Consider the following 230,686-nt stretch of genomic DNA (forward strand, 5'->3'; position numbering starts at 1 on the left):
CCCAAACAGCGCAAGCTGTGGCACAAGAAGTAGGGTTGACCCATTTCAAGGCCGAAGTTATGCCATCAGATAAAGCTTCTTTTGTGAAAGAACTTCAGGCGCAAGGCAAAGTAGTTGCGATGGTGGGAGACGGTATCAACGATAGTCATGCCTTAGCACAAGCCGATGTCAGTATTGCCATGGGTAAAGGTTCCGATATTGCCATGGATGTGGCTAAAATGACCTTAATCACTTCTGATTTAAATATGATTCCCAAAGCTTTGACATTGTCAAGCAAAACCATCACGACCATCAAGCAGAATTTGTTTTGGGCCTTTATTTATAATCTAATCGGTATTCCGGTAGCCGCCGGATTGTTATATCCTTACAACGGATTTTTACTTGATCCTATGATTGCGGGAGCAGCCATGGCTTTGAGTTCGGTTTCGGTGGTAGGGAATAGTTTGCGATTAAAAATGATCCGATTCAGATAGGCGATTACATTTGGTAATCAGCAAGAGAAAGTCCGGTTTGAAACCGGACTTTTTTTTTGTTTCAAATTCAAAAAATTTTAGAAATCTTCCGTTTAATAGTGCAAAGACCGACGGAGCGCGTCCAATTAATTTTGTTTCATAGTATTAACTTAAACTGTTTTAATATGTTACAAGATTTAAAATTGGGGAGCGTATTCCTCGCGGCCGGTATGTTGATTCTAACATTGAATTCTTGCCAAGACGGAGATACCAAGACCACAAAAGAAGCCAATAGTCAATCAACGGGAGCGAGTGCTCTTCCTGTGGATGTTATTGTAGCGCAAGAGACTGATTTAAATCAGGAAGAGGTAGTTGTGGGCACTATAGTTCCTAATCAGGAAATAGCTGTTGTAAGTGAGATCGCCCAAAAAGTTTCCCGAATTGCTTTTAGTGACGGAAGCAATGTAGTTAAAGGGCAATTACTTTACAAATTACACGACGCTGATTTAAAAGCAAAGTTGAAAGAACTAAAAGCCGAGCTCCAATTGGCACAACTCAATGAACGACGAATGGAAAGGCTGCTGCAAACCGATGCTGTTCGAAAGCAAGAGTATGACGATGTGGCGACCAAGTTACAAGCCATGAAGGCTCAGGAAGAGTTCCTGTTATCCCAGTTGAGTAAAACCGAAATCAGAGCTCCGTTCTCGGGGCGTATCGGGATTTCTAAAGTTGCAGTGGGTGCTTATGTCACACCCGGACTTGATTTAGTGAATTTACAAGATCAGAGCAAGGTTAAGATTCACTTTTCGGTGCCGGAAAAATATCTTTTACAGGTTAAAAAAGGAGGCCAAATCAGGTTTACCACTCAGCTCTCAACGCAGTTCAAGACGGCAACAATAAATGCCGTAGAATCCGGTTTGGAGGAGGCTAACCGAAGCGTGCGTGTGCAAGCGTTGACAGGAAATGCCGGTGGCGCATTCAAAGGTGGCATGTCTGCCAAAATACACTTTTCGGCTGTAAGAGAGGGAACTAAAGGAATTAAAATACCGTCTGAAGCCTTGATTCCCGGGGAGAATGGCTACAATGTTTACATCGTAGTGGACGGGAAAGCGCAATTAACTCCGGTAACTATTGCCAACCGATCGGAATCAGAGGCCATCATTAATTCGGGGATTAAAAACGGCGATACGATAGTAATTACCAATATTCTTCGTTTGGGTCACGGCATGCCGGTTAATGCGATTCCTTCAAAATAATACTAATACCTTAAAATTATGAGTTTACCATCATTAAGTATAAGAAAGCCGGTATTGGCCGGTGTGTTTTCGGCCATTATTGTTGTTATGGGCTTGGTAGGTTGGAAATACCTTGGTGTCAGAGAATTTCCTTTGACAGAGCCACCGGTGATTTCGGTTGTGACTTTTTATCCGGGCGCGAGTCCTGATGTAATTGCTTCAAAGATTACGAAACCTATGGAGGAAGCCATTGCGGAAGCCAACGGGTTGCGGACCATTTCCTCTGAATCGAGAGAGCAAGTGAGTATTATATCTGTTGAATTTAACAGAGATATCAATTTAGAAGATGCTCTGAATGACGTTCGTGATAAGGTCTCTAAGTCAAAAAATCAAATTCCGGCAGATGTAGATCCTCCCATAGTTGAAAAAGCATCCTCACCGGATAATTTAGTAGCCTTTTTGGAAGTAGAAAGCGATACCAAAGACATAAAAGAAGTAAGTCATTTGGCTTCGACCGTGATTAAAGATCGTATTCAGTCGATTCCCGGAATCAATCGCGTAGCCATTGTAGGCGATCATAAATATGCTATGCGACTGCGTTTTGATCCTATTAAATTAGCAGCTTTCCGATTAACCCCGGAAGATATCCGTCAGGCATTATTGCGCGAGAACATCGACTTGCCATCGGGTCGTATTGAAGGCAGCAACAATGAGTTGAGTGTACGTGCTATCGGCCGATTGACAACAGTGGCCGATTTCAATACCATGATTATCAAGCAGACCGATGACGCGGTAATCCGACTGCAGGATGTGGGGTTTGCCGAATTGGGCGAAATGAATGAGCGTAATGCGATTATTAACGGAACTAACAATGCCAATCGAATCGGAGTAGGAGTAGCCATTCAAATACAGCGTGGTGCTAACGCCATCGAAGTGGTTGATGAGTTTTACAAACGATTAGAGCAATTGCGCCGAGAAGTCCCTAAAGAGTATCGTCTTATTGTTGGTTTTGATTTTACCAAGCCGGTAAGAGAATCGATTAAGGAAGTAGAAGAAACCTTGTTTATCGCTTTTGGTTTGGTGGTACTGATTATCTTTTTGTTTTTAAGAGATTGGCGTTCGACCATAATACCCGTATTGGCTATACCGGTGTCCATCCTGTCGGCTTTCTTTATAATGTATATAGCCGGATTTTCAATCAATGTTTTAACGCTTTTGGGATTGGTTTTAGCCATTGGCTTGGTGGTAGATGATGCTATTGTAGTACTGGAAAATATCTATAAAAAAGTAGAAGAGGGCATGAGTCCGATTGAAGCGGCCTTTGCCGGTTCGAAAGAAATTTATTTTGCTGTAATTTCAACAACCATCACCTTGGCCGCTGTGTTTATGCCTATCATTTTTATGGGCGGTATCAGCGGACAACTTTTCAAAGAGTTTGCCATTGTTGTTTCGGGCTCGGTATTGGTTTCGGCCTTTGTAGCCTTGACCTTGTCTCCGATGTTAAGTGCTTATTTGTTAAAAAGACAGGATAAACACAATTGGTTGTATCGCCAAACAGAACCGTTTTTTATCCGACTCAACAAAGGATATGAAAACTTGTTAAGTGGCTTTATGAAGAGAAGATGGTTGGCATGGGTATTCTTAGCAGTGGCCGGAGGGCTGATTTACTTTTTAGGGAGTTTGCTTCCATCGGAGTTGGCGCCTGTGGAAGATCGTTCCAATCTGAATTTAATTGCTATTGCACCGGAAGGGGTTTCCTATGATTATATGAAAGAAAACATGTTGGAGGTGGGCAAATATGTCAACGATTCAACCGAAGGTCTTTATCAAACGTATTCTATGGTTGCCATTTCTTTTATACCGGCACCTGCGCCGGTTAATGTTGCGGTACAAACCATTTATCTCAAAGATCCGAAGGAGCGAAAATCTTCCGTACAAGATATTTACAATCAGTATGGTGCGGCTTCGGGTAATTTCAGAAAGTTTTTGGTGTTTCCTTATATGCCGCCAACTATAGGAACGCGATATGGCGGGGGTATGCCGGTACAGTATGTTTTACAGGCACAGAATTTAGACTCACTTAACAAAGTCTTGCCGAAATTTTTAAATGCCGCTCGTCAAAGCAAAAAGTTGCTGTTTGTGGATTCGGATTTGAAAATGAATAAACCGGAGCTCAAGATTAATATTGACCGTCAAAAAGCGGCTCTTATGGGTGTTTCTATACAGGAAGTTTCCAGAGCCTTACAGTTGTCTTTATCCGGACAGCGCTATGGTTACTTCTTAAAAGATGATCGTCAATATGAAGTTATAGGTCAGGTTGAAAAGACACAGCGCAATGATTTGAGTGACTTAAAATCCATTACTGTCCGATCAGCCCACGGTGATATGATTTCGTTGGATAATTTGGTTACTCTGGATGAAGGGATCAGTCCTGCGGCTATTTATCGCTATGATCAGTATACCTCTGCCACTATCTCCGCCGGATTGGCTCCGGGTGTGAGTTTGGAAGAAGGTATTCGAGAAATGGAAACGATCAAAAAAAGTGTCTTAGGTGAAAATTTCAAAACTTCACTGGCAGGACAAGCGCGAGATTATGAAGAAAGTCAAGGCAATATTCTATTTACGTTAGTATTGGCTTTGTTGCTTATTTACATGATTTTAGCGGCTCAGTTTGAAAGTCTTCGTGATCCGCTTATCATTATGTTAACGGTACCTATGGCAGTAACCGGAGCATTAATCAGTTTGTATTGGTTTGATCAAAGTTTAAATGTATTCAGTCAAATCGGAATTATCACTTTAGTAGGCTTAATTACCAAAAACGGAATCTTAATTGTAGAATTTGCGAACGATTTGAAAGCGCAAGGGATGACCAAATTTGAGGCGGTTGTCCAAGCGGCGGTGCATCGTTTCAGACCGATATTGATGACTTCCTTAGCTATGATTTTCGGAGCTCTGCCTATTGCGCTCACTTTTAACAGCAGACAATCGTTGGGGATTGTTATTGTAGGCGGTTTACTTTTTGCCGGAATCTTAACCTTGTTTATCATACCGGCGGTGTATTCTTATTTATCCGGTTCCACAGTCAAATCGGTAATTACATCGCCCGAAGCATTGCCATCGGAGTCCACTAATGAAATCTAAAACACGTATTATGAAAACATTATTTTATAAAATAGTCTTGCTTTTATTGACGTTATTGACTCCCTATCTTTCTGAGGCGCAAGCGACATATCTGACTTTGCAAGACGCGAAAGAGTTGGCTTTAGCCAATAATAGAAGTCTTTCGGTTCAAAAGCTTGAAGAAAAAAGATCCCAAGAAGTTACTAATGAATGGAGAGGAAAATTGCTTCCTTCCGTGCAACTGAACGGAACGGTATCCCACTATTTCGATCGACAAGTTATTTTTTTACCGGGCTCTTTTGCCGGAACATCAAATCCGGTACAAGATGTTAGTGTTGGTGGGTTAAACGCCTTGAATGCCGGAGTTACACTGCACCAACCGTTGTTGGCTAAGCCAATCAAACGGCAAAAAGAGGTGGCTCGTTTGGATGAGAAGATTCAAAAGGAGTATACCCGGGAGATGAAAAGCCAATTAATGTATCAGGTAACCCAAGAATATTATGGCATTCAACTATTGAAAAATCAGTTGGAGTTGCAACATATTAGTTTAACTCGAAATCAGAAGGCGTTGGCCGACTCCAAATCTTTATTGATGGCGGGAAGGGCTTTGAAAATGGACACCTTAAGGAGTTACATAGCTGTGGAAAATTTAAAATCTACTATAGCGTATTTAAACACCACTCTTGAAGTGGCCAATCACAGATTTAAAAAGCTCTTGGGTATGGACAGTGCTACATTGGAACTTTCAGATGCGTTGGTTTTAGAGGGTGAATCGGAAAAGTTTTCGGTATTAGAACAAAAAGCAACTGAAGCACTCCAACATCGCAATGATATTCTACGCCAGGGATTTGTCGTAGAGCGTGAAGAGCGCCAATTGTCGGCGGTTAAAGGGAATTTTTTACCGCAAGTTTCACTAATTGGGCAATACCAACTTCAGGCCCAAGCGGATGATCTTAATATGGCTCGATATCCATTCCCTAAGACCGGTTATTTAGGCTTACAGGTAGCCTTGCCGGTTTTTAACGGCGGTATTTTTAATGCTAAGGCCCGCCAAAGTAAAATTAAAATTGAGCAAGAAAAATTGAAGCTCGATGATATGAAGGAAGAAGCCGGTTTAGAGTTGCATACTATAGCCGGTAATTGGAAAAATGCAAAAGCCCAATTGGAAATTCAAAAAAAGACAGTTGAAGCGGCAACCCTGAATTTTTCTATAAACAGCAACCGATATCTCCATGATTTGGGTTCTATGTTGGAAGTAAATGACGCTGAAGTGGCTTTGCATACGGCGCAGCTCAATTACCTTATGGCGGTATATGAGCTCAAGGTTTTAACGGTAGCTTTTGAAAAGGCATTGGGTTCACTAGAGTAAGTCAATTTTAAAAAATTATAGTAAAAAAGAAGAAAAAAGTGCAAGGTTCAGGATGTATTCTGAAACTAACTTTGTTTAACAATATTAAAGTCATGAAAAGTAATCAATCAACAACAAGTGCGCCATACCCATTAAGATGGACCGCTTTATTTTTACTGTGTATAGCACAATTCATAGTCATTATGGATACTTCTATCATTGGAGTAGCTTTACCGGCCATTCAGTCAGACTTGGGATACAGTCAAACCGGATTGCAATGGATATTTAACGCTTATGTTATTTTCTTCGGTGGTTTCCTGCTTTTGGGCGGGAAGCTGTCGGACTTAATCGGAGCGCGTAAAACCTTTATGTGGGGATTTGCCCTACTTACGCTTGCCTCTTTATTTGCGGGTGTAGCTTGGTCTGATTCGGCATTAAATACTGCTCGTGCATTACAAGGACTGGGTTCCGCTTTTATTGCACCTGCTGCTCTCACCATGGTGATGACCATGTTTACCGATCCTCAAGAATTAGGAAAGGCCTTTGGCTATTGGGGAGCCGCTGCTGCGGCCGGTGGTTCAGCCGGGGTATTTTTAGGAGGAGTCATTACCGAATGGATGTCGTGGGAATGGATCTTTTTAATCAATATTCCCATCGGATTGTTTGTCCTCATTCAATCGCCAAAAGTATTGCAAAAAGGCACCACCCAAAAAGGCAGTGTGGATATGTCGGGAGCAATTATGGCAACATCAGCCCTAGTGTTGATGGTTTACGCCATAGTTTCAGCCGAGTCAGCAGGTTGGCTGTCCTATAAAACTTTAGGATTGCTGTTGGTGGCCGTGGTGTTATTCTCCGTTTTTCTGGTAAGTCAAGGGCGCAAGAAAGAACCGCTTCTGCCACTATCTATTTTTAAAGTTCCTAACCTCTCTGCCGGAAATATCATTACGGCATTGTTGGCCGGTTCATGGATTCCGCTTTGGTTTTATCTGAATCTTTATTTGCAACAGGTACTTCACTATACGGCCTTTAACAGCGGTTTAGCATTGCTTCCGATGACCCTGGTTATCATGATTGTGATGGTTGGCTTTACCGGAAAATTAGTGGTAAAGTTTGGTTTTAAAGCCAATTTGATTGCCGGACTATTGTTTCTGACAGCCTCACTAGTACTTTTTAGTTTGGTACCGGTTGAAGGTTCCTTTGTAACTCATGTGTTACCGGCTTCATTATTGGGTGCTGTAGGAATGTCGTTGGCTTATATTCCAAGTACTATGGCAGCTATGTCGGGTGCTAAACCGGAGGAGATGGGATTGGCTTCGGGATTGGTGAATACCAGTTACCAAATCGGATCGGCTTTAGGTTTGGCCGTAATTGTTGTGATAGCTGCAGCAAAAACTTCATCGGTAAGCACTGTAGTAGCGAGTCCTCAGGAAGGATTGGTCGCCGGATTTCAAACTGCTTTTACCGCTGCAGCCGTGTTGAGTGGTTTGGCAACATTAATGACCGTTTTTTCGATAAAAACCTCAAAATAAAAGTTTATATTAATTAAATATTTATACGTTATGAACACTTTACAATTCAAAACCAATATTAAATGTACCGGATGTATTTCCAAAGCCTCTCCGGTACTCGATGAGAAATTAGGCGAAGGACAATGGGAAGTTGATTTGATGACCCTGAAGAAAACGTTGACGGTCACGAATCCTAATGTTAGTGAGGCTGATGTTATTGAAATCGTTAAAGAATCAGGATTTACAGCCGAACCTTTATCGTAACATGTGGACCTCAAAAGAAACCCCGATTTTTACAATCGGGGTTTTTTATTTTAGAACCTGTAATTTATTCAAAAACGGCTACGGCTCGTACCGGAGAGCCGGTGCCTCCTCTGATTTTTAACGGTAAGGCTATAAAGCGAAAACGCCCTCTACCGAGTAATTCATGAAGGTTTATTAGGTTTTCGTAATGTGTAAATCCCATAGCACCGCAAATTTGGTGGACTTCCCGATTAGAGATTTTGGGAACGCCGGGCGACATCGTCTCCACCCCAAAAGCAGCTATGTGGCATTCTCCTAGCCATTGCGCCGCTTCGGCTGTAATTCCCGGGCCGTTGGGCCAATCGGCAGTGTTATAATGCTTACGGTAATGGTTGGTATACAGCAACACCGTATCTCCTTTTTGAATAGCCATTCCCTCTTTTTCACAGGCCGCTTTGATTTCGGCTGCTGTAATGAGCTCCCGCAGGTCTTTATGCGAGAAATCGAGACAAAAGCCTTCGGTATAAAACATCGAAAGCGGCATGGTGTCTATGGTTTGTGTTTTATACTCTTTCCCCATATGGCTTATGGCATCTACATGCGTCCCGGTGTGTTCTCCGAGTTCTAATTGGTAAACGCTGGGCGTAGACGTGGTTGGATTTTCAATTCCTTCCCATACTTCATGGGTAGCGTGCACACTTATTTTGACCTCAGGTAAGCCTTTAAAAACAGGCATACCGTTGTAAATTTCCTGACTTAAATCGATAATTTCTCTCATGCTTTGGCTAAGGTTTCCATTAATTGGGTTACTTCGACAATGTCATGGGCTGAGGTTCTCCAATTCACAAAGGCGGCACGTATGCCTTTTTTGCCGTTGTACACGGTTGGGGTCATAAACACTTTACCGGTATCGTTGAGTTTTTTCAAAAATATATTGACGTTTTCTTGGTTTTCCGTTCCGGCTAAGCTAAAGCAAACCGTATTGAGTCGGACCGGTGCCAGGATTTCAAAAAGTGGATTTGTCTCGACAAAAGCACCCAATTGAAGCGCATTTTGGATATTGTTTTCCACGATATCGCGATAGCCGTTTTTACCATAAGCCATGAGTGAAAACCAGGCCGGAAGTGCTTTCAGTCTTCTGGAGTTTTCGGGCAAAAAGTTGAGGTAGGTAAAATTTTCCAACGGATCGCCCAAATAGGGGGCATTCGAATTTTGAAACGTTTCCACTTGCAACTTTCGGTGTTTTTCTTTGATAAAAAACACAGCACTTTCGTAAGGAACATTGAGCCATTTATGACAATCTACCGTGATACTGTCAGCTCCTTCCCAACCTTTTAATAAGTGTTTGTGTGAAGGAGAGCAGGCAGCAAACCCACCGAAAGCGGCATCAATGTGCCACCAAAAGGCATATTTTTCTCTTAATTTACTAATGGCTTCAAAATCATCAAAATCGACGGTGTTTACCGTTCCTCCGCTTGAAATCAGGATAAAAGGGGCTCCTTCTAAGGCCATGATTTTTTGCTCCAAATCGACCGGATCTATAGCTTCCCGGTTGCCTTCCAGGACCTTAATTTTTATAAAATTGTTGCTGCCCATTCCCAATAGCGCCAACGATTTCAAGGCGGAAGAGTGCGGCGTGGCTGTAAGCACTTTTAAGTTAGGAGTAACTCCTTCTTTAGCGATATCAATTCCTTTTTGTTTTCCCAACCATTGGCGACCTACGGCCAGTGCCGTAAAATTAGACATGGTCGCTCCGGTGACAAAGCCACCCAGATATTCCTTAGGAAGTTCTAAGAGATCCAATAATAACTGAATCGTTTCCAATTCAATTTTGGCGGAGTTATCGCCATTGCCGTTTTCAGACTGTGTATTTTGGTCGTATACGGTGGCTAACCAATCGCCTACGATGGCACCCGGCGTTGAACCACCGGTGACAAAACCCCAATACCGTGGTCCGGATGAGGCGACCATTAACGGCTCGAGGCGTTCATTAAATGCCTCTAAAGCTCCCAAAGCGCCTAAGCCTTCGGGATTTAAGGTGTCTTTTTTGGTGATGATGGTGCGAGTAGAGGTTGGTCTGGTGTTTAATTGATGCGTGTAGGAGAGTCCTTGTTGTTTGGTTTTCTCCAAAATTGCATCGAGTTGATTAAGATCGTTTTGTAACAGCTGATTCATTTTTGATTGATTTAAATGTTTATTAGTAATTTATTTGGCTTAATACCGGTAGGTATCGGCAAGCTACCCATAATTGACTTTTGAGCCCTTGTCATATTACCGGTAATTCGTATTTAATTTTATAATTTGTTATCTTTTTTTATTTGTCTGCTTTTAGTACTCCTTTTATCATCATTTCCATTGCCCATTTGAGCGTAGCTTTTGAGTTTTCGTTATCCAATCCACATACATCTTTTGTCACGATGAATGCTTCAATTCCCATGAGTATACTCGCGGCATGAATAAGATTTGTTTTATCTTTTGTGGTGAGGTTCGGGTTACTGTTTTCCAAGGTTGCTTTTAAGGTTTCCACTCTTCTTCCGCCTCTTACTTGTTCTACTTCTGATGTGTTGGTTAATACAATGCTCAAGTATTTTCGGAAAGCAGCTTCATTGTCCAATGCCAAGTTGTTGTAATAGTGTTGAATTTCCAAACATCGCGACAATACATCATCTCCTTTTATATCTTTTGCAATTGATGAGGAGTCTTTCGTTAATCTGTCTAAAACTGCCTCTGCTGAGAGAGCATCACTATTAGAGTAGTAACGGTACACGGTTGCTCTTGATAATTTGGCATTCTGTGCCACTTCCTCTAGGGTAAAATCGGTCTTTGACTGAAGCAACTGCTGGGCTGCTGACAAAATCTTTTCTCGGGTATGATACTTCTGTTTGCTTCTTCCGGATTCGATATATTTATTTCTCATGAGACAAATATCTTATAAAATTTTGTTTTTTCAAAATATGTCTTACCTTTGTGAGATAATAATCTCATAAAATAATCAAAAAATGAATCAGACAATCAAACGTTGGGTTTTGGGTCACCACGTGACCTCCCTTAATGCCTCAGGAGACTATGACATCATGGTTGGAGAAACACCGGCTCAAGTACAAGGACCGCCACCCCACATGCATCACAGTTATCATGAGTCCTTTTTAATGTTAGAAGGCGAGATGGAGTTTATTATTGACGGTGTTGTAAAAACGGCTAAGTCGGGTGATTTTATCACTTTACCGCCCAATACCTTACATACTTTCAGAAATGCTTCAGAAAAGTCATGTAAGTGGGTTAACATTCACAGTCCTAAAGGATTTGCCGCTTTTTTTGAGACCATGGGTGTAGCTGTGGATGTGCCTGATGCACAGGAACAGTCCCTATCCTCCGATATTATCCAAAAGGTAATTTCCACGGCAGCTGACTATGATATGCAATTGGCCATTTGACGGGATTTGACTCCAAAGGTATTCTAACAGAGAATACCTTTTTTTTGAGCGTTTAGTTACAACAAAAAAACCTCTGCCCAACACAAGGTTTACGGCAGAGGTCAAACAAAACATTGTTTTTTAAAAACGGTAGCCTAATGAAAATTGAAACCCTTGGTTTTTAAGTTGGTCGGGGTTTAATCCTAAAGGTTCTTCTTCTTCATTTGCAGTGGTATTTTCTTTTGAAATATTGGCTAATCCTAAATGATAACGGGCTTGTAAAAAAAGATTGTTTTTGAATTCATATCCCAATCCAAGATTTACCCCATAACTAAGGGTTTTTAATCGGTCTTTAATATCAATCTCTCCCGAATCGGTGATGATTTCTTCTCCTATAGTCACTTCTGAATTGTATTCGGTTTTGCCGCTCAATAAGAATCCGATTTGCGGACCGGCTTCTAAGGTAAGACCTCCGGCCACTTTGTATTGTGCCATAAGAGGAAGATTGAGGTATCCTAATGTTACTTTCTCAGCTATTTTAGCACTTAAAGGAGGCTCACTGATCGCCAAGTCGTATTGCCCTCCTTCCATGGCATACAACAGTTCGGCTTGTAATCCCCATTTTTCATTTAAACCCATTTTTACGAGTCCACCGGCATGAAAACCGGAAACATAATCAATTTGGTCATAATCTCCTTTGAAATTTGAGACACTATAACCGGCTTTGATTCCCCATTTTACCTCTTGTGCTTGGCTGATATAAACAAAACCGAGCAAGGTCAACATTACGAGCATTTTTTTCGTGTGTTTCATTTTTTTAATTTTTAATTGATGATTTTTTTTTGAAATTCCGGTATTCGGAACTTCGGCTGTAAAACTATAAAAGGTGAGTGCCAACTTTGTAAGGGAATGTAACAGAAGAGATTTTACGGGTATTGAATCTTTCCTTTTGAAAAATGAAGCTCGATTTTATTGGTTTTGCATCCTCTCGGACTTGTCCATCCGCTCTTTGACGTTGCTGTTGGCTTCCATTACAAAAAATACCTCTTTGATTACACCGGACTCCTTTCGGACACCCGATGATTTGTTATTTTGAAGCCGTAACATTGATAACTGATATTAGAAGCTACTGATTTAAAATGCTATGAAAATTAATGCCATTGAGTTATTGGAAGATTTACAAAGTAGAACACTGCACCAGGCAACCATTGTTCGTTGCTTTATCACCAGGGATGATTCGGATTTGCGTTACAAGGCCGATTCCGAATCTTGGTCGGTATTAGAATGTATTGCGCATTTAAATTGCTATTACACATTCTACCTTCCGTTATTGCGGGAAGCATTGTCAAAAAGCACGCCACATAAAGGGGTGATTGTTTTTAAGACCGGTTTTTTAGGGAACTATTTTGTGCGTTTGATGGAAACCGAGTCGGATAAGGTAAAAAAAATGAAGGCGGTGCCTGCTATGAATCCCAATCACACTATTTTGCAAAGGGATGAGTTGTCATTATTTATCGAATATCAATCGGAGTTCACAGCGCTTTTGAATCTTTGTAAAGCTTATGATATCAGCGCTCCAACCATTCCTACAGTACTATCTAAGTGGGTCACATTGAGTTTGGGCGATACTTTGCGTTTTATTGTGGCTCATAATGAGCGGCATTTGCTGCAGGCTCAAAACCGGTTACTAACCATACCCGTAATGTCCTCGGAAAAAAGTGTTATTGCTTAAAGGCTGTCTCCACTATCTGTCATTTGTTTTTTATCATAGTATTAAATAACAGACGAGTTTTGTGGTGCTTCCTCCTGCGATTACTTCACCGTTTTCAAAAGAATTTGTCAAGGTGATTCGCGGCACTCTATTTTTTTCTATTTTTGAAGAAAGGATAATTCCATATGCCAACACCAAAAGAGGATAACTTATGGGCTAATTTGCGCAATCCCGATGAGATTCATGCTGAGCGAATTACCATTCAGCGTGATGAATATTTGGTGGCGGAAGGTATGATTGATCAGTATCTGTATATTGTAGAAGAAGGTGCCTTTAAAATATTTTACATTACCGAGTATCAAGAGCAAATCATTCGTTTTGGGTATCCCAATTCTATTATGAATTCTCCGGTTTCGTTTTTTACCGGTGCTCCTTCTGAATTTTACATACAAGCGCTCAAAAAATCGGTACTGCTCCGTATTCATCGTCATGATTTTTACGAGTATATCAAGCAAAACAATACTTTTTTGTTGCAGTATACGCAAGCCTTAGAGGGGATTATTACCCAATTGATTACAAGGGAAACCGATTTGTTGACTGTTTCTCCCACCGAACGTTATCATCGGGTTTTTAAACGCAGTCCGCAACTTTTTCAGCACATACCGGCCAAATACATTGCTTCCTATCTTCGAATGACTCCGGAGACGTTTAGTCGTATTCGGGGCCAAAAATAGCATCCCTGTCGAAATTGATTTGAATCAATTTTTTATTGATTTCATTGTTTGAACTTTGCCTCAACAAAACAGAGTAACTCTTAAAAAGTAAGACAATGAAAACCATGACTACTTTTCACTCATCTGACCTTGAATTGGTTAGCCGCTTGTTCGGAAATTCGTTTGCTGCTGAGGCAAAAGTACCACTCAATGACGCTATAGTTCAGTGTTTACTCGAAGCCGCTTTAGTATTGGCTGACCGAATCAAAGGGGAACGGAATGTGTATCAAAAGCGATTTTTGGTCACTTTGGGACAACATATCCGAAGCATAGCAATTGAACAAGTCGCTTATTTTGAGAGTGACGGAAGGTATGCTAAGTTGGTCACACATGCCAACGAAAAATACCTGTTGGATACATCTTTAGAACGTTTGATGACCAAATTAGATCCGGCTATGTTTTATCGCATCAACCGCAAAACAATTGTTTCTTATACGTCTATTCAAAAGATAGCCGTTTGGTCAAAGAGTAGAGTTAAGCTCGAATTAGTACCGGCAACGGATAGCGATGTTATAGTCAGTATAGACAATTCGGGCGATTTTAAAAAATGGTTAAACCGTTAATTCGAATCATATGAAAATCAACACCATTGAATTAATAGCCGATTTGGAAGACCGAACGCACAAAGCCACCGCCTTGGTTCAGGTATTTCAAAAACTAGCTGATAGTCAGCTTCGTTATAAAGAAAACACGAATACCTGGTCGGTATTAGAATGTGTGACTCACTTGAATCGCTATTATGCTTTTTATTTACCCTTATTGCAAAAAGCAGTACAAAAAGAGGTTGTGAAAAAGGGTAGCAGTAGTTTTCGCTCGGGCTGGTTAGGACAATTTTTTGTAAAACTCATGGAACCCAAAGAGGGGAAAATCAAAAAAATGAAAGCGATAGCCGCCATGAACCCCAACGGGACACCGGTTGATACTGTTGTTTTACAAAAATTTATTGCGAATCAGGAAGCTTTTTTGCAGCTTTTGGAGGCTTGTCGCACCCTCGATTTAGCTGCTGTTCAAATCCCAACCGTAATGTCGCGTTGGATTACCATCAGTTTAGGAGATACTTTGCGCTTTATGGTGGTTCATCATGAACGTCATTTGCTGCAAGCTCAAAATTGTTTGAAAATTAAAAATTTCTCGGCACAAGAGTAAGCTAGGGATGTTCATCAAGCTTTCAGTACGCCACTATTCGCCTTCATTACATTTTATTGTAGTAGCCTAATCATATCGTAGTAGTTTCACATCATCAATCATCATCAAATCAAAAAAAATGAACATTAAAAAACGTCACCTCTTCATTTTACTCTTGAGCTGTTGCTTCTCACAAATGGTAGCTCAAGTTGGTAGTTACACCTTTTACAGGAATGGGAGCCAATTCCCTTATATCACTACCACAGGGCCGAATGTTACCGTACACACCGTTTCCGATGACATTGTTTCACCGGCCATCGTTACCTTGCCGTTTTCTTTTAACTTTGGCGGTGTTAGTCACACCTCTCTTGGAATTTCTGAAAACGGATATATTTGGTTCGGAGCGGCACAGCCGAGCGAGTTATCTTTTATTGCTCCTATTTCTTCAACACAGTCTGCTGCAGTGCAGGGAATTGTTTCGGCTCTGGGAATCGACTTGCATCCCATAGACATACCGGAGGCCAAAACCACTATTAAATCGGCTGTTGTGGGACAGGCGCCAAACCGAACTTTTATTATTGAATGGTTTGCTACAGCCAGAATTCAAACTTTGGATCATGCTGCCGGACCGGACATCATCGATTTTCAAATTCAATTATCGGAGTCTACCCATGCAGTTGCCATCGCTTTTGGAAGAACTATTTTGAATCCCAATTTTGCCAGTGATGTCGAAATGGGCTTAAAAACATCCGACACCGATTTTAACATCAGAACAACTACAAGCCCCAGTTGGAATACAGCAGCCGGAACCACTTTAAATGATACTTGTCTTTTAAGCAGTTTAAGTAAACCTGCTTTTGGAAATCAATTTGTTTGGACACCGTCTGCGTTAGGGGTAGGCGATTTTAATCCCGACCAAGTGGTGCTTTATCCTATCCCGGCTACGCAACAAATCCAAGTAGGCGGGTTACCGGAAAGTACTTTTGATTATGTTATTTATGATATGACCGGTAGGACTATCAGTCAAAACAGTGTAATCGGGACCACTATTGCTTTAGACGGATTGTCATCCGGCAATTACATCATAAACATTACAAGCGGCGACTTATCTCTTAGTCGTAAGTTTGTCAAAATATAGATCATAACACTTCTTGGTTTGTGTTCAACCGATACTATGCCCATAAGAAGTAATTAGAGTTTTTTAAGGTTAAATTGTTGAAGCCTTGCTTGATGGTTCATCAGGCAAGGTTTTTTATTCGGCTTAGGGGGAGTTGTTGCTAATTCTCAGGAAAAAGACTCTTCTGTCAGCATCATTTCGTATTGTGACACTGTCTTTTGCATGCCCATACGCTCCCAAAACGCAAGGGTGGCTGTGGCTGTAACGGGAACATTGATAAGGCTGACTTCAGGGCCATATTGATTCCTGATGTAGTCCAAGAGTTGAGTGGCTACTCCTTGGTTTCGGTATGATTTATCAACGGCAAGTTGGTGAACTCTTTTGCTTTTAGGATTAAAAATGAGGTAACCGATTCCCCGGTCTCCTTCAAAAGCGCCCAGTTTGATACACGCATCATTGGCATTTGCCATGGCTTTACTGCTGTTTTGCCATGTTGGTTCCCAATCCCAAAACGGTGTGGCCCAATTCCAATCTATATCATTCAGAACAACGATATGGGAGTCTCTCTTTTGATTGGTTTCGATGAGGTGGCCTTTGTAACAGTTGAGTTCACGAACTATCGTGAAACCTACTTTTGTGTAGGTACAAATGGCAGGCTTGTTTGTAGTAATCACTTCGAGTATTACATTTTTTATTCCTTGTTGAAGAAGTTGCGGCAAGATAAATTCGTATAGTTTGAAAGTCAGCTTATTGCCTCGGTTGTCTGGAATAACACCTGTGCCGGCATTGTATAGTGTGGGTTGTCCTTGACATACTTTATACCCGTGCAATATAAAAGCGACTAATTGATTATCCTCGAAAGCACCTACGGAGTATTCCGGTTTGATGTCTTCTGTATGCATTTTTGTTTCCAATTGCTCCACACTTATCTGCATGGGTACACTGTAATCTGAAAAAGCGGTGTTAAAAGCTTTAGTTAGGGTAGCGGTATCGGTATTTTCGAGGGTTTTGAGTTGTATCATAGTTTTGGAGGCGATTGTATTTTTGAAGAATTTGTTTCAGCTCTTTTTCAGAGCGTTGTTTAATCAGCGTCAGAGGTGTTGTGGGTATTGCGTTTTTGCTGAGTCCATTCACTTTGCAGCATGGCGAATTGGTATTCGCTGCCCCATTTTCCTTTGAAGAAAATATTTTCAATAAAATGTCCTTCTAATCTGAAGCCAAGGCTTTTGAGAAGTCGTATAGACGGCATATTTTCCACGTCTACAATTTCAACTACCCGATGAAGCACCTTGACTTCAAATAAATATTCCAAAATCGCCGACAGACATTCTTTAGCAAACCCTTTATTTTGTTCCAGATGTGAGATTGTGATTCCTATTTCAGCTATTCGGGTATCGTAGGTATCGAGTTTCAATGCACAGTCGCCAATCACTTTTCCCGAGTGTTTGTTAGCGATGGCGTACTGCACCCATTCGCCCGGTTTTCCGAATGTTTTGGAGGCATTGTCTTGTATAAAATGTTCCGCTTCCGCAAGAGACATTACATCAAAACCTTGGTATCGTGTCACTTCAGGATTGGAGCGGTACAAATGAAAATCGTTTACATCGGTCGGTAAAAGAGGTCTTATGACCAGTCGATGGGTTTGTAGTTTGAATCTTTCCATGTCAATATAAATCCTTTTTGTCTTTTAGGGTTTGCAGGAGGCTGTTATGGCTTGCTTGACAATGGCTTGGTATTCTTTAATTTCTTTAGCTTCGGGTAATAGCCCAATTAAACAATGAATTTGTCCCGGAAAGCATTTCTCCCAAACAGTCACACCAAATTGTCTCAGTTTTGCGGCATACAAGGCTCCGTCGTCTCTGAGCGGATCAAATTCGGCATTAATAATTACCGCCGGCGGTAAGCCTGTGAGGTCTTCGGTAAGGATTGGTGATACTTCAGGGTTGTTATACTGTTGCGGGGCATAGGTCTCAACTGAAAAGTAACAAGCGTCTTTGGTTTGAAAATAGCCCACAGCATTTTCCTGATAAGAGCTTGAATTTTCCATATTTGAAGGGCGAAGATCAACCGGCAATCCATTCATTACCTGTAATTTTATTTGGTGACTGATACCTTCTTTTTTGGCTTTTTGAGCTGTCACGGCTACCAAATTGGCACCGGCACTATTCCCTTCAAGGATTATTTTAGTGGTATCTCCACCAAATTTACTTCCGTTTTCCGCAATCCACTTAAAAGCATTGTAACTGTCATTCACCGCTGCCGGAAACGGATGCTCGGGTGCCACTCTGTAATCTACAGCAAAAACCACCGCCTCGTAAGTTTTGGCTTCCAGCCATAGTGGTTGCTCCAAACAAGGCAACAGCGGAGCGATAAAGCCACCACCATGATAATGAATAATGATGGGTAGGTTTTTTCCCTTAGTAGGGTTAAAGACCAAAACCGGAATACTGTCGGCCGTTATTTTAATTTTAGTGACATCACTTGTCGGATAGGGTATGGCTGGTGGTCCGGCAAATTTTATTTGTTCAATAGGAGTTTTGCGGAGTTGTTCTAAAGACAAATCTTTATAACCGATGAGTTTCAAAAAGTAGGCAATTTCAGGATTGAGTTGTCTGAAACCGCAGTTTTGGGCAATACTGAGTTGATTTACCAATAAGGCAAAACCCAGAATAAGGAAGTTTGTGCATGTTTTCATCTGATAGAAGTCGCCCGATAAGGCCATCTGTTACGTTTTCAAAATAAATTATTTAGGGTTCAAACAAAGTTACTTAAAATTTAAAGGTTCATTCAAATGGTTTGATAAAGAATGTATTCAATGGTATCCGTTATTTGATTTTCATCCCAAACAAGAATCTAGTTATTTTGTAAGGTTTGATTAAAAACACATAAAACCCAAATGAAAGCACGAACGATACAAGCGTTAAAAAGAGGTATTTGCTTAAGATGTCATCGGGTGTTTGAATTACATAGTAGGCTATAATCACAATAAATGTTTGATGCAAAATGTAAAACGGATATATCGCTTCGTTGGCAAATTGCAAAAACGTATTGGTAAAGTTTAAATACTTTTTAGCATAGCCTAAGAATGAAATCACCCAAAACCAAGCACTTAGGGTTACCAAACAAAGAAACAGCAGATTGGAAGAGTATGTTTCCCAATTCGGTTCTAAATCGTTCCAACGAAGGAAGTTTATGACGATGGCACTAAAAAAGGCAATTTTTAAATTGAATCTTCTGTTGTTTTCCAGATTCCTCCAAAAAATGGGATTAATGCCAATAAAAGCGCCGAACAGAAAGTACAAAAAGTATTTTGTAAAACCGGCTCCATCACCAACAAAGGCATGCGTTTCATTGGGATACCAAAAATAGAGAAAGCTGGCTACGGAAAGAATTATACCAAATGAAACCATACTGTATTTTTCGCAAAAACCGGCAACCCTATTAGTAAAAGCCTTTCCTTTCTCGGATTTAAAAATCAAGATTAAAGGGATTGCCAGTAATGAATAAACAAACAGATAGGCTATAAACCAAAGGTGGTGCCAACTTAAATTGCCTTCGGGATAAACGGTTGTCGTAAAAATTGAAGGATAAAAATCAAGATAGGAATGGTAGTCGGTACCTTTATATATTCTTTCAAAATATACCTGTGGCGGTATAATGATTAGCATACCAAAGAGTAACGGAACAAAGAGTCTTTTAGTTCTTTGCGCAATAAATTGCCATATCGATTTTTGATTTAACACAAAGATAGTTCCAATCCCGGAAATGAAAAACAAGACAGGCATTCGCCACCGCGATACAAAATAATTGCATTCTAAAATCAAGTTGCTGGTTTCCTTATTTTTTAAATGCCAGTCCCATTCAGCCATAAAAGGCATGGCACAATGGAACAAGTGCAAAAGCAATATGGCTATAACTCTTAACCAATCGAGGTCGTATCGTCTTTCCGGAATCATCTTTTAGCGTTTTGGTTGTTTGTACTGTCTGATTAGTCAATTTAATAATACCTCAAATGTAGCGTAGTTGTTTTACTCATGGGACGTTTTTGATGATAATTTGATTCAACCTAATGATTTGTTTTTGTTTTTAAAATTTAAAAGTTGACTTAAGCGATACATAAAGTATATTTTCACCTTTACCGGTAGCTTTCGGATAGCTTCCTGCCTTAAAATAGGAAGCATCAAAAGCCAGCGAATAGTTTTTGTTTTGCCTGTAGATGGTTTCCAAAAGATACAGTTGTCCTAAAGTCCTTTTTTCTGTGGCGAAAAGCGCATTGGGTTTTGGTCGGTTTTGTATCATGCCCGGAGCATAGGTACCGTCCTGACTGCTGTTTCTCGACAAGAAAAATACTTGGGCTAAGACATTTAGTTTTGACAGCGGATTAATCTTTATATAGGGAGAAAAGCTTAAAATATTAGTGGCTCCAATCTGAGCTACTAAGCCATAAGCAGGTTTGGCATACAACAAGTTATAGGAATTTAGTTTGTGGTCGGTATTGTTTTTATCTCCGGAAGCGACATGGGCGGTGAAACCAATCAGTCCTCTTTTTGAAGAGAAAACACTTAGGTTGGCATCTGCCAAAACATTGTAAGCTTCAATAGTGAGGTCATTGAATGTCCCGCTTTGGTACGCTCCTTCTAATTCAACGTTAACGGTTTTTAGGTTCGAAAATAAACGGATACCGTAGGTTTGTCTGTTTTCATAACCCGTTTGGTAATTGTACCTGCGGTCTCTGGATTGAAAGTTTACCACATAGTAATCCAAGCCAAGTTTGCGTTGCCGATAAAATTGTGTTCCGTAAATTCCCAATAAACCGTCGTGCATGCTTTCGTCGTCAAACACATATTGCTTTGAGATTACTTTGGAGACGGCAAAAAAGTCGAGTGTTCCGTTGTTAAATTTCCGTTTTATCAACAATCCGTTAAAGGCTTGACGGGTATTGGGTCCTTCTCTGAAAGTAATCAAACGATGGTTGCCGTAAAACAATTCCTGTTGCCCCAAACGGAAATTCCAATTGGTGCGTTTCAACTCGGCAAATGCCTGATGAAGGCTCAGTTGGTTTTCATCAATTTCGGGAGTCAAAGGATTGCTGTTACCATCGCGTGAGGTATGATTTAGCTGCATAAAAAAGCGAAAATGATTTCCGAATTCGATGTTGGCATGCAGCATTATACGGCGCAGGTACTGGAAGACATCGGTTTTGGAATAGGAGGGCGGAACATCCCCAAAATTGAGATTATCATAGTATTGCCACTTATCCCGAAATTCGCCGCCTAACGAGATGTAGTTGTTTTGTCCCAGCGGCATGTATTTTATTTTATCGAGTCCTTTTTTTATCGAGTCCTTTTTTAACGAAGTAAAGTCATCCTCATAACGCAGCCAACTGATTTTGTTTTGGGCTTTTGAAGTTGAAATCACAGTAAAAAAGAGCAGTGCTGTAATAAAAAAAGTTGGCTTATTTATTTGCACGATTTTGATTTTTAAAATGATGATTGAAACCCATTTGTTTTGAAAGATGATGCCCGCCAATTAAAATTAAACCATCGATTTATTGCAGTAGGTGGCCTTTTCAAAATCTTTTATGTTTATGGAAATAACCGGGACTTCGGGAAAAATGGTATTGAGACTACTCACAATAGCATGGGAAAGGCTGCTTTTTTGGGCTGTCGTTCGGCCTTCCATTATATAGCTGAATATGTGGATGAAATCTTTTTTTTGATTGCCAACCGTGTAATGTTGGTAGGGATTGATTCTGATCTTAATGTCTTCTGCATCAAACAGGTTGGAGGCAGTAGCAGCTTCAAAAACCGTTTCCATTATTTCTTCGGGGGTTTTCAGCCTTAGAATATTTTCGGTACAATCAATGATAAAATGTGGCATAAAAAAGGTTATTAAGGATTAGTTGTAAAACCGCAGGCCATTGCCATTGCTAATAATGACCTGTGGTGGTAATCGTATTGACAATTAAGGTTTGATGACCTGTCCGGTTACTTTGCCAAACACACTTTTGCGAAACATGAATTCCAATTCTTTCATGGTAGTCGGAATCTCTCCCGGGAAATATGGGAAATACTGAGGAGAATTTTCAATAACGGTTGGGCTAACCGCATTGATACGAATCCCATTTTCCAATTCAATAGCGGCAGCGCGTACAAATCCTTCTACAGCACCGTTGGCCGCAGAAGCATTAGCAAAGTTTACTTGCGGTTCGTGCGTTAAAGCACCGGTTATCAGGGTAAAAGAGCCTTTTGAATTGATGTATTTTTGACCGATTAAGACCAAGTTGATTTGTCCCATCATTTTGCCTTCCACACCTTGTCTGAATGTAGTGTCGTTCAATTTTGCCCAAGGTCCTACAAATGTGGGACCTGCCGTTGAAATTAAGGCATCAAAGGAGCCTACTTGTCGGAACATTTTTTCGATAGATTCCGTTGAAGTAATGTCGGCATCGATATCAGCTCCTTTTGAGGCTACTTTGATTACCTCATGTTCTTTCTCTAAGGCTTTAGCTAAATAAGTTCCCATGGTGCCGGTAGCGCCTACAATAATGATTTTCATAGTTTTACATTTAAAAATTTTGGAATTTGTTTTTTCTTTGGCAAAGGTATTTCGGGTAACCGGGCCGTTGTTAGGACAAAAATGGAGTTGAATAGGATTTGTTTAAAATTCGATTAAGAGCAGTACAATTTTTTCACCAAAAAGCACATAATAAAACGTAAGTGATTTCGACTTTTATCAGATACTATTCCCGGGAATTATGGCTGAAATGGTTTTAAGAGAAGGTCTTTTTTATCCAAAGTTTAGACTGTTAGAATTGTTCCAGTATTCGTTTTTTGCTGGCAGCCATACCGGCTGCAGTTCCCATAGCTACGGCATTGGCAACTGTTCGCATTCGAGTGGTATTATCACCACAGGCGTATATTCCGTTTACAGTGGTTTCTTGGAAACCATTTACTTTGAGGTATCCATCTTCTGTTAGTGCACATCCTAATGATTCCGGAATAGTGCAATGCTGCACAAATGGTCGCAGCGAGTACAAGGCGGTTAATGGAGCAGTATTGCCATTTTGGAATACAATTTCTTGTAGATATCCATTATTGTGGTTCAATTTTACCATTTCGTCTTCCACAATTTGTATATGATGTGCTTCTAATTTTTTAACTTGTTCAGCAGTCAAGGTCGATACGCCGTTTGTGTAAATGGTGAGGTCTTTTGTCCAATTGGAAATCATTTTGGAAAGTTCAAAGGCATAATCGCCATTGCCGAGGATTCCGGTTTTGGTATGACGTACTTCGTAGCCATGGCAGTACGGACAATGAATGGCAGAAATACCCCAACATTCGGAGAATCCTTCAATATTTGGCATAATATCTTTAATTCCGGTGGCGAAAATAAGTTTGGCCGCCTGAAATTTTTCGCCGGATTCGGTAGTTATTTCAAAACCGTTTTCGATTTTAGTTCCGGTTGAGGCGATACCATTGTAGAAAGTAACCTTGTCGTATTGAGCGACCTGCTGTTTGCCCAATTCGGCTATTCCTTTCGGGGTATTGCCGTCCTGAGTCAGGAAGTTGTGTGAATGCGGGGTTTGCGCATTACAAGGCTTGCCACTGTCAATCACCAAAACGTTTGTTAAGGCTCTTCCCAAAGCCATGGCCGCGGCTAATCCGGAATAGCTTCCGCCTATAATGATAACATCAAAGGGTTTGTTGTTTGTTTTCATATCGAAATTTTTAAGCGGAATAGGAAGGGCATAGGCTAACATTCCGAATCCGGTTTGTTTAATGAACGCGCGTCTTGTAGTCCCGTCCATCACGGTTTGTTTTTGGCCGAAATCTGCCGCATCACAAAATCTATAAACGGTACACCGACAAAGACAATCCAAGGCACTAAAACCAAGGTGAGTACCAAAGTTCTACCATACAAAGGCAGTGTGGTGAGGGATTCACCAAAGAGGAATAAAAAAAGCGTAATCGACGGATAAATGGCTAACCATATTTTAAGCGAGGCCATTAGTTTCATTTTTGTTTTCATATCGCTGTTGTTTGTATTTTTCAGAAGTTTATTTTTCTTCTGCAAAACTACTTAGCGTTCCATCCTAAGCGATAGGACAAAAACAAAACACCATGGTACTTATTTTAAATTTTGACGAAAACTTTCCGGAGTTTGGCCGGTGTGCTTTTTGAAGAAGCGGATAAAATAGGAAGGATCTTCATAGCCTAAGTGAAAGGCAATTTGACTCACCTGATTGGAGGTCGCCAGCAATTGGCGTTTGGCTTCCAGGATGAGGTATTCGTTGATGATTTCAGAAGGCGTTTTATGAAGCAGGGTTTTGGTTATCGCACTTAATTGATAGGCTGACAGATGTAAATGATTGGTATAAAAAGGAAGCTGTTTGTGCGTGATGCTGTGTTGTGCTACCAATGCCATAAACGTTTCCAGTTTTTCCTGCGCATAAGGATTGCCTTTCACGGCGGGAGATTTTTCCGTCTCTTTTTGTTGACGAAGCAGTTCAATAAGCAATACGCTCAAATGGGCTTTCATTACTTCCAGATAGCCTTTGGCTTTTCGGTTGGATTCTCGGGCGATATTCGCCAAGAGTTCTTCCATCTTACGAAATCCTTCCGGTTCAAAGCTGTAGTAATTTTTCTGACTTACTTTAGTCAAATGATTTTGAGACGCGCTGTTGTGGCTGTATAAAAAGTCGGTTTTAAATTGAAGAATATATCCTCTGCTTTCTTTTGACAGCACTAGTTGATGTACTTGTCCCGGACGCATCACAGCCACACTGCAATCGGTTACGGGATAATTGACAAAATCAATTTCGTGTCGGCCGCTTCCTTTAGTAAGGAATATGATAAAATAAAAGTCGTGTCGGTGTAATTCCTGTACCAATTCTTCTTCTTCCATCAGTATTTCAATTGCTCTGATACTGAAATTTCCCGTGAGTTGTGGCTCTTTGGTACATTCGTGAAGTTGTTTTACCGGGATATTTTTCATAGGCTACAGAAAATCATATCAAAGATAGTTAAAGTTTTATCAGCATCTGAATCGGGGGTGTCTTTTGAATAGTATTCTCTAAAGGGAAAAAAGCATCGGTATTGGTACTTTCGGTAATGCTGTTGTTTTCCAAAATCGTTCTTTCTATTTCGCTTTGTGTTTTATCGTTCGTTATGTTTCCGATGATTTTTCGATCTTCCGCTATGACTTCATCTATCGTTTTTTTATAAGGCGTCATCAGACTTATGGCAGTGTTGTCATCCGAGTATACTTCCGGTTTTTTAAACTTTTCCGAGTTCCATTTTATGGAGTTCTTCAGGCTATGGTTTGCCCGCGGGATTATTGTATTTGCGTGAGTTGCATTAATGCTGACAACAGCTAAAAAGGTGTAATAAATACATATTGCTTTCATGATTCATGTTTTTAAATGGTGAAACGTATGGCAAAGAATAGGTAATCAAGAGTTTCGAGGAAGATATCGGAGCAAAAAGGGCAATAGTTCTTGAATAGCCATTTACTAATTGTAATCAAGAGTGATTTTTACAATATTGGCATAATGAGCTCCGTACTGTTCTTTAATGTTGTTAAGGCATTGATCTATAATATACTCCTTTGGATTTTGTTTGACTAATTCGAATTCTTTAAAGTAATTTTCATCCTCGGCCGAAAGCAGTTCCGGCATTACTACGTGTATTTCATCGGTTTTCGGGTCTACTATATTGTCTCCGGTATGGATAAATGTCAGTCCGTATTGGGTTTTAACGATACTGTCTTGTAGTGTAAAAGTTTTGTATGCTTTGGGAAAGGTTCGGCTGTAGGTATCCAACATGCCGGCAAATCGCAATTCATTGAGTCCGTTGTGCAATAAAAGCCCTAACTTTTTTCTTTTGGAAAAGATGACTCTTCTGACGATGGACATTTTGTTGCCAAAAGTCAAGGCGATACTATGGTGCTTCATTCTGATCTCGTCATGCGGATAGTTAATTTGAGCGGCTACTTTAGTCATCACTTCTTTACCCAATAATTGCTCTACAATCAACAGGCTGCCTTCAACAGCGTTTGATACTCCGGCTGTACTGTAGAGGTTTCCGCTTTGTGTTACCGTTACATTCTGTGTCCAAATTGGTTTGTCAAAGTGTTTTTTTACCGCGTTGTAATCCGTGGCATGAGCGGTAATCGGTTTGCCGTCGTAGAGTCCGGTTGCGGCGGCAGTAGTCGCCCCATCGCAAATCGAAATCAGTTTGGTTGTTGGCGTCATATGATTTTTGATAAAACGCAGGATTACCGGGTCTTGGTTGTCATCTCTGGCCGAAAGGGCTGGAATCACTATTACCGCTGCCTGAAGGTTTCGTTTTTCGACTTCTTCAAAAGTCAGTTGCGGCAATACAAACAAATCTTTCTTTAACGGAATCGGAGTTTCGTTTTTGGCTACGATGAATACATTGAGTTGTTCGGTGGCGTTGAAGACATAAAAAGGAGCCAGCATGTCAAACAATTCGGTTTGTTGGTTATCGGCGATTATAAAGACCGTTTTTTTGCGGTCATCTATTGTCGGGTTCTTCCAATTGGTTATTTTTTTTCCTTGATACGGTGGGTTTTGGCCAAAAGTAAGCACCGGTTGCAGCATAGTTACTGCCAAAGCGAGAAGGATCAATGCGGAGGAAATGGTAATCATCAATACTTTTTTAATTCTTTTCATGTTTAACTGGTTTTAGATGTTTTGATGATGCAAAGATGCCACCGTTATTTCAAGCGAAAATGCCATTTTGATGTCGGATACGGACAACATAAAAAATGTCCCCATTATAGAATTACGGGGACATTTCAAATGATGTTGTTCGGGAGGATGTTCGCTGTTGTAGGGGCCTGTTACGGATTGCTTTTCAAAATGCGTTGCAGTTGTCGGGCTGTTTTAAAGCCACATTGTGCTGCAATGTATTCGATGGTATATTCCGGATTGTTAACCAACGTTTTAGCAAATTCCACCCGCAATAATGTGAGGTATTCTATGATGGTAGTGCCGGTCTTTTCTTTGAAAACGCGACTCAGGTTTCGCGGACTCATAGCTACCAAATCGGCTAATTCTTCTATACTATTATTGCCCGAAAGGTTGTTAATCATATAATCTTGAACTTCGTGTATCTTGGGATGAATGTGATTTCGATAATCGAGGTAAATACTTTTTTGGGTATGATTGTCATTACGACGATAATACACTACCAAGCCGCGGGCTACTTTGTGGGTAAAGAATGCCCCTTTTAATTCTTCTAAAATAAAGAGTGCCAAGTCGATTCCCGAGCTGATGCCGGCGCTGGTGTACACGTGGTTACTCTTTTTAAACAAGACATCGGTAAGTACTTTGGCCTTAGGAAATCGGGTTTGTAATTGTTCAATTCTTCGCCAGTGTGTGGTACATTCGGTATCGTTTAGCAAACCGGCTTCACCCAAGGCAAAAGCCCCATTACAAACAGAGCACACTAGTATTTTGTTGTTGGATTGTTCCTTTATCCATCCGAAAAAATCTTTTTCGGCTCTGAAAGCAATGGAGTCGACATAATCGAAACTCATCCCCGGCATAAAAATATAATCACCTTCTTTCAGCTTGGCCTGACTATAGTGTGCCACATTGCTGAAGGCTAAGCCCGAATTGCTTATGGTTTCCTGCGAATAGGTATAGTATTCGAGTTGTACTTCAAACCCGTAAAATCGGGCTTCGGTGAATACTTGTAACGGTCCCGACAAATCTAAGATTTCTACTGAGGGTGGAATTATAAAAGCAATTTTTCTCATAGGGTATGCGTTGCATTAGATTGTAAAAGTAGCGGGCTGATGTCGGTTCTGTGAGACAGTTGTACGTCACATCCTGACACGTAGTATTTTTTACTTTTACGTTATGTTAAATGTAGGCAATAAACCGCAAACTCAGTCCAATATTTCACACGAATAGCCTAAACGGTTTAAATACGACATGATGTATTTGTTTTTGTACTTATCGGTTCCTTCAATCCTTAAAATTTTATCACAGTCTTCCAAATCAAAATTGATTTTAGCATTGTTTAATTTCTTAGTCAGTGATGTCACTATACGATTGGCTTCTTTGGGCCATTGTACATTTGTTTTAAATACTTCTACTTTCATTGGATGTAGTATCTTTTTGTTTGATATACTTAAAAATAAGATAGGTGCCTACTGTAAAATCGAGTGACAAACAAAACCAATCATAATGGGGCGGTAGTAAAGCCGGATCTTGCCAAAGATTGTAACTGATATCCCAAAGGCCGTGCAAAAAATAGCCCATTGCCAAAATATAAGGACTTTTGGTGAGTCCGTAATAGGCAATAAACAAAAAGACAATGGCCTGAACAGAGGCGATACAAGCTGTGGGTAAATGCGTCCATGTGAAGCCCACATACAAAAAGCCGATACCGGCTAACGATAGGGCATAAATACTGTTTTTGTGGAATTGTTTTTGCCATTCAAAAAGAACAATTTGCAATAAAGCTCCGGCTATTCCGATACTGATGGGTGTCATTTTTTACTTTTTTGTGGTTTTGATGTGACAAAAGTAGCGTTCTGTTTTACCTTAAAAGTGACAAGTGAGCGTCATATCAGGACAGCTTGTTTTCGGATTACTTTTTCCGGTAAATGGGATGGTAACTTTCAGATTTGCAACAACAAATCGCTATCAAGTCTTATAAAATGAATTTCACCGGTAAGCATGGCCGGGACAATCAGCACATCCTTGTAAATGATAAAATCGGCCGGTCCGCCGACAGGCAATGCGGTAATTTTTTTGGATCGTTGTGAGCCAAAGATATCCCATACCATTACCATTCCTTTATTTTCGAAGCTTACCCAGTTGGAAGCTACCAACATATCTTTATAAATGGCAAGACCATCATAGTATCCTTCGAGGTTGGTTAGTTTGGTAAAGGTATTCGTTGTTAAATCGATATACCCCAATACTCCGTTGGGTTTGTTGTCTGATCCGAATCCGTTGACATACAAACGGCTTGCTTTTTTGTGGCAAAACAAGCCATTAATGCCTGCTATTTCCGGTGCAATCTTAATTTCGACAACAGTTTTGTCCGTCAAATTTATTTTGAAAAGCTTGTTTTTATCGGTCGCCGAAACAAAAAGCGTATGGTTGTCCCACACTGCTATATCGTTGAGAAAAGCGGTGTGATTAGCCATACTGATTTCATATACCTTTTGACCGTTTTTGAGATTGATGGCAATGATGCGATCGATGTCATTGACAAAGAGGATTTCTTTGTGAATGGCTAATCCTTTGGGAGCATGTAATGTTTCGGGGTAGATATTGGGGGCAATAATGTTTCCTCTTTTGTCGAGTTTGATGATTTTGCCGTCGCCATCTTTGGCAACAGGAAGCAATTCTTTACCGATATCGGCAGCATAAATATAGGTACCATCGGTTGCGATACTTTCGATATGGCCGAAACCGCTAATGGTTTTGGTGTTTTGAGCTTCGAGACAAAGCGGAATTCCTAAAAGGAAAAGGCTAACTATTCTTTTTGAATTTTTCATGGTTGTATTATTAACATGTTAATGATGGATATTTTAATTGAAGTTGTGCGTAAGCACTTTGGTAATACGGTATCGAAATTTGATGCTTTTGCGCTTCGGCTATCACATCGAGCACCAAAGCTTTTATTTCGGTTGGTTTGCCTCTCTTAAGATCTAACAGAAAAGATGATTTTGCCTCGCCTTTGAACCGGGTTAAGAGGGTAATGTTGTGCAATATGGTTTGGTCATCAACAGGAATATTTTTGCCACGTGCCAGTTGCATTAGTTCGTCGGTAAGGTTCAGGTATAAATATTCCGACTCTTGGGATTCCGTGATTTCGGCAAAGGTGATATCAAATAAGGCCGTTACCACTGCAGCGGGAGATGCAAACAGGAATTTTTTCCACAATACAGCTTCGGTATTGGTGGTGTATTGGGCATTGATATTGGCGTAATTCAGGATTTTTGCGATTTGTTCGCCTTTAGGGGTAAAGGTGTTATTGGTGCCAAAGTACCATATTCCCGGTCCGCTGAGGTGTACCACTTTTCCCGGTTTTTGTACACTTGAGGAAATGTAAATGGCGCCTTCCATGAGGAGAGCTCCCTCGGGTAAGAATGGCAATATATCGGTTCTTCCGGTAATGGTGTTTTGGGTGGTCAACACTGTGGTATCACCCGAAATACAATGGGCGTATTCCCTAATTGCTTCGGCAGCGGCAAAAGATTTGGTAGTTAAAATTAAGATGTCTATCAAACCAATTTCTCTTGGATTGGACGCAACTACATGAGGTTTACTCCGGTAAGTGATTTCATTGGAATGCCATTCCAATCCTTTTTCCGAAATGGTTTGTAACTGAGCACCCCGCGTAATGAATATGATTTCTATTTGGTCGTGTTCGGCATAATGGTGTGCCAGTTTGCCTCCTAAGTAGCCGCCAATTCCACCGATTCCGAGTATGGCGATTCGTATCTTTTTACTATTTGACTTCATAGGTATTATTTTCTTTTATGGGTTTCAAGCAGTATTCTTTTGTTTTCAATTTTGACATCGCCCACCATCAACAGCCGTAAGTCTTTGACCAATAAAGCGGTCACCTCCTCGTTGGAGATTTCTTTTTGAAAAATATCCAAGCGGAAATCGGTACCCTCCAAGCTACCGCCATTGGTGAATTGAATGTAGAAATCGAACAATACCCTATAGTGGCTGTTTTTTTTCGAATTCCTTATTTGGAGTGGTGAAGTGCTTATGATTTCTGTCATGCGGGACAGATGGTGTGTATCGTGTTCGGCTACAAATTCGAGCAGTTGCAACAGAGTCATTGGAGTTTTGAGTCGCGGGTGTAAAGCCGATTTAAAAAGGGCTGATTCATCAAGGTTTTGAAGACTGTTGAGTAATTTACGGCGCTCTGATTTGAACTTGAATAGCAAGGTGCTGAGATGGGTGTCGTTGTGGTTGGCTTGATGAGTTTGGATGTTGTGAAGATCGGCTTCCCGGAGCTCTGTATGATTACTCAGAATATCTTGTAAACGTCCCAGCCATAAGGGTTCCAAGTCGGTAAGATGACCTATATTCTCTTTCACCGACCAAGTATTGTTTATTTTTCGTGTCAGCAAATCGTTTGGAATTCCTTTTACTTTTTGATTCAGTAAAGTTGCTGTCCCTGATAATCTTTCAACGATAGACGGAAATGTATTTTGAGTATTACAGTTGGAAAACTGTCGTTCAAACCAAGGTACTTGTTTCATGGGATTCTCTTAAAAGGGTTAATTCGAGTAGCGCTACTTCCAGATTTCGATGCTGGGTCGGCAAATCAGGGATATCGGGCGTTGTGAAAGTATCCACTACAGCAAAACCAAATGTTTTGTAATACGCAATGATGGATGGATTTGCCGCCCAGGTATCCATGCGGATGTACTGTAATCCTTTGCGGTGTGCATAGTTGGTTGTCCAATCCAGTATTTTTTGAAACTGTTTTTGTCCTTTGTATTTCGGATTGACCACAATGCGGTGGAGGTAAACGGCATCTCCTTTTTCCCGGGTTCTCCAAATTAAGATATCCTCGAGACAAATACTGAAGACCCCGAGAATTTGATTATTTGCCACAATTTTAAATTGGAGTTGGTTTTGAATGTCTTTATTGATGAATGATTTGTCATAGGTTTTCCAACCCACATAATTATTCCTTTTTATGTAAGTAATGGCCTGCTCGAAGAGCGCATATATTGCCTTTTGATCTTTGACTGTCGTGTTTTGTATGGTATAGTCACACGAGGTCGAAAGGGTGTTGTTTTTTAACATAATACACTGTTTAATTTTTTCGAAGCGTTACCGTTACTTTTTGTTGCTGTCGTTTTACAGCAATAGATTTTGAATGATAATAGCTGTGGCGCCACCGCCGCCGTTGCAAATGGCGGCTACACCGTATTTTCCTTTTTCTTGTTGTAAGACCGACAACAGGGTACAAATGATTCTTGCTCCCGAGGCACCTAACGGATGTCCCATAGCTACAGCACCTCCGTATGCATTGAGCTTTTCAGACGGGATGTTCAACTGTTTTTGATTGGCCAAAGCAACTGCCGCATAGGCTTCATTAATCTCAAAAAAATCAATATCTTCTACCGTGAGGTTGACAGCCGCCAGTGCTTTTTGAACGGCCAGGGTAGGAGCCGTAGTAAACCATTCCGGAGCTTGGGCAGCATCGGCATATCCGATAATTTTGGCTATCGGCTGCAGTTGGTGTTGGGTAATGGCTTCTCTAGAAGCCAGGATTATCGCCGCAGCCCCGTCATTTAAATTGCTGGCATTGGCCGCCGTAACTGTCCCGTGTTCCTGAAAGGCCGGAGGTAGCATCGGAACTTTTTCGGGGATTACTTTTTTGATGTCCTCATCAAAATCAAATAGCCATTCCGCGTTTTTACTTTTAAGTGGTATCGGAATAATTTCGGTGGCCAATTTTCCACTTGCAAAAGCAGCGTTCGCTTTGGTATATGAAGCAAGCGCATAGGTATCTTGTTCTTCTCGTGACAGCTTGAATTCGGCCGCACATAATTCGGCCGCTATACCCATATGATGGTGATTATAGGCATCGGTCAATCCGTCTTTGAGTAAACCGTCAACGGAGGCACTATTGCCGAGTTTAAGCGGTTGTCTTTGTTCAAGGTAATGCGGTACCCGACTCATGTTTTCCATTCCACCGGTAATGACAATGTTATTTATGCCCAACTGAATTTGCTGGGCGCCCAGGATTACTGCTTTCATGCCCGAAGCACATACTTTGTTGATGGTGGTACAATCTGCGCTATCGGGGATACCGGCACCTAAAGCCGCTTGTCGGGCCGGAGATTGACCGAGGTTCGCCGACAACACATTACCGAAGTATACGCTGTCTACCAGAGTCGGGCTGAGCTTAGCCGACAGAAGTGCTTGTTCAATAGCGATACTGCCCAGTCGGGTGGCCGGAATGTGCGCCAAGTTTCCTAAAAATCCGCCCATGGGAGTGCGCTTTGCCGCTATGATGTATGATTCTTTCATATTATGGTTTATTGCTGATTGTTATGACTTGTTCGGCGGTAAGTCCCAGTATGGGAGGTGTGGTTATCCCCAGCATGTTGAGGTAAATACAGAGTGTGGCTCTGTGGTGAATTTCATGTACCGTTAATGCTCTCAAAAAGGAACTTAGTTTGATTTCGGTACCGCTGACTGGCTTTATTTTTTTTTGTAAGTCGGCATCCTCCAGTCGGTTTATGATATCGAGGGTTTCCCGATGGGTAGTGTTGAGATAGTTCATAATATCGTCATAATCCTCGGCCAGTTCTTTCCCACAACCGGTATAGGTTGGTTTGTTGCCCTGTATTATTTCGGCAAACAAATGGCGCTCGATGGCGGCAATGTGCCTCAAGAGGTCGGCTATGGTAAATTTTCCTTCTTTATAACTGAATTCTAAATACTCCCGTGGAATCACCCGAATTACGGTGTTGGTAGTTTCTCTTACTTTTTTGTAATAATTTACAAAGGATTGAATGCTTGTTACTTCCATAATGAATATAAAATATACCAAACGGTATATTTTTGTTTAAATTTTTTTATGTTCTGATTTCTTGTATTTTTTTTTCGAGGAAATCCATAGTAATTTTTAACACTTCAGGATTACCGGTTACTTTGGCTTGCATGACGGCACCTTCGATGATTGACATAAGAATGTAGGTGAGTTGGGTTGCATCGGTTTCGGGTTTGATTTCTCCTTTTTCGATACCGGTATGGATTAATTTTTCAACGGCTTTTTTCCAAAACTGTAAAGCCGCAGAAGCCTTTGCACGAAGTTGCGGATGGGTATCATCGGCTTCAGTGGCCGTGTTGAGTATGGGGCAGCCGGCTTTTAAAAAAGGCAATTCTAAGAACTTTCGATACGTTTCAGGATACACCAACAATCGATCCACACTGTGAGTGCGTACTTCAATCTGTTGGCGCAGGTAGTTGACTATGGTATTGTAATTGTACTCAAAGGCAGCCAAAGCTACTTCGTCTTTGTTTTCGAAGTTACCGTAGATGCTGCCTTTGGTTAAGCCGGTAGCTTCCGTCATGTCGTTCATCGACGTACCCATATACCCCTTAGCATTGAATAAGGGTGCCGTTTTTTGAATGATGAATTGTTTGGTACGTTCGGCTTTTGACATGTTCTGACCTAATTTGTTGAGACAAAGATATTAAAATAAAATACCAATCGGTATATTATTTTGTTTTTTTTTCAATTTTATCCGATTTTAAGGCTGTATGATGGTTTGATACTGCAAAAAAGTAAGTGCATTCGCAATGGCGAAGGTCAATTTTAACTTTAAAAACACTATATTTACGAGACAAAATTTGAAACTAAAACTCGGACTAAAAGAATCATCCTATTTTTTAAAACATGACACTGTTACACAAACCTTTTCGACTTTATCCGAGAGAATGGCGTATTTTATCTTTGTATGGCGCCTTGTTTTTACTTCTAGTTAATGTAGTACTTGATTATGGATACGCCATTTTTAAGTCGACCGGTTATTATGTTGCAGAATCCTTGCTGTTCAGTACCTTTTGGCTTTTGTATATACCGGCTACTGTATTGCTTCAGCGGATTTACCGAATGCCGGTTGACTCAAAACTGAAAGTAGTATTGGGAATGTTGGTTTTCGGAACACATTTTTGCGTTTATCCGGCTCTGATTTACGTGCTCTCTCGAATTTTTTATTACCATACTTTTGCTTTTTGGCAAACTTTAGCCTTTGGCTTTACCCATTACTTCATATCGGCGGCTCTGTTGTATAGTTTTATAACTTTTGTGATTTATATTACAAGTCCAGGCTACGATTCCAAGTCTATTGAGTGTGATGCGGATGAAAATACAAATCAACCTCTCACCAGCATGTTGGTCTCCGACAGTCAAAATAAAAGTATTAGCATCCTCTTATCAGATATTTATTATTTTTCGGCTTGTACGCCCTATGTAGGGATTCATCATCCGAATAAAAAGTATCTCAACACCAATACGTTAAAGTCATTGTCAGCACTTTTAGACGGGAATCGTTTTGTTCGTATTCATAAGTCTTATATTGTTAATGTGGATAAAGTAATCATGTGTCAATCTCGACTTAACGGGGACTACGATATAACCCTTACCGATGGCACTATTTTGAGGGTGAGCAGGGTGTATGCCAAAAATTTTAAGACCCGGTTTCGAGTTGGTCAACGGGTTACCGTATAATTTACTCCTCTTGGGTTATTTCGTTTGTTAGTCCGGTATTCCTGCCCACATCTTTGCAGTATAGTTATTCATCGGCTTTTGCAAACTAATCACAAACTATAACCTATGTATTCTTTTTTTCATAAAAGTACCATTGTAACGTTGGCATTTATTTTATTTGCCTGTCAAAATCACACCAATTCTCAAACGCCTAAACGTTCGGTTTCAGAAACACAAAATACGATTGGAGGTGGTTGTGAGGGTTGTGAACTTATGTACGTGGGTATGCCCCAAACGTTGACTTCTGTCCACCAAAGTATCGGATGGAATCAAGGGCACACCCGATTGATTATAACGGGAAAGGTAGTTCAAATAGACGGTAAAACACCGGCGCCGAATGTTGTTATTTATTATTGGCACACCAACGATGAGGGGTTGTATGAGGCCAATGCCCAAACTCCCAAGAAAGCTTTGGCACATGGTCGTTTAAGGGGATGGGTAAAAACAGATGCTCACGGTAATTATACGATAAAAACATCGAGACCTGCCGCTTATCCCAACGATTCCATTCCGCAGCACATACACCTCTCTATCAAGGAACCTGATTTGACAAAGGAATATTATGCCGATTTGTATTTTGACGATGATCCCCTGTATTTACGCCACAAGAAACGATATGGGAAATTAGACAGGGCCGGTACGGAGTTACTAAGGGTAGTACTTGATGATACGGTTCAAATAGCAGAGCACAATGTTGTATTGGGACTCCATATCCCGAATTATCCCAAGCATCCCGATAAGCGTGTTGATTCGGGATTGTCTATTGGAGACGATCAGCCCTCATTTATGCCGTATCATTTTTTTGGCCCCGATCGCGGTACGCGAGCTTGTCCGGTATGTCGGTATGGTCGCTACCACGGACTAGTGTATTTTGTGAGTGAAAAGTCTTCTTTGGATGAGATCAAAAAGTGGTTGGTGTTTTTAGACCAACAGTCGGATATAAGAAAGCACTATTTGAAAGCGTATTTGGTATATGTAGGCTCAAGGCGCTACAGCAAAGATGTTATTGAAAAAATGTTGCAGGAATTGGGACAAATGTTACGGCTGCAACACGTTGCTTTAACTTATGTTCCTTCTTTTAATGATGAAGACACCGAAATGTATCGGAATAAAATAAACCCAAGTGTAGAGAGTACCATAGTGTTGTACAAACACAGAACGATAGTAGATAAATGGATTAATTTGAAACCGTCTCCCGAAAATTTTGATACTGTTATCCAAGCGATTGTGAACTCTAAAGGAAACTTTTTTGATTTGCCCGAACCCCGACACGAATAAAGCTTTTTTATTCAGTTTTTCAATAGTTATTATTGGTGGGCCCTGATTATTAGCCATTAAGATGAACGATATGGGACAAGGTTATTACAGGTGATGGTTTGGCAGAGGCTTCTACCGGAATAGAAACATTAGTGCCTGAAGTTTATATTATTTGGGATTTAGAGCACAATCCTTATGATGAATTATTAGTGGGCTCGGTTTGTTTTTAACACCTTTCCATTTTACATAATGTATGTTTTGGTATAGTACTCTTACAATAAGTTGGAGGAGATGGAGATGAGATAGGGAAGAGGTATATACCAATCCTAATTTCAGGTCAAGACAATAACCTGTACAAATATATTTGTGTTTTGATAAAATGCACAGCATTAACCATATAGACACCCCTCAAAAAAATATCTTTATTTTTTACTGAAAATCGTTTTGGAAAACGAAAAAGGTTGTTATATTTGCATCCGCATTGCGCCAATAGGTGCACTTTATTGGAGAAATGGCAGAGTGGTCGATTGCGGCAGTCTTGAAAACTGTTGACTGTAACAGGTCCGGGGGTTCGAATCCCTCTTTCTCCGCAAAACAAAACCCGAAACGAAAGTTTCGGGTTTTTTATTTTAAGGAAGTATCAAAAGCTCGCTATTTCGAGATGTTTTAAAATCAAAAACCAATACTTTTGAAAAATCCATTAAGATTTTTCTTTACTCATAATTCCCTCTTTGGGAACATCGTACCTAATCCCTTTTTATTACATTTACAACTATAAATCAATAACCGCCCTGTTTTTGAGCCGCTTATGTGTTTTAGAATTCTTTTACTTCACTTGTAAATTAAAGAAGTCTGTTTACTATGAAAAATGGAATCACCACTACCAAAGCTGTCGAACAACTTAAAATTCACGGTTATAACGAGTTGCCTTCAGCAAAACCTAAAGGAATTTGGCAAATTGCTTTGGAAGTGATTAAAGAGCCCATGTTTATCCTACTTCTGGGTTGTGGCTTGGTCTATTTGGTTTTAGGCGATTATACCGAGGGCATCATTCTGCTATGCTGGGTGTTTGTGATTATTTTTATCACTTTTTATCAGCATCGAAAGACCGAAAAATCACTGGAAGCCTTGCGACAACTTTCTTCTCCGCGAACTTTAGTCATTCGTGACGGTATAGAAACCCGAATTCCAGGAAGAGAAGTAGTGCCCGATGATGTGGTTATTTTACACGAAGGTGACCGTGTACCTGCCGATGTTGTCATCCTGGAAAGTCATCATCTCACCATCGATGAGTCATTGCTAACCGGCGAATCGGTTCCGGTCACTAAGAATGACGACACCGAAAATAAAGCGTACAGCGGTACCTTAGTCGTGCAAGGAAAAGGGTTGGCAAAAGTGATTCATACCGGAATAAAGACACAATTGGGTAAAATCGGGACATCCTTACAAACTATCGAGGAGGACAGCACCCGACTACAACGCGAAATGAAAAAACTCATCCGCAACTTGTTCATTGGCGGTGCCATTATCAGTTCGGGAGTTGTGACGGCCTTTTATTTTACCAGAGGTGATATCTTGAAGGCATTATTGAACGGATTAGCCACCGCAATGGCATTGCTACCCGAGGAATTTCCGGTTGTATTTACTATTTTTTTAGCCTTAGGTGCCTGGCGTCTGTCCAGAAACAAAGTATTAACACGTAAAACTTCTGCCATCGAAACATTGGGCTCTGCCACTGTATTGTGTAGTGATAAAACCGGAACCATTACCCAAAGCAAAATGGAGATGGCTGCCTTGTATGTGAATCAAACAACGTATTACAGAGGAGAATTTGATTTCAATACTAATGATATCAAAGAACTACTGAAAACATTGTATTTCGCCTCGTCAAACAATTCCATTGACCCTATGGAAAAAGCCATTGCAAACGAATATGAAAAAGGAAAGCCAACCGAAATTTCTTTTCCACTTGTTAAAGAATACCCGTTGAGTCGGGAATTGTTTGCCATGACCAGAGTATACCAATCGGTGAATCATTCCCTGACAGCATATTGCAAAGGAGCACCGGAAGCTGTTTATCAATTGTGTCATCTATCGGAAGCTGAAATCAATGCCTATACTCCAATTGTTTTGGATTTGGCCGAAAGCGGTTTCCGAGTGCTGGCCGCAGCGAAAGGCAGTTCCAACAATGGGCTACCCGAACAACAAAGCGATTTCAATTTTTCTTTCGTTGGCTTTGTGGCCTTTGAAGATCCGATACGACCCGAAGTACCGCAAGCCATAAAGGAATGTTATGAGGCCGGAATCAACGTGATTATGATTACCGGCGATTATCCGGCAACGGCCAAAAGTATTGCCAATCAAATTGGTTTACAACATAATGCATCGGTACTCACCGGTACCGATTTGCAACAAATGAGTGAAGAAGAATTAAAGCAAAAAATCAAGCAGACCCATATTTTTGCACGCATCGTTCCGGAACAAAAATTACAAATCGTTAAAGCACTCAAAGCCAATGGTGATATAGTAGCCATGACAGGCGATGGCGTAAACGACGCACCGGCATTAAAAGCTGCCGACATCGGTGTAGCCATGGGTTTAAAAGGAACCGATGTCGCCCGCGAGGCGTCCTCGCTGGTTTTGCTGGATGACAATTTTGCTTCAATAATTCAGGCTATTCGATCCGGGAGAAGAATATTTGACAATTTGCAAAAAGCCATGTCTTACATCATTGCTATTCATATTCCTATTATCGGCCTGGTTTTGATGCCTGCTTTTTTTTCTTGGTTACCCATATTGTTGATGCCACTTCACATTGTTTTTTTGGAGCTGATTATCGATCCGGTTTGTGCCGTAGCCTTTGAATCGGAACAAGAAGAAAAAAAAATCATGAGTCGGCCCCCGCGAAAACCCGATGCGCTTTTCTTTGGTTGGTCTAAAATACTTTTCAGTTTGTTTAAAGGAACACTTTTATTGGGTATGGTGATTGCGGTGTATGCGATTTCCATTGACGAAGGTCATACCGATGGCGAAATAAGAGCGATTGCTTTTTCTTCTTTAATCATGGGTAATGTGTTTTTAATCCTGTCTTCCTTATCCGATACCCGAAACTTTATAGCTGTTGTATTGGAAAAAAATACAGCGGTCATTGTTATTTCATTGGTAGCAATTGCGATACTGTTGCTGACCATCACCGTTCCTTTTTTAAAAAATATTTTTGCCTTTGAGTTTCCGGGGTACAAACACTTTTTACCATCATTAATTGGAGCCCTAGTGATGCTTCTTGTGCTCGAATTGGTGAAGTATGTAAAGCCACGTTTCGGTAAAGTTTAGTTAAGAATCAAAAAGATAGGGTTGACAAGAGTTTCCAAGTTTGAACTATTATTGTCAGGCTTGTAGATGCATTAGACCGGAAAATACTCAGCCATTTCCTTTTAAGATATAGTCGTATTTATCAATAGGGATGGGTTTTGATAAAAATGCTTTAACGCAAACGAATTGCTCTGCTTTTTTTATGTCAATTTGATCTGTTGAGGATGAAACAATGTAGACCTCTATATTGCCGTTATGGTGTAAGTTGTGTTTCTCAAATTCCTGTATAAATTCCCAGCCATTCATCACCGGCATGTTTAAATCTAAGAGTACCACAAAGTGCTCTTCTCTTGAATATTCTTCAAGCAGTTTATCGAGACCGGCTTTACCATTCAAACAAGAAAAAATGCGAACCCCATCATCAAGTTTGGTTAACGCTTTTATGGTTATAAATTGGTAAATCTCATCATCATCTATGAGTATGATTTTTTTATTCATCATTGGAATCTCGAAAACTTATAAGTTGACTCTCATTAACAATCTCACGGACAATGGCATCCATTTCATCGGTGGAAACCCGCAGTTGTTGCAATAAAAAAGGCATTTCTTTTGAATCATAAGAAAGCATCTCAATCAAATTTAATATACCGAGTATACGGGATATGGGTGCTCTTACGATGTGCGACTGAGTCCAGGCTATTTTTTTGAGTTTCATATTCTGCCCTTCGATAGTTTGCAAATGGTTGAGTTTGTCTGTGATGTCGTTAGATAACACTATTCGGGCTTTTCGACCATTGTATTCCATATCTCCGCTGTAAATTTCAACCTGAATGTGTTGTCCTGATTTTAACTTATGGGTGTAAATACCCGAGAAGGCTTGTTTTCGCTCTTCTTCCGTTTTTGCTAATTGTTGATTGAGATTTTTTAGCTCCTCCTTTGGTCGGATATCTCGAATCGTCATTTTTAAAAACTCGTCTCTCGAATACCCGTATTTTCGAACCGCCGCTTCGTTAACATCCAAAAAGATGAGGTTCTCGGCATCATAGAGCCACAAAGGCTGCGGAGTGAAGTTGAAAAGATGCTGGTAAACTTCTTTGGATTTGTTTTGTTCGTACATGAATTTCTTTCGCTCCAAGGCATAAATGATGGATTTGTACAAAATCTCGGCATTGATTTCATCTTTAATCAAGAAATCGGAAACCCCTTTGGCCAAACTTTCTCGCGCCATTTTGATGTTGCTGTATCCGGTGAGTATAATAATAGGGGTTCCTTGGGCTACACTTTGAATCTTATCTACTAAATCAATTCCGTCTAAATCCGGTAAATTGAAGTCGAGGAGAATTATTGAATAAATCGTTTCCGGGGTAAATTTTTCCAATACCGACTGATAATCGGTGCAATGGTCAATAGTCACCTGTTCAAATTTATCATGCAGATTTTCTTCTATTAACAAATAATCACCGGGATTATCTTCTACAACAAGGACATGTATTTTAAGGTTTTCCATATGGGTATCACAGGATAATATTGCTACTCACGATACAAATTCATTTCATGAAACAATCGATTACTATTGCGGGATGTTATTTTTGGGTAGTTTGGATAATTGCAACCAAAACTCTTCTATTTTGAGTATCGTGTTCAGAAAATCATCCATTTCTATCGGCTTGGTGACATAACTGTTGGTGTGGTTTTGATAGGCTTTATCTACATCTCTTTGATTGGAAGAAGTGGTCAACATTATCACCGGGATGGTTTTCAAAGCATCATCTTCCTTAATCACTTTTAGCACGTCGTGACCACTGTAAATAGGAATATTGATATCCATCAAAATTAAATCGGGGATTTCCGCCTCACCAAAAGCCCCTTTTCGAAACAGAAAGTCTAACGCATCTTGTCCGTTTTTAACTACGCTGATTTTGGTCTTGACTTTACTTTCTTCAAATGCTTCCAGGGTTAGGATAATATCCCCTTCGTTGTCTTCAACCAACAATATATGAACTTCTTTCATATTGTATTTTTATTTGTTTAATGTAAAATAAAATGAACTGCCCTGGCCCGGTACAGATGTCACCCAAATTTTTCCGCCCCACATTTCGACATGCTTTTTGACTATAGCCAACCCGATTCCGGTACCGTCATATTGGTTCCTGTTGTGAAGCCTTTGAAAGATAATAAAAATTTTTTCAAAAAAACGCTCGTCAATTCCAATTCCGTTATCTCTGACTTCAAAAACCCATTCGGTTTCGTTTTCTTGTACCAAAAAATCGATTACAGGAGCCACATCCGGTTTGGAATATTTCAGAGCATTGTCTAAAAGCGAATGAATGGTTTGTATGAGCGGCGTTTTTTCGGCTAACACGATTGGCAAGTTCCCAAAATTGATAACCGCTTTTGATTCCTGTATCATTTTGCGTCTTAATCTCAAATATTCCTGAAAGACTTCGTTTAAGTCAACAGATTCCGACACTTCGGCATACCTTCCTGCTCTGGAGTATTCCAACAAATCGATGATGATTTTTTTCATTCTTTTAGCACCATCTATGGCAAAATAGATGTATTGATGTGCTTTCTCATCGAGCTGATCGCCGTATTTCCGTTTGAGTAAATCCATGAAGCTGGTAATCATCCTCAGCGGTTCCTGTAAATCATGCGAAGCGGTAAACGCAAACTGATCCAATTCTTCGTTGGCAATTTCCAGTTCTTGTGCATGTTTTTTTAGCGAAACATTCAGTTCGAATAGCTCTAATTCATAACGTTTGCGATACGTAATATCGGTCAATGCCCCAATCATTCGAATAGGATTACCGGCGGCATCTCTGATGATAAGTCCTTTATCGATCACATAAGCGTAATCGCCGTTTGCTTTTTTGAGCTGATATTCGGAACCCCATTTGTTGGTGTTTTTGTTGGAAACCGATTCGCTGATGGAATTCATTACGGCGTTAAAATCCTCCGGATGAATAAGCGAAGACCAATAGTCGACAGTTGGCACAAAGTTTTCTGTTTCATAGCCGAACAGCTTTTTGAAACCTTCACCCCAATAAAGTGTATCCTCTGTAATATTCCAGTCCCAAATAGCATCGTTGGTGGCTTCCGATATTTTTTCGAAGCGTTCGTTGGCTTCCAAGATTTTAATATCGGTTTGCTTTCTTAACGTTACGTCTTTGAAATATACTGATAAACCTTCTGCGTTGGGATAGGCCGTAACCTCAAACCATTTGTTCAGCGTTGGATAAAACTCTTCAAAGGTGACGTTTTCTCCCGTGGCTATGGCTTTATGGTATCGTCTGTAAAAATCAGAATCGACTGCATCGGCATATACTTCCCAGAGGTTTTTACCCACAATTTCTTCTTTTTTTCGATCCAGAATATTTTCCGCTTCCTTATTCCAATACGTTACTATCCAATCGTTATCCACCGCAAAAAAGGCATCACCTATACTTTCAAGGATTTTGTTTTTCTCTTCAAAGGCTTTCAGCAATCGATGGTCGGCCTCTTTTCTGAGGGTGATGTCTCGGAAAAAGACGCTAATCCCTTCGTTGGAAGGGTAGGCATTCACCTCGAGCCATATACCATAAAAATCTTCAAATGTTATAGGCTCTCGGGTTTCCATTACTTTGTGGTAGTTTGTGTAAGAAGGTAAATCAACAGCTTCCGGGAAAACGCTCCACAAGTTTTTGCCAACTAAGTCTTCTCTTTTTACGCCCAGAAGTTTTTCGGCGGTATTGTTCCAATAGGTTACCACAAAATCGTTGGTCATCGTAAAAAAAGCATCGCCAATACTTTCGATGATATTAATCTTTTCTTCGTAGGCGTTCTTTAAGTCTTCAGCTGCTTTTTTGCGCTCGTCTATATTTTTGAAGTAAGAAGAAACACCGCCGTTGGACGGATAGGTATTAATTTCGTACCAAGAATTATTTCCCGGGTAGAGATACTCGTAACTTTCGGCAATGCCCGATTTGGCAACGCGTTTGTAAATTTTTTCCATTTCGGTACCTTTGGCAGCTTCAAATTCTTTCCAAATGTTTTTACCCAAAACGTCTTCACTTTTTTTGTCCAGCAGTTTTTCAGCTTCCTTGTTAAAATAAGTAAAATTCCAATTTTTGTCGACGGCATAAAAAGCATCGGAGATACTGCTGATAATTTCTTGGATTAAAAGTGAAGTAGACTTCATCGAATGGATGTCTTGCAAACTACCAAAAATTTTGGTGCATACGCCATCGATTCGTTCGCTTTTCCCGATACAACGCACCCATTTTTCTTTACCGGTTGGCGTAACAATCAACAATTCTTCATCATACTCGGTACCGTCTTGGATTAACTTTTCTACGGCATTTTGGATGATTGATTTGCTTTCCTCTTTGTAAAATTCAAAGCCACCGGTTAGTGTAGGGTTGTAATTATCATCTACTTCAAGAATTTCCCTTACTATAGAAGACCAGTACATGGCATCGTTCCCGTTTTGTTTAATTCTGTCCATTTCCCAACTGCCAATCCGAGCCATTTTGGAAACTTCTTTATACAAATTGGTGATTCTTTTTTCCTCTGTAATGTCGAATACCATAGAGTTGAAAACGATGGTGTTATCGGCCAATCGATAAGGCGTTCCGAAGCCTTCGTGCCATCTGACTTCACCGTTCGGTAAAATATTTCGCCATTGCATATGCCATTGGCTGAGATTTTCCACTGATTTTCGGATACTTTGACGTACTTCCTCGTAATTGCCACCCCGTTTGATTTGCTCCCAAATTAAGTCGATGTTTTCCTCAGATTCTTGAGGGGATAAATTCCAAATTCTGTGTGAGGCTTTAGAGACCGTGAATAGTTGATCTTTTCCGTTGGGATATAAATAGTATTGAAAGGCAACTCCGGGTAAGTCATCGGTTATAGATTGAAGTCGGTGCTCCGTTTTTTTCAAACTTGAAATGTCTTGAAAACTTCCGAAAAGGCGGATACATTTTCCGTTGTGCATCTCTGATTGTCCGATGGTTCGCACCCATTTTTCGTTGCCTTTTGCGCTTATTAAAGCGGCTTCAAAATCAAAAGGATTTCCGGTTTCAATCGAAGACTCAACGGTTTTCTTTACAAAATCTCTGTAATCTTCTCTGTAAAAATCGATACCGGATTGGAGATCCGGACTATAATCGTGAGGATTCGTATCATGAATTTTATGCACTTCTGCGGACCATATCAGTTTGCTGTTGATTAAGTCGATTTCCCAACCTCCGATGTTGGCCAATTGAGTAGCATCATTTAAAAGTTCTTTGAGCTTTCGTTCATTCGTAATGTTTTTGGCCGTGGCATATACAATGCCTTCATCTTTTAAAGAGTTACTGTGCCAACTGAGCCAGATGGTATTACCGGTTTTGGTGATGTACCTATTCTCAAATTGGAAAACAGTTTGTCCTTCTTTGAGCTTGAGCATTTCATTACTTGTGGTATGTTTGTCGGCCGGATGCACAAGATTTTGAAATGGAGTCCCTATTAATTCGGCTTCGGTATACCCTAAAAGGTCACAACCTGCTTTGTTTACTTTGATAAATCGACCTTCAAAATCAGTCAAGCAGATTAAATCGGGTAAGGCTTCAAATAAATGCGAAAGGTCTCCTTCCAGTCTTTTTCGGTTGATCTCCGACCCGATAAATGTTTCCAGTTTGGAAAGTATAGGACGGTGTTGTTCTATAGAAACTTTGTCCTCGGAGGCACCTACAACCAAAACACCTACTATTTTTTCCTGATGTTTTAAAGGAATACCCAGTACCGATTTGATTCCGGATGCTTTAGCTCCTTTTTTTCTCAAGAACGGGGAATTGGAATCGATATCTCCCCAAGCAATGGCTTTTTTTTCTTTCCAAACTTTACCCGGAAGTCCTTTGTTTATAGGTATTTCAGTCAGGCTTCCTTCAATGGCATAGAAGTCTTGAGCTACGGGATTTCCGAGACATTTTGAATAAAGACGTATCGTTTTTTGATGAATTGAAGGCAACCAAATTTCACACAAACTAAAATCGGCGTATTCAACAATCAGCTTGCAAAGCTCATAGAGAGACGTTTTTAAGTCGACTCCTTCGTTAAACACATTGCTTATTTTGGCCAATAACTCTTTTTGAATTTGTTCGTTTTTGAGAGCTGTTACATCTCTTTCGATAGCAACCCAATGGGTAAACCATCCTTTGTCATCGGCTACCGGAGACACCGTGAAATTTATCCAAAAAGGTTCTCCGTTTTTTTTGTAATTGATAGTGGTGATTTCACAAGATTCCCAATTTCGTATAGCCTTACTCAATCGTTCCAGAGCTTGCTTATCCGACTTGGGCCCTTGCAGAATACGTGGGGACTGACCCATAACTTCCTCGGCATCGTATCCCGTCATTTTTGTAAAGGCCTCATTGACATACAGTATTTTGGGTCCCGGTTCGTCAAATGGCTCTGCCTCGGTTATCATGATTGCGTCATTGGTGTTGGTGATAACACTCTCCAATAGCTTGAGTCTTTGTTCTTCTTCCTTTTGAGCGGTTATATCTTGTACGGTTCCTTCAAAAGCGATGGGATTACCCTCAGTATCCAAGACCAATCGTCCTCGTTCATGGACCCATTTTATGCCACCATCCGGTACTATTATTCGATGGATTAAGTCGTGTATCTTTTCTCCGGAGAAGGCCCTACTTTGTTCACGATCAAACTCTTCCCGATCTTCAGGGTGAATGGTTTGCAAAAAGCTTTCGAAGGTTAAGGAAAACGCATCTTTGTTTCGCCCCCAAATTTTGTAAACTTCATCAGACCAACTCAGCGTATTGCCATCAGTTTCGAGTCGCCAATACCCCAAATTAGAAATGGAAGCAGCCGATTTTAGCTTCGCCTCGGAAGCCCTCAAATCAATTAGTTGTTGCTCTCTTTCAGTGACATTTATAGCAGAAACCATCAAAGCATTTCGTCCTTTAAAACTAACTTTGTGGCCGTAAATGTCCATCAGAATGTACTCGCCGTTTTTCTTTTTGTGTCTGAAAATGCCGAAATGAATGGTTCCTTCTTGTTCGTATATTTTCTCTTGTGCCCGAGCAGCTTTCGAAATTTCGGTATTGTCTTTTAAATCGTTTATCGTTAAGGCTAAAAATTCTTTCTTGCTGTATCCGTATAATTTTACTGCGGATTGATTGACATCGAGTATTTTGAAGTTTTCAATATCATACACCCAATTTGGGATGGGATTGTAAAGAAAAAGCGTACTGAAATCCGACTCAGTTGATACGTTTCTACTATTTTGGTCTTGATTCATACATAACTTTTTTAATTAACAGTCAGCTTCTTAATTCAGTCAGAATCTATGCTTGCTTAAAAGATGTTGCGAATTAAGCGTATTAAAAACACTACTATGCTGTGCTTTTCCGATAGTAAAATGAATCACATAAAAATCTTTAAGGTTTAAAAAAATGAATCGGATTATAAAACTAAGACAATATGGATGTAAACAAATTAACTTTTTTGGATGAAAAAAATATCCTGCTTCTCAAAGATAAAAAACAAAACTTAATTTGTAAGTAAAAAATTTCTATTTCTATTGTGCAATAATATAAATAAGTTAAACCTGTCAGATGTGATTTTCGGTAACGCTTTTCTGGAGTTTGTTTTAGTAAATAAAAAAAGGCAAACAATAAGTGTTTGCCTTTATATGACTGTTTTGAATTCTTTGGTCGGATAAGCAGCAAAAGTTAATACGCCACATATTCGGTAATCTCCAGGCCGTAACCAATCATACCCACACGTTTGGTTTGAGTAGTGTTGGATATCAAACGTATTTTTGAAATATCAATATCATGCAGAATTTGGGCACCGATGCCAAAATCTTTAATGTCCATTTTGATTTGCGGGGCTTTCATGTTGCCTTGCGCTTGTAATTGTTTGAGTTCTCCCAGTCGATTTAACAAGTCAGAGGAGTCTTTTTCGGTATTGATAAAAATGACGGCTCCTTTTTCTTCTCGGTTAATCAATGAAAATACATGGTCGAGTTTTTTATCGTTACCGTCGGTTAAACTGGTCAAGATATCATTATTGGCTTGGGTCGAGATAATTCGGGTCAGCACCGGTTCGCCCGAATTCCAGCTTCCTTTGGTTAATGCCAAATGCACTTGTTTGTTCGTAGTTTGCCAATAGGCGCGCAGGCGAAAGGAACCAAAACGGGTGTTCATTTCAAAATCTTCTTTTTTTACAATCAAACTGTCGTGCTGCATGCGATAAGCCACCAAGTCTTCAATGGAAACCAGCTTTAAGTTGAACTTTTTAGCCACTTCCACCAATTGAGGCAAACGTGCCATGGTACCGTCTTCATTCATAATCTCTACGATTACTCCGGCAGGTTTGAATCCGGCCAAGCGGGCAAAGTCAATCGCTGCTTCGGTGTGACCGGTTCTGCGCAATACGCCGCCTTGTTTGGCGGTTAAAGGAAAGATATGACCCGGGCGTGCTAAATCAAATGGTTTGGTTTCTTCATCCACCAAGGCCAAAATAGTTTTAGCACGGTCGGAAGCCGAGATACCGGTAGTAACGCCGTGGCCTTTCAAATCAACCGAAACCGTGAATGCGGTTTCCATATGGTCGGTGTTGTTCTTCACCATCGAATGCAGCTCTAATTCGTGACAACGCTTCTCGGTTAGCGGCGCACAAATCAAGCCTCGACCATGGGTAGCCATGAAGTTAATCATCTCCGGTGTTACCTTTTCGGCAGCAGCCAAAAAATCACCTTCATTCTCTCGGTCTTCATCATCTACTACTATAATTACTTTGCCTTGACGAATGTCTTCTATGGCTTCTTCTATGGTGTTGAGTTGTATGTTGTCGGTATTCATGGGTATTTAGTTGTGTGTGTTGTGGTGTTGGTTAAGCCAATGACGGTTGTAAACGTAAAACAAAAAGTAAAACGGAAACCCAGCCGCTAAAAGTGTTGGCAGCATTACATCGGTTTTTTGATGGCGTTGTTTAGCTAAAACCAGTAGTATTTGTTGTGCTTTTATAAGACAACCCCATAATAGTACGGCTAATACTCCGGCGGTAATGAGTCCGATAGTAGTATCGGTTTTTTGAAGCAGAACAACCAATAGCAGGAGAATGTTAGCGGCTAATGCCATACCACTATAAAGGTGGTATTGTTTTCTGAGAACTGCTACTTTTTCACGGTCTAACGGTTCAGCAGTGACCGGAGGGTCTTGTTTTTTAGTCTCTAATGAATCCAAATATTGGTGGACTTCTTCAGGTTCTATAGCCAAATCGGGATTAGCGGTTAATGTAATCAAAGGCTCTTCGGTTTTATTAGGTATAATTTTGTTGAATAGTTTGGTAAGCCATTCAAAATCAAAACTAACTCCGCGATCTTCTGTAGCTCTTTTAGTCAGTAAAATTGCCAGTGGAGTAAGCACGAAAGAAGACATCCAACTGCCTAAAAACGGGGTGATTTCATCCTGTTGCGCTACTTTTTTTCCAAAAGTATTGATGAAATGGAAGATAATAAATATCATCACTGCAAATACTATGGGTAATCCCAGTCCGCCTTTGCGAATGATAGCGCCCAGTGGGGCACCGATAAAAAACATCAGCAAACAGGCATAGGCAATTACAAACTTATCGTAAAGCGCAATCCAATGCGAATTGATGTTTTTTTGTTTGTCTTCCATCTCATAACGCGCATTTTCCAACGAAAAAGCCACAGCATCTACATTCCCGTTGGCGACTCTGAGAATGTGCGTTTTATCGCTGTCGTTGAAGTTTTTGAGAATGTCTTGGTTTCCGGTGGCTAAAAGATTCGTGTTGGTATTGTAATCGATGGTGGAGAGCGTGGCTCTCTGGTTGATGTTTTCGGAAAAAGACACCAAGTCTTTGTTGTAATTTTTTTGTAACGAATCGAGAGTGAATTTCAATTCGCTTACATTGAGCATGGTGTTGGTGTTGGTAATCTTTTCTTCATTCAAATTGGCATTATTCAGTTTGGATAAATCGATGTTGATGACGTAGCGCTTAAACTCACTTTTGGCAAACGGCATTTTGCTGCGGTCTTCAAACTTTTTCGGAATAATATCTTCATAGTAATTACCGTCTCGCAATACCAATTTCAGTACATTCGAATCTTCACTACTGATTAATTCACCCGTTTTGGCTTTGATTACAGTATTAGTACCCGAACCCAAACTCGCCTTTTTGTGAATGGTTACTTTACTCAAATAACGACCGTTGTCACCCGATTTTTTTTCAACTTTAATCGTATAATTTCCCACTTCGCTAAACTGTCCTTCGGCGATAGCCATGGCAGGCTTCACTTGCGCAATGTTTCGGCGGAAGTTGATAAACTTATATTCGGCATAGGGAATCACATTGTTGGCAAACAAAAAGGCGACAATGCTTAAAAAAAGAATGAATACGGTTAAGCTTCGCATGGCTCTTTGCAATGAAATCCCCGACGATTTCATCGCGGCAAATTCGTAGTTTTCGGCCAAACTTCCAAAAGTCATGATAGAAGCAAGCAATACCGAAAGCGGCAACACCAACGGAATAATACTCGGCATTTTGAAAAGCAGAAACTTGATAATCATTAACACATCAAGGTCTTTTCCCGCCAATTCTGAGATAAAAAGCCAAACGACCTGCAATACGAATATAAAAAACAAGATTACAAATACCGTAGTAAATGTAATCAGAAAGGATTTTAATAAGTACCGGTCGAGTATTTTCACCTTGAGTTTAATCTAGTTTATTGATGTAGTAATTCGGATATTTACTAGCTGCAAAGGTAAACTGATTTTTGGATAATGGCTGATTGGTTTTAAAAGAATTAACAGTCAACGTCGTTCGCGTTCCGTTTTTACCCATTTCAATCACATTGTAAATGTTTTTGGTTTGCGAATCAATTCCCAAAAGTACTTCTTTACGTTGGTCTTTTGGGTTGGTTGGAACCAACTTGATATACTGTATTTTGCGACCTTTCACATCTTGCAAAATGTCCCAGTAGTATTTGTAACCGCTGTTGAAGAAAGTCAGCATTTTAGAAGGAGTTACTGCGTTATCGTCTTTTTCATTAACACTCGAAATGGTGATTTCTTCATCTTCAGGAACTATAGTATACGTTTTTTTGCCGTCGAATATTTTGGTAACTCCTAAAAAGTTCAATACGTATTTGTTGCCTTCCAACACCAAGTTGCCCTTGCTCTCTTTGTTGATGTTTTCTTTAAGATTGGTTAGGGTGTATTTAAAGTCGATGGTAATATTGTTGTACGTTTTTACCTTAGCGGTAACTTGGTCTAACAAGTCTTTGGCTTTTTTATCTTGTGCATTAGCGGTGACACTTACCCATAACAATAATGCAATAGATAGAATCTTGTTCATTTTAACTGTTGTTTTGTTCATTATTAAAAAATTGCTCCAAAGAAGCTAAGTCGGTGATGTTTACACTACGCGCTTTGCTTCCTTCAAACGGACCAACAATACCGGCCGCCTCCAACTGATCAATCAGTCTTCCGGCACGGTTGTAGCCCAGTTTCAGCTTTCTTTGCAATAATGATGCCGAACCTTGCTGTGCCGTCACAATTATTTCTGCCGCTTCTCGGAACATACTGTCCCTTTCCGAGATATCAAACTCTAAATTCACGCTGCTGCCTTCTTCACCCACATATTCCGGTAACAAGTAGGCACTGGCATACGCTTTTTGGGAACCGATAAAATCGACAATTTTTTCTACCTCCGGAGTGTCCACAAAGGCACATTGTACCCTTACCAAGTCGTTTCCGTTGGAATATAATAAATCACCGCGACCAATTAACTGATCGGCTCCTTGCGTATCTAAAATGGTTCGGGAGTCGATTTTTGAGGTTACGCGGAAAGCAATACGCGCCGGGAAGTTGGCTTTAATGATACCGGTAATTACATTCACCGATGGTCTTTGCGTGGCGATAATCAGATGAATACCAATGGCTCGGGCTAACTGTGCCAAACGGGCTATTGGGGTTTCCACTTCTTTACCCGCTGTCATAATCAAATCGGCAAACTCATCTACCACCAAAACAATGTAAGGCAGGAAACGATGTCCGTGTTCCGGATTTAATTTACGGGATTTGAATTTCTCGTTGTACTCCTTAATGTTACGCACCATGGCGTCCTTGAGTAACGAATAACGGTTATCCATTTCCACGCATAGCGAATTGAGCGTGTTGATTACTTTGGTGTTGTCGGTGATAATGGCGTCTTCTACATCGGGTAATTTGGCCAAGTAATGCCGCTCGATTTTATTGAATAATGTCAACTCTACCTTTTTCGGGTCGACCAACACAAACTTGACTTCCGCCGGATGTTTTTTATACAAAAGCGATGTTAGAACGGCATTCAAACCTACCGATTTTCCTTGTCCGGTTGCACCGGCCATCAGCAAGTGCGGCATTTTGGCTAAATCGACTACAAAGGTTTCGTTGGAAATGGTTTTTCCTAAAGCAATAGGCAATTCCATTTCGGCTTCCTGGAATTTGGCCGAAGCAATGACCGTTTTCATCGGCACCATAGTCGGATTTTTATTCGGCACCTCAATACCAATGGTTCCTTTGCCCGGAATAGGGGCGATGATACGAATTCCCAGCGCCGAAAGCGACAAAGCAATATCGTCTTCCAGACTTTTGATTTTAGAAATGCGAATACCGGCTTCGGGCACAATTTCGTATAAAGTTACCGAAGGTCCGACAGTAGCTTTGATTTGTGCGATATCAATTTTGTAGTTGCGCAAGGTTTCTACAATACGATTCTTGTTTTCTTCTAGTTCTTCCTGATTGATGGTGATTCCAACCGAAGTATATTCTTTTAATAAATCAATCGTAGGGAATTTGTAATTGGACAATTCCAACGTTGGATCAAACAACCCAAAATCGGCTACCAATTTGGCAGCCAAATTTTCTTCTATTACATCTTCGTCGGCAGCTTGCTCGATGACAAAAGCTTCGTCTCCGGTTTCAATGATATGTTTTACCGGTTCGGGAGTAGCAATCGGTTCCGGTGTAGGCGTAACGGTTTTTATGGTAGGCTCCAAATTGATTTCGGAAGCGTTTTCAATAGTGGGTTTCAACGCCTCTTTGTTGATTTCAAATTGTGATGTTTTGAGAGTCGGTTCCTCATTTTCTTCATTATTTTCCTCTTCGGTCACCGCAAATTCTTCCAAATTATAATCGGTGCTCTGCGGGGTAGGCGCCATACTTTTGATGTCCTCTTTAAAATCTTTGTGTTTCTTCTCGAAGAATGATTTGATGGCGTCGGGCGAGACTTTTATTTTGAAAATGATGTAAATAATGATGGCAAAAATGAGCAACAAGGCCGTTCCGGTTTTACCGATATAATCTTGGAAGAACAAATTCATTTCATAGCCAACAGTGCCGCCTAATTCGGGCAATGTATGGGCAAAAAAACCAAACAGAATGGATAACACCACCAAAGCGAATAAATCCCAAAACCAAGTGTTTTTCAATTTTTTAAGCGGCAAGTCTAAAATGAGAAAAGCACCGCTCAGGAAAAGCAGTTTGACCAATAAAAAGGCTGCAACTCCAAAACCTCTGTAAATAAACAAATCGGCCAAATAGGCGCCAAATTTACCCAGCCAGTTTTGTACTTCCTCTTGTCGGTCGGTAAAGGCGTCTACCGCACTTTGGTCGACCCGACCATGCAAAAAGAACGAAATAAACGACACTAAAAAGGCAATAGAAGATAATACCAACACAAAGCCGAACAGCATTCGGTATTGTTTTTTGGTACGCAGTATTTTTAATTCCAGATTCGGATCTTTGTCCTTTTCTTTGGTTTCTTTCTTTACCGTTTTTGCCATAGGTTTGTTGTAACGCTATAAAAATAGAAATTTAATCTGTAAGCTATAAAAATTTAGGTACATAAATGAGCAATCCAACCGCAATGGCTGCTAAGGCCGCAAAAAGAACACCGCCGGCGGCAATGTCTTTGATAAAGCCTATCTTTTGATGAAATTCGGGATGCACAAAATCAGCTACTTTTTCGATAGCTGTATTCATACTTTCGATGCCCAATACCAATCCGAAGGCTAACAGTTGCATCATCCATTCGTACCGATTGATATCGAAGTAAAAACCTGCTGCCACCATTAAAACGGCTAATGAAAACTGCACCATGACACTGTGTTCGGTGGTGATAAGCTTCAAAGCGCCTTTAAAGGCATAGCCGATACTTTTCAGTCTACCGGTAAAAAAGGAGTTGTCTTTCTCGAACGCCATACGCTTTGTTATAATGCGGCTAACGCGGCTTCATAATTCGGTTCATTGGCAATTTCAGGCACCAATTCGGTGTAGGTTACTACGCCATTTTCATCTATCACAATCACGGCGCGTGTGTGTAAACCTGAAAATACACCATCTGTAATTTCAAGACCATAGTCTTTCCCGAATTGTCCGGTAGGGAAATCGGAAAGATTAATCACGTTTTCTAATCCTTCGGCACCACAAAAACGCTTTTGTGCAAAGGGTAAATCGCGGGAAATACACAGCACTTTGGTATTCTCTAAAGCACTTGCTTTAGCATTAAAAGTTCTTACTGATGTTGCACAAGTGTTGGTGTCGATGCTGGGAAAGATGTTGAGAACTAATTTACTTCCTGAAAAATCGGCTAAAGTGGCGCGACTCAAATCTTGTTTTACTAATTGAAATTCAGGTGCTTTGGAACCAGTTTTCGGTAATTCACCATTGGTATGTACGGGGTTTCCACCCAAAGTAACTGTGGCCATAAAATTTAAATTTGATTGCCAAAAGTAACGAAAATATTTAGAATTGAGTTTTGAAATTTGAGTTTTGTCGTATTCCGATATTTCGCTTTAGGATTAGAAATTTTAAAAATTTATTTCAAAATATTTGGTGGTTAATATTGTTTTATCGTAATATTGCAATATAAAAATTAAACAATCTTATGGGCGCTTCCAAAACCGACTCTTTTTCTGTTGAACAAAACGAAATGGCTAACTTGTTTAAAGCTTTGTCTCATCCGGCGCGAATAGCTATAGTAGAGTATCTGCTTACCGTAGACAGTTGTATTTGTGGTGATATTGTAAACGAATTGCCATTAGCGCAACCTACGATTTCTCAACATTTAAAGGAATTAAAAAATGCTAATATCATAAAGGGTACGGTTGAAGGTACGGCCATTTGTTATTGCCTTAATCCCGATACTATTGCCAAGATTGAAAATCATTTTGGGATGATAGGTCATAAATTAAAAAACAAGTGCTGTTGATTATAAGGGAAAAAAGAGAAATGGTTCTTTCTGATAATCTGAGCATTCTAACGCATCTTATAATTTAAGTAGTCTAACAATTAAAAAATTTAAAAATGAAATTATCACAAATTAAAAACGAATTACAAAAGCTTAGTACCATAGCTTTTCAATTGCCTAACGGTGATTTGGTTCCTAATCATTTTCACGTGACTGAAGTAGGTCGCGTCACCAAACATTTTATCGATTGTGGCGGCACGGTTCGGCAGGAAGAAATCGTGAACTTTCAACTTTGGGAAGCCAACGATTACGATCATCGTTTGCATCCTGAAAAGTTAGTTCACATTATCGAACTTTCGGAAAAAGTTTTGGGCTTACCCGATGCTGAGATTGAGGTGGAATACCAAATGCCGGACACCATCGGCAAATTCAGCTTAGATTTTAACGGTACTCATTTCCTGCTTACCTCTAAAGAAACCACCTGTTTGGCCAAAGACAACTGTGGTATTCCGGCAGAGAAAATAAAAACCAAAATAGGAGAGTGGAAAGCCAAAGAAACTTCTTGTTGTACTCCCGACTCAGGTTGCTGCTAACCTTGTAATTGTATGAAGAAAAGATTAGGTTTTTTGGATCGATTTTTAACGTTTTGGATATTTTCAGCCATGATGCTCGGCGTGGGAATTGGCTATCTTATTCCGAATTCAGCCGATTTTGTCAATTCTTTTTCTTCGGGAACAACCAATATCCCTTTGGCCATTGGCTTGATTTTAATGATGTATCCACCATTGGTAAAAATCGATTTCTCCAAAGTACCGCAAATGCTTAGAAAACCCAAATTGCTTACAGCTTCCTTATTTATTACTTGGATTGTCGGTCCGTTTTTGATGTTTTTATTGGCTACATTTTTCCTGAAAGACTATCCCGAATACATGACCGGTTTGATCATTATTGGCATTGCACCTTGTATTGCTATGGTAATTGTTTGGAACGAATTGGCCGAAGGCAACCGGGAATTAACCGCCGGTTTGATTGGAATAAACAGTTTGTTACAAGTTTTCTTTTTCAGTTTGTATGCCTACTTTTATTTGGAAATCATGTTGCCGTTATTTGGTATTAAAGGTTTAGAATTAAATATTTCTATTGCTGAAATTGCCGAAACAGTTGGTATTTATTTAGGTATTCCGTTTGCTTTGGCAGTATGTAGCCGTTATTCCATTAAAAAGGTTGTTGGTGATAAATGGTTCAATCAAAAGTTTATTCCGTTCATTTCTCCCATTACTCTGATTGCTTTACTTTTTACCATAGTCGTAATGTTCAGTTTAAAAGGTGAAATGATAGTCGATTTACCGTTGGATGTTCTTCGCATAGCCATTCCTTTGGTCTTCTTTTTTGCGGTAATGTTTTTTTTGATGTTTTTTGTATCCAAAAAGATAGGGGCAAATTATCGCGAGGCAGTGGCCTTATCATTTACGGCTTCAGGCAATAATTTCGAGTTGGCGATTGCGGTTTCCATTGGCGTTTTCGGAATCAACAGCGGACAAGCTTTTGCGGGCGTAATTGGTCCGTTGGTAGAAGTTCCCGCTTTAATTATATTGGTGAATGTTGCTTTTTGGTTGAGAAAAAAGTATTTTAGTACAACTGCTTGATAACTATGGAACGCAAAGAACACTGGGAAAATGTATTTTCCACCAAGACCGAAAAAGAAGTGAGTTGGTACCAAGACTATCCCAAGACGTCCGTCGATTATATTACCGCGCTTCATTTACCGCTTGAGGCCAAAATTATAGATATCGGCGGAGGCGACAGTTATTTGATGGATGCCTTGCTCGATTTAGGCTATACTAATTTAACCTTGTTGGATATTTCGGCTAAAGCTATAGAGCGAATCAAAGCCCGTTTGGGTGAAAAGGCGGGTAAAGTGACTTTTATCGTCTCGGATATTTTAGATTTTAACCCAACAGAACAATACGATTTTTGGCACGACAGAGCATGCTTTCATTTTTTAACCGATGCTGTTCAAATTCAGCAATATGTTGCTATTGTAACCAATGCGTTGCATCATAAAGGAAATGTTTTGATTGGCACATTTTCCGATAAAGGGCCTAAAAAGTGTAGTGGTTTAGATATCAAGCAATACAGTCAGGAACACCTGAGATTGCTTTTTGAGAAAGATTTTGAACTGAAAGGATGCTTCTCCGAAGATCATCATACGCCCTTTGGTACCATTCAGAACTTTTTATTTTGCGGATTTAAAAGAAAATAAACAATGAAAAATATATTAGTTTTATGTACCGGCAACAGTTGCCGAAGCCAAATGGCACATGGGTATTTGGCGCATTTTGCCCATCCCGAAAAAGTAACGGTTTATTCGGCGGGAGTAGAAACCCATGGGGTCAATGCTTTAGCCATAGCCATTATGAAAGAAGATGGTGTTGATATATCGAATCATACTTCAAATAATGTAGACGAGTATTTCGATATTCCGTTTGATTATGTCATCACCGTGTGTGACAATGCCAAAGAGCGCTGCCCGTTTTTCCCAACACAAGCCGTCAAGTTTCACCACAATTTTCCCGATCCGTCCAAAGTAAAAGGCTCTACCACGGAAGTGATTGATGAGTTCAGGAGGGTAAGGGAAATGATTAAAAAGTATTGTCAAGATTTTGTACAGCAAAACCAACTCAATTGAGTTGGTTTTTTGCTTACTATAAGATGCAAACAACTTTGTTTTCATTTTTTTAGTACATTTGAAAGTACTAAACAATTGATTATGAATTTGTTTGTGAGATTTTCGACCGCCATTGCGCTGCTTTTTTGTGTGGCATGTAAAAAAGAACCCACAGCTCCTAAAAAAGAAAAAGCCGGTAAAGATGCTTATGGTTGCGCTCCGCAAACTACCGATGCCAAATGGTTTCAAGGCGATAATAAAGCTCCGTTGTTTGAAGGTATGGATATACTTCATTATCCTGTAACGACCTCCAACAAAGAAGCGCAACAGTATTTCAATCAAGGATTAGCTCTGGCGTATGGTTTCAATCATGCCGAGGCCGCGCGATCCTTTTATTATGCCACCAAGTTAGATCCCGATTGTGCCATGGCTTTTTGGGGCTATGCCTATGTTTTGGGTCCGAATTACAACGGCGGTATGGAGCCCGACAATTACCAAAGAGCCTACAAGGCCATTCAGCAAGCGATTCAGTTATCCGAAAAGGCTTCCGATAAAGAGAAAGCCCTAATCCAGGCGATGGCAAAACGATACACGGCGAAGCCGGTGGAAGACCGAAGTTCACTGGATGAGGCTTATGCAGCTGCCATGAAAAAAGTGGCCCAACAGTATCCGGAAGATCATGATATCAACGCCTTGTATGTCGAATCGATTATGAATTTACATCCCTGGGATTTGTACGATAAAAAAGGAAACCCAAAACCATGGACACCCGAAATCGAAACCCTTTTGGAACAAATACTGAAAAAGAATCCGAAACATGTAGGAGCGAATCACTTTTACATTCATGCCGTGGAATCGTCCAACACACCCGAAAGAGGAAATGCAGCAGCAGAACGATTCGATAAAGGGTTAGTACCGGGCTCCGGACATTTGATTCACATGCCTTCTCACATTTACATTCGAACCGGAGCATACCACAAAGGTACTTTGGCCAACATCAATGCGGTGAAAAAAGACAGCGTTTATGTTACTATGTGTCACGCGCAAGGGGCTTATCCGTTGGCTTACTATCCGCACAATTTTCATTTCTTGGCAGGCACGGCCACTTTGGAAGGAAATTATAAATGGGCCATGTATGGGGCAAATGAAACGGCAAATCACGTTCATCCCAAAACCATGACGGAACCCGGTTGGTCTACCTTGCAACATTATTATGTGATACCGTACTATGTGGCGGTAAAGTTTGGTAAATGGGATGAAGTGTTACAAATGAAGTTAGTTTCTGATACCTTAAAATATCCATCAGCTGTGGCGCATTATGCCAAAGGGATGGCGTATTTGGGTAAAAAAGATATAGCAAAAGCCAAGAGCGAATTGAAAAAGTTAGAATCGTTGGCCAATGATGTCGCTATGAAAAAAATGACCATTTGGGAAATCAATTCGATGTATGACATTTTACAAATAGCGGTTAGGGTTTTAAAAGGCGAAATTTCAGCCTCAGAAGGAAAGTACCCACAGAGTATAGCCTTGCTCAAAGAGGCGGTTGCCATTGAAGATAAACTAAACTACAACGAACCACCGGATTGGTTTTTTTCGGTGCGCCATCACCTGGGCGCGGTGCAAATTGAGGCCGGGAAATACCAAGAGGCTATTGCCACCTTGGAAACCGATTTGAAGCAATTTCGCAACAACGGCTGGGCACAACACGGCTTGAAATTGGCCTATCAAAAACTAAACAATCCCGCCAAAGTGAAAGCCATGGAAAACCTACTGCGCCAAAGTTGGGCTACTGCCGACATAACGATTCAAACGTCCAGAATTAAATAAAAAAAGTCCCGTTCAACGGGACTTTTTTATATTTGAATATCTGAAATCTGAATATCCGAACATCCAACTATACGTGCAACGCTCTATTATCCGTAGCGGCTAAAGCGGCTTCTTTCACGGCTTCGGCGAAAGTCGGATGCGCATGTGACATGCGTGAAATATCTTCGGCAGAAGCACGGAATTCCATCGCGGTTACGGCTTCGGCTATCAAATCGGCACAACGGGCACCAATCATGTGCACGCCCAATACTTCATCGGTTTTGGCATCGGCTAAGATTTTTACAAATCCGTCGTTATCGGCACTGGCACGTGCTCTTCCTAAGGCTTTGAACGGGAAGCTTCCGGCTTTATAAGCTATGCCGTCGGCTTTTAATTGCTCTTCGGTTTTACCCACAGCGGCTACTTCCGGCCAAGTGTAGACAACCCCTGGAATTAAATTATAATCGATGTGTGGTTTTTGACCGGCTAAGATTTCGGCTACCATAACACCTTCTTCTTCGGCTTTATGAGCCAACATCGCACCGCGTACTACATCACCAATCGCATAGATATTCGGAATATTAGTCTGCAAATGGTCATTCACTTCAATCATGCCGCGCTCGGTTACTTTGACTCCGGCTTTATCTGCAGCCAATCCATCGGTATAAGGACGTCGACCAACGGCTACCAAACAATAATCGCCTTCAAAAGATACGGCATTGCCTTTGGCATCGTCGGCAACCACCGTCACGTTTTTGCCTTTGCGGGTCACTTCTTTTACTTTGTGGGACGTGTAGAACTTCATGCCTTGTTTTTTCAAGACTTTGGTTAATTCTTTCGACAAACCGCCATCCATACCCGGAATAATGCGGTCTAAGAATTCGATTACCGAAACTTGCGCCCCCAATCGTAAATAGACTTGTCCTAATTCGATTCCGATAACACCACCGCCAATGATGATTAAATGTTTCGGTACTTCCGGTAATTTCAACGCTTCGGTAGAAGTGATTACTCTTTCTTTGTCTAATTTAATGAAAGGCAAAGTAGAAGGTTTAGAACCGGTAGCAATGATGATGTTTTTTCCTTCGATGACTTCTGCGGAACCGTCGGCTTTGGTTACTTTTACATGCGTCGCATCTTCAAAAGAACCAACGCCTTCAAAAACGGTAATTTTATTTTTATCCATTAAGAACTTTACGCCGCCACTGGTTTGGTCTACTACCGCTTGTTTTCGGGCAATCATTTTTTCCAAATTTACTTTCACGTTACCCGATACTTCGATACCGTGATCGGCAAAGTGTTGTAATTCTTCGTAATGATGCGATGAAGCTAACATTGCCTTTGAAGGAATACAACCTACGTTTAAGCAAGTACCTCCTAAAGTACTGTATTTTTCGATGATAGCGGTTTTGAAACCCAATTGGGCACAACGAATGGCAGCTACATAACCGCCCGGCCCTGAACCTATGATGACAACGTCAAATGCACTCATGATAGTATAGAAATTAGTGTGTTTTACTTTTTTTGTGCCACAAAATTACAGTTTTTATTTCACTAAAAAGCGAAATAATTTGCTTAAAAGCTATAGCTTATTTTACAAGGTGAAAGCGGTCGTGTTTTTGACTTCACCAATCATAAAAGTACTGTGGGTACTGCCGATGTGTTGCAGCGTAGTGAGCTTAGTCACCATAAATTCGCGGTAGGCCTCCATGTCTTTGACACAAATTTTGAGGATGTAATCGTAGTCGCCACTCACGTGAAAACACTCCAAGACTTCATCGAGCTTTACCACTTGGTGTTCAAAAGTGGTCAGGAATTCTTTAGTGTGTTGGATAAGCTTGATATGACAAAACACTACAAAGCTTTTATCAATTTTAGCTCGGTTCAATAGGGCAACATATTTATCGATGATGCCTTCTCGCTCCAGTTTTTTGATGCGCTCATAAACCGCTGTAACCGATAGATTGAGCTTCACCGAGAGTTCTTTCGTCGTTTTTTTGGTGTCTTGTTGGAGTAGGGTGAGGAGTTTTTTGTCGATGTTGTCCATGGTTTGCAGGTTTCGGGTTTCGGGTTTCGGGTTTCGGGTTTCGGGTTGGAATAGTTTTTAAAACTGAAATTGTTCTTTGTAAGGGTTAAATTTAATAAAATATTCTGTTAAGTTAATTATTTATAGTTTAAAAATCTATATATTTTTATTTGTATTGATTTATTGTCTGTTTAAATTGAAATTTGAACTTTAAATGAATCCCAACTTTATGAATCCCAACTCAGAACCTTCAACCTTCAACCCGCAACCTGCAACTAAAACGAATTTCCATCCTGCCGATAAAATCCAAGACCTGCAATACTTCGGTGAATTCGGTGGCGTCAATCCTTCTATATCCGATAGCTCTACGTATACGTTTCTTTCGGCCAAAACCATGTTTGATACTTTTGAAGGCAATGCCGAAGGCTGTTATTTGTATTCGCGTCACTCTTCGCCCATGAACTTGTACTTAGGGCAAGCTTTGGCCGCGATGGAAGGTACTGAAAGTGCTAATGTTGCCGCCTCGGGGATGGGTGCGATTACACCTGTTTTGCTGCAATTGTGTGCAGCCGGCGACGAGATTGTCTCCAGCCGTACCATTTATGGCGGAACCTATGCTTTTATGAAAAATATGTTGCCGAAATGGAATATCAAAACCCGTTTTGTTGACATTACCAAGCTAGATCAGGTAGCGGCCGCCATTACTCCGAATACCAAAGTGTTGTATTGTGAAACGGTGAGTAATCCGTTGTTGGAAGTAGCCGATATCGAATCTTTAGCGGTTGTTGCCCGCGAAAACAATATCAAATTGGTGGTAGACAATACCTTTTCGCCTTTATCGGTGGCGCCGGCAAAATTAGGTGCCGATGTGGTCATCCATAGTTTAACCAAGTTTATCAACGGCAGTAGTGATACAGTTGGTGGCGTAGTTTGTGCTTCGCAGGAATTTATCAACAATTTGAAAAATGTAAATGATGGTGCCAGCATGCTTTTAGGGCCAACAATGGACAGTTTACGTGCAGCCAGCATTCTGAAAAATTTGCGAACGCTTCATATTCGTATGAAGCAACACAGTCATAACGCCCTTTATTTGGCTCAAAAATTTGAAGCCGATGGATTAAAAGTAGTGTATCCGGGGTTGCCAAGTCACCCGAGTCATTCCTTGTATGCTAATATGATTAATCCGGAATACGGTTTCGGCGGCATGATGACTGTAGACGTAGGCAGTTTGGACAAAGCCAATGAGTTGATGGAATTGATGCAACACCGCAATTTAGGTTACTTGGCCGTGAGTTTAGGTTTTTATAAAACACTGTTCAGTGCACCCGGCACATCAACCTCGAGTGAGATTCCGATGGAAGAGCAACTGGAAATGGGCTTAACCGATGGTTTGATTCGTTTTTCGATTGGATTGGATAACGATATAGAGCGCACGTACCACCTGATGAAACAGTGCATGCAAGAGTTGAACGTTCTCTAAATTTTTATATTTTAATTTGGTAAAAGTCCGTTGGTGCGCCATACCAACGGACTTTTTTTATTGGTTTTTTTCGAGATATTCCACCAGTGAAATGTTGAGGATATGATTCCAGCCCATGTCAAAGTTTTCTCTTTTAAGTGCCGGTTCGGTTACGTCGAACGGAATGGTGAAGACATGGCTGAAATGCAATTCGGTCGTGCTTTCATCTACCGGTTGTAATTCCCATGTTACTACAGAAGTACCCGAATATCCCGGATATTCCCAACTGTACACCAGTTTGCGGTTTGGAATGATTTCGAGCATCACGCCGCGGTGCAACCACTGTTTGTCTTCGGTATCGCCGGCGGACCATTCAAATGTTTGTCCGATCTTTAATTGCCAGTCTTCGGCAAAATCAAAATACCATTGTTTTAAATGGTCTCTTTCAGTGATTACTTTCCAGAGTGTTGCTGCTGATGCCTTATATCTTTTTATGAGACTAAGGCTGTTGTCTGTTTTTTCCATGTCTTTACTTTAATTGATTTTTTAAATAAGCTTCCAGTTTTTCCACGTTTTGTCTTAATCCATCGGCTGCATTGAATTTTTTGACCACTTCTATCATTTCTTCTTTGGATTCAAACAACATTTTCCAATGTAATTGGGTTTGATTGGCAATGCTTTCAAATTGTATAGTAGAAGTGAATTTTGGTACCGAAGTATGTTCGTAGATTATTTTTTGATGTAATACCACTTCTTTAAAAATACTTTTGTTGTCATAATCGGTGCCATCGGGTCCGTGCATGATTAGGTTCCATTCGCCTTCTGGTTTTATTTCCATTTTGTGGATGGTATTGGTAAAACCGTTTGGTCCCCACCAATTTTTAATATGATCAGGATTGGTCCAAACTTCCCAAACCAAATCGATGGGTGCGTTGAGTAGGCGAGAGAAGTTAATTTCTCTGTCTGTTGTGTCATTTTCCATGGTTGTCTTTATTTAAGTTGATTTAAGTATACTTCTAATCTGTCCACGTTTTGTTTTAAGCCTTCATTGATATTAAAAAGATTCATAATGCGCCGTAACTCTTCTTTGGTTTCAAATAACATTTGCCAATGAATATGGGTTTGTTTGCCTTTTACTTCAAATTGTATAGTGGCTGTAAATTCATGGCCTGATATATGATTGTAAGCGATTTTTTTATGCTTTTCTACTTCCGTGAAAATACTTTCGTTGTCATAATTGGTGCCGTCGGGACCGTGCATGATTAAGGTCCATTCTCCGCCAGGGATTAAATCCATTTTGATAATGGTATTGGTAAAGCCATTGGGACCCCACCAGTTTTTGATGTGGTCAGGATTGGTCCATAGTTCCCAAATCAGGTCAATGGGCGCATCGAGTAATCGAGAAACGGTAATTTCTCTGTCGGCGGTGTCATTAAGTGATGTTGTCATTGTTTTTTATCTTTTTGAAGTTGGTCTAGATAGGTTTCTAGAGCATCTAGTTTGCTTTCCCAGAATTGTTTGTACTGTTCAATCCATAGCGAAACTTCACTCAGTTTTTCCAGTTTGGCTTCACAATAGCGTTCACGACCTTTGTCTTTTATTTCAATCAAGCCGCACTCGCTTAAAATTTTTATGTGTTTGGATATGGCAGGGCGACTGATGTTGAAGTTTTCCGCTACGGCATTGAGTGTTAAAGTTTGGGCAGCCAACAAACTCAAAATAGCTCTTCGTGTCGGATCGGCAATGGCTTGAAAAACATCTCTTCTCATATGATGAAGTATTTAATAGGTAACTAATCGGTTACAAATATATATGTAACTAATCGGTTACACAAATTAATTGACCATTATTTTATTGTTTAGGTTTTAATTTTAACTTTTGTAATCAAATACTTCTTCAAATTTTATAACTTTATCATTTGTAAATAATTAGATTATGACTAAAAGTTACTTCTACTGTATATTTCTTGTGCAGAGTTTGTTTTCTCAGGCACAGATAATCAATTTTCCGGATCTTAATTTTAAGAACAGGCTATTGATGGCCGATGTCAATAACGGAATTGCAGTTGATAATAACTATAGTTTTATAGTCATTGATACCAATGGCGATAACGAAATTGAAGTAGCTGAGGCCTTGGCGGTTTATCAACTTGATTTGAGTAATTCCTCCATTACATCGTTATCAGGGATAGAGTATTTTGCCAATTTAAGCTGGCTCGACTGTGACAGTAATTCGGTCTCTTTGTTACCCTTGGGTTCTTTGACGAATTTAAACGGCATCAGTTGCAGGAACTGTGGTTTAACCTCGCTCGATGGCATAGAGGATTTGCTTCATTTACAAAGCATTAATTTTTCCAATAATCCGATAACGGCTGTGGATTTGCAAAATCTTCCCGAATTGTGGAGAATTTGGGGCGAAAACACCTTGTTGACTTCCATTAACCTCTGCGGAACACAAGTTCGTTTTTTGTGGATAGAGAACAATCCTTTATTGACCCATTTGTATCTAAAGAATGGTGTGGTTTCTAATGATTTGGCCAGATACAACAGACAAATCCCGCCACCTCTGCACAATTTTGAATTTGGCAACACCCCTTTGTTAAATTATATTTGTTATGATGAAGGTGAATATGACGCAGTGTTTTACGGGATTAATTTTAACCCAACCGGCAAAACCCTGACTACAGATTGCAATAACACTTGCGCTTTATCGGTTCCCAATACTCAAAATACAGTAACCTTTTCTGTTTATCCTAATCCAACAAATGGGATGTTGAATTTAGTCTTATCGCCTCAAACAATTGTTAAATCAGGCTTTATTTATAATACGGTAGGTCAAAAAGTAGTAACTTTCGATACTATTGCGATTGATGTTGGTTTCTTACCTCAAGGCACTTATTTCCTTACCTTGGAAACCAACAAAGGAATAGCAACTGAATCCTTTGTGAAATTATAATTAAAAGCAATGAAAAAGTACTTTGTACTCTTAACCATGATTGTGGTGGTATCTGTATCTGCCCAAACCGATAATCGCTTTTATGACATTATTGAATCGGTTTCAGCACAACGTTTAGAGAAAGACATCCGCACCTTAGCCAATTTTGGTACCCGGAATACGTTTAGTGATACCCTTTCCAAAACTCGTGGGATAGGAGCTGCAAGACGCTGGATCAAAGCCGAGTTTGATAAAATCGATAAAAACTGCAACAATTGTTTGGAGGTTTTCTACCAAAAAGATTTGGTTACACCAAAAGACGGTAATCGCATTCCCAAAGAAGCCTATGTGGTCAATGTAGTGGCTATTCAAAAAGGGACTAAGTATCCGAATCGCTATATCATCATGACAGGCGATATCGACAGTCGCAATTCCGACACCATGGATTATACCAATGATGCTCCCGGTGCCAATGACAATGCTTCGGGTATGGCCGGTACTATTGAAGCAGCAAGAGTTTTATCCCAATACCAATTTGAAAACAGCATAGTGTATCTCGGACTTTCAGGCGAGGAGCAAGGCTTATTTGGCGGAAAAGGTTTTGCTGAATACGCCAAGAAAAACAATTGGGAAATCATAGGCGTGCTCAATAACGATATGATAGGCAACATTGAAGGGGTAGACGGTGTCATCGATAATCGTACGTTTCGTATTTTCTCGGAACCAACACCGGTAACCGAAACGGAGAAAGAACGCAACCAGCGCCGTTTTTATGGTGGCGAAGTCGATGGTATTTCCCGTCAATTGGCGCGTTACATTCACAAAGCGGTGAGTACGTATATGCCCGAAATGCATCCGATGATGGTATATCGTTTAGACCGATTTGGTCGCGGTGGTCACCATCGTCCGTTTAACGACTTGGGTTACGCCGGGGTTCGCATCATGGAAGCACATGAAAATTACAACCGCCAACACCAAAACAACCGAGTAGAAAACGGGATTAAATACGGCGATGTTATTGAAGGGGTCAATTTTGAATATGCCAAAAAGCTAACCGCAGTCAACGCTATTGTTTTAGCAGGTTTGGGCTGGTCGCCGCCCGAACCTAAAAATGTAACTATCGGCGGCGTAGTAGAACCCCATGCCAAACTCAAATGGGACAAAGTGGCTGATGATTCGGTTGTGGGTTATAAAATTTACTGGCGATTGACCACTTCACCCCAATGGGAATACAGTCGGTTTGTAGGGAATACCGATACTTTTGAACTCAAAGGCATCGTGATTGACAACTATTATTTCGGGGTATCGAGCGTGCACCAAAACGGACAAGAGAGCGTGGTGGTTTTTCCATCTGCCGTGATGCGAAGCACCACCGGTAAATAATCAACCTTGATTCCAATAGGCTTCCAGTTTTTCCTGAATGTTTTGCAACGGCGTGGCTATGGCATTCACATATTGGAAATTCCCGTCTCTTTGATTGTTAATTGATAACTGAATCGGACAGGCTTCACTTTGAATGGCATTGACTTTAAATTCATTCAGCTCCGAATGGTAAACCAAATACGGTGCGCCTGAAGAACCGAATCGGAAGTAGCCTTTAATCAAATACCGCAATCCTTCCAGAGTGTAATTCCCGCCAATGCGCTCCGGGAAAATGGCAAAGTGCTCCGTAAAGCCGTCTATTTGGGCCTTGTTCAGCAATTTGCCGACTTCACTGGTAGGAGAACTTTGCAAGCAATAATAATTGTCTTGATTATCGGGTAAAATATCGAAATTTATTTTTACCGAAGGAATTACATTTAGTATTTCTTCGGGTGTATTGACAATTTTATACAGCGCGATATCATCATTATAAAAGGCTTCGACTAATGCTACTTCAATTAGAAAAGTGTGACGATTAATAGCAGGTTCTGCAAAATGAGTGGTGGTGTCAAAGTGAGTTGTTAATTCCGGGTTTTGATAAAAAAGCGGCTCTTTGAACTGCACAATTAAATGCGTTTGACAGATTTTTTTCTCTAAGAAAGTTACCCAACGCGTATCAAAATTAATCTGTTTTAAAATGTCGATCGCCTGTTGGTAATCATTAGGATTCTGACTGTTCCAAAACCTTTTTTGAACTTTAGCATCCAATACAAAACAGTTTTCAAAAAATTGTTTTTGCGGATTGTTTAAATAAGGAAGTATGTCAGTAACAAAAATACGTTCCTCAATCGATTTAAAAATTTTGGCTTCTGTTTTTAAGTTGTGCGCCACAGACAATAGATACCCTTTTCCTATGTGAAAAGCACAGATATTATTTTCAAAATGTCTTCGGATAGGATCGTTTACCGTTTGGGTAAACATGATGCGGAACAGCGGAGAAGTTTGCTCATGGGTTAGTTCAAGCTGTTTTTGAAGTTTTTGGTTTATCATAAAAGGAGTCAGGATAATATTGATGGCTTTATCGGTAATCAAATATAGAAAAGAAATAAAGAATAATAAATCACTGGCTTTCAATTTTTTACTACATTTACAAGACGTAATTAACGACCCAATTCTGCTTTAACCTTTGATACGCGTTTGCTAATAAGGGAATTTATTCATTTTAATGATGACAGCATGGAATCAGAATTGGAACAAATCAGAGAACAGCAAAGGGCTTCCTGGAACAAGTTTTCTCCCGGCTGGAAAAAATGGGACGATTTAATGATGGATTTTTTACGGCCTATGGGTAATGAAATCATCCAATCCCTTCAACTTAAAGAAACAGACCATGTCCTGGATATAGCTGCCGGAACCGGTGAGCCGGGTTTGACCATCGCTGCCTTAGTAGGAAAGGGAAAAGTGGTAATCACCGATTTGTCCGAGGACATGCTTGACATTGCTAAAGAAAATGCATTGCATAAGGGTATCAACAACATTGAAACCCTTGCTTGTGATGTTTGCGAACTTCCTTTTCCCGACGATAGATTTGATGCCATTAGTTGCCGTTTCGGATTTATGTTTTTTCCCGATATGCTTTTGGCGGCCAAAGAAATGGCAAGAGTCCTTAAACCGGGCGGACGAATAGCAACTTCGGTTTGGAATGTACCCGAAAAGAATTTCTGGGTAACGGCTATCATGAGTACTATCAACCGAAACATGGAATTACCACCGCCACCACCGGGCTCTCCGGGGATGTTTCGGTGTGCACAAGATCAATTCATTGCCGATTTATTTGTTCAGGCCGGTTTGAAAAATGTGACCCAAAAAGAAGTGTTAAGCCAATTAAAAACCCAAACCACTGAGGTGTACTGGACCATGATGACGGAAGTGGCAGCACCTTTTGTTGCGGCGTTGAGTAAAGCTGATGATGCGACTAAAGAAAAGATTAAAACCGAAGTTTTTCAAGCAGTTAAAGATAAATTCCCCGATGGAAATGTACACATTGATGCCAGTGCATTAGTCATCTCCGGAGAAAAATAAAGTGGAGTCCGGAAACCACTCTAATCAACGGGGCACAACCGAAAAGCCATACAAGTAGGAGTTTTAAAAGTATTTGCTTATGCCTAAATTCATTATCGAAAGAGACATTCCCGGAACAGGCGATTTGACGCCCGAACAACTCAAAGGAATCTCACAAACCTCGTGTGGAGTGTTAAACAAAATGGGACCTGATATTCAATGGGTGGAAAGTTTTGTAACCGGAGACAAAGTATACTGCGTATACATTGCAACCAACGAGAATCTAATTTTAGAGCATGCCAAACAAGGTGGTTTCCCGGCCAATAGAATTTCTAAAGTGGTGAACACCATAAGCCCGGTAACCGCTGAGTAAAAAAACAGCAATGAATATCGATATTCATTGCTGTTTTTTTGTCGTATTTATCGGCACTTACATTGCAACCAACCATTAATTATAAAAAATGAATTTAAAACAATCACTCATTGTTGCCGTGCTGGTCAGTCTGTCCGGTTTGGCTGCTTGGGAATGCTATTGGCGTTCTCAAGGTTTTTACCCCAATATTGATGACAATAAAGATTTGTGGGCTGTCCAGCGCGCCAAAGTAGCCGATTTAACTGATGATGATGTGATATTGATAGGATCCTCTCGGGTGCTTTTCGACATTCAATTGGACGAATGGGCGGAAAAAACCGGAAGAAAGCCCTTGCAGCTGGCCTCACCGGGTTCATCACCACTGCCTGTTTTTCATGACTTAGTGGAAAATACCGATTTTAAAGGCACCATTTTGGTGGGCGTAACGCCGGGTCTTTTTTTCTCTACTACTTTTCCTGAAGCTTTTCCGTGGAAACGACCGCAAACGAAAGTCGACTATTATCACAACCGAACGTATGCACAGCAGCTCAATCACATGGTTTCACTGCCTTTGCAGCGTAGTTTGGTGATGATGTCGGGTAGTGAGGAAGAATGGTCAGACGACATTGATTTGAAAGCTTTAGTAAGTCGAATTACAATCGGAAACCGAACCGGAGCCCCTGATTTTCCTCCTTTTTATAATTTTAACGATACCCGAATCGACAGAAATACCACGATGACGGCACGTACCGTAAATGACACCGCTTTTGCCAATTCCATCAAAAAAGTGTGGGAATTCTTCGGTAAAAGTGCGCCGCCACCGGATAAAAAGGCTACGATGGCTTTCTTTTTACAAGATTTGAAAAAGTATAAAGCCCGTGGCGGAACAGTACTATTGGTGCGATGTCCCTCGAGTGGCATGCTCAAAAAAGGGGAAGATATGGTTTTGCCGAGAGTCTCTTTTTGGGATGAATTGGTCAAACAGGCACAGGTCAAAAGTTACTATTTTGAAGATTATAAGCAATTGCAATTCGAGTGCCCGGAATGGTCACACTTATCGGCGTCAGATGCCCGTAAATTTACGGTTGAATTGGTTAAAATATTGAAAACCGACGGCGTATTGTCTAATCCTAAAAATCAATAAGCTATGTTATTTAATTCCTTAAGTTTTATAGTGTTTTTGGTGATAGTTTTAGGGTTATACTATACCAAGTTTTTCAATTGGACATTCAAAAAAAGAATGTTGCTTTTGGCCAGTTATGTGTTTTACGGATTGTGGAATCCGCCCCTGGTTATTTTATTGTGGATTTCAACGGTTATCGATTGGATTACCGGTAAAGCACTAGCCACAGAAGAAAACAAAAGAAAACGACTGCTTTGGTTACTGCTTAGCATGGTGGTTAATCTTGGTTTTCTTTTCTTTTTCAAGTATGGTAATTTTTTATTGGAGAATTTCACCCTGCTGATAAATGCTATGGGAATGGACTATCATCCGCTTCCGATGGATATTATTTTGCCGATGGGCATCTCTTTTTACACTTTTCAAACCATGTCATATACCATCGATATGTATTGGCGCAAAACCGAAAGGGTAAAAACTTTTCTTGACTTTGCATTGTACGTAACTTTCTTTCCGCAGTTAGTGGCAGGACCTATAGTAAGAGCAGGGGATTTGGTTACCCAGTTTTATGAGGAAAAGCGCGCTACCACGAACCAATTTATCTGGGGACTGTTTTTATTAACCATGGGATTGTTTCAAAAAGTGGTTTTAGCCGATACATTGTTGTCCAAAACATCAGATACCGTTTTTAATTCCGATAAAGTACTGAATACTTGGGATGCTTGGACAGGAACCTTGGCTTTTTCGGGCCAAATATTTTTCGATTTTGCCGGCTATTCAACGTGTGCCATCGGATTGGCGTTGATGCTTGGATTTCATCTTACGGATAATTTTAGATATCCATATGCGGCTATTGGTTTCTCTGACTTATGGAGAAGATGGCATATTTCATTATCCACTTGGTTAAGAGATTATTTGTACATACCATTGGGTGGTAATCGTAAAGGAGTTATCCGAATGTATGTTGCCTTAATGCTGACCATGTTATTGGGTGGTTTGTGGCACGGAGCCGCTTGGACCTTTGTGGTTTGGGGTGCCTTACACGGTTTCTTTTTGGTGATGGAACGGCTACTTAAAAATGTAATTCGCATCAAAATAAACTTTTGGAACGGAATTATTTTAGCTTTAGCGACGTACACCTGTGTTAATTTTACTTGGGTGTTTTTCAGGGCTCGAAAATTTGAAACTGCTCAAAATATTATTGAATCGATGTTATTTATGCATACCGATGGCGCTAAAGTTGTTGATGCGTTTTCAATTATTAAGGTTTTTACACTGATAGCCTTAACCTTTATCTGCCACTGGATGATGCGGAACACCTCCTTAGAAGCAGCAGCTCAAAAACGTTCTCCTATCGTTCTGGGGATGGTTTGGGCAATCATGCTTTTCTTTATAGCCATCGCGCAAGGTAATGGCGAACAGTTTATTTATTTCCAATTCTAAAATTCCTTTTATTACAAAAAAAGAGTCGGCACCTGCCGACTCTTTTTACGCTTAATTTATACTCATTCTTAGCCGTTTCTTCATAACTTTATACTACATTTCATTATAAAATCATGGCCAGTCTTAAAAGTATTCAAACCGAAGTTGATGTATGTTATCTCTATAAAATTTTAGCCGAGAATGAAGAAGATGAAAATGTGGCGGCGGTTTTCAGGCAGATGAGCGACATAGAGCACAGTCATGCCTTGGCTTTTTTAGCTAAAAACAACTTAGAGGAAAGTCATCTGCCGCAACCTTCCGGAAGGGCTAAAACGCTGCATCTGATTGGGAAGTGGTTTGGCTATGATTATATTTTAGGGGTTTTGTTAGATACCGAAAAAAGCGTTTCTTCTTCTATTTTAAAAGCTCGGAAACAAACCCAAACCCAAGAATCGTTGTCCGATACGGCTCATGTGACTATACTGAAGAACATCCTCAGCAATAATTCTAAAGTGTCCGGCGCCAATTTAGCCCGATTTGAAAAGCGCCATCGTTCGGTAGGCGGTAATGCCTTACGTGCTGCGGTTTTAGGGGGTAATGATGGGTTGGTTTCCAATTTCAGTTTGGTTATGGGTATAGCCGGAGCGACGAGCGGTCAGGATGAAGTGTTGTTGGCCGGTCTAGCCGGATTGCTGGCAGGAGCCTTGTCTATGGCTTTGGGCGAATGGATTTCGGTGAAAAGTTCCCAAGAATTGTACGAAAATCAAATGCAGTTGGAATTGGAAGAATTGGAAACCAATCCCGAGGGCGAGCAACAGGAATTGGCCTTAATTTATAGGGCTAAAGGCATACCCGAAGCGCAAGCCAAAACTATGGCCGCCGATATGATGCAAAATAAAAGTCAGGCTCACGACATGCTCATCAAAGAAGAATTAGGCATTAATCCCGAAGATTTAAAAGGCTCGGCTATGGAAGCGGCGCTGACTTCCTTCTTTCTTTTTGCTCTAGGTGCTATTATACCGGTATTTCCGTTTTTCTTTTGGGGCGGTATGCAAGCTGTGATTATCAGTACAGGATTAAGTGCTGCCGGATTATTTTTGATAGGAGCTGCCATTACCTTATTTACCGGAAAAAGTGTTTGGTACTCCGGAATGCGTCAGGTGTTTTTCGGACTGGCAGCCGCAGCCATCACTTTCGGTATCGGAAAATTAATCGGAGTTTCGGTAGCGGGATAAAAAAAGGAGGTCCATTTTAGACCTCCCGTTTTGTATGATTTGGATTTATCATAAACCAATACCTCTTGATACTGTTACTAATTGAATTATCGCTTTGATACCTTCAACTGATAAATCAAAATCATACTCAAATGTAGTGCTTTTTACCATAAGCCACTGTTAAAAAATTGTTTTTAACGTCAACTTAACGTTGCTTTAACAGTGTAAATCAGACACTTGTTTTTAGTGCCTTAGTTCAACGTATATTGCACGCTGATTTTGGTGTTGAGTAATTTTGAAATCGGACAATTGGCTTCGGCATCTTTGACCAATTCGTCAAACTGAGCAGGATCAATGCCATCCACTTTGGCAGTTAGCGTCAAATTGGAAGCGACGATAGTGCCGTCTTCAAAAACTATCTCTGCCTCGGTTTTGAGTTCCGTAGCTGTAAATCCCGCCGCTTGTAAATTAAAAGCTAGTTTCATCGAGAAACAGCCGGCGTGTGCGGCACCGACCAGCTCTTCCGGATTGGTTCCGATGCCCTCTTCAAAACGCGAACCAAAGGAATATTGTGTCTGATTTAAAACGGTGCTTTGCGTGGTCAAATGTCCTTTGCCGTCTTTTCCTGAGCCGTTCCAAACGGCAGTTGCTCTTCTTTTCATACCTAGAAAGTTTAATAACTATAAAAGTACATCTTTTTTTGACTTCTTTCCGTCAGCTTAACATAAAGTTACTATCATCGGGTAAGTTGCGCCCAAACAAAATGGGGATGGTGTCCATCACGGCGTACCATTTTTACCCAGAGTAAGGTCAGGTGCTCTAAATGCAAAGCTTGATCCAGTTTTCCGGTGTCCAAAGGTTCGAACCCAATAGTCTCAATCAGACCCGCAGTTACTTTTTTGGCATCCGCATCATTACCGGCCAGCATCATCACCGGTTTTACGTTGTAATTCGGATAGACCGCATCGGCAAAATTTTCAAAACCGTAAATGGTAAAGGCTTTTACCACTTTGGCTTCCGGTGCCCATTCCTGAATTTTTTCACTACCCGAAATCTGGCTCTGCAAGCCATGTGAAATTCCGGGTCCGACCGGATTGGTACAATCAACCAAAATTTGATGTTTAAATCGAAGTGATTTCAGCAGACTTTCATTCGCTTGGAATGGAGTGGCCAAAAAAACCACTTCAGCCTCGTCCACTGCCTTTTGTATACTTTTGATTCCGAAGTTCGGATTTTGCTTCAGTGCTTTTTGCACACTTTCAGAGTCGCGATCCTCGGTTGCAATTACAATTTGATGCCCTTTTCGTTCCAACTGATTGGCCAAGGCAAAGCCCACATTACCAATCCCAATAAATGCCAGTTTCATCGTTTTGTGTTTAAAAGTTTTACGACTAATAGCGCTGCGGCTTCACCGGAGTTTTGTTGTTGACCGGTAATTAAATTGCCGTCTTGTATGGCATAAGCGCTGAAAGGTGCCGCTACTTTAAAATGAGTACCCGTTAGTTTTCGCGCTTCGGTCTCTATGCGATACGGTTGGATTTTCATGCCTACTGCCTGATCGGCAAAATCTTCCTCGGCATCAGCAAAACCGGTCCATGTTTTGCCTTTAACCAATAAGTCACCATTTGATTTTTTGGCCTCCAACAGTAAAGTAGTGGAGTGGCACACCGCAGCCGTTGGCTTACCCGATTCGTAAAATGAAACCAATAGTTCTTCTAACGCTTTATTACCTCTGAAAGTATACATCGGACCTTGTCCGCCAACTAAAAAGAGGGCATCAAAATCTTCTGTGTTTACCGCTGTTATTTTTTCTGTATTGGCCAACATTTGATGAAAAGATTCTTGTTGCAGATAGCCCAGCGTAATCACATCATGAGCCGCATAGCCACTGGCATCCGTCGGATTGGAATAGCTGTCCATCATCAAAGCGCCGCCTTCTGTAGAAACCAAAGTTATATCATAACCGGCTTCCTGAAATACGCGTAACGGATGGGTTAATTCGGCAGCCCAAAAACCAATAGGCCAACCGGTTTGCGGACTCACACTTGGTGAACTGGCCACCATTAGTATTTTTCCTTTGCTTGGGGCACCGTGAAAGTGCACATAGTGTTCGGTTTCTTGTATCGTACTCATAACTTTTTTAGTTTTGTTTCACACAAAGCTATATCGGTATCGTGCTAAATACAATAACTGCGTATCTTTGTAAGTCACTAACAAAAATGTAAGTATGCCCGATTTTGTAAAAGACAATCATTTGTTTCACAACCCGGTAGAATTTGCGATGAGTAAAATTGGCGGGACCTATAAAATGCCGATTCTTTGGCGCTTAAAAGATAAGAAATGGCGTTTTAGCGAATTGCAAAAGAGCCTTTCCCATGCTTCCGACCGCATGTTGTCTAAAGCTTTAAAAGAGCTGGTCGAGGATGGTTTTGTAACCAAAGAAATTTTTCCGGAAGTACCGCCTCGAGTAGAATATACCATTACCGATAGAGGGCAGAAAGCCATACCGGTAATTGAAATGCTTCGTAATTATGGTTTGGATTTACTACAAGAATTTGAAGTAGAACATCCTAAGCGTTAATACTTTCCATTCAGCAACTCACCACCAATAGTCGATTTGGCTTCGATTCCTAATTTTTTCATCATTTCGTACGTGGTACACACGGCCGCCGAAGTCACCGGAATCCCGCATTCGGCCTGAATCAAATCGATGGCTTCCAACGACGGCATTTGTACACAAGCTGAAGCTACTAATACATCGACATCCGTCAAGTCCAATTGTTTGTATATTTCCAATAAGTTGAGCGGATTTTGCGCTGCTACTTCCAGGTTATCCGGAATTTCAAGTGCTATGCTTTCTTTTACTTTAATGCCTTGGTGTTCAATATAATCGACCACTTTATCAGTCAGCGGACGCATATAAGGTGTAATAATGGAAATTTGTTTCGCACCCAATACTTTTAACCCGTTGATTAAGGCGCCGGCCGAAGTTACAATCGGCGTAGGGAAGTCGTTCGCCACCGTTTCCTGATGCAAATTCACTTCCGACACACAATGATAGCCACGTCCCATACTCATAATGGCTACCAAACACGCGTAACCCATCACGTCCACATGCGCATCCGACAATTCCTGGGCACATTTCAAACTCATGGCGTCCATGGCTTCGAGTTCTTCTTGGGTTACTTTCTTCATCCGCATGCGACTGCTGTGAAACGTAAAACGCTCCGGCAATATCGTTTCTCGGGCCCTGAAAATGGCCGGTATTTCGGTTTCCATCGTCACGTTGGAGGATGGAACGATTTGTCCTATTTTAAATTTTTTCATAATCAAAGTTACTGAGCAGCTATGTTACTGAGTTTTTAATTGTTTGTTGGGCGTTACCTCGTCTGAAGGACGAGGTCGGGCTTTACGTTGCAATCTTTTTAGGATTGTATTTCCCTTCCGCTTTGCTTCAGGGCAATCCTAAAAAGGATTTCCACTGCAATCCCTAACGCAGCTATTATTTTTACCTGACAGCCACCGGCTGTCCTCCTCTTAATATCAAATCTAACGCAATCTGTCTTTATTTAGAAATTTCCTTAACGGTATTCACTATTGTCCCTATTCCTTCCACCGTAGCTTCTACCACATCGCCATCATACAACCATTCTTGAGGATCTCGTCCGGCACCGACACCTGCCGGAGTACCGGTGGCTATAATGTCTCCGGGTTCCAAAGTAAATACCGTACTCAAATCTTCAATCAAATCGTTGATGTTGAACAGCATGAATTTCGTATTGGAGTTTTGCTTTTCAATGCCGTTCACTTTCAGCGATAAGTTCAAGTTGTGTGGGTTTTCAATTTCATCTTTGGTCACTAAAATCGGTCCCATGGGCGCAAAGGTATCCTGACCTTTCGATACAATCCATTGGCCTTCTCTGCGACAGTCGCGCGCCGAAATATCGTTAATCACCGTATAGCCGAACACATAATCCAATGCCTCTGCTTTGGGAACGTATTTGCCGTGTTTCCCGATTACGACAGCCAATTCCACTTCCCAATCCAATTGCGAAGTGAGTTTGGTGTTTTTTACAATCTCGGTATTGGTTCCGGTAACCGTTGTCGGCGGTTTGGAGAAAATAATCGGTTTTTGCGGTAATTTTCCGGTTGTGTCTAAAGTTCGGGCACTTTCCGCTACGTGTTCGGTATAATTTAACCCAATCCCAATAATGTTCTTTCTCGGTCTTTGAATCGGAGCCAAAAGTGTCACCTCTTCGAGCGTGTAAGCGATTTCTTTGAAGTAATCTTCGGGAGTATCGGCTACCATTTCGTTTAATTCGGCTATAATTTCAATACCCATGTCAATCAAGTCTAACATGTCGGAAGGCAACGGGAAATTCGAAATCTCCCCAAAATCTTCCATATCGATGACTTGGTTATTATGAAGAAATCCTAATCGAGGTTCGGTGTCCTTGGTGTTGTAGGTCAGTAGTTTCATTTGTTTTAAAGGTGTTAAGGCGCTGAGCCCTAAGGTTCTGAGATTTTAGTTTGTTGTGTGTTCTAGGTTGTAAGTTCTAAGTTAGCATTTATTGTAACATTGCCATTGTCATCATCATTGCACTTTCTGATGTCCGTTGTTTTCGGTATACTCTCTGCCTTGGAATAAGCCTAAGCTTTCAATTACCGGCAAGTCGTTAAAGTTAAACAAACACGCATCTTCGGTATCGGACGCGTTGTGGTGTTCGTGCCACGCCCAACTCGGTACGCAAAAAATATCGCGTTCCTTCCAGTCAAAACGTTGGCCATTGATAATGGTGTAGCCGCTTCCCTTGGCACATTGATACACAAAAGACCCGGTATGTTTGTGCGCTTTTCCATGGAAACCGGCCGGTAGTAATTGCATTGCAGCGCCCATCGTTTGCATCACATGACCGCCGGTAAGCGGATTGGAATACTGCATCAAAATACCATCAAACGGATCCGGATGGTTGACCACTTGCGCGTCTAACAAAGCCGGGTAGACTTTACTCCACGAATATTTAAACAAAGGCGAATACGGTTTGTCCCAAGTCTTGTCAGCCGGAATTAAACCCGCACAACTATAACTCAACGGCAAATGGTTGATGGGTTTTACCAACGGTTGTTTGCCATCGTAAACGGCATAATCATTGGCTTCTAAAGCATTCACCAACGGAATATCCAAACCGTCTTGCCAAATGCAGGTTTGTCCGTCGGGTTCTACACCGTGTTCGTGCCAAGCTGAATTTGGGGTAATCACAAAATCGTTGACTTCCAGCATAATTTTATTGCCATCCACTACTGTGTAGCCTTTGGAACCTTCCATGATAAAACGCAGCGCCGAAGCCCGGTGGCGGTGTGCCGAAGTGCTTTCGCCGGGACGGGTCACTTGGATTCCGGTGTACAACCAACCTACAGCGGCCGAAACGTCTTTGCGTTTGTCGTTAACCAAATACACCACGCGGCGTCCGGCCTGTTCCGGGGTTACCAATTCGGAAGATTTTAACACCAAACTCCGCAAGTCGTCGTATTTCCACAACATGGGAACCGAGTTGGCTCGGGGTTCCCAAGGCTCGATATCGTTAGCCACCGTCCACAAGGCACCGGCGCCAAGCACTTCAAGCTCTTTGTAATAGGCTTCTAATTCCGGTGTATCTTGTACACGGGCACGGCCAATCACGTCGTCTGAATAGTTGTTGGTTTCCATATTATTTTTTATTGAATTCATCGTGGTTCTCTACAAAGGTAATCTTTCTGGTTGGAGCCGTATTCACGCGCAAGTCAAAAATATCAAATCGGTTGTAATGTCCGAGGATATCGTGCATTTGTTTCGGTTGGATGCATTTCTCCAAATCGATATCGGCATAGACGATTCCTTCGTCGTCAATCAGCGGTGTGCCAATCACAGCGCCATTCGGACCTATAAATCCGGAGAAAGCCGAACTTTTGCGCGATAACAATTCGTCTACATTAGGGACATCGGCTCGTAAAGCATCTTTGATTTCGGGTGAAATGGTCGAACAAGAGACAATAGTAAACAATTTGCCTTCGAAGGAATGCGCCGCAGCGCGAATTTTAATCGCTTCGGCCATGTCGTAATCGGGTGGCGCTACCGGCAGGGAAATATAATTGGCAATGTGTACCAATTCGCCCTGCGACAACAACGTAAAACGGGCCAACGTATTCGTATTTTCACCACAAGCCAAGGTTCCGAGTGGTCCGACTTCGGTATCATACACTTTCAACGAAGAACCGTCACCGGAGGTCCAGGTCAATTTTTCGGCCCAGGTTGGCACTAATTTTCGGTGTTTGCCAATAACTTTTCCCTGGTTGTTGATAATCAGGTTGGTGTTGTAAATTTCGCCATAACTGTCACCGCGTTCGTTAATTCCGATGACGATATGTATGTTGTATTCTTTAGCGGCTTGATACAACGGTTGCATACTTTCATCGGCAACGGCTACCGAGTTTTTATACAGTTGCTCGTACCATTTACTGCCTTGTACCGGTGTCATAATCCAGTTCCAATACGGATAACCGGCTACGAACACCTCAGGAAAGGCGATGAGTTTTGCACCGTTTTCGCTTGCTTCTTTGACAAAAGAAATGGCCTTGGCTATCGTTTTTTCTACGTTGAGAAAAACGGGTGCCGTTTGTACGGTGGCGGCTTTGAATTTTTTAAAGTCCATAGTTTGAGTATTAAGACAAAAGTATTAAGTATTAAGACAGTTGGTACTTTGTTATTTTGTTTTTCATCTCTTCCGAAAACGGTTCGGCTTTAATGGCGTCTCTGCCGTTGCTGATGCCTACGTTAACTAAAGTGACTTCGCCTTCCAAAAAGGTATTGCCTTGTGCGTCTTCGAAACGGAAACCGCAAGTTACGGAAGCGCCGCCAAGTTTGATGACCCAAAGTTTTTTGGTTAACCGTTCTCCGATGCGTGCCGCTTTTTTGAATTGGACTTTTAAATCCACGGTTGGAATGCCGTTGGTCTCATGAATTTTAGAGAACGGTCGGTCTAAGGCTTCTTCAAACCAATCTTCGACCAAGTCGTTGAGCATTTCTAAAAAGCGCGGGTAGAAAACAATACCGGCGTAATCGACGTGTTTGAAACGGATTTTTTCTTGTTTGGTAAAGGGTTGGTTCATAGTGTTGTTTTTGGTCACGAATTACACAAATATTGCTACTAATTTTATATTATCATTGTCCATCACTGATGCGCTTAGCCCCGATGGGAGCTAGCTACCCCCGAGTCTTCGGGGTAGCGCGGACAGCGGGAAACAGCTCCTAAAAATGTTCGGCACTGGCGTTTTTCCAAAATCGAAACATCTCGTTAGGGACTTTACTGCCGTCGAGCAGGCAACCGACTTTAAGTTCGGGATAGGTCTCTTCAAATGTCTTGATTTGGGTTCGGTCGACACGCATACTTACGACACTTCGGTCTACTTTATCGGGATGATCAATGCCGGCCGACGCCATGAGTTCCATGGCACTTTTCACTGTTTCGTGTTGGAAGCGCGCCACGCGAATGCTTTTTTCTTCGGGCACTAAACCTTTAGTCAATCTCGGATTTTGCGTAGCGACTCCGGTCGGACACGTATTGGCGTGGCATTCGAGTGCCTGAATACAGCCTAAAGCGAACATCATACCGCGAGCCGAATTGCACAAATCGGCACCAATAGACAGGGTTTTAATGATGTCGAATCCGGTGATGATTTTGCCACTGCAGATGATTTTGATGTCTTTTTTCAAATCGAAGCCTACCAAGCAATCGTACACAAAAGCCAGCGCATCGCGCAACGGCATGCCTACATGGTCTGAGTATTCTTGCGGTGCGGCGCCGGTTCCGCCTTCGCCACCGTCTACCGTAATGAAATCGAAAGTGGTTTTGGTTTGCACCATGGCTTTGCAAATGGCGATGAATTCGGATTTGTTGCCGATGCAGATTTTCATGCCGATGGGTTTTCCGCCCGAACCTTTCCGCAACAGCTTTACAAACTCCATTAATTCTAAAGGTGTTTTGAAGGCCGAATGGGTTGGCGGTGAAATGATGTCGTGTCCTTTTTCGACCAAGCGAATGGCCGCGATTTCGTCGGTCACTTTTTCTTTGGGTAAGATACCGCCGTGTCCCGGTTTAGCGCCTTGAGAGAATTTGATTTCAATCATTTTCACATTATCCAGGGTCGCTCTTTTGACAAATTCTTCATAGGAGAAATTGCCGTTTTTGTCGCGGCAACTGAAATAACCGGTTCCGATGTTCCACACCACATCGCCACCTTGTAAATGGTAAGGCGATAAGCCGCCTTCTCCGGTGTTGTGATAAAAACCGCCTTGTTTGGCGCCGTGGTTTAACGCTAAGATGGCATTTTTACTCAACGAACCGTAGCTCATGGCGCTAATGTTGAATAAGCTGGCCTCATAAGGTTTTTCGCATTGTGAAGAGCCGATTTTTACTCTCGGATTGCTGTTGACTTGCGAAAACGGAATGGCTTTGATGCTGTGATTAATCCATTGGTAACCGATTTCGTATAGGTCTAATTGGGTTCCGAACGGATTGGAGTCGGTTTCTTTTTTGCTGCGTTGGTACACCAAACTGCGTTGTAGGCGGTTAAACGGTTTGCCGTCGGTATCACTTTCAATAAAATATTGTCGGGCGCCGGGACCCAATGCTTCTAACAAGTAACGCATTCTTCCCAGTAGGGGAAAGTTTCTGCGGATGGTTCTTTTGGATTGGAACATATCGTAAAATCCCATGAGGATTAACGGGATAAAAATAAGTCCCAAGAAAGCAAACTTCCAGTTGACATAGGTTAATACACCCATGATAGCCAGTGTCGTAATCGCAAAAACTAAAAATGCTTTTCTCATCTTACTTCAATTTAAACCGTTGAATCTTACCGGTCTCTGTTTTGGGCAGAGATTCGGTAAAATAAATGACTCTCGGATATTTATAGGGTGCAGCTACTTCCTTGAACCAGTGCTGAATATGATTCTTCATATTATCGGTAGCTTTAGCTGCATCTTTCAATACAATGTGCGCACAAACCAGCATTCCTCTTTCCTCATCGGGCAAGCCTACTACGGCGCATTCCAAGATTTCTTCGTGGGTAAGCAACACGCTTTCCACTTCAATAGCCGCAATGTTATAGCCGGACGAAATAATCATATCATCACCACGCGCCACAAACCAAAAGCAGCCGTCTTCATCTTTTCGGAAAATGTCGCCGGTAAAGTTCCAGCCTTTTTGCACGTATTCGCGTTGTTTGTCTTCGCGATTCAAATATTTACAGCCGGTGATGCCACGTACCATGAGTTTGCCGGGTTCGTTTACGGCGACCTCATTTCCTGCCGCATCTACTACTTTGGCTTCGTAACCGGTAATGGCTACGCCCGTGGCGCCGGGTTTCATATTATCTTGATTAGAAGATATAAAGATATGCAACATTTCGGTAGCACCAATCCCGTCGATAATTTTTAGGCCAGTGGCGTCGTACCAATCTTGCCAAACTTTCAGCGGGAGCGTTTCTCCGGCGGATACGCATTTGCGCAAGCTTGAAATATCGAAATCCCTGACTTTGGTGGTAATGATGCGCCAAGCCGTTGGTGCGGTAAAGCAAATGGTAATCTTATAATCCTGAATGGCTTGCAAGAGCATATCGGGAGTTGGCTTTTCGAGCAAGAAAGTTGAGGCGCCGAAATAGAGCGGAAACAATACCAAACCGCCCAAGCCAAACGTAAACCCAAGTGGTGGACTACCGGTAAAAATATCATCAGCTGTTGGTTGTAAAGAATATTTCGGAAAGGCTTCGCAAATATTAACCACATCGCGATGGAAATGGGACGTCATTTTAGGCAAGCCTGTGGTTCCGGAGGTAAAACCGATTAGGGCTATACTGTCGGATTTGGTATGGTAGTTGGAAAACGTTTTGGGTTTGTCTTGCATTAATTCTTCCAAACGCGAATTGCCGTAAAAGCAAACCGATTGCAAGTATTCGGATTTGACCAAATGCATTTCATCGGCCAAGCTATGGTCACAGATGGCGTGTGAGATTTCGGCACAGTTGATTATAGTAGTTAGCTCTTTCGCTCTCAGTAATGGCATCGTAGCCACAACAATACCGCCGGCTTTTAAAACGGCAAACCAAACCGCTACCATCATTGGGTTATTGGCGGAACGAATCAGTACACGGTTCCCCGATTTTAGCCCTAAATCCTCCACTAAAACGTGGGCAATTTGATTGGACTTTTCATATAATTCCTGATACGTCCAGGTGTATTCAAAGGTGCGAAGACAAGGTGCGTTACCGTGACCATTGCGAATGTGTTTGTCCAATAATTGGTCAACACAATTTAGCATTTCCGGTTGCCGGAATTGCGGCAAGTCCAAGAAAACATAGTCCGGTTGTAAGTCGGGACTAGGTAAATTATCGTGGGCGAAATTGTCTGCGTAGTGTTTCATTTTGAAAGTAGCTGAGTTGCTGAGTAACTGAGTTTATTCTTTTTTATTGCTTTTGGGTTTTAGGGCCTTCTTCATGCTTTCGGTTTGCTTTCTTTCGGCGGCTTTCAGCGAATACAAATGCGAACTTCCGGCTTTGTAGGGGTTAGGCAGGTCTGCAGCCTGAAATTGTTCGTATGCCTGGGCATTGCGAACAAAATAAGCATCGGCTAACAACGGTCGGCCCAACGCTACCAAATCGGCTCTGCCGTTGAGTAGTATGGTGTTGATTTGATCAATATCTTGAATATAGCCGGTTGTAATCGTTGGAATGTGAACGGTGTTTCGGACCGCGTCTGAGAACGGTGTTTGCCACATACGCCCGATTTGTGGTTTTTGATACGCTACAGTATTTCCGGTAGAAACGTTGATGATATCGGCACCGGCGTTTTTAAATGCAGTTGCAACGGTGATTACTTCTTCTTCTGAAATCCCGTTTTCTGCCCAATCGGAAGCAGAAATCCGAACCGACATGGGTTTGTGTGCCGGAAACACTTTTCGCATTTCGGTAAAAACACGTAACGGAAATTTCAAACGGTTTTCGATACTACCGCCAAACTCGTCGGTTCGGATGTTGGTTAACGGCGATAGGAACGAAGCCAACAAGAATCCGTGATGTGCTTGCAGTTCGATGAGATCAAAACCGGCTTTATCGGCATTGTGAGTAGCTTGCACAAATTGAGCGGTCACCGCATTCATATCCTCCAAAGTCATTTCTTTGGGAATCGGCATCAGATCAGTAAAAGCGATAGGCGAGGCCGACAGTAAATCCCAAGGTAAATCGATAGGTTCGTTGGTGCCTTCCCAAGGTTTTTTTACGGCGCCTTTCCGTCCGGAATGGCCTAGTTGTATTCCGATTTTGGTTTGGGTATTTTGATGAATGAAATCGGTTATTTTTTTCCAGTCAACTAGTTGTTCCTGAGTGTAAATTCCGGCACAACCTAAAGTAATGCGTCCGGTTTCGGAGACTGCTGTCATTTCAGTCATGATGAGTCCGACACCACCGGTAGCCCTACTGCCGTAGTGCACCAAATGCCAATCGGAAACTTTACCGTCGGTGGCCGAGTATTGCCCCATGGCCGACATGGCGATGCGGTTTTGGAGGGTTATATCGCGTAATTGGAATGGTGTAAACGCAGCCGGTCCCTCGACTGCGCTCGGGATGACAGCGTTCTGATGAAATTCTGTCAATACTTTATCTGTAAACGATTTATCGCGTAATCTTAAATTTTCAAAAGTAACTTTTTTAGAACGCGTCATACAGCCGAAGGCAAATTGATAAAACGGATGTTGCATGTGCCTATCCATGTGTTCAAACCAATCGAGCGAAACCAGGGCCGCGTGTTGTATCATTTCTACCGTATTGCGTCGGGTTTTGTCGTATTGCTCGAAAGCGGCTTGTATGTTAGTCGGATGGGCAATGACTGCATCGGATAATCCAATGGCACAATCCATTGCCAGTTTGGTTCCCGATCCGATAGAGTAGTGTGCAGTGGCTTTGGCATCGCCCAAGAGAACAATATTATTGTGGTACCATTTTTCGTTGGTGACATGCGGGAATTGACGCCAATGCGATTTATTGGTAATGAGCGGATGTCCGTCGAGTTCGTCTTTAAAAATTTCGGAAAGTTTAGCAATCGTATCGGCCTCGTTAGTGACTTCAAAACCGTGTTTTTGCCACGTCTCGTTGCTACACTCAAAAATCCAGGTACTCATACCGGCTTCGTATTGGTACGTATGGGCTACAATGGTGCCGTGTGGCGTACTTCGGAAAAAATAGGTAAAGGCATCGAGTGGTTTGGTCGATCCTAACCATACAAAACGATTTTTCTTTAGCGTGATTTTGGTGCCGAATGCTGATTCATATTGTGTTCTGATACCACTGGCAATTCCATCGGAAGCGAGGATAATATCGGCGTCACGATATTGATGAATATCGTCTACATTTTGTTCGAAATGCAAGGTAACACCTTCTTCCCGGCAACGTTGGTGTAAGAGTTTAAGCAATGTTTTTCGGGAGCAACCGCAAAAACCGTTACCCGCTATGCTGACTTCTTGTCCGTTGCGGGCTACGATGATATCGTCCCAATAGGCAAATTGACTTCGGATAAGTTCATAAGATTGCATATCGCGTTTGAGAAATTCCCCTAAAGTTTCATCGGAGAATACCACCCCAAAACCAAAACTATCGTCGGGTTTGTTGCGTTCGTACACATCAATTTGGCAATGCGGCATCGCTTTTTTGGTTAGGATGGAGAAGTAGAGTCCGCCCGGACCGCCGCCTATAACTGCTATTTTCATTTTTATATTAGGTTCTGAGAGGCTAAGGTTTTAAGGTACTGAGATTAGTTACGTTTGATGGCAAATAATTCTCCCAATTTAGAATAGTTGGCACCGGCCAACCGAGCCACCGGCTTATAGGTTTCTAAATTAATTTTGTAATTATCCAGCAATATAGTATCGTCGAAATGCATCATGACGATGCGTCCAATAATGATACAAGAGCCGCCATTTTTGTGATCCTCTAAAAAGTAGTGGTGTACCAGTTCGCATTCAAATTGCACCGGACTTTCTTTAACCCGCATGGGTTTTACTTTTACCGATGGAATAGGCGTAACACCGGCCAATTCAAACTCGTCTACTTCGGAAGCAACGCCTTGTGCGGTGGCATTCATTTGTTCCACCGTGCTTTCGGTAACCATATTAACTACAAACTGTTTGGTAGCTAAAACATTATTTAAAGTGTCTTTGTTGGTATTATTGGCTCTGTTGACAGAAAACATTAGATGTGGCGGGTCGTCGCCGACGGCATTGAAATACGAAAAAGGGGCTAGGTTGTTGATGCCGTCTTCGCTTACAGTAGCAATCCAGCCAATGGGACGCGGTATGATGCTCCCGGTCATTAATTTGTATACCGCTGATGATTCAAGCAGGTTAGGGTCAAATAGCATAGTGTTGTTTGTTTACCACAAATTAAAGCTATTTTTTTGGCTGATGTAAATTTTGGGGCTTAAAATTTAAGAATTATGCATGATGAACGGGATACGAAATAGACAAAATAGGATTTTTAATCACAACAATTCAAGCGCAACGATTTACTTATTGTCATGTAAATTAAAAATGCGCTTCAGCAGTGATACCATGGTTGTAGCTAAAATAGCACCGAGAAACGCGAGAAAAATATCTTTTTGTGCATCCCAAATATCACCTTGTGTACCCAAATAGGCATCGCCTTGTGCTCTGAAGAAGATATCGGCGACCGCCCATTCTATTAATTCGTAAAAAGCACTTATTGACAGTGTAATTTCGATAGGTAAGACCCACGCTACTTTGGCCGGGTATTGTACCCATTTGAGAAATAATTCCCGCATGGGATATGCCAGCAGGAATCCGAAACTGAAATGTACGATGCGGTCGTAATGATTGCGTTCCCAGCCCATATAATCTTTGAGCCAGTAGCCAAAGGGGTTTTCGGCATAGGTGTATTTGGAGCCGTATACATGCAGGCATAAATAAACGGTAATCAACAAATACGACAAATCGCTGAATTGGTATTTTCGATAACTCACCAGCAAAAACAAAAAGAAGAGGACGGTTAAGGTGTTTTCCAGCATCCAATTGTTGTAATCGTTGGTTCCGACAAAGGTGCTAATCCAGATAACGCTGAAAACTATCAAGAAAAGCCATACCCAAATGTTTTTTTGAAAAGGAACCCGATTGGGAGAGATTGCTACGGTAAAAGTCATACGATTTTTTGTTGGTTTGATGAGTTATATGCTTTTGTATGAATAAAGATAATTTATAGTTGTGAATTGTAAACTAAATGTCGGGAAGTTTTTATTAATGAGTTGTTTTAAACAGCGTTATGGTGTAATCTAATAGTGTGCTGTTTCCCCATTTTCCATGACCGGGTATTATCATTTTAACGTCAGGATAGGCTCGCTTAATTTTCTGAACCGTTGATGACCATTCGGTTAAATTGGCGTCACCGGTGTAGCCTTTTCCGGCCCCTAATTCTTTTATTAAACAACCGCCGAACATGATATTTTCGGATGGAAGATAAGCAATCACGTTATCTTTGGTATGACCTTCACCGAAAAATTTCACTTCTATTTTTTGAGTTCCTGCATTTACAATGAGTGAATCCGTAAAGCTGCTTTGTGGTACGGTAAGGTTATTTTGTTTAGCCAAGGCGATAGTTTTGTAGTTTCCGTAAGACGGAATACTCTTTTTAGTGAAGGCCTCCAAACCACCCAGACAATCGTCATGAAAGTGAGTTGGAATAACGGCTTTGATTGTGCAGTCTCGTTTTTGAGTCACCCAGTTGATTAACTCTTCCGCGTTTTTATTGTTTGTCGGGGTATCTAAAATAACCGCTTCATTATCGGCTATTACAATCTGGCCGTTGCAAGGAACATAGCCAAAATCATCGGTTTGTTTGAATGAGGTGTGAATGTAAGTGTACGGACTGATTTGCGTAATCACTAAGCTTTCGGTTTGGTATACTTTTTTTGACTTAAAAGCAATAGGCTTTGGATTCGAACACTGTAGGTTGAGTGCTAAGAAGATTAAGATGATGATTGTTTTTTGAGCGGTTTGCATTTGAGCCTTTTTTTTATGAAGATGATGTGTTGAATAACCGATTTCAGCACCTCATTCCTGTTACCAGCAGTGTTTGTGTCTTTTATTGTCCTTATTAGTTTTTTACTCTACAAGAGCATTCGTGATTTTCGCTGATATATTTTATTGATTCAATACAAATTTCTCTTAATATATCAGTGTTGATATCCGCTAATTTTTTCACATAAATACAGGCTTTACTCATTTTAAATTTTCCAAGGTCAGTCAATAGTGCTTTGCTTTTCTCTGTGTCAGAGTAAACATAAAGTGTCAAAGCTGCTTTTCGTGGCGAAAATGCAAGAACTGGTGCATCGCCTTCGTGTCCACTTGCATATTTGTAATGATAGTTACCAAACCCGATTATACTTGGCCCCCACATTTTAGGTTCGGAGTCTGACCATTTTTTTAATAAGTCAATTAGTTGGTAACTATCGGTTTTTTTTGTTCGTTGTCAACATATGAATTTATAAAATCTGTTATGTTCTGACCGGTATAGGTAGTTTTAGTTTTTGCCATTCAATTACAAGTTTATTTTTTTTCTCTTTGCAACTCTTTATCAGTTGTGATTGTACCGTTTGTAATCTAAGATTGCCGGTAACGTTTTGCGACGATCAGTCTGTAACGAAGCCAGCGAGCTACTTATCTTCTGTTAAAGATAAACGTTTTTTGAGAACACATAAAATAAAAACCAGCCCTTGTTGGGGATGGTTGTTATAGAGTGTTTTTCTTTTTTGCAGTCAATATTGTATGCATGTCAAATTCAGTTTCAGAAATTTTATACTTTACTTTAAATATTTTTAATTCTTCAAATCTAAATTCATTCAGTAGTGCTTTTATGTCTTCTAGCTTAAAGTAATTAAAATAAACTCGTCCGCCACTACCAACTTTAAATTCGGATTTGTCCGGTTCTCCTTCAACAAAACTTAAATATATCAGGCCATTGTCGTTTAATAAGTCGTGTGCGTTAGCGATAAGTTCTTTACTCTCTGTCTGTGACAAATACGGCAAACAAAATCCGCCAATTATTCCGTCAAACTTTGTGTCAAGATTTTTAATTTGTCTGCAATCCATAACCTCAAAATGTGCAGTCGGATTGTTCTGTCTTGCGAGCTCTACCATATTCTTTGCTATATCTATTCCGAAAATATCAAAGTCAGGTCTTTTGGATAATACATATTTAGTGATGTTACCCGGTCCGCAACCGATTTCCAAAATTTTTGCTTTGGGTTTGTCTATGAAATTACAAATAAAATCGTAAGTGTCATTATACAAGTCAAACGCCATGAACTTGTCTTGGTAAATTGAAGCAATTTTGTTCCAAGTTTCGAATGTTTCTTTATATTTATCCATTGTTGGTAAGTTGGCTTTTTAATGCCCTATAATGTGCCTTGGCTTGCAGTCAGCGGTGAAGCCAACGAGCTTCTTATTAGCTGTTAAAGATAAACGTTTTTTCGTGAATAGGTAAAAAGATAAACCAGGAATAGCGCGAAACCGCTGGCATGCGTTCGGTTTATTTTTTGAAGTCAGTTTTGCCGTCAACTTCTTCCATAGATAAAATCTTATTGCAAAAGTATAATTCCGAATCTTTCAATTCTACATCTAATTTTAGTTTAATTTTCTTATTTCTCCGCTTAAGATCTTCATACTTATATTTTTCAAGTTTTTTGTAATCTGTTTGACTTAAGTACACTTTTATTACCGAATCTTTTACTTTTAAATTAATCCATGGCGATTTCAATAAATTATTTTTTTTTAGCTTATTGATAAAAGCAATTACTTTTAAATCTTCCTCAGACGCGTTTTTATTCAAACGTATACTGTCCATTTTCATTTCAATGGTCTTTATTGAACTATCATCAGCGCCATAAAAACTTCCAAATTCAACGAACTTGAAGAATAAATCTCCTTCAAAAGTTTCATTTTTAGAATTACAAGCTATGATGAAAAAGGATAGAATTAGAAACTTCAGTTTATTCATATTTTAATTCTTTAAAGTTTTCGATGTTTAGGGTTTGCTCAGAGGAACTGATGTATAACGTTCTAAGGCTTGTAGTTGTAGCGCGTATTAATTTTTAGTTATAAAGATAGCAAAAAGTTCAACTTTTGATTTTCCGGCCATGGAAAATTGACGCAATTTATTAAAGCGTCGCACCCCAAATCTTTAGCTTTTTGAGCAAATGAATTGCAAAAGATGAGCAAACAAATGAAAACGATATGCTTCATGGTTTTTTGTTTAGGATAATGTTCATACACTTGCCGGTAACGGTTTCGTGCTTGGTGAATGTGGCGGATTTTTAGCACAAAAGTTCAATAGAATTACTGCCGTTGAACCCTGCATAAATGTTTCATAGAAGCACTTTAGCCGCCATATTGCCAAACCGATGTTGTGCGTTCGTATTTCTAAAATTGCTTTTCAAAAGCCTTTCCGTTAAACTTAAATACAGTTCCATCTGCCATACCAAAAAGCAAATTGTTTTTGTTGTCTTTATAAATGGTCCAAATCATTGGTTTAGATGGGTTGTCGCTAACGGAATAGTTTGTTAACGTTTTACCGTCATATTTCCATGCTCCTGTATATACATCTCCAAACCAAATATGGCCTTCTGAATCTTCTTCAATAGCAAAAGAGTGTTTCAATGTGCCGGGTTCTGATTTAGGATCTCCTCTTCTTGTGCTTGTTGGGTGAATTAAATGATGCTTTTCAGAAAAATTAATGATGGAATTCCCGTCCATTAGCAAAACGCCAATTCCATTATTTCCTATCCAAATTCGTCCTTTTGAATCGGCTAACACACTTCTTATATGCAATTGCTCATTATCCTTTAGGTTTAATTTTTCAGCATCAAAGCGGGTTACCATTTTGTCATCATAACGGAATAGTGCAGCATAAGTGGCAATCCAAACGTTTCCGTCTTTATCTTTTGAGATACCCGTAACACCATAAGATGTATAAGGATTTTTATTTTTGGGTTTTGGGAAAGTCAAATAGTTCATATGTATTCCGTCAAAACGATTAATGCCGTCTTCTTCCCAAGCATAAAACCATAAATCTCCTTTGGTTTTATGCCAATCCAATAGTGGATTGTTATTTTTAGACGGATAATTCGTAAACTTCCTGTCGTGATATACACTTATTCCGTTGGCTGTTCCAAACCAAATTCTTCCATACTCGTCTTCTTGGATGGAACGGATTTGATTGTCGGATAAACCGTCATTTGTTGTAAAGTATTCAAATGATTTTCCATCATAAAAACTGACCCCTTCCTTATGACTTCCAATCCAATAATTGCCTTTGCTGTCCTGAAAGACAGCACGTATTGCAGAAGTAAATTTTAAGGTGTCGGTTTTTGAAGTCGTTACTAATTCTTGGTTGTTAGTTTCTTTTTCTGTTGATTTCTTTTCAACACAAGAAAAGGTTAGTGTCAAAATCAGTAGTATATAAATCATTTTTAATTTCTTGTTCATAACGGGTTTCTCCAAGATGACACACAACGTGCCGCGGCCTGTAGCAGTAGCGCATATTAGTTGATTTAATTGTAAAGATAATAAAAAGTTCGTCCGGCTAGGAAAATCGAGTGCAGCCATTGCTGCAAACCGCTATTGTGTGCAGTTAATTTAATTGATTTTCTCGAGTAATCTGTAATAAACCACTTTTCCATTTCCATCATCCAGAGTCATCATTAGTCTTCCTTTTTTCATGTATTCATTTATATCTTTAGCGAACATGTTTACTCCCCAAATTTCTCGATAATCTTCAATTTTCTTATTGGTGATTAACATAATCCCACCTCTATATTTATAGTCAGGATTCCCTTCTTTTGGTAATGCACTAAATATTTCATCTAATTCTTTTGGAGTAAAATTTGCATCGCTATCCATCATCATTGAATACACTTTTCCATTTTCGTAAAAAGCAAACCATTGATACTTCTGAGGCCAAGGATTTACTTGGCTTTTTCTTTCGGCAGCAGGATAATCAACTTTTTTCCAATATCCAATTAATTCTGAAATAGTTGGAGGACCGCCATTTTCATTGCTTTTAAGCTGTGCGAAAGAAGAATAAGAAAAGGTTACGAAAAGAATCAGAATAAATTTAATTTTCATAGAAATTTTATTTTTTTAAGTTTTTTACTGGTAGACATCTGATGGCGGTTTCAAGTTTCTAGCGCAATTTTTGGGTTTTTAAATTTACCGTTTTATTTCCCTCATTTTTGCACCAAATTTTGAATGATTTGGTTTCAAAATTCGAGAATAAAACTACGTTATTTTTTTGAATACGGGTCACTGCTTTAAATAAAATTTTGGGTCATATAAAGTCTGGAAATGGTGTTTAAAGGCGATTCATATTCTAGTGTCTTTCTAGGTCTTTCGTTGAGCTGATTTTGTACTTCCAGAATGTCTTTTTTGGAGAGTAAATTAAAGTCAGTTCCTTTTGGGAAATAGTCTCTGATAAGTCCGTTTGTGTTTTCATTTGTTGGTCTTTCCCAAGGCGAATACGGATGGGCAAAATAGACTTTTACTTTGGAGTTTTTGGTGAATAATTTGTGTTGCGCCATTTCAGTTCCGTTGTCGTAAGTTAGCGATAATTTTAAGTGTTTTGGAATGTTAGAAAATGCTTTTTCAAAAGCTTTTCTAACCGATGTTGCATCTTTCTTTTTAAGTGGCACCATTATTAAAAATCGGGAAGTTCTTTCAACGAGCGTTCCGATAGCTGATTCTCTGTTTTTCCCCAGTATTAAGTCGCCTTCCCAGTGTCCGGGCACTTCTCTTGTTAGTACATTTTCTGGTCTTTCATCAATGCGAATAGGATCTTTAATTGTTGTTCTTTTATCGGTTCCACGACGTACATTTCCTCTGTAATTTCTCTTTTGTCTGAGTTGTGAAATGAGTAGTTTTTCGACCTCTTTTTTAGGTTGAACATAGATGTGAAAATAGATGCTTTCGTGTGATATTTGCATTGAAGAATCGAAAGGGTAAAACTGTTTTAGAGCGTCGGAAATTTGTTGTGGTGACCAATGTAATTTGAGATGTGAATATACAAAATTTTTGAGTTTTGGATTGTTGTCAATTTTGGTTTTTCCGAGTCTTTTATCCAATGATTTATACACGGAATCAGTTAATGCTTTTATAGCATTATAAGGTTGTTTTTTAAGTCTGTTTCTTTCTCTGGAAACAGTACTAGGATGAACCGAAAGAGTAGAGGCGATTTGGATATTGTTTTTACCAAGAGCAACGAGTTTTTCAATCTCAAATCTGTCGTATTGATTTAGTCTTTTGTAAGCTGTTTTCATAACACAATTTTAAGTCATTTTTTGTCTTAAAAATTGCGTTAGATTCTTGAGTCTGCGCTAAGCTTGCCGGTAACGTTCCGCGGCTTCGCGTCAGTAGCGGCAAGTTAAGAAAAAATAGTATGCGGAAGACAAGGTTTCAGGAATCCGTTAGGATTCCGGCGCAATGCTAACGAGCTATTGCGCGAAACCGCTGTTACCGGCTGGCTTTACTTTTCAATTTCCGTTATTCTGATTCTCGTACATTATTTTTTGACCATACGATTCAATTGATCCATTTCCACGTTGAAAACACTCTGAAAGCAAATCAATATCATTGGTTAATTTTATGGCTTCTACAAAAAGTTCTGTCTCTTGTTCTGACCAAGGTTCATAGGCTCGCGGATAATTTTTTCTAGCGTTTATTATATATTCGGAAAGATTTTCGGATTTGGTAATCCCGAAATCGTTTATCCTTTTTTTGAGTCTATTTATTAATTCGGGTGACATTTTATTGAACTTTTCTTTTTTGAAATAGTCAATTTCTCTGTATGCTGTGTTTTCTGGTTTTTTTTCTTTTGGTTGTTTCTTTTCAGAAACATTTCCAGCATTAGAAATTTTTAATTCATCTATTGCAATTTGGAGCGCTCTAATAACGTCTCGCTCATTTAAGACACTATATCCGCCGATTATTTCTCCAGTTTTTGGAGATCGTCCAGACACTAACGCTTCCAATATTTCTATTGTTCTTGTTTTATCCATAATATTAAAATTATCTGTGCTTTTCTTGATGACAAGAATTACAAATTGACACTAACCATTCAATTGGCTCTTTCCCAATATTATATTTTGCATATCTTTTGTGATGAACTTGAGTGGCTTTTGAGCCGCAATATACACAACGCCAATTATCTCTTTTCATTACTACATATCGTTTACGCTGCCATGCTTCGGATTTTAAATAAACATTTCTGTAATAATCACGACGGTCTTTTCTGGCTGTTTCAAAAGTCCAATTTTTAAATGCCCATCCGCCTAGAATTACAAATAATAAAATTACAATCTCCATAATCAATATTATTAAGCATTGTAGATTTCGTTTGCAGATTTGGGGCAAGCTTGCCGGTAACGTTCCGCGGCTTGCAGTCAGTGGCGACAATTAGCGGATTAGTTGTAAAGATAGCAAAAAGTTCGACTTTCGATTTTCCGGCTACGGAAAATCGAGTGCAGCCATTGCTGCAAACCGCTGTTAGCGCTAGGTGGCTTTTTGAGTTTCCTTTTCAATATTACTTTTAAAAAATCCGGAAACACTTTCCGCTTTACTGCTTTTAATTCCGGTTTGTTTCATCAATTCGGCTAACTTTATAAAGTTCTTTTCGAATTCTCTTTCAACTTCTCTTGGTTTCAGTCCGCCAACTTCCCAAGCTGCTCCTGAGCCACCCCAAATATCACTGGTCAATAAATACTTTACAAAGTTCTTTTCGTCGTCACTGTATAAATATTGTAATGGTTTTCTAATTGCATTTGCTTGATATGAGAATCCATTGTCTCTTAACAATTCCAAAATCCGAGTCAAAGTTTCAATTAACTCTTCTTTATTTACAATCTTTATTTGTTTTTGTTTAAAAATTCCGAACATGATTTAATGCAGATTTTTGTCCACTTAGCGCTAACGTTTCGCGGCTTCGCGTCTGTTGCGATTCCAGCGAACTGCGTACTTTCAGCTAAGATAAAATATTTTCGTGAAGAAAGAAGTTCAATCCAAGAAAAACTAGCAATAGCGCGAAACCGCTGTTATGCGACGCAAATTATTCTTTATGCTCTTTGTCAAAAATATTTTTTGAATGAATGTCATATTTGGCAAATTCTTCTGCTACTTTTTTCACTAACTCAAAGTCAAAATCTTCTAATTTTTTTTCAGCCCATTTAGGATTCAACCAGCTTAATGCATTAATAAAATATTGTACAGCTACATAAAATCCAACTAATTCAAAAACTAGTTTATCGAAAATCAGATATAATGCATGTCCAAAAATCAATGAAATAATACCTGGAAGTATGTTTCTAATTGCTTTGTGAAATGAATAAGAATAACCAAACATAAAATCATACATTCCATTTCTACTTATGTGATATTTATGAACAATATGTTTGGCGATTTGTTCTTCTTGATTAGCAGTTCTACTAACCCAAAAATATTTGACAATAGAAATGAACTTTCTGCCTAACCAAATAAGAAACGACGCAACAAATGAAACTACTAATCCTTGCCAAAACCAACCGGCTGAATCTAACATTCTAACAAAATCGTCTATTGAATTATAATTTCCCATTGTATTTATATTAGTCTAATTAAGCAGGGTTCATTTGTGTTGCATAACGTTCCGCGGCTTGCAGTCAGTGGCGACAATTAGCGGAATTGTTGTAAAGATAGCAAAAAGTTCGACTTTCGATTTTCCGGCTACGGAAAATCGAGTGCAGCCATTGCTGCAAACCGCTGTTAGCGGCTGGCCATGTATATTAACTACAATTTTACTTAAAAACAGTAATTATTCTTTGTAAAACTTCAAATACCAAACATAAAACCCTAAACTAAGAATTATATAAATAATCTTTACATAAGTGTTTTGAGTAAATTCATTATCAAAGAAAGACAAAATAAAAGTAACAATGAGTTGTATTAATAGTATCGTTCTTAATATCTTCCTATTCTTTGAAATTTGAGTTTTCATATGATTAAGTTAAATGTGAGTTTGGCTTGCCGCTAACGTACCGCGGCTTGCAGTCAGTGGCGACAATTGGCGGATTAGTTGTAAAGATAGCAAAAAGTTCGACTTTCGATTTTCCGGCTACGGAAAATCGAATGCAGCCATTGCTGCAAACCGCTGTTATGACACGTTTTAATATGGATTGTTTCTATCAACATAGTCTAAAGTCCATCCGCCCATACAGTCATTTTGGCCTGTTAATATTCCCAAGTTAAACAAAGCATGCGCATACATTTGATGAGCTTTAGGATTTCCAGTTGGATTAACTTTCTTTTTCTGTTTAATTTCTTTTACCACTTTTTTGAAATCAACTTTACGATTAAACTCTTCAAATTCTTCAATTGAATATTCTTCAAAAGTTAGCCGATTGATAGCTGCTGTGTCTTTGAATTCAAAATATCTGTCTTTTTTACTAACTACAATACTGTCAATTTTGTCTGAGTTTTCAGGAAATTGTAAATTATTTTCATCACATATTGCATAAATGAGTTGATCACTTTCTACACAAATTTCACGAACAATACCAGAATTAAGATTTTTGTATTTAATTACTAAATTAAATGAATATGTACTGCCTGCATTTCTGGCCGCCGTTAAATAATTAAGATATTTATCATTTTCTAAATCTTGTCTTGAGTTAAAACTCAAGAGCGTCAATAAAAAAAATGTGATGGTTAATACTTTCATGTGTAAATGTGTCATAACGTTTCGCGGCTTTGCGTCTGTTGCGAATCCAGCGAACTGCTTATTTTCTGATAAAGATAAAGTTTTTTCGTGAAGAAAAAACCTCAAGGTAACTAAGCAACCCAGCAATAGCGCGAAACCGCTGTTAGCAGCTGGCGTTTCCTATTAATAATAATTAAATTTCGGCACCAAATATTTTTCTGTAACGCCAAATTATTCTTCCTACAGGTGTTAAATCTTCATGGCTTCCTCTTTCAAACGCAACTTCTTTTTCAATCATTTCAGTTAATACTTGACCGCCAATACTTCCGCCGTGTTCAAAAAAGTTTCCTAATGATAAAAATCTTTCCCATTTCTTTTCCGCTTTTAATTCGTTCACTTTATTCACAATTTCTGGTGGGAATTTTTCAATAGATGTATAAAATGGTCTATTTTCTTCATCGAAAAATAGATTTTGATACTTTTCTAACGCTTCTAATTTGAAATCATAATTTTTTTGAAGTTGTTCTAATGAACTATTTAACTGTGTAATTTTATTAGACTTTTCGTCATTTTCCTTTTGTGCCTTTTCTAGTTTCTGCTTAGTTATGTCAAGTTCCCTTACTGTTATACTAATTGTTTCACTTTGATTCAGAAGATCTTGATCTTTTTGCTTTATTTGTTCAGTTTGTTCATCAATAGTTCTTGAAAAGGTTCTTACGTTTTTACGTTGTTCCTCATATTGGTCAAAATATTGTTCACGTTCTTTAACAACATCATCATACTCACTTTTTCTAACCACATTTTTACTTACTATTTTTTTAGTTATTAATGGCATTAGTGAAAACTCAATCCAAAGAACTAAACTTCGAGTTGCAACAATTACCAAGTAACCTAAAAACATAAAAAAAATTGCTTGGCAGATATCCCAAATAAAAGAACTGAAAGTTAAGTTTATTAAAATATATTTTTTGATAAATGTTAATTTGTCAACTAGAGTAAAATCTTCATCAAAGTTCAAAATGGCATACCATAACTGCCAATGATGAATGACTAAAACGAGTATTAAAGTTCCAAAAAATGGATTTGTGAGCTTATCTTTTATATTACTGAAAAATGAGTTTATTGCATCCATTGGTTACACTTTGTTTGGTGGTTGTTTTAAGCAGATTTTTTTGCGCTTGCTGCTAACGTGCCGCGGCTTGGACGCAGTGGCGCGTATTTATTGATTAGTTGTAAATATAGTAAAAAAGTGAACTTAGTAGTTTCCGGCTAAAGAAAAATAAAGTAGCCATTGCGCCAAACCGCTGTTAGCAGTAGTTTTTTTATTCTGCTTCAAATTCAAAAACATTTTTAAGCAAGATTTCATAAACTTCTTTCAAACTTTTTGCATTTTCAATATGTTCATTTAGTATTTTTTCATCAACAAATTGTGTATAAAAATCGTTATCATTTTCGATTAATTTCTTTATAAAACTTTTAAGTTCAACAAGTTTGTATTTCTCCAAAAGCTTCCATTCGGGCGTGACGTTTATTTTAGGATTATAAACTGTATTCGCCAATAACCTTGTGAAAAAATTATCCTTAACCTTTTCAGAAATTAATTTCAATTCCCAAATATTTCCTTCATTGTCATAAGCTTTTGAATTTGAATTTCCATTAAGGACTCCGAGTAAACTTGCTTGATACAAATTTTCTTCAGCTGGAATTAAATCTAGCGCGTCATTATATATTATTATAATTGGAAAATTTGGTTTCATTCTTTCTGCGATTTTTCTGAAAAATTACTGCTAACGTTTCGCGGCTAGTTGCATTTGCGAAGCCAACGAACTGCGTACTGTCTGCTAAGATAATAGTTTTGCGTGAAAATAGAAGTACAACTCAAGAAAAACCAGCAAGTGCTACTAACCGCTGTTGTAGGCAGTGTTGATATAAAGTTACTTTTTTATTTCAAAAATTTCAATAAAGTTTTTTTCTAATTTTTTTCTTTTCCAAGTGATGCTTAAATATCCATAAATTACCATAAACATTAAAAAGAGATTCACAATAATTGGAACTTCGGAATCAGGTTTGTTTTTCCCAGATAGTAATAAGTAATTAAAAACTATAAAACCCAAAATCGGTACAAATATCCACCAATAAATTTGATATTTATATCTTGGAGCAATATCATATTTAATCTTAAGTTTTCCATTTTCAGTTTTATAACTTCCTCTGAGAATGAAATAGGTTGGAGAAGTTCTAAAATTTGAAGTTAAGCTAAAGCTATGATCATCAAAAAGGCCATAAAAAATTTTCGAAGAATCTCCAAACATTAAAAACATCGCAAATGGACTCAATTTCAATTTTGGATGCCCAATCTTGGTGTTATTCTTTAACCGATTTCTAAATTCAGCGAGATTAATGTTTGATTGCATTTTGTTCTATTTAGCAGTTTTTGGAACATTGCCTACAACGTGCCGCGGCTTGAAGCAGTAACGAAGCCAGCGAACTGATTATTTTCCGTTAAAGATAAATTTTTTTCGTGAAGAAATAATTTCCTTTTACAAATAAACCAGTTATTGCTTCAAACCGCTGTTACCGGCTGGCTTTATTCTGTTAATGACTGCTTTTTCGTTCGCTGAGTTTTCTCCATTCTGAATTTTAAAAGCAAAATTGTCTAAGTTGTCAATACTCCTCAAAAGTATTTTCTTTCCATTAAAAAAAACGTATATTTTCTCTCCTTCGTTTCTGTTATAAACTATATAATCATCATAACCTTTGATAGGTACAGTTTTTAAGATTATCACTTTCTCGTTCCTTAATTCCGTTTCCCAATTCCTTTCGACGGCTAATTTCATTACACTTTCCGCGACATTCGGAACTGAAAATTCAACTGAAATTAATTTTAAGCGATACAATTTAATCACAAATGAGATAATGCCTAAAATTACAAACACAAAACCAATTTTTGTAGTTATCTCACTGAGACTAAAATTTGAGAAATTTTGAAAACCTTGAGTGAAAGAAACTAAACTAACAAAAACACAAAGCAATGGAACTTTAAAGTATTTAACCTTCTCGAAGAATTCCAACTGAAGTTCTTCTTTTCTGATTGAATCTCGAATTAAATTTTCTTCCATCAAGTTGTAATGATTAGAGTTTGTTTTGGGCGGTTTCAAGTTTCTAGCGCAACGCTAGTTGATTCAAATATAGTTATAATTTTTCTAAAATAATTTTATCAAAAACTTCTTTAGGTGTTTGATAGTCGAGTACCTTTCTGGGTCTTTCATTGAGCTCATTTTGGACGCTTTTAAGGCGTTTTTTGGTTACAGTTGACAAATCGGTTCCTTTAGGGAAATAATCTCTTAAAAGTCCGTTTGTATTTTCGTTAGTTGGTCTTTCCCAAGGTGAATAAGGATGAGTAAAATAGACTTGGACTTTGGTGTTTTTAGTGAATAATTTATGTTGGGCCATTTCGGTTCCGTTGTCATAAGTTAGCGACTTTTTCATCAGTTTCGGAAGTTGTTTAAATTCCTTTTCAAATGCTTTACGAACAGACTTAGCATCTCTATTTTTAAGATGTACTAAGATGACAGCTCTGGTAGATCTTTCCACTAAAGTACCTATGGCTGATTCGCGGTTTTTACCTAGAATTAAATCACCTTCCCAGTGTCCCGGAATCTCTCTTCCGAGTACTTCCTCTGGGCGTTCATCGATTCTGATAGGATCTTTAATAGTTGTTCTTTTGTCGGTTCCACGACGTGTATTTCCTCTTTGCTTTCTTTTTTGTCTTAGCTCTGAAATGAGCATTTCTTTGAGCTCTTTTTTGGAGTGCAGATAGATGTAAAGATAGATTGTTTCGTGAGAAGCTTGCATAGTTTTATCGTTAGGGAATAGCCGTTTTAAACTTACTGATATTTGGTTAGGTGACCAAAACATTGCGAGTTTTTGATGAACGAATTTTTGCAGTTTTGGATTGAAAAGAATCTTGCTTTTACCAAGTCTTCGGTCTATAGACCTAGCGTAGGATTTTAAGTTAGCATAATAAGCTTGGTATTGTTTTTTAGGGTACTTTTTGACTTCTCTGACAATAGAACTTTTATGTCTTCCGAGTTTAAGTGCAATGGCAGAATAGGATAGATTAAGTGCTAATAATTTTTCAATCTCAATACGTTCTTGGAGTGTAATTCGGTTGTAGTTTTTCATAATAACGAACTTATAAATTTCTTTAAAAGTTGCGTTAGATTATTGAACCGGCGTTAAAGTTACCGCTAACGTGCCGCGGCTTGGACGCAGTGGCGCGTATTGATTGATTAGTTGTAAATATAACAAAAAAGTGAACTTAGTAGTTTCCGGCTAAAGAAAAATAAAGCAGCCATTGCGCCAAACCGCTGTTATGCGATGTTAAACCGTCTTCACTCTTCGGAATGAATTTCTTCCAAATGTAACGCCCCCAATATTAAATAAGTCACAAAGAATATTAATGTGATATCTTGATTGTAGGTTTGCGATTATTCTGTCAGTATGAGAATTAGATTTTCCAGAAATCATTAAAGAAGAAGCAATATGTTTATTATTGACAAATCTTCTTTGAGTTAATAAATATGGTCTTAATTCGTTTACAACACCTATGTAGCTAAATAAGAGTTCTGGATAAGGATTAAAATTTTTGACTTCACAGAAAGAGATTAGTGATCTGTTTTTAATATAAAAATATCGTCTGGCATTTGTATAAAATGTGGTGTCTATTAGAATAGAATTAGGTTTAATTATGGATATATCTGGAGTTGTGAACGTATCATTCGCGTGATAAGATTGAACGTTGATATTATGTCTAATTTCAAAAATTAAATCAATATTCCCAATTTTACGTTTGACTTCAAAATATGAATAATTTGCTGGATTTCCAGCAGTTGTAGTTTTATAAACAAATTTGTTGCTTTTTAGATTTCGAAGTGAAATTTCATAACCGTTATTTTCATAAAATCTAACTATGTTATTATAACATGCCATCTCAAAAAAATCACTTATTCTCTTTGAGTTGTTATACATAGCCGTTCTATTTGTCCTTAGATAACTTTCAATATCTCTTTGAAGTTCTCCTAAGTCTTTAAATGGATTCGCCATCTTCTTTATTTTCTTCTAAGTATTTTTTATAGCTCTTAACTTTTCTCAAAAACTCTTTTGTTTCTATATATTCAAACATTTCTGTTGAAATAGAATATTTGAAAGCAATTCGCCTAAAACTTATAACCATTCGATTCAGATTCCGAATTTCTCTCAAGTCCATTTCATAAGTTCCAAGCTTTACACCAGTTGCATTGCTACTGTTTATAATACGAGAAGTAAATTTATTGGCGGAATCAAAATTTGTTAGAACTCGTTTATAAAATATAGATAACGCTAACAGAACTTTTATTGTTTCTATATCTTTAGACAATGGCGTATAGTAATTGAATTTTCCAGCCACCAAATAATTTATGTCGCTAATTCTTCTGTTGTACTCGTATAGAATTTGTTCACCCACTTTATACGGAACACTCTTTATAATTTCTTCTATCATGTTTCGGTAGGTTTAATATTGCATAACGTGCCGCGGCTTGGACGCAGTGGCGCGTATTCATTGATTAGTTGTAAATATAACAAAAAAGTGAACTTAGTAGTTTCCGGCTAAAGAAAAATAAAGCAGCCATTGCGCCAAACCGCTGTTAGCGGCTGGCTTTATCGTTTATTCACCTCAATTATATTTTTATAATTTTTTTGGTAACTATTTTGTCTTCAGATGAAACTTTCATTAAATAAACTCCTGAAGCAAAATCAGAAATGTTAATAACTTCAAAACCAGCATTTATAGTTTTGACACTTTCACCAAGTGAATTAAAGATTTCGATTTTTTCAACCAAATTGTTTCGAGAATCAACAAACAACTTTGATTCGGCTGGGTTAGGGTAGACCACAATTTGATTTAAACTAAAGTTTTCCGTATTAAGTTGATAATTTCTAAATTCATAATTTACAAAAATTGGAGTCGAAATACGCAGATTCATGTTATTTCCTGTTCCCGAGATATAATACTGTCCGCCAGATTGAAAAAGCGAAAAAAAGGCGCCTTCAAACGAGGTATGTTCAGAAGAGCCACAAAGAAGCAAAGTACCTGCAAAACTGTCAAATACTACAACATCATTAAATGGAGAACTGAAAGTTCCTCCAAATGAATTACATGCTCCTATTCCATTAAAGTTTGAAGTTTGTGAAAATGTAACATTAGGAGATATTGAAGGAATTATTGCTGATACTGGATGATGTATATTATCGTCCGTTGAATAGTAATCATATAAATACCAAGTCTGAAATAAATCAGGATTTGGGGTTTGGGAAAAACAATTTAAACAGTAAATTATCGAAATCAACTTTACTAAATATTTCATATTTTATTTGATTAAGTTACTAATTTACGCATTTTTGGTGAGCTTGCCGCTAACGTTCCGCGGCTTGGACGCAGTGGCGCGTATTGATTGATTAGTTGTAAATATAGCAAAAAAGTGAGCTTAGTAGTTTCCGGCTAAAGAAAAATAAAGCAGCCATTGCGCCAAACCGCTGTTATAGGCAGTTATAATTCACTAATTTTTGTTTTAAAATATCCATCAGCAAAATATTCATAAGTATAATATTTATTATGCCATTTCTTTTTTTCCGCTTCTTCAATTTCTGTATGAATTCGTCCAAAAACCGTATCTCCATTCTTGTAATCAAGTTTATCTAGAATTAATTTTCTATTTCTTAAAAGAAAAACGTCTTTAGTTTTTTTTGGTTCACTAGAATCAGTTACATCACTTGTGCTAAATGGTAATGACTGAAATTTACCATTTTTATATTTGATTTCAATGCCGTGATCTGATAAATATTGTGTTGAGCCAATTCTAATGACTAATGTGTCATTAATAATTTCCGCCCTACATTTATAGTATAAGTAACTATATGGGATTTCTAAATCTTCCTTTCGCTTTGAATAATACAAAACAGCACTTGTTTTCATTTGTATCGTGTCTTCAAGCATATTGTATTCCTTTTGAGAGTCTAACAATCCAAAAACTTCTTCATTTTTTATTTTAGGGTTAATATGCACTTGACTAAAAGTACTTGCATCTTCCATTTCGGTACTCTTTCTTGAGCAAGATATAAGTATGATTAATGATAGAAAAACAATAGGTTTCATGGATGGTTGTTTATAATTGCCTATAACGTTTCGCGGCTAGTTGCATTTGCGAATCCAACGAACTGCGTACTGTCTGCTAAGGTAAAAGTTTTTACGTGAAAATAGAAGTACAACTCAAGAAAAACCAGCAAGTGCTACTAACCGCTGTTGTAGGCAGTTTTTATTCAGAGTCAATAATTATCGGGTCAGATTCCGCTAACACACTCACGCAATCATTGATTCCAGCAACTAAGTATTCATTATGATTTTCTCCATGATGTTGCGCTAAAAATCCACTTCTTATTTTTTCAAGTTCAAACCAACCACCACTTTCAATTTTCCATATCCATCCTGGAACTCTAGTATCTTTATCCCAAAACTCTAAAAGGTTTCCTTCGTCCAATACTCTAAATCCGATTACATTTTTAAATATGACATAGATTGGTCTGTCTATATCTTTAAATCCTAACGTTATTTTCAATGTCCATAAGTCATAATTTATGTTGAAGATTTCAGGATTTGAGTCAGCAATTTCAGTATGAAATTCCTTTGCTTTTGGCTTTAGTAATTTTCGGATGTCTTCCATTTAAGCGAATGTGGTTTAAAATTGCCTACAACGTTTCGCGGCTATCAGTCTGTAGCGATGCCAACGAACTGCGTACTGTCTGCTAAGGTAAACTTTTTACGTGAAAAAAAATGGTACAACTCAAGAAAAACCAGCTATAGCTGATAACCGCTGTTGTGAGCAGTTTTTTTACCAACCATTATTTTGGTTTGTCCAGTCAAAGAGAAATATAAGTTGCTCTAATTCTAAAATAGCTTTGTCAAGTATTCTTTCATCTTTGGAATAATGGCTCGTTTCCAGATTGTCTGTAATAGACCTCATTAAAGCAAAATTGGCAAGAATTTCATGGGCTATATAGTTTCTACTTTTTACAACGCTCTCAAGAAAATGTATAAAGTCTGGTCTTAAACCTTTTGCAGCAAGTTTGTCTTTTGTCTTTCCAAGTGTCCATCTTTCCATTTCTTCTAAAGTATTTCCATACTTTTCTTCATGAAGTTTTTTGAGCCCAAATTCTAATAGTTGAGCAACACCCATATACATTGCATATTTGCCTAAAAAATCGAGATGTTCGTATTTTTTAATTCCATTCTGTGTTCCAGCTTGAATTTCTTCTTGCGTCAAATCTTTAGCCATTATTTCTAATTTTACGGGTTCTGAAAAATTGCTCACAACGTTCCGCGGCTTGCAGCAGTAGCGCGTATTGATTGATTAGTTGTAAAGATAGCAAAAAGTTCGACATTAGATTTTCCGGCTACGGAAAATCTAATGCAGCTATTGCTGCAAACCGCTGTTAGCTGAAGGCATTTTTTTTAATAAAATATTACCTAAAAGCATGGTAAAACTACTCAAAACCCAAACTATATACCCAAAACCATAAGTCTTTATTTTTATGATAGTAAATGATTCTTCTATTATAAAAAACAAAATACTTAAAATCACTGCTATTAAACTCAAACGAAATGATACTCCACGCATAGGTATAAATATCCAAGACATAACCAGAAAGGGATTGGCTAGCCAAAGAAAACAAATTCCATTACCTTTTAGCATTCCCAAAAAACCAAAAACCAATAATTGCCATCCTCTTACGTTATCGACTTCTAGTATTAGTGAAGTAATGAATAACAATATACTTATTTTTTTAAAATGTTCTATTTTAAGTTTACATGTCATTAGTAAGATTATATGCTTTCAGCTAACGTTTCGCGGCTACGCGAAGTGCCGACTTCGCTGCGCCGCTCCACGAAACTAGCAATTAATTTTCAATTAATCGCTTAGCGTCTATCAAAATACCTTACCAGGCATTTTGCGTAGCCGCTGTTGTACGCTGTTGCTTCTTATCTGTTAAGATGAGAAGCAAAGTTTACAGTTGCCGCCATCACAAGCTTGATAAATGATTTTAGGAAATTGCTACTAACCTCTTTGGTCGGCTAGTCGCAGTTTTATAAAATCTCAGCCTTAAAATTTTGGACAACTTTTTAGAGTTAAGTCAGTTATAAATTTACAAAACTTGACTTTATAAATTTTTTCTTATAACTTTGGCAAGCCTTTCAAGCGGCTTCGCTTTGAAAATTTCATTTTCAGCAAATCCCATTTGCAAGGCTTGCGCTAAAATCTGTCGATTTTCGCTTACTTAACTCTTTCCTTTTTCCAGTAAATTTTAAGGCTATTTATCAGCTTGTGTGGCGCGCAATTGCGTACAACGTTCCGCCGCTTCTCGTCAGTTGCGAAGTGCGGAACTGCGTACTTTCTGCTAAGATAAATATTATTGCGAAAACTGAACGTGAACTTACCACAAAATTCGCAATTGCGAGAAACGGCTGTTATAGGCTGGTGTTTTGAGTTGCATTTTAGTTAACCTTTTTCGCATTATGTTTAATTACATTCCATTTTCTGTTTTTCGCAACAGAATTTGCAACATCTTCTGTTTTTTTCTGCGCAATATTTTCCAATTTCTATTTTTCAACATATTTTGGCTAATCCCAGTGCCAGAGAAAATTTAAAAAACTAGCAAAGAAATAAATAAAAGCAAACACAATTAACAACAAGGTTATTATACTTGTTGTAATGCCAATTTTTAGTATGATTTTTTTAAATGTGCTCAAATTCATTTTCAACAGCTGTTCAATTTATTTTCTTCTGAGTAAACTTGGGAAACACTAGCCTATAACGTTCCGCGGCTTGCAGTCAGTGGCGACAATTAGCGGATTAGTTGTAAAGATAGCAAAAAGTTCGACTTTCGATTTTCCGGCTACGGAAAATCGAATGCAGCCATTGCTGCAAACCGCTGTTAGCGGTAGGTTTTTTATTTATCACTTTTTCAACAAAGTTTATTGCACGCTTTAACAGTCAGTATGATACCACACAGAATTCCTGTTACTAGAATCATAATAACTCTATAATCAAGAGACTTACTGTATAAGTCTTGTCCAGAGTTTCTAAACATTTTTTTTCTCAACATGTAAACAAGAACACTTGATGAACCAATTGTTAGTAGTAAACTTTTAATTAAGTCATCATATTTTTCCATATCGAATTTCAGTTGTTTTAATATGCCGATAAGATTTTCTACTCTTGAGTGGTTTAAACTTACCGCTAACGTTCCGCGGCTTCGACGCAGTTGCGAATCCAGCGAACTGATTATTTTCTGTTAAAGATAAACGTTTTTCGTGAACACGTAAAAATAAAAACAAGCAATTGCGCGAAACCGCTGTTATAAGCTAGTTGCACACACAAACTTGAGCACGCAAACTTTGCCGGTTTCTTTTCGGCGTAACTTCATTTTTTCGGTTACTATTTTCTGCTTTTTTTTCTAAGAACGATTTCAACTCAAACTTGATTTTAAGGCTTGATTTTCCGTCAACATTTTTCCGTCAACATTTTCAAGTTTCTGATTTCGGGTTTGATTTTCGAGCGACATTTTCAAGTTTCACTTTTCAGCAGATTTTCTCCAAAAGATTAGTTTCTTAGTTAAGTATTTTCGAGAACGTTTAAGAAATTCCGAGTTTCAATATTCTGCTAAACTTCCAATGAAAATCGCGGTCCGTGCAACTAGCATATAACGTGCCGCGGCTTGGACGCAGTGGCGCGTATTGATTGTTTAGTTGTAAATATAACAAAAAAGTGAACTTAGTAGTTTCCGGCTAAAGAAAAATAAAGTAGCCATTGCGCCAAACCGCTGTTATGCGCTGTTGCATTAGCCGTTAATCAATTCCAATTTTTAGTGGAATTTCACTAGTCATACTTATCGGTATTCCATTTCTGTTTGCTGGTATCCATTTCGGACATGACTTTAACACTTTTGTAGCTTCAATCGCTATTTCTTGCCCTAAATTTCCCAAATTATTTTTTACAAGTTTAATATCTGTCAAGTTACCATCTATTCCGACTGTAAATTGCATTCTTATTTCTCCTGAAACCTTGTCACTCATTTCAGGTAATCGTATGTTACTGCTTATATACTTTTTAAACATTTCTTCACCACCAGGAAAAATGGCTTTCACTTCAACGATTGATTCCAGTTTTGTAGAATCTTTTTTTTTTCAATGTCTTCTGACCAAATGACAATTGGAATAAGCAAATGGAAAGAATAACTAGATAAATTTTCATAGTTTCAGTGAGTTTTTTCAGCAATTGCGCATAACGCACCGCGGCTTGGACGCAGTGGCGCGTACTGATTGTTTAGTTGTAAATATAACAAAAAAGTGAACTTAGTAGTTTCCGGCTAAAGAAAAATAATGTAGCCATTGCGCCAAACCGCTGTTAGCAGACGTTTTATTTTGTTATTTTTAAATTCCATTTTCTTATTTGTGAATAATCTTTTTCTGAATATGGAATTGAATTTTTTATTGTAAAAATCAAGCTGTCCTTCATGTATAATCTAGAAGAATTAACATTGTCCGTACTATTCTTTTCAGTTATTTCACTGATTTCAAATCCATCTTTGTCTTCTAGGCTAAACACAAAATTTGAAATGTCTTTATATGAATCGGTTAATCCGTTTAATTTTAATTGATAATACAATTTTTTATTATCATATTTCAATTTTAGTGTTGCGGTTATTCCACTAGTTTGATTTTTCTCTTTCCCTAAATTAAGATTTTTAAATGATTGTTGTGAATCAGTCCTGTTGTTTATGTGTTGATGTAAAGAACCTAATAACTGTAAAGTAAACCCAATAAATATTAAGGAAATTGCAATTTTAGACCAGATTTTATGACGCTTTTCGTCTTTTTCACTCATTTCGTTATCCATAAGAATATGATTCCATAGATTATCAGGTAAAATTCCAAATCTGAATAGTAATATGACACCAAAAAGGTCAAAAATTAATCCAAGTGTATTATATATCATCTTTTAAAAGTGTTTTGGTCAAAATGTCTGCTAACGTTCCGGCGCTTGGCGAGGTTGCGAACTACGGAACTGATTATTTTCTGTTAAAGATAAAATTTCTTGCGAAATGTAAACGTAAATTTACTACAAAATTCGCAATCTTGCCAAACGCCTGTTATAGGCTGCCAATTTTGGATTTAAATCCGCTTACAATTATTATTTATAACCAAGTCTGACTAATTCTTTTTTTACTTCTGATGCTACTTTAAATTTCGATTTCTTATTTGTTCCGTCACTCCAATTACATTCACAGCCTCCGTCAAGTTTTTTGCTTATTTCTTCAAGAAATTTCAAATCAAATGTTTTCTCGATAGTTTTGTCATCAAAAACGTACGTACCGTAGAGCGTTCCATTAACATCATAATGTCTCTGTTCCCAAGAAGCTATGATTATTATCTCTTTTGCCTTGTCGTTGTCAGCGTTTGCGAAGAAGATAGTTTCAATTGACGGATTGCCACCTTCAGTATCTATCGTTCCAAAAGTTATTTTGCTGTAAGTGTTTTTATCCAGTTCAGAAAATACAAATCCTACAATTTTATGATATGTCTGCTGGTCTGGGTCATTTTCTTTAGGTAATTTGTATGTTATGTCGTAAAGTGAAATGATAGTAGAATTTCCGTTCCATTTTGTTTCTAAAACTTTATGTGTCAAAGTTGAGTTTTCTGGTTTTTGGCGTTCGGCAAATTGCTCAGCTGTCTCGTTATCTTTCCGTGATATAAGTTGTATTTGTCCAAACGATAAAGTCGTCCAAAAAAGTAAAATTGTTATGTTAATAAAGTGTCTCATTTTGGTTGCCTATAACGTTCCGCGGCTTGAAGCAGTAACGAAGCCAGCGGACTGATTATTTTCTGTTAAAGATAAAAGTTTTTCGTGAAGAAAGATTTTCCTTTTACAAATAAACTAGTTATTGCTTCAAACCGCTGTTAGCGGTAGTATCTTTAATTTAGTAGTAGTTTTTGTTTATCTTGAGCCAACTTTTTCAATTCGCTATCTTTTTCGAAACTATAAATAATCAGAAATTTACCTTTTGCGATGAACTCCTCCGGATGTGATTTCGAAGGCAACTGCGAACCCCACAAAAGTCCTTTTAAAAACTCATCAGCCTCAAAATCTCTTTCGAATTCAAAGTACATAATGCTTCCACTGTCTTTTTTACTTTGGAAATTTTGTATTTCTTTCGATTTAACTTTCCCTAAAAATGAGCTATACAGATCTGTCTGCTTATAAAATGCACATGCGTGAACCGACTTACATTGTGTTTCCTTCGTCATTGCGTATTCTTTTGGTAATTCCTCACTTGAGATTTTTAATTCTGCAATTGATTGGCTAAAAAGGTTTGTGTACATAAAAAAGAAAAATGCAACTGAGTAAAATAGTTTTTTCATGGGTTATGATTTTTAATGAGTGTTCTGAGATATTACCGCTAACTAGTTTATATCCGAACTTTTATTACCTGTTAAATTCTTGTGCGGAAGGATAGGCGAAAGTTTTCATTATTTTTTTCTTCTTCTCAAACTAGAGCTGGCGGGTTAATTATGGGATACAAACAAATTTATAAAATTTTCTTACATATCAAAAGGGTTGGTAATGTTTTTAAACGAAGTGCTGCTCACATGAGTATAAATCATGGTTGTTTTCGGACTGCTGTGGCCCAGTAATTCTTGAATAAATCGCAAATCAGTCCCGCTTTCCAACAAATGTGTGGCAAAACTGTGTCGTAAAGTGTGCAAACTAATTCGCTTGGTGATTTTGGCTTTTACAGCCGCATTTTGTAATGCAGCCTGCGCACTTCTGCTACTATACATGCGTCCTTTGGTTCCCTCAAATAAATACATTTTGGGCTGGTAAACCTGATAGTATTCTCGCATCATGACCAATACTTTGTGGGATAATAGAGTATAACGATCTTTTTTGCCTTTGGCATTTTTAACATGAATCAACATTCGTTTACTGTCAACATCTTTCGGTTTTATATTGAGTGCTTCACTGATTCGTAATCCCGAGGAGTAAATGAGAGCTAATAATGTTTTGTGTTTCAAATTACCGGTTACTTCAATCAATCGGTTCACCTCTTCTTTACTCAAAACGATAGGCAATTTTTTAGCTCTTTTGGGACGTTCAATTTTTTCTACATCAAAATTCTCGGATCCTGTTATTTTAAAAAAAAGCTTTAAGGCATTAACAATTTGATTTTGAAAGGACTCTGAATAGTTATTTCTCAAAATGTAGTCGTTGTTGTATTGGATTAAATCTTGGTTGGTAATGTCTTCTAATTTTTTATGATTGAAATACACTAAGAATGATTTCACCGCATCGATGTATGTCTTAACTGTATTTGGACTGTATCGTTTCGAATCCAACCAACTTTTGAATTTTGTTATCTGAGCTCTGCCTTCTTCGTTAGGTACAAAAGTAGAAGTAAGTGGCAGACCAAAGTAGGCTCTGTTTTCTTCGGTGTCGGGAATGTGCCATGTTTTCAGGGTTTGACTCCATTTGGAGCCAACAAAGCCTCGAATAAAAGCAGTATGCTCTTCCGTTCTTTTCACAGCAACTGCAATTCTTTTTTCACCCTTGTGAGTGATAATAGTCGCGTTCCAATTCATAATTAAATCTTTATGATAAAAGTAAGAAAAAGTTTGCTTAAAATGTTTTATAAGATAATTTTTATTTTTTTAAAGAAATGGATGTAATTTGAAACCAAATAGAGATACAATTTTCGGTTGTTTTTTTGAAGTAAAAATAAATTCGGCAAGCTACACTCTTGTAAAATCTTCAGCACCGACTTACCACTTTAAATTTTATTATCTGTAATAAAATGACTTTAAAATTAAAGTTAGTGCAATTTTTATGTAAAAAAAATTAATATATCGCTTTTGTATATTTGCTAAATAAGTATATTTATGCAAAATTTATATATATGGAGATTGTAGCTTGTCCCAAATGCCAAGGCGATACTATTGTGAAAAGTGGCGTGATTAAAGACAGACAAAGGTTTTTGTGTAAAAAATGCCAATACTATTTTACCGTAAATAAGCTAGGGAAGAAGATCGATAGTTACTATGTTACCAAAGCCTTGCAACTCTATCTCGAGGGGTTGAGTTACCGTGAAATCGAAAGGATTATCGGGGTTTCTCACGTTACGGTAAGTAATTGGGTGAAAGAGTTTAAAATTTCCAAACCCAATCATACCGATTATCATCCTACCTATAAGATTTACAATCACTTGGAATTGGTAGAGTTTCTTAAGAATAAAGAAGTGCTCAAAGGCGCAGGGATGATTATAACCGAGTTAGGCGATAAGTTCATGCTCATAAAATGGGAGCGCTTTAAGGATTAACTATAGTAGTTTACAAAAATATATACAGTAATTTTTTTCATAAGCAAATAGTTAGAATTTGGTCCAGCTGAAAAGCCAATCACTAACCAACAATTTGAATTATGAAAAAACTAGTTTTAGTAGCGTTTGCCATAGGTTCTCTGGTGAGTCATGCGCAAACTACTTCGACCGCTCCGGTAGCACCCGTTGCTAAAGAATGGGATGTGAGCGTGTACGGATTTATCAGAACCGATTACATTTGGGATACCCGACGATCGGCTCAAGTACGGGAGTACAATCTTAATCTTTATCCTCTCGACGAACAGCTCGATGCCAACGGAGAGGATATTAACGATGCCGGAGCATCCAACTTTCTGTCGGTAGTTTCTCGTTTGGGTGTCAAAGCCAAAGGTCCTAATGTTTGGGGAGCCAAAACGTCGGGAACTTTAGAGGGGGATTTCTTTGGAAACACCGAATCTACAATCGGATTATTACGATTGCGACACGCCTATGTGAATTTAGAGTGGGAAAAAACAAGCGTCATGGTAGGCCAAACGTGGTATCCTACTTTTATTCCTGAAGTATTTCCGGGAGTGGCTAATTTTAGCACCGGAATCATGTTTAACCCTTTCGGCTGGGTCTCTCAAGCCCGAATCAAACAAAATTTAACCAAAGAGTTATCGTTTGCCTTTACCGTTTACAAAGAGCGTGAGTTTACCACGGCTACGGCTACCGGAGGTACACAAAATTCGGCTTCTTTCAATTCCATGTTGCCTACCTTACACGGACAATTTCAATTTAAAAACAACAACTGGATTGCCGGATTAGGATTTGAATACAAATCGTTACAACCACTAACCGTTAGTAATGGTTTAGCAACTTCCGAAAAAGTGAATACCACTTCGGTTGTAGGATATTTTAAATACAATAACGACAAGTTTCACATTAAAGCGTACGGAATTACCGGTAAAAATATGTACAACTTAGTCATGTTGGGCGGATTTGCCGGTTACACCACGCCGGGAGAAGTAGAAACGTATGAAGGTATCAAAACCACTGCTATGTGGGTGGATATTGCCGGTAACGGTAAAAGTATAGCACCAGGATTATTTTTCGGGTACACTAAAACCGATGGCGTCAGTAAAGACAACCCGACCACATTGTACGGCAGAGGTTTCTCGGGAACCCGTGGCGTAGATAATGTAATGCGAGTATCCGCCAGAGTCGATTTCAAACAAAATAAATTCAGATTTACACCCGAATTAGAATATACCGGAGCCACATGGGGCGATTTAAAACCCGATGCTACCTTCGATGGAAACAACAAAAAAGTAGGCAATTTCAGAGCCATGATTTCGTGTTGCTACAGTTTTTAATAACCAATCAAAATTATAATATATGAGCAATAAAAAAACAAAAGGAATTTGGAAAGTAATTTCTGCTTCCTCCATGGGAACCATGATTGAATGGTACGATTTTTACATATTCGGGAGTTTAGCCGTAGTGTTGTCAACCAAATTTTTCCCGTCCGATAATCCGACGGCTGCCTTCTTATCCACTTTAGCTACTTTTGCTGCCGGATTCGTAGTACGCCCGTTTGGTGCTTTATTCTTCGGAAGATTGGGCGACTTAATCGGAAGAAAATATACCTTTATGGTAACCCTGATGCTAATGGGTGGTGCCACGTTTGTCATCGGATGTATTCCGAGCTATGAATCGATAGGTTTCTTGGCTCCGGTATTGGTGTTAATACTTCGATTACTACAAGGGTTAGCACTCGGAGGTGAGTATGGCGGTGCCGCAACCTATGTGGCCGAGCATGCCCCAAAAGGAGAAAAAGGATACTGGACTTCCTGGATTCAGACTACGGCTACTGTTGGTTTATTTATTTCCCTGATGGTGATTTTGATCACCAAGGCCGTAATGTCAAAAGAGGCTTTTGAAGAATGGGGTTGGAGAGTACCGTTTTGGGTATCCATTTTAATGGTGTATGTATCGTATCTGATTCGTAAAAATATGGATGAATCTCCTGTTTTTGCCAAAGCCAAATCGGAAGGAAAAACATCGACCAATCCGTTAAAAGAAAGTTTCGGTCACAAATACAACCTCAAGTTTGTATTATTGGCTTTATTTGGAGCCACCATGGGGCAAGGCGTAGTGTGGTATACCGGCCAGTTTTATGCCATGAACTTCTTAAAAACCGTACAGAGTATCGATTCGTCACAAGTCGACATGCTGTTGGGAATCGCCTTAATTTTAGGAACACCGTTCTTTGTTTTCTTTGGCTGGTTGAGCGATAAATGGGGTCGAAAAGTGATAATGATGGGTGGAATGTTACTTGCCATTTTACTCTATCGTCCGATTTATCGTGCGATGTATGCTTCAACCGACTTAGCACAAAAAACCGAAATTGTAAATCAAACCAAAGTGGTACCGTCTATGAAAGAGGTCGATGCGACAAAAACGGACTCCATTTACACCACCACAAAAGCGTACACCGACGGCACTACCGTAGAAGAAATTAAAACCAAACATTTCGAAAACGGAAAATTAATGGTAGACGATAAAGGTAAAGACAAAATCGAAACCAAAGTCACCAAAAAAATCAATACCGGCGACATGTGGTTCTTGGTATTCATGGTGTTTGTACAAGTCATTTTTGTAACCATGGTGTACGGTCCGATTGCGGCTTTCTTGGTCGAAATGTTCCCGGTAAAAATCCGATACACCTCGATGTCATTACCGTATCACGTTGGAAATGGTATCTTTGGCGGATTGCTTCCGGCTATTTCAACTTATTTTGTAACGACGGCTAAAGATGCCGGTGATCCCGAGTTTTATCTCGAAGGATTGTGGTATCCGATCGGAATTGCCGCAGTGTGTTTCGTCATCGGTATGATTTACATCGACAGAAAAATTAATACACTTCACGACTAAAACTAAGACTATGAATACACTCAAAAAAATATTAGGAATTGTTTGGATTGCCTTGGCCATAGCGGTAGCGTATTATGCTATCGGAATTTTCGGCGGCAAGCTAACTTCAGGTAAACAAGACGATTTAGTTTTCGGGATAATTATTTTTTTCATATTATTACCGTTAATTGTCACCGGATTAACCATATTCGGATGGTATGCACTCACCAATGAATACGAAGATTAATTTTGAAGTTAATGGTTAACCAAAAGCTCTTACTAGTTAAGGGCTTTTGGTGTTTTACACGAATAAAATGAAGCAAAGACACCAACAAAAACTAGTAATCATCTCGATGCTGTTGCTTATCGGATTAAACCTGCCGATAGTGCTGCTGTTTGACAGTGCCGATAGTTTTATGGGTTTTCCTGTAATTTACATTTACATTTTTTCACTTTGGTTCTTTGCTGCGTTGTTGTCTTTCATCATAATCAAGCGTTACCATGAATAGTATTGTGTTATTAATCATATTAGCGCTTTATCTTGGGTTGCTTTTTTTTATTGCGCATTGGGCCGAGAAAAAAGGCAATATCCGCTGGACGAACAATCCCTACATTTATTCACTTTCCTTAGCGGTGTATTGTACGGCTTGGACATACTATGGTAGCATCGGAGTAGCTGCCAATTCGGGACTCAATTACCTACCGGTATATTTAGGACCGGTGATTATTATTCCGGCTTGGATTATTATTCTCAAGAAAATCATCCGCATTTCACGGGTCAATAAGGTGTCGAGTATCGCCGATTTCATTTCGCTGCGTTATGGCAACAGCCGTTTTTTGGGCGCTGTGGTGACCATTGTTTGTTTGTTCGGGATTTTGCCTTACATCGCTTTGCAACTCAAATCGATTGCCGAAACGTTTCACATCGTTACAAACACTCAATCGAGTTCTTATATTTTTGACGATAGTACGACCTATGTGGCTTTTGCCCTGGCGATATTTTCGTCTATTTACGGGACGCGTTATGTAGATGCGTCTGAAAAGCGAAAAGGTATTGTTACTGCTGTGGCATTAGAAAGTGTGCTGAAGTTGGTTTTCTTTTTGACCATAGGATTGTATGTGACTTTTTACGTTTTTGACGGATTTGACGATATTTATGCCAAAGCCTCTAAACTCGAACTTTTTCGCCAAAAGAATACCTTGGGCGGTTTGCCGCAAGCCATCAACTGGTTCTTTTTGTGTATCCTTTCGATGTTTGCCATTTTTTTATTGCCCCGACAATTTCAGGTTTCGGTTATCGAAAACAATCGCGAAAACCATGTCAATACTGCAGTTTGGTTGTTTCCGTTGTACTTGTTGTTGTTTAATATATTTGTGTATCCGATAGCCTGGGGCGGTAATATTTTGTTCGATGGACAAGCGGTGAATTCCGATACGTATTCACTATTAATTCCGCAGCATTTCGGTAACGAAGCCCTGACGGTTTTGGTTTTTTTAGGCGGATTTTCGGCTGCCATTTCCATGATTGTGGTGTCGTCTATCGGATTGTCTACCATGGTCAGCAACAACCTTATTATTCCCTATGGGTTGTTGGGCCGATTGAAAAACAATGAACAGTCAACCATCAACAAAAAGATTGTCAACATTCGTAAAATCGGGATTTTTTCACTGATTATCATGGCGTATTTTATCTATCGTTTTTTTGCGTTAGATTACAGTTTGTTCTCCATTGGTTTAGTGGCCTTTGTGATTATTGCACAATTGGCACCGTCGTTTTTCGGCGCACTATTTTGGCGCAGAGGTTCCCGAACCGGAGCCGTTTGGGGTTTAATTGTGGGGTTTGTCATTTGTTTGTATACCTTGCTCGTTCCGTATGCTTTAGGCATCACATCTTCCGATACCTCTTTTATCACACAAGGATTATTTGGTGTAGAATTGCTTAAACCGTTACAGCTTTTCGGGTTAGATTATTTGCAACCGGTGCCGCATGCGTTGTTTTGGAGTTTGCTCTTTAATTTTCTGATTTATGTGGCGGTTTCCGTGAGTTTTAAAGGCAATTATCGGGAACGAAATTATGCCGAGATGTTTCTCGACATCAACAAATACATCACTATGCATGAAAATGCGTTTATTTGGAAAGGAACCGCTTATCGTACCGATATCGAGAAAGTTTTGATTAAATTTTTAGGCGAAGAACGCACCAAGCGCGCCATGAACATCTTTAATGTGAAATACAATGTCGATAAAGATGAAAAATTGGCTGATGCGCGTTTGATTAAATTCTCCGAAAACCTGCTTACCGGCCATATCGGAACGGCTTCGGCTAAAATTTTGATTGCCAGCGTCGTCAAAGAAGAGAAAATTACCTTACCCGAAGTATTGAAGATTTTAGAAGAATCCAAAGAGAATATCATCATCAATAAAAAATTGACGGAAACCTCCAACGAGCTTAAGGAAATCTCCGCCAAATTGCAAGAAGCCAATGCTTCTTTGATGATCAAAGACAAACAAAAAGATGAATTCCTCGATACGGTAACCCACGAATTGCGAACGCCGATTACGGCCATTCGGGCATCGAGTGAAATTTTGTATGACGATGACGAGATTCCGGAAGAGTTACGCAAACAGTTTTTGCAAAACATCATTTCGGAATCGGATAGATTAAATCGTTTGATTGATAAAATTCTCGACCTTGAAAAGTTTGAAACCGGACGGCAAAAAGTTAACTTTGCTACACACAAGATGGTCGAAACGATTGAAAATGCCATCGAACCTTTACAACAACTCATTAACAACAAGCACATTCACGTGCATGTGGAAGGCAACGGTAATTTAAAAGCCGATTACGATGAAGATCGAATTGTGCAGGTGGTAACCAATTTAGTGTCGAATGCGATTAAGTTTTGTCCCGATACCAATGGTTTGATTACCATAGCGGTTTACGACAAACATGAGGTGGTGCAAGTTGAAGTTAGTGATAACGGTAAAGGCATTGCGCCGAATGATTTTGAAACTATTTTTGACAAATTTTACCAATCGACCAATCAGAATTTTAAAAAGCCTATCGGCAGCGGATTGGGATTGGCCATTTGCAAACAAATTATAGAACATCATAAAGGAAAAATTTGGGCAACTAATAATGCCACCGGCGGGGCCTGCCTGAGTTTTACCATACCCAAAAAACAACAGTCATGAAAAAGATCTTAATTGTAGATGACGAACCCAATATTGTGATGTCGCTCGAGTATACTTTCAAAAAGAACAGCTTTGAAGTGTATATTGCCCGCGACGGTCAGGAAGCGTTGGATATTTTGAAAACCCAATTGCCCGATATTATTATCCTCGATATCATGATGCCTTTGGTAGACGGATTTGAAACCTTGGAGCATATCAAGAAAAATGAAAAACTCCAACATTGTAAAGTCATTTTCCTTTCGGCCAAAAACAAAGAAAGTGATATTGAAAAAGGATTAGCACTGGGTGCTGATGCTTATTTAACCAAACCTTTTTCCATAAAAAAAGTCGTCGAACAAGTAAACGAATTGCTCGGAAACTAAATTCATACAACATATTGATTACATGCTGTTTTCTCTTTTTCTGTTGAAAAGGATGTCACAGCTCATTTGTCAATCTGAGCTTGTTGAAGAGCATAACTACATTGTAAACCTAACCCAAACACCACTATGAAATATCAAGAATTATACGACCTAAGCATCCAAAATCCGGAAGCTTTCTGGGCCGAACAAGCCAATCAGGTCGACTGGTTTACCCAACCGCAAACCCTATTGTCTGCCGATGCTCACGGCTATCCGTTGTGGTACAAAGACGGCAGCTTGAATGCCTGCTATTTGGCGCTCGACAAACACATTAATGATGGTTATGGCGACGCAGTAGCGCTGATTTACGATTCGCCCGTTACCCAAACCGTTAAAAAATATACCTATAACGAAGTTAAGTCGGAAGTCGCCCGATTGGCCGGAGGTCTGATTTCTTTAGGATTGAAGAAAGGACATACCGCTGTGATTTATATGCCGATGATTCCGCAAGCCACTTTTGCCATGTTGGCCTGCGCCCGAATCGGTGTCACGCACTCGGTCGTTTTTGGTGGTTTTGCGCCACATGAGTTGGCTATCAGAATTGACGATTGCAAACCCAGAGTGATTATTACGGCTTCTTCGGGCATTGAAATCGACCGACTCATAGCCTACAAACCTTTGGTGGACGAAGCTATCGAATTAGCCGAACACAAACCAAAAAAAGTAGTGGTGTTAAATCGCAAACTCGGCGCAAGAATTCCGTTTAAAAAATACGATGTCGATTATGATGCTTTAGTGTATGGTTCAGAGGAAGCCGACTGTGTTTCGGTCGAATCTACGCATCCTTTATACGTTTTATACACTTCGGGAACTACGGGTAAACCCAAAGGGATTGTGCGCGATACGGGCGGTTACGTCACGGCGCTGAAATTTTCGATGCAAAAAATCTATGGTGTGCAACCGGGTGAAGTCTTTTGGGCCGCTTCCGATGTGGGTTGGGTTGTGGGTCACAGTTATATTGTGTACGGTCCGTTACTCAATCGAAATACTACGATTGTTTTTGAAGGTAAACCCATTAAAACCCCTGATGCCAGTACCTTTTGGCGTGTGATAGCCGAGCATAGGGTTAGCGTTATGTTTACGGCACCCACCGCCATCAGAGCCATTAAAAAAGAAGATCCGAACGGCGTATTCATCAAGCAATACGATTTGTCATGTTTGCGAACCCAGTTCTTAGCGGGCGAGCGTTGCGATGTGGCTACTCTGGAATGGTATCGTGAGCATATTCCGATTCCGGCCATCGACCACTGGTGGCAAACCGAATCGGGTTGGCCGATGATTGCCAATATGATGGGTGTGGAATATTTACCAATCAAACCGGGTTCTTCCGGGAAAGCCGTTTCGGGTTATAATATTGTTATTTTAGGGGAAAACGGTCAGGAGTTGGATCCCAATGAAGAAGGCTATGTCGTGATAAAATTGCCTTTGCCTCCGGGAACATTATTAGACATTTGGAACGATAATGAACGTTTCCGAGCGGGGTATTTGACCAAATTTCCGGGGTATTATTTCTCGGGCGATGGAGGATACAAAGACGAAGACGGTTACATTTATATAACCGGTAGGGTAGACGATGTGATTAACGTGGCCGGTCACCGTTTGTCGACTGCCGAGATGGAAGAAATTGTAGCTTCGCATCATTCGGTAGCCGAATGTGCCGTAATTGGAGTCAACGACGAGTTGAAAGGGCAAATTCCGTTAGCATTGGTGGTAACCAAATTCGGTGAAGAAATCGAGCATTTCCAGCTGCAACACGAAGTCGTAAAATTGGTTCGCGAACAAATCGGAGCCGTAGCTTCTTTACGAGATGTAGTTGTCGTGAATCGATTGCCGAAAACGCGTTCGGGTAAAATTTTGCGCAAATTGTTACGCAGTATAGCCGATGGGGAGAACTTTCAAATTCCATCCACTATCGATGATGAAGCCATTATTGGTGAAGTGCGAGAAGTGTTGGAGTTGGCTAAAGTGGGAAGTTATAAAGGATAGCGGATGTAGGATTTTCAAATAAAAAATAACAGACAATAGCTATACCTATTTAGCAATAAAATTTAATATCGCACTTACAGAATAGTTATATTTACATAACAAAACGATAATAAAAGAAGAGTTACAATGAGTTATTACAAAATACAAAATCTGGAGCATTACTTCAAGATGTATAAAAAATCGGTTCGCGAACCGCGTAAGTTTTGGGATCGCATAGCCGATGAGAATTTTACTTGGTATCAAAAATGGGAAAAAGTTTTCGAATTTGATTTTCAAAAAGCCGAATTCAAATGGTTTGTAGATGCAAAAGTAAACATCACTAAAAACTGTATTGACCGTCATTTGGCGCGTCGTGGCGATAAAACAGCGATTATCTTTGAACCTAATGATCCCGATGAGCCGGCGCAGCATATTTCGTATAACGAATTGTATGCCCGGGTTTCTAAATTAGCTAACGTATTGCGCGACCAAGGTGTTCAAAAAGGCGATCGTGTGTGTATTTATTTACCGATGATTCCCGAATTGGCTGTAGCGGTTTTGGCTTGTGCCCGAATCGGAGCCATTCACTCCGTTATTTTTGCCGGATTTTCATCTTCTGCAGTGGCAGCACGTATCAACGATTGCGAGTGTAAAGTAGTGATAACTTCCGATGGGAGTTACCGCGGTAATAAATCAATCGACTTAAAAGGAATCGTAGACGAAGCGCTGGAAAAGTGCCCAACGGTTCAAAAAGTATTGGTAGTGAAAAGAACGAATACGACAGTGACTATGAAAGAAGGTCGCGACTATTGGTTGCAACCGCTGTTAGACGAAGCGGTTCCCAATAACGTTGCCGAAATCATGGATGCCGAAGATCCGTTGTTTATCCTGTATACTTCGGGTTCCACCGGAAAACCGAAAGGAATGGTGCATACCACGGCCGGTTATATGGTATACACGGCTTATACGTTTAAAAACATTTTTAACTACGAAGAAAACGATATTTATTGGTGTACCGCCGACATTGGTTGGATTACCGGACATTCCTATATCTTATACGGACCTTTATTAAACGGCGCCACTACAGTAATTTTTGAAGGTGTTCCGTCGTATCCGAACTTCAGTCGTTTTTGGGAAGTAATTGAAAAACATCATGTAACTCAATTCTACACTGCCCCAACTGCGATTCGTGCTTTGGCGAAAGAGAGTTTGGATTATGTGCAGAAATTTCCATTAAGTTCCTTAAAAGTAATTGGTTCGGTAGGCGAACCCATTAACGAGGAAGCCTGGCACTGGTACAACGACCACGTAGGCGGCAAACGTTGTCCGTTAGTTGATACCTGGTGGCAAACCGAAACCGGCGGTATTATGATTTCACCTGTTCCGTTTGTAACACCAACCAAACCGACTTATGCTTCCTTGCCGTTACCGGGAATTCAACCCGTGTTAATGGATGAGTTGCGCAACGAAATCGAAGGCAATCAAGTCACCGGAAGTTTATGTATTAAATTTCCTTGGCCATCCATAGCCCGAACCATTTGGGGCGATCATCAACGCTACAAAGACACCTATTTCACGGCTTTCCCGGGTAAATATTTTACGGGAGACGGCGCGTTGCGCGATGAGGTTGGGTATTACCGAATTACGGGTAGAGTAGACGATGTCATCATTGTTTCGGGGCATAATTTGGGCACGGCGCCAATTGAAGATGCCATCAACGAGCATCCGGCCGTAGCCGAAAGTGCCATCGTTGGTTTCCCACATGATATCAAAGGAAATGCTTTGTACGGTTTTGTTATCTTAAAAGAAGTAGGCGAGAGCCGTAACCAGGATAACTTGGCTAAAGAAATCAACCAATTGATATCTGATCAAATCGGGCCGATTGCCAAATTGGATAAGATTCAGTTTGTTTCCGGTTTGCCTAAAACGCGTTCGGGTAAGATTATGCGTCGCATTTTGAGAAAAATTGCCGAAGGCGATTTCTCCAACTTCGGCGATATTACCACATTATTAAATCCGGAAATTGTAGAAGAAATCAAAAACGGAAAAGTATAAATTGAAAAACGCCGAAGAAACCTTCGGCGTTTTTTTATTTTCCAAACATTTCGCTCATCTTATTCATGCTGGCACTGATATCGAAATAAAACCCTTTAAGGCCATAGGAGTTCTCTTTCAGGGTTAGGTAATCATAGGTGCCTTCCACTAAACTCTGACTGCCGCCAAACTCCATTCCCAAAACGGAAATCATGTCATATTCATGGGAAACATTGATTACAAAGAAGGCATTTTCTTTAGAAATACCGTCGCCCGTGCTGAAAATGGCCTCCACCAGAATACCGATTTGAATGGCTTTGTTTTTGGCTTCAATCAGATTGCCTTGTTTTTCATAGGCATACGATATGATATTCATCGTACGCATATCAAATGGATTTTCTTTTAAAATCTCGTTTCCGTACGATATGATTTTCTTAAAATCGTCGGTGTCCAGATTTTCTTTGTATATAATACTTCTCAAACTGTCATTGGCCGGATTCATATAGACAGTGGAATACAATTTAGAGTTGGTAAAGCCGAAATACAAATGACGCTTTTCTTCTAAAGTCATTGTTGAATCGGCGGCATTGAATTTTGCCATTAATTTTTCATAGAAATAAGCCGATTTTTTATTGGAGACTTCTTTTTTGATGGCTTTGTAATCGGGTTTTACAAACTTGGTTTCTTCTTGCGCATTAACGAAAAGACCGGTTAAAACAAGCCATAAGACAAGGAATTTTTTCATAAGAAAGGATGTTAAGCGGATTAGCGGAATCAATAGTAAGAAAAAAAGTCGGATTTTTAGTAAATAGCCACTAAATAATAGGCTCTTTTCTCAATTATTACTATTGAGGTCGGGTTTACCAGATTCGCGAAATGGCACTCACCGTAAAGTTTGATAACGCTATTGAGTCTTTAGTAATGATTTTTATTTCAGAATACGCTTCGGTTGGAAAGCATAAATTCGTCATCGAATATTTCCCGCCATTCAATAAAATTTCAACCGATGATTTATCCAAGACCAATTGCACCGAAGTAATCCTATCTTCAACAGACATTACTTGCGGCTTGGCCGCAAAACTTTCGTGAAAAGCGGTTTGCCCCGAATGACTGCGGTCGGTGACAACGATATTGCCGGCGATGGTAATGGTGAATAGCTCACCTTTAGTATTGCTTAAGGTAATCATAGCATCGGTGGGTTGACTGAAATCAAAACGAACTTCGCTTTGCGATAAATCGATTTCCTTTTTCTCGAAAGGTGTCGCCACATTAGCCTTTGAAAAAATGGGTTTCGTTACTGCTGCTAACTGAGATACCATTTTTTGGTTCAAATAGTATCCGTTTTTATCTTTTATCAATTCCAATTCACGAGGCAAAGTCATAGCGCTGCGCCATACTTCGGTTGGAACTTTAGTCGCGTATTGCCAGTTGCTCATCCAACCTAAAACAATTTTCTTGTCATTGGGTACATTTGAAAAAGTCACTGCAGCGTAATAATCGGTGCCATGATCCAACCATTTGGCGTTTTGGGTTTGGGTAAATGTTTTGCCATCGAAATCACCAATAAAATAGCGTGTACACGAACCGCCATTCGGACCTTTATCGCCGTGGTTGATGATCATGATCCATTTGGTTTCCCCCGAGTCGGTTTTCATTGAAAATAAATCGGGGCATTCCCAAACGCCCAATTCCGTATCTTTTTCTGTGGGTTTGAATACACTTTCTTCCTGCCATTCTTTAAGGTTTTGTGAAGAGAATAATTTGATTTTATCGCCTACGGCCAAAGTCATAATCCATCGGGCTGTTTGTGTGTGCCAAAATACTTTCGGATCTCTGAAATCCTGTTCTCCGGAATTGTTTAACACCGGATTGGCTTTATATTTCGTCCAGGTTTTGCCTTCGTCTAAGCTGTAAGCCAGCGCCTGACTTTCGGTATTTTTTTTCCCTGCTTTCCAAATGTCATCGTTGTGATACGTATAAATGGCTATCATAGCATTTTTACCGAAACCGGCGGTATTGTCTTTATCAATCACAGCGCTCCCCGAAAATATCCATCCTAATGTATCGGGATACAACGCTACAGGTAATTGTTTCCAATGCAGCAAATCGGTACTTTCGGCGTGACCCCAATGCATGGGACCCCAAACAATCCCGTCGGGATAATATTGGTAAAACAGGTGGTATTTTCCGTTGTGATACACCAAACCATTCGGATCGTTCATCCATTTAGCCGGTGGTGTGAAGTGAAATTGGGGTCGGTAGGGTTCGTTGTATTGCGAGGTGTTTTGACCGAAACTTAGTTGGGAGAAACAAACAAAAATGGATACTATAAAGTGTTTCATATAAAGTTACTTCAGTTAAAGTTTTATTTATTTCAGTCGTTCCAAAACCCCTTTGCGCTTCACGATGTTTTTATAATCCCATTGAATATCTTGGGATTTTTGAATCCACCGTTTTAAATCAGCCGTATTGATTTGGTTTACAGCGGTGTAAGTGATGGAAGCATCTTTAAATTTGCCGCTGCCGGGTTGCAAGTCTTTTTCTTCAAAAGTGACACCGCTCCAAAACAGCAATCGGATGCCGCCTTTTAATTTGCTGTAGCCCACAATGGGATTCCCCTCGAGAAACCACACCGGATGCGCGTGCCAAATTTTACTCTCGGCTTCCGGTAAATTTTGGTTGATGATTTCCGCCAATTGATTACAAATCAGTTGTTCTTCGGAAGTTTGCTGGTTATTGTAGTGTTGGATGTCGGGTTGCATAATTTTGTTTTCGAATCTATAAATATAAAAAAAATCCTCAAAATATTGAGGATTTTAAGACTGACGAAGCTATTGCCAATGGGTTTAGGTTTGTTCAGCGGGTTTTCTTTTCAAAATAGCGGCACTAATTACCGGCACTAACAATCCGATGGGAATCATGATTTCCATATAGGTAAACAGTATTATCCACAACGGGTTTTTGTACAGCTCCTTAAAATATAAAATTCTGTCTTTTTCGACTTTAAACTCTGCCGGAGAGAGCCCTTTTTTCTCTAGATTCTGTAAGGAAGTTTCCGAATATTTCTCCATAAAATCCGGGAAAAGATATTGGTGTTCTACCATCCAGGTGGCTACATAAATGGTAGCGGTAATGAGCGACATCAACATTCCGACTTTGAATGCTTTTCCGAAAGTGATGAAACCGCCATTTTGTTTATCGCGAAAGTTTTTTACGCCTAAGAATACAAAGGTGTATGCGACAAGCATTCCGGCAAAGCCGAATACCATACCCAAATCATATTCGGGATTGTACATAAAAACGCCGGCTCCAATTCCCATGAAGACGGTAACGATAAGTCCGGAGATGATACCGTATTTAAAAATAGTGTTTCTCATAAGTAAATAGATTTTGATTGGTATGCAAAGGTTAGTTTTCGTACGCTTTTTCAACTCATACTTTTGGGTGATTTTTTCAAAATCATGCTAAAGTAGGAGGAAGGAGTTGCAATTTCTTGGCTTTTTCTACAGCTTGGGTTCGCCGTTTAACATCTAATTTTTCAAACAATTTGGCGCTGTGTGTTTTTACGGTGTTGCGCGACACAAACAATTGTTCGGCTATTTCCTGATTGCTCATCCCTTGCGCCATCAAACGTAATACTTCGAGTTCTCGTTTGCTGATGTTGCGCCGGGCTAATTCGGTTTGATTTAAAATAAAATCGGAAGACGAAATCCTGATTTCTTTCTCTACTATAATTGTTTTTTCTTTCGGATTAATCAATTTTTGCGACAACCAGATTCCGAAGAATAAAAAGAAAACCGCAATAATCCCGATATAAATTTCATATTGGTTTTCCAACACTATAAAACGATATTCAAACCAGCGCAATAAAACAAGTATGACCACCATGGCGCCAAGGTAGCTGAGAATTTCTTTGTATGGTTTTAATTTGAGCAATGCAGTGGTATTATTTTACCAAAATTAGGAAAAATTATGCTTTTGACAGATACTCACGTTGCAGTAACCCAAAAACCAAAGAGTCTTCCATAACCTCTTTGACAGCATAATGTTCCCGCAGTTTGCCCTCGTAAACAAATCCGAATTTTTTGGCTAATGCGATGGAAGCGTTGTTATCGGTACCAATAAAGGCTTCCACGCGGTTGAGTTTCATCATGGTGAAACCATAATCTAAAATTGATTGCATGGCTTCAGTCATCAATCCTTTTTGTTTGTAATGTTCCTCAAACAAACCGTATCCTATTTCGGCTCGATTATGATCTAAATACCAAGTATGATAGCCACACCAACCTATGATTTCCGAAGTCATTTTATCGATAAGTTGAAAATACAAGTACGATTTATTAAACGTATGTAAGCCGTTACGATACTTTTCTTTTTCTTTTTCCAATTTTTCTCTTTCTGAAATTCCTAAAAAAGCCATTAACGCTTCGTCATCATAATGACTGTACAAATATTGAAAAGTTTCGGGATCTAATTTTCGAAGTAAAAGTCTTTCGGTGGCTAATGTCTCAAATTCAAACATGTTAATTGCTTTTTTTCATGACCATTTCGATGGCGGTGTCTTCGATGGTAAAAATGACTTTTTCTTTTTCAAAAGAAACGTTGAACAGTAATGTACTGTATCCTTCTTTTTTCAAACCTACTTTGATTCTTTTCTTTTTAGCATCTATAATCCAATTTTTACCATTGAATAGTTTTTCGAGTTGTAGCATCATTTTCGACTGACTTTTAGTGTCAAAAACAAAAGTATGGTCGGCATTAAAAATGTAAGTAGCTTTTTGAAAACCGGAAACAAGCTCTTGGGTTTCGGGTTTATCGGCATCTTTTAGAGCCTTTATCTTTTTGACCTTCCACTTTCCGCTAACAAAGTTCTCGTCGAAAGTTTGACTTGTTACAGTGTAGGCAGACAGCAAGGCGAGTAAGAAAAACATTTTTTTCATAGAGGAAATTTTGCTTTCAACGAAGATATAAAAAAAGCCCAAACTACTGTTGCAGTTTGGGCTTTTAAGCAAGTTATTATTTAGGGATTTAGTCGTCTAACTCACAAGAATCTTCAATGCTGTTGGCAATTTGATTGGCTAAAGCCTGATTGCCGTCGGTATCATCCGGACCAATTTCGATTAGCCCGTCGCCATCTCCGTCAACCGCTGTGCTGAGATCCACTAAGCTCAATACTTGATTCAAATCGAAATTAAAAACAATGTCGTAAGAGTTATTATTTACCACTAAGTTTTGATTTGTGTCTTCGTAGTCAATTTCGAAGTCTTCATCTACATTGTGCCAAAATACAAACGGAGTACCGTTGATAGTGCCGGTTACTTCGATTGACTTATTGAACATAGGTGAATTGGCATTGGTGCTGCGGTGTAACTCAAATTCTACTTCTTCATAGGTGCCGTTCGGAATTGTTACAGTGGTCACCGTGGCATTTTGATTCAATATATCCAATTCAAACGGTCCGTTTAATTCGAACTCGTCGTCACCATTGAAAAAACCATCGTCGTCATCATTCATAGAATCGTCATCAGAGCCTTCAGCAAATTCAAATTCAATCTCTTTTAAATTAATTTTAAAAGAAGACAAAACCACATTGCTGTTTAAGGCTACGCCTTCTGCGTTTCTGTTGGCCGCTGCCGGGTTGTACATTGCTCGGGCTTTAATCTTCATTTGATTCGCAGCACTACTGTCGTCATTAGAACATGAAGCCATAAAGCCTACTACAGCTATCAAAGCCAAAATCATTTTTAAATTTTTCATAGTAATTGGTTTATAAGTTTCTTTAGAAACAAGTAAAACGAATATTACCCTACCATTTACGGCTATTTTTTTTTGTTTTTTACGGAGAGTGATAACCACATTACTGAAAGAAATGAAAAACTCCTTTGGTAAAATAGTTTCAGAGATGGATTCAGATTCTTTAAAGCGTCCTTGGAATTAGTCAGCCACATCTTGTTGCAATAAAAGAACCGCACACAAATTGGCCAATAAAAATCGTTCTTCTTCACTCACTTCAGCCATGTAAACCAAGCCGTTATCCATAAGTGAAACGGCCGCTACGGTCTTATTTGACGTGTTGCAAATTTCGAAACCCACAGATCCCATCCAAATAGATTTCGGACCTTTGCTCGTTTGCAGTTGTGTGATGGGTTTTAAAATATAATACTGATTTTCGTTCACACTGAAAAAACCTGCGTATTGCTTGGCATCTTTTTGGGAGGCATAATTGTCTAAAACCAATTCCCAAGGTTTTTCACTTTGATTGAGATAGATTTGTGCATAAAACATATTCGATTGTTCGACATCCTTTCCGGTGATATTCCGAATAATGTTGACCACACTGTTGGGATTATTGCCGATTAAAATTTTATCGGCTTCAAAATCAGAGGCGGCATATACATCCGAATTGTTTTGAAATGCATCGCTCATTTGAAAGCTGAAGGTTTGGTTTCGGTTGACTCTTTCTTCGGTTAAAATTTCGGGGTATAGGATATCGGTTACCGTTGAAACCGATACTGTGCTTCGGCTGTTGCCGCCTTTGGTCCAGGAACGTTTCACTTTGGATGTTTGGTATTCGCCAAAACTCAATTTCTGATTGATTAAAAGACCTTGACGGCCTTTTACTTTGTATTCGGTTAAGGTATTGATGTCGGCATTGGACACGGCCGGTTTAAAGGGTGTACACGCCCAAGCGAGCAAAATAAAAGTACTTAAAACAATTTTTTTCATGTGATTAAACTTTTGATTGATGATGATTCGCCCATTAGTAGTCCTATTGACAGCATTGTTACAAATAGAGAACAGGCTACGATTAGAAATCAACATTCAATTGAGATATTCTGTTTATAACTAATCAATTAAAAGCAACACAACATTGGGTTAATTTTTCTATTTTTAGAAATCAACTTAATCTATGGACTATGAATAAGTACAGTTTCATTTTTGTTCTCTTTTTACTGTTTGTGGGAAGAGGTATTGCCCAAACCAAAATTGAAGCCAAAGACGGTCTTCATTACATTACCACCAATATTAGTTATCCGGTGGCCGGAACCTATTTGTTTAACGGAGGAGAGCCCACGGTAGAATTGAACGCCGATGGAACCGGTTGGTATCAATTACATGAACAACCCAAAAAAGCGGTGATTTGGGGATTGGAATGTGATCAAGCCGGTGCCCCAAAGTTTAAAAAAGGGTTTGACAGCGCCGCCTACAAGCTTTGGTATCAATACACCAATCCCGAATCGGCTGAAGAAGTGCATTGGAAAGAAGTCCCTTTTACCATTCATTTCAATACCTTGAAAATGTTTATACAAGGCGAGAGGAGTAAAGACTATACAGAGCCGAAACGCTATTAATAATTATAAAAAAAAGCACCTTTTGAGGTGCTTTTTTTATAATATAATCCGGGATTAACCAATCAGATGAGCGTACTTGGCTCTGTTTTCGTAAATCACCCACAAATGTATCGCCAATAATACTAAAGCAATCGGCATACCGGAGGTATCGGTTATCGTGTTGGTTAAAAGGATGCCTACCATCACCGGAAATAGCACCACAGCACCTAAGGCTCTGGTTTTCGGGATGATAAATAAAACACCGCCAACAAGTTCGGCAGCACCTACCAAAGGCAACAGCCAATTGATTTCCATAAAAGCTCCAAACGCTTTCATCAAAGGTTCCGGAATATCATTGGGTACCGGCATGTGATGTAAAAATTTGTCCAATCCGGCATTGATAAACAGTAAGCCGAAGAGCAAGCTTACCACAAAAATGATTTTTGATTTCATACGTATAATTTTAAAGTTACTAGTTGAAAATGGTTATGTAAATATACAGAAAAACAGCAGACATATCATAAGAAAACCCCAACGGCATTATGCCATTGGGGTTATCCCATCAAACTAAAACCAACCTAATTATTTCTCACTTACTAATTCGCCTTGATTGCGAAATACCAACTGCCCGTCAAAACAATCCAGTAAGATGATACTGTCGGTAGTCACTTTACCCGCTAAGATTTCCTTAGACAATTGGTTGAGTACTTCGCGTTGGATGACCCGTTTCACCGGTCGGGCTCCAAACTGCGGATCGTACCCTTTCTCGGCCAAGTAATCAATAGCTTCCGGTGTGGCATCCATAGTAATGTTTTGATGCGCCAGCATTTTGGTCACACTTTGCAACTGTAATCCAACAATTTGTTTGATGTTGGCTTCGGTCAACGGTGTAAACATCACAATTTCATCGATACGATTAATGAATTCCGGACGAACCGTTTGTTTCAATAAGCCTAATACTTCCGTTTTAGCCGCTTCTGTAGCCGCTTCGATGCTGCCTTTTAAGTTTTCAAACTTCTCTTGTATGATGTGACTTCCCATGTTAGAAGTCATGATGATAATCGTATTTTTAAAATCGGCCAAACGTCCTTTGTTGTCAGTTAGTCGACCTTCATCTAACACTTGCAACAAGATGTTAAAAGTGTCGGGATGCGCTTTTTCAATTTCGTCTAACAAAATCACCGAGTATGGTTTTCGTCGCACGGCTTCGGTCAATTGTCCGCCTTCATCATAACCTACATAACCCGGAGGCGCGCCTACCAAACGGCTCACGCTGTGTCGTTCTTGGTATTCACTCATGTCGATACGCGTCATGGCGTTTTCGTCGTCGAACAAATACTCGGCTAATGCTTTGGCCAATTCGGTTTTACCGACACCGGTGGTTCCCAAGAAGAGGAAAGTACCAATCGGTTTTTTCATGTCTTGCAATCCGGCACGGCTTCGGCGCACGGCATCACTGATGGCTTCAATAGCTTCTTCCTGTCCGACTACTCTGTGGTGCAATTCGTCTTCCAAGCGCAAGAGTTTTTCTCTTTCACCTTGGAGCATTTTGGTTACCGGAACGCCGGTCCATTTGGCGACTACTTCGGCGATGTCTTCGCGAGTCACTTCTTCTTTAATCAAAGAAGTGCCGGCTTGGTTTTCGGCCAATTGCGTTTGTAACGCTTCTAATTGCTCTTGGGCTTCTTTGATTTTACCGTAACGGATTTCGGCTACTTTACCGTAATCACCGTCGCGTTCGGCACGTTCGGCTTCGAGTTTGAAGTCTTCTATTTCTTGTTTTACGGTTTGGATATTGTCTACGACCTCTTTTTCCGATTTCCATTTGGTGAAGATTTCGTTGCGCTCTTCTTTTAAATTCGCCAAATCCAAGCCAAGTGATTTCAACTTGATTTCATCGTTTTCTCTTTTAATCGCTTCAATCTCGATTTCCAATTGCATGATTTTTCGATCCAATACGTCGAGTTCTTCGGGTTTGGAATTGATTTCCATGCGCAACTTCGAAGCCGCTTCGTCCATCAAGTCAATGGCTTTGTCCGGTAAGAAACGATTCGTAATGTAACGTTGCGATAATTCTACCGCCGCTATAATCGCATCGTCTTTGATGCGGACTTTGTGATGGGTTTCGTATTTCTCCTTAATCCCGCGCAAAATGGAAATCGCACTTTCGGTATCGGGTTCATCAACCATCACTTTTTGAAAACGACGCTCTAACGCTTTGTCTTTCTCGAAGTATTTTTGGTATTCGTCTAAAGTCGTTGCTCCGATAGCTCTGAGTTCACCACGAGCCAAAGCCGGTTTCAAGATATTCGCAGCGTCCATGGCGCCTTCACCACCGCCGGCTCCTACGAGTGTGTGAATTTCGTCAATAAATAAGACGATATCGCCTTCGGCAGAGGTCACTTCTTTTACGACCGATTTCAAGCGCTCTTCAAATTCTCCTTTGTATTTCGCACCGGCAATCAACGCACCCATATCGAGCGAGTAAACGATTTTGTCTTTTAGGTTTTCGGGTACATCGCCGTCTACAATTCGGTGTGCCAAACCTTCGGCGATAGCGGTTTTACCGACGCCGGGTTCACCCACCAACATCGGATTGTTTTTGGTTCGACGGGTTAAGATTTGCAATACGCGTCGGATTTCTTCATCGCGACCAATCACCGGATCGAGTTTGCCGGTTCGGGCCAATTCGTTGAGGTTTTTGGCGTATTTGTTTAAGGAATTATAGGTTTCCTCAGCAGAAGCGGAGGTGACTCTTTCGCCTTTGCGTATTTCGGCTATGGCTGCTTCCAAACCGTTGTAAGTTACGCCTTGATCTTTCAGGATTTGGGCGACTTTACTCTTCGATTTAAAGATGGCCAACAGCAAATGCTCAATCGAAACGAATTCGTCGTTCATTTTTTTGGCAATGATATTCGCCTCGGTTAAAGCTGTGGAAGCTTCGCGGGACAGCATCAAATCACCGCCCGAAACCTTCGGGAAGCTTTGTAAAGTGCTATCGAGTATCTTTTGAAATAAATCAACATTGACGTTGAGTTTCTTTAGTATAAAGGGCGTCACATTCTCATCGACTTCCAAGATACCTTTGATGATATGCTCGTTTTCGATTTGTTGGTGACCGAAACCTTGTGCCATTTGTTGCGCCTGCTGAATGGCTTCTTGGGATTTAATAGTAAAATTGTTTGTGTTCATAATATGGTTCTCCTTGTGTGTTGTTTTTGGGAATAAAAGTTTTGAAAACTTCAGGTTGTTGTCGTCAATTTATATTCCATTGTACTGAAACGGACAAAATGGCTGTTTTTTTTGGTTATCTTTGTAGTTCTAGAAGACAGTTTGACGTTGTTGATGACGTTATGTCTTGATAATGAAGGAAAAAGGATAGTAAATATGAGTTTGTTTAAAACTATTTTTGGCGGTTCGGAAGAATCTGAAAGGGAAAGCCACATGGCTTGGCGAGCGTTGACCGATTTGGGTCAGTTGAACGAAATCGTAAACGAATCGACCGAAAAACCGGTGGTGATTTTCAAGCACAGCACACGTTGCAGCATCAGCCGCATGGCGTTGCGTCAGTTTGAGCAAGAGTTTAATTTAGAGGGAAAAGTAGTTTCATACTATTTAGATTTATTGGAGCACCGTGATATTTCCAATGAAATAGTCTATCGATTCGGTGTGTATCACCAATCACCACAGTTAATAGTAATTAAAGACGGGAAAGCCGTTTACAATCGTTCCCACGAAAGTATAGATGCTACCAAGTTGGTGGATTTTGTCTAACAGCCACCATACCATAAAAAAAGCCGTCTTCATTGACGGCTTTTTGTTTATCTCCTGAAACGATTTCGAGTGATAATATCTTTTAGTTTGGCTTTTAAATCGTTACCCGTATCGAAAACCATTTGTTCGTTGGAAGGAAACGGCACCGCTCTTCGGTCGAAGTATTGAAAATAATCTTGCTCACAGGCGCGTTTGTCACCACGGTATTTGGCATACATGTAGTTGAAAGTAAACTCGCTGGCCAAAGGAAACGTTTGCAACAACTGATTAGTGTTGAAATCAATGTAATCCACTTTGGCGGTAACTTGACAGGCTTTGAATTGCGAGAACTCGTAAATCGTGGCGCGTACGGTTCGCATATCATCTACTTTAATCGGATTGCCCAAACTGTCTTTTACCACGTGGCCATTAGCGTCGAGTAGGTTTTTGAGTCCGACTTTAATCAGCTTTTCTTTTTGCAGTTCGCGTTCTTTCACTTGCTCGGGTGAGATGTTGATTTGACGGAAATTCACCACCAAACCGTAATCGTAATTAATCCCTTTCACGCGATTGCTGTGGTACACCGTCCATTTGTCGTTTAAACCGTAAGTGCTGAAATCCAACAAATCGTTTTCCAAACGTACCGGAATGACCATGTTGGTTTCGTTCTTTGTATACACGCTTACAAAATCAGTTCCTTTGATGCGGGCTTCTTCAATAAGTTTGTCGGTGTCTTTAAATCCCGGACTCAACGTTTGCAGGTACACCAAATCGTCATAGGCACGACGAATAACGGTCTTGTCTTTGTTGGCCAAAAGTGCTTTAGAGTTGTTGTATAAATATTTGGCTAAGGCATTTTTACTGCTTACAATTTGGTCTGAATAATCGTCAAACGGGAAAATAGCGTCTCGGCCTTCTTTCATCAATCGCAACGGTAATATAGGCCGGATGCGTTCTTGACGGGCGTTGAGTTGGACGTAAGTCTCGTATATTTTTTCTAAATTCTGCGGATTGGCGTCTTTAAACCAAGCGTCGATATTGCGCAAATCGCGTTCTTTGGCTTTGGCAAAAGCTTCTTCAAGCAGATACACATAATCTTGTTTGCCTTTAGCATTTTTGTTCCCGCGCAAGCCTTCAACGGCATTTTGAATGGCACTGTCGTAATCACCGGAAGTCAGCATGTCTCGTGTTTGGCGAACGCCGCAGGAAGAAAGGATAAGCAGTAGGGCTAAGGCAAACGTAATTTTTTTCATCAGATAGATTTTGAGCAAATGTAAAAAAATCAATCTAAAAATTGCTTGAGCGTTTCGTATGTCTTAATCTTTACCGAAACTTTCTCTTTTTCCAATACACTTTCTATTTGTTTCGGAATCGGTAATTTCAAATCTAACAGAGGCTCGACCACATCCAAAAACTTAATCGGATGGGCGGTTTCCAAGAAAACGCCAATACTGTCGGGATGTTTGGCCATTTCTTTTTTTAATCCCAAATATCCTACGGCGCCATGCGGTTCGGTGATGTATTTCGTTCGGGCATAAATGTCTTGTATGGCTTTCTCGGTTTCAGTGTCGGAAAAGGAGTAGGAGGAGAAGTCTTTTTGAAATTCCTTCAAATCGAATCGATACAATTGCTGAATCCGAATAAAATTACTCGGATTGCCTACATCCATGGCATTGGAAATGGTGGCTATGGAAGCTTTCGGTTCGTAATGACCGGCTTCTAAAAACCTTGGTACCGTGTCGTTCACATTGGTCGAAGCTACAAAGTGGGCGATAGGTAAGCCCAATCGCTTAGCCATAATGCCGGCACAAATATTGCCAAAGTTGCCGCTTGGACAAGATACTATAAGTGGTTTGTTGCGTTTTTTTAATTGTTGGTAAGCAAAGAAGATATAAAACATTTGCGGCAACCAACGCGCAATGTTGATGGAATTGGCTGAGGTGAGATTTTTGTGTTTCAGACGGTCATCTAAAAAAGCTTTTTTAACCATGTCTTGGCAATCGTCAAAAACACCATCAACTTCTAAAGCTTTAATGTTTTGCCCTAACGTAGTGAGTTGACGCTCTTGTATTTCACTTATTTTACCTGAAGGATAGAGTATAATCACTTCAACGCCTTTAACGCCTAAAAAACCGCTGGCTACGGCACCACCGGTATCACCGGAAGTAGCGACTAAAACGGTGACTTTTTTATTGCTGTTGCGATTAAAATAGCCCAAGCATCTCGACATGAAACGGGCACCTACGTCCTTGAAAGCCATCGTCGGACCGTGAAATAGTTCTAAAGAAAAAACATTGTCTTCTACCGGAACACAAGGAAAATCAAAGCAAAGTGTTTCGGTAATGATGTGTTTGAGTTCGGTTTCCGGAATGGCATCCCCTACGAATTGTTTGATGGTTGTGAAAGCAATTTCTTCATGGGTTAAGTTTTCTATATTTTGAAAAAAGGAATGGGGAAGCGGGGTAATGGTCTCCGGAAAGTACAGTCCTCTGTCGGGAGCCAATCCTCGTACTACCGCTTCTTGAAAGTCCACTCTGGGAGCTTTTTTGTTTAAACTGAAATATTGCATTTTTAAAACACGATTTACAAAGTTTGAAGTACGAAATGCGCTATTGCATCCTATACTTCGGGCTTCTTAGATTATTTTAACTCCTTCGTCATTTATTTTAGAGATATGCATATCGAAAGCAATGCCAACCTCGAGGTAACTGCTGCTCATGGCGTAGGCGACTTTTTCCGCTTTGTCCTGTCCTTTGCACAAGGCAAAAATCGATGGCCCGGCGCCCGAAATACCACTACCTAAAGCACCGGCGTCTAGCGCAGCGTTTTTGACGTTTTCAAATCCCGGTATCAGTTTTTGTCGATACGGTTCAATGACAACGTCTTGTAACGAGCGGCCGAGTAACGAATAATTACCAGTATACAATCCGGCTATGAATCCGCCCAAATTGCCCCATTGGGTTATGGCGTCTTTTAATGCGACTGTATTTGGGAGAACAGCTCTGGAGTCGGATGTTTTGACTTCGATTTGGGGATGTAAAACTACGGCGTACAATTCACTCGGACTTTGAATTTTAATCACATCTAACGGATTGTAACCCCGAACCAAGGTAAATCCACCTAAAACGCAAGGTGCCACATTGTCGGCATGCTCACAACCGCTGGCTAAGGCTTCGCCTTTCATGGCGAAGTCGACTAATTCGTGACGCGTAAAAGGCTTACCCAACAACTCATTGATGCCGAAAACCACTCCGGCCGCGCTGGCCGAAGAACTCCCAATACCACTTCCGGCTTTGATTTTTTTATGGATTTCGATTTCGAATCCGCAATCCGGATTAATTGCATTTACTATGGCTAAAGCAGCAACACCGGCTACGTTTTTTTCAACGTCCAATGGCAAGTCAGCACCGGTGATTTTAGTGATTCGAAGCCCTTTTTCAGTTGCTTTTCGGATAATCATTTCGTCGCCAATGCCTTCCAGGCACAGGCCCAACACGTCAAATCCACAATTCAGGTTTGCGATGGTGGCGGGACAGAATATTTTGATTTCATTCATTTTTAAAGGTTTTGAGGTGCTAAGGTTTTAAGGCTTGCTAGCGCCTTAATTACACATTTCCAATTCGGATCACATCCGCAAAAATCCCAGAAGCAGTAACCGCGGCACCGGCACCGGCGCCTTTAATAATTAACGGTTGGTCTACGTAGCGATCAGTATAAAACTCAACGATATTGTCTTTGCCTTCTAAATTGTAGAACGGACTTTCTTTCGGGATGAATTGCAAACCCACCGAAGCTTTGCCATTGTCGAAACTGGCCACGAATTTGATGCGGGAATCTTTGGCTTTTGCTTCTTGTAAGAGTGAATTAAAATGATTTTCGTGCTTGGTTAGCGAAGCAAAGAAATCTTCATTATTAGTGGTTTTCATGCATTCGTCCGGCAAGAAACAATGGTTCTCAATTTGTTCCATGTCCATTTGATATCCGCTTTCCCGAATGAGAATTAATATCTTTCGCGCTACGTCTACACCACTTAAATCAATTTTCGGGTCGGGCTCCGTAAACCCTTGAACACCTGCTTCTTTAACTACATCATGAAAATTGTAATTCTCACTGAAATTATTGAAAATAAAATTCAAGCTTCCGGATAATACCGCATTGATTCGGTTCACTTTATCACCCGAAGCAATCAAGTGCTTTAAGGTGTCGATAATCGGTAAACCGGCTCCGACATTGGTTTCAAATAAGAACGGCGCATTGTATTTTCGGGATAAGTTTTTGAGGTTTTTATAGTGGTTGTATTCCGAAGAACAAGCAATTTTGTTACAAGTAACCACCGCAATATTTTGGCTTAGAAATTGATCGTAAATACCGGCAATATTATGATTGGCGGTAATATCTACAAAGATGCTGTTGCGTAAATTCAACTCTTTTACACGGGCAATAAAATCTGTTGGATTAGCGGTTTCCCCTTGGTTTAAAGCCTCTTTCCACTCTTTCAAATTAACGCCTTCTTCCTCAAAAACCATTTTTCTGGAATTGGACAACGCAATAACACGGACATTGATTTTGAGATTTTCTTTCAAGAATTTCTTTTGTTGGCTGATTTGATCGATGAATTTTTCACCTACGTTACCCACACCCATAACGAACAAGTTCAACTGTTTGGTATTGTCTTCGAAGAAGCGTTCGTGTAGTGTGTTCAGGGCTTTTTTAACGTCTTTCTCATTGATGACTACAGAGATGTTTCGCTCGGAAGCTCCTTGTGCAATGGCTCGAATGTTGACATTGTTTTTGCCCAAAGTGCTAAACATTTTACCGCTGATGCCTTGGTGATTTTTCATGTTTTCGCCTACCAAGGCAACGATGCACAAGTCTTTTTCAACGATACAAGGATCGACCTTGCCTTGGGAAATTTCCATTTCAAAGGCTTTGTCGATAGCGGTCTTCGCTTTATCGGCATCGGTACTTAAAATACCGACACAAATCGAATGCTCCGACGACGCTTGTGTGATGAAAATTACATTGATGTTTTCGTTGGATAAAACTTCGAACAAACGTTTGGAAGAACCGGCAACACCGACCATTCCCGAGCCTTCCAGGGTAAGCAATGCAATATTGTCGATGTGGGTAATGCCTTTAATCGGATTACTCGAAGCTTCGGGCTTGTCAGAAATTAAGGTACCGTAAGCTTCGGGCTCGAAAGTGTTTTTGATAAAAATAGGAATGCAGTCTTTCAGCACCGGCTGAATCGTTGGCGGATACAAAACTTTGGCACCGAAATGCGACAATTCCATCGCTTCCTGATAGGAGATGGTTTCGATAGGTCGGGCTTGCTTTACGCTTTTCGGATTCGCCGTAAACATACCGTTGACATCCGTCCATATTTCCAACACATCGGCTTTTACCGCTGCCGCAATAATGGCTGCGGTATAATCGGAACCGCCGCGTCCCAGCGTAGTGGTATTGCCGTCGAGCGAGGAGGCTATAAAACCAGGTAGTAAAACCACTTGATACGTATTGTTTTTAAAATAGTCTTCGATTAGGGTGTTGGTGATGGGGAAGTCGACCGCTGCTTTTCCGAAATTTGAATTGGTTTTGATGAGTTCCCGACTGTCTTTAAACGTCGAGTTACTTACCTTTTGTTTCAGCGCTACGGCAATAATTTGAGAAGACAATAGTTCACCAAAACCGGCCACGGTATCAGCGGTTCTGCTCGATAATTCACCCAATAGGTAACAACCGTCCAGCAATGTTTTTAAATGATTGATGTTGTGGTTAATGGTTTCAATAATCTCGCTTTTTTCGCTCAGCGGGATTAGCGCATCGATGGCCTCTTTGTGCTTTTTTTCAATTTGATAAACGATGTCTTTATAACCTTTGTCTTTGGCGCTGGCCGTTTTTCCGGCTAAGATGAGTAAATCGGTTACGCCGCTAAAAGCTGAAACAACTACGGCTAACGTAGTCTCTTTGCTTTTTTGGGTAACAATTTGGAGTGTTTTAGTTATGTTTTCGGCATTGGCTACAGAAGTACCGCCAAATTTTAATACGATCATGACTTATTTAGTTATGCGTTAGGAATGATTGAGTTGCTTTCAAACGAAAGGACATGGCCAATAAATTATATGTGAAAATTATACCCCAAACGGGGTTGTGGTAGTTGATGTAGTGGTACCCAAAGAAGCAGCCGAAACATCGGTTGTTACAGAAAACGGGTAAGTAGTTGTATTTAACATCATAGTTTCAAATGTATGACTTTTTGAGAATTAAAAAAGGTTTTCTTAAATTTTTAAGAATATTACAATATTTTTCTTTAATTGATGTGATTTTTCATGTATAAATATCTTAAGGCTTTGTTTTTTAATAAATTCTCAAAAAATACTCGTCTAATTAGTTGCTTTTTAACAATCGTTTGCGGAATTTTGGGCTTTAAATCCTAACCAAAATGGAGCATTCGCATTACATCAGCACGGAAGTATTGACCTTAGAGACTTTGCAACAAATTATTGCTGAGCATAAAACCATCGCGCTTTCGGAAGAAGCCAAAATCAACATTCAACAGTGTCGCGATTATTTGGATCAAAAAATGGCCTCAAATGAAACGCCGATTTACGGCATTAATACCGGTTTTGGCTCGTTGTGTAATGTGAAAATTTCGAATGAAAATTTATCTCAGCTTCAAGAGAATTTGGTAAAATCTCACGCTTGCGGCACCGGAGAAGAAGTGCCTCAGGACATTGTTAAGTTGATGTTGCTGCTCAAAATTCAATCTCTGAGTTATGGTCATTCGGGTGTGCAATTGCTAACCGTAGAGCGTTTGGTAGATTTTTACAATCACGATATTTTACCGGTAGTGTACACACAAGGCTCGTTGGGAGCGAGTGGCGATTTGGCGCCGTTAGCACATTTATCCTTACCATTATTGGGTGAAGGCGAAGTGTATTATGACGGATTCCGTCAGCCCGCTAAGAAAGTATTGGAAAAAATGGGTTGGCAACCGATTCTATTGCAATCGAAGGAAGGTTTGGCGTTGCTCAACGGAACCCAATTCATGAGCGCCTACGGTTGTTACACTTTGCTCAAAGCGATGAAATACTCGTATTTAGCCGATGTTATTGCTGCGGTTTCTTTGGAAGGATTTGATGGACGCTTAGAACCTTTTAACGAATTGATTCATTATGTTCGGCCGCACAAAGGTCAGATTGTAACCGCCAAACGAATGACTGAACTGTTGGAAGGCAGTCAGTTGATAGCGCAACACAAAGAACACGTTCAGGATCCGTATTCGTTCCGCTGTATTCCGCAAGTGCATGGTGCTTCAAAAGACACCATCGATTATGTGAAAAAGGTGTTCAAAACCGAAATCAATTCGGTAACCGACAATCCCAACATTTTTAAAAACGAAGATTTGATTATTTCCGGCGGGAATTTCCACGGACAACCTTTGGCTTTAGCGTTAGACTTTTTAAGTATGGCGTTATCCGAGTTGGGCAGCATTTCTGAAAGAAGAACGTACCAGTTGATTTCGGGTTTGCGAGGTTTGCCGGCGTTTTTGGTGGACAATCCCGGCTTAAATTCCGGTTTTATGATTCCGCAATACACCGCTGCCAGCATTGCGAGTCAGAACAAACAATTGGCTACTCCGGCCAGTGTGGATAGTATTGTTTCGTCTAACGGACAAGAAGATCACGTGAGTATGGGCGCAAACGCGGCCACAAAGTGTTTGAAGATTATGGAAAATCTCGAACGCATTTTGGCGATTGAGTTGATGAATGCTTCTCAGGCTTTGGAATACCGTAGACCGTTACAATCGAGTGAATTCCTGGAAAGCTTTGTCAAATCGTATCGTGAAGAAGTACCTTTGGTTACCGAAGACAGAATCCTGCATTACGATATTGAAAATTCGGTAGCTTTTTTAGAGAGTTTTCAGATTGATTTAGAAGAGTAAACTCAACAATCCTAAAATAGCGGGAACGGCCTGAACAAAAAAGATTCTTTTAGAAGCCGTCATAGCACCGTAAAGACCGGCAACCAAGACACAACCCAAGAAAAAAAGCGCCACATTTTTGCTCCAATTGGTTTCATTAATACAAAGAGACCAAATCAATCCGGCGGCTAAAAACCCGTTGTACAATCCTTGATTGGCCGCTAAAACTTTGGTTTTCTCAAATTGATCTTCGGGTATGGCTTTGAATACCTTTTTGGCTCGTGTGGTCCAGGCAAACATTTCGAGCCACAAGATATAGAGATGCAGGAGTGCAATGAGTCCTATTACAAGTTGGGTGAGGATGTTCATGGTTTGTTTCAGGTTTTTAGTTAATTGTTTTCGTTAAAAAGTTTTTCAATTCTTTTATCGGGAACCAACCAAATCAACGCTACCAAAATATAAATGGCGCCCGAAATAACGCTGTAATCCGAACTGACAAGTACTGCAATCAAATACAAAACCACAGAGGCTTTTCCTTTATAATCTTTGCCAATGGCTTTAGACAAGAGTGAATCTTTACCGTGATGCTTCAAAATCACACTTTGCAATATGAAATACGCTATGGCATTCATTAATAAAATGATACCGTACAACATCATCGGAAAAGCCGCAAAATGATGTTCGCCGATCCAAGCTGTCGCAAAAGGAATCATGGAAAGCCAAAACAACAAATGCAAATTGGCCCAAAGAATTGTACCGTTAACATGCTTCACGGTGTGCATCATATGATGGTGATTGTTCCAGTAAATCCCAACATAAATAAAGCTCAGGATGTAACTCAGAAACTTGTGAAATAGCGGTACAATCGCTTCAAAAGAGGTGTCATTCGGAACCTTAAATTCCAACACCATAATGGTGATAATGATGGCCAAAACGCCATCGCTGAAAGCTTCGAGTCGGTTTTTATTCATGAGATTACTCTTTTAACTTAAAATTCTTCTCAATCGCTTTAATCATCTCGCCGGCGATGTCTTTGTTAGTGGCGCCTTCGATGCCTTCCAATCCCGGAGACGAGTTCACTTCTAACAATAATGGTCCTTTGGAGGAGCGAATAATATCTACACCGGCTACCTTTAAATCCATGGCTTTGGCAGCTTTGATGGCAATTTTCTTTTCTTCGGAAGTCGGTTTGATTACCGAAGCGGTACCGCCCATGTGAATATTGGCGCGGAATTCTCCCGCCGCGGCTTCCCGTTGGATAGCCGCTACGACTTTCCCGTCTACTACAAACAATCGTAAATCTTTACCATTGGCTTCTTTAATGAATTCCTGAACCAAAATATTAGCATTCAAACTCTTGAATGCATTGATTACCGATTCGGCCGCTTTTTTGGTTTCAGCCAATACGACGCCTTTTCCTTGTGTACCTTCTAATAACTTCACAATTAATGGCGAACCGCCTACCATCTTTATCAAGTCATCTGTATCCAATGGCGAATTGGCAAAACCTGTAGTCGGAATATCTACACCGTGATGCAATAATAATTGAAGCGAAAATAATTTGTCGCGCGATTGCGTGATGGCGGCAGCCGAATTCAAGCAAAAGACTTTCATCGCTTCAAATTGACGCGTTAACGCGCAACCGTAAAACGTAATACTCGGACGAATTCTAGGAATGATAGCGTCAAAATTGTCCAAGATTTTTCCGCCACGGTAATGAATTTCGGGTTTGATGGCGTCCAGCTTCATATAACACTCTTTGATGTTCAGAAAATGCATTTCGTGTCCGCGCATTTCGCCGGCTTCCATGATACGTTTGTTGCTGTACAATTCCGGATTACTGGCCAAAACCCCAATGCGCAATCCTGATTTTTTAGAGATTGCATTCTGATACAAATCCTTTAAACTCTCGGAAGAAGGTTGACCCAATAAATATTTCTGTTCCGGATCAACCAAAATGCGACCACTCATGGCTTCTCGACCTAACAGCATGCGAAACCCCATAGAATCACGATTGGTCAGTGTCATTTCAATCGGCCACATATCCACACCAATTTTGAGATTGGTCTGAATCACATACCGTTGTTCTCTGAAGCCACTTGAACTTTTTACAATGCGTTTGTCAATGAGTTTGGCTTCGCAATGGATGACGGTTTTCAGATTGTTTTGAATCGGATTGATATCAAACTTGACCCAGTTTTCGGAATCTTTCAAAAAAGGCGCAATGTTGATGGCGTGTAAAGCCGAAGTTTTGGCACCCGAATCGACGCGGGCTTTGATGGCCGGAATGCCGAGTTCGGGAAACGAACACCATTCTTCGGAACCTAATATAATTTTGTTTGCTGGCATTGATATAGAATTAAAAAAAACCACGAATTCACGAATAATTTAAACTAAATTTCATCCGGAATCCGTGGCTTATAAAAAGGTTTAACGGTCTTATTTCGTAGGCTTTTCCGCTTTTTTAATCGTTACCGTCAACTCCTGAGCGGTTTCGTCTAAATCCATAAAGATTTCATCGCCCGAAGCAATTTTAGACGTGATGATTTCTTCGGCTAAAGCATCTTCTACATATTTTTGAATCGCTCTTTTCAGTGGTCGAGCGCCAAATTGTTTATCAAAGCCTTTTTCGGCAATAAACGCTTTGGCTTTGTCGGAAAGCGTGAGTTGGTATCCCAATTCGGCAATACGTCCGTACAATTTTTTCAATTCGATTTCGATAATCAAATCGATGTCGTGTTTCTCTAACGGATTGAAAACAATTACATCGTCAATTCGGTTTAAGAATTCTGGTGCGAAAGTTTTCTTCAACGCGTTTTCAATCACACTTTTCGAATGTTCATCGGCCTGTGCTATTTTGGCGGAAGTGCCGAAACCAACACCTTGACCGAAGTCTTTTAACTGACGCGCTCCAACGTTAGAGGTCATAATAATGATAGTGTTTTTAAAGTCGATTTTGCGACCCAAACTATCGGTTAAATACCCGTCATCTAACACTTGTAACATCATATTGAACACATCCGGATGTGCTTTTTCGATTTCATCCAACAATACCACACAATATGGTTTTCGACGTACTTTTTCGGTCAATTGTCCGCCCTCTTCGTACCCTACGTAGCCCGGAGGCGCACCGATTAAACGAGAGATGGCAAATTTTTCCATGTATTCACTCATGTCGATACGAATCAACGCATCTTCCGAATCGAATAGTTCTTTAGCCAACACTTTCGCCAATTGTGTTTTTCCGACACCGGTTGATCCTAAGAAAATAAATGAACCGATTGGGCGATTCGGATCTTTTAATCCGGCGCGATTGCGTTGGATAGAGCGGGCGATTTTGGTTACGGCTTCGTCCTGACCTATTACTTTACCTTTGATTAAATCGGGTAAGTGAGCCAATTTATTGCTTTCGGTTTGGGCAATACGATTCACCGGAATTCCGGTCATCATCGAAACCACATCGGCTACATTGTCTTCTGTTACACGAATGCGATTGTTTTTAGAATCTTCTTCCCATTGTTCTTGGGCAATGGCTAAGTCTTTTTCCAAACGTTTTTCATCGTCACGCAATTTGGCCGCTTCTTCGTATTTCTGTTTTTTAACGACAGAATTTTTGAGTTCACGTACTTCTTCCAATTGACGCTCCAAATCCAGAATTTGTTTGGGGACGTCGATGTTGGTGATGTGTACACGAGAACCGGCTTCGTCTAAGGCATCGATAGCTTTGTCAGGAAGGAAACGCTCCGACATGTAGCGGTTGGTTAACTTCACGCAAGCTTCAATGGCTTCCGGTGTGTAAATTACATTGTGATGGTCTTCGTATTTGTTTTTGATGTTGTTCAGAATGGTAATGGTTTCCTCTACTGAAGTCGGTTCCACAATTACTTTTTGGAAACGTCTTTCGAGTGCGCCGTCTTTTTCGATGTATTGACGGTATTCGTCCAACGTGGTAGCACCAATACATTGGATTTCGCCGCGGGCTAGGGCCGGTTTGAACATGTTGGAAGCATCCAACGAACCGGTAGCGCCACCGGCACCAACGATGGTGTGAATTTCATCGATGAACAAAATGATGTCATCGTTTTTCTCCAATTCGTTCATTACCGCTTTCATTCGTTCTTCGAACTGTCCGCGGTATTTGGTTCCGGCTACTAACGACGCCAAATCCAAAGTCACAACTCTTTTGTTGAATAAGATGCGCGACACTTTCTTTTGAATGATACGCAAAGCCAAACCTTCGGCAATAGCCGATTTACCTACGCCGGGTTCACCGATGAGTAGCGGATTGTTTTTCTTTCTTCGACTTAAGATTTGAGACACACGCTCAATTTCTTTTTCACGACCTACTACGGGGTCGAGTTTGCCTTCTTCAGCCAATTCGGTTAAGTCACGCCCAAAGTTATCCAAAACCGGAGTTTTAGATTTTTTATTGGTTTTACTCGCCGGGTTGTTGAAACTCCCTTCTTTTAGGCTGTCATCCTGACCGGAATCGTCATTATACGATTCGTTTCGTGGCAGGTTGTCTGTAAAATCTTCTTCGTTTGGTGTCATATTCAAATACTGTTCTTTAACCACGTTATAGTCAATTTTCAGACGATGCAGTAGTTTGGTTGTCGGATCATTTTCGTTTCTCAAAATGCAAAGCAGTAAGTGCGCCGTACTGATGGACGAGCTCTGAAATACTTTGGCTTCCAGGAATGTAGTTTTTAAAGCGCGTTCTGCTTGACGAGTCAGGTGGAGGTTTTTCTTTTCGTTGCTCATTTCTGCGTTTGGATTGGCCGGACTCAGAATTTCGACCTTTTTACGTAAATGTTCCAAATCGACAGCTAAATTATTTAAAATAGCAATAGCCTTACCGTTTCCGTCTCTCAAAATACCAAGCATAAGGTGTTCCGTACCTATAAAATCATGGCCTAAGCGCAATGCTTCTTCCTTGCTGTAGGTAATCACATCTTTAACTCTTGGTGAAAAATTATCATCCATAATACTTATATTATTGGTAAAGTAAATTTAGTAATTATGAACCGTAATTACAAAAACCGTTCCCTCTAAATGTACTGTCAGCTAATTGACAAAAAAAAAGGCAATAATAAAAGTAGCCAAACGCTATTTTATTAACCAAAAAACACGTCTTTTTTGTTAATAAATCGTTGAAATTTGTAAGCTAAAAATAGCACTAAAAGCTATAAATATTCTATATTAGCACGTTTTGAAATTAAATTAAATTTTTATCAATAAATTATAAAATATGTCTGACGGAGAAAAGTTAATTCCTATTAACATCGAAGATGAAATGAAATCAGCTTACATCGATTATTCGATGTCGGTTATAGTCTCAAGAGCACTGCCTGACGTGCGTGACGGTTTGAAACCCGTTCACCGAAGAGTGTTATATGGAATGTATGATTTAGGCGTTTTTTCGAATAGAGCCCATAAAAAATCGGCAAGAATTGTTGGAGAAGTTTTGGGTAAATACCACCCGCACGGTGATACGTCAGTGTATGATGCCATGGTGCGTATGGCTCAAGAATGGAGTTTGCGTTATTTGTTGGTTGACGGTCAAGGGAACTTTGGTTCTATTGACGGTGACAGCCCGGCAGCAATGCGTTATACCGAAGCCAGAATGAAAAAAATGTCAGAGGACATAATGGCAGATATTGACAAAGAAACAGTCGACTTCCAGTTAAATTTTGACGATACGTTGGAGGAACCAACGGTTATGCCAACCCGTATTCCGAACTTATTGATTAACGGAGCTTCGGGAATTGCAGTCGGTATGGCCACGAATATGCCGCCTCACAATTTAACAGAAGTAGTTGACGGTACCTTGGCGTACATCGATAACAATGACATTGAAATCGACGAGCTTATGCAACACATCAAGGCACCTGATTTTCCAACCGGAGGAGTTATTTACGGGTATGAGGGTGTACGTGAAGCATTTAAAACGGGTCGCGGTCGTATCGTAATGCGCGCCAAAACCAGCTTTGAAGAAGCTAATGGCAGAGAGTGTATCATTGTTTCCGAAATCCCATATCAGGTTAACAAAGCCGAAATGATTAAGAAAACGGCCGACTTGATTAATGAAAAGCGAATTGAAGGTATCTCTAACATCCGTGATGAATCGGATAGAAGCGGGATGCGTATTGTATACGAATTGAAGCGGGATGCGGTGCCTAATGTGGTGTTGAATACACTTTACAAATACACCCAATTGCAATCTTCTTTTAGTGTTAACAACATTGCGTTGGTGAAAGGAAGACCGCAAATGCTGAATTTAAAAGATTTGATTCACTATTTTGTGGAGCATCGTCATGATGTGGTGGTGCGTAGAACCAAATACGAATTGCGCAAAGCCGAGGAAAGAGCCCACATCTTAGAAGGTTTGATTATTGCTTCCGATAACATTGATGAAGTAATCGCTTTAATACGTGCGTCGAAAGACGGTGATGAAGCTAGAGCCAAATTAATCGAAAGATTCAACTTATCCGATATTCAAGCGCGTGCTATTGTAGAAATGCGTTTGCGTCAGTTAACCGGATTAGAGCAAGATAAGTTGAGAGCCGAGTATGAGGAGATTATGAAGTTAATTCAACGTTTAAAAGACTTGTTGGAAAGCAAAGAATTGCGAATGGCTTTAATCAAAGAAGAATTAGTTGAAGTAAAAGAAAAGTATGGTGATGCGCGTCGTTCTACTATTGAATACAGCGGTGGTGATGTGAGTATTGAGGATTTAATTGCGGATGAACAAGTGGTGATTACCATTTCTCATGCCGGTTATATCAAACGTACCAATTTATCGGAATACAAAACCCAAAATCGCGGTGGTGTAGGGCAGAAGAGTGCCGGAACTCGTGATCAGGATTTCTTAGAGCATTTGTTTGTAGCGACCAACCACCAATACTTATTGTTCTTTACCCAAAAAGGAAAATGTTTCTGGATGCGCGTTTATGAAGTGCCTGAAGGAAGCAAAACCAGCAAAGGACGTGCGATTCAAAATTTGATCAATATTGAAAGCGATGATAAAGTAAAAGCTTTCATCTGTACTCAGGATTTGAAAGACGAAGACTATATAAACAGTCATTATGTAATTATGGCAACCAAACAGGGTCAGGTGAAAAAAACACCACTGGAGCAATATTCCCGTCCGCGTCAAAACGGTATCAATGCCATTACCATCAGAGAAGACGATGAATTGTTAGAAGCCAAATTAACCAACGGGGACAGTCAGGTATTGGTAGCCGTTAAATCGGGTAAATTGGTACGCTTTGAAGAAGAGAAAACCCGTCCGATGGGTAGAACGGCTTCGGGAGTTCGCGGGATTACCTTAGCCGATGAAAATGATGAAGTGATTGGTATGGTTTCTGTAAACAAGGAAGATATCAATGACACTCAGTTGCTAGTGGTTACCGAAAACGGGTACGGAAAACGAACCAAATTAGTAGATGAAGACGGAGAAGATGTGTATCGTATTACCAACCGTGGCGGAAAAGGCGTAAAAACCTTAAACATTACCGAAAAGACCGGAGCATTAATTTCCATTAATGCGGTAACTGATGAAGACGATCTGATGATTATCAACAAATCGGGGTTAACCATCCGCATGGAAGTGTCCGATTTGAGAGTGATGGGAAGAGCCACACAAGGTGTTCGATTGATTAATATCAAAGGCAATGATTCTATTGCGGCGGTGACCAAAGTCATGAAAGAAGAGGAAGAAGAAACGGGTATTGATGCGGATCAAGAGGTTAACAATGCCGATGATGTTGCGACATCCGATACTATTTCCGAAACAGAAGAATAATTTAAATAAATACCACATGAAAATGAAACACATTGTATGGGCTTCGGCGGTTTTGTTTTCTTCGGTTGCTTTAGCTCAGAAAGATGAGTTAAAATCACTGAAGAGAATTTATGCCAAAGATGTCATCAAAGGGAACGATTTAATCGAATATAAAAGTTTGGTTAGCAAAGCCGAGCCTTTGGCTACCGAAGAAGGGGATAAAGTATACGTTGCTTTTTATAAAACGATGACACCGTTATTAGAAGTTATGGCTGTCGATCAATCTAACATGGCCGAGATGCAAGCGGCAGCTATGAGAGTGTTGACACCCAAATCGATTTCCGATTTTGCTATTGGTTTAAATGCCACCCTCGATTATGAGAAAAAAACCGGGAAGAAAGTGTACACCGATGATATTTTAGAAACAATAAGCGGTTTCAAGCCTCAATTGATTGACGTTGCGACTACTTTCGGAAAGGCTTCTAAGTTTAAAGAGGCTGCCGATGTTCTTTATTCCATCTATCTCTTGGATAAAAAAGACCAAAACATGCTTTTTTACGCGGCATCGTATGCCGTGAATGCCCAGGAATTTGACAAAGCCTTAAACTACTATGAAGAGCTTAAGAAGTTAAACTATACCGGAGAAGGGACTTTGTACTTGGCGGTGAATAACACTACTAAACAAGAAGAAAATTTCGGGGAAAACAAAGCTTTGAGAGACTTGTCTGTTAATACAGCTAAAACACATTCCAAACCCAGAGATGAAAAGAGTCCGTCTAAGCGTCCTGAGATCAATAAAAATGTGGTTTTAATTTTGATGCAACAAGGAAAGTATAAAGAAGCAATGCTTGCTGCCCAAGAAGCCCGACAAGCAAATCCGGAGGATGATTCGTTATTATTTACTGAAATGGAGATTTGTCTCAAAATGAACGATTTTGATACGTATACCAAATTAGTTAATGAGGCATTAGCCAAGAATCCAAACGATGCGACTTTGGTTTTTAATCTTGGTGTGATTGCCTCTAATTCTAACAAGTTAGATGAAGCGGAAGCTCATTACAAAAGAGCCATTGAGATTAAACCGGATTATGCCGATCCGTATTTGAACCTGGCGGAGTTAAAATTAAGAGCCGACGCTAAATGGTTTGATGAAATGGGCAAATTAGGCACTTCTGAAAAAGACAACAAACGCTATGCGGTACTTAAAAAATTAAGAGACGATAATTTCAAAGTAGTACTACCGTTATTAGAGAAAGCTGTTGAATTAGAAGGCGGCAAAAATGAGGCCGCTAAAAAGACACTTTTAAGTGTATACAATGCGCTCGAAATGACTGATAAAGCCAAAGCGTTAAAAGCAAAGCAATAATTAAATTGAAATTGTATAAAAAAACCTTCTCACCTGAGAAGGTTTTTTTTTGGTCTTTATTTTGTGAGAGGTAAATCAGAATTGTAGCAGTCCCGAAACAATTTCCACTTCCCGTCTTCTTTTTTATACATTTCCAATGATTTACCGGAATCCAGAATTTTTCCTTGTGCATCCGAAAAAATCCATTCTTCTTCGGCTACCATGACTTCTTTATCACCCCAAACACCTATGGTTTTCATCGAAAATCTCGGTATACCGGCTTTAATCCAGCCACTAAATAGTTTTTGAATATTTTCTCTGCCGACAATCGACTTGCCGTTGGGTTGCATCAACTTGGCATCTGAGGTGTAACAGTTGGCTAAACCAATAGAATCTCCTTTATTTAAAGCAATTACAAAAGTCTCAGCCGCGGCAACAATTTCGTTTTTGGCTTCCGTTAACTCGGTTTCTTGTTTGGCACTATCATCAAAACCTGAGGTTACTTTGGGCTTTTTACAACTGGCTGTTACTAAAATCAGCCCAACCATTACGGCACTTAAAAAAAATGTCTTCTTCATAATAAAATATTTTAACGGTTTAATTGAATGGTTAGCAAGTTTAATTTCTATAAATTTATAACTTATTGATTTTTAATTCAATCTATTTTAAAATATTTGTTAACAAAAAATCCGCTCTGTTTTCACAAAGCGGATTTTAGTATGAAGTCTTACTATTTTACAAGTGTATTACCTCGCCATAGGCATCAGCCACGGCTTCCATGACGGCTTCGCTCATGGTCGGATGCGGATGCACCGCTTTTAAAATTTCGTGACCGGTGGTTTCCAATTTACGGGCTACAACCGCTTCGGCAATCATATCGGTTACGCCGGCACCAATCATGTGACAGCCTAACCATTCGCCGTATTTGGCATCGAAAATTACTTTTACAAATCCATCCGGAGTTCCGGCAGCTTTGGCTTTACCGGAGGCTGTAAACGGGAATTTCCCGATTTTTAGTTCATAACCTTTTTCTTTGGCTGCTTTTTCGGTTAATCCTACCGAGGCAATTTCAGGAGTGGCATAAGTACAACCCGGAATGTTTCCGTAATCTAAAGGCTCAACGTGTAATCCTTTGATTTTTTCCACACAAAGAATACCTTCGGCAGAAGCTACGTGTGCTAAGGCTTGACCCGGTACCACATCGCCAATGGCGTAATAGCCCGGTACGTTTGTTTGGTAGAAATCGTTCACTAAAATTTTATCTCTGTCGGTAGCAATACCAACTTCTTCTAAACCGATATTTTCGATGTTCGATTTGATTCCGACGGCTGAAAGCAAAATATCGGCTTCTAAAACTTCTTCGCCTTTGGCGGTTTTTACGAAGGCTTTTACGCCTTTTCCGGAAGTATCAATGCGTTCTACAGAAGAATTGGTCATTACCGTAATCCCCGATTTTTTTAACGAGCGTTCGAATTGTTTTGAAATATCTTCATCTTCAACCGGCACTACATTCGGCATAAATTCTACGATGGTCACTTCCGTTCCCATGGCGTTGTAAAAATGAGCAAATTCCACACCGATGGCACCCGAACCTACTACAATCATTTTTTTAGGTTGCGAAGGTAAGGTCATTGCCTGACGGTACCCGATTACTTTTACACCGTCTTGCGGTAAATTAGGCAATTCTCTCGAGCGCGCACCCGTAGCAATAATAATATGATCGGCGCTGTACTCGGTTACTTTTCCGTCAGCAGCGGTTACATCGACTTTTTTGCCCGGTTTGATTTTACCAAATCCGTCAATCACATCAATCTTGTTTTTCTTCATCAAAAATTGAACACCTTTACTCATACCATCAGCCACTCCACGAGAGCGGGCAATAACAGCGTTAAAATCTTTATCAAATTCTTTGACGGTCAAGCCATAATCGGAAGCATGTTTTAGGTAATCAAAAACCTGAGCCGATTTTAGTAAAGCTTTGGTGGGAATACATCCCCAATTTAAGCAAATTCCACCGAGGCTTTCTTTTTCAATTACAGCTACTTTGAAGCCCAATTGTGAAGCACGAATGGCTGTTACATAACCACCCGGACCACTTCCTAAAACAATAATATCGTATTTCATGTTGTTGTGATTTTCAATAATTAAAATGAGATTGCGAATTTAGGGATTTATTTTGAAAAAGTCAGTCAATTGTTGTGCATTCTTAAGCCGGCTATTCATTTCTAAAACGCCTGTCCGGTTGAGATGATTGGTGTTGTAAAAATAGACGGTTTTATTCCGGATGGCTTCGTAGTTAGCATCAAAAAACGGGATATTCAGCTCCCTACAAATGGCCCCAGGCCAATTAAAACTTTTTGAATCGTATACGGCCTTGTACGTTGGGGTTTGTATGCATAGCAATTTCACCTGATGTTTTTGGCAAAGTTGTTTGAATTGCATCAGCGCTTTTTTGATATCCGGAATGTCACTTTCTTTAAAAAAGTATTTTTTGTTTTCGGAAGTGATTGGATATTTTAGGGTGTCCCATTCTTCATCATTGAGCTCAAATCCTTTTGGAAACGAATCGGACTTATTTAATGTAATACAATCCCAAAACATTTGATACTTGCAAAGGGCATAGAGCGGCACATAACGTTCGGCAGCATCAAACTTAAAATACTGCAACAAGGGTTCATCCATGGTATTGGGCATGAAAGCAAAACGGGCATAATCGTTTTTATTTACCATATTGCTGTTCTTTTTAAGATTTCCGGCACTCACAAACGGATCCATCGTCAAAATGGCATATTTAGGCGCTTTGTTTCGGGCCAGATAGTTTTCAAATCGCAAATGAGAAGCCAATATATCGGGGTGGCCGTTCATTCCGATATTAACCGTTTTAACGCGGTAATTGGATTGGAAAAATTCGGGATCAAAATGAGCCCAACAACGGGAACTGCCCAATAATACTAAGTCGGCATTCACATTTTCAGTACATTCTAAAGTATCATATCCTGTAACTGTTTTTCCCGAAATCCGGTATGAAATACCCCATTGTATGAGATAAACCATTCCTGTAAAAAGGATTGCCAGTTTAAGGGTATTTAGAATAAATCGCTTCATACTAAAACTGTATGTAAATAAAATCCTGATTGGTCACCATACTGGAAAAGTAAAAAATTACAAACGCCAAAAACAAGTACAGCGTTTTACGAGCCCAAACGTTCATCTTGTTTTCTAAAAAATCCAATGCATGGTTTTTGTTTTTAGCCTGCCATTCCATACCCATAAAAAAGGCAATGTAACTTAAAAGTCCTAGTAAGAATAACATAGAAATTCCGTGTAAAACGGGTACTTTGAAGAGACTTTTGTCGATGAGACATCGGTAAAAGTCGAACGCTTGTGTTACACTTTCCGATTTAAAAATGACAAACGTAACAGTGACCAGTCCGAATGTTTTGAGGATATTGAAGAATTCCAAACCGGTTAAAGATCCGTTTTTATGCCACTTCTTCTTTTTATTCATAGTTCCTTTTATGATGAGCGGAACGAAATAGAGACCGTTTAAAAAGCCGAATAAAATGTAGGTCCAATTAGCTCCATGCCAAATCCCAACTACGGTAAAGTTAATTAAGACGGCTAAAAACAATCCTTTGTTATCCCAATCTCTGAAATAAATGCTCAGCGGTGTGAACACATATTCGGTAAACCAAGAGGTTAGTGACATATGCCATTTTCGCCAAAACTCGGCAATATTTTGGGAAAAGTACGGAAAGTCGAAGTTTTTAGTGATTTCAAATCCAAGTAATCGGGCCATTCCAATGGCCATATCGGAGTAACCCGAAAAATCAGCATAAATTTGAAACGGATACAGCAGCATCGCTATTAAAAGTGAGCTGGCGGGAAGTTCTTGGTAATGAGTAAAAACGTCTTGCGTGATTAAGGCACAGTTATTGGCAATTACCACTTTTTTAAATAATCCCCACAGTATTTGTCGTAATCCGTCGACGGCTGAGGCATATTCAAAATGTCTGTTTTTTTCCAGTTGCGGCACTAAAGTTCGGGCTTTGTCTATAGGGCCTGATAAGAGAGAAGGGAAGAAAGCCACATAAGAAAAAAACACCACGCCATCGTCAACGGCTTTTGTTTTTCCGTTGCGAACATCCAAGATGTAACTAATAGTTCTAAAGGTAAAAAAGCTAATGCCTAGTGGTGCTATGATAGACAATGTTGGCCATAAGATTTGAAGACCCAATGCTTGAAACAATTCGTTAAACGAGTTACTAAAAAAATTATAGTACTTGCAAAACAGTAAGCCTCCGATGCCTTGTGTTAAGCCGATGTAACTTAACCACCGTTTTGTATGGTCAACAGTTGCTTGTTGTATTTTAAGTCCCAGATAGAAGTTTAATGCCGAGACAGCGATGATAAAGCCCAGTAATTTCCAATCCGTCCACGCATAAAAAAAGTAGCTTCCCAAAAGGAGTAGTATGTTTTGAGCTTTGCGATTTTTGGGAAAAACCCACCAGTACAAAGCAAAAAAAAGGCTGAAGAACAGCACAAATGGGATACTGTTAAAAATCATCGCCAGTAGGGTTAGCTTCCACCAATTCTATCAGTCCGTATGACGCTTGCAAAAAAGCCACTTTTCGGTGGTTAAATAACAGGGCCGGTTTGGCCTCGGAGACCAGGAATGCTCCTAATTCTTGCAATCGGTTAATCTCGGCAATTAGGTCACTGGTTTCAAAACAGAGATGGTAGTACGCAATTCTCTTTTTTATCAGATTTTCCACTTGTTCGCCCGAAACCAATTCGATATTGACACCTTCAGCAGTCGTAATCATGCAGAGCTGCGCTTTTTGTTCGCTATCGTAAACAATATCACTCACGTGAATTACTTGGTGAATTCGTGAGATACTTTCAATCTCGGCTTCGATATTGCGACAGGCTACGCCTACATGATGAAATTTCATGGTTTAATTTTGATTCAGTTTGTCTTGAATAGAAGTCAACATTTCTCCGATGTTGTTCCAACTCTGAATTTCTTTGGAAGTAAATCGTATTTTAAAGTGTCTTTCGATAGCTACTATAAGTTGAATGTGTGAAAGCGAATCCCATTCGTCGACATCATTTGCGCTAGTCGTTTCCGATAGCACTATGTCTTCATTGTCCAAAACATCGATAAAAATTTCATTTACTTGTGCCAATAGTTCTTTCATGTGGGTTGTTATTTTACTTTTAAAAAAGCGCCGTACAATACGGCTATTTTGTATTTCTCTATTTTTTCGGGTGAAGCCTGTTCCGACGGGAATTCCATTTCCGATTCGATACTGAAACCGGCTTCGGTAATCAAATCTCTAATTTCTTGTACGTTATTAAACAAATACAAATGATCAATTGCCGGAGCATTGGTAGGTGTTGTTAAAAATAATGTACCGCCCGAAGTTAACATTTTTCTCAATTTCTGCAACAATTTCAGCGGTTCTTCTACATGTTCCAATACTTCTCCCATGCAAATAAAGTCAAAGGTATCCGAATCACCGAAATCAAAGATGTCTTTTACTACAAACGCGACCTTGTTGTTGGTGTTGAATTTACGGGCCAAATCAATTGAAGTCTGGCTGATGTCGACCACGGTGAAAGGTGTTTTTTCATCAAAAACAGAAAGGGCTTTATTGAGGTATAAACCATGTCCGGCACCAATTTCCAAGTAGTTTTGGGTATTGTCAACATACTTTGGAAGGTTTTCGTAAAAAAAGCGAAACGAATCATAATGATGTTTCCACAAAAACTGTGATAACAGCAAACCATGCATGTAGTATTCCATTATTTCGGGATTGGCATAGACCCGCTCATTGACTTCGCTGAATGTAGTGCTGCTGTATTTTCCGGTTCTGAAAAAGGCAACGGTCTCCGAATTCATATCGGCAATCATATTTAAGTAACAGGCTACCGCAAAGTCGAGTGTTTTGTTTTCAGAAGCCAGTAACGCCAGATATTTTTTTAAAAAAGGCGTTGTAAAATCGTAATAAGGTTCGTCAAAAAACGCAAAGTTTTTTTTCAGTTTTTTGGCATGAATCGGACTGTCCGTTTCAATTTTCGATAGGATGTATTCTATTTCGGAAGTCATTATTTTTTAGTTATAAAAGTTTTTCCCGGGGTGTACTCAGCAGTATTGAGACTCCATTTTTCGCCATCTTGAGTGAATCCGAGGTTTGGATAATGATGGGCCACCATCTCATTTTTGGCAGTCGGAAGGTATTCCCCTTTTAGAACCATAAATCCTCTGTCAAGACAAAACGCCACCACGGTATTCAAAACAAAATTTTCCATGGTGCGTTTTAAAACGCGGCAACTCATCAACCAAGTGTCAATAAAGGCAGTTTGGTTGTCTTCTTGTTGCAAAATAACGACACCAATCAATCCGTTATCGCCAAATTTATCCTCGAGTGTGAAGGTAAATGTAACATGATTTTCACTGGAAGCCATCTTTTTAATATCGTCTTCGGTATAGCGAACGGTTCGCAAATTGAATTGATTGGAGCGCTGCGATAACTGCGCCACCCGTGGAGTGTTAAACGGAGTAAACGGTTCAACTAACGAGACCATAGACAGACTCGCCAAGAAGTCGTCTTCGTTGGTGAATTTTTGTTGCGTTTGTACACGCTGTGCTTCCACTTGGTACATTTTGGTTCGTTCGGCATCTTCGCCCGAATGGGAAACCGTTTCAAACAAATTCAGTGTGTACAAGTATTCCAAATAATCGGCCGGATCTTCCGGTAATTCCGGAACCGTAACCTCAGGCAAATTCTCTCGTATGATGTTGCGTTCAAACGGATTATCGTCTAAAAAAACCATGCTGTCAAAACCGATATTGAGAATGCTTTGGATATGACGAATGTTATCGGCTTTGTTTTCCCAATTGGCCACGAATACCGAAATGTCTTCCAATCGCAACACCATATCGGGATGTTTTTCAAAAGGCTCTTTGGCGGTCGATTCGTTGTTTTTGCTGCACACACAAACAATAATACCGCGGTTTTTTAATTTTTTAATCCAATACTGAAATTCGGTAAATGCTTTGCCGATACCCAGACTTCCGATTTGAATGTTTTCAATACCGTCATCACCTATAATACCGCCCCAAGTGGTATTGTCTAAATCAAGAATGACGCATTTTTTGAATTTTCCCAGTAAGGATTCTACGATGCTTACAGTTCGCAATGCCACAAAGGGCAAGGCTTCCAAACTCAGCACCATCTCGGTATTCACATAAATGGAACCGGGAAAAAAATTGGTTTTACCCAATTGGTTTTGGATGGTCGACAAATCACACAAATAGAAGTTGGACTGTTGTGTCGCAAAATGCATCAGTTCAAAATTCAGTTTTCGCAATTGAAACAAAAAAGAGGAGGCTACTTGCAAGGCATAATTGCCAAAAACAGCATCGTCAATTTCGGTATAATTGTAATAAATGATTTTACAATGGAGTTGTTCCGATAAGGTCGCGGTCATGGACTCAATTGATGATAATTCATTCGAGGCCAATGAAGATTGTGCTTCGGGCCTAAGCTTATTGTATCGGGACAATAATTTGTGTGACGATTGGAAAAGCACTACAAATTCGGGTTGAAAAGCATACAACTCCGATTGACTATCGTTGATTTGAAGGGCAATCTGATCAAAATCGGCTTCCCAAACTTCAATATCCAAACCTTGGTCGTACCCCCAACCTCTGATGGCTTGTGTGAGTAATTGCGTCGCTGTGTCACCTAAGACAGCCAGTTTAACTTTGGGTAAGGCTGCGAAGTCGTTTTTGAGGTTTTTCTTCAGTTGGGAAAAGCTTTTCATGGCACTAAAATAGTGTTATTCCACTTCTGCTGCAAATTGCGATTCGTATAAATTTTTGTAGTAGCCTTCCGTTTTGGCAATTAACTCCTGATGTGTGCCTTCTTCCACAATCAGCCCTTTATCCATGACGATGATTTTATCGGCTTTCACCACCGTTGCCAATCGGTGGGCAATGATGATGGAAGTGCGTCCTTGCGTAATTCTTTCGGTGGCTTTTTGAATCAATTCTTCGCTGTAGGTGTCAATAGATGACGTGGCTTCGTCTAAAATTAAAACACTCGGATTGCTCATGTAAGCGCGTAAAAAGGCAATGAGTTGTCTTTGACCCGAAGACAGCATTACGCCGCGTTCTTTAACGTCGTAATCGTATCCGCCGGGCAAGCTTTTAATGAATTTATGCACACCGATTTTTTTAGCCGCTTCGATAACTTCTTCACGTGAAATGGCTTCGTTGTTAAGCGTGATATTATTGTGAATGGTATCGGCGAACAAAAATACATCTTGCAGTACTACGGCAATTTGTTGGCGCAGGCTTTCCAATTGAAAATCGTCAATGTTCTGGTCGTCAATATAAATGGTACCCGAGTTGATTTCGTAAAAACGATTGAGCAAGTTGATAATGGTTGATTTCCCGGCGCCGGTAGCCCCAACAATCGCGATGGTCTCTCCGGCTTTGACATTCAAGTCGATTCCTTTGATGACTTCTTCTTTTTCATTGTAGCCAAAATGTACTTTTTCAAAACGAATGTCACCTTTAAAATGGCGGGCCACAATCGTACCGTTTTGCTGCACGTCTTTATCACTGTCTAAGATATCAAAAACGCGGTTGGCCGCAATCATTCCCATTTGCATCTCGTTGAATTTATCAGCAATTTGGCGTAGTGGGTTGAACAACATTCCGATAAACATGGTGTACGAAAATAAGTCGCCGAAAGTGGTAAACTTATCGCCGTCTAAAATATGAAAACCACCGTAAAGCACTACACCGCCTAAGGTTAGTGATGAAATGATATCGGCAATAGGGAAGAAGATGGAGTTGTACAAAATGGTTTTAATCCATGCTTTGTTGTGTTTCTGATTTATGTCTTTGAACTTTTCGTATTCGACATCCTCGCGGTTAAAAAGTTGTACGATTTTCATACCGGTAACCCGTTCCTGTACAAAAGTGTTCATGTTAGCGACCTGATTGCGCACTTCTTCAAAAGCCACTTGCATTTTACGTTGGAAAACGCGCGTCACGTACACCAATATCGGCATGGCGATAATCACAATCCAAGTGAGACGCCAGTTCATGTAAAACATAAAAATCAGCACTACAACCATTTTCATCAAGTCGCTGATAATCATAAACAAACCCTGACTGAAAATGCGGGCAATTTGTTCGATATCCGAAACGGAGCGCGTTACCAATTGTCCTACCGGTGCATGGTCGAAATATTTCATACGGAAACTCAACATGTGTCGGAACAACTTGGTACGAATGTCTTTGATGATATCTTGACCCAACCAGTTGGCCCAATACACAAAATAGAATTGCGAAAACACCTCCAGTAACAAAACAATTCCCATCAATACAATATAAATCAGCAATCCGTGTTTGTCTTCGGGTTTGATGTATTCGTCAACGGTTTGTTTTAACAAATAGGGGCGAAGGGCCGCAAAAACCGATAAGAATACGGCAAAAGCAATCACACCGTAATACCTTTTTTTATAAGGCTTGGTGTATTTCAGGATGCGCTTGAATAAGTTGGTGTCAAATGCTTTCGCTGCCATGGTTATTTTAAGTATTCGTATTCGATTTGGGTTAGGTATAAACCGTGTGCCGGTACCGAAAATCCGGCTTTCCCACGGTCTTTGCTTTCAATTATTTTTTCAAAATCGGCGATATCAATTTTTTCCAGTCCGATATTAATCATGGTGCCCACGATGGCACGAACCATATTGCGTAAAAACCGATCGGCCGAAATGGTAAACACCAGTTGTGTTCCCTTTTGTTGCCAATGCGCCTCAAAAATAACACAATTAAACGTGCGAACATCGGTATGGGTTTTAGAAAAACATTCGAAGTCGGTATGTTTGAATAAGATTTGACACGCTTCGTTCATTTTATCCACATTCAAAGGCAAGGTGTGCCACCAGCTGCCTTCCAGGAGAAAAGCATCTTTGAAGGTGTGGATGTGGTATTCGTAGGTTCTTTTTATAGCGTCAAAACGAGCGTGCGCCTCATCGTGTACTCGGATTAAGTTGTAAATAACAATATCATTGGGCAGAAACGAATTGAGTTTGTATACCATTTTAGGAACATCAATTTCGGTTTCACTATCAAAATGGGCATACATTTTTTTGGCGTGCACGCCGGTGTCGGTGCGGCCGGCACCCACAATATCGATTTCTTTTTTCAACAAAAGCGATAAGGCTTTATTGAGCGTTTCCTGCACCGAAACCGCATCGGGTTGGTATTGCCATCCGTGGTAATGGGTTCCTTTGTACGCTAATTCTATAAAATATCTCAAACTTTTAGGCGTTCCGGTTTTGAGGCGCTAAGGTACAAAGGATTTTAAAATTCATCTTTTAAAGTTTTCATAATTTCGTTACTTATATTTGCAACCTCAGAACCTTAGTGCCTTAGCAACTTAGCCCCTTTTACTTTGAAAAAAATCTTACTCCTTTCCGATACCCACAGTCATATAGACGAATCGATTTTAAAACACGTGCGTTGGGCGGATGAAGTGTGGCATGCCGGTGATATCGGCGATTTGAACGTCACCGATGCCATTAGGGCCTTAAAACCACTGCGAGGCGTTTACGGCAATATTGACGATGATAAAGCGCGCATGGAATTTCCGCTGCACAATCGCTTTAGGTGTGAAGATGTTGATGTATGGATTACCCATATCGGTGGTTATCCCGGAAAATACAACCAAGCCATTCGAACTGAAATTCAAAAAAATCCGCCGAAGCTTTTTATTTGCGGACACTCCCATATTTTGAAAGTACAATTCGATAAGAGTTTGAATTTATTGCACATGAATCCCGGAGCCTGTGGTATTTATGGGTTTCATCAAGTACGAACGATGTTACGATTCGAGATATATGGTGATAAAATTCAGAATTTGGAGATTGTTGAATTGGGGAAAAAGTAAAGTTAGCCCGCGTTAGCGATTGCAGCGGCAGCCCGCAGTTTTGTTTGGAAAACAAAACGAGGACTACAGCGGAAAGCGCGGCGCAAAGCGCAACGCCCAACAGAAAGCCAACCGAATGGAGCACAGCTGAAAATAAAAAACCCAAACTTTCGTTCGGGTTTTTTGCAGCACTAAAAAACTAAGTTTACAGGTTTATCGCAATCGATCCACAGATTTTACGAGATCTTCATCCTTTTTGATGGCTTTGTTGGCCAAAACCAAAAGTACGATAGAAAAAATAGGTAAGAACATCCCAACACCTTTCTCAGAAACCGCGGTTTCTCCAGATGTGCTTAGTGTTCGATACACCAATAATCCTAATAAAATTAAATTTGATATGATATTCAATCTGCCCATGACAAATTGTTGTTGTCTTTTGCTGTGTGAAAGGATGCTCAGCAGCGATAGTGTGGTACTTAACCCAAATAAGGCAATGTACACGATATCCATCATAAAATAAAATGGTTTTCCGGCGGCGTCATGCCACAACGGAAATACAAAAGGGAGTAAACCTGTAGCGATTAAGCTACCAATTAAATAATAGGTTTGCGGTCTGAACATGCTTCTCTAAAATGTTGCACAAAAATATAGTTTCTTTTTAAAAAATACTATTGCACGATAAAATATTATTTGTATTATTGCATGACAAATCCGCAAGTACTTCATTTTCGGATGTTTCTATACCAAAATTTTTCTACCCACATTTTGTATTTTACTACAGTTTTAATATAATCAAAACCATATTGATGTTTGATATTTCAGCCCTAAAGGAAATGAAGCTTTCTGAGCTTCAGGAAATTGCTAAGTTAGCAAAGACCATTAAAGTTGCCGGTGCTAAAAAAGAGGTGCTTATTGCTCAAATTTTAGAGCATCAGGCGAAGGCCTCGGTTCAAGATAACGATAGTCCTGCCGACCAAGTTAAAGAACCCAAAGCAAAACGAGCCAGGATTCAGTCGGAAAAGAAATCCACCAGCGAAAACGCCACCGGAGATTTATTCTCAGAAGTTAAACCACAAGAAGCGCCAAGCGAGGCCAACCCCAATAAAAAGGAAAAATTCAAAAAACCTTTTGACAAAAAATCCAGAAATACCGGCGGCAACGAAGCCAAGCCAGCTACCCCCGAGCCGATCGCACAAGAAACCACAGAATCTACCATTCCTTCCGAAATTAGTGCCACAGCAGAATCTGATGCTGTTCAGAATCCAACTACCGAATCGGAAAAAGAACACAAACACAAGCAGCCCAACGGGAATCAAAACCCCAATTTCAATAAAAACAAAAAGAATCCTAATTTCCGCGATTCCGATTACGAATTTGACGGGATTATTGAAAGCGAAGGCGTACTCGAGATGATGCCCGACGGTTACGGGTTTTTGCGTTCGTCCGACTATAATTATTTGGCTTCGCCGGATGATATTTATTTGTCGACTTCCCAAATTCGTTTGTTCGGATTGAAAACCGGAGATACCGTTAAAGGTGTTGTGCGTCCTCCCAAAGAAGGGGAGAAGTTTTTCCCGTTAGTTAAAGTATTAAAGATTAACGGTCACGATCCGCAAGTGGTGCGCGACCGAATTGCTTTTGAGCATTTAACACCGCTTTTCCCGGAAGAGAAATTCAAATTAGCTGAAAGACAATCGACCATATCGACCCGAATTATCGATTTGTTTTCGCCTATCGGAAAAGGACAGCGCGGGATGATTGTGGCCCAACCTAAAACCGGTAAGACGATGTTGTTGAAAGACATTGCTAATACCATTGCGGCCAACCACCCCGAGGTGTATTTAATAGTGTTACTTATAGACGAAAGACCGGAAGAGGTAACCGATATGCAACGCAGTGTTCGTGGTGAAGTCATCGCGTCTACTTTTGACGAACCGGCCGATCGCCATGTGAAAGTGGCCAATATCGTATTGGAAAAAGCCAAGCGTTTGGTTGAATGCGGTCACGATGTGGTAATTTTATTAGATTCGATTACGCGTTTGGCCAGAGCCTATAATACGGTACAACCGGCCTCGGGTAAAGTATTGTCGGGTGGGGTGGATGCCAATGCGTTGCAAAAGCCGAAACGCTTTTTTGGTGCGGCACGTAATATTGAAAACGGAGGTTCGTTGAGTATTATAGCCACAGCCTTAACTGAAACCGGTTCTAAAATGGACGAGGTAATCTTTGAAGAATTTAAAGGTACCGGTAACATGGAATTACAATTGGATCGAAAAATTGCCAACAAACGTATTTTCCCGGCTATCGACTTAACGTCTTCCAGCACGCGTCGTGACGATTTATTGTTGGATGATAAAACCATTCAGCGTATGTGGATTATGCGGAAGTATTTGGCCGATATGAATCCGGTGGAAGCCATGGACTTCATTAACGATCGCTTTAAGAAAACCCGCAATAATGAAGAGTTTCTCATTTCGATGAATGACTAAGATATAAAATCCCAACCGTTAGGTTGGGATTTTTTTTGGCACACGCTTTGTAAAGTTGTCTTAAGATTAGCTTAAGAACCTTTAATTCTCAATTTTTATGAAAAATACGCGAATCCTTCGTTTTTTGTCTTTGTTTGGTTTTTTATTATTGATGGCTCCGTTTTATGATTCTTGTGACGGAAAAGGTCTTTTTCCCCGATCCAGGCAAGCTGTTAATATTGACGGAACTCCGATTGAAAGTTCTTTCCCTGAAAAAATATATGACGTAGTTGTAGATGAAGACTCCTTTAATGCCGTCGAGATTGCTTACATGGCAATAATGGGATTTCAAGAATTAACTTTTAAGGAATTCAAAAACGAATTGTCAAGCTCTTTTCAAAAGGACGATTGGTATAATAATTTGAGTTTCTTTGTATCGATAATTTTTGATTTTATAGTTATCATCTCACTCCTGTTGGTTGTCTTTTCTTTTACAGCCAAAAGCCATCTTTTTGCTAAATTAGCTTTAACCAACACGGTTCTTGTACTGCTTACATTTTTATACGTGATTTTTCTGGAGAGTTCTTTCGAACATTGGCGCCAAATCAAATGGGGTTATTATGCCTTTATCTTGGTAAACGGTTTGCTTTTTTACTATTCAAAGGTTCAACGATCAAGCTCCAAACCATAAAAAAATGTCATCTTGTCAGCCTGATTTTCTTCAAAACTGACAATTTAAGGCGAATTTCTCCTTGGCATAATCCTTGTCATTTTCGAAACCGTACAACACAAAGTACTGTTTACTCGTAGAGGAACAATCAAAAACAACAATTAAAAGGAGAACATAAAAATGGGAAAAATTATTGGTATCGACTTAGGTACAACCAACTCTTGTGTAGCTGTTATGGAAGGTGGCGAACCGGTAGTAATTGCTAACGCAGAAGGAAAAAGAACAACACCGTCTGTTATCGCATTCGTAGAGGGCGGTGAAATTAAAGTGGGTGATCCGGCCAAAAGACAAGCTGTGACTAACCCAACCAAAACCATAGCGTCTATCAAACGCTTTATGGGGAACAAATATTCGGAAAGCGCTAAAGAAGCTTCAACCGTAGCTTACAAAGTAGTGAAAGGTGACAATGATACGCCACGTGTAGATATCGACGGACGATTATACACCCCGCAAGAATTGTCGGCCATGACACTTCAAAAAATGAAAAAAACAGCTGAAGATTATTTAGGTCAACCCGTAACCGAAGCGGTGATTACCGTACCGGCCTATTTTAATGACGCGCAACGTCAGGCTACTAAAGAAGCCGGAGAAATTGCAGGTCTTAAAGTAATGCGTATCATCAACGAGCCAACGGCCGCGGCTTTAGCCTACGGATTGGACAAATCGGCACACGATAAAAAAATTGCCGTGTACGACTTAGGAGGTGGTACTTTCGATATCTCGGTATTGGAATTGGGTGACGGCGTTTTCGAAGTATTGTCTACCAACGGTGACACACACTTAGGCGGTGACGACTTTGACCAAGTGATTATCGACTGGATGGCTAACGAATTCAACAGCGAAGAAGGCGTAGATTTGCGTAAAGATGCTATGGCCTTGCAACGTTTGAAAGAAGCCGCTGAGAAAGCTAAAATTGAGTTGTCTTCTTCGACACAAACCGAAATCAACTTACCGTATGTTACAGCAACCGCTTCAGGTCCGAAGCACTTGGTAAAAACCTTAACTCGTGCGAAGTTTGAACAATTGGCAGAAAGCTTGGTAAAACGTTCTATGGAACCGGTTGCCAAAGCGTTGAAAGATGCCGGTTTATCGACTTCCGATATCGACGAAGTAATCTTGGTAGGTGGTTCTACCCGAATCCCGGTTATCCAGGAACAAGTGGAAAAATTCTTTGGTAAAAAACCGTCAAAAGGAGTAAACCCGGATGAAGTAGTAGCCATTGGTGCTGCGATTCAAGGAGGTGTTTTAACCGGAGACGTAAAAGATGTGTTGTTGCTCGACGTAACACCATTATCATTAGGTATCGAAACTATGGGTAATGTGATGACGAAGTTAATCGAGGCTAATACCACGATTCCGACTAAAAAATCACAAGTATTCTCAACAGCGGCTGATAACCAGCCAAGTGTGGAAATTCACGTGATTCAAGGAGAAAGAACCATGGCGGCCGACAATAAAACCATTGGCCGTTTCCACTTAGACGGTATTCCACCGGCCCCGAGAGGTGTGCCTCAAATTGAAGTAACGTTTGATATTGATGCGAACGGTATTATCAAAGTGTCGGCTACCGATAAAGGCACCGGAAAATCACATGATATTCGTATCGAAGCGTCTTCAGGATTGACTCCGGAAGAAATCGAAAGAATGAAAAAAGATGCTGAAATGAATGCCGAAAACGACCGATTGGCTAAAGAAAAAGCCGATAAGTTGAACGAAGCGGACAGCATGATTTTCCAAACCGAAAAGCAATTAGGTGAGTTTGGCGATAAATTATCGGAAGGAAATAAATCGAACATTCAAGCCGCTTTGGAAGCGTTGAAAAAAGCGTTCGAAACCAAAGATGTCGCGACCATTCAACCGGCTTTAGACCAAATCAACGAAGCGTGGAAAAATGCTTCCGAAGAAATGTACAAAGCACAAAGCGAAGGTCAAACCCATGAAGCGCAACCGCAAGCGGATGCTTCGGGTGACCAAACACAAGATGTTGACTTTGAAGAAGTAAAATAAGACTTGTAATTATAATTTGATTTTTTAGGTTAATAAGAAACCGTCTCTAACGAGACGGTTTTTTTATTTAACATACGTCGATACAATTATTTTGTATATTGGGTTCCTATTTAAACCACTCTAAAATCATGAAAAAAATTGCTTTGTTTGTCTTAGTGGCTTTATTGAGTATGCCCTCGTACGCCCAAAAAAAGAAATCTTCTGCTTCGAAAGCAACAACCTCTGCTTCGGCTTCCGGTTTGGCCAAAATCGATAATTTAATTGCCGAAGTGAAGAAAGGAAACTTTCAACTAACCATTACCGAAAATGGCAAAGAAAAGGATGCCATGATTGTAAAGGCAGCCGATGCGAATTTTAAGCCTACCAATTGTAAATTATCTTCATTTACTGCCGGTGGCACCAAATTGTACTTACTTACGTGGACCGAAACAGCCCAAATTAAAACGGCCAAGAAAACAGAAGACATCACCACTATCTATTCGGTGATTTATGAGATAGGCAGTAAAAAACAAGTATTCTCCAATTCGCAAATGACTAATCACATTACCGAGGTTGTTTCTTTAGGCGGTACCGCTGCGACTGAAACCCAGGAAAAAATCAGAAGAGACGGTTTTGAGTTTATTCTCAATCCCGATGGTTCAGTTACCCAAAAAAGTAAAACCCAGCAAAACAAATGGGTGTATGATGCCACTAAGATTGAGTTTGTAAAGAAATAAAAAAAACGCCCATCACTGATGGGCGTTTTTTTATTAAGGTATTTGAAATTTTAGTCTTGAACTTTAATCTCAAAGGTTTTATTCCAATTTTTACCCGTCACAAACAGGGTATTGGTCTTTTTGTTGTAGGCAATCCCGTTGAGTACTTCTGCTTCTTTGTTGGTGACTTTAGCACGCAGCGCCGTTAAGTCGACCACCGCTTCCACAGCACCGGTTTTCGGGTCAATAACTGCAATGGCGTCTTTTTGCCAAATATTACCGTAGATTTTTCCGTTTACCCATTCTAACTCGTTAACCGATTTAATTTTGCTGTCATTGGTATATACGTTGATAAAGTCAACTAGTTTTTGAGTTTCAGGATCCATGGTCCAAATTTTTTCAGTACCGTCGGAATGGTAAATCATTTTACCGTCGTTGGTCATGCCCCAACCTTCAACTTTTTTATCGTAGGTAAAGCTTTTTATTTTCTTCAATGTATTGGCATCATAAATAAAACCTTCCCCGTTTTCCCAAGTCAGTTGGTAAATCTTGTTGTTGATAACCGTGATACCTTCCCCGAAATATTGCGCATCGAGACTCACTTTTTGGTATGTTTTTCCGGTTTTGTAATCCACTTTAGCCACATAGGATTTCCCTTTGAGACCGGTACTTTCGATTAGGGTGTCTCTGTAAAATTCATAGCCTTCAATAAAAGCGTTCACATCGTGATCGTAGGTATTGACAATAGTATATTTTAAAAGTTTTGGGATGATGGCTGCCGCTACTTCCACTCGGGTTTGGGTAGAAACGGTATCGCCTTCAAAATACACCAAGGCTTTGATATTTTGGTAGCCCAACTTTTTACCGTTCAGGTCCAACGTAAATTTGGCATTTCCTTGTACCGATGCCAATCGTTGTTCATTGGCAAAATAAACAATACTGTCGATGGTTTTGTTTTTGGGATTTAAAAGGGAGAAATCTATTTTTTCGGAGGCTTGGTACATCGGTTTTAAATTGTTTTCATCGAAGCCGAAGTAGCCTTTTTTGTCTTTCGGACTGTCACCGCAACCTACTATGTTAAGGGCTAAAAATGTGGTAATTAACAGGTTATAAACTTTCATTTTTTACAATTAAATTTTCTCACACAAATATATTTATAATGGTCTTAAATTATTGCAAAAAAATAAAAAGATTGTATATTTGCAGCGGCAAGTCCTACACGACCAGCTCCTGCAAAATCCTCCAGGATGGGAACATAGCAAAGGTATGCGGTTGTAGCGGTGCGATGTAGGTCGCTTGCCGTTTTTTTATAAAAAGAATCCCGTTTGGTTTTTACAGCAAAGCGGGATTTTTTTATTTTTACACCTATGATTCTACACCGGCAAATAGTACGTTTTCAACTCAAAGAAATCTTTGCCATTGCCTATGGGAATTACACGTTTCGGGAAGCCTTAATTGTGACCTTGGAAAGTCATGGGGAGAAAGGCTACGGCGAATGCACGGCGATTGATTACTACCACATCAATTTGAATGATTTTCAGCTTCTATTGGAGCAGGTAAAAAGTCAGATTGAAGCCCATGCTATAATTCATCCAACTGATTTTTATCGTTTTTTGTTGTCGCTGGAATTGCCTTCGTTTTTGCGTTCGGCTTTGGATTGTGCGTATTGGGATTTGTTTGGGAAGTTGGAAAGAAAAAGTTTTTTAGCGCTCAATAATATCTCGTACAAACAGCTTCCGGAATCTTCCATTACCATCAGTGTTGATGCTGTGGAAAATCAGTTGCAAAAAATAGCCGAGTCGAAGTGGAATCATTTTAAGGTCAAGTGCAATCATTTTAACGAAAGCGATATCAGGAAGCTACTGCAATCGGGTAAAAATATTGCGTTGGATTCTAACGGAAGTTTTACTGCAGCCGATTGCCATTGGTTCGAAGCGAATGCGGTGGTTTCCCAATTTACCTATTTGGAACAGCCTATGAAGAAAGGCGTTGAGCAATATTCGGTTTTGCATTCCGATACGTTTGCCAACTGGATGGCCGATGAAGATTGTCAGGATTGTTCCGATTTGGAAAGATTAAAGCCGCATTATAAAAGCATCAATGTCAAACTGGTAAAATGCGGCGGTTTGACACCGGCTTTGGAGCTGATAACCGAAGCCCGAAATCTCGGCTACAGGATAATGATTGGCTGTATGACCGAATCTACGGTGGGTATTTCGGCGGGCGCTGTGTTAGCGCCGTTGTGTGATTATGCCGATTTAGACGGGGCGAATTTAATCGCCAACGATATTGCCAAAGGGAGTTATATTGTTAATGGTAAAATTCAACTAAGCGAAAATCACGGATTAGGAATCAAATTAATCTGATTATCTTTAGCGGTTTTATATCTAATATTTGAAATTTCATAGCTAAATATTTAATGAGCAAAGTAGTTTTAATTACTGGAGGTTCTTCGGGTATCGGGAAGGCGATAGGTGCGTTTTTGCATCACAAAGGCTTTACGGTTTATGGGACCAGTCGGAATCCCGAAAAAATAACCGATTCCTTATTTCCGTTGATCCCGTTGGATGTACGACATCCCGAAAGCATCCAAAGTGCTGTTGCGCATGTGATTCAAAATGCCAAACGCATTGATGTGGTCATCAACAATGCCGGCGTAGGGATTACCGGACCGATAGAAGAAATTCCGACCACTGAGATAAAAAATAATTTTGAAACCAATTTTTTCGGTCCTATTGAAGTGATGAAAGCGGTGTTGCCGCAACTGCGCGCGCAACAATCGGGGTTGATTATCAATATCACTTCGATAGCCGGGTATATGGGATTGCCGTATCGCGGCGTGTATTCGGCTTCGAAAGGCGCTTTGGAAATTATTACCGAAGCGGTGAGTATGGAAGTGAAATCGTTTGGCGTAAATGTGGTTACAGTAGCGCCGGGTGATTTTGCCACCAATATTGCCTCGGGAAGATACCACGCTCCGGTAATTCCGGGTTCGGCTTATGAAATGCCGTACGGCAACACTTTACTGCAAATGAATGAACACGTGGATGGTGGTAGTAATCCGGATGAAATGGCTGAGGCTATTTATCGTATTATTACCGACAAACAGCCGAAGTTGCATTATAAAGTGGGCGCTTTTATGCAAAAGTTCTCTATTGTTTTGAAGCGCATTTTACCCGACAGAGTGTATGAGCAGATGTTGATGAAGCACTATAAATTGTAGGAGGTTAAGGCGCTTAGGCACTAAGGTTCTGAGATGCTGATAAAAAAACAGAGAACCATGGTGCCTTAGTATTTCAGAACCTAAAAAAATGTGTACTTTTGCAGCGGTTTGCGTTAAGGATGGAAGCAAGTGCCGCGCACTGCGAACAGCCTGACCCCGTGATAACGGGGGAACGCCCAAATAGATAAATTAGAAACACAACTACTTTTAAATATAAACTGTATGAAATTTTTTATTGACACGGCCAATTTAAACGAAATCAGAGAAGCGCAATCGTTAGGCGTTTTGGATGGCGTTACGACCAATCCTTCGTTGATGGCCAAAGAGGGCATTACCGGGAAAAACAATATTTTGAAGCATTACGTTGACATTTGCCACATTGTAGATGGCGATGTGAGTGCCGAAGTGATTGCTACCGATTATGAAGGTATGATTAAAGAAGGCGAGGAGTTGGCGGAATTGCACGAGCAAATTGTGGTTAAAATCCCGATGACCAAAGACGGTGTAAGAGCCTGCAAATACTTCTCGGACAAAGGCATCAGAACCAATGTGACTTTGGTGTTTTCACCGGGTCAGGCCATTTTGGCGGCTAAAGCCGGTGCGACCTATGTATCCCCTTTCTTAGGACGTTTGGATGATATTTCGACTGATGGATTGAATTTGATTCAGGAAATCAGAGACATTTATGACAATTACGGGTATGAAACTCAAATTTTAGCGGCTTCCATTCGTCATACGATGCATGTGGTAAACTGTGCTAAAATCGGCGCTGATGTGATGACCGGTCCGTTATCGTCTATTTTAGGATTGTTGAAACATCCGTTAACGGATATCGGTTTGGCTCAGTTTTTAGCTGATTACGCCAAAGGAAATCAGTAATATACAGGGTTTCTGTTAGCCGCTGAACCCATTATAATAAAAAAACGTCTCGATTTTTCGAGACGTTTTTTTTATCTGAATATCTGAACATCTGAGTATCCATCAACTACAACTCTTCTTCAAAATTGAGTTCAAAGATGTTGGTAAAGGCATTTTTTATGGCTCCGCTGTCGCCTAAGATGATGGTGCGATGGATTTTGATAATCACCCATTTGGCGCGTAAATCTTCAAAATCGGAACAACGCAATTCGATGATTCCGTTAAAATTGTACTTCTGTAGTAAACTTTTCCATTCTTGTTGGGTATCATTGATGTTGATGCCGACAAATTGGTATTCGGGATGTGCTTTTTTGAAAGCCAGTATTTTTTTATGAACGGCTTCGAGATGCGAAACCGCATTGGCGGTCCAAAAGAACAGTACTGTTTTTTTGTTGGTGAAAGTAGTCGAACTCACTTTCTTGTCATTGCGGTCCAAGAAAATCACTTCGGGTAGTTTATTTCCAACTTTAAGCTGTTGGATGGCATTTCCGATTTTAGTGATTTCGTTCTTCTGACTTTTATCGGTAGAGAATTTGTGGTAAGCCGCCAAAAAGGTTTGGTTGTTCACCATGTTTTGGTCTTCTAACAAATAGGTAAAAGCAATATTGTTGAGTACGGTATTTTTGATTTTTTCGTTTTTGAACAGCGTGTCGGCTATGTTCATTTTGTTGATGTTGGTTTTGAGAGCCAAATCGACTTCGGAAAAGTGATTGTGGTAATTGATAGCACCCATATTGTTGAGCATCTGCGACAAGTACATCACAAAAGGCGCATAATTGGAAAGCGCTACATTGTTGCAGTCGATGTTCTTGCGGTAGTCGTAAAAGTTAGCCGGAATCATTTCGTACACATCATTTCCGGTTCTGATTTTGTGCACCATAGGGTATAATTCTTTACGAGAGTAGTAAGGAAAATCGAGTGCGGCTTTGGCGTATAAATCAAAATCGTCGCTCCATTTGATTTCTTCTTTTTTCTTGTTGTAGAAAGCAGTAGCGAGTTGATACGAAGAATCGATGGTTTTCGTAAATTTTTGGATGTCGTATTCAAAGGCGTTGAAAATGACATTTTTATCTTTTTCGTTTTTGAGAAATTGCTCGATTAAGAAATTATTTTTTTGATCACCACGCCCACAAAATACAACTGAATTATCAAAATCCCGGGTGTTTACCCGAACCATTAAGCTGTCGTTTTTATCGTAGTAAACGTATTGGTATTCCGGTTCGTGTTTAAAAGAGTACAATCCCGGTGCTAAGGAGTCAAATTGCACAAAAAAACGATTGTTTTTGTCTAACTTGATTGAATCGATTACTTCGTCGTCTTTGCAAAATAAAACGTATGGACTGTTGGGATTTACAATCTCACCACCAAAGTACGCCACATAATCATTCGCTTTAAACTCGTTTTTACAAGAGCTTAACAGGGCAACTATCGGAAGGATAAAACCAAAAAATTGTAAACTTTTGAGTGTAGGCATGACTTCAAAACTAGCCAACAAAAATAGCTTGATACTTTGTATTTTACTGTTAATCATTAGTTAAATGTAAATGGCTGTAAAAATGTGATTTTCCGAACAATTCTACAAATTTATTGTCTTAATAATGATTCTAAATATGTGCATTATTTTCACTACTTTTGCACCAAATTTTTATAAACTATACTTACATGTTAACTGTAAATAATCTATCGGTACAATTCGGAAAAAGAATTTTATTTGACGAAGTCAACACCACGTTTACACAAGGCAACTGCTACGGTGTAATTGGTGCTAACGGTGCCGGAAAATCTACCTTTCTCAAAATCTTAGCCGGTGAAATCGAACCTACTTCGGGGGGCGTTTTCTTAGAGCCGGGCAAACGTATGTCGGTTTTGAGTCAGGATCACAACAAGTTTGATACCTACACCGTTTTAGAAACGGTTATGATGGGCAATAAAGTGTTGTATGCCGTTAAAACAGAGATGGACGCTTTGTATGCCGATTATGATGATAAAAATGCCGACCGTATCGGAGAATTGCAAGTGCAATTTGAGGAGATGAACGGTTGGAATGCCGAGTCGGAAGCCGGTGCTATGTTGTCTAATTTGGGTATCTCGCCCGATTTTCACTATACTTTGATGAGTGAAATGGAAGGGAAGATGAAGGTGCGCGTTTTATTGGCGCAAGCGCTTTTCGGAAATCCCGATGTGTTGGTAATGGATGAGCCAACGAACGACTTGGATTTTGAAACCATCAGTTGGTTGGAAAATTTTCTGGCGAATTATGACAATACCGTAATTGTAGTATCGCACGACCGTCACTTTTTGGATGCCGTGTGTACGCATATTTCCGATATCGATTTTGGAAAAATTAACCACTATTCGGGGAACTATACGTTTTGGTATGAGTCGAGCCAGTTAGCCGCTAAGCAACGCGCCCAACAAAATAAAAAGGCCGAGGAAAAGAAAGCCGAGTTGGAAGAGTTTATTCGTCGCTTCAGTGCCAACGTGGCGAAGTCGAAACAGGCTACTTCGCGTAAGAAAATGATTGAAAAGCTCAATCTGGATGAAATTAAACCATCGAGTCGCAGGTATCCCGCCATTATTTTTGATACCGAAAGAGAGGCTGGAGATCAAATTTTAAACGTACAAAATTTAGCCGCCTCCATCGATGGCGAGGTGTTGTTTAAAAATGTCGACTTAAATATGGCCAAAGGTGATAAAATAGTTGTTTTTTCCAAAGATTCGAGAGCCACTACCGCTTTTTATGAAATACTAAACGGACGAATGAAAGCTGATGCCGGTACTTTCGAATGGGGTATTACTACCACACAATCGTATTTGCCGAATGACAATAGTGAATTCTTTACGAATCCCGATTTGAATTTGGTAGACTGGTTGCGTCAATGGGCAAAAACAGAAGAAGAGCGCGATGAAGTATACATTCGCGGGTTTTTAGGAAAAATGATTTTCTCGGGTGAAGAAGCGCTGAAGAAATGTACCGTGTTATCCGGTGGTGAAAAAGTGCGTTGCATGTTGTCGCGTATGATGATGATTCGCGCCAATGTATTGATGTTAGATGAGCCTACCAACCACTTGGACTTGGAGTCGATTACGGCTTTTAACAATTCGTTGAAAAACTTTAAAGGTTCGGCTTTGTTTACCACGCACGATCATGAGTTTGCCCAAACGGTGGCCAATCGCGTTTTAGAGATTACGCCAAACGGGGTAATTGATCGTTACATGACCTTTGATGAATACTTGGAGGATCCCAAAATTCAAGAGCAACGCAAAAAGATGTATAATTGATTAAAATAAAAAAGCCCGGATGTCCGGGCTTTTTTTATGGTATATCAACAGCGGTGATTAGAATTGCTCTCTACCGGCAAAGTGGAAAGCCCCTTCGATAGCCGCGTTCTCGTCTGAATCGGAACCGTGAACAGCGTTTTCACCAATGGAAGTCGCGTATTTTTTACGGATAGTACCTTCGGCTGCTTCGGCCGGGTTAGTCGCTCCGATTAAAGTTCTAAAATCTTCCACCGCATTTTCTTTTTCTAAGATAGCTGCTACAATCGGACCGCGCGTCATGAATTCAACCAATTCCCCAAAGAAAGGTCGAGCCGAGTGAACGGCATAAAATTTTTGTGCATCCGCTACGGTCAATTGGGTTAATTTCATTGCTACAATTCTGAATCCGCCTTCAGTAATCATATTTAATATTCCACCGATGTGTCCTTTTTCAACAGCATCCGGTTTAATCATGGTAAAAGTTCTGTTTGTTGCCATTTTGATGTCAATGATTTAAATTTGGGTGCAAAAGTAATGTTTTTAAATCATTATCAAAATAAGCGCATTATCAATTTTTGATAATTTTCTGCCCACTGAAATCCAATCCCGATTTTATTTTTACAAAATACACACCGCTCGGCAGTTCGTTGCCCGATAGCACGAATTCAGTAGCATTCGGTTCCACGCTTTGCAAAACTTTACCACTAATATCAAATAGTTGTACCGAGTCGATAGTTGTGGTATGCAAGAAGGTCCAATTATTTGCCGAAGGATTCGGATATATTTTTAGGTTATCCAATCGATGCGCTGCAGCGGTTAGGGTAGACGTAAAAGTATAATTTCCCGAAGTGCGTTCAAAGGTAATGTCATACGTCCCCGCTGTTACCGGAATATCCGGACCGCCTTGTACGCCTGTTCCGGATGGAAAATCTACATTACCCCAATTGACTGACCACGAGTTGTCTTTTCTGAATTTCACAAAGCCATTGCTCAAGGTTACATTGGAAATACTATAATTAAAGCCATTCGTAGTGGCCAAATCGGTATCGGCGACATCCCAACCGTTTAAAGCATTGCCCAAGATTCCAATACTAGGGAATTCAAAACTGAAGGCACCCGTATTGCGGTTAAAAGTCACGAAATATTCTCCTCCGGTTACCGGAATCGGCGGGCCGCTCAAGGCCGCTGTGCCTGAAGGGAAAGCCACGGCACCCCAAACAAAGTTGGTAGCATTGTCTTGTCTGAAATAGGCATTTCCACTGCTGAAATTAAACCCCGACAGCGTATAGGTTATACCATCGCTGGTAATCATGTCAACATCCGGCCCGGCATAACCATTTTGAGAATCGACAGCCGGACCCCAAATTCCGATACTTGGAAATGCGGCTGTTCCGATGAATGTGTAAGTCCCGTTAATGCGGTTGAACGTTACGTCGTAGGTACCGGCAACCGTTGGAATATCGGGTCCGTTTTGCACACCTTGTCCGTTAGGAAATGTACTGCCGCCCCAATTAACAGTCCAACCATAGTCTTGTCGGAATTTTACAAATCCGGTAGTTACTGCAAGGTTGTTTATGGTGTAGGTGATATTGTCGGTTGTAGAAAGGGTAATCTCGGGTCCGTTGGTGGGAGGCCAGCCGTTTACTCCGGTACCGACAATCGAAATGGTTTGTGCATAGAACGACACAGTACCAATCATGAGAATGAGTGTGAGTAATTTTTTCATCATAACTTTTGGGTTTTAGAGGTTTCTTAGTCACCTAAAAGTAATGATTGTTTTGAAAGTATTTTTATCAACACAGACCGCAAACGTTTTCGTGTTGAAAACTTAAGAGAATCAGAGTGTTATGATAGTAAAATTGGGCGATAGCGGGTCGAGATTTTGATACAATTTTTCCATTAATGTTTTACCGCTTTCCAAATAAAATTCACTGAAATTGTTTCGTCTCTCCTGCAAAGATTGATTCGGGAATAATTCATTTTGCAACTGAATGATGCGCTCCAATTTTTCGGCATATACCTTTCTTTCGGCTTTGAGTAATTTTTTTTCTAAATTTTCCAAGCCTTTAATTTGTTTTACTTCCTGAGCTTTTACAGCACCGGCAAACGATTTATCGGTTTGCTCAGCCATCAAACGCAAGGCTTCAAACTGCTTTTGCAAGTGTGCTTTTTGCGCTGTAAAATCGAGGTTGAAAAGGGAGTATTCCTTTGTTTTTTGATCAAATAAAGTCTGTTGATCGGAGAACAAATCGGCCCAACGGAGTCCTAATTTATCAGCCTTTTGTACTTGTTTTTCGGTTGTTAATAAAACCGAGTTGCGCAACAACAACATCGGAAATGCGATGTTGAAGGCTTCAAAGTTTGATTTCAATTGTAACCAATAGGCAATTTCACCGCCGCCGCCGATATAGCATAAGTTGGGTAAAATCACTTCTTGGTATAGCGGGCGAAGAATTACATTAGGACTGAATCGTTCCGGATGAGAAGCCAAAAGTTGCCGTAATTCTTCCGGAGAAAAACTCAAATCGGTTTGATTAACGAAGTAGCGATTGTCATCAAAAATGATGCGTTCCCGAATCGTATCTTCAATATAAAACAAATTAATCGCTCTCGGATTAACCTGAATGTCGTAAGAACTCAGATAATTATTATTGGTCTCCGAAACTTTTTGAAACGAAGTTTGCGCAACTAATTCTTGCTCTATAAATGGCGCAAACAACTGTTTCAATTTTGGGTCATCACCATCCAAGATGACTAAACCGGTGTCACCAAACAAAGCATTGGCCAAATAGCGGGTGGCCTCGGCTAAATTCGAATGCTTCAAATAGCTTTCCTCGAATAACTTTTTTAATTCGTCAGCATAGCGGCCCACACCCAAATCTTTGGCAAACACCTCATACACTTCCTCCAAGCCCGAGGTAGCTAATCTTCCAACGGGACCTGTGCTGTTATTGTCCCATTTTATTTTTACATTTTTAAAATGGAAGTAATTGATTTCCTCAAAGTCGTGATCTTCGGTTGCCATCCAATAAACCGGCACAAAATGATACTCAGGATAAGTAGCTTGTAAGGTTTTGCACAGGTTGATAACCGAGACAATTTTGTATAAAAAATACAACGGACCCGTGAAAAGGTTGAGCTGATGCCCGGTTGTAATGGTAAAAGTTTTGGATTCCGAAAGTTTTTGAATATTGAATTGAGTCTCCTCCGAAACAGCAATGTTTCGGTACTGCTCTTCGAGTGCTTTGACCAAAACTTTTCGATTTGCGGAATTGTAATTGGCTTGTTTTTCGGCTAACTGAAACTTAAAATTAGCTAGGGTTGGAAAATGATTGTACAGCGGTTTCAGTTCGTTTTTTTCTGCTAAATAATCAATAATTAGTTTAGAAAAATAACCCGATTTTTGATAGCTGATACAATCGTTAGGCATATTTTATAGTGTCAAAATTAATAAACGGTGAGCATTTTATTTCAGAAAATGATTTACGGCGTCACCACAAAAGAACCATACAGATAATCGTCACCCAAATAAAAGTCGCTGTTACCTCTGGTCATAGTCAGTTTTTTTAAATGAATGGTATGCAAAAAACCGGAACCAAAAGTAGTTGTTGTGACTTCGATAATTCCACTTACATCTGCCACCCCATTTTCGGCAATCCATTCCTGGGTTAGCGTTGGTGTTGTAGGTAGCGTTGTGGCACAGAAATAGGCATCATTTACGATTCCCGAGTAAAGTCGGTATACCACTTTGTTCGTGCTGCTTACCAATGCCACTCTTGGCGTTGTAGTAACCGAGTTTTGAAACAAATTGTCATAGTCGCCTAAATCAAGGATGAAAGCTTCACTGCTGTTGAAATTAAAGATGCGGTTGTCGCAAGTGCTTTTATCAGCTTCATCATTAAAACCGAAGGCCAATGCCGTTGCCGGAGTAGTATAATTCCCAAACGGGTAGGTTTCGTAAAACTGCGTACTTCCGTCGGGTTTTTGAAATGTGATATTCTTTAAAACGATGTAATGCTTGTATCCGGTTATTTGGGTCACGCCGGTTGAGGCATTGACCGACTTTACGGCCGTACTTGTAAATTGTACGGTTCCTGAAGTCACAAACCATTCTTCGGTTAAATTGGGAGTAGCCGCCGGAATGGTCGGGCAGATATTATCCGAGCTGACTGTACCGTTGTATTGTCGGTAAAACACCTGAATGTTATTATTGTCTATAGTAGTTTCGATAGATGTATTTTCGGGAGTTTCATCGTTAACAAAAACGCTGGCAGGGATGGCTAAAATCAGCATTTCGGTATCTTTTACTTTGTATAAAATATCTTTATCACTACATTTTTGCACCGTTACATCGGTAAAGTCAATATTTTCCACAGTCAGGTTACCGTCGTCACAAGCAGTAATGAGTAATAAGACCGATAAGATTCCCAGAATTCGTTTCATTGTTGCGTTTAATTTCAGCAAAAATAACTTTTTTCGGTCATTTAATTTATCTTTTATAATTTTATTAGGATAGTACTTTTTTATATTTGCACATGCAAAAAATTTACCTCGATAATGCCGCTACTACACCCATTCGTCAGGAAGTTATTGATGAAATGGTCGCGGTGATGCAATCGGAATACGGTAATCCTTCCTCCACACACAGTATTGGGCGAAGCGCCAAAGCGGTGATGGAACTTTCTCGTAAAAAAATGGCGGGATATCTGCATTGTAATGCTCAAGAAATCGTGTTCACTTCGAGTGCTACCGAAGCTACCAATTGGATTTTGAGAAGTGCTGTTCGCGATTTTGGGGTGAAACGTATTATTACTTCCAAGGTAGAGCACCATGCCACTTTGTATGCCGTAGCAGCATTGCAAAACGAGTATGGTATTGCGGTTGATTTTGTGGATGTAACGCACGACGGCACGCTCAATTATGAGCAGTTAGTCCGATTACTGTCGTCCGATGTTAAAACGTTAGTCACTCTGATGCATGTCAACAATGAAACCGGCGTTATTCATGACATTGCCCGAATTGCGGATAATTGCCGTCTTCAGCAAGCCTTATTCCATTGTGACATGGTTCAATCGGTTGGAAAAATAAATATCAATTTGCAAGAATTGCCTATCGACTTCATGGTGGGCGGAGCGCATAAATTTCATGGTCCGAAAGGAGTCGGATTTGCCTTTGTACGCAAAGGTTTGGTACTGCAACCTATTTTATTTGGCGGTGAACAGGAAAAAGGATGGCGCGCCGGAACCGAATCGTTGCATCAAATTGCCGGTATGGCTAAAGCGTTAGAATTATCACTGAATAATTTAGAGGCTGAAAGTCGCTACATATCAGAACTAAAAGCTTATTGTTGGGACCAATTGCAGAGCGCTTTTCCAGGAGCCAAAAGAAACGGAGTCAACACACTGTACACCATTTTAAACGTACTTTTACCCATGCCTCCCGAAAAAACTGCCATGATATTGTTTAACCTCGATATGAAAGGAATTGCCGTTTCCAGAGGAAGTGCTTGTCAGAGTGGTAGCATTAAACCGTCACATGTTTTAGCTGAAATGCTTACCGATGAAGAACTACGCTATCCGAGTATTCGTATTTCGTTTAGCCACTACAACACCAAAGAGGATGTTGATGTTTTGGTAAAAGCATTGCAAGAAATTTGATTTGGCATTGTAATTGTTTCATAATTGCGTATTTTTGATATAAAAACGTTCCAATATGAGAAGATTGCTTTTATCAGTTATTGCGTTGTTGGGGATTTCGACTTCAATTTCAGCGCAAAAAAAAGGAGATGTTGAATTTGGATTCAACGTAGGTTACAACAGTTCTTCAGTTTCAGACGACTACGATTCTTCAGATGCTTCGGCCGGTTTTAACGTGGCCGGTTCGATAGATTACTATTTTACCAATTCTTGGAGCATTAAAACCAAACTGATTTACGATCAAAAAGGATGGGACAATGGTTTTATTGAGGATAGCAACGGCTCAGCTTATTCAACCGATTTTAACTTAAATTATGTAACCATTCCGGTAATGGCAAGTTGGCATTTTGGCAACAATAGGAATTGGTATTTACATTTCGGACCTTATATGGGTTTTTTGCTGAATGCGGAAGATGTTCGTTATAATACCGATGTAACGGATGCTTTTAATAGTAATGACTTCGGATTGGCGTTAGGCATTGGTGTAAAAGTTCCGGTTTCCGATAAGGTAAAATTATTCTTTGAATTAGACGGACAAGGTGGTTTTAATGATATTTTCAGAGATAATTATTATTCTTCCGTTACCAATAGCAGAACGAGTTTGAATATTGGTTTTAACTTTTTATTGAAATAAGTTTTTCAAATTTATACAGACAAAAAAATCTGCGTTAACGCAGATTTTTTTTTTGTTTCTATTGTTTAGCAGCAGCTTTCTTCTTGGCTTTTTCTTGTTTTTTAAAGTAGCCTCGAAATAAGAAATTGCTCTTTAAGGCTTCTAAATTTTCATTGAGTTTTTTGCTGGCTTGATTGATGTTGGTCATAGTAGAATCGATTTGTTTGACCAATTTCGGGTCGTTTGACAAATAATTCAGCGCTCCTTTTCCCTCTTTGATATTGGTAATAGTGGCATTTAAATTGGCTACCACTTTGGTAATTTCCTGACTCGACGAATCTAAGTTGGTTACCACATGCCTGATTTTATTACCGACAACCGTATCTTTCAAAACCCCAATTACATTGTCTTTGTTATCCAAACCGGCAATTTGACGGTTAAGGTTGTCCATAGTTTGACTCGTTTTTTGACTTGTGATTTTTAAATTATGGATGGTTTCTTTTAAATCTTTCGCCATAACCGAATCGCGAAGTAACAATCCAATAGTTCCTTTTCCATGGTGGATGTCATTGGTGATTTTTAATAAATCGGCAGTTAATCGCGCTGCATTTTGATTGGTTACGTTAAGTGTGTTCAACATATCATCGGTACGAACACGATTATTAGAACGAATGAAATCTCCCGGTACTACCGGAGCTGCAATTCCTTTTCCGGGAATGATGTTGATGATGACGCTGCCAACTAATCCGTCAGAACCAATGGTAGCCACAGCGTTTTTCTTGATATGCGAGAAAACCGATTTATCAATTTGCATTTCTACATTAATAGTGGAGTCATTTACAATTTCAATTCCGCGTACGGTACCGACATTGATACCGGAATAGCGGACATTATTGCCCAATTGCAATCCGGCTACGTTATTAAAAACAGCCGTCAATTGTTCGGTTTTACCAAACATTTGTTGTTTGTTTCCGATAAAATAAACGGCAAGTACAAACAATGTTAAACCAATAATAACAAATACACCCAAACGAATTTTTTGTGAAGCTGTTTTTTCCATGAGACTAAATTACTTAAAAAAGGCTTTGATTTTCGGATCTTCGGAAGTAGATAATTGTTCAAAAGTTCCTTCGGCATAATTAATATTGTCAATCAGCAGTATCATTCTGTTGGCGATGACTCGGGCACAATCCACATCATGTGTGATAATAATCGAAGAGGTATTGTATTTTTTCTGAATAGACATCATCAGCAAAATAATCTCTTTCGAAGTAATGGGATCCAAACCTGTGGTGGGTTCATCGTACAAAATGATTTTCGGTTGCAGAATCAGCGTCCGCGCCAAAGCAATACGACGTTTCATACCGCCCGATAATTCGCTCGGCATTAAATCGATGGCGTGTGTTAAACCTACATTTTCTAAGGCTTCCATGACCAATGGAGTAGTGTCTTCGATGATGCCGAACTTTTTGGTATGACGGCGCAACGGAAATTCTAAATTCTCCCGAACCGACATCGAATCGTATAAAGCACTGCCCTGGAATAAAAAACCGATTTCGGTTCGCAACTCGTCTAATTCCCATTGTTCGAGTTGATTAATGTTTTTACCCATTACCATTATGGTACCGCTGTCCGGTTCTTCCAAACCAATCAAACACTTAATCATGACCGATTTTCCCGAACCCGATTTTCCCATGATGACCAAGTTTTCGCCTTCATATAAATTCATGTTAAACCCTTCGAGGACGTGGTTGTCTCCAAAACTTTTTCGAAGATTTTTAATTTCGATAATAGGCTTTTTGTCCATTGGGCTAACCATAAAAAATATTAGTGACAAATACGGCGATGAAATCTATGATAAACAACAGCATAGAAGTATAAACTACTGCAGAATTGGCTGCTAATCCAACTCCGGCGGTGCCTTTTTTACAATTGTATCCTTTATAGCAACCGACCAATCCAATCGCAAAACCAAAAAAGAAGGTTTTAAAGGTAGTCGGGATTAAATCGCTGAATTGCAAACTATCAAAAACCTGATTGAAATAGAGTAAGAAAGAAACATTCCCTTTGATGTTTTCTACCATAGCCGAACCAAAAATAGCAATAGCATCGCCAAAGAAAACCAATATCGGTAACATGACAGTGGTAGCCAAAATTCGGGTAACAACTAAATATTTATACGGATTGGTTCCCGAAACTTCCATAGCGTCAATTTGTTCGGTAACCCGCATCGAACCCAATTCGGCACCAATACCCGAACCGATTCTTCCGGCACAAATTAAAGCCGTAATGATGGGGCCGATTTCTCGAATGATGGAAATACTCACCATGGACGGCATCCAGGAAACGGCTCCGAATTCTTCTAAAGTCGGCCGGGATTGTAAGGTAAACACTAAACCTATAATAAATCCGGTGACGCTTACCAACAAGAGAGAACGATTGCCCATGTTGTAGCATTGACGTAAAAATTCTTTGAGTTCAAAGGGTGGATTGAACAATTCTTTAAAGAAACGGGCGGTGAAATAGGAGAGTTCGCCAGTTTCAATTAAAAAGGTTTGAAGTGATGTTGCCACTTTGGAATTGTTCTCCATAGATTAAAATTAAACCCGTATCCTAACCAAATTTAGGAAATAAGAATGATATTTTGACAAAAATGCAAAAAGAAAACCGTCAAGGTGTTACTTGACGGTTTATATGATTTTCTTGATAACTCTGAGTCGATGTGTATGCCGGTTTTGTTCGGCATTGTAGATTCCTAAATGGTCCAATCTGTCGATTCTGACTTTACCGCTGGCATGAATGATGTAATTGTTTTCCATCATGATGCCCACGTGTATGATTTTGCCCTCTTCATTATCAAAAAAAGCCAGATCGCCGGGTTCGCTTTCTTCAATAAAACTCAAGGCATCGCCTTGTGTGGATTGTTGCGAGGCATCGCGCAGCAAGTGATATCCATTGAGTTTGTAGACCATTTGGGTAAATCCCGAACAGTCAATTCCGAAAGGCGTTTTGCCGCCCCAAAGATAGGGTGCATTTAAATACAGGTAAGCCGTGGTAATCAAATCAGATTTGGGTTTTACGCCGCTGGTTCGCATGCCTTCAAATTCAAATCCTTCGGTATTGATTTCGCTGTGATGCAAAAACGACAAGGAGGCACCGAGCGGAATAGGCAAGAGCATGTTTTTGGCATTGGTCACATATTCTACCAAATCAGCATTGAGGATAAGAGCTTCTTTGGATAAATCCGTAAAGCTTTTTTCGGAGATGACTTGGTATTGCTTAGAGTCGACCCAACCTTCGTAATCGTCGTATTGTAATTTGATTTTGGCCCATTGGTTTTGTCTCTCCAAAATCTCAAAATGCTCGCCGAACAACACTTGCGAAACGATTTCACTTCGATCGCTGGGTTCGGCTCGTAAAGGAATTATGGCGAGGTTACAAATGGCAAACATCTAAATCAATTATGAATTATAAATTACGAATTATGAATTGTTTCGTCATTCATAATTCGTAATTCGTAATTTTTTTTAAATTCTTTCTATGACAATAGCAGAAGCACCACCGCCACCATTACAGATAGCCGCTGCTCCGATTTTTGCGTTGTTTTGGGCTAAAACATTAATCAAGGTTACAATGATTCGCGCACCCGAACAACCCAGTGGATGGCCTAAAGAAACCGCGCCACCATTTACATTGACTTTATTATTATCTAAGCCTAAGATTTTGGCGTTAGCCAAACCAACCACAGCGAAAGCTTCGTTGAATTCGAAATAATCCACATCAGCCAATGAAATGCCGGCTTTATCTAAGGCTTTCGGTAACGCTTTGGCCGGTGCTGTGGTAAACCATTTTGGCTCTTGTGCGGCATCGGCGTAAGACTTGATATAGGCTAAAGGTTTTAATCCTAAAGCTTGTGCTTTTTCCTCACTCATCAAAACCAAAGCCGCTGCTCCGTCATTAATCGTAGATGCGTTGGCGGCCGTTACCGTCCCGTCTTTGGTAAATACCGGATTTAAGGCCGGTATTTTATCTAATTTCACATTAGTGAATTCTTCGTCTTTGGCAAATACTATTGGCTCACCGCGACGTTGCGGAATTTCTACCGGAACGACTTCGTTGTCAAATTTGCCTTCCGCCCAGGCTTTAGCTGAACGCTCATACGATTGAATGGCAAAGGCATCTTGCTCTTCACGACTGATACCGTATTCTGAAGCACACAAATCGGCACAAACACCCATAGCGTTTCCATCGTAAGCATCGGTCAAGCCGTCTTTTTGCATGCCGTCAACCATGCTGGTTGGGCCAAATTTCACCCCGTTTCTTAAATGAACGTAGTGCGGAATCAAACTCATGTTTTCCATACCACCGGCTACCACAATTTCGGCATCACCGGTCATAATAGCTTGCGCGCCTTGCATTACGGCTTTCATTCCGGAGGCACATACTTTGTTAACGGTTGTAGTGGGAACTGTGTTGGGCAATCCGGCAAATATTGCCGCTTGCGTAGCCGGAGCCTGACCTACGCCGGCTTGGACTACATTCCCCATTAATACTTCGTCTACTAAATTCGGATCTAAATTAATTCTATGTAAAGCACCTTTTATTGCTGCGGCGCCCAATTGTGTTGCAGTAACGGTAGATAAGCTCCCCATGAAACTTCCGATGGGTGTTCTGACGGCCGATACAATAACTACTTTTTTGCTCATGATGTTTAGTTGTTTGTTAATGTATTAACACCAGTATTAAGTATATTTTCCGAATGTCCGCAGGACATTTATTTCACACTGTTCGACCTATGGTTTCGGGTCTCCTCTTAATATCAAATGTCATGCAAAGCTAAACTTTTATTGGAAAATAATGAATTGAAACGCCAATAAATCTTCAGGGGTTGCGGATTATTGAAAATGTCAAGGCTGTAGTTTATTGATAGTGAACTTATTTTGGAATAATTTGGTTTAAATGCTAAAAAAAGAAATGAAATAGTTGTAAATTATAGAATGATAAATTACATTTGCAACCGCTTAAAGAAAAAGTTCTTTTACAAAATTGAAAATTACAGGAGAGGTGCCGGAGTGGTAACGGAGCAGATTGCTAATCTGTCGACGGGTAACCGTCGCCAGGGTTCGAGTCCCTGTCTCTCCGCTCTCGGGGTGTAGCGTAGCCCGGTTATCGCGCCTGGTTTGGGACCAGGAGGTCGCAGGTTCGAATCCTGCCACCCCGACAATTTTCAAAGTATTTTCTTTGCAGGGTCTCATAGCTCAGCTGGATAGAGCATCCCGATTTCCAATCGGGAAGGTCGAAGGCTAAGTTAGATTCTTAATGGTCCAGTAGCTCAGCTGGATAGAGCAACTGCCTTCTAAGCAGTAGGTCTCAGGTTCGAATCCTGACTGGATCACATCAAAGTCGTTGTTTGCAACGGCTTTTTTTGTTCCGTTATGTTTTACTTCTATATTTTACATTCAAAATTAACAGACAAATTTTATGTAGGTCATACTTCTGAACCATTGGAAGAGCGACTGCGCAAGCATTTATCAAATCATTCCGGATTTACTTCAAAGGCTAAAGATTGGATAGTTGTTTACTTTGAGGAGTATAATGATAAATCAGTAGCCTATAAAAGAGAAATCGAGGTCAAGAAATGGAAGAGCAGAATCAGAATAGAGAAGCTCATTAGCTCAACTGGATAGAGTGTTCCGATTTTTAGTCGGAAAAACGGAAGGTTCTTATGCAGCAAAACCTAATCTTTTTGAAAATACACTATTGTATCTCTTTATTTTCGTAATAATTCACCAACAAGTCTACAAACTTACTGTAACTGTCAATTCCATCTTCTTGTTGGTTTGATTTTAAATATTGGTCGTAAAAAGCATGAAAAGCTTTGTCGATTACCGTGTCGTATTGTTCCCAAAACCGTTCACTTTCTTTGTAATTTTCCAAAATTCCCGGATTGATTTTGACTTTCAAACGGTTGAATTCCTTTTCGTTTTTCATCCCGATATTCGACATACAATAACGCAATGCTGAAGTCAGCGCCGCATATTGAAAATACAGGTTGTCATTTTTCATACAAGCCATAAAGCCGATAAAATTACATTCGCTTTCACTTCCGAATCCTATTTGATGCGCCATCTCATGGCAAACCACGTTCGGGAAACCATACATAGGTAGTTTGTCGTTAACTTGGGCTTCGTTTGTAAACGGATTGAGATAACCGCCAAATCCCATATACGTTAATGGCAAACTGATGAGTGATTTTTTCTGACTTGGAACGGAATATTGAAAAATAGGATATTGCTGCGCCAATTTATCAAAACCATTTTGAGTCAGTTTGAAAATACTGTCTTGTGTGTAGGGATTGATTACTTTTTGCGTACGATCTTTAGTTATGGCTTGGTGAATCGTGTTGGTTTTGACAATCAGTTTCTCGGTAAAGGCAATTAAATCGGCATCCGAATATTCTCTTTGTATCTGCATCTTTTCAAAAAGCGGTACACGATAATAATTAAATGCCCATAGAAAATGAAATATAAAATAGGCTACTGAAATAAAACTCAAAGTTTTCCACAGCTTTTCTTTCCAAGGCATTTTTCGGTTTTTGTAAAACCATACTACGCCATAGGTAATGATAATGCCATAAATAACATCGCCCACTGAAAACGGAATACTGCCTAATACGGTTCGGGAGCAACGCGAAATCCATACATACAAGCCATTGCTGTACAACCGCTCTACGGTCTCGGGGAAAAAGGCAATAATTTTCAGAAAAACAATCTGAACCAGCAGCAATAAAGGAAGTATGTATTTGCGTTTCAAGGGTGAATTTTAAAATGTAAATATAATCACAAATCCATTTAGAGCGACGCGAAACTTTGTAACTTTGGCACTCTGAAAATTAAAAACGACAACAGTAAAATGAGCCAAGACATCAGAAACCTGGAACCCAAAGCCCTTTGGAACAAGTTTGCCGATTTAAATGCGGTACCGCGCCCGTCAAAAAAAGAAGAGCGCGTCATTGAATTCATGCTAAACTTCGGAAAGAGTTTAGGATTGGAAACTTTTGAAGACGACATTCGAAACGTTATCATCCGTAAACCGGCTACACCGGGAATGGAAAATCGAAAAACCGTGGTGTTGCAAGGACATTTAGACATGGTGCATCAAAAAAACAACGATACCGTTTTTGACTTTTTAACCCAAGGCATTGACATGTATGTAGATGGTGATTGGGTACGTGCCAAAGGAACCACTTTAGGTGCTGACAATGGTTTGGGCGTAGCCGCTATTATGGCTGTTTTGGAAAGTAAAGACATTCCGCATCCGGCTATTGACGCTTTATTTACCATAGATGAAGAAACCGGAATGACCGGTGCTTTGAACTTAAAAGGCGGGATTTTAAAAGGTGAAATTCTGTTGAATTTAGATACCGAAGAAGATGATGAAATTGACATCGGATGTGCCGGAGGGATTGATGTTACTGCGACCAGAAGCTATCATGAAGAAGCAACTCCCGAAGGTTCGGTAGGGTATACGATTACCGTGAAAGGCTTGAATGGCGGACATTCCGGAATGGATATTCACAAAGGTTTGGGTAATGCCAATAAAATTATGAACCGTTTATTGTTTGACGGTTTTGAAAATTTTGGGTTGCAAATTGCCGAAATCAACGGTGGCAGTTTGCGCAATGCGATTCCGCGTGAAAGTGTGGCCAAAGTAATTGTGGCCGGCATGTACGACGAGGCTTTTGTGTTTGATATGCAGGAAATTATCAACGATATTAAAACCGAATTCAAAACGACGGAACCCAATTTGACCATCGAAATAGTAAAGAGCGATTTACCGGCGAAAGTCATGGATTTAGGCGTGCAAGAAGGGTTGTTGCGTTCGATTTATGCGGCGCATAACGGCGTTTACCGTATGAGTGCTGATATGGCCGATTTGGTGGAAACCTCCAACAATATTGCCCGTGTAATTGTGAAAGACGGTGCCATTTCGATTCAGAATTTGACCCGTTCTTCGGTAGAAAGCTCTAAAATGGATTTGGCCAATGCATTGCGTTCGGCCTATGAGTTGTTTGGTTGTGAGGTGGAATTCAGTGGGAGCTATCCGGGTTGGACCCCGAATGTGAACTCCGAAATCCTAAATGTTTTGGTAGATATTTACGAAAAACAAAACGGAAGCAAACCCAATGTAGTGGCGTGTCACGCCGGATTGGAATGTGGTATTTTAGGTACCAATTATCCGGGTATGGACATGATTTCATTCGGACCCACCATCCACGGCGCGCACAGTCCGGATGAAAGAGCCTCGATAAAATCGTCTCAAAAATTTTGGAAATTTTTCTTAGAGATTTTGGCCAATATACCGACTAAGAATTAGATTTTAGATATCTCAAAAGAGTTAAATAATCAGAAACCCGTTCATTATTGAACGGGTTTTTCAATTTACCTTTTTTCGAAATTCACTCGGTGTCATACCAGTTTGTTTTTTAAATAGTCTAGTAAAATAGGAATAATTTTCAAACCCCAAATTATCAGCAACTTGATTAATGGTTTTTGAAGCATCAGTTAACAATCGTTTGGCTTCCAAAACAACCCTATTGGCAATGAGTTCGGTTACGGTTTGGTTCAAAATAGTTTTGCTGATTCGGTTCAGATGCTTTAGCGTGATATTCATTTTTTCAGCATAAAAGGAAGGCAATTTTTCGGTTGTATAATATTGCTCCAAGAGTTGTTCCAATTGCTGAATTTTGTAGTTATACGAGTGCGCCGTATGCGTTACTTCGGCAAGATATTTTCGGGAGATTTCGATATGAATACAATCGAGCAGGTTCAATAATTTTTCATCTTTTTTGGGATGGCTGCTTTGACTTTCGTGAATCATTAAATCGAAATAGGGCAGTATTGCGGCCAACTCATCGGTTTGAAAAATAATCTCCGGTTGGTTCATCACCGATTGGTAAAACGGATAATCCTCTATTTTTTTGTTGCCAAAATACAGATTGTAAATTTCCTGCGAGTAAAAGAAAATGTAACCTTCAATATCATCCGATAATTGCCAATGATGCATTTGTCCGGGTTGTAATACAAACAAACTACCGGGTTGTATGGTGTATTTAGTAAAATCAATTTCATGAGAACCGCTGCCTTTGGTGAATAAAACCAGCAGGTAAAAATTGTGCCGATGCGGTTTTTCAATAAAGCTATGTGCCGTTAGATGGTTTTGAAACGTATTGATATAGAGCTTTTCTTTACCTGGATTGGCTTTGAAATTATCAATACTGTAAACCGGATTCTTTTTCAAAATGTCGTAATTGTGCTATTATTAGCGAAGATACTAAACAATTGATTAGGATAGACTATTTATCTTTGTCAAAAAAAGAATCATGCTTAAGAGTCTTTACCACATATTTCGAAACGAGTGCCCTAATTGTCACCAAGGGAAGGTGTTTGCCGACAAGAGTTTCTTTTTTAGTTTGGGTTTTCCGAAGATGAACGAATACTGCAGTCATTGTAACTTTAAATTCGAAAAAGAGCCGGGTTATTTTTTCGGTGCTATGTTTGTGAATTACGGTTTAACCGTCGGGCAAGGCATTATTACTTATCTGATATCAAGTCCGTTTTTTGAAAAGACTTTCGATTTGAGAATTGTACCTATTATCGCGGTGGTGATTGTGCTGCTCAGTTGTTTCAATATCCGGCTTTCGCGGATGATTTGGATTTATATGTTCAAAAATTATTCACGTTAGTCTGCGCCCTTTTTTTTTACCATACCAAATTAAAAAGCCGGTAACAGGTAAACTGGCAATCAATAAGCTAATCAGGAACGCAAAAACTTTACCCGGTAACCCCAATATGGCGCCGGTATGAATATCATAGTTCATTCGGATGAGCTTATCGGAAATTGTAGCATTTTGTAGTTTTCCATAGATATGATTGACTTCTTTTTCTTCTAATGTATATGGATCAAAATAGCGATAATCGGTTTTCCAATAAGTGCCTTTGTCCAAGTTGGCGTTGGCGGCTATCGAGCTGGAATCGGTTTCCGGCGGATGGACTTCAATAGATTGGGCTGTCGGGTATTCTTTTTGCATGAGGAGCCAAACTTTATCTAAAGGTTTTTCAACAGCAGTATAGCCAACTTCTTTCTTCGAAATTGGGTCTTGATACACCAACGATTTCTCGCCACCGATTAAAGTATAGTAGCCGTAAGCAAACCACGGAAAGCCCCAAACCAAACCGGTTATGGCAAAAATTAAAGCAATGGACATTACATAAAAACCGGTAATGTTATGCAAATCGTAGTTTTTGCGTTTCCATTTTAAACCATCCTTCCAGCGAAACCAAAAGCGTTGTTGGGCCGCTTTTTTATTTTTCGGATACCAAAGAATTAGTCCCGTAATTAACATGAATAGAAAAATAAGCGTTGCAGTGGCTATAACGGTTTGCCCAATTTCGTGTGGTAACCACAGATAAAAATGGCCATCTAAAACCCATCGGAAGAAGCCCGAATACATATCGGCTACTTCCAAAATTTCACCGGTATACGGATTTAAGTAAATGATATCGTAGTAATCCTTTTGCTTGTTTTCGTCGTCGTGACTGAAAAATATAGCCTCAGCCGACCGACTTTCGCCATTGTATTTGATGGCGTGTAGTGATTTCCAGGGCAATTCGGCACGAGCAATTTGCTCTAATTCAGTGGGCAGGAGGAAGGGTTTGTTTTCCTTTTTGACAAAGCGATAGGTTTCGGTGATGTTCTGAATCTCTTCTTGAAAAGCATACAAGCAACCGGTTATCGCAATAACAAAAACAATACTACCCGAGGTCAATCCCAACCAAAGATGGAGGTTTCTAATAATTTTTTTAAAGCCGAATTTTCTCATTTACAGCGGTTAAAAACTCCTCACCGCAATGAGGAGTTTCATTAAACAAACAAAAAACCAAATTTTAATAACGATTAAAATTTATATGTCAATCCGGCGGTTACACTTCGCAAGCGTTGTGGGGTAACGGTTGACCAACCGGTATAATATTTTTCATTAAATAAATTATTTACTTTTAAAGTAATGTTGAATTTATCGTTGTTATAAGATAAAGCCGAATTCAAAATAGTATAGTCGGGTAAAGTGAAGGTGCCAATATTGGCTCTGTTTAAGGTTTTGTGTTCACTGGCATGGTTTCCGCCAATTCCTAAACCGAAACCTTTTAGTTTTCCTTCGGTAAAGTAGTAATTCGCCCATAAATTGATTAAGGTTTTCGGCCCGGCTTCTTCCGGACGCAAGCCTAGATAGCCGCTATCGGTATTGTCTTTGGTTACTTCGCTGTCGTTGTAACTGTAACCACCGATGATGTTAAACCCTTTAACCGGGTTTACCGTTACGCTCAATTCTACACCCTTACTTTCTACTTCGCCACCTTGTACCGAAGCATTCGGATTCGTAGCATCGGCCATTAATCGATTTTTAACATTAATGTCGTAATAGCTGAGTGAAGCGGAAATAATGTCTTTGTACAAGTTGGTTTTTAATCCGAATTCGTATTGGTTGGCTTGTTCCGGATCGAAAGTCGTGGCTACAGTGTTGGTTGGACCGTCGGCTCTTTGTCCGGGCTCAATATTTCTGAAACCGTTCATATAATTTCCGAAAACCGAAACTTTATTTTCAATAATTTGGTACACGGCTCCGAATTTTGGGGAAACCGCAATCTGACTTTTCACTTCCTCGGCAGCGTAAGCCGATGTTTTTCCTCTGAATTCATCTACACGCAAACTGGCCATAACCGATAATTTGGTGGTGATGTTGATGACATCCGAAACATAAGCACTAACCACTTGTGATTCGGTGTCCGAATTAGGTTCAAAACTTCCGGCCAATAGGTTATCGATGCCGGCTTGCGTTAAGTTGGCTTCACCCGAATCGGTTTGGTTTACCAGAGAAATCGTTCCGGCACCAACCCAATTGTTGCTTCCGTTCAGGATGTTTTGTTTGTAGTAATCTACACCGATAACCATTCGGTTTCTTAAGCCTTCGATTTTGAAATCACCAATAAAATTTTGTTGAATATCGGTCGCCAAGGTTTGTCCGTTTCGTTTAGAAATGAATCGGGTAAACTCGTCACCATTAGCCGAATCCCATAAATAGGAGTAATACCCATCGGTTTTACTGTTGCTTCGGGATAGAACCGTTTGCGATGTCCATTGCTCCGATAATTTGTACTGCATTTGCGCTTGCATGTTGAAGGTCGGATTGCTGATAGTCAACTCGTTTGACGTGTATGATTTTTTGTAATTCTGTTCGAATAAATCGATGGAATTGAATGATAAAGGTGAATATCGACTCAAGAAAATCATCGGTGCATTGGCCGAAGTCCTGTTGGTGAATTCGGTGTTAATCAAAAACGATAACTTGTCGTTCACCTTATAACTTAAAGATGGCGCGAAAAAAAGTGATTTGGAAAATCCGGCATCTTGGAACGAGTTTTCATTTTGGTAAGCCGAAGTAATGCGCACCGCCACATCTTTATTCAACGGAACATTCACATCGGCTGTTATGCGGTCCATACCATACGTTCCGGCATTGTATCCGATTTCACCGCTAAAGTTTTGGTGCGGTTTTTTGGTTACGATGTTGATTAACCCTCCGTAAGAAATCAGACTGCTGCCAAACAACGTTCCTGATGGCCCTTTGATGACTTCGATGTTGTCGACATTAATCGGGTCGATGCTTCCGTTATTGATACCCGGCAAACCATTTACCATAGTGGGCTGTAAGGAAAAACCTCTCATGGTATAAAACTCGGCACCATCGCCGCCCCGACCGGTGGATTCCCACAATCGGGTTATACCGGTTGCGTTTTTTAAGGCGTCGTTAAAGTTAGTTATGACTTGTTCTTTTAATAATTCGCTCGTTACAGTGTTATATACTTGCGGATTTTCAATGTTGTTCAGCGGCATTTTGGATACCGTTGTACTTTTTTCTCTTTTGTATTTGTATTTGTTGGTGTTGATTTCAACTTCTTTCAAAGCGGTAATCGTATCTTTTTTTGTTTCTTGACCAACGCTTGCTATCGACAATAAAAGACCGGTTGTTAGGATTAGTATTTTTTTCATTCTTATTTAGATTAAATTAAAATAATAATGCAAATCTAAAAACTCGATTTGGATTATCAAAACTTATTTAGACTAAATACAAATAATATTTTTTAAGCTATTGATTTACTAAGTTTTAGTAATGAAAAAAGTCTCGTTGTTTAGGCGAGACTTTGAGTAATGTATCAGGAACCAGTGGGTTATTTCTTGTTCATCGGATAGCTTTCGCTACTTGATTTTCCTTGTTGAACACCCGAAATAGTGGCTATTAATGATTTATCATTGACTTTTTTGTAGACTATTTTTTGGGGATAATCGTGTTTCGGATTTTCGAAAGAAAAACGGTTCTCTGTATCAGAAGTCAGTTTAAAGTCGACCGGCTCATCGTTGTTTTGTCCTTTTACGGTTGGTCGGTAAATCAACTCCTCATTTACTTGTGTCAGTATGATAGTCTCGTTATGCACCGTATCTTTCTCTTTAATAATAAAATAGGCTTGTCCCGAGAAAGTGCTGTCGTTTGCCTTGCTCCACGTCTCCGTTAAGTACCCTTCAGGCGTAGTATTTTCCCATTGTCCGATAAGCCAATTCATTTTTTCGAGTTTCTCAAATTGTTTGTCGGATTTGTTTTGGCATGAACCGAATACAACAATAGCTATAATAAGGATTGATTTTTTCATAATGGTGAATTAGTATTGCAATAGTACAAAAAAAACACTACAGTACTAGCTCGGATAGTAGTGGAAATCCTTTTTGTTCCGAATTTATTTGGGACAAAAAGATTGTAACGAATAGCCGGTAACAGCTCCAAAAAAAATAAAATTTATTGCTTTATTTTGTCTAAATTTGCACACTTTTAAAAGAAAACTGCAACAATGTTAGAAAGATTACAATATGTAAAACAACGCTTCGATGAGATTTCGGATTTGATTATTCAACCCGATGTCATTGCCGATCAAAAGCGTTATGTACAGTTAAATCAGGAATACAAGACATTGAAAGCCCTCATGGATAAACGTGAGGAACTTATTAATGTCACCGGAAATATTGAAGAAGCCAACGAAATTATAGCCGATGGTTCGGATGCCGAAATGGTGGAAATGGCCAAAATGCAATTGGACGAAGCCAAAGAGCGTTTGCCGCAATTGGAAGAAGAAATCAAGTTTATGTTGATTCCGAAAGATCCGGAAGATGCCAAGAACGTTATGGTGGAAATCCGCGCCGGAACCGGTGGGGATGAAGCTTCTATTTTTGCCGGCGATTTGTACCGTATGTATACCAAATACTGCGAAAGCAAAGGCTGGAGAACTTCGGTAGTCGATATGAATGAGGGAACTTCAGGTGGTTTCAAAGAAATTATTTTTGAAGTTACCGGTGAAGATGTGTACGGTACCTTGAAGTTTGAAGCCGGGGTACACCGTGTACAACGCGTACCGCAGACCGAAACCCAAGGCCGCGTACACACATCTGCCGCCACCGTTATGGTTTTGCCGGAAGCCGAAGAATTCGACGTACAAATTGACATGAATGATGTGCGTATCGACTTTTTCTGTTCCTCCGGACCGGGCGGACAATCGGTGAATACGACCAAGTCGGCCGTACGTATGACACACATTCCAACCGGATTGGTAGCCCAATGTCAGGATGAAAAATCGCAGCACAAAAACAAGGACAAAGCTTTAACCGTATTGCGTTCGCGTTTGTACGAAATGGAATTGGCCAAAAAGCAGGAAGAGGACGCGAAGAAACGTAACTCTCAGGTAAGCAGCGGCGACCGCTCGGCAAAAATCAGAACCTATAACTATGCACAAGGGCGTATTACTGATCACCGTATCGGATTAAGCATTTTTGATTTAGACGGTTTCATGAACGGAAATATTCAAAAGATGATTGACGAACTGCAATTGGTAGCTAACACCGAGAAGCTTAAAGAAAGCGAAGTATACTAAATAAAAAAAGGCTAACATTTGTTAGCCTTTTTTATGACTTAACGGGTATTACAGCCTAAACCCGTAAGCAATTCTCAAAGCAATTTGTCCCAAACCGGTATTTTCGGTGTTGTTTTCCAGGATAGGGAAGTCGTTGTAATATTCGTAGCGCAAACTAATATCGATGATATCCGTTGCATAACCAATACCCGGACTGATAATAAAGGAGTTTTCATGGTAATCATTAGTCACAGTCACGGCATATCCGGCTTCGCCCAACAAATACAATTTGTCTCTCAATACAAAAGCTTTAAATCCTAATTTGGTTGGGATGTAGCCTAAATCATTGTCTTTTCCACTGACAAAAAAATTGCTGAAACCGGTCGTCAGTGTAATGGAGTAGCGTTTGGATAAATCGTATTGGAGTCGAATATCGCCACCTAAATTATAGTCATACGGTTCATGAAGCGGTAATCCGCCGTTTATTCCGAATCCTAATCGGAAGCCTTGATCATAATTTTTAGACGCCGTTTCTTGAGCCGAAAGCGCCGTGCTTGCCAATAGTCCGAAAACTACAAGCATTCGCAAAGGATTGCAACATAGTGTTTTCATGGTGTTGAAATGAATTAATAGTGGCGTCGTTTTGTTTCTATATTTCTTTTCCTTTACTGATTTTTAACAATACGGCAATCACAGCGATAATAAGTAAGATGTGAATCATCGATCCTACGTTGTACACCAGGAATCCTAAAAGCCAGAGTACAATGAGCACTACAGCTATGGTATATAATAAGTTTTGCATGATATGGTTTTTTATATTTTGTATTCTATTCTAAAACAGCGGTAAAATTATCGTTAAACTCAGGTTGCGGTCTCTTAATGCGTCCTTTCGGATTGTACGGATATTGTTTGCGGTGCTCTTTGATAAATTGCTCCGGATGGTCGCCGTAATAATCTGTGAGAACGACTCTTTCATTTTTATACAAAGAATAGCCGCCGTAATTAGGCGGTAATTGAGGGCTTACCATCCAAGTCTTGTTGTGCTGATAACGGAAAACCTGATTTTCCATATCATAATACGCTTCCATGTTTGGAAAATAGTAGTAACGTATTTCGGAGTTTGATGTTGCCGCAACTACTTTTGGATTGTTTTCTGTAGTTTGTGCATTGACAGTTAGGAGGGAACTTACGATGAAGAATAGGGCTATATTTTTCATAAGACAACGTTGTAGGTTACACAATAATTTGTTTGATTATCAGAATACAAAGTTGCAGCCGAATGAAGGTTTTTGCGTTACAACAATTTTTCGAATTGTTATACAATTTCCATTACAACGTTCTTAAGTCCCGGAGTGATATTTAATTATCGGCCAAGTAAATGGTAAAAGTGGCTCCTATATTGGGCTCTCCTTTAGCAAAAATGAAACCGCGATGGTTTTCCACAATTTTTTTGCAAATGGCCAGTCCGATTCCGGTTCCCGCATAATCGTTTTTGTTGTGTAAACGATTGAAAAGAATAAATATTTTTTCGGCATATTCTTGTTCAAAGCCGATGCCGTTGTCTTCAAACGTAATTTTATAAAACTTGTCCTTGGTGTTTTTCGGAATTTGAGTTTCCTCGGTGGCGGTTACTTTCTGACAAGAGATTTTGATGTTGGGTGGTACATTGTCTTTGCTGTACTTTAATGAATTGCCAATAAGATTGATGAACAATTGTTGAATTTGAAACGGAATAACCGTCATCTTGGGCAACGATTCATGTTCGATAACGGCGCTTTTTTCTTCGATAGATTGCGCTAAATCGACTTTGGCATTTTCGAGCAAATCATTCAGATTGACTTTCTCAAATACTTTTTCGGTTTTATTGGCTCTCGAATATTGCAGTAAATCGTCAATAAGAATGCGCATGCGTTCGGCCGATGAGAGTATTCGGTTGATATATTCTTTACCATTATCCGAAAGTTTGTCGTATTCTTTATCCGAAAGACGGGAGATAAAAGTTTGAATTTTACGCAGCGGTTCTTGCAAATCATGACTGGCCACGTAATTAAATGCCAACAATTCTTTATTACTGGCCTCAAGCTCCAAGTTTTGTTGTTCCAAGGATAAAGACGACAATACTTCATCGGTGACATCGCTTGTGGTTCCTATTAAAAGATCGTTACCCATTTTATTGGTTACGATTCTGCCGGTAGTTCTGAAATAGCGCAGCTTCTTATCCTTGGTAGTCACACGATAGGTAAAAGCGGGTAAATTTTTGTTGTCTATTTGTTCGGAAGTTAACCCTTCAAAGGTATGACGGTCTTCGGGATGGACAAACTTGATAAAATCGTCTTGTCCTTTTTTAAAAGATTGCGGTTCACAGCCCAAAAGACGGTAAATATTATCAGAAAAAGTAAATACGCCGGTCGTAATATCTTGTTGCCAACTTCCGAAATTACCCACCATCTCGGCCAAACTGCTCGATTCATTCAGTAATTTGAGGCGGTTGTTGGAAACTTGCATTTTTTCCAAATCTTTATTGATTCGAATATAAGATATGGATATCAATACTAAGGTAATCAAAAGCGTTATGTAGACAAAAATAGGGGTGATTTTAATCGTGTCTTTATAACTCAATTCGCGGGCAATAAGATTCTTTTTTTCTAAAAGAATCATTTCGTTGATATGACTGCGAACACTATCCATAGTCAATTTTCCGATAATCATCTTTTCTTTTAATTGTTCATCACTCAGGGAACGGTTGAGCGACATATGAAGTGTTTTGGAGAGATAATTTTGTCTTTTATTAATATAGAATTCTAATTTGCGGATGTTATTTTCCTGCAGCGGATTATCCTTGGTATAACTTTTAACGATTTTAAACGAGCGATCGATTTTTTCTTTGGCGTGCAAATACGGTTCTAAAAAAGTAGAATCTTTGGTGATTAAAAAGCCGCGTTGTCCGGTTTCCGAATCTTTTAAATACGAAAATAAGCGCTCAAGTTCCAAATTTACTTCGTAAGAATGGGTGACCCATTTAGAGGAATTATTGAGCAGATTGATGTGTTTGAACGTCACCGCTGATATGAAAAAAATCGCAAATATAGAAACCACAAAAACACTTTTGAGAAAGGTAGGTGATTTGTAAAATGCATGGAGTTTCATGAGGCTGAATTTAGATTCGCATTAAAAAATTATCCTTGTTCAATCCGGACGTATGGTATTGCCAATTAAGGGTGACTACATCCGATAATACTTTTTTGAGTGTCGCAAAATCACTTGGTTTTTTAATGTAAATATTGGCCCCACGTACAAACGTTTCTTCGATATGTTCCTCTGAAGAAGAGGTTGAAAAAATGGCAATAGCGATATCATTAAATTTTTCATCGCTTTTAATCTCATCCAAACATTCAATACCGTTTTTTCTGGGCATGTTTAAATCCAGAAAAAGCACGTCGGGCAAAACAGCATCGGGCTGGTTTAAATAATTCATTAACGCTACACCGTCAGCAAAAGTGTTGACTTTGGTATTGATTTTTAATTCTTCAAAAGCATCGGTAAAAAATAGCCTGTCATCTTCGTCGTCATCGGCCAAAATAATATGTATATATTCTTTCTGCATAGTTTATTTTTTTAAGGCTATTTCTTTTCTCTTATTGATGATTCGTTGAAATGCCGACGGTGTAATACCGGTCACATTCTTAAATTGTGTACTCAAATGCGCCACACTCGAATAGTTTAGTTTAAAGGCAATCTCGGTTAGACTTAGTTGACCGCTTACCATAAGTTGTTTGGCATGTTCAATTTTTTGAATAATGATGTAATTTTCGATTGACGTATAGGTAACATCCGAAAATAAATTGGAAAGATACCCGTAACTGTGACTTAATTTTTCGGATAAATAAACAGAACTTTTGACAGTAACTAATTCGGGATTGTGAATCATCTCAAGAATGGTATCTTTTATTTTTTGAACCAAAACTGTTTTTTGATTCTCAATAATGCTGATGCCGTATTCGGCAAGTTCAGCAGTAAACGCGGAAAAGGCTACGGTTTCGGTCTTTTCTAAAATTTCAACTTCACCGAAACCCAATATACGATGCTTTATTTTGTGCTTCTCTAATTGGTCCTCCAGCACCTTTCGGCAAACAGTATTAAAGTCAAATTTGATGTAAATCTTCATAGGAACATTTTGAAATTTAAGAATTCATAAATGTAACAAATTATTTCCATCAAAAAAGCCGTAAATACATACGGCTTTTTTTTCTCTCTAACCCCAACTTTAATAATAGCGATAATAAATTAAGGCATTACTAATTATTAGCATTACAAAGTTATTTTTACCACAATAAAAGGCGTTATATAATTTTGGGGATGTGTTACAAAATTTTCACTTTTAGCATTCCAATTTGTACCTTTGCGGCACAACACTTTATTATGACAACAACACAACTAATTGAACAAATCCAACACAAAAAGTCTTTTCTATGTATTGGTTTGGATGTCGATTTGAACAAAATCCCAAGGCATTTACTAACGACCGAAGATCCGATTTTCGAATTTAACAAAGCCATCATTGATGCTACGCACGATTTGTGTGTTTCCTATAAACCCAACATGGCCTTTTATGAAGCGCATGGTTTAAAAGGTTGGCAATCGTTGCGAAAAACGATTGATTATATTAATGAAAGACATCCCGAAATTTTTACCATAGCCGATGCCAAACGCGGCGATATCGGAAACACCTCTGCCATGTATGCCAAAGCGTTTCTGGAAGATTTGAATTTTGACAGTGTTACTGTGGCGCCCTATATGGGAAAAGATTCGGTAGAGCCGTTTCTCACTTTTGAAAACAAACACGCTATTATGTTGGCGTTAACTTCCAACGAAGGCGCTTTTGATTTTCAAACCCAGCAAACCGAAGGCGAAGAGTTGTATAAAAAAGTTATCAGAACTTCGAAAACTTGGCAAAACAGCCATCGTTTGATGTATGTGGTTGGTGCGACCAAAGCCGAGTATTTTGCGGAAATCAGAAAAATTATTCCCAAGAGCTTCTTGTTAGTACCCGGAGTTGGGGCCCAAGGCGGTAGCCTTTCGGAAGTTTGCCAATATGGTATGAATGATGAAGTAGGGTTATTGGTCAACTCATCCAGAGGTATTATTTATGCTTCCGGGGAATCTGACTTTGCTGAAAAGGCCAGGGAAGAAGCCCTTAAATTACAGCAGGAAATGCGGGATATTATGCATTTAGCCTCTATTTAACTCATAAAATTTTTAGTGTTTTCGTGGCAATAGAAATCACAGACCAATTCGGAACCGTTCACTTTTTTCAAACCATGCCCAAGCATATAGTGTCGTTAGTGCCGTCACTTACGGAGTTGTTATTCGATTTGGGGTTGGAAGAGAACATAGTCGGAATCACTAAATTCTGCGTGCATCCCTATCATTTTAAAGCCACTAAAAAAATCATTGGTGGCACCAAAAAAGTCCATGTCGAGAAGATTCGATTGCTGCAACCCGATATCATCATAGCGAACAAGGAAGAAAACACGCCTGAGATAGTAGCCGCATTATCTGAAATTTGCCCGGTTTGGGTAACCAATATCATTACTTTAGAAGACAACTATAAAATGATATCCGATTTTGGGGAGTTATTCAATAAAAGAACCGAAGCACAAAAATGGGTTGATAAAATTCAATTTGCACAACAAGATTTTCAACGTTTCATCAAAGACCGGCCTTCGTACAAAGTGGCTTATTTTATTTGGGCTAATCCGTATATGGTAGCCGGCGGCAATACCTTTATTAACGAAATGTTACGAGTGAATAAGTTTGAGAATATTTACGAGAACAATCCAAACTGCCCGGGGAGGTATCCTGAAGTGGAAATCAAAAAAATCCGCCTGCAAGGCGACCCCGACTTGGTGTTGTTGTCCTCTGAGCCTTTTCCTTTTACAGATGAACACGCCTTTGAAGTAGGTCGATTTACGCATCATGCCAAAACCGTTTTTGTAGACGGAGCGCTATTTTCCTGGTACGGCAGTCGTTTGGTAAAAGCCTTTGCCTATTTTAAAAAACTCCGAGAAAAATTAGCTTAAAAAAAACACCGACATCATCCCTGATGCCGGTATTTTTTAACTAACCTAACCAATATAATAAAAAACCAATTTATTACAGTACAAAGATAAGCCCCGATTTCGAGTTCTTGTGTTAAGGTTTTGTTATTCTTATGTTATTGATTTCTAAAAATTTAGGACTTCTTGTCTTGCAAGGCAAAAACCTTTTGCAACAAAGGAGACGTTCGAGCGCTCAACTGTGTTCGGATATCTTTTTCCTCAATGGCAATCATTTTGAAAACACCTTCCAAAGCTTTGGTGGTGGTATAATCGGTCAAATCAGGATTGACTTTGGAAACCAACGGAATGCTGTTGTATTTACTAATAATTGATGCCCATACTTTATCGGCGCCTACTTTGGCTAATGAACTTTTAATTACCGGACTGAATTTGGCGTACAGCGGATTAGTCGTAGTAGTTTGTAAATAGGTGGTTGCGGCATTTTCGTTACCCATCAAAATATTTTTGGCATCGGTAAAGCTCATGTTTTTTACAGCGTCCACAAATATGGGAGTCGACTCTTTTACGGCTTCTTCAGCGGCACGGTTTAGAACCAGAATACCTTCATCGGCCAAATCACTCATGCCCAATTTACGAAGTGTCTTATCCACTTTTTGTAATTCTTCGGGCAGTAAAATCTTAACCAGTTCGTTTTTGTAAAAGCCGTCGGTAGCGGTTAATTTGCTGACTTGTTTCTCAATGCCTTTATTGAGTGCTTCTTTCAATCCTTTAGAAATATCGGTTGAAGTCAGCTTACTTAAATTCTGTGCACTTTTGGCAGGTACCTTTTTTTTGATTTCGTCTAAAATTTTGATTTGGGAGAAACCCATAAACGGAATAAGCAGGAGTAATGCGACTTTTGTTTTCATAAACGGTATCTTTTTTTCAAAAGTAAGCAATCTTCATGCCGAAAAATGGCAAATAAATGTTAATTCAGTCTTTCGAATCCTCAAACGGATTACGTTTTTATTTTTCAAATTTTAAATGGGAAATTTTTAATAATTCTGTAAATTGCACCCTCAAAACAGACACTTATTTAACAATGGTTCAAGAACAACCCTATATTCCTAAAAATAAAGTAAGAATTGTCACAGCAGCGTCTCTTTTCGACGGTCATGATGCGGCTATCAACATCATGCGACGTATCATCCAAGCTACCGGTGTAGAAGTGATTCATTTGGGTCACGACCGTAGTGTGGAGGAAGTGGTGAACACAGCCATACAAGAAGATGCGAATGCGATTGCCATGACTTCTTACCAAGGCGGTCACAATGAGTATTTCAAGTACATGTACGATTTGTTGAAAGAAAAAGGCGCCGGACATATCAAAATCTTCGGCGGCGGCGGCGGCGTTATTTTGCCTTCCGAAATCAAAGAATTGCACGAATACGGCATTACACGAATCTATTCACCCGATGATGGGCGTGCTATGGGATTGCAGGGCATGATTAATGATTTGGTAAAGCAAGCGGATTTTCCGGTAGGTAACGAACTCAACGGTGAAATCAATCATTTAGAAGAAAAAAATCCGACAGCCATTGCCCGTATTATTTCTTCGGCCGAAAATTTCCCTGAAGTGGCTAAAGACACTTTAGATACCATTCATAAGAAAAATGAAACGGCTCACATTCCTGTTTTGGGAATTACCGGAACCGGAGGTGCCGGAAAATCCTCATTGGTGGATGAATTGGTTCGTCGTTTTTTAATTGATTTTCCGGAGAAAACCATCGGATTGATTTCGGTTGATCCTTCTAAAAGAAAAACCGGCGGCGCTTTGTTGGGCGACAGAATTCGAATGAATGCCATTAACAACCCAAGAGTGTACATGCGTTCGTTGGCTACTCGTCAGTCGAATTTGGCCTTGTCTAAATACGTAAACGAAGCCATTCAGGTGTTGAAAGCCGCGAAATACGATATCATCATTTTAGAAACTTCGGGTATCGGACAAAGTGATACCGAAATTTTAGAACATTCAGATGTATCCTTATATGTGATGACACCGGAATTTGGTGCCGCAACGCAATTAGAGAAAATCGATATGTTGGATTTTGCCGATTTGGTGGCCATTAACAAATTTGACAAACGCGGTGCTTTGGATGCGATTCGCGATGTAAAAAAACAATACCAACGCAATCATAATTTATGGGATGTTAATCCCGATCATATGCCGGTAATCGGAACCATTGCTTCTCAGTTTAATGATCCGGGCATGAATACGCTCTACAAAAAAATCATGGATAAAATTGTAGAGAAAACGGGAGCCGATTTAAAATCAACTTTCGAGATTACCCGAGAAATGAGTGAAAAGATATTTGTCATTCCGCCACACAGAACGCGTTATTTATCGGAGATAGCCGAGAACAATCGCAAGTACGACGAAACGGTTTTAACGCAAGTGGAAGTGGCTCAAAAGCTATACGGCATTTATAAAACCATCGAAAGTGTAGCCAAAAAGCAACCGGAAATTGATAAATCGGGTATTGAGGCTAACAGTTTGAATTTCAATGAGGATAACAAAGAATTTTTAAACCTTTTATTGAAGGAATTTGATCGTGTTAAAATGAACTTAGATCCATTCAATTGGGAAATCATCCACACTTGGAACGACAAGGTCAACAAATACAAAAATCCGGTGTACAGCTTTAAAGTACGTGACAAGGAAATCAAGATTGAAACCCATACCAAAAGTTTGTCGCATTCGCAAATTCCGAAAGTGGCGCTGCCGAAATACCAAGCTTGGGGCGATATTTTAAAATGGAATTTACAGGAAAATGTGCCGGGAGAATTCCCGTTCGCTTCCGGTTTGTATCCGTTTAAAAGAGAAGGCGAAGACCCCACGCGCATGTTTGCCGGAGAAGGCGGACCGGAACGAACCAACCGTCGTTTTCATTACGTATCCTTAGGCATGCCGGCCAAGCGTTTGTCCACTGCTTTTGACTCGGTTACCTTATACGGAAACGATCCGGATTTGCGTCCGGATATCTACGGTAAAATAGGGAATGCCGGCGTTTCGATTTGTTGTTTGGACGACGCCAAGAAATTGTATTCCGGTTTCGATTTGAGTCACCCAATGACTTCGGTGTCTATGACGATTAACGGTCCGGCGCCAATGTTGTTAGGCTTTTTCATGAATGCGGCCATCGACCAAAACTGTGAAAAATACATTATTGAAAACAACCTTCAGGTAGAAGTTGAAGAGAAAATCAGCGAAATCTACAAGAAAAAAGGGTTGCCAAGGCCAAGATACAACGGCGAATTGCCACAAGGAAATAACGGTTTAGGCTTGATGTTGTTAGGCGTAACCGGTGACCAAGTGTTGCCGAAAGAAGTGTATGACGACATCAAAATCAAAACTTTGACGCAAGTTCGCGGTACCGTTCAAGCCGATATTTTAAAAGAAGACCAAGCGCAAAACACCTGTATTTTCTCTACTGAATTCGCACTACGTTTAATGGGCGACGTTCAGGAATACTTTATTCAAAAGAATGTCCGCAATTTTTACTCCGTTTCGATTTCCGGTTACCATATAGCTGAAGCAGGAGCGAACCCAATTACGCAATTGGCATTCACCCTGGCGAATGGTTTCACTTATGTGGAATACTATTTAAGTCGCGGTATGAACATTAACGATTTCGGTCCGAATTTGTCGTTTTTCTTCTCCAACGGAATCGACCCGGAATATGCCGTAATTGGTAGAGTAGCGCGTAAAATTTGGGCGAAAGCCATGAAAAACAAATACGGTGCCAACGAAAGAGCGCAGATGTTGAAATACCATATTCAAACGTCCGGTCGTTCGTTACACGCTCAGGAAATTGACTTTAACGACATTCGTACGACCTTACAAGCTTTGTATGCGATTTACGACAACTGTAACTCCTTGCATACCAATGCTTACGACGAAGCGATTACGACACCAACGGAGGAATCGGTACGCAGAGCGATGGCCATTCAGTTGATTATCAACAAAGAATTAGGATTGGCCAAAAACGAAAATCCAATTCAAGGTTCGTTTATCATTGAAGAATTAACCGATTTGGTGGAAGAAGCGGTATTACAGGAATTCGACCGTATCACCGAACGTGGCGGCGTTTTAGGCGCAATGGAAACCATGTACCAAAGAAGTAAAATTCAGGAAGAAAGTTTGTATTATGAAACCTTGAAACATACCGGTGAATTTCCAATCATAGGGGTGAATACGTTTTTGAGTTCCAAAGGTTCACCAACGATAATTCCGGCCGAAGTAATCCGCGCTACGGAAGAAGAAAAGCAATTCCAAATTGCCACCTTAGAAAATCTTCACCAAGCACACGCCGGAAAAGAGGAAGAGCAACTGCGAGCGTTACAAGATGCTGCCATCAACAATAAAAATATTTTCGAAAAACTGATGGAAGCCACGAAGTACTGTTCGTTGGGTCAAATCACTTCGGCTTTGTTTGAAGTAGGCGGTCAGTACCGACGCAATATGTAAGCAGACACTTGCTCTCGCAGTAGGCGAGGACTCAGTGGTCGCTTATCCCGATGGATATCGGGATTTCAAGTAGTAAATAAAAACCTCACGAATGGTGAGGTTTTATTTTTCATCCCTATTCTGATTAAATTTACGCACCATCGATTTTAACAAAGCCGCGCGTTCGGCTTTCTTGGCTTTTTCCTTATCTTGCGCTTTGTGAAGCTTGTCGTTGTAGGATTTTATATTTTTAGCGTTCTTTCGACTCATCTGCCAAAAGTATAAAATTATCTTAAAATGAAAGTTTGGCATCAATATTGAACTGCGCAAAACATCATTAATCATTTAAAAATTATAAATCATGAAATCGAAGATTTACAAATTCCCAAAAAACAATATTAAAGTTATGAGTAAAAAGATTACCCTTGTTTTAGCTTTTATCGGGATGATAACGCTACAAAGTTGTACCGTGAATGAGGATAACGGTAACGGAATAGATAATGATACTATTGCAGAAGTGTTTGAATACGGTAATGTGAATTTCTTGCCGAATAGTTATTCGGTGGTATTGACATTTCCTCATTCTATTCCTTCTTCAGATATGGTTCTGGTTTATCGTTTGTCGGGTACTTTTCAAGGCGAAGATGTATGGAAACCATTGCCGGAAACCTATTATTTTGCTGACGGGACTTTAGACCTTCGCTATGATTACGATTTTACTCGTTTTGACACACAAATCAATATGGAAGGATTTGATTTGGCAAGTGTGAGTGCCGGATATCGACTCAATCAAATTTTTAGGGTAGTGGTAATCCCGGGATTTTTCGGTAAAAACAGTCAGGTTGATTTTAACGATTATAATGCTGTGATAAGAGCTTACCAAATCGATGAGAGTAAGATTGTAAAAGTACAGTAAATCGAAGTAAATCGGTTATTCAAAAAAAAACCATTCCTTACGGAATGGTTTTTTTGATAAGCCTTTAAAATTAGGCCATATTTTCTACACTGACCGCTGCTAATTTAGCATACGTACCGTTAACTAATTTTTCTCGGATAGCCTCAAAAGCCGCCAAGGTTTCATTGATATCTTCCATGGTATGCGAAGCAGTAGGAATCATACGCAACAAGATAATGCCTTTCGGAATTACCGGATATACTACAATAGATAAAAAGATATTGTAATTTTCTCGTAAGTCATTAACCATCACCATAGCTTCCGGAATAGAACCTTCTAAATATACCGGAGTCACACAAGTGTTGGTGTCACCAATGTTGAAACCTCTTTCTTTTAAACCGTTTTGCAAGGCATTAACATTTTCCCAAAGTTTGTCTTTTAAACTCGGATTGTCGCGTAGCAATTGTAAACGTTTTAACGCACCCACGGTTTGAATCATGGGTAGCGATTTGGCAAACATTTGCGAACGCAAGTTGTATTTTAAGTAATCAATGATGTCTTTATCACCGGCTAAAAACGCACCAATACTGGCCATGGATTTGGCAAAAGTAGAGAAGTATACATCGATACCGTCTTGGCAACCTTGTTCTTCCCCAGCGCCGGCACCTGTTTTTCCTAAAGTTCCGAAACCATGAGCGTCGTCGACTAACAAACGGAAATTGTATTTCTTTTTCATTTCCACAATTTCTTTCAACTTACCTTGCTGCCCGCGCATACCAAAAACACCTTCGGTAATGAATAAAATACCACCGCCGGTTTCTTCGGCCATTTTAGTGGCACGTTGCAGGTTTTTCTCCATACTTTCCAAGTCGTTGTGCTTGTACGTAAATCGTTTTCCCATGTGCAAACGCACACCGTCAATGATACACGCATGCGCATCAACATCGTAAACGATAATATCATTTTTAGTCACCAAAGCATCGATAGCCGACATGATACCTTGATACCCGAAATTTAATAAATAAGCCGCTTCTTTGTGAACAAAAGCCGCTAATTCTCTTTCCAATTGTTCATGAATATCGGTATGACCGCTCATCATACGAGCACCCATTGGGTAAGCCGCTCCATACTGTGCAGCCGCATCCGTATCGGCTTTACGTACTTCAGGATGATTGGCTAAACCTAAATAATCGTTGATGGACCAATTTAAAATTTCTTTGCCGTGGAATTTCATTCGGGGACCGAGTTCACCTTCCAATTTTGGAAATACGTAATATCCTTCGGCTTGAGAAGCCCATTTTCCAAGCGGACCTTTATTGTTTTGTATTCTTTCGAATAAATCTTTTACCATGGTAAATGTGTATTTAAAAACGAGGCAAAAGTAGGTATAAATTTAGTTTACTCCTAATCATTACTTGGAGAAAATTTTGAACCGTTTGGTGTTGAAAAGCGAATGAGTCACTAGCTAACCAACAGCTTAACAATTTCGAACAAAGTATCTTTATCTACCGGTTTTGACAAGTATTTGTTCATGCCTATTTCTATGACACGGGTTTTGGTACTTTCCATCACATCAGCGGTCAGTGCTATGATGGGAATTTCTTTTTTGCTTTCGCCGGCTTCTCCGTTTCGGATGGCAATCGTGGCTTCATAGCCGTCCATAACCGGCATTTGTAAATCCATTAAAATAATATCGTAATGATTTTCGGTGAGTTTTTTCAATCCTTCTTCACCGTTATTCGCAAATTCAACGGTAGTATTGAGCCACTTTTTGGTAATCATTTTGATCACCATTTGATTCATGGCATTGTCTTCGACTACTAAGATGGATTTCCCTTTTAAATCATATTCTAATTCATTACCCGGTAAAGTCACTTTTTTAGCAACCTCTAGCGTTTCGTATGTCAGTTGTATTTCGCAAACCGTTCCTAAATCAACCGTGCTGTCTATTTTAATTTTGCCCTCGTGCAGGTTTACCAAATGCTTAACGATGTATAAACCAAGTCCCAAACCGCCGAATTTTCTCTTGTTGTTGATGCCTTCCTGTGAGAAAGAATCGTAAATGCTGTGAATTTTTTCTTTGGAAATGCCTACACCGGTATCACTTACGGTAAAAATGAATGTGGTTTTTTTGTCTTTTGTTTTTCCGGCCTCTAATTTGAATTTCACAAAACCCTCGTGAGTAAATTTTAAAGCATTACTCAACACGTTGTGCAAGATTTGATTCAGACGTGCCGTGTCACCATTGACCATTTCGGGTAAGTTTTCGCTTTTATGAAAGGAAAAATCAATGCCTTTATCAGCGGCTTCACGTGCAAAATTGTTAGCGATATGTTCGGTGGTTTTGACCAAGTCGAAGTTGGCTAATTCCAGCTTAATTTCATTTTTCTCAATTTTGGAAAAATCCAAAATGTCATTGATGGAACTCAACAAACTGTGGGTTGAGTATTTGATGATCTGACTGCTGTTCTGAATTTGTTCGTCTTGGCTGTCTTTGGCTATAGCTTTAGCGGTATTCAAAATAGCGTTTAAGGGTGTGCGCAACTCGTGACTGATATTAGACAAGAAATACGATTTCAGTTCATTCATTTCTTCGGAACGCTGTAGCGCCAATGTTTGCAATTGCTCGCGTTCGTTTTTGAGGTTTCGGATTAAGTTGGCCATCGATAGCGAAAGAAAAATAACTTCCATCCCGGTGCCGAGTTTGGAACCGTTTTCGGTCCAAAAATTCAGGGGCAACAGGCTAAAATTTTTGAGAATAAAAATCACGAAGCCCGAGATTAGAAAGAAGATACCGGTAGCAAAAAAACGGTCTATCTTTTTGGTTTTTCTGTAAATAGCGATTTGGGAAGCGATGATTAAACTCAGGACAATCAACCCTAAAGCATTGGCAATAGGATAGGAGTGCTCAAAGGAATTCGGGAATACAAACAGCGATAAAAACAAGGCCGCATTCAGCACATAAAGCGTGTAAAAGGCATACGTGATAGTTTTATTATATTCCTTGATTTTAAGGAATACCTGTGCATACTTGCCCAAAAAGAAATTGGCAACACAAGCAAATAGGATGACAGCGTGTAATGAAAGCCAACCCGATTGGGGTGTAATCAATTGGTAGAAATACCCATCAATGGAGAACTGTAGCAAGCCGATAAAAACCACATACATGCTATAGTACAGAAAGGTTTTGTCGCGCATGGCAAAGAAAAAGAACAAATACAATATTGCCGCTATGATGAGAATTCCGTAAAAGAAGCCAAAAACGAACTGTTCAAAAGAAGTAGTTTGGATTAGTGTTTCCATGGAGTACAGTAGCATCGGCATCGACAACATTTCACCATCGCTTTTGACATGCAGGTAAAATTGTTTTTGAGTATGGGGTTCCAAGACTATTTTAAAAATAGTCTTGCGATGTTGGAAGCTTCTTTCGGCATAAGGGATGGCATCGCCGCTTTGAAATTTTTGTACGGTATTAGAGGAATCACTCACGTAAAGTTCGGCTACATCGGTTATCGGACGAGCGGTTTCCAAAAAATACACTTCCTTTTCGTTAGTGCTGTTTTCGAGTTGGAATCGTACCCAAAAATGATGCGTGGTAAAACCAAAGTCGGTGTTTTCATTGGGCATTGGACTAAACGCCAGCGTTTTTGTGTTTTTCACTTCTTCAAAGCTCCGTTCTTTGGCGCCTAGATCGACATATTCGGCTAAATGGTGAATGGATTTTTTGCCGGAATCGGTTTCTTTGTGTATCAAATACTGGCTAAAAACGGTGGTGGCATTGAGGAACAATACTAATGACCATAGCCACAAGTATTTGAACCCCTGAAAGGTTGTGGTATTTGTTTTCATTGCAGGTTTTGTTTTTGTTTGCGTTACTATTTACGCATCGTGTGGTTTTTTGGTTTTCCAGACAAGTTTATCTTAAATTATTCTAACACTGCCGTTTTTTTGATTTTAAAAATTGATAGCTCTATAAATTAAATACCTTTGTTATATTAAAATGTAATCTGCATGACACTGGTATTTGCCTCCAATAACCAAAATAAAATCAAAGAAATACAATTATTACTTCCGGCATCCATTCAAATTTTAAGCTTGAAAGACATTGGTTGTTTCGAGGATATACCCGAAACGGCGTCAACCATTGAAGGCAATGCGATTTTAAAAGCTAATTATGTGACTGAGAAGTATGGTTACGATTGTTTTGCCGATGATTCCGGATTGGAAGTAGATGTGCTCAATGGTGCACCGGGCGTGCATTCGGCCCGGTATGCCGGAGAACAGAAAAATGACAATGACAATATGGATAAATTGTTGGCCCATCTCCAAAATGAAACCCGTCGAAAAGCCAATTTCAAGACCGTCATTTGTTTGAATGTAAAGGGAACACAACATCTTTTTACCGGTATCATAAACGGCAGTATTATTGACGAAAAAAGAGGTGCCAATGGGTTTGGTTACGATCCTATATTTGTTCCTGAGGGTTACACCCAAACGTTTGCCGAGTTATCAATGGCCGAAAAATCGGCTATCAGTCATCGTGGCTTGGCGGTACAGCAGCTGGTGGCTTTTTTGCGTCGCTAAGTAGTGACAAACGTTCTCGCTAGCCCCGACAGCAGCAAACTACCCCCGAGATTTCGGGGTAGTGCGGATGGCGGGAACCGTGTGGTACGTATCGCAAAGGTGCCGCTTCTTTTTTTTATAAAAAATTCTCAAAAATATCCTTCAAAAATCGGTTTTAATTGTAAATAAATTGTTAATACGTTTAAATTATTGATTATCAGTTAATTTTAAATTAGGGTATGTGGTTTTTAAAGACTACCTTTGCACCAAATTTTAAAACGTTATATGAATAAATTTGAACAATTAGGTCTGAATGAATCGTTACTGCTGGCGATCAAAGATCTAGGATTTGAGAATCCGTCAGAAGTCCAGGAAAAAGCGATTCCGGTACTATTGGAACAAAACACAGACTTGGTTGCGTTAGCGCAAACAGGAACAGGGAAAACCGCCGCTTTTGGTTTTCCGCTTATTCAAAAAATTGATGCTGAAGACAAAAGTACGCAAGCCTTAATTTTATCACCTACCCGTGAGCTATGCTTACAAATCACCAACGAGATTAAACAATACTCAAAATATGTAAAGGGTTTACATACAGTGGCAGTTTATGGTGGTGCAAGCATTACAGAACAAGCCAGAGAAGTAAAGCGTGGTGCGCAAATTATTGTGGCCACACCCGGTAGAATGCAAGACATGATTAATCGTGGTCTTGTGAACATTAAAAACATCAATTTCTGTATTCTTGATGAAGCCGATGAGATGTTGAACATGGGATTTTATGAGGATATCGTTTCGATATTATCCGATACACCCGATGAGAAAAATACGTGGTTATTTTCGGCTACCATGCCGGCAGAAGTAGCCCGAATTGCTAAAAAATTCATGCACGATCCGGCTGAAGTTACGGTTGGAACCAAAAATTCCGGTTCGGCTACGGTGTCACACGAATTTTATGTGGTGAACGCCCGTGACCGCTACGAAGCGTTGAAGCGATTGGCCGATGCCAATCCGGATATTTTTTCGGTAGTCTTTTGTCGTACCAAACGCGATACCCAAGCGGTGGCTGAAAAATTAATCGAAGACGGTTACAATGCCGCGGCGTTACACGGCGATTTATCGCAAGCGCAACGCGACAGCGTGATGAAATCGTTTCGTGGCCGACAAGTACAAATGTTGGTGGCTACTGATGTGGCCGCGCGTGGAATTGACGTAGACAATGTAACGCACGTGGTGAACTACCAATTACCGGATGAAATTGAAACCTACAACCACCGTTCGGGAAGAACCGGTAGAGCTGGGAAGTTGGGAACGTCTATAGTGATTGTTACCAAAAGTGAAATCCGTAAGATTCATGCGATTGAGAAAATCATCAGACAAAAATTTGAGGAGAAAACCATTCCTAGCGGTATCGAAATTTGTGAAATTCAGTTACTACACTTAGCCAACAAAATCAAAGATACTGAGGTGGATCACGAAATAGATAACTATTTGCCGGCGATAAACGAAGTATTGGATGGTTTGTCTAAAGAAGAATTGATTAAGAAAATGGTTTCGGTAGAATTTAACCGATTCATCAATTACTATAAAAAGAAACGCGATTTATCGGGTGAGAAATCAGACAGAAGTTCGGAACCGAGAGAAATCAGAGCCGGCGATCCGGTGCGTTATTTTGTTAACATTGGTGCTCGTGACGATTTCGATTGGATGCAATTGAAAGATTTCTTAAAAGAAACCCTGGATTTAGGTCGCGATGACGTGTTTAAAGTCGACGTAAAAGAAGGCTTTTCATTCTTTAACACCGATGGTGAACACACCGATAAAGTGATGTCAATTTTAAACGGCTACGAATTAAACGGTCGTCGTATTAATGTGGAAATCTCTAAGAATGACGGTGGCAGCAGCTCCCGCCGTGATCACAACGGCAGAAGTGGTGGCCGAGGCGAAAGAAGCTTTGGCGGCGATCGCAAATCGGGTGGATTTGGTTCGAGAAAAGAAGGCGGATTCCGAGGTGAGCGAAATGATTTCACGCGAGGCGAACGTACTGACCGTTCCAGAAGTGATCGACCTTCATCGAGAAGAGAGCCGGGTTCGTTTCAAAGAGAAGAACGATCGCCAAGGCGTTCGGAAAGTAACGACAGACCGGCCGGACGTTCTTTTGAAGCGGCTAAAAACCGAAGACCCAGAAGAAGCTAATTTTTAATTACGAATTACAATTTAGTTTATACTTAATACGTTGAACTCCGTTTTGCTTCGGTAAAACGGAGTTTTTTTATGGCGTTCCCTCTCGTTCCCGGTTTTGAAATTGGTGCGAATCGGTTGTTTTTTAAGACGAAAACGTCATTTTGTTAATTTTATTCTAATTCTCTTTTCAAAGCATCGCATTTCTTAAAAGAGTTTCATACTTTTAAACCATCAAATCCGGCTATGAAATATTTTACTGTTTTTTTCTTACTTCTCTTTTCATTTACAGCATTGGCTCAGGAAAAACCTGTAGTACAAAAGGTAAGCGGAACGATTATTAATGACAATTCGTTATTGCCTATTCCCAATGTAAATGTAATTAATGTTAATAAAGTCAAAGGTGTCGTAACCAATCCCAGTGGTTATTTTGAAATGGAAGTCAGCGTCAGCGATACGTTGCACATTTCTATTTTGGGCTATCAATCGTTGCGCGTACGCGTGACCAATGACTGGCTTAAAAACGGTACCGCCAAGATTCAACTTACTGAAAAAGCCATTGCTTTGGAGGAAGTAATTGTTAAAAAGTACGATTTGACGGGTTATTTGGAGGTTGATTCCAAATTAATTCCCGAAAAAGAAAATTACCGTTATAGTATTTCCGGTTTGCCGCAAGCCTATGAAGCCGGTGAAAGTTCCCCAAATGCGTTTACCAGAGTTTTAGGTTCCATCTTTAATCCGGCCGACATGCTCTATAATTTCTTTGGAAACAAACCCAAAGAGCTCCGAAAGTTAAAGCAGATGAAGAAAGACGACACAGTGCGCAACTTGTTGGAATCGAAGTTTGACCGCGAGATGATTTCGGTGTTGTTGGGTGTGGATAAAAAAGAAATCGCCGAAATATTACAGCGTTGTAATTACTCCGAATCGTTTATACAAACGGCTAACGATTTGCAGATTTTGGATGCGATAAGCGCTTGTTATGAAGAATACAAAGTGCTTTCCAAAAAACACGAAAAGTACATCAAAGACTAAGGTTGATTGGCATAATAGCGGGCTTCTATACGCTTAATATCTTTAATCGAATTTTTGGCCCAGGACAATCGTTTTTCCAAAATTTCATCAGCCGTTAATTTCCAATTCAGATTGGATTGGCGCAGGCGCGTGGTAATGTCTTGTATGATGATGGCTGCCGAAACCGAAATATTCAAACTTTCGGTAAAACCAACCATCGGGATTTTCAAATAACCGTCGGCTTGGGCAATGACCTCGGGTGACAATCCTTCTTTTTCGGTACCGAAAAAAATAGCACTTCGTTTCGTAATGTCGAATTCGTGCAGCATACACGAATCGTTATGCGGCGTGGTGGCGATGATTTGATAGCCTTTTTGGCGCAACGAATCGATACAGTTCTGCATCGAGTTAAAACGATTGATATCAACCCATTTTTGAGCGCCCATGGCGATTTCGGTATCGATACGTTTCCCGAATTTTTGTTCCACCACATTCAGTTCCTGAATTCCGAAAACCTCACAACTGCGCATCACGGCGCTGGTGTTGTGAAGTTGGTACACATCTTCCATGGCAATCGTAAAGTGATTAGTACGGTTTTCCAACACCTGTAAAAAGCGTTCTTTACGATTGTCGGTTAAAAATTCTTCTAAGTATTTCAGGTAATCTAAATCGACCATGCGTTCCTAATTTTGAGCAAAAATAGGAATTTAAATAGGGAAATATTACCGATTGGCCTCGGATATCCAATGGAATTGTTTTTCAGCCAATTGAAATTTGCGATCCGATTTGACCAAATTAAACACCACGCTATCGTGTTCGATTTTACCGTAAAGCTGCATTGTTTTAGCACCGGTTTGTTGGTATTGCAACTTAAAAAGCACCTTGTCGGTGTTGCCGGACGGACTAAAAACAATGGTTTTTTCTTTAGGCTTTACGGTATAAGAAAAATAACCTCTATTGTAGTTTTGGGTCAACAGTGTGTCGGTGGTCATAATGCTGCCGCGGCCGTTGTCTTGAAAAATAATGTCTTTCCATATTGTATCATTGGCCAGCGAGATTGGGATTTCAGTGTTGTTTTTCTTAAATGATGTGACGTAGTATATTCCGGGTGTTATTGGTTTTTGGATGTTGGTTTGATAAAATTCTTCCCTCCAGGCCCAACTCTGGTAAAGGGATAAACCGCCGAATAATAAGACGACGAGAATTTTTACTGCAACCCGAGCGATTTTCCAGTGCTTTTTGGTTAAGGAGATATCGAAAGAAGTCAGACGACCCACAGGTTGATTGCGCCACAAGAAATTCAAATAGTGTGGTGCATCGATAATAATCAGGTATAAACAGTAAATGACTAAATGCATGGAGAATAGTTTTACCGGAATGTCAAAGCATAAATTCAGAATAAAAACATTCAGGAAAACGCCAAATCCTAATAGGAGACCCGTTGGGATTGTTCTTCTGTAGAGCAGTAATAGTGCTACTATCACTTCCATGACACCGCTGAAAATTTGATAGGGCGATGAATAACCGAAAAACATCCAACTCAATCGCATGGGTAAATAATCACCCAGCGGTGTCGCCAGCTGACTCAAACCGGGTTCCGGCATTTGCATGGCAAATAGTTTAATGGTGCCATACAAAAAGGCGATAATAATGATAAAATAACGCAGCAGATTTCGTAGGAACCAGTCTAATTTATCATATGATTTGGGTTTTCGCTCCAAAACAGTCCACAGTAAAGCTCCAAATGCGGCTAGTAGTAATGTGGTATAAAAGTAGGCCCAAGCATAAGAAGTATCACCACTGCCACCACCGTTGATGTTTAGCTTGTCTTTCACATGAAAAAGATGGTCATTACAAAAAGTGACTACCGGTACAAAAGCGTCATTAATAAAATATGTAATGGCGCTTAAACCCGGAATAAACTCAAACAGTTGCCATAGGGCAGTGGCGAAAAGGAAGTAAATAAAAAAGAATCGGAATACTATTTTTCTCATGGTAGTGTATTGATTTTGAGATGTATGGTAATTGATTAGCACTAACTCTAACTAAAGTATTAAAATCATAAAATCAATTTTAAACCCTTGAAGAATAATTATTAACAATATTTTGCTTATAAACCAAAGGGGTTGTTTTTTTACCGGATTAGTGCGAAATTTAGCCGAAGAAAAGAAAGGAAAATGAAAAAATTAGTGGTTTTAACCGGCGCCGGGATTTCGGCCGAAAGCGGCATCAAAACCTTTCGCGATGCCGATGGGTTGTGGGAAGGACATGAGGTGATGGAAGTGGCGTCATACGACGGTTGGCGTAACAACAAAGCCTTGGTGATCGATTTTTACAACCAACGCCGAAGACAGTTGCACGAGGTAAAGCCCAACTTGGGACATCTGACTTTGGCTGAAATGGAGAAAGATTTTGACGTGCATATTATTACCCAAAACGTCGATAATTTGCACGAGCAAGCCGGGAGCAGTAAGGTTTTGCATTTGCACGGTGAATTGCTCAAAGTAAGAAGCGACCACCATCGATTTGAAGTGTTGGATTGGACTACGGATTTGCAGATTGGCGATACCGACTCAAACGGAATCCAACTCCGCCCTCATATAGTGTGGTTTGGCGAAGCCGTTCCGGCGTTGGAAGAAGCGGTTTCCATAGTAGAAAGCGCCGATTATGTAGCGGTTGTCGGAACGTCGCTTCAGGTGTATCCGGCAGCGGGTTTGATGCATTATGCCAAGCGTCATGTTCCGGTGTTTTATATCGATCCGAAACCGGCCACGATATACGATTTGCAAAATCCGCTGGAAGTGATACCGATGATGGCTACGGAAGGTGTGCCTTTGTTAAAACAAAAGTTGAAAGATGAATAGTAGTCTTTGTCATTTTGAACGAAGTGAAAAATCAAATAATACTAAGGTAATGCATGTGATTTCTCCTTTTAGTAGAAATGACAAGAAACAGTAAAAAACTCTCAACTCATATCGTATAACTTATAACTTATAACTATTTTTGCAGCACTAAAAAGACTCTGAAATGATTTCAGAATAAACAACACACTACCACATGTCATTAACTACTTTAAACGCCATTTCTCCGATAGACGGAAGATACCGTAAAGCCACCAAGTCTTTAGCTGCCTTTTTTTCGGAAGAGGCTTTAATAAAATATCGTATTTTAGTTGAAGTGGAATACTTTATAGCCTTGTGCGAAAGTGATTTACCTCAATTGAAAAATGTAGATAAAAGCGTTTTTGAATCGCTTCGAAAGCTCTACAAAGACTTTACTACGGCAGATGCTTTAACGATTAAAGAGACCGAAAAAACCACCAACCACGACGTGAAGGCCGTGGAATATTTTATCAAAGATCAATTTGATGTTTTAGGGTTGAGCGCCTACAAAGAGTTTATCCATTTTGGGTTGACCTCTCAAGATATCAACAATACGGCGATTCCGCTTTCGACCAAAGACGCTTTTGAAAAAGTGTACTTGCCAAGCTTGATTGCTTTGATTGCCAAATTGAAAGAATTGAGCATCGAGTGGCACGACGTTCCCATGTTGGCCCGAACGCACGGTCAGCCGGCCTCTCCAACACGATTAGGAAAAGAGATTTTGGTTTTTGTAGAACGATTAGAAGAGCAAATGCGCTTGTTGTTTAATATTCCTTTTGCAGCCAAATTTGGCGGCGCCACCGGAAATTTCAATGCGCATCATGTGGCCTATCCGAATACCGATTGGAAGCAATTCGGAACTTCTTTTGTGGAAGACGTTTTGGGATTGCAACATTCTTTTCCAACCACACAGATTGAGCATTACGATCATTTTGCCGCCTTTTTTGATGCGTTGAAGCGAATCAATACCATCATCATCGATTTAGATCGCGACATATGGACGTATGTTTCGATGGATTATTTCAAACAAAAAATCAAAGCCGGTGAAATTGGTTCTTCGGCCATGCCTCATAAAGTGAATCCGATTGATTTTGAAAACTCGGAAGGAAATTTAGGCATTGCCAATGCTGTTTTCGAACATTTATCAGCCAAATTACCGATTTCTCGTTTGCAACGCGATTTGACCGACAGCACGGTGTTGCGTAATGTAGGCGTTCCTTTCGGACATACCATTATCGCTTTTGAAGCGACGTTGAAAGGGTTGAACAAATTGTTATTGAACGAAGCCAAATTTGCCGAGGACTTAGAGAAAAACTGGGCTGTAGTAGCCGAAGCCATTCAAACGATTTTGCGTCGCGAAGGGTATCCGAATCCATATGAAGCTTTAAAAGGTTTAACTCGGACCAATGCGGCCATTACGAAAGAATCCATTCATGAATTCATTGGAACACTTGATGTTTCTGATGAAATCAAAGCCGAGCTGTTACAGATTACGCCAAGTAATTATTTGGGGATTTAATGAGTTTGTAGTCTCAGTCTAAGTCTGAGTCTCAGTCTCAGTCTCAGTCTTTTCTATTATAATACACATTGCCTGTTTCTCATATTGAAAAAAAATCTCAGTTCACATTACTGCAAACTGAGACTGAGACTGTAAACTAAAAATATTATCTCGAATAATTCGGCGCTTCCTTAGTAATGGTCACATTGTGCGGATGACTTTCGGTAATACCGCTTGAAGTAATGCGCACGAAACGTCCGTTAGCTTGTAGCGTCGGAATATCTTTGGCACCGCAATAGCCCATACCGGCTCGGAGTCCGCCAATGAACTGCTGCATGCTTTCGTTTAATTCGCCTTTATATGGAACGCGCCCTACGATGCCTTCGGGAACCAATTTCTTAATATCATCTTCCACATCTTGAAAATAGCGGTCTTTGGAACCTTCTTGCATGGCTTCCACCGAGCCCATGCCGCGATAGGATTTAAATTTTCTGCCTTCAAAAATGATGGTTTCTCCCGGAGATTCTTTGGTTCCGGCCAACAACGAGCCCAACATCACGGAACTCGCACCGGCTGCAATCGCTTTCGGAATATCACCGGTATAGCGGATACCACCATCGGCAATTACCGGAATTCCGGTTCCTTTTAATGCCTCGGAAACTTCCAAAACGGCAGAGAATTGCGGAAAACCAACACCGGCTACCACACGCGTGGTGCAAATAGAGCCCGGACCAATTCCTACTTTCACTGCATCGGCACCGTGTTCCACCAAATACAAGGCTGCTTCGGGTGTGGCAATATTGCCTACCACAACATCCAATTCGGGAAACTTGGCTTTCACTTCTTTTAGAACCGTAACCACTCCTTTGGTATGTCCGTGTGCCGTATCGATAATTACCGCATCAACGCCGGCATTCACCAAAGCCGTAGCTCTGTCGAGTGCATCGGCTGTGACACCAATAGCGGCGGCTACGCGCAACCTTCCGAACTTGTCTTTGTTGGCATTCGGTTTTTGGGATAGTTTGGTAATATCACGAAAGGTAATCAATCCGACTAATTTATAATTTTCATCAACTACCGGTAATTTTTCGATTTTATTCTGTTGTAAAATGCCTTCGGCTTCTTGTAATGTTGTGCCTACTGCGGCTGTAACTAAATTTTCAGAAGTCATCACTTCAGTTATTGAACGCGAATTGATTTTTTCAAAACGCAAATCGCGATTGGTAGCGATTCCTTTTAAAATTCCGTTGTCATCTACAACCGGAATTCCGCCGATGCTGAATTCTTTCATCGCCATTTTGGCATCGCCCACAGTAGCCGTTAGGGGTAAAGTTACCGGATCGAGTATCATTCCGGCTTCGGCTCGTTTGACTTTGCGAACTTTAGCCGCTTGTTGTTCAATCGTCATGTTTTTGTGCAACACGCCGATGCCGCCTTCCTGAGCCATGGCAATAGCCATAGCGCTCTCGGTTACCGTATCCATAGCGGCGGAAACGATAGGAACGTTTAGCGTAATGTTTTTGGAAAATTTAGATTGAATGCTGACTTCTCGCGGTAAAACTTCTGAAAAATTCGGGACTAAGAGAACATCATCATAGGTTAATCCTTCGCTGATGATTTTAGAGTTGTGTGTGCTCATTGCAATTTGTAGTTGTAGTTAAATTGCATGCAAATATAGTAAAAATTCTCTAACGGCTAGTGTTTAGTACTTCAAAAATGAAATGATAAATTCGGTCATTTTTTCTTCTTCACTTCGAATTTCGAGTTGTCCCTGATTATTGATTAAAAACTGTTTGACCAACAGCAATCCCAAACCTGTTCCTTCTTCCATAGAAGTCCCTTTTTCAGAGGGAAGTCGTTTGTTAAAACTCATAATTTCCTCTATTTTGTTTTGGTTGAGTCCGTTTCCATAATCTTTGATATGAATTTTTTGGTACTTTTCATCTGAAGAATAGAAAATATCAATCCGGCTGTGGAGTGGTGCAAATTTTACGGCGTTGGCAATAATGTTTTGGACGATAATCCGGACTTGTCCGATATCGGCTTTGATAAAAATGCTTTCGGTGTTATGATGATTGAAGGTTACTTTCTTTTTAGTTACTTCGGCATGAAAGGAGTTTACGGATTCTTCTACAATTTGATTCAATGCTATTTTTTCAAAATGAACATTGGTTCCGTCAATTTGAGAATTAGCCCATTTTAAAAGATGGTTCAGTATTAATGAAGTCCCTTCAACTTGCTTTTGCAATTGCTCAAAAACAAAAGCTTGTTCTTCCTTTGTTAAATCATGTTGCTTGTTGAGTTCAATTACTTGAATGAGCGAATTGATTGGGGTTTTTAAATCATGTGAAAGTATCGAGAAAATCTTATTCTTGGTTTGATTCAATTCTTCCAAAACCAGATTTTGAGAGAGAATCATCGATTGCTGGTTTTGAATTTCTTGATTTTTGATTTCAATTTCCCTGAAAAACGTTCCCTTTTGTTTGGTGTATTTGTGATATTGATACGTAAAAACGGAAAGCGACAGCAAAAGAATGATAATGAATCCGACAAAAATACGAGTGTAATACAATTTTTGCTGCGCCGTTTCTGCCTTAGCCATCAATTCGTCATTTTCAGCCTCTTTGGCTTTCAGTTGTAAAATATTTACTTCTTTTATTTTAGATTCGGCATACAGGGAGTCATTATATGCTTTGGTAATCACCAAATAGTGATACGCCGACTTAAAATCATTTTTCTTTTCATAAATCTGGGTTAAAATTTCGGAAGATCGGGCAATATCCCATTTGGCCCCCACAATTTTGGCTGTGGTAAAACCTTTTAAACCGTAAGATTCAGCGGTAGCGTAATCTTCTTTTTTCAGATATACTTCAGAAAGCCCGGACAGGGCATAAGCCTCTTCCCATAAGTTTGGTTTCACGTTGTTGTTCAGTACTTTTTGATAGTAGTACACTGAGGAGTCAAGGTTGTTTTGAGCAAAATGGATATAGCCTAATTTATTCATCGCCATCTGAGAATCGTCAGCCAATTTAAATTTTCGACTCAGTTTTAACGATTCGGAAAAATGATGATAGGCTTCCTCATATTGGTTTAAGTTTGCCTCGGAAACTCCTATATTCAGAAGGTTTTTTACTGTAAAAGGATTGTTATTCAGTGTACGACAAATGGCAATCGATTTTTTAAAATTTTTCAACGCTTCTTGGTCTCGGCCAAAAACCTGTTGAATAAGTCCTTGTCCCATCAAACATTTGGCAACCCCCAATTTGTTGTTTTGGGCGTCGTAAATTTCAGAGGCTTTGATGTAATTTTTTAAAGCAATATCATAAGAACCTACTATGTAGTAATTGGCCGCAAATTGAAATATTACGTCAGCAATAGCGTTTTGGTCATTGAGTTGACGGGCTATTTTATCGGCCTTTACCAAATAAAATTTGGCTTTGTTAAAGTCGGTGTACGTATGCTTTTTCGATTCTTTAAGATAATAACTGACAGAATCTTTAGTAAAAGAAGTAGCCTGAGCGCTGTTCTTTAAACAAAACAAGCACATCAGTACGATAAAGGTATAGCGAATAATCCGAGGCAAAAGTTACTCTTTAAAATTTGAGGAATATAAAGTTACTAAAAAACAACCGGGTACAGCTAAGATTTTAATGAAATTTTCCGAATAGTTTTGTTGCTTCATTATAAGCGCTTTCGAAACTCATCGGACTCGTATTGGTGTTTTGCTTTTGAGCCGTAAAATAGGAGAGGAGTTTTTCGGTGGGCATATTTCCGGTTAAGTCGTCTTTGGCCATCGGACAACCCCCAAAACCCTGAATGGCTCCGTCAAAACGTAGGCATCCGGCTTTGAAAGCAGCGTCAACCTTCTCATGCCATTTATCCGGAGTAGTATGTAAATGCGCTCCAAATTCGATCTCCGGGTATTTCGGAATTAAATTCGAGAATAAATAGTCAATCACTTCGGGCGTTGAGCTTCCGATAGTATCGGATAAGGATAGTATGGTAACGCCCATTTTGGCTAACTTTTCAGTCCATTCGCCCACAATATCCACATTCCAGGGATCGCCATACGGATTTCCGAATCCCATAGACAGGTACGCGACCACTTCTTTATCGGAAGCATTCGCAATATCCAAGATTTCTTGTAAGGTAACCAAACTCTGGGCTATCGTTTTATGGGTATTTCGCATTTGAAAGTTCTCGGAAATCGAAAACGGGAAACCTAAATAATGTATTTCCCGATGAATCGATGCCAATTGGGCGCCTTGTGTGTTAGCAATGATGGCCAATAATTTACTGGTGGTTTGTGATAAATCTAATTGAGCCAAAACTTCGGCCGTGTCCTGCATTTGCGGAATGGCTTTCGGCGAAACAAAGCTGCCGAAATCTATCGTGTCAAATCCCACGCGTAGTAACGACTGGATATAATCGACTTTCTTCTCGGTAGGGATAAACGTTTTGATGCCTTGCATGGCATCGCGCGGACATTCTATAATTTTGATAGGCTTCATATTCGCTTTCAAAGATACTAAAACACGCCGTTTTTTAAAATTTATATTTCAGATGTATTCCAATTTTAAGTAATAAACAGAACTATTACACTTTTTGGTAATAAATTAAATTATTACGTTTTTTGGTAATAATTATTGTTTTTCCCGATTTATTCTTTACATTTGGGGTATGATTGGTATTATTACAGGCGATATTGTTAATTCCAGAAAGCTGTCTTCCGAATTGTGGATGAACGGTTTTAAGGCATTGCTGAATACCTTCGGTAAAACGCCGGCCGATTGGGAAATCTATCGTGGCGACGAATTTCAATTGGAAGTTAAGCAGCCGGAAGCAGCACTGTTTGTGGCATTACAGTTAAAGGCATATTTCAAAACGTTAAAACTCGATGTCCGAATGAGTATCGGCATAGGCGATAAAACGTATAGTGCTAATAAGATTTCCGAAAGTAACGGATCCGCTTTTTTGCGTTCCGGAGAAGTTTTTCAATCGTTAAAAAAACAAAAAATTAATTTAGCCATTAATACCGGAAACCAGGAGGTAGACACTGATTTGAATTTAAAATTGCGTTTGGCGTCCACGTTTATGGATGCTTGGTTACCGCAGTCGGCTGAGTTGGTTTTGACAGCCCTGCAAAATCCCAATCTATCTCAAGAAGGCATAGGGCAAAAGCTCGGCATCAATCAGGCTGCCGTGAGTCGCCGGCGAAAACGCGCCCAATTCGATTTACTGTTGGAAACCGAAACCGACTTTCGTCAAAAAATTAAAAATCGGAGCATATGATTATTTTTATAAAACTGCTGTTAGCTCATATCATAGGCGATTTTATAGTACAGCCCGACGCTTGGGTAGCCGACAAGGAAAAGAAAATACACCGCAGCATGTACTTATACTTACATACGCTTTTACATGCGGTATTGGCTTATGTGTTGGTCGGTGAAAAAGCATTTGCCGCTTATGCGTTATTATTGGCCTTTTTGCACGGAGGTATTGATTTTTTAAAGCTTCGTTTCCAGAGAAAAGAGAATAAACGCCGTTGGTTTATAGCTGATCAATGGTTGCACGTGTTGGTCATTATAGGAATTACTTTTGGCTATAACGGTGAGTTGCCCGACTTTTCTTTTGCAGATGACCAATTCTGGATTTTGGTTACAGCGTTGATTTTTTTGACAAAGCCAACTTCCATCATTATCAAAAACATCATTTCGATTTGGACGCCTGAAAATAAATGGGACAAAAACGATGATTCCTTACAGAATGCGGGCAATTACATTGGAATCCTGGAACGATTGTTTGTATTTTACTTCGTGACTAGTGGTCATTTGGAAGCTGTCGGATTTTTATTGGCCGCCAAATCCATTTTCCGATTCGGAGATTTAAAAGAAGCCAAAGACCGAAAACTTACAGAATACGTCTTAATCGGAACGTTGCTGAGTTTTGGTATGGCTTTCTTGGTAGGTTTGCTAGTCCAATACGGCTTACTTTTTTGCTAAAATTTTCTGATTGATTTCCTTAATCAAAGCCGGACCTTCATAAATAAATCCGGTATACAACTGCACCAAACTGGCACCGGCTTCCAATTTTTCGATTGCATCTTCGGCCGAGTGAATCCCACCAACGCCGATAATAGGGAAGGCTTTGTTGCTTTTTTCGGAGAGGAACCGAATCACTTCTGTAGCGCGTTTGGTTAAGGGTTTACCCGATAATCCTCCGGTTTCTGCTTTATTCTCCGACTGTAATCCATCGCGGGAAATGGTTGTATTCGTGGCGATAACACCCGCAATTTTGGAATCGTTTACAATGTCAATAATATCCAATAATTGCTCGTTGGTCAAATCGGGGGCGATTTTCAATAAAATCGGTTTCGGATTTTGATGCAACAAATTGTGGGATTGCAAGGTATTGAGCAACTCGGTTAACGGTTCTTTCTCTTGTAGCGCTCTGAGATTCGGCGTGTTGGGCGAACTCACATTCACCACAAAATAATCTACGTAATTGAATAAAGCATCAAAACAAAGTAAGTAATCTGAAGTTGCATTTTCATTCGGGGTAATCTTGTTTTTTCCAATATTACCGCCAATCAGAACGCCTCGGTTTTGTTGTAAGCGAAGTACAGCGGCTTCCACGCCACCATTGTTAAATCCCATGCGGTTGATAATCGCACGGTCTTCTTTTAGGCGAAATAATCTTTTTTTCGGATTGCCGTCTTGTGGTTTTGGTGTCAGGGTGCCGATTTCGATAAATCCGAAACCAAAATGGGATAGCTCATTGTACAGCTTCGCATCTTTATCAAAACCAGCCGCCAATCCGACCGGGTTTTTGAATTTCAAACCAAAAACTTCTCGTTCCAAACGTTGGTCCTCGACAGCATACACCGATTTTAACAGGTTGGGAACAAAGGGAATTTTACAAAGAATTTTGATAACCGAAAAAGTGAAGTGATGCACTTCTTCCGGATCAAACCAAAAAAGGATTGGGCGAATGAGTAGTTTGTACATGAGTGTGTTGTTGTGGTGCAAAGGTATAATTAATGTAACAATTAAACAATGTAACAATTAATACTTCTTGATTCACCCATTGCTACATTATCGCATTAAATCATTGCTAGATTGTTTGATTGCTACATTTTTAAATTGACAAATTAAATATTACTTTAGCCAAACAATACCAATCCCATGATTTCAGAAGCACAATTCCAAACCGAACTTAATATTATAATTCAAAACGGCATCCGCGAAGACATTGGTCCGGGCGATTACAGCTCTTTATCTTGTATTCCCGATACTGCGCAAGGCAGAGCCAAATTGTTGGTCAAAGATACCGGAATTATCGCCGGCGTCGCCTTTGCCCAAATGATATTTGAAAATGTCGACCCTACTTTGGAAGTCGAAGTCTTCATTCAAGACGGTACTCCGGTAAAACACGGCGATATTGTTTTTCACGTTTCAGGGAGTTCACAATCCATTTTGAAAGCCGAACGCTTGGTGCTCAATTCCATGCAGCGCATGTCGGCCATCGCCACCAAAACCAACAGTTATGTCAAACTGCTCGAAGGTACCAAAACGAAGATTCTCGATACCCGAAAAACCACTCCGGGTTTCCGAGCCTGCGAAAAATGGGCGGTTAAAATCGGCGGCGGCGAAAACCATCGTTTTGCGTTGTATGACATGATTATGCTCAAGGACAATCACAACGATTTTGCCGGTGGTATAACGCATGCCATTAACAAAGCCAAAGCATTTTTAAAGCATCATAACCTCGATTTAAAAATTGTAGTCGAAGCGCGTAACCTGGCTGAAATTGAAGAAATTTTGCAAAACGATGGCGTATACCGAATCTTAATTGACAACTTTAACTTTGAAGATACCGAGAAAGCTGTCGTGCTGATTGGCGATCGTTGCCTAACCGAATCTTCGGGGAACATCAATGAAAAAACCATTCGCCAATATGCCGAGTGCGGCGTCGATTATATTTCTTCCGGTGCGTTGACCCATTCAGTGTATAACATGGATTTAAGTCTCAAAGCCTTTTAAAAAATGAGTATCGAGATAGAAGACAAGCTCAAAAAAATACCGATAGTCAGAACGCTCGTTTTGCTGTTGCAAAAAATACCGTTGCCTTGGCTGCACGGTTTGTCGCTCTACGATTTAATTGAGCACTATTTTATCGGGATTGTCGAAGGCGCTATTTCGTACCGCGCGGCGGCCATTGCATGGAGTTTCTTTATGTCACTGTTTCCGTTTGCGCTTTTTATACTCAACCTCATTCCGTATATTCCGATAGAAGGGTTTCAGGAGGATTTTCTCGGATTTGTGCAGCAAAGTGTGCCACCCACCACTTATGATGCCATCTATAAAATCATCAACGATATTTTGCATAACAGTCATTCGGGCTTAATTTCAACCGGATTTTTTATGGCCATTCTCTTGATGACCAATGGGGTCAATTCTATTTTAGGCGGTTTCGAGAGTTCACATCACATCGATTTTTCACACAAACGCAAGTTTTTCCGCCAATATTTGGTGTCGTTGGCGCTTTCCATTTTATTGGCATTGTTGCTTATCATTACCGTGGCCGCCATCGTGATTTTTGAGGTTCTTTTGCAAAAAACCAAAATCCAAGACGTGTTGTCCGACAACATTCCGCTCATCGAAATGGGGCGTTATGCCTTTGTAATTCTCATGATTTTGTTCGCTACCTCGTTGTTGTTTAAGTTCGGTATCAAACGCGATTCACGCCGTTCTTTCATCTCTATCGGCTCGGTTTTTACGACCATTTTAATCATCCTGTCGTCTTACACTTTTGGGATTTGGGTGATTAAATTTTCCAAGTATAACGAGCTGTACGGCTCTATCGGAACGCTGTTGGTCATCATGTTTTACATTTGGATTAACTGCATGATTCTGCTCTTAGGGTTCGATTTAAACGCCTCGATTAATAAAATAAAACGCCAAAAAGAAAAAGAATTAGAAACCCATCCGTAGGCGTTTTTTAAACGTAATTCCTGCCATCCGCTTTACTTCGTGCCGCTGCTGTCAGGGTTAAAACTCAAACGGGTTGCCATTTTTTAAACTGATTATCATGTCTTTTTTTGTTGAAGTTATCATGCCGCTTTCACTCCCTAAAACCTTTACTTACAAGGTTTCGGAAGCCGAATACCACTACATCAAAAAAGGGATGCGTATCGCGGTACCGTTTGGTAAAAACAAAATCTACACGGCCTTGGCGATTGAGTTGCATCAAAACGAACCAACGCTTTACGAAGCCAAAGACATTCACCAAATTTTAGACGAAAAGCCCATTGTGAATGAGAGGCAAATCAACCATTGGTTTTGGATTGCGTCTTATTATATGTGTCACATCGGTGATGTGTATCGAGGCGCTTTACCGTCGGCTTTGCTACTCGAAAGCGAAACCATCATTTCCCAACAAAAAGACACCGTGGTCGATGAAGCCGAATTGTCGGACGATGAATTTCTGATTTACGAGGCCTTGCAACACCAAAGCACGCTGAAAGTCGAAAACATTATTGAGATACTCGGTAAAAAAACGGTACTGCCGGTCATTCAAAAACTAATCCATAAAAAAATTATTTCGCTCGACGAAGCGATTCAGGAAGTCTACAAGCCCAAGCTCATTCGCTATATCCGCTTGCATCCGCACTACCAATCGGAAGAAAATTTGATTGCCTTGTTGGACACTTTCAACAAAAATGCGGGTAAGCAAAAACAATTGGTGTTACAGTATTTTCAATTACAAGCGCAGGAGCGCCAACCCATTTCGGTCAAACAGCTTACCGAAACGGCTCAAGCTTCCTCGGCTATCGTAAAAGCTTTAGTGGATAAAGGCGTTTTTGAAGAATATTACCTGCAGGAAGACCGCGTCAATTTTACCCAAAACCAACGGGAAAACCAACTTTATTTGAGTGAAGCCCAACAAAGAGCACACGATGAAATCGTCCAAACGTTTACCGGTAAGGATGTTTGTTTATTACATGGTGTCACTTCCAGCGGGAAAACCGAAATTTACACC

General features: G+C 39.9%; 219 protein-coding genes, 4 tRNA genes and 1 other RNA gene (2 of these 224 only partly in view). 77 read left to right on the plus strand and 147 right to left on the minus strand.

Annotated elements, in window-relative coordinates:
• The 6 genes from QHT84_RS05015 to QHT84_RS05040 form a co-directional block, all read left to right on the plus strand.
• A protein-coding gene (locus tag QHT84_RS05015) for a heavy metal translocating P-type ATPase (protein WP_283238457.1) crosses the window boundary here: on the plus strand, positions 1-473 show its end. It extends 1,786 nt beyond the left edge of the window; only the last 473 of its 2,259 coding nucleotides appear in the window; its start codon lies off the left edge, out of view; its stop codon occupies positions 471-473.
• A gap of 164 nt (positions 474-637) precedes the next feature.
• On the plus strand, positions 638-1,708 hold the full coding sequence (locus QHT84_RS05020; protein WP_283238458.1) for an efflux RND transporter periplasmic adaptor subunit: 1,071 nt from the start codon (positions 638-640) through the stop codon (positions 1,706-1,708).
• Between the two features lie 18 nt (positions 1,709-1,726).
• Positions 1,727-4,828 carry an efflux RND transporter permease subunit gene (locus QHT84_RS05025; RefSeq protein ID WP_283238459.1) on the plus strand — a complete coding sequence of 1,034 codons (3,102 nt, stop codon included), beginning with the start codon at positions 1,727-1,729 and terminating at the stop codon, positions 4,826-4,828.
• 10 nt (positions 4,829-4,838) lie between these two features.
• On the plus strand, positions 4,839-6,176 hold the full coding sequence (locus tag QHT84_RS05030) for a TolC family protein (RefSeq protein ID WP_283238460.1): 1,338 nt from the start codon (positions 4,839-4,841) through the stop codon (positions 6,174-6,176).
• Between the two features lie 92 nt (positions 6,177-6,268).
• Positions 6,269-7,684 (plus strand): DHA2 family efflux MFS transporter permease subunit, encoded by a 1,416-nt coding sequence (locus tag QHT84_RS05035; RefSeq protein WP_283238461.1) that lies wholly within the window; start codon positions 6,269-6,271, stop codon positions 7,682-7,684.
• Positions 7,685-7,714: 30 nt separating this feature from the next.
• Positions 7,715-7,927: a heavy-metal-associated domain-containing protein gene (locus tag QHT84_RS05040; protein ID WP_283238462.1), complete on the plus strand. Its 213-nt coding sequence runs from the start codon at positions 7,715-7,717 to the stop codon at positions 7,925-7,927.
• A gap of 64 nt (positions 7,928-7,991) precedes the next feature.
• Here QHT84_RS05040 and QHT84_RS05045 read toward each other — a convergent pair whose 3' ends face one another.
• The 3 genes from QHT84_RS05045 to QHT84_RS05055 form a co-directional block, all read right to left on the minus strand.
• Positions 7,992-8,684, minus strand: a complete 693-nt coding sequence (locus tag QHT84_RS05045) for a cyclase family protein (RefSeq protein ID WP_283238463.1) — start codon at positions 8,682-8,684, stop codon at positions 7,992-7,994.
• Positions 8,681-10,081, minus strand: coding sequence for a pyridoxal phosphate-dependent decarboxylase family protein (locus QHT84_RS05050; protein ID WP_283238464.1), 1,401 nt, complete (start codon positions 10,079-10,081; stop codon positions 8,681-8,683). The genes QHT84_RS05045 and QHT84_RS05050 overlap by 4 nt, the downstream gene beginning before the upstream one ends.
• A gap of 139 nt (positions 10,082-10,220) precedes the next feature.
• A complete protein-coding gene (locus QHT84_RS05055; RefSeq protein ID WP_283238465.1) occupies positions 10,221-10,823 on the minus strand; it encodes a TetR/AcrR family transcriptional regulator in 603 nt (200 codons plus the stop codon).
• 82 nt (positions 10,824-10,905) lie between these two features.
• On the opposite strand from QHT84_RS05055, the gene QHT84_RS05060 reads away from it, so the two are divergent.
• A complete protein-coding gene (locus QHT84_RS05060) occupies positions 10,906-11,340 on the plus strand; it encodes a cupin domain-containing protein (RefSeq protein WP_283238466.1) in 435 nt (144 codons plus the stop codon).
• Between the two features lie 120 nt (positions 11,341-11,460).
• Here QHT84_RS05060 and QHT84_RS05065 read toward each other — a convergent pair whose 3' ends face one another.
• Complete coding sequence (locus tag QHT84_RS05065) at positions 11,461-12,132, minus strand: porin family protein (protein WP_283238467.1); 672 nt, start codon at positions 12,130-12,132, stop codon at positions 11,461-11,463.
• A 331-nt stretch (positions 12,133-12,463) separates the two neighbouring features.
• Here QHT84_RS05065 and QHT84_RS05070 point away from each other — a divergent pair, with 331 nt between their 5' ends.
• From QHT84_RS05070 to QHT84_RS05090, 5 genes are all read left to right on the plus strand, one after another.
• Positions 12,464-13,051, plus strand: a complete 588-nt coding sequence (locus tag QHT84_RS05070) for a DinB family protein (protein WP_283238468.1) — start codon at positions 12,464-12,466, stop codon at positions 13,049-13,051.
• 164 nt (positions 13,052-13,215) lie between these two features.
• A complete protein-coding gene (locus tag QHT84_RS05075) occupies positions 13,216-13,764 on the plus strand; it encodes a Crp/Fnr family transcriptional regulator (RefSeq protein ID WP_283238469.1) in 549 nt (182 codons plus the stop codon).
• A gap of 95 nt (positions 13,765-13,859) precedes the next feature.
• Positions 13,860-14,366, plus strand: a complete 507-nt coding sequence (locus QHT84_RS05080; RefSeq protein ID WP_283238470.1) for a LytR/AlgR family response regulator transcription factor — start codon at positions 13,860-13,862, stop codon at positions 14,364-14,366.
• A gap of 10 nt (positions 14,367-14,376) precedes the next feature.
• A complete protein-coding gene (locus QHT84_RS05085; protein ID WP_283238471.1) occupies positions 14,377-14,949 on the plus strand; it encodes a DinB family protein in 573 nt (190 codons plus the stop codon).
• Between the two features lie 118 nt (positions 14,950-15,067).
• A complete protein-coding gene (locus QHT84_RS05090) occupies positions 15,068-16,066 on the plus strand; it encodes a T9SS type A sorting domain-containing protein (protein ID WP_283238472.1) in 999 nt (332 codons plus the stop codon).
• A 146-nt stretch (positions 16,067-16,212) separates the two neighbouring features.
• Here the strand turns inward: QHT84_RS05090 and QHT84_RS05095 are convergent, their stop codons facing one another.
• The 22 genes from QHT84_RS05095 to QHT84_RS05200 form a co-directional block, all read right to left on the minus strand.
• The gene (locus QHT84_RS05095; RefSeq protein WP_283238473.1) at positions 16,213-17,067 is read right to left on the minus strand and encodes a GNAT family N-acetyltransferase; all 855 of its coding nucleotides are present in this window, start codon (positions 17,065-17,067) and stop codon (positions 16,213-16,215) included.
• Positions 17,068-17,126: 59 nt separating this feature from the next.
• On the minus strand, positions 17,127-17,708 hold the full coding sequence (locus QHT84_RS05100; protein ID WP_283238474.1) for a GNAT family N-acetyltransferase: 582 nt from the start codon (positions 17,706-17,708) through the stop codon (positions 17,127-17,129).
• Positions 17,709-17,732: 24 nt separating this feature from the next.
• A complete protein-coding gene (locus QHT84_RS05105) occupies positions 17,733-18,740 on the minus strand; it encodes an alpha/beta hydrolase (RefSeq protein WP_283238475.1) in 1,008 nt (335 codons plus the stop codon).
• A gap of 130 nt (positions 18,741-18,870) precedes the next feature.
• Entirely contained in the window at positions 18,871-20,001 is a 1,131-nt protein-coding gene (locus QHT84_RS05110) for an acyltransferase family protein (RefSeq protein WP_283238476.1), read from the minus strand.
• A 130-nt stretch (positions 20,002-20,131) separates the two neighbouring features.
• Positions 20,132-21,514 carry an alginate export family protein gene (locus QHT84_RS05115; protein ID WP_283238477.1) on the minus strand — a complete coding sequence of 461 codons (1,383 nt, stop codon included), beginning with the start codon at positions 21,512-21,514 and terminating at the stop codon, positions 20,132-20,134.
• Between the two features lie 66 nt (positions 21,515-21,580).
• Positions 21,581-21,925 (minus strand): 5-carboxymethyl-2-hydroxymuconate Delta-isomerase, encoded by a 345-nt coding sequence (locus tag QHT84_RS05120; RefSeq protein WP_283238478.1) that lies wholly within the window; start codon positions 21,923-21,925, stop codon positions 21,581-21,583.
• An 84-nt stretch (positions 21,926-22,009) separates the two neighbouring features.
• Entirely contained in the window at positions 22,010-22,603 is a 594-nt protein-coding gene (locus QHT84_RS05125; RefSeq protein ID WP_283238479.1) for a short chain dehydrogenase, read from the minus strand.
• Positions 22,604-22,853: 250 nt separating this feature from the next.
• Complete coding sequence (locus QHT84_RS05130; protein WP_321169571.1) at positions 22,854-23,855, minus strand: NAD(P)/FAD-dependent oxidoreductase; 1,002 nt, start codon at positions 23,853-23,855, stop codon at positions 22,854-22,856.
• Positions 23,855-24,076 (minus strand): hypothetical protein, encoded by a 222-nt coding sequence (locus tag QHT84_RS05135; protein ID WP_283238480.1) that lies wholly within the window; start codon positions 24,074-24,076, stop codon positions 23,855-23,857. Before QHT84_RS05135 ends, QHT84_RS05130 begins: the two co-directional genes overlap by 1 nt.
• Positions 24,077-24,175: 99 nt before the next feature.
• On the minus strand, positions 24,176-25,042 hold the full coding sequence (locus tag QHT84_RS05140; protein ID WP_283238481.1) for an AraC family transcriptional regulator: 867 nt from the start codon (positions 25,040-25,042) through the stop codon (positions 24,176-24,178).
• Positions 25,043-25,070: 28 nt separating this feature from the next.
• Positions 25,071-25,454, minus strand: a complete 384-nt coding sequence (locus QHT84_RS05145; RefSeq protein ID WP_283238482.1) for a hypothetical protein — start codon at positions 25,452-25,454, stop codon at positions 25,071-25,073.
• A 105-nt stretch (positions 25,455-25,559) separates the two neighbouring features.
• Positions 25,560-26,741 (minus strand): DJ-1/PfpI family protein, encoded by a 1,182-nt coding sequence (locus QHT84_RS05150; RefSeq protein WP_283238483.1) that lies wholly within the window; start codon positions 26,739-26,741, stop codon positions 25,560-25,562.
• A gap of 170 nt (positions 26,742-26,911) precedes the next feature.
• On the minus strand, positions 26,912-27,832 hold the full coding sequence (locus QHT84_RS05155) for a GlxA family transcriptional regulator (protein ID WP_283238484.1): 921 nt from the start codon (positions 27,830-27,832) through the stop codon (positions 26,912-26,914).
• A gap of 132 nt (positions 27,833-27,964) precedes the next feature.
• Positions 27,965-28,180, minus strand: a complete 216-nt coding sequence (locus QHT84_RS05160) for a hypothetical protein (RefSeq protein WP_283238485.1) — start codon at positions 28,178-28,180, stop codon at positions 27,965-27,967.
• Positions 28,161-28,574 (minus strand): DUF6010 family protein, encoded by a 414-nt coding sequence (locus QHT84_RS05165; RefSeq protein ID WP_283238486.1) that lies wholly within the window; start codon positions 28,572-28,574, stop codon positions 28,161-28,163. The genes QHT84_RS05160 and QHT84_RS05165 overlap by 20 nt, the downstream gene beginning before the upstream one ends.
• A 128-nt stretch (positions 28,575-28,702) precedes the next feature.
• Positions 28,703-29,590, minus strand: a complete 888-nt coding sequence (locus tag QHT84_RS05170; protein ID WP_283238487.1) for an NHL repeat-containing protein — start codon at positions 29,588-29,590, stop codon at positions 28,703-28,705.
• 10 nt (positions 29,591-29,600) lie between these two features.
• Positions 29,601-30,560: a ketopantoate reductase family protein gene (locus QHT84_RS05175; protein ID WP_283238488.1), complete on the minus strand. Its 960-nt coding sequence runs from the start codon at positions 30,558-30,560 to the stop codon at positions 29,601-29,603.
• A gap of 5 nt (positions 30,561-30,565) precedes the next feature.
• The gene (locus QHT84_RS05180; RefSeq protein ID WP_283238489.1) at positions 30,566-31,315 is read right to left on the minus strand and encodes a DinB family protein; all 750 of its coding nucleotides are present in this window, start codon (positions 31,313-31,315) and stop codon (positions 30,566-30,568) included.
• Positions 31,293-31,868 carry a GNAT family N-acetyltransferase gene (locus tag QHT84_RS05185; RefSeq protein ID WP_283238490.1) on the minus strand — a complete coding sequence of 192 codons (576 nt, stop codon included), beginning with the start codon at positions 31,866-31,868 and terminating at the stop codon, positions 31,293-31,295. Before QHT84_RS05185 ends, QHT84_RS05180 begins: the two co-directional genes overlap by 23 nt.
• A gap of 54 nt (positions 31,869-31,922) precedes the next feature.
• Entirely contained in the window at positions 31,923-33,101 is a 1,179-nt protein-coding gene (locus QHT84_RS05190; RefSeq protein WP_283238491.1) for an acetyl-CoA C-acyltransferase, read from the minus strand.
• Between the two features lies 1 nt (position 33,102).
• Positions 33,103-33,606 (minus strand): DinB family protein, encoded by a 504-nt coding sequence (locus tag QHT84_RS05195; protein ID WP_283238492.1) that lies wholly within the window; start codon positions 33,604-33,606, stop codon positions 33,103-33,105.
• A gap of 46 nt (positions 33,607-33,652) precedes the next feature.
• Positions 33,653-34,243, minus strand: a complete 591-nt coding sequence (locus QHT84_RS05200; RefSeq protein WP_283238493.1) for a TetR/AcrR family transcriptional regulator — start codon at positions 34,241-34,243, stop codon at positions 33,653-33,655.
• A 233-nt stretch (positions 34,244-34,476) separates the two neighbouring features.
• Here QHT84_RS05200 and QHT84_RS05205 point away from each other — a divergent pair, with 233 nt between their 5' ends.
• From QHT84_RS05205 to QHT84_RS05220, 4 genes are all read left to right on the plus strand, one after another.
• Positions 34,477-35,310 (plus strand): LytTR family DNA-binding domain-containing protein, encoded by an 834-nt coding sequence (locus QHT84_RS05205; RefSeq protein WP_283238494.1) that lies wholly within the window; start codon positions 34,477-34,479, stop codon positions 35,308-35,310.
• 105 nt (positions 35,311-35,415) lie between these two features.
• The gene (locus tag QHT84_RS05210; RefSeq protein WP_283238495.1) at positions 35,416-36,627 is read left to right on the plus strand and encodes a dioxygenase family protein; all 1,212 of its coding nucleotides are present in this window, start codon (positions 35,416-35,418) and stop codon (positions 36,625-36,627) included.
• A gap of 484 nt (positions 36,628-37,111) precedes the next feature.
• Positions 37,112-37,196 (plus strand) — tRNA-Ser (locus tag QHT84_RS05215).
• A 271-nt stretch (positions 37,197-37,467) separates the two neighbouring features.
• Complete coding sequence (locus tag QHT84_RS05220; protein WP_283238496.1) at positions 37,468-39,939, plus strand: cation-translocating P-type ATPase; 2,472 nt, start codon at positions 37,468-37,470, stop codon at positions 39,937-39,939.
• Between the two features lie 87 nt (positions 39,940-40,026).
• Here QHT84_RS05220 and QHT84_RS05225 read toward each other — a convergent pair whose 3' ends face one another.
• The 10 genes from QHT84_RS05225 to tpx form a co-directional block, all read right to left on the minus strand.
• The gene (locus QHT84_RS05225; RefSeq protein ID WP_283238497.1) at positions 40,027-40,419 is read right to left on the minus strand and encodes a response regulator; all 393 of its coding nucleotides are present in this window, start codon (positions 40,417-40,419) and stop codon (positions 40,027-40,029) included.
• The gene (locus tag QHT84_RS05230) at positions 40,409-41,425 is read right to left on the minus strand and encodes a response regulator (RefSeq protein ID WP_283238498.1); all 1,017 of its coding nucleotides are present in this window, start codon (positions 41,423-41,425) and stop codon (positions 40,409-40,411) included. The genes QHT84_RS05225 and QHT84_RS05230 overlap by 11 nt, the downstream gene beginning before the upstream one ends.
• Before the next feature lie 63 nt (positions 41,426-41,488).
• On the minus strand, positions 41,489-41,929 hold the full coding sequence (locus QHT84_RS05235; RefSeq protein WP_283238499.1) for a response regulator: 441 nt from the start codon (positions 41,927-41,929) through the stop codon (positions 41,489-41,491).
• Positions 41,930-41,938: 9 nt separating this feature from the next.
• Entirely contained in the window at positions 41,939-47,197 is a 5,259-nt protein-coding gene (locus tag QHT84_RS05240; RefSeq protein ID WP_283238500.1) for a PAS domain S-box protein, read from the minus strand.
• A gap of 433 nt (positions 47,198-47,630) precedes the next feature.
• Complete coding sequence (gene ribB, locus QHT84_RS05245) at positions 47,631-48,764, minus strand: 3,4-dihydroxy-2-butanone-4-phosphate synthase (RefSeq protein WP_283238501.1); 1,134 nt, start codon at positions 48,762-48,764, stop codon at positions 47,631-47,633.
• 6 nt (positions 48,765-48,770) lie between these two features.
• Positions 48,771-50,639 carry an LptF/LptG family permease gene (locus tag QHT84_RS05250; RefSeq protein WP_321169572.1) on the minus strand — a complete coding sequence of 623 codons (1,869 nt, stop codon included), beginning with the start codon at positions 50,637-50,639 and terminating at the stop codon, positions 48,771-48,773.
• 7 nt (positions 50,640-50,646) lie between these two features.
• Positions 50,647-51,288: a LolA family protein gene (locus QHT84_RS05255; protein WP_283238502.1), complete on the minus strand. Its 642-nt coding sequence runs from the start codon at positions 51,286-51,288 to the stop codon at positions 50,647-50,649.
• 1 nt (position 51,289) lies between these two features.
• Positions 51,290-53,758 carry a DNA translocase FtsK gene (locus tag QHT84_RS05260; protein WP_283238503.1) on the minus strand — a complete coding sequence of 823 codons (2,469 nt, stop codon included), beginning with the start codon at positions 53,756-53,758 and terminating at the stop codon, positions 51,290-51,292.
• 43 nt (positions 53,759-53,801) lie between these two features.
• A complete protein-coding gene (locus QHT84_RS05265; protein ID WP_283238504.1) occupies positions 53,802-54,176 on the minus strand; it encodes a diacylglycerol kinase family protein in 375 nt (124 codons plus the stop codon).
• An 8-nt stretch (positions 54,177-54,184) separates the two neighbouring features.
• Entirely contained in the window at positions 54,185-54,682 is a 498-nt protein-coding gene (gene tpx / locus QHT84_RS05270) for a thiol peroxidase (RefSeq protein WP_283238505.1), read from the minus strand.
• A 179-nt stretch (positions 54,683-54,861) separates the two neighbouring features.
• Here tpx and QHT84_RS05275 point away from each other — a divergent pair, with 179 nt between their 5' ends.
• From QHT84_RS05275 to QHT84_RS05300, 6 genes are all read left to right on the plus strand, one after another.
• Positions 54,862-55,185, plus strand: coding sequence for an ArsR/SmtB family transcription factor (locus QHT84_RS05275; protein ID WP_283238506.1), 324 nt, complete (start codon positions 54,862-54,864; stop codon positions 55,183-55,185).
• Between the two features lie 95 nt (positions 55,186-55,280).
• Entirely contained in the window at positions 55,281-55,757 is a 477-nt protein-coding gene (locus QHT84_RS05280; protein ID WP_283238507.1) for a DUF6428 family protein, read from the plus strand.
• 12 nt (positions 55,758-55,769) lie between these two features.
• Entirely contained in the window at positions 55,770-56,810 is a 1,041-nt protein-coding gene (gene arsB, locus QHT84_RS05285) for an ACR3 family arsenite efflux transporter (protein WP_283238508.1), read from the plus strand.
• Between the two features lie 5 nt (positions 56,811-56,815).
• Positions 56,816-57,427 carry a class I SAM-dependent methyltransferase gene (locus tag QHT84_RS05290; RefSeq protein ID WP_283238509.1) on the plus strand — a complete coding sequence of 204 codons (612 nt, stop codon included), beginning with the start codon at positions 56,816-56,818 and terminating at the stop codon, positions 57,425-57,427.
• A 3-nt stretch (positions 57,428-57,430) separates the two neighbouring features.
• The gene (locus tag QHT84_RS05295) at positions 57,431-57,853 is read left to right on the plus strand and encodes an arsenate reductase ArsC (protein WP_283238510.1); all 423 of its coding nucleotides are present in this window, start codon (positions 57,431-57,433) and stop codon (positions 57,851-57,853) included.
• Positions 57,854-57,934: 81 nt separating this feature from the next.
• Complete coding sequence (locus tag QHT84_RS05300) at positions 57,935-59,659, plus strand: tetratricopeptide repeat protein (RefSeq protein WP_283238511.1); 1,725 nt, start codon at positions 57,935-57,937, stop codon at positions 59,657-59,659.
• A gap of 67 nt (positions 59,660-59,726) precedes the next feature.
• Here the strand turns inward: QHT84_RS05300 and lpdA (QHT84_RS05305) are convergent, their stop codons facing one another.
• Entirely contained in the window at positions 59,727-61,130 is a 1,404-nt protein-coding gene (gene lpdA / locus QHT84_RS05305; RefSeq protein ID WP_283238512.1) for a dihydrolipoyl dehydrogenase, read from the minus strand.
• Positions 61,131-61,232: 102 nt separating this feature from the next.
• Entirely contained in the window at positions 61,233-61,685 is a 453-nt protein-coding gene (locus QHT84_RS05310; RefSeq protein WP_283238513.1) for an Lrp/AsnC family transcriptional regulator, read from the minus strand.
• Positions 61,686-61,893: 208 nt separating this feature from the next.
• Between QHT84_RS05310 and QHT84_RS05315 the strand changes: the two genes are divergently transcribed.
• Positions 61,894-63,144 carry an aminotransferase class I/II-fold pyridoxal phosphate-dependent enzyme gene (locus tag QHT84_RS05315; RefSeq protein ID WP_283238713.1) on the plus strand — a complete coding sequence of 417 codons (1,251 nt, stop codon included), beginning with the start codon at positions 61,894-61,896 and terminating at the stop codon, positions 63,142-63,144.
• Positions 63,145-63,201: 57 nt separating this feature from the next.
• On the opposite strand, the gene QHT84_RS05320 is transcribed toward QHT84_RS05315, so the two are convergent.
• Genes QHT84_RS05320 through QHT84_RS05335 form a run of 4 tightly spaced genes read right to left on the minus strand, consistent with a single transcriptional unit; the run spans position 63,202 to position 64,892 of the window.
• Positions 63,202-63,648 (minus strand): SRPBCC family protein, encoded by a 447-nt coding sequence (locus QHT84_RS05320; protein WP_283238514.1) that lies wholly within the window; start codon positions 63,646-63,648, stop codon positions 63,202-63,204.
• A 4-nt stretch (positions 63,649-63,652) separates the two neighbouring features.
• On the minus strand, positions 63,653-64,105 hold the full coding sequence (locus QHT84_RS05325; protein ID WP_283238515.1) for an SRPBCC family protein: 453 nt from the start codon (positions 64,103-64,105) through the stop codon (positions 63,653-63,655).
• An 8-nt stretch (positions 64,106-64,113) separates the two neighbouring features.
• On the minus strand, positions 64,114-64,572 hold the full coding sequence (locus QHT84_RS05330; RefSeq protein WP_283238516.1) for an SRPBCC family protein: 459 nt from the start codon (positions 64,570-64,572) through the stop codon (positions 64,114-64,116).
• Positions 64,569-64,892 carry an ArsR/SmtB family transcription factor gene (locus QHT84_RS05335; RefSeq protein WP_283238517.1) on the minus strand — a complete coding sequence of 108 codons (324 nt, stop codon included), beginning with the start codon at positions 64,890-64,892 and terminating at the stop codon, positions 64,569-64,571. Before QHT84_RS05335 ends, QHT84_RS05330 begins: the two co-directional genes overlap by 4 nt.
• Before the next feature lie 268 nt (positions 64,893-65,160).
• On the opposite strand from QHT84_RS05335, the gene QHT84_RS05340 reads away from it, so the two are divergent.
• Both QHT84_RS05340 and QHT84_RS05345 read left to right on the plus strand, forming a co-directional pair.
• Positions 65,161-66,078, plus strand: a complete 918-nt coding sequence (locus QHT84_RS05340) for a T9SS type A sorting domain-containing protein (protein ID WP_283238518.1) — start codon at positions 65,161-65,163, stop codon at positions 66,076-66,078.
• A 9-nt stretch (positions 66,079-66,087) separates the two neighbouring features.
• Entirely contained in the window at positions 66,088-67,440 is a 1,353-nt protein-coding gene (locus QHT84_RS05345) for a M28 family peptidase (protein ID WP_283238519.1), read from the plus strand.
• On the opposite strand, the gene QHT84_RS05350 is transcribed toward QHT84_RS05345, so the two are convergent.
• Positions 67,441-68,553, minus strand: a complete 1,113-nt coding sequence (locus QHT84_RS05350) for a hypothetical protein (RefSeq protein WP_283238520.1) — start codon at positions 68,551-68,553, stop codon at positions 67,441-67,443.
• 102 nt (positions 68,554-68,655) lie between these two features.
• Between QHT84_RS05350 and QHT84_RS05355 the strand changes: the two genes are divergently transcribed.
• The 5 genes from QHT84_RS05355 (at position 68,656) to QHT84_RS05375 (ending at position 73,609) form a co-directional block, all read left to right on the plus strand.
• A complete protein-coding gene (locus tag QHT84_RS05355) occupies positions 68,656-69,501 on the plus strand; it encodes a class I SAM-dependent methyltransferase (RefSeq protein ID WP_283238521.1) in 846 nt (281 codons plus the stop codon).
• 79 nt (positions 69,502-69,580) lie between these two features.
• On the plus strand, positions 69,581-69,853 hold the full coding sequence (locus QHT84_RS05360; RefSeq protein ID WP_283238522.1) for a DUF4242 domain-containing protein: 273 nt from the start codon (positions 69,581-69,583) through the stop codon (positions 69,851-69,853).
• An 88-nt stretch (positions 69,854-69,941) separates the two neighbouring features.
• Positions 69,942-70,976: a hypothetical protein gene (locus QHT84_RS05365; protein ID WP_283238523.1), complete on the plus strand. Its 1,035-nt coding sequence runs from the start codon at positions 69,942-69,944 to the stop codon at positions 70,974-70,976.
• 3 nt (positions 70,977-70,979) lie between these two features.
• Positions 70,980-72,395: an MBOAT family O-acyltransferase gene (locus QHT84_RS05370; RefSeq protein WP_283238524.1), complete on the plus strand. Its 1,416-nt coding sequence runs from the start codon at positions 70,980-70,982 to the stop codon at positions 72,393-72,395.
• A gap of 113 nt (positions 72,396-72,508) precedes the next feature.
• A complete protein-coding gene (locus QHT84_RS05375) occupies positions 72,509-73,609 on the plus strand; it encodes a VIT1/CCC1 transporter family protein (protein WP_283238525.1) in 1,101 nt (366 codons plus the stop codon).
• 230 nt (positions 73,610-73,839) lie between these two features.
• Here QHT84_RS05375 and QHT84_RS05380 read toward each other — a convergent pair whose 3' ends face one another.
• The 3 genes from QHT84_RS05380 to QHT84_RS05390 form a co-directional block, all read right to left on the minus strand.
• Positions 73,840-74,250 carry an OsmC family protein gene (locus QHT84_RS05380; RefSeq protein WP_283238526.1) on the minus strand — a complete coding sequence of 137 codons (411 nt, stop codon included), beginning with the start codon at positions 74,248-74,250 and terminating at the stop codon, positions 73,840-73,842.
• Between the two features lie 74 nt (positions 74,251-74,324).
• Positions 74,325-74,954 (minus strand): NADPH-dependent F420 reductase, encoded by a 630-nt coding sequence (locus QHT84_RS05385; protein WP_283238527.1) that lies wholly within the window; start codon positions 74,952-74,954, stop codon positions 74,325-74,327.
• Positions 74,951-75,721: a type 1 glutamine amidotransferase domain-containing protein gene (locus QHT84_RS05390; RefSeq protein WP_283238528.1), complete on the minus strand. Its 771-nt coding sequence runs from the start codon at positions 75,719-75,721 to the stop codon at positions 74,951-74,953. The genes QHT84_RS05385 and QHT84_RS05390 overlap by 4 nt, the downstream gene beginning before the upstream one ends.
• 94 nt (positions 75,722-75,815) lie before the next feature.
• On the opposite strand from QHT84_RS05390, the gene QHT84_RS05395 reads away from it, so the two are divergent.
• Entirely contained in the window at positions 75,816-76,169 is a 354-nt protein-coding gene (locus tag QHT84_RS05395; RefSeq protein ID WP_283238529.1) for a winged helix-turn-helix transcriptional regulator, read from the plus strand.
• Here the strand turns inward: QHT84_RS05395 and QHT84_RS05400 are convergent.
• The 39 genes from QHT84_RS05400 to xerA form a co-directional block, all read right to left on the minus strand.
• Positions 76,166-76,915 carry a maleate cis-trans isomerase family protein gene (locus QHT84_RS05400; protein WP_283238530.1) on the minus strand — a complete coding sequence of 250 codons (750 nt, stop codon included), beginning with the start codon at positions 76,913-76,915 and terminating at the stop codon, positions 76,166-76,168. The genes QHT84_RS05395 and QHT84_RS05400 overlap by 4 nt on opposite strands.
• A gap of 238 nt (positions 76,916-77,153) precedes the next feature.
• On the minus strand, positions 77,154-78,068 hold the full coding sequence (locus QHT84_RS05405) for a fumarylacetoacetate hydrolase family protein (RefSeq protein ID WP_283238531.1): 915 nt from the start codon (positions 78,066-78,068) through the stop codon (positions 77,154-77,156).
• Between the two features lie 114 nt (positions 78,069-78,182).
• Positions 78,183-79,295 carry a cupin domain-containing protein gene (locus QHT84_RS05410; RefSeq protein ID WP_283238532.1) on the minus strand — a complete coding sequence of 371 codons (1,113 nt, stop codon included), beginning with the start codon at positions 79,293-79,295 and terminating at the stop codon, positions 78,183-78,185.
• A gap of 1 nt (position 79,296) precedes the next feature.
• Positions 79,297-80,277, minus strand: coding sequence for a carbon-nitrogen hydrolase family protein (locus QHT84_RS05415; protein WP_283238533.1), 981 nt, complete (start codon positions 80,275-80,277; stop codon positions 79,297-79,299).
• A gap of 31 nt (positions 80,278-80,308) precedes the next feature.
• A complete protein-coding gene (locus QHT84_RS05420) occupies positions 80,309-80,734 on the minus strand; it encodes an acyl-CoA thioesterase (RefSeq protein ID WP_283238534.1) in 426 nt (141 codons plus the stop codon).
• 139 nt (positions 80,735-80,873) lie between these two features.
• Complete coding sequence (locus QHT84_RS05425) at positions 80,874-82,454, minus strand: FMN-binding glutamate synthase family protein (protein WP_283238535.1); 1,581 nt, start codon at positions 82,452-82,454, stop codon at positions 80,874-80,876.
• 1 nt (position 82,455) lies between these two features.
• Entirely contained in the window at positions 82,456-84,045 is a 1,590-nt protein-coding gene (locus QHT84_RS05430; protein WP_283238536.1) for an AMP-binding protein, read from the minus strand.
• A gap of 33 nt (positions 84,046-84,078) precedes the next feature.
• Positions 84,079-86,382 (minus strand): oxidoreductase, encoded by a 2,304-nt coding sequence (locus tag QHT84_RS05435; protein ID WP_283238537.1) that lies wholly within the window; start codon positions 86,380-86,382, stop codon positions 84,079-84,081.
• A 44-nt stretch (positions 86,383-86,426) separates the two neighbouring features.
• The gene (locus QHT84_RS05440) at positions 86,427-87,032 is read right to left on the minus strand and encodes a flavin reductase family protein (RefSeq protein WP_283238538.1); all 606 of its coding nucleotides are present in this window, start codon (positions 87,030-87,032) and stop codon (positions 86,427-86,429) included.
• 144 nt (positions 87,033-87,176) lie between these two features.
• Positions 87,177-87,827: a DUF2238 domain-containing protein gene (locus QHT84_RS05445; RefSeq protein ID WP_283238539.1), complete on the minus strand. Its 651-nt coding sequence runs from the start codon at positions 87,825-87,827 to the stop codon at positions 87,177-87,179.
• 94 nt (positions 87,828-87,921) lie between these two features.
• Positions 87,922-88,683: a subclass B1 metallo-beta-lactamase gene (bla, locus tag QHT84_RS05450; protein WP_283238540.1), complete on the minus strand. Its 762-nt coding sequence runs from the start codon at positions 88,681-88,683 to the stop codon at positions 87,922-87,924.
• Positions 88,684-88,777: 94 nt separating this feature from the next.
• Positions 88,778-89,080: a DUF1801 domain-containing protein gene (locus tag QHT84_RS05455; protein WP_283238541.1), complete on the minus strand. Its 303-nt coding sequence runs from the start codon at positions 89,078-89,080 to the stop codon at positions 88,778-88,780.
• A 332-nt stretch (positions 89,081-89,412) separates the two neighbouring features.
• The gene (locus QHT84_RS05460) at positions 89,413-90,051 is read right to left on the minus strand and encodes a class I SAM-dependent methyltransferase (RefSeq protein WP_283238542.1); all 639 of its coding nucleotides are present in this window, start codon (positions 90,049-90,051) and stop codon (positions 89,413-89,415) included.
• Positions 90,052-90,211: 160 nt separating this feature from the next.
• Positions 90,212-90,679 carry a hypothetical protein gene (locus QHT84_RS05465; protein ID WP_283238543.1) on the minus strand — a complete coding sequence of 156 codons (468 nt, stop codon included), beginning with the start codon at positions 90,677-90,679 and terminating at the stop codon, positions 90,212-90,214.
• Between the two features lie 422 nt (positions 90,680-91,101).
• Positions 91,102-92,166, minus strand: a complete 1,065-nt coding sequence (locus QHT84_RS05470; protein ID WP_283238544.1) for a ligand-binding sensor domain-containing protein — start codon at positions 92,164-92,166, stop codon at positions 91,102-91,104.
• Between the two features lie 150 nt (positions 92,167-92,316).
• Positions 92,317-92,805, minus strand: a complete 489-nt coding sequence (locus QHT84_RS05475) for a hypothetical protein (protein ID WP_283238545.1) — start codon at positions 92,803-92,805, stop codon at positions 92,317-92,319.
• 185 nt (positions 92,806-92,990) lie between these two features.
• Positions 92,991-93,992, minus strand: a complete 1,002-nt coding sequence (locus QHT84_RS05480) for an IS30 family transposase (RefSeq protein WP_283238546.1) — start codon at positions 93,990-93,992, stop codon at positions 92,991-92,993.
• Positions 93,993-94,205: 213 nt separating this feature from the next.
• Positions 94,206-94,730, minus strand: a complete 525-nt coding sequence (locus QHT84_RS05485; RefSeq protein WP_283238547.1) for a hypothetical protein — start codon at positions 94,728-94,730, stop codon at positions 94,206-94,208.
• A gap of 10 nt (positions 94,731-94,740) precedes the next feature.
• Positions 94,741-95,037, minus strand: a complete 297-nt coding sequence (locus QHT84_RS05490) for an HNH endonuclease (RefSeq protein ID WP_283238548.1) — start codon at positions 95,035-95,037, stop codon at positions 94,741-94,743.
• Positions 95,038-95,223: 186 nt separating this feature from the next.
• Entirely contained in the window at positions 95,224-95,607 is a 384-nt protein-coding gene (locus tag QHT84_RS05495) for a hypothetical protein (protein WP_283238549.1), read from the minus strand.
• A 169-nt stretch (positions 95,608-95,776) separates the two neighbouring features.
• Positions 95,777-96,301: a hypothetical protein gene (locus QHT84_RS05500; protein ID WP_283238550.1), complete on the minus strand. Its 525-nt coding sequence runs from the start codon at positions 96,299-96,301 to the stop codon at positions 95,777-95,779.
• A 567-nt stretch (positions 96,302-96,868) separates the two neighbouring features.
• The gene (locus QHT84_RS05505; RefSeq protein WP_283238551.1) at positions 96,869-97,423 is read right to left on the minus strand and encodes a hypothetical protein; all 555 of its coding nucleotides are present in this window, start codon (positions 97,421-97,423) and stop codon (positions 96,869-96,871) included.
• A gap of 172 nt (positions 97,424-97,595) precedes the next feature.
• Positions 97,596-98,534, minus strand: a complete 939-nt coding sequence (locus tag QHT84_RS05510) for a hypothetical protein (protein WP_283238552.1) — start codon at positions 98,532-98,534, stop codon at positions 97,596-97,598.
• 190 nt (positions 98,535-98,724) lie between these two features.
• Complete coding sequence (locus QHT84_RS05515) at positions 98,725-99,159, minus strand: hypothetical protein (protein ID WP_283238553.1); 435 nt, start codon at positions 99,157-99,159, stop codon at positions 98,725-98,727.
• Between the two features lie 177 nt (positions 99,160-99,336).
• Complete coding sequence (locus QHT84_RS05520) at positions 99,337-99,816, minus strand: hypothetical protein (protein ID WP_283238554.1); 480 nt, start codon at positions 99,814-99,816, stop codon at positions 99,337-99,339.
• 141 nt (positions 99,817-99,957) lie between these two features.
• Positions 99,958-100,521: a hypothetical protein gene (locus tag QHT84_RS05525; protein WP_283238555.1), complete on the minus strand. Its 564-nt coding sequence runs from the start codon at positions 100,519-100,521 to the stop codon at positions 99,958-99,960.
• 73 nt (positions 100,522-100,594) lie between these two features.
• On the minus strand, positions 100,595-101,587 hold the full coding sequence (locus tag QHT84_RS05530) for an IS30 family transposase (RefSeq protein WP_283238556.1): 993 nt from the start codon (positions 101,585-101,587) through the stop codon (positions 100,595-100,597).
• A 198-nt stretch (positions 101,588-101,785) separates the two neighbouring features.
• The gene (locus tag QHT84_RS05535) at positions 101,786-102,508 is read right to left on the minus strand and encodes a hypothetical protein (protein WP_283238557.1); all 723 of its coding nucleotides are present in this window, start codon (positions 102,506-102,508) and stop codon (positions 101,786-101,788) included.
• Positions 102,492-102,944 carry a hypothetical protein gene (locus QHT84_RS05540; protein WP_283238558.1) on the minus strand — a complete coding sequence of 151 codons (453 nt, stop codon included), beginning with the start codon at positions 102,942-102,944 and terminating at the stop codon, positions 102,492-102,494. Before QHT84_RS05540 ends, QHT84_RS05535 begins: the two co-directional genes overlap by 17 nt.
• 178 nt (positions 102,945-103,122) lie before the next feature.
• Positions 103,123-103,809 (minus strand): T9SS type A sorting domain-containing protein, encoded by a 687-nt coding sequence (locus QHT84_RS05545; protein ID WP_283238559.1) that lies wholly within the window; start codon positions 103,807-103,809, stop codon positions 103,123-103,125.
• A 182-nt stretch (positions 103,810-103,991) separates the two neighbouring features.
• Positions 103,992-104,597: a hypothetical protein gene (locus QHT84_RS05550; RefSeq protein ID WP_283238560.1), complete on the minus strand. Its 606-nt coding sequence runs from the start codon at positions 104,595-104,597 to the stop codon at positions 103,992-103,994.
• Between the two features lie 160 nt (positions 104,598-104,757).
• Positions 104,758-105,162 (minus strand): hypothetical protein, encoded by a 405-nt coding sequence (locus tag QHT84_RS05555; protein WP_283238561.1) that lies wholly within the window; start codon positions 105,160-105,162, stop codon positions 104,758-104,760.
• Between the two features lie 168 nt (positions 105,163-105,330).
• Entirely contained in the window at positions 105,331-105,774 is a 444-nt protein-coding gene (locus QHT84_RS05560) for a hypothetical protein (RefSeq protein WP_283238562.1), read from the minus strand.
• A gap of 138 nt (positions 105,775-105,912) precedes the next feature.
• On the minus strand, positions 105,913-106,269 hold the full coding sequence (locus tag QHT84_RS05565) for a hypothetical protein (RefSeq protein WP_283238563.1): 357 nt from the start codon (positions 106,267-106,269) through the stop codon (positions 105,913-105,915).
• Positions 106,270-108,344: 2,075 nt separating this feature from the next.
• Complete coding sequence (locus QHT84_RS05570; protein WP_283238564.1) at positions 108,345-108,644, minus strand: energy transducer TonB; 300 nt, start codon at positions 108,642-108,644, stop codon at positions 108,345-108,347.
• 271 nt (positions 108,645-108,915) lie between these two features.
• A complete protein-coding gene (locus QHT84_RS05575; protein ID WP_283238565.1) occupies positions 108,916-109,494 on the minus strand; it encodes a hypothetical protein in 579 nt (192 codons plus the stop codon).
• A 195-nt stretch (positions 109,495-109,689) separates the two neighbouring features.
• Positions 109,690-110,319, minus strand: coding sequence for a hypothetical protein (locus QHT84_RS05580; protein WP_283238566.1), 630 nt, complete (start codon positions 110,317-110,319; stop codon positions 109,690-109,692).
• 152 nt (positions 110,320-110,471) lie between these two features.
• Complete coding sequence (locus QHT84_RS05585) at positions 110,472-110,918, minus strand: hypothetical protein (RefSeq protein ID WP_283238567.1); 447 nt, start codon at positions 110,916-110,918, stop codon at positions 110,472-110,474.
• Between the two features lie 180 nt (positions 110,919-111,098).
• Entirely contained in the window at positions 111,099-112,136 is a 1,038-nt protein-coding gene (gene xerA / locus QHT84_RS05590; protein ID WP_283238568.1) for a site-specific tyrosine recombinase/integron integrase, read from the minus strand.
• 314 nt (positions 112,137-112,450) lie between these two features.
• Between xerA and QHT84_RS05595 the strand changes: the two genes are divergently transcribed.
• The 9 genes from QHT84_RS05595 (at position 112,451) to acs (ending at position 123,381) form a co-directional block, all read left to right on the plus strand.
• A complete protein-coding gene (locus QHT84_RS05595) occupies positions 112,451-112,870 on the plus strand; it encodes an IS1/IS1595 family N-terminal zinc-binding domain-containing protein (protein WP_283238569.1) in 420 nt (139 codons plus the stop codon).
• Between the two features lie 101 nt (positions 112,871-112,971).
• On the plus strand, positions 112,972-114,225 hold the full coding sequence (locus tag QHT84_RS05600) for a DcaP family trimeric outer membrane transporter (RefSeq protein WP_283238570.1): 1,254 nt from the start codon (positions 112,972-112,974) through the stop codon (positions 114,223-114,225).
• 22 nt (positions 114,226-114,247) lie between these two features.
• Positions 114,248-115,786 (plus strand): MFS transporter, encoded by a 1,539-nt coding sequence (locus QHT84_RS05605; RefSeq protein WP_283238571.1) that lies wholly within the window; start codon positions 114,248-114,250, stop codon positions 115,784-115,786.
• Positions 115,787-115,796: 10 nt separating this feature from the next.
• Complete coding sequence (locus QHT84_RS05610) at positions 115,797-116,012, plus strand: DUF6814 family protein (protein WP_283238572.1); 216 nt, start codon at positions 115,797-115,799, stop codon at positions 116,010-116,012.
• A 67-nt stretch (positions 116,013-116,079) separates the two neighbouring features.
• The gene (locus tag QHT84_RS05615; protein ID WP_283238573.1) at positions 116,080-116,274 is read left to right on the plus strand and encodes a hypothetical protein; all 195 of its coding nucleotides are present in this window, start codon (positions 116,080-116,082) and stop codon (positions 116,272-116,274) included.
• Complete coding sequence (locus QHT84_RS05620) at positions 116,267-118,960, plus strand: ATP-binding protein (RefSeq protein ID WP_283238574.1); 2,694 nt, start codon at positions 116,267-116,269, stop codon at positions 118,958-118,960. The genes QHT84_RS05615 and QHT84_RS05620 overlap by 8 nt, the downstream gene beginning before the upstream one ends.
• Entirely contained in the window at positions 118,957-119,322 is a 366-nt protein-coding gene (locus tag QHT84_RS05625) for a response regulator transcription factor (RefSeq protein ID WP_283238575.1), read from the plus strand. Before QHT84_RS05620 ends, QHT84_RS05625 begins: the two co-directional genes overlap by 4 nt.
• 126 nt (positions 119,323-119,448) lie before the next feature.
• Entirely contained in the window at positions 119,449-121,347 is a 1,899-nt protein-coding gene (locus QHT84_RS05630; protein WP_283238576.1) for an acetate--CoA ligase, read from the plus strand.
• A gap of 126 nt (positions 121,348-121,473) precedes the next feature.
• Entirely contained in the window at positions 121,474-123,381 is a 1,908-nt protein-coding gene (gene acs / locus QHT84_RS05635) for an acetate--CoA ligase (RefSeq protein ID WP_283238577.1), read from the plus strand.
• Positions 123,382-123,415: 34 nt separating this feature from the next.
• On the opposite strand, the gene QHT84_RS05640 is transcribed toward acs, so the two are convergent.
• From QHT84_RS05640 to QHT84_RS05680, 9 genes are all read right to left on the minus strand, one after another.
• Positions 123,416-124,105 (minus strand): DUF4919 domain-containing protein, encoded by a 690-nt coding sequence (locus QHT84_RS05640; RefSeq protein ID WP_283238578.1) that lies wholly within the window; start codon positions 124,103-124,105, stop codon positions 123,416-123,418.
• Between the two features lie 115 nt (positions 124,106-124,220).
• The gene (locus tag QHT84_RS05645) at positions 124,221-125,702 is read right to left on the minus strand and encodes a glycoside hydrolase family 32 protein (RefSeq protein ID WP_283238579.1); all 1,482 of its coding nucleotides are present in this window, start codon (positions 125,700-125,702) and stop codon (positions 124,221-124,223) included.
• Between the two features lie 27 nt (positions 125,703-125,729).
• Entirely contained in the window at positions 125,730-126,122 is a 393-nt protein-coding gene (locus QHT84_RS05650) for a DUF1801 domain-containing protein (protein WP_283238580.1), read from the minus strand.
• An 84-nt stretch (positions 126,123-126,206) separates the two neighbouring features.
• A complete protein-coding gene (locus QHT84_RS05655) occupies positions 126,207-126,737 on the minus strand; it encodes a DUF4199 domain-containing protein (protein ID WP_283238581.1) in 531 nt (176 codons plus the stop codon).
• A gap of 82 nt (positions 126,738-126,819) precedes the next feature.
• Positions 126,820-127,296, minus strand: coding sequence for a response regulator transcription factor (locus tag QHT84_RS05660; RefSeq protein WP_283238582.1), 477 nt, complete (start codon positions 127,294-127,296; stop codon positions 126,820-126,822).
• Between the two features lie 34 nt (positions 127,297-127,330).
• Complete coding sequence (locus QHT84_RS05665; RefSeq protein WP_283238583.1) at positions 127,331-127,882, minus strand: GNAT family N-acetyltransferase; 552 nt, start codon at positions 127,880-127,882, stop codon at positions 127,331-127,333.
• A gap of 1 nt (position 127,883) precedes the next feature.
• Positions 127,884-128,300, minus strand: a complete 417-nt coding sequence (locus tag QHT84_RS05670; RefSeq protein ID WP_283238584.1) for a DUF5004 domain-containing protein — start codon at positions 128,298-128,300, stop codon at positions 127,884-127,886.
• 88 nt (positions 128,301-128,388) lie between these two features.
• The gene (locus tag QHT84_RS05675) at positions 128,389-129,117 is read right to left on the minus strand and encodes a hypothetical protein (protein WP_283238585.1); all 729 of its coding nucleotides are present in this window, start codon (positions 129,115-129,117) and stop codon (positions 128,389-128,391) included.
• 177 nt (positions 129,118-129,294) lie between these two features.
• Entirely contained in the window at positions 129,295-130,086 is a 792-nt protein-coding gene (locus QHT84_RS05680; RefSeq protein ID WP_283238586.1) for a hypothetical protein, read from the minus strand.
• A 191-nt stretch (positions 130,087-130,277) separates the two neighbouring features.
• Here QHT84_RS05680 and QHT84_RS05685 point away from each other — a divergent pair, with 191 nt between their 5' ends.
• The gene (locus QHT84_RS05685; RefSeq protein WP_283238587.1) at positions 130,278-130,712 is read left to right on the plus strand and encodes a hypothetical protein; all 435 of its coding nucleotides are present in this window, start codon (positions 130,278-130,280) and stop codon (positions 130,710-130,712) included.
• Positions 130,713-130,766: 54 nt separating this feature from the next.
• Here the strand turns inward: QHT84_RS05685 and QHT84_RS05690 are convergent, their stop codons facing one another.
• Together QHT84_RS05690 and clpB are read right to left on the minus strand one after the other, a co-directional pair.
• Entirely contained in the window at positions 130,767-131,144 is a 378-nt protein-coding gene (locus QHT84_RS05690) for a DoxX family membrane protein (RefSeq protein WP_283238588.1), read from the minus strand.
• 129 nt (positions 131,145-131,273) lie between these two features.
• Positions 131,274-133,883, minus strand: coding sequence for an ATP-dependent chaperone ClpB (clpB, locus tag QHT84_RS05695; RefSeq protein WP_283238589.1), 2,610 nt, complete (start codon positions 133,881-133,883; stop codon positions 131,274-131,276).
• Positions 133,884-134,078: 195 nt separating this feature from the next.
• On the opposite strand from clpB, the gene ytxJ reads away from it, so the two are divergent.
• Entirely contained in the window at positions 134,079-134,465 is a 387-nt protein-coding gene (gene ytxJ, locus QHT84_RS05700) for a bacillithiol system redox-active protein YtxJ (RefSeq protein ID WP_283238590.1), read from the plus strand.
• Between the two features lie 47 nt (positions 134,466-134,512).
• On the opposite strand, the gene QHT84_RS05705 is transcribed toward ytxJ, so the two are convergent.
• From QHT84_RS05705 to thrA, 4 genes are all read right to left on the minus strand, one after another.
• On the minus strand, positions 134,513-135,697 hold the full coding sequence (locus tag QHT84_RS05705) for a hypothetical protein (protein ID WP_283238591.1): 1,185 nt from the start codon (positions 135,695-135,697) through the stop codon (positions 134,513-134,515).
• Positions 135,698-135,726: 29 nt separating this feature from the next.
• Entirely contained in the window at positions 135,727-137,013 is a 1,287-nt protein-coding gene (gene thrC, locus QHT84_RS05710) for a threonine synthase (RefSeq protein ID WP_283238592.1), read from the minus strand.
• A 66-nt stretch (positions 137,014-137,079) separates the two neighbouring features.
• On the minus strand, positions 137,080-138,000 hold the full coding sequence (locus QHT84_RS05715) for a homoserine kinase (RefSeq protein ID WP_283238593.1): 921 nt from the start codon (positions 137,998-138,000) through the stop codon (positions 137,080-137,082).
• Positions 138,001-138,049: 49 nt separating this feature from the next.
• On the minus strand, positions 138,050-140,497 hold the full coding sequence (gene thrA / locus QHT84_RS05720) for a bifunctional aspartate kinase/homoserine dehydrogenase I (RefSeq protein ID WP_283238594.1): 2,448 nt from the start codon (positions 140,495-140,497) through the stop codon (positions 138,050-138,052).
• 389 nt (positions 140,498-140,886) lie between these two features.
• Between thrA and hutH the strand changes: the two genes are divergently transcribed.
• A complete protein-coding gene (hutH, locus tag QHT84_RS05725; RefSeq protein ID WP_283238595.1) occupies positions 140,887-142,389 on the plus strand; it encodes a histidine ammonia-lyase in 1,503 nt (500 codons plus the stop codon).
• Here the strand turns inward: hutH and QHT84_RS05730 are convergent.
• From QHT84_RS05730 to QHT84_RS05745, 4 genes are all read right to left on the minus strand, one after another.
• Positions 142,378-142,737, minus strand: coding sequence for a DUF1304 domain-containing protein (locus QHT84_RS05730; protein WP_283238596.1), 360 nt, complete (start codon positions 142,735-142,737; stop codon positions 142,378-142,380). The two genes, hutH and QHT84_RS05730, sit on opposite strands and share 12 nt — an antisense overlap.
• A gap of 20 nt (positions 142,738-142,757) precedes the next feature.
• On the minus strand, positions 142,758-143,339 hold the full coding sequence (locus QHT84_RS05735; RefSeq protein ID WP_283238597.1) for a TMEM175 family protein: 582 nt from the start codon (positions 143,337-143,339) through the stop codon (positions 142,758-142,760).
• A 4-nt stretch (positions 143,340-143,343) separates the two neighbouring features.
• Positions 143,344-144,717: a 30S ribosomal protein S6--L-glutamate ligase gene (gene rimK, locus QHT84_RS05740; RefSeq protein ID WP_283238598.1), complete on the minus strand. Its 1,374-nt coding sequence runs from the start codon at positions 144,715-144,717 to the stop codon at positions 143,344-143,346.
• A gap of 90 nt (positions 144,718-144,807) precedes the next feature.
• Positions 144,808-147,351, minus strand: a complete 2,544-nt coding sequence (locus QHT84_RS05745; protein ID WP_283238599.1) for an ATP-dependent Clp protease ATP-binding subunit — start codon at positions 147,349-147,351, stop codon at positions 144,808-144,810.
• 265 nt (positions 147,352-147,616) lie between these two features.
• On the opposite strand from QHT84_RS05745, the gene gyrA reads away from it, so the two are divergent.
• Both gyrA and QHT84_RS05755 read left to right on the plus strand, forming a co-directional pair.
• Entirely contained in the window at positions 147,617-150,172 is a 2,556-nt protein-coding gene (gene gyrA, locus QHT84_RS05750) for a DNA gyrase subunit A (protein WP_283238600.1), read from the plus strand.
• A 22-nt stretch (positions 150,173-150,194) separates the two neighbouring features.
• The gene (locus QHT84_RS05755; protein ID WP_283238601.1) at positions 150,195-151,517 is read left to right on the plus strand and encodes a tetratricopeptide repeat protein; all 1,323 of its coding nucleotides are present in this window, start codon (positions 150,195-150,197) and stop codon (positions 151,515-151,517) included.
• 56 nt (positions 151,518-151,573) lie between these two features.
• On the opposite strand, the gene QHT84_RS05760 is transcribed toward QHT84_RS05755, so the two are convergent.
• The 10 genes from QHT84_RS05760 to truA all read right to left on the minus strand — a co-directional run bounded on the left by QHT84_RS05760 (position 151,574) and on the right by truA (position 161,842).
• Positions 151,574-152,074: a YybH family protein gene (locus QHT84_RS05760; protein WP_283238602.1), complete on the minus strand. Its 501-nt coding sequence runs from the start codon at positions 152,072-152,074 to the stop codon at positions 151,574-151,576.
• A 157-nt stretch (positions 152,075-152,231) separates the two neighbouring features.
• The gene (gene lpdA, locus QHT84_RS05765; RefSeq protein WP_283238603.1) at positions 152,232-153,620 is read right to left on the minus strand and encodes a dihydrolipoyl dehydrogenase; all 1,389 of its coding nucleotides are present in this window, start codon (positions 153,618-153,620) and stop codon (positions 152,232-152,234) included.
• Positions 153,621-153,659: 39 nt separating this feature from the next.
• Entirely contained in the window at positions 153,660-154,601 is a 942-nt protein-coding gene (locus QHT84_RS05770) for a hypothetical protein (protein WP_283238604.1), read from the minus strand.
• A 1-nt stretch (position 154,602) separates the two neighbouring features.
• Complete coding sequence (locus QHT84_RS05775) at positions 154,603-156,063, minus strand: MBOAT family O-acyltransferase (protein ID WP_283238605.1); 1,461 nt, start codon at positions 156,061-156,063, stop codon at positions 154,603-154,605.
• Positions 156,053-156,451 carry a VOC family protein gene (locus tag QHT84_RS05780; protein WP_283238606.1) on the minus strand — a complete coding sequence of 133 codons (399 nt, stop codon included), beginning with the start codon at positions 156,449-156,451 and terminating at the stop codon, positions 156,053-156,055. Before QHT84_RS05780 ends, QHT84_RS05775 begins: the two co-directional genes overlap by 11 nt.
• A gap of 3 nt (positions 156,452-156,454) precedes the next feature.
• Entirely contained in the window at positions 156,455-156,697 is a 243-nt protein-coding gene (locus tag QHT84_RS05785) for an acyl carrier protein (RefSeq protein WP_283238607.1), read from the minus strand.
• A gap of 8 nt (positions 156,698-156,705) precedes the next feature.
• Positions 156,706-157,608 carry a class I SAM-dependent methyltransferase gene (locus tag QHT84_RS05790; RefSeq protein ID WP_283238608.1) on the minus strand — a complete coding sequence of 301 codons (903 nt, stop codon included), beginning with the start codon at positions 157,606-157,608 and terminating at the stop codon, positions 156,706-156,708.
• A complete protein-coding gene (locus QHT84_RS05795; RefSeq protein WP_283238609.1) occupies positions 157,608-159,329 on the minus strand; it encodes an HAD-IIIC family phosphatase in 1,722 nt (573 codons plus the stop codon). Before QHT84_RS05795 ends, QHT84_RS05790 begins: the two co-directional genes overlap by 1 nt.
• Positions 159,330-159,344: 15 nt before the next feature.
• Entirely contained in the window at positions 159,345-161,102 is a 1,758-nt protein-coding gene (locus QHT84_RS05800; protein ID WP_283238610.1) for an ABC transporter ATP-binding protein, read from the minus strand.
• Positions 161,103-161,104: 2 nt separating this feature from the next.
• Entirely contained in the window at positions 161,105-161,842 is a 738-nt protein-coding gene (truA, locus tag QHT84_RS05805; protein WP_283238611.1) for a tRNA pseudouridine(38-40) synthase TruA, read from the minus strand.
• A 135-nt stretch (positions 161,843-161,977) separates the two neighbouring features.
• Here truA and QHT84_RS05810 point away from each other — a divergent pair, with 135 nt between their 5' ends.
• Complete coding sequence (locus tag QHT84_RS05810; protein ID WP_283238612.1) at positions 161,978-162,472, plus strand: metallophosphoesterase family protein; 495 nt, start codon at positions 161,978-161,980, stop codon at positions 162,470-162,472.
• 192 nt (positions 162,473-162,664) lie between these two features.
• Here QHT84_RS05810 and QHT84_RS05815 read toward each other — a convergent pair whose 3' ends face one another.
• Positions 162,665-163,072: a DUF4293 family protein gene (locus QHT84_RS05815; RefSeq protein WP_283238613.1), complete on the minus strand. Its 408-nt coding sequence runs from the start codon at positions 163,070-163,072 to the stop codon at positions 162,665-162,667.
• A gap of 185 nt (positions 163,073-163,257) precedes the next feature.
• Here QHT84_RS05815 and rho point away from each other — a divergent pair, with 185 nt between their 5' ends.
• From rho to QHT84_RS05835, 4 genes are all read left to right on the plus strand, one after another.
• The gene (gene rho, locus QHT84_RS05820) at positions 163,258-164,940 is read left to right on the plus strand and encodes a transcription termination factor Rho (RefSeq protein ID WP_283238614.1); all 1,683 of its coding nucleotides are present in this window, start codon (positions 163,258-163,260) and stop codon (positions 164,938-164,940) included.
• 97 nt (positions 164,941-165,037) lie between these two features.
• Positions 165,038-165,610: a hypothetical protein gene (locus QHT84_RS05825; RefSeq protein ID WP_283238615.1), complete on the plus strand. Its 573-nt coding sequence runs from the start codon at positions 165,038-165,040 to the stop codon at positions 165,608-165,610.
• Positions 165,611-165,769: 159 nt separating this feature from the next.
• The gene (dnaK, locus tag QHT84_RS05830; protein ID WP_283238616.1) at positions 165,770-167,656 is read left to right on the plus strand and encodes a molecular chaperone DnaK; all 1,887 of its coding nucleotides are present in this window, start codon (positions 165,770-165,772) and stop codon (positions 167,654-167,656) included.
• A gap of 128 nt (positions 167,657-167,784) precedes the next feature.
• On the plus strand, positions 167,785-168,372 hold the full coding sequence (locus QHT84_RS05835; RefSeq protein ID WP_283238617.1) for a hypothetical protein: 588 nt from the start codon (positions 167,785-167,787) through the stop codon (positions 168,370-168,372).
• 50 nt (positions 168,373-168,422) lie between these two features.
• Here the strand turns inward: QHT84_RS05835 and QHT84_RS05840 are convergent, their stop codons facing one another.
• A complete protein-coding gene (locus tag QHT84_RS05840) occupies positions 168,423-169,472 on the minus strand; it encodes a glutaminyl-peptide cyclotransferase (protein WP_283238618.1) in 1,050 nt (349 codons plus the stop codon).
• Positions 169,473-169,557: 85 nt separating this feature from the next.
• Between QHT84_RS05840 and ffs the strand changes: the two genes are divergently transcribed.
• The 4 genes from ffs to fsa all read left to right on the plus strand — a co-directional run bounded on the left by ffs (position 169,558) and on the right by fsa (position 172,453).
• Positions 169,558-169,656: signal recognition particle sRNA small type (ffs, locus tag QHT84_RS05845), an RNA gene on the plus strand.
• A gap of 62 nt (positions 169,657-169,718) precedes the next feature.
• The gene (locus tag QHT84_RS05850; RefSeq protein WP_283238619.1) at positions 169,719-170,717 is read left to right on the plus strand and encodes an enolase C-terminal domain-like protein; all 999 of its coding nucleotides are present in this window, start codon (positions 169,719-169,721) and stop codon (positions 170,715-170,717) included.
• Between the two features lie 53 nt (positions 170,718-170,770).
• Positions 170,771-171,574 (plus strand): SDR family oxidoreductase, encoded by an 804-nt coding sequence (locus QHT84_RS05855; RefSeq protein ID WP_283238620.1) that lies wholly within the window; start codon positions 170,771-170,773, stop codon positions 171,572-171,574.
• Positions 171,575-171,796: 222 nt separating this feature from the next.
• Positions 171,797-172,453, plus strand: a complete 657-nt coding sequence (gene fsa, locus QHT84_RS05860) for a fructose-6-phosphate aldolase (RefSeq protein WP_283238621.1) — start codon at positions 171,797-171,799, stop codon at positions 172,451-172,453.
• A 106-nt stretch (positions 172,454-172,559) separates the two neighbouring features.
• On the opposite strand, the gene QHT84_RS05865 is transcribed toward fsa, so the two are convergent.
• Complete coding sequence (locus QHT84_RS05865) at positions 172,560-174,023, minus strand: TlpA family protein disulfide reductase (protein WP_283238622.1); 1,464 nt, start codon at positions 174,021-174,023, stop codon at positions 172,560-172,562.
• A 131-nt stretch (positions 174,024-174,154) separates the two neighbouring features.
• Between QHT84_RS05865 and QHT84_RS05870 the strand changes: the two genes are divergently transcribed.
• Positions 174,155-175,774 carry an ABC-F family ATP-binding cassette domain-containing protein gene (locus QHT84_RS05870; protein ID WP_283238623.1) on the plus strand — a complete coding sequence of 540 codons (1,620 nt, stop codon included), beginning with the start codon at positions 174,155-174,157 and terminating at the stop codon, positions 175,772-175,774.
• Between the two features lie 57 nt (positions 175,775-175,831).
• On the opposite strand, the gene QHT84_RS05875 is transcribed toward QHT84_RS05870, so the two are convergent.
• The 4 genes from QHT84_RS05875 to QHT84_RS05890 form a co-directional block, all read right to left on the minus strand.
• Positions 175,832-176,251 (minus strand): nucleoside-diphosphate kinase, encoded by a 420-nt coding sequence (locus QHT84_RS05875; protein ID WP_283238624.1) that lies wholly within the window; start codon positions 176,249-176,251, stop codon positions 175,832-175,834.
• Between the two features lie 70 nt (positions 176,252-176,321).
• A complete protein-coding gene (locus QHT84_RS05880; protein WP_283238625.1) occupies positions 176,322-177,479 on the minus strand; it encodes a T9SS type A sorting domain-containing protein in 1,158 nt (385 codons plus the stop codon).
• Positions 177,480-177,590: 111 nt separating this feature from the next.
• The gene (gene bshC / locus QHT84_RS05885) at positions 177,591-179,183 is read right to left on the minus strand and encodes a bacillithiol biosynthesis cysteine-adding enzyme BshC (protein WP_283238626.1); all 1,593 of its coding nucleotides are present in this window, start codon (positions 179,181-179,183) and stop codon (positions 177,591-177,593) included.
• Positions 179,184-179,236: 53 nt separating this feature from the next.
• Positions 179,237-180,196 carry a hypothetical protein gene (locus tag QHT84_RS05890; protein WP_283238627.1) on the minus strand — a complete coding sequence of 320 codons (960 nt, stop codon included), beginning with the start codon at positions 180,194-180,196 and terminating at the stop codon, positions 179,237-179,239.
• A gap of 92 nt (positions 180,197-180,288) precedes the next feature.
• Between QHT84_RS05890 and QHT84_RS05895 the strand changes: the two genes are divergently transcribed.
• Positions 180,289-181,410 (plus strand): cysteine desulfurase family protein, encoded by a 1,122-nt coding sequence (locus tag QHT84_RS05895; RefSeq protein WP_283238628.1) that lies wholly within the window; start codon positions 180,289-180,291, stop codon positions 181,408-181,410.
• A 55-nt stretch (positions 181,411-181,465) separates the two neighbouring features.
• On the plus strand, positions 181,466-182,083 hold the full coding sequence (locus tag QHT84_RS05900) for a porin family protein (RefSeq protein WP_283238629.1): 618 nt from the start codon (positions 181,466-181,468) through the stop codon (positions 182,081-182,083).
• Between the two features lie 58 nt (positions 182,084-182,141).
• On the opposite strand, the gene QHT84_RS05905 is transcribed toward QHT84_RS05900, so the two are convergent.
• The 5 genes from QHT84_RS05905 to QHT84_RS05925 form a co-directional block, all read right to left on the minus strand.
• Positions 182,142-183,122, minus strand: a complete 981-nt coding sequence (locus tag QHT84_RS05905; protein WP_283238630.1) for an MlaD family protein — start codon at positions 183,120-183,122, stop codon at positions 182,142-182,144.
• 9 nt (positions 183,123-183,131) lie between these two features.
• Positions 183,132-183,881: an ABC transporter ATP-binding protein gene (locus tag QHT84_RS05910; protein ID WP_283238631.1), complete on the minus strand. Its 750-nt coding sequence runs from the start codon at positions 183,879-183,881 to the stop codon at positions 183,132-183,134.
• The gene (locus QHT84_RS05915; protein ID WP_283238632.1) at positions 183,874-184,653 is read right to left on the minus strand and encodes an MlaE family ABC transporter permease; all 780 of its coding nucleotides are present in this window, start codon (positions 184,651-184,653) and stop codon (positions 183,874-183,876) included. Before QHT84_RS05915 ends, QHT84_RS05910 begins: the two co-directional genes overlap by 8 nt.
• Positions 184,654-184,752: 99 nt before the next feature.
• Positions 184,753-185,514, minus strand: a complete 762-nt coding sequence (locus QHT84_RS05920; protein WP_283238633.1) for a C40 family peptidase — start codon at positions 185,512-185,514, stop codon at positions 184,753-184,755.
• 75 nt (positions 185,515-185,589) lie between these two features.
• Positions 185,590-186,768, minus strand: coding sequence for an acetyl-CoA C-acyltransferase (locus tag QHT84_RS05925; RefSeq protein WP_283238634.1), 1,179 nt, complete (start codon positions 186,766-186,768; stop codon positions 185,590-185,592).
• A 352-nt stretch (positions 186,769-187,120) separates the two neighbouring features.
• On the opposite strand from QHT84_RS05925, the gene QHT84_RS05930 reads away from it, so the two are divergent.
• From QHT84_RS05930 to QHT84_RS05945, 4 genes are all read left to right on the plus strand, one after another.
• Positions 187,121-187,204 (plus strand) — tRNA-Ser (locus tag QHT84_RS05930).
• Between the two features lie 4 nt (positions 187,205-187,208).
• Positions 187,209-187,283: transfer RNA gene (locus QHT84_RS05935), tRNA-Pro, on the plus strand.
• A 100-nt stretch (positions 187,284-187,383) separates the two neighbouring features.
• Positions 187,384-187,457 (plus strand) — tRNA-Arg (locus QHT84_RS05940).
• A gap of 40 nt (positions 187,458-187,497) precedes the next feature.
• Positions 187,498-187,749 (plus strand): GIY-YIG nuclease family protein, encoded by a 252-nt coding sequence (locus QHT84_RS05945; protein ID WP_283238635.1) that lies wholly within the window; start codon positions 187,498-187,500, stop codon positions 187,747-187,749.
• A 70-nt stretch (positions 187,750-187,819) separates the two neighbouring features.
• Here the strand turns inward: QHT84_RS05945 and QHT84_RS05950 are convergent, their stop codons facing one another.
• Complete coding sequence (locus QHT84_RS05950; RefSeq protein WP_283238636.1) at positions 187,820-188,875, minus strand: DUF3810 domain-containing protein; 1,056 nt, start codon at positions 188,873-188,875, stop codon at positions 187,820-187,822.
• Positions 188,876-188,974: 99 nt separating this feature from the next.
• Here QHT84_RS05950 and QHT84_RS05955 point away from each other — a divergent pair, with 99 nt between their 5' ends.
• Positions 188,975-190,438: an aminoacyl-histidine dipeptidase gene (locus QHT84_RS05955; protein WP_283238637.1), complete on the plus strand. Its 1,464-nt coding sequence runs from the start codon at positions 188,975-188,977 to the stop codon at positions 190,436-190,438.
• A gap of 60 nt (positions 190,439-190,498) precedes the next feature.
• Here QHT84_RS05955 and QHT84_RS05960 read toward each other — a convergent pair whose 3' ends face one another.
• The 4 genes from QHT84_RS05960 to QHT84_RS05975 all read right to left on the minus strand — a co-directional run bounded on the left by QHT84_RS05960 (position 190,499) and on the right by QHT84_RS05975 (position 195,825).
• Positions 190,499-191,362 carry a helix-turn-helix domain-containing protein gene (locus tag QHT84_RS05960; RefSeq protein WP_283238638.1) on the minus strand — a complete coding sequence of 288 codons (864 nt, stop codon included), beginning with the start codon at positions 191,360-191,362 and terminating at the stop codon, positions 190,499-190,501.
• A gap of 436 nt (positions 191,363-191,798) precedes the next feature.
• Entirely contained in the window at positions 191,799-192,944 is a 1,146-nt protein-coding gene (locus QHT84_RS05965) for a PepSY-associated TM helix domain-containing protein (RefSeq protein ID WP_283238639.1), read from the minus strand.
• 74 nt (positions 192,945-193,018) lie between these two features.
• Positions 193,019-195,169, minus strand: coding sequence for a TonB-dependent siderophore receptor (locus tag QHT84_RS05970; RefSeq protein WP_283238640.1), 2,151 nt, complete (start codon positions 195,167-195,169; stop codon positions 193,019-193,021).
• A 179-nt stretch (positions 195,170-195,348) separates the two neighbouring features.
• The gene (locus QHT84_RS05975; protein ID WP_283238641.1) at positions 195,349-195,825 is read right to left on the minus strand and encodes a DUF6265 family protein; all 477 of its coding nucleotides are present in this window, start codon (positions 195,823-195,825) and stop codon (positions 195,349-195,351) included.
• Between the two features lie 195 nt (positions 195,826-196,020).
• Here QHT84_RS05975 and prfA point away from each other — a divergent pair, with 195 nt between their 5' ends.
• The gene (gene prfA, locus QHT84_RS05980; protein ID WP_283238642.1) at positions 196,021-197,094 is read left to right on the plus strand and encodes a peptide chain release factor 1; all 1,074 of its coding nucleotides are present in this window, start codon (positions 196,021-196,023) and stop codon (positions 197,092-197,094) included.
• A gap of 48 nt (positions 197,095-197,142) precedes the next feature.
• On the opposite strand, the gene QHT84_RS05985 is transcribed toward prfA, so the two are convergent.
• The 6 genes from QHT84_RS05985 to QHT84_RS06010 form a co-directional block, all read right to left on the minus strand.
• Entirely contained in the window at positions 197,143-197,685 is a 543-nt protein-coding gene (locus QHT84_RS05985) for a hypothetical protein (protein ID WP_283238643.1), read from the minus strand.
• A gap of 37 nt (positions 197,686-197,722) precedes the next feature.
• Positions 197,723-197,875: a lmo0937 family membrane protein gene (locus QHT84_RS05990; protein WP_283238644.1), complete on the minus strand. Its 153-nt coding sequence runs from the start codon at positions 197,873-197,875 to the stop codon at positions 197,723-197,725.
• A gap of 25 nt (positions 197,876-197,900) precedes the next feature.
• Entirely contained in the window at positions 197,901-198,290 is a 390-nt protein-coding gene (locus QHT84_RS05995; RefSeq protein ID WP_283238645.1) for a hypothetical protein, read from the minus strand.
• 142 nt (positions 198,291-198,432) lie between these two features.
• Positions 198,433-200,220, minus strand: a complete 1,788-nt coding sequence (locus QHT84_RS06000; protein ID WP_283238646.1) for a sensor histidine kinase — start codon at positions 200,218-200,220, stop codon at positions 198,433-198,435.
• A gap of 10 nt (positions 200,221-200,230) precedes the next feature.
• The gene (locus tag QHT84_RS06005; protein ID WP_283238647.1) at positions 200,231-200,677 is read right to left on the minus strand and encodes a response regulator; all 447 of its coding nucleotides are present in this window, start codon (positions 200,675-200,677) and stop codon (positions 200,231-200,233) included.
• A 3-nt stretch (positions 200,678-200,680) separates the two neighbouring features.
• The gene (locus tag QHT84_RS06010) at positions 200,681-201,238 is read right to left on the minus strand and encodes a helix-turn-helix domain-containing protein (protein WP_283238648.1); all 558 of its coding nucleotides are present in this window, start codon (positions 201,236-201,238) and stop codon (positions 200,681-200,683) included.
• A gap of 254 nt (positions 201,239-201,492) precedes the next feature.
• Here QHT84_RS06010 and pyrF point away from each other — a divergent pair, with 254 nt between their 5' ends.
• Both pyrF and QHT84_RS06020 read left to right on the plus strand, forming a co-directional pair.
• Positions 201,493-202,317 (plus strand): orotidine-5'-phosphate decarboxylase, encoded by an 825-nt coding sequence (gene pyrF, locus QHT84_RS06015; RefSeq protein ID WP_283238649.1) that lies wholly within the window; start codon positions 201,493-201,495, stop codon positions 202,315-202,317.
• A gap of 74 nt (positions 202,318-202,391) precedes the next feature.
• Positions 202,392-203,153 carry an ABC transporter substrate-binding protein gene (locus QHT84_RS06020; protein ID WP_283238714.1) on the plus strand — a complete coding sequence of 254 codons (762 nt, stop codon included), beginning with the start codon at positions 202,392-202,394 and terminating at the stop codon, positions 203,151-203,153.
• Positions 203,154-203,305: 152 nt separating this feature from the next.
• On the opposite strand, the gene QHT84_RS06025 is transcribed toward QHT84_RS06020, so the two are convergent.
• A complete protein-coding gene (locus tag QHT84_RS06025; protein ID WP_283238650.1) occupies positions 203,306-204,040 on the minus strand; it encodes a DUF4197 domain-containing protein in 735 nt (244 codons plus the stop codon).
• 173 nt (positions 204,041-204,213) lie between these two features.
• Here QHT84_RS06025 and QHT84_RS06030 point away from each other — a divergent pair, with 173 nt between their 5' ends.
• Positions 204,214-207,639 carry a methylmalonyl-CoA mutase family protein gene (locus tag QHT84_RS06030; protein ID WP_283238651.1) on the plus strand — a complete coding sequence of 1,142 codons (3,426 nt, stop codon included), beginning with the start codon at positions 204,214-204,216 and terminating at the stop codon, positions 207,637-207,639.
• A gap of 102 nt (positions 207,640-207,741) precedes the next feature.
• Here the strand turns inward: QHT84_RS06030 and QHT84_RS06035 are convergent, their stop codons facing one another.
• Positions 207,742-207,888, minus strand: coding sequence for a hypothetical protein (locus tag QHT84_RS06035; protein WP_283238652.1), 147 nt, complete (start codon positions 207,886-207,888; stop codon positions 207,742-207,744).
• Positions 207,889-207,979: 91 nt separating this feature from the next.
• On the opposite strand from QHT84_RS06035, the gene QHT84_RS06040 reads away from it, so the two are divergent.
• Entirely contained in the window at positions 207,980-208,534 is a 555-nt protein-coding gene (locus tag QHT84_RS06040) for a hypothetical protein (RefSeq protein WP_283238653.1), read from the plus strand.
• Between the two features lie 70 nt (positions 208,535-208,604).
• Here QHT84_RS06040 and QHT84_RS06045 read toward each other — a convergent pair whose 3' ends face one another.
• Both QHT84_RS06045 and QHT84_RS06050 read right to left on the minus strand, forming a co-directional pair.
• Positions 208,605-209,864: an aminotransferase class I/II-fold pyridoxal phosphate-dependent enzyme gene (locus QHT84_RS06045; protein WP_283238654.1), complete on the minus strand. Its 1,260-nt coding sequence runs from the start codon at positions 209,862-209,864 to the stop codon at positions 208,605-208,607.
• A gap of 110 nt (positions 209,865-209,974) precedes the next feature.
• On the minus strand, positions 209,975-212,362 hold the full coding sequence (locus QHT84_RS06050; RefSeq protein WP_283238655.1) for a hybrid sensor histidine kinase/response regulator: 2,388 nt from the start codon (positions 212,360-212,362) through the stop codon (positions 209,975-209,977).
• A 162-nt stretch (positions 212,363-212,524) separates the two neighbouring features.
• Between QHT84_RS06050 and QHT84_RS06055 the strand changes: the two genes are divergently transcribed.
• The 3 genes from QHT84_RS06055 to QHT84_RS06065 all read left to right on the plus strand — a co-directional run bounded on the left by QHT84_RS06055 (position 212,525) and on the right by QHT84_RS06065 (position 216,286).
• Positions 212,525-213,097, plus strand: a complete 573-nt coding sequence (locus QHT84_RS06055; RefSeq protein WP_283238656.1) for a non-canonical purine NTP diphosphatase — start codon at positions 212,525-212,527, stop codon at positions 213,095-213,097.
• A 264-nt stretch (positions 213,098-213,361) separates the two neighbouring features.
• Complete coding sequence (locus tag QHT84_RS06060; protein WP_283238657.1) at positions 213,362-215,266, plus strand: DEAD/DEAH box helicase; 1,905 nt, start codon at positions 213,362-213,364, stop codon at positions 215,264-215,266.
• A 231-nt stretch (positions 215,267-215,497) separates the two neighbouring features.
• The gene (locus tag QHT84_RS06065; RefSeq protein WP_283238658.1) at positions 215,498-216,286 is read left to right on the plus strand and encodes a carboxypeptidase-like regulatory domain-containing protein; all 789 of its coding nucleotides are present in this window, start codon (positions 215,498-215,500) and stop codon (positions 216,284-216,286) included.
• Here the strand turns inward: QHT84_RS06065 and QHT84_RS06070 are convergent.
• The gene (locus QHT84_RS06070; protein ID WP_283238659.1) at positions 216,283-216,942 is read right to left on the minus strand and encodes a TrmH family RNA methyltransferase; all 660 of its coding nucleotides are present in this window, start codon (positions 216,940-216,942) and stop codon (positions 216,283-216,285) included. The genes QHT84_RS06065 and QHT84_RS06070 overlap by 4 nt on opposite strands.
• A 45-nt stretch (positions 216,943-216,987) precedes the next feature.
• The gene (locus QHT84_RS06075) at positions 216,988-218,259 is read right to left on the minus strand and encodes a hypothetical protein (protein WP_283238660.1); all 1,272 of its coding nucleotides are present in this window, start codon (positions 218,257-218,259) and stop codon (positions 216,988-216,990) included.
• A gap of 183 nt (positions 218,260-218,442) precedes the next feature.
• Here QHT84_RS06075 and QHT84_RS06080 point away from each other — a divergent pair, with 183 nt between their 5' ends.
• On the plus strand, positions 218,443-219,129 hold the full coding sequence (locus QHT84_RS06080; protein WP_283238661.1) for an SIR2 family NAD-dependent protein deacylase: 687 nt from the start codon (positions 218,443-218,445) through the stop codon (positions 219,127-219,129).
• A gap of 193 nt (positions 219,130-219,322) precedes the next feature.
• Complete coding sequence (gene purB, locus QHT84_RS06085) at positions 219,323-220,666, plus strand: adenylosuccinate lyase (protein ID WP_283238662.1); 1,344 nt, start codon at positions 219,323-219,325, stop codon at positions 220,664-220,666.
• Between the two features lie 145 nt (positions 220,667-220,811).
• Here purB and guaB read toward each other — a convergent pair whose 3' ends face one another.
• The 3 genes from guaB to QHT84_RS06100 all read right to left on the minus strand — a co-directional run bounded on the left by guaB (position 220,812) and on the right by QHT84_RS06100 (position 225,156).
• Positions 220,812-222,284 carry an IMP dehydrogenase gene (guaB, locus tag QHT84_RS06090; RefSeq protein ID WP_283238663.1) on the minus strand — a complete coding sequence of 491 codons (1,473 nt, stop codon included), beginning with the start codon at positions 222,282-222,284 and terminating at the stop codon, positions 220,812-220,814.
• 63 nt (positions 222,285-222,347) lie between these two features.
• A complete protein-coding gene (locus tag QHT84_RS06095) occupies positions 222,348-224,228 on the minus strand; it encodes a tetratricopeptide repeat-containing sensor histidine kinase (RefSeq protein ID WP_283238664.1) in 1,881 nt (626 codons plus the stop codon).
• Positions 224,229-224,292: 64 nt separating this feature from the next.
• Positions 224,293-225,156, minus strand: coding sequence for a hydroxymethylglutaryl-CoA lyase (locus QHT84_RS06100; protein WP_283238665.1), 864 nt, complete (start codon positions 225,154-225,156; stop codon positions 224,293-224,295).
• Positions 225,157-225,325: 169 nt separating this feature from the next.
• Here QHT84_RS06100 and QHT84_RS06105 point away from each other — a divergent pair, with 169 nt between their 5' ends.
• Both QHT84_RS06105 and QHT84_RS06110 read left to right on the plus strand, forming a co-directional pair.
• Positions 225,326-225,937 (plus strand): SatD family protein, encoded by a 612-nt coding sequence (locus QHT84_RS06105; protein ID WP_283238666.1) that lies wholly within the window; start codon positions 225,326-225,328, stop codon positions 225,935-225,937.
• A complete protein-coding gene (locus QHT84_RS06110) occupies positions 225,934-226,647 on the plus strand; it encodes a DUF3307 domain-containing protein (RefSeq protein ID WP_283238667.1) in 714 nt (237 codons plus the stop codon). Before QHT84_RS06105 ends, QHT84_RS06110 begins: the two co-directional genes overlap by 4 nt.
• Here QHT84_RS06110 and QHT84_RS06115 read toward each other — a convergent pair.
• Positions 226,633-227,652 carry a quinone-dependent dihydroorotate dehydrogenase gene (locus QHT84_RS06115; protein WP_283238668.1) on the minus strand — a complete coding sequence of 340 codons (1,020 nt, stop codon included), beginning with the start codon at positions 227,650-227,652 and terminating at the stop codon, positions 226,633-226,635. The two genes, QHT84_RS06110 and QHT84_RS06115, sit on opposite strands and share 15 nt — an antisense overlap.
• 177 nt (positions 227,653-227,829) lie before the next feature.
• Here QHT84_RS06115 and nadC point away from each other — a divergent pair, with 177 nt between their 5' ends.
• From nadC to priA, 3 genes are all read left to right on the plus strand, one after another.
• The gene (gene nadC, locus QHT84_RS06120) at positions 227,830-228,687 is read left to right on the plus strand and encodes a carboxylating nicotinate-nucleotide diphosphorylase (protein WP_283238669.1); all 858 of its coding nucleotides are present in this window, start codon (positions 227,830-227,832) and stop codon (positions 228,685-228,687) included.
• Positions 228,688-228,690: 3 nt separating this feature from the next.
• Complete coding sequence (locus QHT84_RS06125) at positions 228,691-229,638, plus strand: YihY/virulence factor BrkB family protein (RefSeq protein ID WP_283238670.1); 948 nt, start codon at positions 228,691-228,693, stop codon at positions 229,636-229,638.
• A gap of 97 nt (positions 229,639-229,735) precedes the next feature.
• A protein-coding gene (priA, locus tag QHT84_RS06130; RefSeq protein ID WP_283238671.1) for a replication restart helicase PriA crosses the window boundary here: on the plus strand, positions 229,736-230,686 show its 5' end (the start). The gene runs 1,506 nt beyond the window's last position; the window shows 951 of its 2,457 coding nt (coding positions 1-951); the start codon lies at positions 229,736-229,738; its stop codon lies off the right edge, out of view.

The sequence above is a fragment of the Flavobacterium sedimenticola genome, assembly GCF_030053345.1.
GTDB lineage: Bacteria > Bacteroidota > Bacteroidia > Flavobacteriales > Flavobacteriaceae > Flavobacterium > Flavobacterium sedimenticola.

Bases quoted from the DNA above. Each gene is read 5' to 3' on its own strand.
- QHT84_RS05020 (WP_283238458.1), top strand. From the start codon at position 638: ATGTTACAAGATTTAAAATTGGGGAGCGTATTCCTCGCGGCCGGTATG.
- QHT84_RS05025 (WP_283238459.1), top strand. From the start codon at position 1,727: ATGAGTTTACCATCATTAAGTATAAGAAAGCCGGTATTGGCCGGTGTG.
- QHT84_RS05030 (WP_283238460.1), top strand. From the start codon at position 4,839: ATGAAAACATTATTTTATAAAATAGTCTTGCTTTTATTGACGTTATTG.
- QHT84_RS05035 (WP_283238461.1), top strand. From the start codon at position 6,269: ATGAAAAGTAATCAATCAACAACAAGTGCGCCATACCCATTAAGATGG.
- QHT84_RS05040 (WP_283238462.1), top strand. From the start codon at position 7,715: ATGAACACTTTACAATTCAAAACCAATATTAAATGTACCGGATGTATT.
- QHT84_RS05045 (WP_283238463.1), bottom strand. From the start codon at position 8,684: ATGAGAGAAATTATCGATTTAAGTCAGGAAATTTACAACGGTATGCCT.
- QHT84_RS05050 (WP_283238464.1), bottom strand. From the start codon at position 10,081: ATGAATCAGCTGTTACAAAACGATCTTAATCAACTCGATGCAATTTTG.
- QHT84_RS05055 (WP_283238465.1), bottom strand. From the start codon at position 10,823: ATGAGAAATAAATATATCGAATCCGGAAGAAGCAAACAGAAGTATCAT.
- QHT84_RS05060 (WP_283238466.1), top strand. From the start codon at position 10,906: ATGAATCAGACAATCAAACGTTGGGTTTTGGGTCACCACGTGACCTCC.
- QHT84_RS05065 (WP_283238467.1), bottom strand. From the start codon at position 12,132: ATGAAACACACGAAAAAAATGCTCGTAATGTTGACCTTGCTCGGTTTT.
- QHT84_RS05070 (WP_283238468.1), top strand. From the start codon at position 12,464: ATGAAAATTAATGCCATTGAGTTATTGGAAGATTTACAAAGTAGAACA.
- QHT84_RS05075 (WP_283238469.1), top strand. From the start codon at position 13,216: ATGCCAACACCAAAAGAGGATAACTTATGGGCTAATTTGCGCAATCCC.
- QHT84_RS05080 (WP_283238470.1), top strand. From the start codon at position 13,860: ATGAAAACCATGACTACTTTTCACTCATCTGACCTTGAATTGGTTAGC.
- QHT84_RS05085 (WP_283238471.1), top strand. From the start codon at position 14,377: ATGAAAATCAACACCATTGAATTAATAGCCGATTTGGAAGACCGAACG.
- QHT84_RS05090 (WP_283238472.1), top strand. From the start codon at position 15,068: ATGAACATTAAAAAACGTCACCTCTTCATTTTACTCTTGAGCTGTTGC.
- QHT84_RS05095 (WP_283238473.1), bottom strand. From the start codon at position 17,067: ATGATACAACTCAAAACCCTCGAAAATACCGATACCGCTACCCTAACT.
- QHT84_RS05100 (WP_283238474.1), bottom strand. From the start codon at position 17,708: ATGGAAAGATTCAAACTACAAACCCATCGACTGGTCATAAGACCTCTT.
- QHT84_RS05105 (WP_283238475.1), bottom strand. From the start codon at position 18,740: ATGAAAACATGCACAAACTTCCTTATTCTGGGTTTTGCCTTATTGGTA.
- QHT84_RS05110 (WP_283238476.1), bottom strand. From the start codon at position 20,001: ATGATTCCGGAAAGACGATACGACCTCGATTGGTTAAGAGTTATAGCC.
- QHT84_RS05120 (WP_283238478.1), bottom strand. From the start codon at position 21,925: ATGCCACATTTTATCATTGATTGTACCGAAAATATTCTAAGGCTGAAA.
- QHT84_RS05125 (WP_283238479.1), bottom strand. From the start codon at position 22,603: ATGAAAATCATTATTGTAGGCGCTACCGGCACCATGGGAACTTATTTA.
- QHT84_RS05130 (WP_321169571.1), bottom strand. From the start codon at position 23,855: ATGGACGGGACTACAAGACGCGCGTTCATTAAACAAACCGGATTCGGA.
- QHT84_RS05135 (WP_283238480.1), bottom strand. From the start codon at position 24,076: ATGAAAACAAAAATGAAACTAATGGCCTCGCTTAAAATATGGTTAGCC.
- QHT84_RS05140 (WP_283238481.1), bottom strand. From the start codon at position 25,042: ATGAAAAATATCCCGGTAAAACAACTTCACGAATGTACCAAAGAGCCA.
- QHT84_RS05145 (WP_283238482.1), bottom strand. From the start codon at position 25,454: ATGAAAGCAATATGTATTTATTACACCTTTTTAGCTGTTGTCAGCATT.
- QHT84_RS05150 (WP_283238483.1), bottom strand. From the start codon at position 26,741: ATGAAAAGAATTAAAAAAGTATTGATGATTACCATTTCCTCCGCATTG.
- QHT84_RS05155 (WP_283238484.1), bottom strand. From the start codon at position 27,832: ATGAGAAAAATTGCTTTTATAATTCCACCCTCAGTAGAAATCTTAGAT.
- QHT84_RS05160 (WP_283238485.1), bottom strand. From the start codon at position 28,180: ATGAAAGTAGAAGTATTTAAAACAAATGTACAATGGCCCAAAGAAGCC.
- QHT84_RS05165 (WP_283238486.1), bottom strand. From the start codon at position 28,574: ATGACACCCATCAGTATCGGAATAGCCGGAGCTTTATTGCAAATTGTT.
- QHT84_RS05170 (WP_283238487.1), bottom strand. From the start codon at position 29,590: ATGAAAAATTCAAAAAGAATAGTTAGCCTTTTCCTTTTAGGAATTCCG.
- QHT84_RS05175 (WP_283238488.1), bottom strand. From the start codon at position 30,560: ATGAAGTCAAATAGTAAAAAGATACGAATCGCCATACTCGGAATCGGT.
- QHT84_RS05180 (WP_283238489.1), bottom strand. From the start codon at position 31,315: ATGAAACAAGTACCTTGGTTTGAACGACAGTTTTCCAACTGTAATACT.
- QHT84_RS05185 (WP_283238490.1), bottom strand. From the start codon at position 31,868: ATGTTAAAAAACAACACCCTTTCGACCTCGTGTGACTATACCATACAA.
- QHT84_RS05190 (WP_283238491.1), bottom strand. From the start codon at position 33,101: ATGAAAGAATCATACATCATAGCGGCAAAGCGCACTCCCATGGGCGGA.
- QHT84_RS05195 (WP_283238492.1), bottom strand. From the start codon at position 33,606: ATGGAAGTAACAAGCATTCAATCCTTTGTAAATTATTACAAAAAAGTA.
- QHT84_RS05200 (WP_283238493.1), bottom strand. From the start codon at position 34,243: ATGTCAAAAGCCGAACGTACCAAACAATTCATCATTCAAAAAACGGCA.
- QHT84_RS05205 (WP_283238494.1), top strand. From the start codon at position 34,477: ATGACACTGTTACACAAACCTTTTCGACTTTATCCGAGAGAATGGCGT.
- QHT84_RS05210 (WP_283238495.1), top strand. From the start codon at position 35,416: ATGTATTCTTTTTTTCATAAAAGTACCATTGTAACGTTGGCATTTATT.
- QHT84_RS05220 (WP_283238496.1), top strand. From the start codon at position 37,468: ATGAAAAATGGAATCACCACTACCAAAGCTGTCGAACAACTTAAAATT.
- QHT84_RS05225 (WP_283238497.1), bottom strand. From the start codon at position 40,419: ATGATGAATAAAAAAATCATACTCATAGATGATGATGAGATTTACCAA.
- QHT84_RS05230 (WP_283238498.1), bottom strand. From the start codon at position 41,425: ATGGAAAACCTTAAAATACATGTCCTTGTTGTAGAAGATAATCCCGGT.
- QHT84_RS05235 (WP_283238499.1), bottom strand. From the start codon at position 41,929: ATGAAAGAAGTTCATATATTGTTGGTTGAAGACAACGAAGGGGATATT.
- QHT84_RS05240 (WP_283238500.1), bottom strand. From the start codon at position 47,197: ATGAATCAAGACCAAAATAGTAGAAACGTATCAACTGAGTCGGATTTC.
- ribB (WP_283238501.1), bottom strand. From the start codon at position 48,764: ATGAATACCGACAACATACAACTCAACACCATAGAAGAAGCCATAGAA.
- QHT84_RS05255 (WP_283238502.1), bottom strand. From the start codon at position 51,288: ATGAACAAGATTCTATCTATTGCATTATTGTTATGGGTAAGTGTCACC.
- QHT84_RS05260 (WP_283238503.1), bottom strand. From the start codon at position 53,758: ATGGCAAAAACGGTAAAGAAAGAAACCAAAGAAAAGGACAAAGATCCG.
- QHT84_RS05265 (WP_283238504.1), bottom strand. From the start codon at position 54,176: ATGGCGTTCGAGAAAGACAACTCCTTTTTTACCGGTAGACTGAAAAGT.
- tpx (WP_283238505.1), bottom strand. From the start codon at position 54,682: ATGGCCACAGTTACTTTGGGTGGAAACCCCGTACATACCAATGGTGAA.
- QHT84_RS05275 (WP_283238506.1), top strand. From the start codon at position 54,862: ATGGGCGCTTCCAAAACCGACTCTTTTTCTGTTGAACAAAACGAAATG.
- QHT84_RS05280 (WP_283238507.1), top strand. From the start codon at position 55,281: ATGAAATTATCACAAATTAAAAACGAATTACAAAAGCTTAGTACCATA.
- arsB (WP_283238508.1), top strand. From the start codon at position 55,770: ATGAAGAAAAGATTAGGTTTTTTGGATCGATTTTTAACGTTTTGGATA.
- QHT84_RS05290 (WP_283238509.1), top strand. From the start codon at position 56,816: ATGGAACGCAAAGAACACTGGGAAAATGTATTTTCCACCAAGACCGAA.
- QHT84_RS05295 (WP_283238510.1), top strand. From the start codon at position 57,431: ATGAAAAATATATTAGTTTTATGTACCGGCAACAGTTGCCGAAGCCAA.
- QHT84_RS05300 (WP_283238511.1), top strand. From the start codon at position 57,935: ATGAATTTGTTTGTGAGATTTTCGACCGCCATTGCGCTGCTTTTTTGT.
- lpdA (WP_283238512.1), bottom strand. From the start codon at position 61,130: ATGAGTGCATTTGACGTTGTCATCATAGGTTCAGGGCCGGGCGGTTAT.
- QHT84_RS05310 (WP_283238513.1), bottom strand. From the start codon at position 61,685: ATGGACAACATCGACAAAAAACTCCTCACCCTACTCCAACAAGACACC.
- QHT84_RS05315 (WP_283238713.1), top strand. From the start codon at position 61,894: ATGAATCCCAACTCAGAACCTTCAACCTTCAACCCGCAACCTGCAACT.
- QHT84_RS05320 (WP_283238514.1), bottom strand. From the start codon at position 63,648: ATGGAAAAAACAGACAACAGCCTTAGTCTCATAAAAAGATATAAGGCA.
- QHT84_RS05325 (WP_283238515.1), bottom strand. From the start codon at position 64,105: ATGGAAAATGACACAACAGACAGAGAAATTAACTTCTCTCGCCTACTC.
- QHT84_RS05330 (WP_283238516.1), bottom strand. From the start codon at position 64,572: ATGACAACATCACTTAATGACACCGCCGACAGAGAAATTACCGTTTCT.
- QHT84_RS05335 (WP_283238517.1), bottom strand. From the start codon at position 64,892: ATGAGAAGAGATGTTTTTCAAGCCATTGCCGATCCGACACGAAGAGCT.
- QHT84_RS05340 (WP_283238518.1), top strand. From the start codon at position 65,161: ATGGCCGATGTCAATAACGGAATTGCAGTTGATAATAACTATAGTTTT.
- QHT84_RS05345 (WP_283238519.1), top strand. From the start codon at position 66,088: ATGAAAAAGTACTTTGTACTCTTAACCATGATTGTGGTGGTATCTGTA.
- QHT84_RS05355 (WP_283238521.1), top strand. From the start codon at position 68,656: ATGGAATCAGAATTGGAACAAATCAGAGAACAGCAAAGGGCTTCCTGG.
- QHT84_RS05360 (WP_283238522.1), top strand. From the start codon at position 69,581: ATGCCTAAATTCATTATCGAAAGAGACATTCCCGGAACAGGCGATTTG.
- QHT84_RS05365 (WP_283238523.1), top strand. From the start codon at position 69,942: ATGAATTTAAAACAATCACTCATTGTTGCCGTGCTGGTCAGTCTGTCC.
- QHT84_RS05370 (WP_283238524.1), top strand. From the start codon at position 70,980: ATGTTATTTAATTCCTTAAGTTTTATAGTGTTTTTGGTGATAGTTTTA.
- QHT84_RS05375 (WP_283238525.1), top strand. From the start codon at position 72,509: ATGGCCAGTCTTAAAAGTATTCAAACCGAAGTTGATGTATGTTATCTC.
- QHT84_RS05380 (WP_283238526.1), bottom strand. From the start codon at position 74,250: ATGAAAAGAAGAGCAACTGCCGTTTGGAACGGCTCAGGAAAAGACGGC.
- QHT84_RS05385 (WP_283238527.1), bottom strand. From the start codon at position 74,954: ATGAAACTGGCATTTATTGGGATTGGTAATGTGGGCTTTGCCTTGGCC.
- QHT84_RS05390 (WP_283238528.1), bottom strand. From the start codon at position 75,721: ATGAGTACGATACAAGAAACCGAACACTATGTGCACTTTCACGGTGCC.
- QHT84_RS05395 (WP_283238529.1), top strand. From the start codon at position 75,816: ATGCCCGATTTTGTAAAAGACAATCATTTGTTTCACAACCCGGTAGAA.
- QHT84_RS05400 (WP_283238530.1), bottom strand. From the start codon at position 76,915: ATGAAAAAATTTAAAATAGGACAAATCGTTCCATCCTCCAACGTGACG.
- QHT84_RS05405 (WP_283238531.1), bottom strand. From the start codon at position 78,068: ATGAAACTACTGACCTACAACACCAAGGACACCGAACCTCGATTAGGA.
- QHT84_RS05410 (WP_283238532.1), bottom strand. From the start codon at position 79,295: ATGGAAACCAACAACTATTCAGACGACGTGATTGGCCGTGCCCGTGTA.
- QHT84_RS05415 (WP_283238533.1), bottom strand. From the start codon at position 80,277: ATGGACTTTAAAAAATTCAAAGCCGCCACCGTACAAACGGCACCCGTT.
- QHT84_RS05420 (WP_283238534.1), bottom strand. From the start codon at position 80,734: ATGAACCAACCCTTTACCAAACAAGAAAAAATCCGTTTCAAACACGTC.
- QHT84_RS05425 (WP_283238535.1), bottom strand. From the start codon at position 82,454: ATGAGAAAAGCATTTTTAGTTTTTGCGATTACGACACTGGCTATCATG.
- QHT84_RS05430 (WP_283238536.1), bottom strand. From the start codon at position 84,045: ATGAAACACTACGCAGACAATTTCGCCCACGATAATTTACCTAGTCCC.
- QHT84_RS05435 (WP_283238537.1), bottom strand. From the start codon at position 86,382: ATGAAAATAGCAGTTATAGGCGGCGGTCCGGGCGGACTCTACTTCTCC.
- QHT84_RS05440 (WP_283238538.1), bottom strand. From the start codon at position 87,032: ATGCTATTTGACCCTAACCTGCTTGAATCATCAGCGGTATACAAATTA.
- QHT84_RS05445 (WP_283238539.1), bottom strand. From the start codon at position 87,827: ATGACTTTTACCGTAGCAATCTCTCCCAATCGGGTTCCTTTTCAAAAA.
- bla (WP_283238540.1), bottom strand. From the start codon at position 88,683: ATGCAAACCGCTCAAAAAACAATCATCATCTTAATCTTCTTAGCACTC.
- QHT84_RS05455 (WP_283238541.1), bottom strand. From the start codon at position 89,080: ATGTGGGGGCCAAGTATAATCGGGTTTGGTAACTATCATTACAAATAT.
- QHT84_RS05460 (WP_283238542.1), bottom strand. From the start codon at position 90,051: ATGGATAAATATAAAGAAACATTCGAAACTTGGAACAAAATTGCTTCA.
- QHT84_RS05465 (WP_283238543.1), bottom strand. From the start codon at position 90,679: ATGAATAAACTGAAGTTTCTAATTCTATCCTTTTTCATCATAGCTTGT.
- QHT84_RS05470 (WP_283238544.1), bottom strand. From the start codon at position 92,166: ATGAACAAGAAATTAAAAATGATTTATATACTACTGATTTTGACACTA.
- QHT84_RS05475 (WP_283238545.1), bottom strand. From the start codon at position 92,805: ATGAAAATTAAATTTATTCTGATTCTTTTCGTAACCTTTTCTTATTCT.
- QHT84_RS05480 (WP_283238546.1), bottom strand. From the start codon at position 93,992: ATGAAAACAGCTTACAAAAGACTAAATCAATACGACAGATTTGAGATT.
- QHT84_RS05485 (WP_283238547.1), bottom strand. From the start codon at position 94,730: ATGGATAAAACAAGAACAATAGAAATATTGGAAGCGTTAGTGTCTGGA.
- QHT84_RS05490 (WP_283238548.1), bottom strand. From the start codon at position 95,037: ATGGAGATTGTAATTTTATTATTTGTAATTCTAGGCGGATGGGCATTT.
- QHT84_RS05495 (WP_283238549.1), bottom strand. From the start codon at position 95,607: ATGTTCGGAATTTTTAAACAAAAACAAATAAAGATTGTAAATAAAGAA.
- QHT84_RS05500 (WP_283238550.1), bottom strand. From the start codon at position 96,301: ATGGGAAATTATAATTCAATAGACGATTTTGTTAGAATGTTAGATTCA.
- QHT84_RS05505 (WP_283238551.1), bottom strand. From the start codon at position 97,423: ATGAAAGTATTAACCATCACATTTTTTTTATTGACGCTCTTGAGTTTT.
- QHT84_RS05510 (WP_283238552.1), bottom strand. From the start codon at position 98,534: ATGGATGCAATAAACTCATTTTTCAGTAATATAAAAGATAAGCTCACA.
- QHT84_RS05515 (WP_283238553.1), bottom strand. From the start codon at position 99,159: ATGAAACCAAATTTTCCAATTATAATAATATATAATGACGCGCTAGAT.
- QHT84_RS05520 (WP_283238554.1), bottom strand. From the start codon at position 99,816: ATGCAATCAAACATTAATCTCGCTGAATTTAGAAATCGGTTAAAGAAT.
- QHT84_RS05525 (WP_283238555.1), bottom strand. From the start codon at position 100,521: ATGGAAGAAAATTTAATTCGAGATTCAATCAGAAAAGAAGAACTTCAG.
- QHT84_RS05530 (WP_283238556.1), bottom strand. From the start codon at position 101,587: ATGAAAAACTACAACCGAATTACACTCCAAGAACGTATTGAGATTGAA.
- QHT84_RS05535 (WP_283238557.1), bottom strand. From the start codon at position 102,508: ATGGCGAATCCATTTAAAGACTTAGGAGAACTTCAAAGAGATATTGAA.
- QHT84_RS05540 (WP_283238558.1), bottom strand. From the start codon at position 102,944: ATGATAGAAGAAATTATAAAGAGTGTTCCGTATAAAGTGGGTGAACAA.
- QHT84_RS05545 (WP_283238559.1), bottom strand. From the start codon at position 103,809: ATGAAATATTTAGTAAAGTTGATTTCGATAATTTACTGTTTAAATTGT.
- QHT84_RS05550 (WP_283238560.1), bottom strand. From the start codon at position 104,597: ATGAAACCTATTGTTTTTCTATCATTAATCATACTTATATCTTGCTCA.
- QHT84_RS05555 (WP_283238561.1), bottom strand. From the start codon at position 105,162: ATGGAAGACATCCGAAAATTACTAAAGCCAAAAGCAAAGGAATTTCAT.
- QHT84_RS05560 (WP_283238562.1), bottom strand. From the start codon at position 105,774: ATGGCTAAAGATTTGACGCAAGAAGAAATTCAAGCTGGAACACAGAAT.
- QHT84_RS05575 (WP_283238565.1), bottom strand. From the start codon at position 109,494: ATGATATATAATACACTTGGATTAATTTTTGACCTTTTTGGTGTCATA.
- QHT84_RS05580 (WP_283238566.1), bottom strand. From the start codon at position 110,319: ATGAGACACTTTATTAACATAACAATTTTACTTTTTTGGACGACTTTA.
- QHT84_RS05585 (WP_283238567.1), bottom strand. From the start codon at position 110,918: ATGAAAAAACTATTTTACTCAGTTGCATTTTTCTTTTTTATGTACACA.
- xerA (WP_283238568.1), bottom strand. From the start codon at position 112,136: ATGAATTGGAACGCGACTATTATCACTCACAAGGGTGAAAAAAGAATT.
- QHT84_RS05595 (WP_283238569.1), top strand. From the start codon at position 112,451: ATGGAGATTGTAGCTTGTCCCAAATGCCAAGGCGATACTATTGTGAAA.
- QHT84_RS05600 (WP_283238570.1), top strand. From the start codon at position 112,972: ATGAAAAAACTAGTTTTAGTAGCGTTTGCCATAGGTTCTCTGGTGAGT.
- QHT84_RS05605 (WP_283238571.1), top strand. From the start codon at position 114,248: ATGAGCAATAAAAAAACAAAAGGAATTTGGAAAGTAATTTCTGCTTCC.
- QHT84_RS05610 (WP_283238572.1), top strand. From the start codon at position 115,797: ATGAATACACTCAAAAAAATATTAGGAATTGTTTGGATTGCCTTGGCC.
- QHT84_RS05615 (WP_283238573.1), top strand. From the start codon at position 116,080: ATGAAGCAAAGACACCAACAAAAACTAGTAATCATCTCGATGCTGTTG.
- QHT84_RS05620 (WP_283238574.1), top strand. From the start codon at position 116,267: ATGAATAGTATTGTGTTATTAATCATATTAGCGCTTTATCTTGGGTTG.
- QHT84_RS05625 (WP_283238575.1), top strand. From the start codon at position 118,957: ATGAAAAAGATCTTAATTGTAGATGACGAACCCAATATTGTGATGTCG.
- QHT84_RS05630 (WP_283238576.1), top strand. From the start codon at position 119,449: ATGAAATATCAAGAATTATACGACCTAAGCATCCAAAATCCGGAAGCT.
- acs (WP_283238577.1), top strand. From the start codon at position 121,474: ATGAGTTATTACAAAATACAAAATCTGGAGCATTACTTCAAGATGTAT.
- QHT84_RS05640 (WP_283238578.1), bottom strand. From the start codon at position 124,105: ATGAAAAAATTCCTTGTCTTATGGCTTGTTTTAACCGGTCTTTTCGTT.
- QHT84_RS05645 (WP_283238579.1), bottom strand. From the start codon at position 125,702: ATGAAACACTTTATAGTATCCATTTTTGTTTGTTTCTCCCAACTAAGT.
- QHT84_RS05650 (WP_283238580.1), bottom strand. From the start codon at position 126,122: ATGCAACCCGACATCCAACACTACAATAACCAGCAAACTTCCGAAGAA.
- QHT84_RS05655 (WP_283238581.1), bottom strand. From the start codon at position 126,737: ATGAGAAACACTATTTTTAAATACGGTATCATCTCCGGACTTATCGTT.
- QHT84_RS05665 (WP_283238583.1), bottom strand. From the start codon at position 127,882: ATGTTTGAATTTGAGACATTAGCCACCGAAAGACTTTTACTTCGAAAA.
- QHT84_RS05670 (WP_283238584.1), bottom strand. From the start codon at position 128,300: ATGAAAAAAATGTTTTTCTTACTCGCCTTGCTGTCTGCCTACACTGTA.
- QHT84_RS05675 (WP_283238585.1), bottom strand. From the start codon at position 129,117: ATGAAAAATTTAAAAATGATTTTGGCTTTGATAGCTGTAGTAGGCTTT.
- QHT84_RS05680 (WP_283238586.1), bottom strand. From the start codon at position 130,086: ATGAAAAAAATTGTTTTAAGTACTTTTATTTTGCTCGCTTGGGCGTGT.
- QHT84_RS05685 (WP_283238587.1), top strand. From the start codon at position 130,278: ATGAATAAGTACAGTTTCATTTTTGTTCTCTTTTTACTGTTTGTGGGA.
- QHT84_RS05690 (WP_283238588.1), bottom strand. From the start codon at position 131,144: ATGAAATCAAAAATCATTTTTGTGGTAAGCTTGCTCTTCGGCTTACTG.
- clpB (WP_283238589.1), bottom strand. From the start codon at position 133,883: ATGAACACAAACAATTTTACTATTAAATCCCAAGAAGCCATTCAGCAG.
- ytxJ (WP_283238590.1), top strand. From the start codon at position 134,079: ATGAGTTTGTTTAAAACTATTTTTGGCGGTTCGGAAGAATCTGAAAGG.
- QHT84_RS05705 (WP_283238591.1), bottom strand. From the start codon at position 135,697: ATGAAAAAAATTACGTTTGCCTTAGCCCTACTGCTTATCCTTTCTTCC.
- thrC (WP_283238592.1), bottom strand. From the start codon at position 137,013: ATGCAATATTTCAGTTTAAACAAAAAAGCTCCCAGAGTGGACTTTCAA.
- QHT84_RS05715 (WP_283238593.1), bottom strand. From the start codon at position 138,000: ATGAATGAAATCAAAATATTCTGTCCCGCCACCATCGCAAACCTGAAT.
- thrA (WP_283238594.1), bottom strand. From the start codon at position 140,497: ATGATCGTATTAAAATTTGGCGGTACTTCTGTAGCCAATGCCGAAAAC.
- hutH (WP_283238595.1), top strand. From the start codon at position 140,887: ATGGAGCATTCGCATTACATCAGCACGGAAGTATTGACCTTAGAGACT.
- QHT84_RS05730 (WP_283238596.1), bottom strand. From the start codon at position 142,737: ATGAACATCCTCACCCAACTTGTAATAGGACTCATTGCACTCCTGCAT.
- QHT84_RS05735 (WP_283238597.1), bottom strand. From the start codon at position 143,339: ATGAATAAAAACCGACTCGAAGCTTTCAGCGATGGCGTTTTGGCCATC.
- rimK (WP_283238598.1), bottom strand. From the start codon at position 144,717: ATGCCAGCAAACAAAATTATATTAGGTTCCGAAGAATGGTGTTCGTTT.
- QHT84_RS05745 (WP_283238599.1), bottom strand. From the start codon at position 147,351: ATGGATGATAATTTTTCACCAAGAGTTAAAGATGTGATTACCTACAGC.
- gyrA (WP_283238600.1), top strand. From the start codon at position 147,617: ATGTCTGACGGAGAAAAGTTAATTCCTATTAACATCGAAGATGAAATG.
- QHT84_RS05755 (WP_283238601.1), top strand. From the start codon at position 150,195: ATGAAACACATTGTATGGGCTTCGGCGGTTTTGTTTTCTTCGGTTGCT.
- QHT84_RS05760 (WP_283238602.1), bottom strand. From the start codon at position 152,074: ATGAAGAAGACATTTTTTTTAAGTGCCGTAATGGTTGGGCTGATTTTA.
- lpdA (WP_283238603.1), bottom strand. From the start codon at position 153,620: ATGAAATACGATATTATTGTTTTAGGAAGTGGTCCGGGTGGTTATGTA.
- QHT84_RS05770 (WP_283238604.1), bottom strand. From the start codon at position 154,601: ATGAAGCGATTTATTCTAAATACCCTTAAACTGGCAATCCTTTTTACA.
- QHT84_RS05775 (WP_283238605.1), bottom strand. From the start codon at position 156,063: ATGATTTTTAACAGTATCCCATTTGTGCTGTTCTTCAGCCTTTTTTTT.
- QHT84_RS05780 (WP_283238606.1), bottom strand. From the start codon at position 156,451: ATGAAATTTCATCATGTAGGCGTAGCCTGTCGCAATATCGAAGCCGAG.
- QHT84_RS05785 (WP_283238607.1), bottom strand. From the start codon at position 156,697: ATGAAAGAACTATTGGCACAAGTAAATGAAATTTTTATCGATGTTTTG.
- QHT84_RS05790 (WP_283238608.1), bottom strand. From the start codon at position 157,608: ATGACTTCCGAAATAGAATACATCCTATCGAAAATTGAAACGGACAGT.
- QHT84_RS05795 (WP_283238609.1), bottom strand. From the start codon at position 159,329: ATGAAAAGCTTTTCCCAACTGAAGAAAAACCTCAAAAACGACTTCGCA.
- QHT84_RS05800 (WP_283238610.1), bottom strand. From the start codon at position 161,102: ATGGCAGCGAAAGCATTTGACACCAACTTATTCAAGCGCATCCTGAAA.
- QHT84_RS05815 (WP_283238613.1), bottom strand. From the start codon at position 163,072: ATGTTCAGACCGCAAACCTATTATTTAATTGGTAGCTTAATCGCTACA.
- rho (WP_283238614.1), top strand. From the start codon at position 163,258: ATGTTTGATATTTCAGCCCTAAAGGAAATGAAGCTTTCTGAGCTTCAG.
- QHT84_RS05825 (WP_283238615.1), top strand. From the start codon at position 165,038: ATGAAAAATACGCGAATCCTTCGTTTTTTGTCTTTGTTTGGTTTTTTA.
- dnaK (WP_283238616.1), top strand. From the start codon at position 165,770: ATGGGAAAAATTATTGGTATCGACTTAGGTACAACCAACTCTTGTGTA.
- QHT84_RS05835 (WP_283238617.1), top strand. From the start codon at position 167,785: ATGAAAAAAATTGCTTTGTTTGTCTTAGTGGCTTTATTGAGTATGCCC.
- QHT84_RS05840 (WP_283238618.1), bottom strand. From the start codon at position 169,472: ATGAAAGTTTATAACCTGTTAATTACCACATTTTTAGCCCTTAACATA.
- QHT84_RS05850 (WP_283238619.1), top strand. From the start codon at position 169,719: ATGATTCTACACCGGCAAATAGTACGTTTTCAACTCAAAGAAATCTTT.
- QHT84_RS05855 (WP_283238620.1), top strand. From the start codon at position 170,771: ATGAGCAAAGTAGTTTTAATTACTGGAGGTTCTTCGGGTATCGGGAAG.
- fsa (WP_283238621.1), top strand. From the start codon at position 171,797: ATGAAATTTTTTATTGACACGGCCAATTTAAACGAAATCAGAGAAGCG.
- QHT84_RS05865 (WP_283238622.1), bottom strand. From the start codon at position 174,023: ATGATTAACAGTAAAATACAAAGTATCAAGCTATTTTTGTTGGCTAGT.
- QHT84_RS05870 (WP_283238623.1), top strand. From the start codon at position 174,155: ATGTTAACTGTAAATAATCTATCGGTACAATTCGGAAAAAGAATTTTA.
- QHT84_RS05875 (WP_283238624.1), bottom strand. From the start codon at position 176,251: ATGGCAACAAACAGAACTTTTACCATGATTAAACCGGATGCTGTTGAA.
- QHT84_RS05880 (WP_283238625.1), bottom strand. From the start codon at position 177,479: ATGAAAAAATTACTCACACTCATTCTCATGATTGGTACTGTGTCGTTC.
- bshC (WP_283238626.1), bottom strand. From the start codon at position 179,183: ATGCCTAACGATTGTATCAGCTATCAAAAATCGGGTTATTTTTCTAAA.
- QHT84_RS05890 (WP_283238627.1), bottom strand. From the start codon at position 180,196: ATGAAACGAATTCTGGGAATCTTATCGGTCTTATTACTCATTACTGCT.
- QHT84_RS05895 (WP_283238628.1), top strand. From the start codon at position 180,289: ATGCAAAAAATTTACCTCGATAATGCCGCTACTACACCCATTCGTCAG.
- QHT84_RS05900 (WP_283238629.1), top strand. From the start codon at position 181,466: ATGAGAAGATTGCTTTTATCAGTTATTGCGTTGTTGGGGATTTCGACT.
- QHT84_RS05905 (WP_283238630.1), bottom strand. From the start codon at position 183,122: ATGGAAAAAACAGCTTCACAAAAAATTCGTTTGGGTGTATTTGTTATT.
- QHT84_RS05910 (WP_283238631.1), bottom strand. From the start codon at position 183,881: ATGGTTAGCCCAATGGACAAAAAGCCTATTATCGAAATTAAAAATCTT.
- QHT84_RS05915 (WP_283238632.1), bottom strand. From the start codon at position 184,653: ATGGAGAACAATTCCAAAGTGGCAACATCACTTCAAACCTTTTTAATT.
- QHT84_RS05920 (WP_283238633.1), bottom strand. From the start codon at position 185,514: ATGTTTGCCATTTGTAACCTCGCCATAATTCCTTTACGAGCCGAACCC.
- QHT84_RS05925 (WP_283238634.1), bottom strand. From the start codon at position 186,768: ATGAGCAAAAAAGTAGTTATTGTATCGGCCGTCAGAACACCCATCGGA.
- QHT84_RS05945 (WP_283238635.1), top strand. From the start codon at position 187,498: ATGTTTTACTTCTATATTTTACATTCAAAATTAACAGACAAATTTTAT.
- QHT84_RS05955 (WP_283238637.1), top strand. From the start codon at position 188,975: ATGAGCCAAGACATCAGAAACCTGGAACCCAAAGCCCTTTGGAACAAG.
- QHT84_RS05965 (WP_283238639.1), bottom strand. From the start codon at position 192,944: ATGAGAAAATTCGGCTTTAAAAAAATTATTAGAAACCTCCATCTTTGG.
- QHT84_RS05970 (WP_283238640.1), bottom strand. From the start codon at position 195,169: ATGAAAAAAATACTAATCCTAACAACCGGTCTTTTATTGTCGATAGCA.
- QHT84_RS05975 (WP_283238641.1), bottom strand. From the start codon at position 195,825: ATGAAAAAATCAATCCTTATTATAGCTATTGTTGTATTCGGTTCATGC.
- prfA (WP_283238642.1), top strand. From the start codon at position 196,021: ATGTTAGAAAGATTACAATATGTAAAACAACGCTTCGATGAGATTTCG.
- QHT84_RS05985 (WP_283238643.1), bottom strand. From the start codon at position 197,685: ATGAAAACACTATGTTGCAATCCTTTGCGAATGCTTGTAGTTTTCGGA.
- QHT84_RS05990 (WP_283238644.1), bottom strand. From the start codon at position 197,875: ATGCAAAACTTATTATATACCATAGCTGTAGTGCTCATTGTACTCTGG.
- QHT84_RS05995 (WP_283238645.1), bottom strand. From the start codon at position 198,290: ATGAAAAATATAGCCCTATTCTTCATCGTAAGTTCCCTCCTAACTGTC.
- QHT84_RS06000 (WP_283238646.1), bottom strand. From the start codon at position 200,220: ATGAAACTCCATGCATTTTACAAATCACCTACCTTTCTCAAAAGTGTT.
- QHT84_RS06005 (WP_283238647.1), bottom strand. From the start codon at position 200,677: ATGCAGAAAGAATATATACATATTATTTTGGCCGATGACGACGAAGAT.
- QHT84_RS06010 (WP_283238648.1), bottom strand. From the start codon at position 201,238: ATGAAGATTTACATCAAATTTGACTTTAATACTGTTTGCCGAAAGGTG.
- pyrF (WP_283238649.1), top strand. From the start codon at position 201,493: ATGACAACAACACAACTAATTGAACAAATCCAACACAAAAAGTCTTTT.
- QHT84_RS06020 (WP_283238714.1), top strand. From the start codon at position 202,392: ATGCCCAAGCATATAGTGTCGTTAGTGCCGTCACTTACGGAGTTGTTA.
- QHT84_RS06025 (WP_283238650.1), bottom strand. From the start codon at position 204,040: ATGAAAACAAAAGTCGCATTACTCCTGCTTATTCCGTTTATGGGTTTC.
- QHT84_RS06030 (WP_283238651.1), top strand. From the start codon at position 204,214: ATGGTTCAAGAACAACCCTATATTCCTAAAAATAAAGTAAGAATTGTC.
- QHT84_RS06035 (WP_283238652.1), bottom strand. From the start codon at position 207,888: ATGAGTCGAAAGAACGCTAAAAATATAAAATCCTACAACGACAAGCTT.
- QHT84_RS06040 (WP_283238653.1), top strand. From the start codon at position 207,980: ATGAAATCGAAGATTTACAAATTCCCAAAAAACAATATTAAAGTTATG.
- QHT84_RS06045 (WP_283238654.1), bottom strand. From the start codon at position 209,864: ATGGTAAAAGATTTATTCGAAAGAATACAAAACAATAAAGGTCCGCTT.
- QHT84_RS06050 (WP_283238655.1), bottom strand. From the start codon at position 212,362: ATGAAAACAAATACCACAACCTTTCAGGGGTTCAAATACTTGTGGCTA.
- QHT84_RS06055 (WP_283238656.1), top strand. From the start codon at position 212,525: ATGACACTGGTATTTGCCTCCAATAACCAAAATAAAATCAAAGAAATA.
- QHT84_RS06060 (WP_283238657.1), top strand. From the start codon at position 213,362: ATGAATAAATTTGAACAATTAGGTCTGAATGAATCGTTACTGCTGGCG.
- QHT84_RS06065 (WP_283238658.1), top strand. From the start codon at position 215,498: ATGAAATATTTTACTGTTTTTTTCTTACTTCTCTTTTCATTTACAGCA.
- QHT84_RS06070 (WP_283238659.1), bottom strand. From the start codon at position 216,942: ATGGTCGATTTAGATTACCTGAAATACTTAGAAGAATTTTTAACCGAC.
- QHT84_RS06075 (WP_283238660.1), bottom strand. From the start codon at position 218,259: ATGAGAAAAATAGTATTCCGATTCTTTTTTATTTACTTCCTTTTCGCC.
- QHT84_RS06080 (WP_283238661.1), top strand. From the start codon at position 218,443: ATGAAAAAATTAGTGGTTTTAACCGGCGCCGGGATTTCGGCCGAAAGC.
- purB (WP_283238662.1), top strand. From the start codon at position 219,323: ATGTCATTAACTACTTTAAACGCCATTTCTCCGATAGACGGAAGATAC.
- guaB (WP_283238663.1), bottom strand. From the start codon at position 222,284: ATGAGCACACACAACTCTAAAATCATCAGCGAAGGATTAACCTATGAT.
- QHT84_RS06100 (WP_283238665.1), bottom strand. From the start codon at position 225,156: ATGAAGCCTATCAAAATTATAGAATGTCCGCGCGATGCCATGCAAGGC.
- QHT84_RS06105 (WP_283238666.1), top strand. From the start codon at position 225,326: ATGATTGGTATTATTACAGGCGATATTGTTAATTCCAGAAAGCTGTCT.
- QHT84_RS06110 (WP_283238667.1), top strand. From the start codon at position 225,934: ATGATTATTTTTATAAAACTGCTGTTAGCTCATATCATAGGCGATTTT.
- QHT84_RS06115 (WP_283238668.1), bottom strand. From the start codon at position 227,652: ATGTACAAACTACTCATTCGCCCAATCCTTTTTTGGTTTGATCCGGAA.
- nadC (WP_283238669.1), top strand. From the start codon at position 227,830: ATGATTTCAGAAGCACAATTCCAAACCGAACTTAATATTATAATTCAA.
- QHT84_RS06125 (WP_283238670.1), top strand. From the start codon at position 228,691: ATGAGTATCGAGATAGAAGACAAGCTCAAAAAAATACCGATAGTCAGA.